Consider the following 229,585-nt stretch of genomic DNA (forward strand, 5'->3'; position numbering starts at 1 on the left):
TTGGGCGCGGGCGCGACGCCGGTGACGCCGGGCAGCCGTTCGAGCACGGCGCGCGCCGTGGCGGCGTCCGGCTCGGCGACCGTGACGCGCACGTGGCGCACCGCGTTCTCGCGCAGGGCCGCGACGGTCGAGCGCTCGACGATGCGGCCCTCCTTGAGGATCGCGATGTCGTGCGCCGTCTGCTGCACCTCGCTCAGGACGTGCGAGCTCAGGAACACGGTCTGCCCGTTGGCGCGCGCCTCGTGCAGCATCGCGTGGAACTCCTGCTGCACGAGCGGGTCGAGGCCGCTCGTCGGCTCGTCGAGCACGAGCAGCTCGGGCTCGTGCATGAAGGCCTGGATCAGCCCGATCTTCTGCTTGTTGCCCTTGGACAGGCTGCGCACCGGGCGACCGAGGTCGACCCCGAGCCGGTCGGCGAGCGCCTCGATCGCGCCGGGCCGTACGGGGCCCGAGATCTCGGCGTAGTGCGCGAGCAGCTCGCGCCCGCGCACGCGGGTGGCGAGGTGCAGCTCGCCCGGCAGGTAGCCGATGCGGCGCCGGAGCGCGGCGCCGCCCGCGCGCGGCGACTCGCCCAGTACGCGGAGCTCCCCGCCCGAGGGCCGGATGATGTCGAGCAGCAGGCGCATCGTGGTGGTCTTGCCGGCGCCGTTCGGCCCGATCATGCCGAAGACGCTTCCCCGGGCGATGTCGAGGTCGATGCCGTGCAGCGCGGGGTTCGCGCTGTAGTGCTTTGCGAGGCCGCGCGCCGAGACGGCGGGCTCGCCGGTGAGAGTGGTGGTCATGGGTCCTCCCCGTTCTGGATGACGAACAGCGGATGTCGCGCGCGTCAGTCGCGCGCGGCATCGCCGATCGGCGGGTCGGGGTCCTGGTTGGGGTTGCCGGGCCCCTTGTCGGAGCGCACGCGGGCGCCGGTGCGCGCCGCCCGGCTCGGCGTCGCGGCATGAGCGGCCGGTTCCGTGTCGGCGAGCGCGGCGCGCGCCGCGTCGAGCATGCGCGAGTCGGTGTAGAGCCCGTGCGTGTGCAGCTCGATCGCGGGCATCGTCATGCGCCGCAGCGCCGCAGCCGAATCGAGCGGTGCGCCGAGCGCGCGCGCGACGTGGTCGCGGAGGATGAGGGGCGCGATGCCGTAGACGGTGATGAGGAGCGCGCGCGTGTCGGGGTCGCCCGATGGGTGCATGCTGCCGTCGGCGACGCCAGCCTCGAGCATCTCGCGGGTCTGGCCGAGGAGCACGTCGAACAGGCGGGCGCCGCCGGGGGTGCCGTCGGCCAGCATCATGGCGACGTAGTCGAGGTAGTCGCGGAACCGGCTCGGGTCGTCGAGCCACTCGCGGATCGTCGCTGAGACGGCGGGGCCGTCGAGACGTCGCTTCTCGCCGATCATCCGATCGACCAGCCAGTCGTCGCACGCTCGGCGCAGGCCGTCCTTCGAGCCGAAGTGGTGGATGACCAGCCCCGCGCTCACGCCGGCGTCGGCCGCGATCTGCCGGATGCTCGTGCGATCGAATCCCTGCGCGCCGAACCGCGCCACGGCGGCGTCCCGGATCCGGGCCCGGGTCGTGGCATCCTCCTGCGCGACTGAACGCATGTTCAACATGCTAAACGCGCGTTCAAGCGTCACGCAAGGACCTTCGGCACCTGCGGCAGCGAGGATTGTTCACCAACGATTGGGTAACGCTTCACCTGATCGGTCGGGAGCGGGGTCCCGGGGCCGCTTACGCTCGATGGCAATCCTGGGGAGGAGGACCGCGTGGCACGGAAGCACGCACAGTACGGGCCGAGGCGCGCGGAGGGCGAGCCGACGGCCTCGGGGCGCGCCGCGACGAGCGAGATCGAGCTGCCCGAGCCCGTCACCCCCTCGGGCGCCGGGGGGCCGGCCGACGCGGCCGCGCGCGAGCGCACGCCCACGACGCAGGAGATCGAGACGAACGCGTTCTCCGGGCCGATCACCGTGCCGCGCCGCGAGCCGCTCGGCGAGGCGGGCTTCGACGTGCACCCCCTCGCGCTTGGCGCGAGCACCTTCGGCTGGACCCTCGGCGCCGACGCCGCGGCCGAGATCCTCGACCGGTTCGCCGGCGTGGGCGGCAACCTCGTCGACACCGCCGACAGCTACGCGGCCGGACGCAGCGAGACGATCGTCGGCCAGTGGATGGCCTCGCGCGGGTCGCGCGACCGCGTGCGGATCATCACGAAGATCGGCCGCCACCCCGACCGGCGCGGCCTCGCGCCGAAGACCATCGCCGCCGCCGTCGACGAGTCGCTCACGCGCCTCGGCACCGACCGGATCGACCTGCTCTGCTTCCACGGCGACGACCCCGAGGTGCCGCTCGAGGAGAGCCTCGGCGCGGTCGATGCGCTCGTCGCCGCCGGCAAGGTGCTCGCCATCGGCGCCTCCGACTTCACCCCCGAACGGCTCATCGAGGCCCGCGTGCTCGGGGCCAACGGCCTGCCGCGCTTCCAGGCGCTCACCATGCGGTACAACCTCATGGAGCGGCGCGGCTTCGAGGGCGCCCCTGAGCTCGTCGCGCACGCCCAGGGCCTCGCGGTGCTGCCCTACTTCGCCCTCGCGAACGGCTTCCTCGGCGGCGCCGTGCGCCGTCGCGCCGACCTCCGCCGCGACGCGCGCGGCGAACGGCAGGCCCGCCACCTCGGCCGGCGCGGGCTGCGCGTGCTGCGCGCGCTCGACGAGGTGGCCGCCGCGCACGACACCGTGCCCGCCGCGGTCGCGATCGCCTGGCTGCTCGCCAAGCCCACGGTGACCGCACCGGTCGCGAGCGTCAGCCGGCCCGACCAGGTCGACCCCCTCGTCACGGCCGCCAACCTCGTGCTGCACCGCTCCGAGATCATCGAGCTCGACCGCGCATCGGCCTGAGCGCGCGGCTCGAGGCTCCCGTCCAGCGGTCCACGACGCACGTCGGCGTCCCCCGGTCGGGTGGCATAGGCTGGGACCCGTGAACGGCGCCGTCGAACTGCCCTTGGGCGAACCCGAACTCGAGTTCCAGGCCGCCGGCGACACCCTCGTCCGCCGCTCGGTGCTGCCCTCGGGCATCCGGGTGCTCACCGAGCGCGTCCCCGGCAGCCGCAGCGCGACGATCGGGTTCTGGGTCGCCGTCGGCTCCCGCGACGAGCACGCCGCCGACACCGGCCACCCCGCCACGCACGGCTCGACGCACTTCCTCGAGCACCTGCTGTTCAAGGGCACCGAGACGCGCAGTGCGCTCGACATCGCGGTCTCCTTCGACGCGGTCGGCGGCGAGCACAACGCCGTCACGGCCAAGGAGTACACCTGCTACTACGCCAAGGTGCAGGATCGCGACGTCGCCATGGCCGTCGACGTGCTCGCCGACATGTTCACGTCCTCCGTGCTCGACCCCGACGAGTTCGAGAGCGAGCGACGCGTCATCCTCGAGGAGCTGGCGATGGCGGGCGACGACCCGGCCGACGTCGCCAACGAGCGGTTCTTCGAGGCCGTGCTCGGGCGCCATCCGCTCGCCCGGCCCATCGGCGGCGACCCGGCCGCGATCGACGCGGCCTCGCGCGACGCCGTCTGGGAGCACTACCGGGCGAACTACCGGCCCAACGACCTCGTCGTCACGGCGGCCGGCGCGGTCGACCACGACCTGCTCGTCGCGGGGCTCGGCGCCGCGCTCGAGGCCGCCGGATGGCGGCTCGACGAGGCCGCCGCGCCGGCCGCCCGCCGATCCACCGAGGTCGCGCTGCTCGACGGGGGCGTGCCGCTGAAGGTCGTCGAGCGCCCCGGCGAGCAGGTGAACCTCGTGCTCGGCGTGCCCGGGCTCGTCGCCACCGACCAGCGCCGCGCCGTGCTCAGCGTGCTCAACACGGTGTTCGGCGCCGGCATGTCGTCGCGGCTGTTCCAGCAGATCCGGGAGCGCCGCGGCCTCGCGTACTCCGTGTACTCGTTCGCCCCCGGCTACTCCGACGCGGGCGTGTTCGGCATGTACGCCGGCTGCGCGCCCAAGAACGCGGCGACCGTCGCGGCGCTCATGCGCACCGAGCTCGAACGGCTCGCCCACCACGGGGTCACCGCCGACGAGCTCGCGCGCGCGACCGGGTACCTGGGCGGCGCCTCGGCGCTCGCCCTCGAGGACTCCGACACGCGGATGTCGCGGCTCGGCCGCGCCGAGCTCTCCCTCGGGGAGTTCGCCGACCTCGACGAGGCCCTGCGACGCGTCGGTCGCGTCACGGCCGACGACGTCCAGGCGCTCGCCGCCGACCTCGCCGACCGCCCGTTCTCCCTGGTCGCGGTCGGACCGGTGGAGGAGCGCGCCTTCCGATCCGTCGTCGACCAGCCCGAACCCCGAACCGACGTCGCCTGAGCGACGCCCGACCCCCCAGGACACGACGTGCCCCATCACCTCTACCTCGTCCGGCATGGCGAGCAGCTCGACGCCGAGCACGGCCTGCCCGACGGCACCCTCTCACCGCGCGGCCGGCGTCAGGCCGAGCTGCTCGCCGAACGCCTCGGCGGCATCCCGTTCGACGCGGCCTATCACTCGCCGCTCGAGCGCGCCGCCGAGACCGCCGAGATCATCGCGACGAAGATGCCCGCGCTCACGCCCGAGCCGTCGCCGCTGCTGTTCGACTGCGTGCCCTCGGGTCCCACCCCCGAGACGCCGTCGGCCTACGCCCCGTTCTTCGGATCGTTCACCGAGCTCGAGTTCGAGGCCGGTCGCGCGCAGATGGCCGACGCGAACGCCGAGTTCCTGCGCTCGCATCGCGAGGACCGGCACGACCTGCTCATCACGCACAACTTCGTGATCGCGTGGTTCGTGCGCGAGGCGCTCGGCGCCCCCGAATGGCGCTGGGTGACGATCAACCAGGCGAACTGCGGGCTCACTGTGCTCTCGCAGCGGGCCCCGAACCGGCCCTGGAGCCTCGTCGTGCACAACGACCTCGCACACCTGCCGCCCGAGCTGCGCACCGGGCTGCCCGAGCCCTACCTGATCTGAGCCCGCGGGCCATCGCCGGCGGGCCATCGCCGGCGGGCGGCCGCCGACGGGCGGCCGGTCAGAGCCGCTTGCCGTACCAGTTCGTGGCGTTCGGGTTCGCGTTGTACGCCTCGATGTCGACGTAGCCGCTGCTCCGGTACAGGCCGCCCGCGGCCTCGAGGCTCGCATTCGTGTCGAGCACGACCTCCTCGGCGCCGAGCTCCGCCGCGCGCCGCTCGAGCTCCTCCAGCAGGCGCCGTCCCTCGCCGCGCCCGCGACCCGCGGGCGCGAGCCACAGGTGCTTGACCTCGAAGCGCACGAGGTGGTCGGCGGAGCGCTGGATCCGGCGCACGCCGCCGCAGCCGACCGCGCGCCCCTCGTCGTCCTCCACGACGAGGAACACTCCGACGGGCGGCGCGAACTGCGCCGCGTCGGGCCAGGTCGGGCGGTACTCGCCCTGCTCGGCCGGGAAGCCGGCCGCGCGCTCGGCGAAGTAGTCGCCGAGCAGGCGGTGCGCGTCGGGGTCGGTCACGGCGGCGTCGCGGAAGCGCAGCATGCGTGCAAGCCTACGACCGCGCGGGCCGCGGCATCCGCGACCGGAGCCGCCGTGCCGCGCTCGGATAGGGTGATCGGGTGACGATCAGGGTCGCGGTGGCCGGGGCCACCGGCAAGATGGGGCGCCTCGCCGCGCGGTTGATCGACGAGGCCGACGACCTCGAGCTGCACGCGGGGCTCGACTCGCGCTCGAGCCTCGACGAGCTCGAGGGCGCCGACGTGGTGCTCGACGTCACGCATCCCGCCGCGAGCCCGGCGATCGTCGAAGCCGCGATCGAGGCGGGAGTCGCGGTGGTCGTCGGCACCTCGGGGTGGTCGCGCGAGCGCATCGCCGAGGTCGAGCGGCGCCTGCGCGACCTCGAGGGCGCGCCGGGCGTGATCTTCGTGCCGAACTTCTCGGTCGGCAGCGTGCTCGGCTCCGCGTTCGCGGCGTTCGCGGCGCGCCACTTCGACTCGATCGAGATCGTCGAGGCGCACCACGCGGGCAAGGTCGACTCGCCGTCGGGCACCGCGGTGCGCACGGCCGAGCTCGTGGCCGCCGCCCGCGGCGACGAGGGACCCGTGTCGGCGCCGCACGCCGACCAGCGCGCGCGCGGCCAGCTCGTCTCGGGCGTGCCCGTGCACAGCATGCGGATGGCGGGCCTGCTCGCCGACCAGCGCGTGGTCCTCGGCGGCGACGGCGAGACCCTCTCGATCGTGCACACGACGATCGCCCCCTCGGCCTACGAGAAGGGCATCCTCCTCGCGCTGCGGCGCGCGGCGACCGCCGAGGGCGTGACCGTGGGCCTCGACGCGCTCCTGGGTCTCGAGCTCCCCGGCTCACGATGAGCGGCGCCAAGGTCGGCGCCGTCGTCATGGCGGTGCTGCTCGGCCTCTATGTCGTGCTCGTCGGATGGCGCGCCGTGCAGTTCGTCGCGACCGGCGAGCCCGTCGCCGTCGCGATGGGCGTCGCGCTCATCGTCCTCCCGCTCCTCGCGGCGTGGGCGATCTGGCGCGAGTTCCAGTTCGGCGTGCGCTCGCAGCGTCTCGTCCAGCGTCTCGAGTCCGAGGGAACGCTCGACCTCGGCCTTCCGGTCCGGCCGAGCGGACGGCCCGAGCGAGCGGCGGCGGATGCGGCGTTCCCCGCGTTCCGCGAGGCCGTCGAGGCCGAGCCCGAATCCTGGCGTGCGTGGCTGCGACTCGGGCTCGCCTACGATGCCGCGGGCGACCGGCGCCGCGCGCGGCGCGCGGTGCGGACGGCTATCGAACTGGAGCGGGCTCGCGGCTGAGCATCGCGTCGAGCGCCGACTCGACGGTCGGGTGGCGGAACCGGTAGCCGTCGTCGATGAGCCGCTGGGGCCGCACCTTCTGGCTCGAGAGCAGCAGGTCCTCGGCGGCCGCGCCGAGGCCCAGCTTGAGCACGGCCTCGGGCACCTGGATCGCGTAGGGGCGGTGCAGCCGCTCGGCGACCGCGCCCATGATCCGGTCGGCCGTCGCCGGCGTCGGGCCGACGAGGTTCACCGGCCCCGAGATCGACGAGTGGAGGAGGTGCACGATCGCGCCGACCTCGTCGTCGAGGGCGATCCACGGCCAGTGCTGCCCGCCCGTGCCGAGCCGCCCCGAGACGCCGGTGCGCGTCAGCCGCATGATCGGCTTGAATGCTCCGCCGCGGCCCACGATGATGCCGGTGCGCAGCAGCACCGTGCGCGTCTCATGCGGCGCGAGCTGCGCCGCCGCCTCCCATCGGCCGACCACGTCGGCGAGGAAGCCCGAACCGGGGGCGGAGTGCTCGGTGAGCAGCTCGCCGGGCCGGTCGCCGTAGATGCCCACCGCGGACCCGCTGAGGAACACGGCCGGCGGCGACGACGCCTTGCGCATCGCGTCGGCGAGCGTGCGCGTCGCGGTCACGCGCGACTCGAGGATCTCATCGCGGTAGCGACGCGTCCAGGGCAGGCGCGTCATCGATGCGCCGGAGAGGTTCAGCACCGCGTCGACGCGGTCCATCACCGTGAAGTCGATGATCCCGGAGGCCGGCGACCAGCTGACCTCGTCGGGGGCGTGCGCGCGTCGGCGCACCAGTCGGAGCACCTCGTGCCCCTCCTCGGTGAGGCGCGCGGCGACCGCAGTGCCGATGAAGCCGGATGCGCCGGCGACGAGGACCCGCACCGCTACGCGAGCTCGGCTTCGATCGTGATCGGCGTGCCGCCGAGCGCCTTCGAGATCGGGCAGTTCGCCTTCGCCTCGCCGGCGATGCGCTCGAACTCGGCCTCGGTGATCCCCGGCACGCGCGCGCTCACGAGGAGGTGGCTGCCCGTGACGCCCTCGCCGGGCTGGAACGTGACGGCCGCCGTGGTCTGGATGCTCTCGGGGGTGTGACCGGCCTGGACGAGTGCGAGCGAGAACGCCATCGAGAAGCACGCGGAGTGCGCCGCGGCCAGGAGCTCCTCCGGGTTGGTGACCCCGGCCTCGCCCTCGGACCGGGCCTTCCAGTTCACGTCGAACTCGGCGACCTTCGACGAGTCCAGCCGCGTGCGGCCCGACCCCTCGAAGAGCGTGCCGTTCCAGACCGTGGTGGATTCGCTCGTCAGTGCCATTCGGGTCCTCCTCCTCGAGACGGGGGCTCCAGCCTACCGAGCGGATGCCGCCCGCGGCAGTCGCGGCACGGCGCGCGTCGCACGCGCCCGGCCCGACCCGGACTCGACGGCCGGGGTTCAGGCGGGGCGGATGACCCGGGCGCGGACGAGCAGCAGGTAGACCTGGCAGCCGAGGCAGAACGCGAACGCCGCATTCAGGAACGCGGCGACGAACGCGATCGACGCGGCGATCGGCACGGCGGCCTCGACGCCGAACAGGCCGAGCGCGACCCCCGTGCCCGTCACGAGGAAGCCCACGAACTGGGCGAACGTCGGCGGACGCGGGTCCTCGAGCTCCGACGGCGGCGCGAGCCGGGGGCGCACGAACGCGCGGAACACGAGCCCGAACGGGTTGCGCGTCACGCCGGCCGCCGCGCTCCACGCGAAGACGGCCGCGATCGCGGCCAGGAGGAGCAGCGCCGCGAGGTCGAGGCCGCCGAATCCGAGCACGGCGGTCACCAGGAGCAGCGTGGCCGTGACCGCCGCGGTGAACCGGGGACCGCGCGGGTCGATGCCCGAGCGGGCGGTCTCGCCTCTGGATCCGGTGGGCTCAGGCGTGGTGCGGGACACGGTTCCTCCGGGTCAGGTCGTCGATGAGGGTGCGCAGGTCGCCGGTCCGCGGCACGCCCGCGATGCGCCCGGCGGTCGATCCGTCCGCGTCGAGCACGAGCACGGTCGGCGTCTGCGTGACGCGGAACCGGTCGGCCAGCGCCGGGTCGCGAGTGAGGTCGATCTCGACGTGCCGTACACCGTCGTACTCGTCCGCGAGCGCGCCGAGCGCCCGCGCGGTCGCGGGGCAGCGGCTGCAGTACTCCGTCGAGAACTGCACGAGCGTCGCGTCGGCGCCGAGGCGGTCGGCGGCCAGCCCGAGGTCGTCGGCGGTGCGGCGCGCCTCGCTCGCCGCGCGGCCGGACACGTCGGCCTCGACCGTGCGGACGCGTCCGTCGCGCGCCTTCCACGCCAGGCCGGCCACGAGCGTCACGAGCGGCAGCCCGAGTCCGGCGACGAGCGCGGGCACGAGATCCATGTCCCGGATGCTACGCGCGCGCCGGCGGCGGCGACCCCGTTGTGACGCCCGGTGACGAGCGTGCGCGGCGCCGTGCCATCCGCTCGTCGACCCTCGACGCGCCTGCCGGCGACCCGGCCGTCGCGGCGTAGCCTTGACCCCGTGGCCAGCGCGATCCCGACCCCGTACGAAGACCTGCTCCGCGACGTGCTCGAGCACGGCACGCCCAAGTCCGACCGCACCGGCACCGGCACGCGCAGCGTGTTCGGCCGGCAGATCCGGTTCGACCTCTCGCAGGGGTTCCCCCTCATCACGACCAAGCGCGTGCACTTCAAGTCGATCGCGTACGAACTGCTGTGGTTCCTGCGCGGCGAGTCGAATGTGCGCTGGCTGCAGGAGCACGGCGTCACCATCTGGGACGAGTGGGCGGATGCCGCGGGCGAGCTCGGTCCCGTCTACGGCGTGCAGTGGCGATCGTGGCCGACACCGTCGGGCGAGCAGGTCGACCAGATCGCGCAGGTGATCGAGCAGATCCGTACCAACCCCGACTCGCGCCGCCTCATCGTCTCGGCCTGGAACCCCGCCGACATCCCGCGGATGGCGCTCGCGCCCTGCCACGCGCTGTTCCAGTTCCACGTCGCCGACGGGCGCCTGTCGTGCCAGCTCTACCAGCGCAGCGCCGACCTGTTTCTCGGCGTGCCCTTCAACATCGCCTCGTACGCGCTGCTCACCCACATGATCGCCCAGCAGACCGGGCTCGAGGTCGGCGACTTCGTGTGGACCGGTGGCGACTGCCACATCTACGACAACCACGTCGAGCAGGTGCGCGAACAGCTCTCGCGCGACCCCTACCCGTACCCGACCCTGCGCCTCGCGCGCCGGCCCGACTCGATCGACGACTACCGGTTCGAGGACTTCGAGGTGGTCGGCTACGAGCACCACCCCGCGATCCGCGCGGCCGTGGCCGTATGAGCGGCGGCGGGGCGGATGGCGCGGCGCCCGGCATCGGCCTGATCTGGGCCGAGGCGCACGGGGGAGTGATCGGCGCCGCCGGCGGCATGCCGTGGCACGTGCCGGAGGACCTCGCGCACTTCAAGCGCACGACCGACGGCGAGCCCGTCGTCATGGGCCGCCGCACCTGGGACTCGCTGCCGCCGCGGTTCCGTCCACTGCCCGGTCGCGCGAACATCGTCGTGACGCGGCAGGCGGACTGGGCGGCGGAGGGCGCGGTGCGCGCCGCCTCGGCCGATGAGGCGCTCGCGCTCGCGGCATCCGACGCCGACGAGCGGGTCTGGGTCATCGGCGGGGCCGAGCTGTTCGCGCGCACGATCGACTCCGCCGACCGCCTCGTGGTGACCGAGCTCGACCTCGACGTCGACGGCGACACCTTCGCGCCGGCGCGCACGCCCGACTGGCGCGTCGTGGTCGTCGACCCGCCCACCGGATGGCACGCCTCGCGCACCGGCATCCGCTACCGCTTCCTCACCCTCGCCCGCTGACCCCGCTCCTCCGCCGCGCGCCTGCCCGCCCGTCCTGGGCTTCCCGCCGACCGCCGGACCCGGTCCGGTCCAGTTCTGCGGATATACGATCCGCCACCCCGCTGGATTCGACGACCGTCCGGCGTGGCGGATCGTATATCCGCAGATTTGAGGCACGTCACTCGTCCTCCACAGCCGGGTGCGCCGGGCTGCCGCCCCGAGATCGCCGCTGCCCGGATGGGATGGCGGCACGGCGCGTGACCATGGCCGCGTGTGGCATCCGATGCAGGTGGCGGCGATCTGCGAGACGTTGGGCGCCGTCGCGCGTCGGCGCGAGCTCGCGCAGCACGGCGTCGACGGACGCGCGGTACGCCGAGCGGTGGCATCCGGTGCGATCGTCCGGATCCGGTCGGGCGTGTACGCGCTCCCGGGACTGCCGGCCCCGACGAGGACCGCGCTGCGACACGGAGGGGTGCTCGCCTGCGTCTCCGTCGCGCGCCAGCGGGGCCTCTGGGTGCTTCCGATCGACGGCCTCGTGCACGTCGCGCTCGCGCCGCACGGTCACGCCCACCCGCATGCAGACTGTACGTGCGTCCAGCACTGGAACGAGCTCGGACCATCGCGAACCGAGGTCACGCTGGTCGACGCCCTGCTGCAGATGCGAGGATGCGTCGGAGAGGACGCATTCTTCGCCGCGCTCGAGTCGGCGCTGCACCAGCGCATCCTGACGCCCCTCGGCCGAGCCGAACTGCGCGACCGCATCACGGAGTCGGCGCGTTGGCTCGTCGAGCTCGCGCGCAGCGACGCCGAAAGCGGGCTCGAATCCCTGCTGCGCCTCAGGCTCCATCGCCTGGGACTCGAGCTGCACGCCCAGGTCCAGGTGCCGGGCGTCGGGCGCGTCGACTTCGTCATCGGCGACCGCCTGATCCTCGAGGTCGACGGTCGCGACGGACATGACGACGAGCCGAGCCGGCACAAGGACCGCGTGCGCGACGCCGTCGCCGCGGCGCACGGGTTCGATACCATCCGGTTCGACTACGACCTCGTCGTGCACGAATGGCACCTAGTCGAGCAGGCGATCCTGGCCAAGGTCGCGCGTGACCTGCACCTGGAGCCGTGGTCGGAGCGCCTGCGCTCCGCCTGATCGATCTCGGCCGTGCCCCAGCCGGAAGTCGATCGGTGCGTTGCACCGCAGTACAGAACTGCGGATATACGATCCGCCACGCCGATCCGTCGAGGAATCGGACGGCGTGGCGGATCGTATCTCCGCGGAAGCGGACCATCGCCGGGACCACCGGAGCACGTGCGCCGGCGCCGCGGGCGGGCGACATCCGAATCGGCCCGTCGCGGCCGGAGCCGATAGCCTGTAGGGCGTGAGTGCAGAGAACCCCTTCGGACAGGTGCTGGTCGCGCTCGTCACGCCCATGACGGCGGACGGCGAGGTCGATTGGCCCGGGGTCGAGAAGCACATCGACGACGTCATCGACGCGGGTGCCGACGGGATCGTGGTCACGGGCACCACGGGCGAGACGAGCACGCTCACCGACCCCGAGAAGATCAGGCTCGTCGAGGTCGGCAAGGATGTCGCGGCCGGCCGCGCGAAGATCATCACGGGCGGCGGCTCCAACGAGACCGCGCACGCCATCGAGCTCTACAAGCACAGCGAGCAGGTCGGCGCCGACGGCATCATGATCGTCACGCCGTACTACAACAAGCCCACGCAGGCGGGCATCCTCACGCACTTCCGGCTGGTGGCGGATGCCACGGACCTCCCCGTGATCCTCTACGACATCCCCGGTCGCACGGGCGTGCCCATCAAGTACGAGACCATCCTGCGCCTCGCCAAGCACCCCAACATCCTCGCCATCAAGGACGCCAAGGGCGACTTCAGCGAGGTCAGCCGGGTGCTCAACCAGACCGACCTCATGTACTTCTCGGGCGACGACGCGAACGTGCTGCCGCACCTCTCGATCGGCGCGACCGGCCTGATCGGCGTCACGGCGAACATCGCGCCGGCGCCCTACCGCACGATGGTCGACGCCGTGAACCGCGGCGACCTGGCGGCGGCGACGGCCGAGCACCGGCGGCTCGAGCCGCTCGTGCGCGCGGTCATGACGCACGTGCCGGGCACGGTCGCGGCGAAGTACATCCTGCACGGCCTCGGCCGCATCGGCAGCCCGCGCGTGCGCCTGCCGCTCGTCGGTCCCGAGGAGTGGGAGGCCGCGCTCATCGAGGACGAGATCGACCTCGTGCAGGGCGTCCCCGGCGTGGACTTCCACAACTTCCGTCCCGACCGCAACGCGGCCGCGGGCGGCGCGCTGCCGAAGGTGGCCGGCACCACCCGCTGAGCGGATGGCGCGTCGCGCCTCCGCGCGCCGGCGTCCGCCCCACAGACAACCGCGGCCCCGAGGGTCGCACCGAACTGAACACCGAACGTGAGGAGGGCGCATGCCCGACGAAGTCATCGACCCCGCGCCGCTGGAAGCCGGCACGCTCCGGGTCATCCCCATCGGCGGCCTCGGCGAGGTCGGCCGCAACATGACGAGCTTCGAGATCGACGGCAAGCTGCTGATCGTCGACTGCGGCGTGCTGTTCCCCGAGGAGCACCAGCCCGGCGTCGACCTGATCCTGCCCGACTTCGGCTTCCTGCGGGACCGGCTCGACGACATCGTCGCGGTCGTGCTCACGCACGGCCACGAGGACCACATCGGCGCCGTGCCGTATCTCCTGAAGCTCCGCGCCGACATCCCGCTGGTCGGCTCGCAGCTCACGCTCGCGCTGGTCGAGGCGAAGCTCAAGGAGCACCGCATCCAGCCGTACAGCCTCACCGTGAAGGAGGGGCAGACCGAGCGGCTCGGGCCGTTCGACCTCGAGTTCGTGGCCGTGAACCACTCGATCCCCGATGCGCTCGCGGTCGCGATCCGCACGAGCGCGGGCACGGTGCTGGCCACGGGCGACTTCAAGATGGACCAGCTCCCGCTCGACGGGCGCCTCACGGACCTCCGCGAGTTCGCGCGGCTCGGCCGGGAGGGCGTCGACCTGTTCCTCGTCGACTCCACCAACGCGGATGTCCCGGGGTTCACGCCGCTCGAGCGTTCGATCGGGCCCGTGCTCGACGAGGTCATCGCGCGCTCGCCGCGGCGCGTGATCGTCGCGAGCTTCTCGAGCCATGTGCACCGCGTGCAGCAGGTGCTGCACGCCGCGCACGCCAACGGGCGCCGCGTCGCACTGCTCGGGCGCTCGATGGTGCGCAACATGACCATCGCCGCGGACCTCGGCTACCTCGACGTGCCGCCGGGCGTGCTGGTCGACTTCAAGAAGGCCGGCGACATCCCCGACGATCGCATCGTCTACATGTCGACGGGCTCGCAGGGCGAGCCGATGGCGGTGCTCAGTCGCATGGCCAACCGCGACCACCAGATCGAGATCGGCGAGGGCGACACCGTCATCCTGGCGTCGAGCCTGATCCCGGGCAACGAGAACGCGGTGTACCGGGTCATCGACGGGCTGACGAAGCTCGGCGCGAACGTGGTGCACAAGGGCAACGCGAAGGTGCACGTCTCGGGCCACGCGGCTGCGGGCGAGCTGCTCTACTGCTACAACATCCTGCAGCCGAGGAACGTGCTGCCGGTGCACGGCGAGTACCGCCACCTGGTGGCGAACGCGCGCCTCGCACAGGACACGGGCATCCCCGCCGAGCGCACGTTCCTCGCCGAGAACGGCACCGTGCTCGACCTGAAGGACGGCCGCGCCGACATCGTCGGCCAGCTCGACCTGGGCTTCGTGTACGTCGACGGCTCGACCGTGGGCGAGATCACGGACGCCGACCTGAAGGACCGCCGCATCCTCGGCGAGGAGGGCTTCATCTCGGTCATCGTGGTCGTCGACGCGTCGACCGGGCGCGTGATCGTCGGACCGGAGATCCACGCGCGCGGTTTCGCGGAGGACGACGCGGTGTTCGAGGACGTGAAGCCCAAGATCATCGCGGCGCTGGCCGATGCCGCGCATCACGGCGTGCGCGACCCGCACGCGCTCTCGCAGACCGTGCGCCGCACGCTCGGCAGCTGGGTGAACCGGCGGCTGCGCCGGCGGCCGATGCTGGTGCCGCTGGTCATCGAGGCGTAGCGGCGCGCGGCCGCCGCCGCCCGGCCGCCGCCGCCCGGCCGCGCGGCCGCTCGGGTGCGAGCGGATGCCGCGCCATCCGCCCGTCCGTAACACCGCCGTAACAGGCGGTGCGTAACCTCCGCGCATGGCGGACTTCACCATCCGACCCGCGGGACCGGCCGACGGCGCGTTCCTCGCCGACATGGTCGTCGAGGCCGCGAACTGGCGGGTCGGCGCGACGCGTCCGCGCCCGTCGGTGCTCGCCGATGCGCGGCACGGCGCGTACGTCGCCGGATGGCAGCGCCCCGCCGACCGCGGCGTGGTCGCGCTCGACGGCGACGCCCGGCCGGTCGGCGCCGCGTGGTACCGCCTGTTCGGTGCGGACCGGCCGTCGCTGGGATTCGTGGCCGCGGGCGTGCCCGAGCTCATCATCGGCGTGCGCCCCCTGTGGCGGGCGCAGGGCGTGGGCCGTGCGCTGCTGCGCGCGCTCGCCGACCGCGCTCGCGTCGAGGGGTTCGCACGGCTCGCACTGTCGGTCGAGCACGGCAACTTCGCGCACGAGCTGTACCGCTCCGAGGGGTTCTCCGTGGTCGCGTCGACCGCCGACCGCGACACCATGGTGCGCGTGCTGCGCTGAGCGCCCGTCCCGCCGACACTCGCGGGACTTCCCGGCCGCGGTCGGCGGCGGGCCGTAACGTTGACCTCATGGCTACGAGCACCAGGTCGAACGGTCGTGCCTCGGGCGCGTCCGGGCGCGGCTCGTCGACGCGCACCGCGCCCACCAAGAAGCTGCCGGCGCAGCGCGCGAGCACGCGCACGCCGAAGGCCGCTGCCGCCGCGAAGGACGGGCCCGGCCTCCTCGTGCGGGCCTGGATGGGCCTCGCGCACCTGACCGGCGGCGCCGCGCGCGCCCTCGGCCCCGAGACGCTCGCGAAGGAGGAGCGTCGTGACGGGCTGCCGTTCTTCCTCGTGCTGCTCGCGGTCGCGGGCGCCGTGGTCGAGTGGTTCCTCATCAACGACCCGGTCGCGCAGATGCTCGACGCCTACACGTTCGGCGGCCTCTTCGGGCGCGTCGCGTTCGCGCTGCCCGTGGTGATGCTCATGTTCGCCGTCTGGCTGTTCCGGCATCCGAGCTCGGTGCACGACAACACGCGAATCGGCATCGGGCTCGGGATGCTGCTGATCACCGTCTCGGCGCTGTGCCACCTGTTCGGCGGGCAGCCGAGCCCGAGCGAGGGGATGGCGGTGCTCGCGCGCGCGGGCGGCATCCTCGGCTGGATGCTCGCGCAGCCCCTGATCCTGCTGCTCACCGACGTCGGCGCGGCCGTCGTGCTCGTGCTGCTCGCCCTGCTCTCGCTGCTCATCCTCACCAAGACCCCGCCCAACCGGATCCCGCAGCGCTTCCGCGACCTCTACGCGTGGCTGTTCGGCGCGCCCGACTCGGCCGACGACACGGCCGCCGCCCCCGAGGAGAAGCCCAAGCGCCGCTCGCGTCGCGAGCGCGCCGAGCAGGTCGAGCTCGACGGGATCGACGGCGACGACGAGACGCCGGGCGGGCTGCTGCCCTGGTGGCGGCGCAACGCGTCGAACCGCGAGGAGGACCCGGAGTTCGCCGCGGCCGGCGCCGAGGGCCTGACCGAGGTGTTCGGCCCGGGCTCGGCTGCGGGCAGCTTCGAGACGCCGCTCGAGGGCGTCCGACCCGCCGACGCGTACGGGGCCGGCGTGATCGACGAGCTCGAGCGGGCCGAGTCGGCGCTGCAGCGGTTCACGGGCGAGGTCCCGCACGGCGGGACCGGGCTCCAGGGCGACGACCCCGGCGCGACGTCCGTGCTCGGCGTCGGCGGTGCGCCCGCCGGCGCCAGCGACGCGGGAGCCGGCGCCCCCGTGGCCTCCGCCGACGAGGCCGCCGCCCCCGAACCCGACCGTCCGTACCACCTGCCCGCATCGTCGACCCTCGCCGCCGGGGCACCGGGCAAGACCCGTTCGGCGGTCAACGACGAGGTCGTGCGGCAGATCACGGGCGTGCTCGAGCAGTTCGGCGTCGACGCGAAGGTCACGGGCTTCTCGCGCGGGCCGACGGTCACGCAGTACGAGATCGAGCTCGGCCCCGGCGTGAAGGTCGAGCGGGTGACCGCGCTGTCCAAGAACCTCGCCTACGCCGTCGCGTCGAACGAGGTGCGCATTCTCTCGCCGATCCCGGGCAAGAGCGCGATCGGCGTGGAGATCCCGAACGCCGACCGCGAGACGGTGACGCTCGGCGACGTGCTGCGCTCGGGCGCCGCGGTGAACGCCAAGCACCCCATGACGATCGGCGTCGGCAAGGACGTCGGCGGCGGGTACGTCGTCGCGAACCTCGCGAAGATGCCGCACCTGCTCGTCGCTGGATCGACCGGTTCGGGCAAGTCGAGCTTCGTCAACTCGATGATCACGAGCCTGCTCATGCGCGCGAAGCCGAGCGAGGTGCGGATGGTGCTGGTCGACCCGAAGCGCGTCGAGCTCGCGCCGTACGCCGGTGTTCCGCACCTCATCACGCCCATCATCACGAACCCCAAGAAGGCCGCCGAGGCGCTGCAGTGGGTCGTGAAGGAGATGGACATGCGCTACGACGACCTCGCGTCGTTCGGCTTCCGTCACATCGACGACTTCAACAAGGCCGTCGTGAACAACGAGATCATCCTGCCGGCCGGCTCGGAGCGCAAGCTCAAGCCGTACCCGTACCTGCTGGTCGTGGTCGACGAGCTCGCCGACCTCATGATGGTCGCCCCGCGCGACGTCGAGGACTCGATCGTGCGCATCACGCAGCTTGCGCGCGCGTCGGGCATCCACCTGGTCCTCGCGACGCAGCGCCCCTCGGTCGACGTCGTCACGGGCCTCATCAAGGCGAACGTGCCGAGCCGGCTCGCGTTCGCGGTGACGAGCGTGACCGACTCGCGCGTCATCCTCGACCAGCCCGGAGCCGACAAGCTGATCGGCCAGGGCGACGCGCTGTTCCTGCCGATGGGCGCCTCGAAGCCCATCCGGGTGCAGGGCGCGTGGGTGACCGAGGCCGAGATCGAGCGGGTCGTCACGCACGTGACGCGCCAGGCGCGGCCCGAGTACCGCAACGACGTCGCGGCCGCGGTCGAGAAGAAGGAGATCGACTCCGACATCGGCGACGACCTCGAGTTGCTGCTCGCGGCGGCCGAGCTCGTGGTCTCGACGCAGTTCGGCTCGACCTCGATGCTGCAGCGGAAGCTCCGCGTGGGCTTCGCGAAGGCCGGCCGGCTCATGGACCTGCTCGAGTCCCGCGAGATCGTGGGCCCGTCCGAGGGCTCGAAGGCGCGCGACGTGCTCGTCACGCCCGAACAGCTGCCGGGCGTGCTCGCGAAGCTCCGCGGCGAGGAGCCGGCGGCCCCGGCCGCGCCCGCGGCATCCGCACCGCCGGCTCAGCCCGCCCCCGCCGCGGCGCCCGCCCCGGCACCGGCGCCCGCCGCACCCGCCGCACCCGCCGCACCCGCCGACGTCGACGACCGCTACGACGACCCGGTCGGGCGGATCCCCGAGGGCCTCGAGGAGGTCGACGCCGACTCCGACGAGGACGCCTGGGGCCTGACGGGTCGCGACTGAGCCCGGTCGACCACGGGACCATGGGCCGTGGTCGCGAGGTGCCCGCGGCTAGGCTGAGCGCATGACCTCTCCCGCGGGCCGGACCCGCTCGGCGAACAACTGGAACCTGCCGAACGCGATCACGGTCGTGCGGATCGTGATGGCTCCGGTGTTCTTCTGGCTCCTGCTCGCCGATGCGGGCCAGGACGGGCCGATGCGCTGGTGGGCGGCGGTGATCTTCATCGTCGCGATCTCGACCGACTGGGTCGACGGATGGCTCGCACGCTCGCGCGGCCTCGTGACCGACCTCGGCAAGATCCTCGACCCGATCGCCGACAAGCTGCTGACGAGCGGCGCGCTCGTGTGCCTGTCGATCCTCGGCGAGCTGCCGTGGTGGATCACGATCGTCATCGTGGTGCGCGAGGTCGGCATCACCGTGTGGCGCTTCGTCGAGCTCGGCCGGGGCACGGTCGTTCCGGCGTCCTCCGGCGGCAAGCTCAAGACGCTCACGCAGGCGATCGCGATCTCGCTGTTCCTCGCACCGCTCTGGACCCTCGTCGGCGACTGGATCATCTGGGTGAACTGGGCCTTCATGATCGCCGCCCTCGTGCTCACGGTCTGGTCGGGGCTGCTGTATGTGCGCGACGCGTTCCGCCTCGCCCGCGAGCACCGCGGCGAGGCCGCGTGAGCGACGAGCGGATGGCGCGGGGCGACGCCCCGGCCGAATCCGCCCCGGCCGCTCCGGGCGCACCGAGCGCCGACGCGACCGCCGAACTCATCGCCGAACTGACCCGTCGCGGGATGCGGATCGCGGTCGCCGAGTCGCTCACCGGTGGCCTCGTCGCGGCCGAGCTGACGCGCATCCCCGGGGCCTCGCTCGCCGTGAGCGGCGGCATCGTCGCCTACGACACGCGCGTCAAGCAGGCGATGCTCGGCGTGCCCGGCGACCTGCTCGCCGCCGAGGGGGCGGTGCACCCCGAGGTCGCCCGCCGCATGGCCGACGGTGCGCGGCGCGCGCTCGCGGTCGGCGGCCGCCCGGCCGACCTGGGCGTGGCGACGACGGGCGTCGCCGGTCCCGATCCGCAGGACGGCCGACCGGTCGGCACCGTCTACGTCGGGGTCGCCGACGCGGCCGGCTCCGAGGCGATCGAGCTGCGGCTCGGCGGCGACCGCGACGAGATCCGCCGCGCGACCGTGCGCGCGGCCGTCGACGCGGCGCTCGAGCGGCTGCGCGAGGGCGCGGGCGCGGGCGAGCGCGGCTAGGCCCGTCCGCCCCGCGGCATCCGGTACCGGTGCTCCGGACGGCCGGCGCTGCCGTAGCGCGGCGCGACCTCGGCCGCGCCGCTGGCCACGAGGTGCTCGAGGTAGCGCCGGGCGCTGACGCGCGACATCCCGAGGGCCTCGGCGATCTCGGTGGCCGAGGCATCCGCAGGGCACGCCGCGAGCCCCGCCGCGACGCGCTCGAGGCTCGCGGGGGAGAGGCCCTTGGGCAGCGCCACGCGGCGCGCCGTCGCCGTGGCCGTGCCGAGCACCCGGTCGATGCCGTGCTGGTCGAGCGCCGCCGACGGCGCCGAGCGGTCCGCGACGATCCCGCGGCGCACCTCGTCGAGCCGTTCGACGAGGCTCGTGCCCGAGAACGGCTTGACGAGGTAGTGCCGGACCCCCAGCAGGCGGGCCCGGCGCACCGTCTCGAGGTCGCGCGCCGCGGTGACCGCGATCACCTCGACGTCGTCGCCGGCCGCGCGGAGCCGGCGGAGCACGTCGAGTCCGCCGAGATCGGGCAGGTAGACGTCGAGCAGCACGAGGTGCGGCCGATGCCGGCCGACGGCGGCGAGCGCGGCCTCGCCCGTGTGCGCCTCGGCGACGACGGTGAAGCCGGGTTGCGCGTCGACGAAGGCGCGGTTCACCTGGGCCACCGCGAAGTCGTCGTCGACGATGACGACGCGGATGTCGTTCATCGGCGCGCTCCGCCGACGGCGGACTCGGGGCGCGACCGGGAATCAGCGAGCGGCGCTGCGGCGCCGCGCCAGGGCAGGCGGGCCACGAACCGGGCGCCGCCGGCGGGCGACTCCTCGACGCGCACCTCGCCCCCGAGCCGGGCCGCGACCCGGTGCACGAGGGTCAGGCCGATGCCGCGGCGGGCCTTGCCCGGAGCCGGCGACTTGCCGCTGACGTCGGGCTCGAAGATCGCCGCACGGCGATCGGGCGGGACGCCCGGCCCGTCGTCGTCGACGCGCACGACCACCGAGCCTGGCCGGAGGTCATCGCGCACCGACAGCGTGACGTGCCCGCCGAGCACGCACGCCTCGATCGCGTTGTCGAGCAGGTTGCCGATGACGGTCACGAGGTCGGTGCGCTCGCGCACGTCGGCCGCGGTCTCGAGGTGCGAGTCGGCGTCGAGCTCGAACGTCACCCCGAGTTCCTGGGCGCGCGAGCGCTTGGCGAGGACGAGCGCCGCCGTCTCGACGTCGGCGATGCCGTCGTGCTCCTCGAGCGCCGAGAGGGCGCCGCCGCTGCCGACGCGCTGGATGAACGCGATGGCCGCGTCGACGTGGCCGAGTTCGAGCAGGCCGCTGACGACGTGGAGCTTGTTGGAGAACTCGTGCGACTGCGCTCGGAGCCCCTCGGCGAGGCTCTGGGCGCCCTCGAGCTCGCGCAGGGTCGTCTCGAGCTCGGTGCGGTCGCGGAGGATCGCGATGGAGCCGATCTCGCGGCCCTCGACGCGCACGCGGTCGCCGTGCACGAGCAGCACGCGCTCGCCCGAGAGCACCGAGGTCTCGCGATCCTCGCCCGAGGCGATGAACCGGGCGAGCTCGGGGTCGAGCACGTCCTCGACGGCGCGGCCGATCGCGGCGTCGGGGTCCTCGACCTCCAGCAGCCGGGCGGCGGCGTCGTTCATGAGCACGAGGCGGCCGCGCTCGTCGACCGCGACGATGCCCTCGCGGATGCCGTGCAGCATCGCCTCGCGGGTCTCGAGCATCGCGCGGATCTCGTCGGGCTCGAGGCCGTAGATGCGACGTCGGATGACGCGTCCGATCCACGCGGAGCCCACGACGCCCACGAGCGCCGCGACCGCGAGCGCGGCGAGCAGGCCGCCGAGCCCGCCGAGGAAGTCGGCGCGCAACTGGGACTCGAGGATGCCCACCGAGACCTGTCCCATCACGTCGCCGGCGGCGTCGAAGATCGGCACCTTGACCCGCCACGACTCGCCGAGCGTGCCGGTCTGCGTGCCGACGTAGATCTCGCCCGAGAGCGGGATGGCGGGGTCGGTCGAGACCCGCTCGCCGATGCGGTCGGGATTGGGGTGCGAGTAGCGGATGCCCTCGTCGTTCGCGACCACGACGTACGTGACGTCGGACGCGTGCCTGATCACCTCGGCGACGGGCTGGATGGTCTCGGCGGGATCCGGGTCGTCGAACGCGTCGAGGATGACCGGCAGGCCGGCGACCGACTGCGCGACCGCGATCATGCGGTCCTGGTAGCCCTCGCGCAGCTGGCGCTCCTGGATCAGCATCGCGGTCACCCCCGTGCCCACGACGGTCGTGAGCACGATCGCGACCTGCAGCAGCAGCAACTGCATGCCCAGCGTCATCCTCGACCGGCTCACCCGACCAGTGTGCCGCACGCACGGCGGCGCGATCGCCCGACCGCCGTGACCATTACGACCGAATCGACCGATACGACCAGTACGACCCTTGCGACCGCAACGTTCCGACGCCGTGCGAGGGCGACCTAGCGTCATCGGCACCGACGATCGTCGGCCCGGCGAGGATGCCGGGCACTCAAGGAGGAGCATTGCGATCACACAGCCGGCCGACCCCCTCGGCCACCCCTCGACCGTTTCGCCGGGCCGTCGTGCGCGCCGCATTCGCGGGCCTCGGCGTCACGGCCCTCGTCGGGCTCGCCGGATGCAGCGCACCCGCCGGTGCGAGCGGCGATGACGAGGCCGATGCCGCGGCATCCCTCGACGCCGTCAGCCTCATCGCGCCAGCCGACCCGGGCGGCGGCTGGGACCAGACCGCTCGCGCGATCTCGCAGGTGCTGACCGACGAGGAGCTCGTGGGCTCCGCGCCGGTCGAGAACATCGGCGGCGCGGGCGGCACGGTGGGCCTGGCCGCACTCGCGAACGAGAAGGATCCGGCGACCCTCATGGTCACGGGCCTGGTCATGGTGGGCGCCGTCGAGACCAACGCCTCGCCCGTCCGCATCGAGGACATGACCCCGATCGCCAAGCTCACCGAGGAGGCGCTCGTGCTGGTGGTGCCGGCCTCGTCGCCGTACGAGACCACCGAGGACCTCGTGGACGCCATCGTGGAGGACGGCGCGGCGATCTCGGTGACGGGCGGCTCGGCGGGCGGCGCCGACCACATCCTCGCGGGCATGCTGCTCACCGAGGCGGGCGTCGATCCGGCCGACATCCCATCGACTCTCAACTACATCCCCAACTCGGGCGGCGGCGAGGCCGTGACCATGCTGCTCGGCAACACCGTGCAGGCCGGTATCTCGGGCGTCGGCGAGTTCGCCGAGCAGATCGCGGCGGGCGAGCTGCGCGCACTCGCCGTCTCGTCGCCCGAGCCCGTCGAGCTGCTGCCCGACACGCCCACGCTGGTCGAGGAGGGGTACGACGTCACCCTCACGAACTGGCGCGGGCTGCTCGCGCCGGGCGACCTCGACGAGGCCGACGCGCAGGCGCTCACCGCGCTCGTGACCGACCTGCACGATTCCGACGCGTGGGCCGCGACCCTCGAGGAGAAGGGCTGGGCCGACGCGTTCGTCACGGGCGAGGAGTTCTCCGGCTTCCTCGACGCGAACATCGCCGAGGTGACGCAGACCCTGCAGTCGATCGGCCTGGTCGCGCCGTGACCGAGTCGACCCCGGTTCCCCTCGACGCTGCGGCGTCGGGGGGAACCCCCGCCTCGGGCCGGGGCCGCGCCGCCGGCCGCGCCCCGGTCGGCGAGTTCGCGTTCGCGGCCGTGTGCGCAGCGCTCGGCGTGTACGCCATCGTGGGCGCCGGCTTCATCCGAGTGCCGCCCGGTTCGGCGAGCGTGCTCGGGCCCCGAGTGTTCCCGTACGCGGTGGGCGTGCTGCTCGTCGCGGCCTCCGTCGCCGTCATCGTCCAGATCGCACGCGGCCGACGCGGCGTGCCCGACGACGGGGAGGACGTCGACCCCGACGCGCCGACCGACTGGCTCACCGTCGGCAAGCTCGTCGCGATCTTCCTGTCGCAGCTCGTGCTCATCGAGTGGGCCGGATGGCCGGTCGCGGTCGCGGTGCTCTTCGGCGGTGCCGCGGTCGCGCTCGGCGCCCGGCGCTGGTGGGCCGCGATCGCCATCGGGCTCGCCCTCGGGCTCGTCACCCAACTCGTCTTCGGCTCCTGGCTGGGGCTCTCGCTCCCGGCCGGACCGCTCCTGGACTGGATCCCGATCTTCCATGGATAGCCTCACCGCCCTGCTCGACGGCTTCGCGACCGCGCTGCAGCCCCAGTACCTGCTCTACGCCCTCTTCGGCGTCTTCATCGGCACCGCCGTCGGCGTGCTGCCGGGCATCGGGCCCGCGATGACCGTGGCCCTGCTGCTGCCCCTGACGTACACGCTCGACCCGACCGGCGCGCTCATCCTCTTCGCCGGCATCTACTACGGCGGCATGTACGGCGGGTCGACGACCTCGATCCTGCTCAACACGCCCGGAGAGTCCTCCTCGATCGTCACCGCGCTCGAGGGCAACCGGATGGCGAAGGCCGGACGCGGCGCCGCGGCGCTCGCGACCGCGGCCATCGGGTCCTTCGTCGCCGGCACGGTCGCGACGGTGCTGCTCACCTTCCTCGCGCCCGGCATCGCGAAGCTCGCGGTGCAGCTCGGACCCGCCGACTACTTCGCGCTCATCGTGGTGGCGTTCCTCACGGTCGGCGCGCTGCTCGGGTCGAGCGTGCCGCGCGGCCTCGTCTCGCTCGGCCTCGGCCTCCTGCTCGGCCTCGTCGGCACGGAGGTGCTCTCGGGCCAGCAGCGGTACACGTTCGGCGTGCCGAGCCTCGCCGACGGCATCGACGTCGTGCTCATCGCGGTCGGCCTCTTCGCGCTCGGCGAGACGCTGTACGTCGCTTCGCGGCTCAGGCATGGCCCGGTGCGCGTCATCCCCGTCGCCCGCGGCTGGCGCGGCTGGTTCACGCGCGACGACCTGCGGCGCTCGTGGAAGCCGTGGCTGCGCGGCACGGCGATCGGCTTCCCGATCGGCACCATCCCGGCGGGCGGTGCGGATGTCGCGACGTTCCTCTCGTACGCGACCGAGCGTCGCCTGGCCAGGGGTGCGGCGCGCGCGCAGTTCGGCCGCGGCGCGATCGAGGGCGTCGCGGGGCCGGAGGCGGCCAACAACGCCGCCGCGGCGGGCGTGCTCGTGCCACTCCTCACGCTCGGACTGCCGACCACGGCGACCGCGGCGATCATCATCTCCGCGTTCCAGTCCTACGGCATCCGGCCCGGCCCGCTGCTGTTCGAGACCCAGTCGGGGCTCGTGTGGGCGCTCATCGCGAGCCTCTACATCGGCAACGTGCTGCTGCTCGTGCTGAACCTGCCGCTCGTGGGCATGTGGGTGAAGGTGCTGCGGATCCCGCGGCCGTACCTCTACGCGGGCATCCTCGCGTTCGCGGGCCTCGGGGCCTACGCCCTGCACTTCAACGTGTTCGACACGCTGACGCTGCTGGTGGTCGGCATCACGGGCTTCCTGATGCGGCGGTACGGGTATCCGGTCGCCCCCATGGTGGTCGGCGGCATCCTCGGGCCCATGGCCGAGGAGCAGTTGCGCAAGTCGATGGCGATCAGCCAGGGCGACCCGGCCTACCTCGTGCACAGCCCGTTCGCGATCGCCGCGTACGTCACGCTCGCGGTCATCGTGCTGACGGGCGTGTGGCTCAAGCGCCGGAAGGCCCGGCTCGAGGCCTCGCCGACGCTGGTCCCGACCGGTGCGATCGCCGCGCTCGACGCCGACGAACAGGCCGCTGCCGAGCCCGCCGGAACGCCGCCGCGACGCCGGGAATAGTGCACGTGAACACCCTGTTACAGGTGTCGGGTTCACAAGAAAACTCCAGTGACCACGGCTAGGCTCGGGGTACGGGACGAGGCGCTAGACTGACCTCCCCGCACCGGCCCCCCGGTGGGTGGGTCGCCGGCAGAGAGAGGGAGGTTCCGATGGTTCTGGTTCGACAGGAGATCGGCGACGTGCTGAGGGACTTCCGCCTGCAGAAGGGCCGGACCCTCCGCCAGGTCGCGAGCAAGGCCAGCGTCGCGCTGGGCTACCTCAGCGAGGTGGAGCGCGGTCAGAAGGAGGCCTCGAGCGAGATCCTCGCCTCGGTGGCCGAAGCCCTCGACACGCCCATCTCGGTGATCATGCACGAGGTCGGCGACCGCATCGCGGTCCTCGAGGGGCTCTCCGCGCCGTCGGTGCCCGACAGCCTGCCCGACGACCTCGTCGCGGAGTTCGACGCGGACATCATGGTCCGCTGACCCACACGTCGCAGCGTCCGGCCGGTCCTCGGACCGGCCGTTCGCATGTCCGGAGGTGCACGTGAAGCGCAGCGAGTTCGAACTGGCGGTCGAGGAGGAGTTCGGCCCGGGGTACGCGAGCATCGTCGTCGACGATCTCGTGCTCGGCGCGCTCGAGGGGCGCACCGCGCGCCAGGCGCTCGCCGCAGGGGTGCCGCCGCGATCGGTCTGGCTGGCGCTGTGCGAGGCGACCGACGTGCCGGAGTCGCGCCGGCACGGGGCCGGGCTGCGCGAGCCGCGCGGCGACCGCTGACCCCGGTCGGGGGTCCGAAGACGCGTTCGACACGCCGCGGCGCGTGTCGAACATCCGTTCGGTTCGCGGAGTAGGCTCCTCGACAACGGGAGGGATGTCGCATCCATCCACATTCGTCGGCTCACACGCCGCGGATGTCGGTGGCCGCCCATACGGTCGGAGCGTCGGAACACACCGCAACCGCCTTGTCGCGAGACGTGCCGGGTCATGGCCGGGTACGCGGAACGACAGCCGAGAGGCAGCCGAACCCCACCACGAAGGAGCACCGATGCCATCACCCGCAGACCGCGAGAAGGCCCTCGAGACCGCACTCGCCCAGATCGACCGCCAGTTCGGCAAGGGCTCGGTGATGCGCCTCGGCAGCGAGGAGCGCGCGCCGGTCGAGATCATCCCCACCGGCTCCATCGCGCTCGACGTGGCGCTCGGCGTCGGCGGCCTGCCCCGCGGCCGGATCGTCGAGATCTACGGCCCCGAGTCCTCGGGCAAGACCACGCTGACCCTCCACGCGATCGCCAACGTGCAGCGCGCGGGCGGCATCGCGGCGTTCATCGACGCCGAGCACGCGCTCGACCCCGACTACGCCAAGAAGCTCGGCGTCGACATCGACGCGCTGCTCGTCTCCCAGCCCGACACCGGTGAGCAGGCACTCGAGATCGCCGACATGCTCGTGCGCTCGGGCTCGATCGACCTGGTCGTCATCGACTCGGTCGCGGCGCTCGTGCCCCGCGCCGAGATCGAGGGCGAGATGGGCGACTCGCACGTCGGCCTCCAGGCGCGCCTCATGTCGCAGGCGCTCCGCAAGCTCACGGGTGGCCTGAACCAGACCAAGACCACCGCGATCTTCATCAACCAGCTCCGCGAGAAGATCGGCGTGTTCTTCGGCAGCCCCGAGACCACCGCGGGTGGCAAGGCACTGAAGTTCTACGCCTCGGTCCGCCTCGACATCCGTCGCATCGAGACCCTGAAGGACGGCACCGAGGCGGTCGGCAACCGCACGCGCGTCAAGGTCGTCAAGAACAAGATGGCGCCGCCGTTCAAGCAGGCCGAGTTCGACATCCTGTTCGGCGTCGGCATCTCGCGCGAGGGCAGCCTCATCGACTACGGCGTCGACCAGGGCATCGTGAAGAAATCGGGCGCCTGGTACACCTACGACGGCGACCAGCTCGGCCAGGGCAAGGAGAACGCGCGCAACTTCCTACTCCAGAACCCCGACATCGCGGCCGACATCGAGAAGAAGATCCTCGCCAAGCTCGGCATCGGGCAGCCGACGGGCGCGGCCGCGCAGGCGGGTGCACCCGGCGTGGCGCCGGTCGAGTCGCTCGCCGCGAAGCGCAAGGGCGCCTGAGCCGGGCGGGGGCACGATGAGCGAACAGTCGGATGAGCGCATCGCGCCCGTCGCCTACCTGCCGTGGGTGGTGCCGTCGTCGGAGGAATCCGAGCGCGGCGGCACCGCTCCCGCGCGCCGTGCGAGCCGGCACCCGGCCGGTCGTGGGCTCGGCGGACCGCCCCCCACTCGGCTCGCCGTGGTCGGCGAGTCCGACGCGGAGGGCGAGGCCCAGCCCGGCGGCCTCGCGTCGGCCGAGCCGGTCGAGACGGGCGTCGAGCGCGATGCGCGCATCGACCGGCTGATCGTCTCGCGGCTCCGGCGCTCCTCGCTCTCGATCGCCGAGGTGCGCGCGGCGCTCGTCGAGCACGGCCTCGACGATCACGAGGTCGAGGAATGGATCGAGCGGTACGAGCGGCTCGGCTACCTCGACGACCGGCGGCTCGCCGAACAGCTCGTGCACAGTCACGGCGTGCGGCGGGGTCGTGGCAGCGGCGCACTGCTGAGCGAACTCGGTCGCCGCGGCGTCGACACCGAGCTGGCGCGCGAGGCGCTCGACGCGCTCGACCCCGAGGTCGAACTCGAGCACGCCACCCAGGTGGCGGTCCGGCGCGCCCGGCAGCTCGCCGGACTCGACCGCATGACGGCCGAGCGGCGCCTCAGCGCGTTCCTGCTGCGTCGCGGGTACGGCAGCGACCTGGTGCGCCGCGCGGTCGCGGCCGCGCTCGAGGGCGAGCCCACGGGCTGACGAGGCCGAGCCTCGGCTCGCGGATCGTAGACTGGTCCGATCATGACCATCATCCACGAGGCGTCGTCCGTGCCCGGCGCCGCCGCCGAGCCGGCCGCGCCGAGGACCTACGAGGTCCGCACCTTCGGCTGCCAGATGAACGTGCACGACTCCGAGCGCCTGAGCGGCTCGCTCGAGGCCGCCGGGTACGTCCCCGCGAACGGCGGTGAGCCCGACGTCGTCGTGATCAACACGTGCGCGGTGCGCGAGAACGCCGACAACAAGCTCTACGGCAACCTCGGCCACCTCGCCGGCGTCAAGCGCCGGCACGCGGGCATGCAGATCGCCGTCGGCGGCTGCCTCGCCCAGAAGGACAAGAACGTCATCCTCGAGAAGGCGCCCTGGGTCGACGTCGTCTTCGGCACGCACAACATGGGATCGCTGCCGAGCCTGCTCGAGCGCGCGCGCCACAACGACGAGGCGCAGCTCGAGATCCTCGACGCGCTCGAGGTGTTCCCCTCGACGCTGCCCACCAAGCGCGACTCGACCTACTCCGGGTGGGTGTCGATCTCGGTCGGCTGCAACAACACGTGCACGTTCTGCATCGTGCCCGCGCTGCGCGGGAAGGAGAAGGACCGCCGGCCGGGCGAGATCCTCGCCGAGATCCAGGCGCTCGTCGACGACGGCGCGGTCGAGGTCACGCTCCTCGGCCAGAACGTCAACTCCTACGGCGTCGAGTTCGGCGACCGGCAGGCGTTCGGCAAGCTCCTGCGCGCCGCCGGGCGGATCGAGGGCCTCGAGCGCATCCGCTTCACGAGCCCGCACCCCGCGGCCTTCACCGACGACGTCATCGACGCCATGGCCGAGACGCCGAACGTCATGCCGCAGCTGCACATGCCGCTCCAGTCCGGCTCCGACCGCATCCTGAAGGCGATGCGCCGCTCGTATCGCTCCGAGAAGTTCCTCGGCATCCTCGACCGGGTGCGTGCACGCATCCCGCACGCGGCGATCTCGACCGACATCATCGTCGGCTTCCCCGGCGAGACCGAGGAGGACTTCCAGGCGACCCTGCGCGTCGTGGAGGCCGCGCGCTTCGCCTCCGCGTTCACGTTCCAGTACTCCATCCGCCCCGGCACCCCCGCCGCGACGATGGAGGAGCAGGTGCCGAAGGAGGTCGTGCAGGACCGCTACGACCGTCTCATCGCCCTGCAGGAGCGCATCTCGTGGGAGGAGAACCAGGCGCTCGTCGGCCGTCCGGTCGAGGTGCTGGTCTCCACGGGGGAGGGCAAGAAGGACGCCGAGACGCACCGGCTGAGCGGTCGCGCCGAGGACAGCCGCCTCGTGCACTTCGAGGTGCCCGAGGGTTCGGAGCTGCCCCGGCCCGGCGACGTGGTGTCGGTCACGATCACGCAGGCGGCCCCGTTCCACCTGCTCGCCGACTCCCTCGACGGCACGCCACTGCGCATCCGTCGCACGCGCGCGGGCGACGCGTGGGACCGCGCGCAGGCCGAGAGCTGCGGCGTGCCCGCATCGCCCGGCGCCGCGGCATCCGCGCCGGGTCGCGTGTCGCTCGGGCTGCCGACGCTCCGAGTCGGCCCCGAGCCCCTCACCGCGCCGGGCGTCGGCACCATGCCGATCTACGACCCGAGCGACGGCCAGCGCTGACGTGACGCTCATCGCGATCGTCGGTGCGACCGGCACGGGCAAGTCGCGCTTCGCGCTCGACCTCGCGCACGCGATCGCCGAGGCCGGGCGACCCGCCGAGGTGGTCAACGCCGACGCCATGCAGCTCTACCGCGGCATGGACATCGGCACGGCCAAGCTCGCACCCGCGGAGCGCGAGGGCGTGCCGCACCGGCTGCTCGACGTGCTCGACGTCACCGACGAGGCGTCCGTCGCGGCGTACCAGTCCGAGGCGCGGAGGGCCGTGGACGAGATCCTCGCGCAGGGTGGCGTCGCGCTGCTCACCGGCGGCTCGGGGCTCTACGTCTCGAGCGTCATCCACGACCTGCGCTTCCCGGGCACCGACGCCGCCGTCCGCGCGCGACTGGAGGCCGAGCTCGACGAGGTCGGGCCGGGCCTGCTGCATCGCCGCCTGCGGGAGCTCGACGCCGAGACGGCCGCGAGCGTCGACCCGCAGAACGGCCGTCGCATCGTGCGCGCGCTCGAGGTCATCGAGCTCACGGGGGAGCCCAAGGCCGCGCGCCTGCCCGACGTGCCCGTGCCGTGGCGCCCGCACCGCATCGTGCACCTGCGCTCCGAGCGGGCGACGCTCGTCGACCGGCTCGACGCGCGCGCCGCGGCGATGTGGCGCGACGGCCTCGTCGAGGAGGTGCGCGAGCTGATCCCCGCCGGGCTCGAACGCGGCGTCACCGCGCGCAAGGCGATCGGCTACGCGCAGGCACTCGCGCAGGTCCACGGCCGCATGACCGAGGCCGACGCGATCGCCGAGACGCAGGCGCTCACGCGGACGTATGCGCGGCGCCAGGTGGGCTGGTTCAAGCGGTACGCCGACGCCGCGATCGTCGACGCCGATGATCGCGCGGCGGTCGAGGCCGAGGTCGCGCGCCAGGCCGCGCTGGGCTGACCCCGTCGCGCGTCGGGGAGGGCCCCCGGCGATCCCTAGACTGAGGGGATGGCGTTCGATCTGCGCTTCACCAAGGGCCACGGCACGGGCAACGACTTCGTGCTCTTCAGCGACCCCGAGGGAGACGTGCAGCTGACGCCCACGCAGATCGCCGCGGTGTGCGACCGGCACTTCGGCGTCGGCGGCGACGGCCTCATCCGCGCCGTGCGCTCCGATCGGCTCGTCGACGGGGCCGCCGCGATCGCGGAGGATCCGGATGCCACGTGGTTCATGGACTACTGGAACGCCGACGGCAGCCCGTCGGAGATGTGCGGCAACGGCATCCGCGTGTTCACGCGCTACCTCGTCGACCAGGGCCTCGTCGACCTCGCCGACGGCGACTGGGTCGCGATCGGCACTCGTGCGGGTGTGCGCCGCGTGCGCGCGCTCGGCAGCGGCGGCTTCGAGGCCGACCTCGGCGTCTGGCGCCTCGATGGCGGCGAGCCCCTCGTGCGTGCCAAGAACCTGCCTGTGGCCCGTCCCGGGCTCGGCATCGACGTCGGCAACCCGCACGTGGTCGTCGCCCTCGCCGACGACGACGAGCTCGAGAGCCTCGACCTGGCGTACGTGCCCATCCTCGACCCGGAGCCCCAGGCCGGTGCGAACGTCGAGTTCGTCGTGCCGGCCGAACCGCTCGTCGAGGCCGGGCGGGGCCGGATCCGGATGCGCGTGCACGAGCGCGGCTCGGGCGAGACCCTCTCGTGCGGCACGGGCGCGGTGGCGTCGGCTCTCGCGGTGCGCTACTGGGCGGGCGAGGGCGCGCCCGACGAGTGGGTCGTCAACGTACCGGGCGGCATCGTGGGGGTGCGCATGGTCGCGGAAGGCGACGGCGAGCACGTGCTGCTCTCCGGCCCGGCCGAGCTCGTGTTCGACGGGGTGCTGAGCCTCGCCTGAGCGAGCGGATGCCGCGGCGCGGCCGACCGCGCGCCGTCAGCGCTCGCGCGTGACCGCGAGGACGCGGAACCCCTTCGAGGTCGCGGCGCGCTCGACGTGCCATCCCTCGCCGAGGTCGTCGGCGAGCCAGCGCTGCAGCGAGTCGGCGCCGAGGTTCTTCTGCACCACGAGCCACGCGGTCGCGCCGGCCTCGAGCCGCGGCAGCCAGCGGCGCAGCAGCTCGTGCAGCTCGGCCTTGCCGATGCGGATCGGCGGGTTCGACCAGATCGCGGCGAAGCGCACGTCGTCGGGAACATCATCGGGGCGAGCCGGGTTGACATTGGTGAGGCCCAGGCGCGCGGCGTTGCGGCCGACGAGGTCGAGCGCCCGCTCGTTGACGTCGACCGCCCACACCGTGGCATCCGGCGCCTCGAGGCCCAGGGTGAGCGCGACGGGGCCCCACCCGGCGCCCAGGTCGAGCAGATGACCGCCGGCCGGGGGCTCGGGCACCTCGTCGAGGAGCACGCGCGTGCCGAGGTCGACGTGGCCGGGGCTGAACACGCCGCCCGCGGTGAGCACGTCGAACTCGCGACCTGCGAGGCGCACGGTGACGGTGCGGAGCGCGCGGTCGTCGGCGGGCTTCGACGAGAAGTAGTGCTCCTGCGGCATACAGGGGAACCTATCGCACGAACGGAAGTAGGCTGGACGGGATGAACGACGCGGAACACGAGACCCACGACGACGCGGTTGCTCGCGTGCTCCGGAGCGCGGACGTGCGCGCGGGCGTCGCCCGATTCGGGGCCTCCGAGGCCGCGTCGATCCAGCGCGAGGGGCTCGCGGTCGATGCCGACGGCGGCTTCGACGGCGAGCAGTACGACCGCGAGGCGCGCGCGGCGCTCCGACGCGTCGGCGGGCTGTCGACCGAGCTCGAGGATGTCACGGAGGTCGAGTACCGGCAGCTGCGACTCGAGAACGTCGTGCTCATCGGCGTGTACCCGCAGGGCTCGCTCGAGGATGCCGAGAACTCGATGCGCGAGCTCGCGGCGCTCGCCGAGACGGCCGGTGCGCGCGTGCTCGACGGCGTGCTGCAGCGCCGTCCGCATCCCGACCCCTCGACCTACCTCGGCCGCGGCAAGACGGAAGAGCTGCGTCACATCGTCGCGGCGCTCGGGGCCGACACGGTCGTGGCCGACACCGAGCTCGCGCCGAGCCAGCGACGCGCCCTGGAGGACGCGGTGAAGGTCAAGGTCATCGACCGCACCGCCGTCATCCTCGACATCTTCAGCCAGCACGCCAAGAGCCGAGAGGGCAAGGCGCAGGTCGAGCTCGCGCAGCTCGAGTACCTCCTCCCTCGCCTGCGCGGCTGGGGCGAGTCGATGTCGCGCCAGGCCGGCGGCCAGGTCGGCGGCGCCGGCGCGGGCATGGGCTCCCGCGGTCCCGGTGAGACCAAGATCGAGCTCGACCGCCGGCGCATCCATTCGCGCATGGCCAAGCTCCGCAAGCAGATCGCGGGCATGAAGCCCGCGCGCGACGCCAAGCGCGCCAACCGCAAGCGCAATGCGGTGCCCTCGGTCGCGATCGCGGGCTACACCAACGCGGGCAAGTCGAGCCTGCTCAACCGCATCACCGGGGCGGGCGTGCTCGTCGAGAACGCGCTCTTCGCCACGCTCGACGCGACCGTGCGCCGCAACACCACGTCCGACGGTCGCGTGTACACGATCGCCGACACCGTCGGGTTCGTCCGGAACCTGCCGCACCAGCTCGTCGAGGCGTTCCGGTCGACGCTCGAGGAGGTGGGCGACGCCGACTTGATCGTGCACGTCGTCGACGGCGCGCACCCCGACCCGGCGGCGCAGATCGCGACCGTGCGCGACGTCATCGGCGAGGTCGGCGCGCGCGACGTGCCCGAACTCGTGGTCTTCAACAAGGCCGACCTCATCGGGCCCGAGGAGCGCCTCGTGCTCCAGGGGCTCGAGCCGAACGCCGTGTTCGCCTCGGCGCGTACCGGCGAGGGCGTGCCCGACGTGCTCGCCGCGATCTCGCGCATGCTGCCCGACCCGGCGATCGAGGTCGACCTCCTCGTGCCGTACGACCGCGGCGACGTCGTCTCGACGCTGCACGAGACCGGCCGCGTGCTCTCGACCGACTACGTCGAGGACGGCACGCGCATCCGCGCGCTGGCCTCGCCCGAGCAGGCGGCGCAGCTCGCCGAATTCCGCGCGACCGCGCTCGCCTGACCTCGGCCGCGTGACCTCCCGGAGTCACGGGTCGTAACAACGGGGACGATTCCGGGCGCCCCGGCGTATCGTCGCTCCTGATCGTGGCGAGCGGCCGGATGCCGCCCGCCTGGAGCGACCGCCGAGCCCGGCACCCGCCCGCGAGACCCGCCCGCCGTTCCGGCCGGCCGGGCGCGGAGTGCCGTGCCTGCCACCGTCCGTCGCGGCATCCGCACCAGGAGCACCATGACCGGACGCGAGCCAGCCGGCGACGGCGACGGCGCTCGGCCGAGGCCGCCGATCTCGTTCGAGCTGTTCCCGCCGCGCACCGACGCGGCGGCGATCGCGCTCGGGCGCACGATCGACCGGCTCGCGGAGGCCGACCCGGCCTTCATCTCGGTGACGTTCGGCGCGGGCGGATCCTCGCGCGACCGCTCGCTCACCGTGCTGCGGTACATGCTCGAGCACACGGATGTCGAGCCGATGGCGCACCTGACCTGCGTGGGCTCGAGCCACGCCGAGGCGAACCGGCTCGTCCGCGAGTTCCTCGACGCGGGCGTGACGAGCTTCCTGGCCCTGCGCGGCGACCCGCCGGTCGGCGCCGGCCCCGAGGCGGGCATCGGCGACCTCGAGAGCGCGGCCGAGCTCGTCCAGCTCATCCACCGCGTCCAGGAGGAGCGCGAGCCCTACGGACAGGTCGGCATCCCCGGCATCCCGGGCGCGACCCGCATCCTCGAGCGACCGCGTCCCGAGCGCGTCGCGGTCGCCGCGTTCCCGACCGGCCACCCGCGCTCGCGCGGCGCCGGCCAGGACGTCGACGTGCTGCTCGCCAAGGAGGTCGCGGGCGCGAACCTCGCCATCACGCAGCTGTTCTGGCACGCCGACGACTACCTCGGCTTCGTCGAGCGCGCCCGGGCCGGCGGCGTGACCATCCCGATCCTGCCGGGCATCATGCCGGTCACGACCCCCGCGCGGCTCGCACGCCTCGAGCAGCTCACCGGCGTGCCCGCGCCGAGCGAGCTCGCGATCGCGCTCGAGATCGAGCCCGACGCCGACGCGCAGTTCGACCTCGGCGTCGACTTCGCCGCCGACCTCGCCGGCGAGGTGCTCGCCGGCGGCGCCCCCGGACTCCACCTGTACACCTTCAACCGCCACGAGGCCGTGCTCGCCGTCCTGGACCTGCTCGGCCTGCGCACCATCCCCGCCCACGCGGGCACCGAGAGGAACACGAGAGAACGATGACCGCACCCGCCTTCCCCGCCGGAACCATCCTCGGCTACCCCCGCATCGGTCGCCGCCGCGAGCTCAAGCACGCCGTCGAGGCGTTCTGGGCCGGACGCATCGACGCCGACGAGCTCGAGCGCACGGCCGCGGACCTGCGTGCCGCGACGCGCGAACGCCTCGCCGCGCTCGGCCTCGGCCGCACCGACTCCGCGATCCCCGAGAGCTTCTCGTACTACGACCAGGTGCTCGACGCCGCCGTCGCGGTCGGCGCGATCCCGACGCGCTTCGAGCGACTCCTCGACGCCGACGGCCGGCTCGACCTCACGGGCTACTTCACGGTCGCGCGGGGCGAGGGCGCCGACGCGCCGCTCGAGATGACGAAGTGGTTCGACTCGAACTACCACTACCTGGTGCCCGAGATCGGGCCCGACACCGCCTTCGCCGCACACGCCGACGCGCTCGTCGCGCAGGTGCGCGAGGCCCGCGAGGCCGGGTTCGTCACGCGCCCCGTGCTCGTCGGGCCGGTCACCTTCCTGCTGCTGGCCAAGGCGGCGGATGACGCGCCCGAGGGCTTCCGCCCGATCGAGCGCCTCGCCGACCTGGTGACCGTGTACGCCGAGCTGCTCGCGGCACTCCGCGATGCCGGAGCCGAGTGGGTGCAGCTCGACGAGCCGGCGCTCGTCAGCGAGAGCATCGACGAGCCGCGCGAGCGCGTGCTCGACGCGGTCGGCGCGGCCTACGACGTGCTCGGCGCCGCCGAGGCGCGCCCGGCGATCTTCGTCGGCGCGCCGTACGGCTCGCTCGACGACGCGCTGCCCGCGCTCGCGGCGACGCCCGTCGAAGCGCTCGGGCTCGACCTCGTGCGCGGCACCGCGCCCGAGCGGCTCGACGGCGTGACCGAGGAGGCGCTCGCCGCGAAGACGCTCGTCGCGGGCGTGATCGACGGCCACAACATCTGGCGCGGCGATCTCGAGCGCGCGTTCGCGCACGCCGAGGCGCTCCGCTCGTTCTCGGGCGACGTCGCGGTGTCCACCTCGACCTCGCTGCTGCACGTGCCGCACGACGTCGAGGACGAGTCCGCGCTCGACGCCCGCCTCGTGGGCTGGCTTGCGTTCGCCGACCAGAAGGTCGCGCAGGTCGCGGTGCTGGCTCGCGGCCTCGCCGAGGGGCGCGAGGCGATCACGGCTGAGCTCGACGCGGCATCCGCCTCGCTCGCCGACCGCGCCGCCGCCCCCGGCGTGCGCGTGCCCGCCGTGCGCGACCGCCTCGCCGCGCTCGGCGCCGACGCCTTCGCGCGCGTCGACTACGACGCGCGCGTCGCCGCGCAGGAGGACCTCGCCCTGCCCGCGCTGCCGACCACGACGATCGGCTCGTTCCCACAGACCGCCGACATTCGCCGCGCCCGCGCCCGCCTCGTCAAGGGCGAGCTGACGGATGCCGCCTACCGCGAGCTCATGCGCGAGGAGATCGCCCGCGTCATCCGCCTGCAGGAGGAGCTCGGCCTCGACGTGCTCGTGCACGGCGAGCCGGAGCGCAACGACATGGTGCAGTACTTCGCCGAGCTGCTCGACGGCTTCGCCGTGACCCAGAACGGCTGGGTGCAGTCGTACGGATCGCGCTGCACGCGCCCGTCGATCCTGTGGGGCGACGTCTCGCGTCCGGCGCCGATGACGGTGGAGTGGTCGCAGTACGCGCAGTCGCTGTCGGAGAAGCCCGTCAAGGGCATGCTCACGGGCCCGGTGACGATCCTCGCGTGGTCGTTCGTCCGCGACGACCAGCCGCTCGGCGACACCGCACGCCAGGTCGCCCTGGCGCTGCGCGACGAGATCGGCGACCTCGAGCAGGCCGGCATCCGCGTCATCCAGGTCGACGAGCCGGCGCTGCGCGAGCTGCTGCCGCTCAAGCGCGCCGACCAGCCCGCCTACCTCGACTGGTCGGTCGGCTCGTTCCGGCTCGCGACCGGCGGCGCCGCGCCCGCGACGCAGGTGCACACGCACCTCTGCTACTCGGAGTTCGGCGTCGTCATCGACGCGATCCGCGAGCTCGACGCCGACGTCACCTCGATCGAGGCGGCCCGCAGCCGCATGGAGGTCGTCGACGACCTGTCGGCCAGCGGCTTCGACCACGGCGTGGGCCCGGGCGTGTACGACATCCACTCGCCGCGCGTGCCGAGCGTCGAGGAGGTGCAGTCGCTGCTCGAACGCGCCGTCGGCGCGATCCCGGCCGGACGGCTCTGGGTGAACCCCGACTGCGGCCTGAAGACGCGCGGCTACGACGAGACGGTCGCGTCGCTCGCGAACATCGTCGAGGCGACGCAGGCCGTCCGTGCCGGCGCGGCGGTGGTCGCCGCGGGCTGACCCACCGAACGCACGAGGGGCGGATGTCGCGGCGCGAGGCCGCGGCATCCGCCCCTCGTCGTGCCGGGCGGGCGTCGCCGACGCGTCAGACGGTGCGGAGCACCGCCACGACCTTGCCGAGCACCTCGGCCTGGTCACCGAGGATCGGCTCGAACGCCGTGTTCCGTGGGAGCAGCCACGTGTGGCCGTCGCGCTGGCGGAACACCTTGACGGTGGCCTCGCCGTCGAGCATCGCGGCGACGATCTCGCCGTTCTCGGCGGTGGGCTGGGAGCGCACGACGACCCAGTCGCCGTCGCAGATCGCCGCGTCGATCATCGAGTCGCCCACGACCTTGAGGATGAACAGCTCGCCCTTGCCCACGAGCTGGCGGGGGAGCGGGAACACCTCCTCGATCTGCTGCTCGGCCGTGATCGGCACGCCCGCGGCGATGCGGCCGACGAGCGGCACCATCGCGGCGTCGCCGACCGGGGCGGGCTCGGCGGCCGACTGACGCGGCTCGGTGCCGGGCACGTCGATGAGGACCTCGAGCGCACGCGGGCGGTTCGGGTCGCGGCGAAGGTACCCCGCGAGCTCGAGCTGGTTGAGCTGGTGGGTCACGCTCGAGAGGGAGGAGAGCCCGACCGCGTCGCCGATCTCTCGCATGCTCGGCGGATAGCCCCGCTCGGCGACCGACCGGCGGATGACCTCGAGGATCGCGAGCTGCTTGGCGCTCAGCGTCTTGCGCCGACGCGACCGGCCGCCCGTGCCGCGTGCCTGGTCGATGTCGATCGTCACGGTGTCGCCTCTCGTCGCGGCCCTCGTCGGCCTGATCGTGATGTCGGTGGTCGGTGTTCGACTGTCCTCGGACATTCGAAACTGTATCCGCCTCGCACACGCGCGACAAACATCCGTTCGAGTGTGTCGCGGAATCGGCACCGGAAATCCCACCATCCGGTTCCTTGCACCGTCGAATGTTCGAAGATATATTCGGAACACAGCTTCGCATCCGGCCCTCCCGGCCGAGCGGCCGGATGCGGAGCTACCCGGGAGGTGCGGAATGAGTGCAGTGGTGATGGCAGCGGGCGGTCGCACGCGGCTCCGGCTCACGCGCCGAGGTCGCGTCGTATTCACGACGCTGGCGGCGGCGCCCCTCGTCATCGGCGTGCTCGTCGGCTCGCTCGCCTCGGGCGGGGCGGTCGCCGGCATCGACGACGGCACGCCGCCCGCGGTCTTCGACACGATGGTGGTGGGGGCCGGCGACACGCTCTGGGGCATCGCCGAGTCGATCGCGCCCACAGCCGATCCGCGCGAGGTCATCCACGACATCATGCGGCTGAACGGCCTGCGCGACGCGGTCGTGCAGCCGGGTCAGCGGCTCGCGCTGCCCGTCGTCGAGTAGCGTCGTCCGGCGACGTCTCCGGCCGAAACGTCCGGCCCACCGCGGATAGCATTGATCGGTGACGAGTCTCGACGACCTTCCCATCCGCGACGACCTCCGCGGGAAGTCCCCGTACGGTGCGCCCCAGAAGACGGTGCCCGTCGCGCTCAACGTCAACGAGAACACGCATCCGATCCCCGAGGATGTCGCGCACGACATCGTCGCCCGCGTCGCGGCCGCGATCATCGGGCTGAACCGGTATCCCGACCGCGAGTTCACCGAGCTGCGCACCGCGCTCGCGCGCTACCTCGGCCACGGGCTCGTGCCCGAGCAGCTGTGGGCGGCGAACGGCTCGAACGAGGTGCTCCAGCACATCCTCCAGGCCTTCGGCGGACCGGGTCGCCGGGCCCTCGGATTCGCGCCGACCTACTCGATGTACGGACTGCTCGCCTCGGGCACCGGCACCGAGTGGGTGACCGCCGAGCGCGACGCCGACTTCGAGCTCTCGCCCGAGACGGCCGTCGCGGCGGTCCGCCGGCACGACCCCGACATCGTGCTGCTGTGCGCCCCGAACAACCCCACGGGCACGCCCCTGTCGCTCGACACGATCGCCGCGGTCGCCGACGCGGCCCGTGGCGTCGTCGTGGTCGACGAGGCGTACTTCGAGTTCGCCGACCCCGGCACGCCGAGCGCGCTGACGCTGCTCGAGGGGCGGCCCCGCCTGCTCGTGTCGCGCACCATGAGCAAGGCCTTCGCCTTCGCGGGCGCGCGGGTGGGCTACCTCGCCGCCGACCCGGCCGTGATCGACGCGCTGCGCCTCGTGCGGCTGCCGTACCACCTCTCGGCGCTCACCCAGGCCGCCGCACTGGGCGCGCTCGCGCACTCGGGCGAGATGCTCTCGATGGTCGACGAGATCCGCGGCCAGCGCGACCGCATCGTCCGCGAGCTCGCCGCGCTCGGCTACCGCCCGTACCGGAGCGGCGCGAACTTCGTGCTGTTCGGCGACGTGGCCGATCCGCACGCGGTGTTCGAGGCGCTGCTCGACCGCGGCATCCTCATCCGCGAGATCGGCCTGCCGGGCTGCCTGCGCGTGACCGCGGGCACCGAGGCCGAGACCACCGCGTTCCTCGAGGCGATGGCCGCGTTCACGCCGGCCGCATCCGCCGCCCAGTGACCCCACGACCTGCCTGAATAGGATGACCGCATGACCACGGACCGCCCCGCGCGCACCGCGCGCGTGCAGCGCGAGACCAGCGAGTCGAGCATCGACCTCTCGATCGACCTCGACGGCACCGGCACGAGCGACATCGAGACGAGCGTGCCCTTCTACGACCACCTGCTCACGGCGTTCGCGAAGCACTCGCTGACCGACCTCACCGTGCGGGCACGGGGTGACATCGAGATCGACGTGCACCACACCGTCGAGGATGTGGGCATCGTCCTCGGCACCGCCATCCGCCAGGCCCTCGGCGACAAGCGCGGCATCTCGCGGTACGGCGACGCGCTCGTGCCGCTCGACGAGGCGCTCGCGCAGGCCGTGGTCGACATCTCGGGCCGCCCCTACCTGGTGCACACGGGCGAGCCCGCGGGCTTCGAGTTCCACCTCATCGGCGGGCACTTCACGGGCTCGATGGTGCGACACGTGTTCGAGGCGATCACGTCCAACGCCGGCCTGACCGTGCACGTGAACGTCCTCGGCGGCCGCGACCCGCACCACATCGCCGAGGCCGAGTTCAAGGCGTTCGCGCGCGCGTTCCGGCAGGCGAAGGCCTGGGACCCGCTCGTGACCGGCATCCCCTCGACCAAGGGCGCCCTGTGAGCGCCGTGCGCCGCGTGGCCGTGCTCGACTACGGGTCGGGGAACGTGCACTCTGCCGCGAAGGCGCTCGAGCGTGCGGGCGCCGAGATCGAGCTCACCTCCGACCGCCGCGTCGCGATGGAGGCCGACGGGCTCGTCGTGCCCGGCGTCGGCGCGTTCAAGGCCGTGATGGACCAGCTGCGCGCCGTCCGCGGCGACGAGGTGATCGACCGGCGACTCGCGGGCGGCCGCCCCGTGCTCGGCATCTGCGTGGGCATGCAGGTGCTCTTCGAGCGCGGGGTCGAGCGCGGCGTCGACACCGAGGGCCTCGGCGAGTGGCCGGGCACCGTGACCGAGCTGCCGAGCCCCGTGCTGCCGCACATGGGCTGGAACACGGTCGAGCCCGACCCGCATTCGGTGCTCTTCGAGGGCGTCGAGGACGAGCGGTTCTACTTCGTGCACTCGTACGCGGCGCAGGAGTGGCACCTCGACGTCATCCCGCCCTTCCTGAAGCCCGCGCTCACGTGGGCCGAGCACGGCGGCCGCTTCCTCGCCGCCGTCGAGAACGGGCCGCTGTCGGCGACCCAGTTCCACCCCGAGAAGTCCGCCGACGCCGGCATCCGGCTGCTGTCGAACTGGATCCGCTCGCTGGCGTGACGCCGCGGGACCTCAGGTTCGTCACGACCGGCACCGTGCGGACTAGGATGCTGTGACTGTGCCGAAGCCGCCGGATTTCGCGGCATCCGATTCGAGGACAGTGATGAGTGAGTTCAGCAAGACCCCCCGCCTGGTGCTGCTTCCGGCGGTGGACGTGGCCGGCGGCAAGGCCGTCCGCCTGACGCAGGGCGAGGCGGGCACCGAGACCAGCTACGGCGACCCCGTCGACGCCGCGAGCGACTGGGCCGACCAGGGCGCCGAGTGGATCCACCTCGTCGACCTCGACGCGGCGTTCGGCCGCGGCTCCAACGCGGGCGTGCTGAAGAAGGTCATCCGCCAGGTCCGCGGCGTGAACGTCGAGCTCTCGGGCGGCATCCGCGACGACGCCTCGCTCGAGCACGCGCTCGAGATCGGCGCCAAGCGCATCAACCTCGGCACCGCGGCCCTGGAGAATCCCGAGTGGGCGGCCTCCGTCATCGCGCAGTACGGCGAGGCCATCGCCATCGGCCTCGACGTGCGCGGACACACGCTCGCCGCGCGCGGCTGGACCAAGGACGGCGGGGACCTCTGGCAGGTCATGGACCGGCTCGAGGAGGCGGGCGCGGCGCGCTACGTCGTCACCGACGTCACGAAGGACGGCACCCTGCAGGGCCCGAACCTCGAGCTGCTCCGCCAGATCATGGACCGCACGCACCGGCCCGTCATCGCGTCGGGCGGTGTCTCGAGCCTCGACGACATCGCCGCGCTGCGCGAGCTCGTGCCGCAGGGCCTCGAGGGCGCCATCATCGGCAAGGCCCTCTACGCGGGCGCGTTCACGCTGCCCGAGGCCCTGGATGTCGCATCCCACTGACCCCACGGCCGATTCGGCCGGTCGCCCGTGGGCGGGCCGGTCGTTCCAGGCGAACCCGCACGCGGCCGACGACGGGCGGATGCCCGCCGAACTCGGCGCCGCGCTGGCCCGCTTCCGCTCGGGTGACGGCGGGCAGGCCGACGTGGTCGCCGCCTTCGGTCGCTCGCGCCTGCTGATCCCGCTGCTCGCCGAGCTCGGCGACGGGGGCTCCGAGATCGGCGCGCACGGATACGCCGTCGACAAGAGCCAGGAACTCTCGATCGTGACGGTCGAGGGGCCCGACGGGCGGCGCGTGCTCCCGGTGTTCGGCTCCGTCGAGGCGATGGCGCGGTGGAATCCGGCCGCGCGACCGGTGCCGGCCGACGGCGTGCCGGTCGCGCTCGCCGCGGCCGACGACGGCACCGAGCTCGTCGTGCTCGACCCGGCGTCCGAGACGGAGTTCGTGCTGCGGCGCCCGGCGGTGTGGTCGGTGGCCCAGCAGGCGCCCTGGCGCCCGCCGTTCGAGTCCGACGACGTGCGTGCCGCGTTCGAGCGTTCGATCGCCGGCGAGCTGGCGGTGCTCGGCGTCGAGCTCGAGCCCGGCGATCCCGATGCGCGTCTCGCCGGCCCCGAACTCGTCGTCCGGCTCCGGCTGGTCGCGGGGCTCACGCGGGCCGAGCTCGACGCGACGACGACCCGGCTCGCCCGGAGGTGGTCGGAGGAGGACGCGATCGCGACCGGCGTCGACTCGCTCGCGGTGCGCCTGGTCGGCGGCGGTGCCGCCGGACGAGCCGGCTGATCCGGCGTCGACGACGGTCGCCGGTGGTCCGGGACGTCCCTGATTGACGACCCGTGGGTGCCGGAGCATGATCGGGATGCGCGATGCCGCGCGGAATCAGGTGGATCATGCCAGACCTCTCGCCCGCCGGAGCCGTCCCCGCTCCGCCCGCCCTCCAGCCCCCCGACGAGGCCCTCCTCGACCTCGCGCATCGCCGTGCCGCCGAGTGGCTCGACGCGCTGCCCGAACGTCCGATCCCGCCGCGCGCGACCGTCGACCGGATGCTCGACGAGCTCGGCCGCGACCTGCCCGAGCACGGCGAGCCGGCCGACGAGGTCATCGCGCGACTCGCCGACCGCATCGAGCCCGGCCTCATGGCCATGGGCTCGCCGCGCTTCTACGGCTGGGTGATCGGCGGCACGCAGCCCGTCGCGCTCGCCGCCGACTGGCTGGTCTCGGCGTGGGACCAGAACACCGGCCTGCGCAACGTGACGCCCGGGACCGTCGCGGTCGAGGAGATCGCCGCGGCGTGGGTCCTCGAGCTCCTCGGCCTGCCGGCCGAGAGCGAGGTCGGCTTCGCCACGGGCGCCACGACCGCGCAGTTCGCGTGCCTCGCAGCGGCGCGCGACGACGTCCTGCGCCGGGCCGGGTGGGATGTCGCGACCGACGGCCTCGCGGGCGGCCCGCGCGTGCGCTTCGTGGTCGGCGCCGAGCGGCACGGCACGATCGACCTCGCCGGGCGCTACCTCGGGCTGGGCGCGCCGATCGAGGTGGCCTGCGACGACCAGGGCCGCATCCGGCCCGACGCGCTGCGCGAGGTGCTCGCGTCGGGCGCCGGGCCCGCCGTCGTGTGCCTGCAGGCGGGCAACATCCACTCGGGCGCCTTCGACCCGTTCGTCGAGGCCTGCCGTGTCGCGCACGAGGCGGGCGCGTGGGTGCACGTCGACGGCGCGTTCGGCCTGTGGGCGGCGGCATCCCCGCGCCTGCGTCGCCTCACCGAGGGGCTCGCCGACGCCGACTCGTGGTCGACCGACGCGCACAAGACCCTGAACGTGCCGTACGACTGCGGCATCGCGATGGTGCGAGACGGCGCGGCCCTGCGCCATGCCCTGAGCATGCACGCGAGCTACCTGCAGGCCACCGAGGTCGGCGCCGATCCGCACGAGAAGGTCGCCGAGCTGTCGCGTCGCGCGCGCGGCGTGCCGACGTGGGCGGTGCTGCGCCACCTCGGCCGTGACGGCGTCGCCGACCTGATCGACCGGCTCGCGGGCTCGGCGCGGATCATCGCGGAGGGCGTCGGCGGGCTGCCCGGCGTCGAGGTCCTGAACGACGTGGTGTTCACGCAGGTCTGCATCGCGCTCGAGGACGACGCCGCGACCGAGGCCCTCAGCGCGAGGCTGTGGGCCGACGGCGAGGTGCTCGCGATGACCTCGCGCTGGCACGACCGCGCGGTCGTGCGCTTCTCGGTCAGCAACTGGGGCACGGATGCCGCGCAGGCGCGCCGCACGGTCGCGGCGGTCGAGCGCGCGCTCGTCGCGGTGCGCGCCGGAACCTGAGCGCGACCCGGCGACGGTGTCGGTGGCATCCGCTTGAATGGTGGGATGACCGGGGCGCTCGATTCGTTCGCGCCCGCGACGCGGGCGTGGTTCACCGAGTCGTTCCGCGAGCCCACCCCCGTGCAGGATGCCGCCTGGCGCGCGATCTCGCGCGGCGAGCACGCGCTCGTGGTCGCCCCGACCGGCTCGGGCAAGACGCTCGCGGCGTTCCTCTCGGCGATCGACCGGCTGCACCACGCGCCGGCGCCGGCACCGGTGGTCGACGAGGTGACGGGCGAGGTGCTCGAGGCCGTGCCGCGTGCGACGCGCGTGGTGTACCTCTCGCCGCTCAAGGCCCTCGGCGTCGACGTCGAGCGCAACCTCCGGGCGCCGCTCGTCGGCATCGGCCGGACGGCCGCGGCGATGGGCGTCGAGGTGCCCGAGGTCACGGTCGGCGTGCGATCGGGCGACACGTCGCCGACCGACCGGCGCGCGCTCGTGAAGCGCCCGCCCGACATCCTCATCACGACGCCCGAGTCGCTCTTCCTCATGCTCACGTCGCAGGCACGCGAGACGCTCGCGGGGGTCGAGACCGTGATCGTCGACGAGATCCACGCGCTGGCGGGCACCAAGCGCGGCGCGCACCTCGCGCTCTCGCTCGAACGCCTCGACGAGCTGATCGGCACGCCCGTGCAGCGCATCGGCCTGTCGGCGACCGTGCGGCCGCATGAGGAGGTCGCGCGGTTCCTCAGCGGCACCCGGCCGGTGACGATCGTCGCGCCGCCGTCGGGGAAGCGGTTCGACCTGAAGGTCACGGTGCCCGTCGACGACCTCGCCGACCTGTCGGGCGAGGCGGGCGGGTCGGTGTGGCCGCACGTCGAGGAGGCCATCCTCGACGAAGTGCTTGCGCACCGGTCGACGATCGTCTTCGCCAACTCCCGGCGGCTCGCCGAGCGCCTCACGGCCCGGCTCAACGAGCTCTGGGCCGAGCGCACGGCCGAGCCCGAGCCCGAGTCGATCCTCGAGCCCGCGCCGGTGCTCGGGCCCGCGCTCGAGGCGGCGCTCGACGTTGCGCCCGTCCGCGAGCCCGTGCTCGAGGCGATCGGCGCCCGCCGGTCGCCGGCCGCGCTGCCGGGCGCGTCGGGCATCACCGCGGGCGCCGAACCCGTGATCGCCCGTTCGCACCACGGCTCGGTCAGCAAGGAGGAGCGGGCGCTCGTCGAGGCCGACCTCAAGGCCGGCCGGCTGAAGTGCGTCGTCGCGACCTCGAGCCTCGAGCTCGGCATCGACATGGGCGCGGTCGACCTCGTGATGCAGGTCGAGTCGCCGCCGTCGGTCGCGAGCGGGCTGCAGCGGATCGGCCGCGCGGGTCACCAGGTCGGCGAGGTCTCGAAGGGGCTGCTCTTCCCCAAGCACCGGGCCGACCTATTGCACTCCGCGGTCGTCGCCGAGCGGATGGTGGCGGGCTCGATCGAGCCGCTCCGCATCCCGGCGAACCCCCTCGACGTGCTCGCGCAGCAGACCGTGGCCGCCGCGGCGGTCGACGAGTGGGACGTCGAGCACTGGTTCGACGTCGCCCGCCGCGCCGCGCCGTTCCACACCCTGCCGCGCTCGGCGTTCGACGCGACGCTCGACCTCCTCGCGGGCCGCTACCCCTCCGATCGCTTCGGCGAGCTGCGGCCGCGGCTCATCTGGGATCGCGATGCCGGCACGATCACCGGGCGGCGTGGCGCGCAGCGGCTCGCGGTCACGAGCGGCGGGACCATCCCCGACCGCGGCCTGTTCGGCGTCTTCATGATCGGCGACGCCGGGCCGGGCCGGCGCGTCGGCGAGCTCGACGAGGAGATGGTCTACGAGTCGCGCGTCGGCGACGTGTTCGCGCTCGGCGCGACGAGCTGGCGCATCCAGGAGATCACGCACGACCGCGTCCTCGTCTCCCCGGCATTCGGCGAGCCCGGTCGCCTGCCCTTCTGGAAGGGCGACGGCATCGGGCGGCCGGCCGAGCTCGGCGAGGCGATCGGCGGCTTCATCGGCGAACTCGCGGGATCCGAGCCGTCCGTCGCCCTCGCACGCTGCGAGGCCGCCGGGCTCGACGCGCGCGCGAGCGCGAACCTCGTGCGCTTCATCGCCGACCAGCGCGACGCGACCCGCGTCGTGCCCGATGCCGTGAACCTCGTGGTCGAGCGGTTCCGCGACGAGCTCGGCGACTGGCGCATCGTGCTGCACTCGCCGTACGGCATGCGCGTGCACGCGCCCTGGGCGCTCGCGGTCGACGCGCGCGTGCAGGAGCGGTTCGGCATCGAGTCGCACGCCGTCGCGAGCGATGACGGCATCGTGCTGCGCCTGCCCGACACCGCCGACGAGCCGCCCGGCAGCGAGCTCTTCGAGTTCGACCCGGCCGAGCTGGCCCAGCTCGCAACCGAGCGCGTGGGCGACTCGGCCCTGTTCGCGTCGCGCTTCCGCGAGTGCGCCGCGCGGGCGCTGCTGCTGCCGAGGCAGAACCCCGGCCGGCGGTCGCCGCTCTGGCAGCAGCGGCAGAAGGCCTCGCAGCTGCTCGAGGTGGCGCGCGACTTCCCCGACTTCCCGATCGTGCTCGAGGCCGTGCGCGAATGCCTCCAGGACGTCTACGACCTCCCGGCGCTCACCGCCCTCGCCGAGCGCATCCGCTCGCGGCGCGTGCGATTCCTCGACGTCGCGACCGACACCGCGAGCCCGTTCGCGGCGAGCCTGCTGTTCGGGTACGTCGGCGCGTTCATGTACGAGGGCGACGCCCCGCTCGCCGAGCGTCGCGCGGCCGCGCTCTCGCTCGACCCGGGCCTGCTCGCCGAGCTGCTCGGCACCGTCGAGCTGCGCGAGCTGCTCGATCCCGCCGTGGTCGAGGAGATCGAGCAGATGCTGCAGCGCCGCCATCCCGACCGGCTCGCCACGGGCGAGGAGGGCGTCGCCGACCTGCTGCGCGAACTCGGCCCGCTCACGGCGGCGGAGATCGCCGAACGGGTCGACGAGGCGACGGATGCCACGGCCGGCGTCGCCGCGCTCGTGGCTGCCAGGCGCGCGGCGAGGGTGCGGTTCGCGGGCGAGGAGTGGGTCGTCCCCGTCGAGGATCTCAGCCGGCTGCGCGACGCGCTCGGCGTACCCATCCCGCCCGGGCTGCCCGAGGCGTTCGGCGAGGCCGTCCGCGACCCGCTCGGCGACCTCGTGAGCCGGTACGCGCGCACGCACGGGCCGTTCACGACGCACGCGGTGGCCGAGCGGTTCGGCATCGGCATCGCGGTCGCGCAGTCCGCGCTCGCGCGGCTCGCGGGCGATCGGCGGCTCGTGGAGGGCGCGTTCCTCCCGCACGGCTCCGGCTCCGAGTGGTGCGATCCCGAGGTGCTGCGGCGGCTGCGCCGGCGCTCGCTCGCGGCGCTCCGCGAGGAGGTCGAGCCGGTTCCGCCGCGCGAGTTCGCGCGGTTCCTGCCCGACTGGCAGCACGTGGGCGGCCGGCTGCGCGGGGTCGACGGCGTCGCCGCGGTCGTCGAGCAGCTCGAGGGCGTCCGCATCCCCGCATCGGCGTGGGAGTCGTTCGTGCTGCCCGCTCGCGTCGGGGACTACCGGCCCGAGATGCTCGACGAGCTGACCGCGAGCGGCGAGGTGCTCTGGGTGGGGCAGGCCTCGCTCGCGGGCGACGACGGCTGGCTGAGCCTGCACTTGGCCGACACCGCGAAGCTGACGATGCCCGCCCCGGTCGACCAGCCGCTCGACGCGCTCGAGACCGAGCTCCTCGCAACGCTCGGCGGCGGAGGCGCGTACTTCTTCCGCCAGCTCGTCGACGCGGTCGGTGCGAGTGACGAGGGCGCCGTGCTCGACGCGCTGTGGCGGCTCGCGTGGTCGGGGCTCGTCACGAACGACACGTTCGCGCCCGTCCGCGGGCTGCTGCTCGGCGGCGGTGCGCACAAGACGAAGGCGCCCGCGCCGCGCGCACGGGTGCGTGGCCGGTCCCTCTCGCGTCGGGCCCTCGCGACCGCCGCGGCCGCCGCCGAGGGGGCGCGCAGCCCTCGGTCGGTGCCGCCCCGCGCCGCCGGCCGCTGGTCGATCCTGCCCGTGCCGAGCGACGCGGCCACGCCGCGCGCGCACGCGCTCGGCGAGACGCTGCTCGAGCGCTACGGCGTCGTGACCCGCGGATCCGTCGTCGCCGAGGACATCCTCGGCGGGTTCGCGCTCGCGTACCGCACGCTCGCGGGCTTCGAGGAGACCGGGCGCGTGCGCCGGGGCTACTTCATCGACGGCCAGGGCGGCGCGCAGTTCGCCACGAGCTTCGCGGTCGACCGGCTCCGCCAGGCGCCGGCCGGCGGGGCGGCCGTGCTCGCCGCGACCGACCCCGCCAACCCCTTCGGGGGCGCGCTCGACTGGCCCGAGCCCCTCGCCGAGCTCGGGCACCGACCGGCGCGCAAGTCCGGGGCGCTCGTCGCGATCGTCGACGGCGAGGCGGTGTTCTACCTCGAGCGAGGCGGCCGCACGGCGCTCGTCTTCAGCGACGACGAGGAGGCGCTTTCGGCCGGCGCGACCGCGCTGGCCGAGGCGGTCGCGCGGGCGCGCGGCGCGCGGTTCCGGGTGGAGTCGGTCAACGGGCAGGCGGTGTACGGCTCGGTGCTCGAGCTGCCGCTGCGTGCCGCCGGATTCCGCGAGACGCCGCAGGGCCTCCGCTTCGACGCGAGGAGCTGACCGGATGCCCGAGGGCGACACCGTCTTCCGTGCCGCGCACCGGCTCGACGCCGCACTGGCCGGCCGGTTGGTCACGCGCAGCGACCTCCGCGTGCCCGAGTACGCGACGGTCGACTTGCACGGCCTTCCCATCCACTCCGTCGGCAGCCGTGGCAAGCACCTGCTCATGCGCATCGGCGACGTGGTGCTGCACTCGCACCTGAAGATGGAGGGGGAGTGGCGCGTGCTCCGCCCGGGCCAGAAGTGGCCCAAGCCCGCGTTCCGGGCACGCGCCGTCATCGAGACGCCCGACGCCACGGCGATCGGCTTCGACCTCGGGCTGGTGGAGGTGTTCGCTGCGTCCGAGGAGGCCGACCGGCTGGGGTACCTCGGCCCCGACCTCCTCGGCCCCGACTGGGACGCGGCCGAAGCGGTACGGCGGCTCGCGGCCACGCCCGAGGTGCCGGCCGCGGTCGCGCTGGGCGACCAGCGCAACCTCGCAGGGCTCGGCAACGTGCTCGTCAACGAGGTGTGCTTCCTGCGCGGCATCCGGCCCGACCGGCCGATCGGCGAGGTCGACCTGCCCGCGACGGTCGACCTCGCGCGCCGCGTCATCCACGCCAACCGCGACCGGCTCGAGCGCACGACGACCGGCGACACCCGCCCCGGGCGCCGCCTGTGGGTCTACGGCCGCGCGGGCGAGCCCTGCCGGCGCTGCGGAACGCGGATCCGGCACACGAGGCTGGGCCGCAACGACGTCGAACTGCGCGACACCTACTGGTGCCCGAGCTGCCAGCCCTGAGCGGCCGTCAAGAGACCGGGCCGGTCCACTTCTCGCCCGGACCCTGGCCGATCGGGTCGGGGATCGTCGAGGCCTCGCGGAACGCCAGCTGCAGCGAACGCAGTCCGTCGCGCAGCGAGCGCGCGTGCATGTCGCTGATCTCGGGCGCACCCGCCGTGATCAGCCCGGCGAGCGCGTTGATGAGCTTGCGCGCCTCGTCGAGGTCGGTCTGCGCGGCGGGGTCGTCGGCCAGCCCGACCTTGACGGCGGCCGCGCTCATGAGGTGCACGGCCGCGGTCGTGATGACCTCGACCGCGGGCACCTCGGCGATGTCGCGTGTGGCGTCGGCGACGGCCTGCCCGGAGTCGGCGGCCTCGGAGTGGTCGGCGTGGTCGGCGTGGTCGGGCGCACGCGTGGGCTCGGGCGAAGTGTCGCTCACCGGGGGATTCCTCTGCTAGACTACTGCGGGCTCCGGGGCCAGTCCCCGGTACGAAAGTGGAGAGACTCCCACCCGCGCATACCGCTTCATCAAGGTTACCGGGTCGTTCGCACTCCCCTTCCCCGCTCGCGCGGGGGAGGAGCAAGGGTGCCGCATGAGCCCGCGATGAGAATCGCGGGGCGTCATCGCGTGGATTTCCGCTCTCGTCATCGGGCGGCATCCGTCTCCCGATGAGCTGGAAACCAGTTCGAGTAGAGGAGACACGCATCAGCGATCCGCGTACCAATGACCGTATCCGCGTCCCCGAGGTCCGCCTCGTGGGGCCTGGCGGAGAGCAGGTCGGCGTCGTGAAGATCGAGGTGGCACTGCGGCTCGCGCAGGAGGCCGACCTCGATCTCGTCGAAGTCGCGCCGAACTCCCGTCCGCCGGTCGTCAAGATCATGGACTACGGCAAGTACAAGTACGAGGCTGCGCAGAAGGCGAAGGAAGCCCGGCGCAACCAGGCGAACACGATCCTCAAGGAGGTTCGGTTCCGCCTCAAGATCGACAAGCACGACTACGAGACCAAGATGAAGCGCGCCGTCGGCTTCCTGAAGTCCGGCGACAAGGTCAAGGCCATGATCCTGTTCCGGGGTCGCGAGCAGTCGCGTCCCGAGATGGGCGTGCGCCTGCTGCAGCGCTTCGCGGAGGATGTCGCCGAGTTCGGCACCGTCGAGCACAATCCCACCATCGACGGCCGCAACATGGTCATGGTCATCGCTCCTCTGAAGAACAAGTCCGAGGCGAAGGCCGAGGCGAATGCACAGCGTGCTGCGGCGAAGCAGCGTCCGGCGGCCGAGGCCGCCGACGAGGCCCCGCAGTCGGCCGAGGCCACCGAGGCCTAGGCCAGCACCACGTCCGCCATCCCGCGGTGGCGGCAGAACCAAGGAGAGACACGAGAGATGCCGAAGCAGAAGACCCACTCCGGGTCCAAGAAGCGCTTCAAGGTCACCGGCAGCGGCAAGATCAAGAAGCAGCAGGCCGGTATGCGCCACAACCTCGAGGGCAAGTCCTCGGTGCGCACCCGCCGCCTGAACCAGGACAAGGTCGCCTCGGCGCCCGACACCAAGGTCATCAAGAAGCTGCTCGGTCGCTGAGCGACGAGACCCGTTAGGAAGTAAGAGCAATGGCAAGAGTCAAGCGCGCCGTCAATGCGCACAAGAAGCGTCGGGTCATCCTCGAGCGTGCCGAGGGCTACCGCGGTCAGCGGTCGCGCCTCTACCGCAAGGCGAAGGAGCAGGTCACCCACTCCCTCGTCTACTCGTACAACGACCGCCGCAAGAAGAAGGGCGACTTCCGTCGCCTGTGGATCCAGCGGATCAACGCTGCGGCCCGCCAGAACGGCATCACGTACAACCGCCTCATCCAGGGCCTCGGCCTCGCCGGCATCGAGGTCGACCGTCGCATCCTCGCCGAGCTCGCGGTCAACGAGCCCGGCACCTTCGCGGGCCTCGTCGAGGCGGCCAAGCAGGCGCTCCCGAGCGACGTGAACGCCCCGAAGAACGCGGCCTAGTCCGTCTCCTCCGGTACGTCAACGGCCCGGCATCCCGAGTGGGATGCCGGGCCGTTCGCCGTCTCCGCCATACACTGGCCACATGCTCGAGAACCCGAGATCGCCGCGCGTGCGGGCCGTCGCGAAGCTCGCGAAGAAACCGGCGCGCGTCGAGACGGGCATGTTCCTGCTCGAGGGGCCGCAGGCGGTGGCCGAGGCGCTGACCTACCGGCCGCAGCTCGTCGTCGAGCTCTACGCCACCCCGACCGCGCTCGAGCGCTACGCCGACATCGGCGACACGGCGATCGATGCGGGCGTCGACGTCGAGTTCGTCTCCGAGGAGGTCCTGAACGCGATGGCCGACACGGTCACGCCCCAGGGCTTCGTCGCGGTCTGCCACCAGTTCCCGACCGCCGTGAAGGACGTCTTCGCGGCAGAGCCGAAGCTCGTCGCGATCCTCGAAGAGGTCCGCGACCCGGGCAACGCGGGCACGATCGTCCGCGCCGCCGATGCCGCCGGTGCCGACGCGGTCGTGTTCACCGGCCGCGCGGTCGACCTCTACAACCCGAAGGTCGTGCGATCGTCGACCGGCTCGATCTTCCACCTGCCCGTCGCGGTCGGCGCCGAGCTCGAGGACGTCCTGGCCCGGGCCCGGGAGGCGGGGCTGACCATCCTCGCCGCCGACATCAAGGGCGACGACCTGCTCGAGGCGCGGCGCGAGGGCCTGCTCGCGCGCCCGACCGCGTGGCTGTTCGGCAACGAGGCGCGCGGTCTTCCCGAGGACCGGCTCGCGCTGGCCGATCGCGTGGTGACGGTGCCGATCTACGGGCACGCCGAGTCGATGAACCTCGCGACCGCGGCATCCGTCTGCCTCTACGAGAGCGCCTTCGCGCAGCGCAGCTGACGTCACGAAACGGTAACCCCCCGGTTTGGGCGGTGGCCGAGGAGCCCCGCCTCGCCCTAGTTTGGGGGGTATGCCTCCGGCCGACATCGCACCTGCAACGTCGAACATCTCGGTCCGTCGCGGCGAACCGCTCGTCGTCATCGACCACGTCGACAAGCACTACGGCGAACTCCACGTCCTGAACGACATCACCACGGTCGTCAACCGTGGCGAGGTCGTCGTCGTCATCGGCCCGTCGGGCTCCGGCAAGTCCACGCTGTGCCGCGCCATCAACCGGCTCGAGACCATCGACTCGGGCACGATCACGATCGACGGCGAGGTGCTGCCCGACGAGGGCGCGGGGCTCGCGAAGCTGCGCGCCGACGTCGGCATGGTCTTCCAGTCGTTCAACCTGTTCGCGCACAAGACCGTGCTCGAGAACGTGACGCTCGCGCCCATCAAGGTCAAGCGGATGTCGCGCAAGGACGCCGAGGCGAAGGCGATGGAGCTGCTCGAGCGCGTGGGCGTGGCCAACCAGGCCAAGAAGATGCCCGCGCAGCTCTCGGGCGGCCAGCAGCAGCGCGTCGCGATCGCGAGGTCGCTCGCGATGAACCCCAAGGTCATCCTGATGGACGAGCCGACCAGCGCGCTCGACCCCGAGATGATCAACGAGGTCCTCGACGTCATGGTCGGGCTGGCCGAGCAGGGCATGACGATGATCGTCGTGACCCACGAGATGGGGTTCGCCCGGCGCGCGGCCGACCGCGTGCTGTTCATGGCCGACGGGCGCATCGTCGAGGAGGCGGCGCCGGCCCAGTTCTTCGACCACCCGCAGTCCGACCGCGCGAAGGACTTCCTGTCTAAGATCCTCGAGCACTAGAGACCTCCGCGGCCACGAGCGGCGGAGCACACCCGAACGATTCACGAGAGATGAGGCACGAGAGATGAGACGCAGCAGAATCGCACTGGTGGCCGCGGCCGCGGCGACGGCCCTCCTGTTCAGCGGCTGCGCCGGCGACGCCGGTGCGCCCGGCGAGAGCGACGGAGCCGAGCCGAGCGTCGCCGAGACGCCCGAGTTCGACGAGGGCACGACCATGGCCAAGCTCGCCGACGCGGGCGAGGTCACCGTCGGCACGAAGTTCGACCAGCCGCTGTTCGGCCTCGTGGGCCCCGACGGCGTCCCCGTCGGCTTCGACGTCGAGATCGCGAAGATCATCGCCGGCAAGCTCGGCATCTCGCCCGACAAGATCAACTGGGTCGAGACCGTGTCGGCCAACCGCGAGCCGTTCATCGAGAACGGCCAGGTCGACTTCGTCGTCGCGACCTACACGATCAACGACAAGCGCAAGGAGGTCGTCGACTTCGCCGGGCCGTACTTCATCGCGGGCCAGTCGATCCTCGTGCTCGAGGGCAACGACACGATCAAGAGCGAGGACGACCTCGTCGGCCAGCCGGTGTGCTCGGTGACGGGCTCGACGCCGGCGGCCAACCTCAAGGAGCTCGGTGCCGAGGTCATCGAGACCGACACCTACAGCAACTGCCTCGAGCCGCTGCGCAGCGGCCAGGCCGTCGCCGTGTCGACCGACAACGTGATCCTCGCCGGGCTCATCGACCAGAACCCCGGCGAGTTCAAGCTCGTCGGCGAGCCGTTCACCGAGGAGCCGTACGGCATCGGCCTGAAGAAGGGCGATGACGACTTCCGGAACTTCATCAACGACGTGCTCGAGGCGTCGTACGACGACGGCTCCTACGAGGCCGCGTGGGATGCCACGGCCGGCAAGGTGCTCGAGTTCCGCGAGCCGCCGGCGGTCGACCGCTACTGATCGCCGCGGGGGTCCGGGCGTCGTCACGACGCCCGGACCTCCCGGGTCGGCGACGACCCGTCTGAACAGGAGGGACCGAGGTGGACGCGGTCATCGAGAACCTGCCCCTGTACCTGCAGGGGTTCGGCATGACGCTGCTGCTGCTCGTCGTGTCCGGCATCGCCGCGCTGGTGATCGGCACGCTGATCGCGGCCATGCGGATCTCGCCGGTCGCGTCGCTGCGCGGCTTCGCGACGGTGTACACCGAGCTCGTCCGCAACACGCCGCTCACGCTCGTGCTGTTCTTCTGCGCCTTCGTGCTGCCGCAGCTCGGCTCCCGGCTCGATTACGCGACGGCCGCGATCATCGGCCTGTCGGTCTACACCTCGCCGTTCGTCGCCGAGGCCCTGCGCTCGGGCGTCAACGGCGTGCCCGTCGGCCAGGCCGAGGCCGCGCGAAGCGTCGGCTTCGGGTTCTCGCAGACGGTGTCGCTCATCGTTCTGCCCCAGGCGTTCCGCATGACCATCCCGCCGCTGATCAACGTGTTCATCGCGTTGACGAAGAACACCTCGGTCGCGGGCGGCTTCTTCGTGGTCGAGCTGTTCGCCGTCGGCCGCACGCTCGCGAACGCGAACGGCGACGCGGTCATCGCGATCCTGCTCGGCGTCGCGACCTTCTACCTGCTCATCACCGTGCCGCTCGGCCTGCTCGCGGCACGCCTGGAACGACGTTGGGTGGTGCAGCGATGACCGGATCGAGCGTCCTGTTCGACGCGCCCGGGCCGAAGGCCCGCCGCAACTCGCTGATCGCCTCCGTGGTCGGCGGGCTCGCCATCGCGGGCGGCCTGCTCTGGGTGGCCCTCACGCTGGCGGCGCCCCGCGGCGACCTCCCCGGCTACTTCGACCCGTCGCGGTGGGACATCTTCGCCGACCCGACCGTGTGGCGGTACATCTTCGTCGCGGGCGTGTGGGGCACGCTCCGGGCCGCGCTGACGGCGGCCGTGCTCGCGCTCATCCTCGGCGTCGTGTTCTCGCTGCTGCGCAGCGCGCAGCGCGCGTGGATCCGCATCCCGACGGCCGTGGTCCTCGAGTTCATCCGCGGCATGCCGGTGCTGCTGATGATGCTGTTCATCCTGCTCGTGCTGAGCACGGGCTCGTTCTGGGCGGTCGTGGCCGCGCTCGCGCTGTACAACGGCGTGCTCATCGGCGAGGCGCTGCGAGCGGGGCTCGCGGCACTGCCGCGCGGCCAGCGCGAGGCCGGGCTGAGCCTCGGCATGCGATCCATGCAGTCGAAGATGCTGATCGAGTTCCCGCAGGCGTTCCGCCAGATGCTGCCGATCATCATCGCGCAGCTCGTCGTGCTGCTGAAGGACACCTCGCTCGGCTACATCGTCGGCTACGTCGAGCTGCTGCGCGTCAACATGAACCAGCTCGCGAGCTTCTACGGCAACTACTACCTGTTCTCGTTCTTCGTCGTGACGCTCGTGCTGTACCTGGCGATGAACCTGTCGCTGTCGTGGTTCGCACGCTGGGTGGCGCGGCGCACCGAGCGTCGCACCGGCATGAAGCCGCCGAGTCCGGAAGACGAGGACCAGGCGATGCTGCGCGCGAAGGCGATCGCCGAGTCGCAGCAGACTCCGCAGGGCGGCGCGCTCTAGGCGTCGGGATGGCGCGGCCCGCCCACTAGACTCGTTCTTCGTGTCCGAGCCCCTCCAGATCACCGAACCGGCCGTCGAGGCCGCCGTCGAGGCGGCGCTCGCGGCGATCGCCGCGGCCGGCGACTCCGCCGCGCTGAAGGCCGTGCGCGCCGAGCACACGGGCGAGAAGTCCGAGCTCGCGCGCCTGAACGCCTCGCTGCGCACCGTGCCGAACGACCAGAAGGCCGCCCTCGGCAAGCTCGTGGGCTCCGCCCGCGGGCGCGTGAACCAGGCGTTCGCCGCGCGCGAGGCCGAGATCGTCGCCGCCGAGGCCGAGGCGCAGCTCGCGGCGGAGGCGGTGGACGTCACGGCGCTGCCGTCGCGGTTCACGCCGGGCGCGCGCCATCCGCTCACCCTGCTGCAGGACCGCGTGTGCGACGTCTTCACCGGGATGGGCTGGGAGATCGCGGAGGGCCCCGAGGTCGAGAGCGAGTGGTTCAACTTCGACGCCCTCAACTTCGACGCCGACCACCCGGCGCGCGCGATGCAGGACACCTTCTTCGTCGACCCGCCCGAGTCGCACCTCGTGCTGCGCACGCACACGAGCCCCGTGCAGGTGCGGTCGATGCTCGACCGCGAGGTGCCGATCTACGTGCTCGCCCCGGGCCGCGTGTACCGCACCGACGAGTTCGATGCGACCCACCTGCCGGTCTTCATGCAGTTCGAGGGCCTCGCGGTCGACCAGGGCCTCACCATGGCCCACCTCAAGGGCACGCTCGACCACTTCGTGAAGTCGATCTTCGGCGAGGACGCGAAGGTGCGCCTGCGACCCAGCTTCTTCCCCTTCACCGAACCGTCGGCCGAGCTCGACTTCTGGCACCCGACCTTCAAGGGCGGCGCGCGCTGGATCGAGTGGGGCGGCTGCGGCATGGTGCACCCCAACGTGCTCCGCGCCGCGGGGATCGACCCCGACGTCTACACGGGTTTCGCGTTCGGCATGGGCATCGAGCGCGGGCTCATGCTCCGCAACGACGTCTCGGACATGCGCGACATGGCCGAAGGCGACATCCGCTTCTCGCAGCAGTTCGGAATGGTGGTCTAGAGATATGCCCGAAGGCACGGCCCGCTCGGGCATCCGCTTCTCGCAGCAGTTCGGAATGGTGGTCTAGAGATATGCGAGTGCCGCTCAGCTGGCTCGCCGAGTACGTCGACCTGCCCCCGGGCACGTCCCTGGAGGACGTGCACGCCGCGCTCGTGCGCGTCGGACTCGAGGAGGAGGACGTCCACACGTTCGACCTCGAGGGCCCGATCGTCGTGGGCGAGGTGCTCGAGTTCGTCGAGGAGCCGCAGTCCAACGGCAAGACCATCCGCTGGTGCCAGGTGCGCGTCGCGCCCGACGGCGAGCGGGCGGCCGACGGCGGGGAGCCCGTGCACGGGATCGTGTGCGGCGCCCGCAACTTCTTCGTCGGCGACAAGGTCGTGGTGACGCTGCCCGGCGCCGTGCTGCCCGGGCCGTTCCCGATCGCCGCGCGGAAGACCTACGGACACGTCTCAGACGGCATGATCGCCTCGGCGCGCGAGCTCGGCCTCGGCGAGGACCACGACGGCATCCTGCGCCTGTCGACGCTCGGCATCGACGCGCCCGTCGGCACCGACGCGATCCACCTGCTGGGCCTCGACGACGCCGCGGTCGAGATCAACGTCACGCCCGACCGAGGCTACGCCTTCTCGATCCGCGGCGTGGCCCGCGAGTACGCTCACGCGACCGGGGCGGTCTACCGCGACCCGGCCGGGCAGGTCGAGGCCACCGAGGTCGCGACCGACGCGTTCCCCGTCGAGGTCCGCGACGAGGCGCCGATCCGCGGCCGCGTCGGCGCGAGCGTGTTCGCGACCCGCATCGTGCGCGGCATCGACCCGGCCCGCCCCACGCCGGCGTGGATGGTCGCGCGGCTCAAGCTGGCCGGCATCCGCTCGCTGTCCCTGCCCGTCGACATCACCAACTACGTGATGCTCGAGCTCGGCCAGCCGATCCACGGCTACGACCTCGACGCGCTGCAGGGTGGCATCGTGGTGCGCCGCGCGCAGCCGGGGGAGACGCTCGAGACGCTCGACGGCAAGGTGCGCACGCTCGACCCCGAGGACCTGCTGATCACCGACGACCGCGGCGCGATCGGCCTCGCGGGCGTCATGGGCGGCGCCTCGACCGAGATCGGCGAGACGACCCGCAACGTGCTGATCGAGGCGGCGAACTTCGACCCCGTGTCGATCGCGCGCACGGCCCGCCGGCACAAGCTGCCCAGCGAGGCGTCCAAGCGCTTCGAGCGCGGTGTCGATCCCGCGATCGCCGCGGCGGCGGCCGCGCGCGTCGCGCAGCTGCTCGTCGACCTCGCCGGAGGCACGGCCGACGCCGGCGGCTCGCTCCTGCACGCCGCGCCCGAGCGCGAGGCCATCCTGCTGTCCGACGGCTACATCACCGAGCTCATCGGCGTCGAGTACACGTCCGACGAGGTGCGCGACGCGCTCGCCGAGGTCGGCGGTCGGGTCACGGCCGTCGATGGCGGGCTCGAGGTCGTCCCGCCGACGTGGCGCCCCGACCTGACCGGCCGGGCCGAGCTGGCCGAGGAGGTCGCGCGCCTGCTCGGGTACGACCGGATCCCGTCGGTGCTCCCGGTCGCTCCGCCCGGTCGCGGGCTCACCCGCTCGCAGCGCGTGCGGCGCAGCGTCGCCGACGCGCTCGCGGCCGCCGGCGCGACCGAGGTGCTCGCGTTCCCGTTCGTGACCGAGGCCGACAACGCCCAGTTCGGTTCGACCGACGGGTCGCCCGTCGCGAGCGTGAAGCTCGCGAACGCCCTCGACGCCTCGGCGCCGTACCTGCGCCGCTCGCTGCTGCCCGGTCTCATCGGCGTCGCCCGGCGCAACCTCTCACGCGGCCTCACCGACCTCGATGTGTTCGAGCTCGGGCTGGTGTTCCTGCCCGAGACGGGGCGCGCCTACGGCTCCGCCGAGCTCCCGATCGGGTGGGAACGTCCTTCCGACGCGGTGCTCGAGGAGCTCGACGCGGGCATCCCGGCCCAGCCGCGGCACGTCGGCGTGCTGATGACCGGCGACCTCCGGCCGAAGCAGCCGGGCCGCGCCGCCGAGCCCGCCGGCATCGCCGACGCGCTCGACGCCGTCCGCCGCATCGCGCACGCCGCCGGCGCGGAGGTCGAGTTCGCGCAGGGTTCGCACCACGCGCTGCACCCGGGCCGTACGGCCGAGGTGCGCGTCGCGGACCGGCTCGTCGGCTACGCGGGCGAACTGCATCCCGAACTGGCCGCGGCCGCCGACCTGCCGCGCGTCGTCGCGGTGGCCGAGGTCGACCTCGACGCGATCCTCGAGCTCGCCGACCCGTCGGTCGAGGCGCGCCCGATCGGCACGCTGCCGGCCGCCACGCAGGACCTCTCGCTCGTCGTCGCCGCCGAGGTGCCCGCCGCGCGCGTGGCCGAGGCGGTGCGCGAGGGCGCGGGCGAGCTGCTCGAGGAGCTGCACCTCGTCGACGACTACCGCGGCCAGGGCGTGCCCGAGGGCGCCAAGAGCCTGACGTTCGCGCTGCGGTTCCGCGCCGCCGACCGCACGCTCACCGCGGCCGAGGCGAGCGAGGCCAAGCTCGCGGGAGCGGCGCTGGCCGCGGAGCGAACCGGGGCGGCGATCCGCGAGTAGCGGCATCCGGCACCAAGGGTGCCGCCGCGGGCGTCGCGGCGGTACCGTGGAGCATGGCCGAGCAGAAGACGCTGCCGACCGGCGCCTCGGTGTCGGAGTTCCTCGAGTCCGTCGAGCCCGCCGGCCGTCGCGCCGACGGGCTCGAGCTGCGCGAGCTGTTCGACCGGGTCACCGACACCGACGCGGTCATGTGGGGCCCCTCCATCGTGGGCTACGGACTGCACCACTACCGGTACGCGAGCGGTCGCGAAGGCGACTCGATGGTCGTCGGGTTCTCGCCGCGGAAGGCGTCGATCTCGCTGTACGGCCTGCAGAACCCGGGCGCCGAGCAGCTCATCGACCGTCTCGGCCGGGTCAAGGTCGGGGCCGGATGCCTCTGGATCGGCCGGCTCGACACGGTCGACCGGCACGTGCTCGAGGCGCTCGTCGACCGTGCGTGGGTGCGCGTGCGCGGCGACGACGTCGGATGACGCGCTCGCGCGCCCTCGGTTTGCGAACGCGAACGGCGGCTCGGTAGGGTCGCTGCATGTCCACCGTCCGGCAGGCCCTCCGTGCACGCGTCTCGCGTGCCGTCGTGGTGCGCGGCCGACGTCGTGGCGAGCGCCGAATCCAGGCGACTCCCGCGGCGGCCTGAGCCTGCCGTCCGGGCGTCGCCGGAGCCGACTCACTCGACCGACCAGCCCATAAGGTGGAATCCATGACGTTCACCGTCGCCGTGTCCGGCGCGTCCGGCTATGCCGGTGGCGAGCTGCTGCGCCTGCTCGCCGACCATCCCGAGTTCGAGGTGCGGACCGTGACCGCGCACTCGAACGCGGGCCAGCCCCTCACCGCGGTGCAGCCGCACCTGCGCAGCTACACGCACCTCACCCTGAAGGAGACCTCGGCCGAGACGCTGGCCGGCCACGACGTCGTCTTCCTCGCGCTGCCGCACGGCGCGTCGGGCGCGATCGCGGCCGAGCTCGCCGACGACACGCTGGTCGTCGACTGCGGCGCCGACCACCGGCTCGAGTCCGAGCAGGACTGGGCGACCTTCTACGGCGGCGAGTTCCACGGCGCGTGGGAGTACGGCGTGCCCGAGCTGCCGCGCCTGTCGGGCACGCAGCGCACCCGGCTGGCGTCGACCCGCCGGATCGCCGCCCCGGGATGCAACGCCTCGACCGTCGCCCTCTCGCTCGCCCCGGGCATCCGCGCGGGCGTCATCGAGGACCGCGACATCGTCTCGGTGCTCGCGGTCGGTCCCTCCGGGGCGGGCCGCGCACTGAAGGCGCACCTGCTCGGCTCCGAGATCCTGGGTTCGGCGAACCCGTACGCGGTGGGCGGCACGCACCGCCACATCCCCGAGATCCAGCAGGCGCTGCGGTGGGCCGGCGCGGCCGCGCCGACGATCTCGTTCACGCCGACGATCGTGCCGATGTCGCGCGGGATCCTCGCGACCTCCACGGCGCGCATCGCGCCGGGTGCCGACGCCGCCGCGGTCCGCGCCGCCTGGGAGGATGCGTACGCGGGCGAGGGCTTCGTGCAGCTGCTGCCCGACGGCCAGTTCCCGCGCACGGCCGACGTGCTCGGTGCGAACACGGCCCTGATCGGGCTCGCGGTCGACGAGGCCGCGGGCCGCGTCGTGGTCGTCGCCGCGGTCGACAACCTTGTGAAGGGCACCGCGGGCGCCGCCATCCAGTCGGCGAACATCGCGCTCGGGCTCGCCGAGGCGACCGGCCTCCCCGTGAACGGGGTGGCACCGTGAGCGTCACGTCGGCTGCCGGCTTCGAGGCCGCGGGCATCGCGGCGGGCATCAAGCGCACGGGTGCGCTCGACCTCGCGCTCGTGGTCAATCGCGGGCCCAGGCAGCACGCCGCGGCCGTGTTCACGTCGAACCGTGCCAAGGCCAACCCGATCCTGTGGTCGCAGCAGGTGATCCAGGACGGCGTGGTCTCGGCGATCGTGCTGAACTCCGGCGGCGCGAACTGCTTCACCGGGGCGGAGGGCTTCCAGGTCACGCACCGCACCGCGGAGGCCGCGGCATCCGCCCTGCAGGTCTCGGCAGGTGACGTGCTCGTGTGCTCGACCGGCCTCATCGGCGACCAGCTCGACGGCGAGGTGCTCGAGGAGGGCGTGCTCTCGGCCGCGAACCGCCTCGCGGGCGATGAGGCCGCCGGCGCCGATGCCGCCCGCGCGATCATGACGACCGACTCGAAGCCGAAGACGGTCGAGGTCGTGGTCGACGGATGGCGCATCGGCGGCATGGCGAAGGGCGCGGGCATGCTCGCGCCGGGCCTCGCGACCATGCTCGTCGTGCTCACGACCGACGCCGACCTGCCGCCGGCCGAGCTCGACGCGGCGCTGCGCCGCGCGACGCGCGTGACGTTCGATCGTCTCGATTCCGACGGATGCATGTCGACGAACGACCAGGTGACGCTCATGGCCTCGGGCGCCTCGGGCGTGGTGCCGGATGCCGCGACCTTCACCGAGGCGCTCACGACCGCGTGCCGCGACCTCGCGCTCCAGCTGCAGGGCGACGCCGAGGGCGCGAGCCACGACATCGCGATCGAGGTGCGCGGCGCGGTGACCGAGGAGGACGCGGTCGAGGTCGGTCGCGCGGTCGCGCGCAACAACCTCTTCAAGGCCGCGATCTTCGGCAACGACCCCAACTGGGGCCGCGTGCTCGCGGCGATCGGCACGACGAGCGCGCCGTTCGACCCGTACCTCGTCGACGTGACGATGAACGGCGTCAGGATGTGCCACGCGGGCCGGCCCGATCGGCCGCGCGACGAGGTGGACCTCACGCCGCGCGCGACGCACGTGCTCATCGAACTGCACGCCGGCGAGGCATCCGCGACGATCTGGACGAACGACCTCACGCACGACTACGTGCACGAGAACAGCGCGTACTCGAGCTGAGGATGAGCGAGGAGCAGATGACGCACGACGTCGACGACGCCCGAACGGATGCCGCTGCCGCCGCCCGCAAGGCGGAGACCCTGATCGAGTCGCTGCCGTGGCTGAAGCGCTTCCACGGCGAGATCATCGTCGTGAAGTTCGGCGGCAACGCGATGGTGAGCCCCGAGCTGCAACGCGCGTTCGCCGAGGACATGGTCTACCTGCGCTACGCGGGCATCCGCCCGGTCGTCGTGCACGGCGGCGGCCCGCAGATCTCGTCGATGCTCGAACGGCTCGGGATCCCGAGCGAGTTCCGAGGCGGCTACCGCGTGACGACGCCCGAGACCATGGACGTCGTGCGGATGGTGCTGTCGGGGCAGGTGAACCGCGAGCTCGTGAGCCTGATCAACGAGCACGGGCCGCTCGCGGCGGGGCTCTCCGGGGAGGACGCGGGCCTGTTCCGCGGACGTCGCCGCGGCGCGGTCGTCGACGGCGAGGAGATCGACCTCGGCCTCGTCGGCGACGTCGTCGAGGTCGACCCCGAGGCGGTGCTCGCGCAGCTCGAGGCCCGCCGCATCCCGGTGGTCTCCTCCATCGCGCCCGACCTCGACCAGCCCGGCCAGTCGCTGAACGTCAACGCCGACTCGGCCGCCGCGTCGCTCGCGGTCGCACTCGGCGCGGCGAAGCTCGTGATCCTCACCGATGTCGCCGGGCTCTACCGCGACTGGCCGAACCGCGACTCGCTCGTCTTCGAGATCGACGGGCCCGAGCTCGAGGCCCTGCTGCCCTCGCTCGAGTCGGGCATGATCCCGAAGATGACCGCGTGCCTCGAGGCCGTCGAGGGTGGGGTGCCGAAGGCCGCGATCATCGACGGCCGCGTGCCGCATTCGATCCTGCTCGAGATCTTCACGAAGCAGGGCATCGGCACCGAGGTCGTGGCGGCCGCCGCGGCCGGCGCGGAGGTGACGGCATGAGTGGATGGCGCGACCGGTTCGAGCACCGCATGATGCGAACCCTCGGGATGCCGCTGCGCAAGCTCGTGCGCGGCGAGGGCGCCTGGGTCGAGGACGACGAGGGCACCCGCTACCTCGACTTCCTCGCGGGCATCGCCGTGAACTCGCTCGGCCACGCGCATCCGGTGTTCGTCGAGGCGGTGTCGCGGCAGGCCGCGACGCTCGCGCACGTGTCGAACTACTTCGCGACCGAGCCCGCGCTCGAGCTCGCCGATCGCCTCGTGCGCCTCACCGGCGCGGGCGACGAGGGCCGCGTCTGGTTCGGCAACTCGGGCGCCGAGGCCAACGAGGCCGCGTTCAAGCTCTCGCGGCTGAACAACTCGGGCGGCGCCCGCACCCGGGTCCTCGCGCTCGTCGACGCATTCCACGGCCGCACGATGGGCTCGCTCGCGCTGACCGGCAAGCCGGCCATGCGCGACGCCTTCGAACCGCTGCCCGGCGGCGTGCACCACATCCCCTCGACGATCGAGGCGCTCGAGGCCGAGCTCGACGACGGCGTCGCCGCGCTCATCGTCGAGCCGATCAAGGGCGAGGCCGGCGTGCTCGAGCTGCCCGACGGCTACCTCGAGGCGGCCCGCGAGCTGACGCGGCGCCACGGCGCGCTGCTCGTCATCGACGAGGTGCAGACCGGCGCGGGACGCACCGGCGAATGGTTCGCGTACCAGCACGCCGGCATCCTGCCCGACGCGATCACGGTCGCCAAGGGCATCGGCGGCGGATTCCCGATCGGGGCGCTCGTGACCTTCGGCCACGCCTCCGAGCTGTTCTCGAAGGGCCAGCACGGCTCGACGTTCGGCGGCAACCCGCTGGCGACGACCGTGTCGAACGCGGTGCTCGCCGAGATCGAGCGCGCCGGGCTCGTCGAGAACGCCGCGCGTCGCGGCGCCGAGCTGCGCGAGCGCGTGCTCGGCCTCGGTTCGCCGCTCGTGGCGGGCGTGCGCGGCAGGGGGCTGCTCATGGGCATCGCCCTGGCAGAGCCCGCCGCCGCGGCCGTCTCGGCCGCCGCGCTCGACGCGGGCCTCATCGTCAACGCCGCCAACGACGCCACCATCCGGATCGCACCGCCCCTCACCATCGGCGACGCCGAACTCGACGAGTTCGAGGCGCGCTTCGCCCGCGCGCTCGCGGCCGTCGCCGCGTCGCCCGCCCACTGACCTCCCCGACCCGCCGCCCCGCGCGCAGAACGGAAACCCGCATGACCCGCCACTTCCTCCGCGACGACGACATCACGCCCGCCGAGCAGGCCGAGATCCTCGACCTCGCCGAGCGGCTGAAGGCCGATCGATGGTCGGAGACGCCGCTCGCCGGACCGCAGACCGTCGCCGTCATCTTCGACAAGTCCTCCACGCGCACGCGCGTCTCGTTCGCCGTCGGCATCGCCGACCTCGGCGGCTCGCCGCTGATCATCTCGACCGCGTCGAGCCAGCTCGGCGGCAAGGAGACGCCCTCCGACACCGCGCGGGTGCTCGAGCGGATGGTGTCGGCCATCGTGTGGCGCACGTACGCGCAGTCGGGGCTCGACGAGATGGCCGCGGGCACCACGGTCCCCGTGATCAACGCGCTCTCCGACGACTTCCACCCGTGCCAGCTGCTCGCCGACCTGCTCACGATCCGCGAGCACAAGGGCGAGCTCGCCGGCCTCACGGTCGCGTTCCTCGGCGACGGCGCGTCGAACATGGCGCAGTCGTACGTACTCGCCGGCGCGACGGCCGGCATGCACGTGCGCGTCGCCTCGCCCGAGGAGTTCTCGCCCGCGGCATCCGTCGTCGCCGACGCCGACCGCATCGCCGCCGGCACCGGCGGATCGGTCACGCTCTTCACCGACCCGGCCGAGGCGGCCGCGGGCGCCGACGTGATCGTCACCGACACGTGGGTGTCGATGGGCAAGGAGGACGAGAAGGCCCACCGCGTCGCGACCTTCGGCGCCTACAAGGTCGACGCCGAGCTCATGTCGCTCGCGAAGCCCGACGCGGTCTTCCTGCACTGCCTGCCCGCCGACCGCGGGTACGAGGTCGCGGCCGACGTCATCGACGGCCCGCAGTCGATCATCTGGGACGAGGCGGAGAACCGGCTGCACGCGCAGAAGGCGCTGCTCGTGTGGCTGCTCGCCAGGAAGGACGCGTGAGCATGGCCGACCAGCAGGGTGCGCACGGCACCAACGAGGGCTCGCTCTGGGGTGCCCGGTTCGCCGGCGGCCCGTCGCCCGAGTTGCAGCGCCTCTCGAAGTCGACCCACTTCGACTGGCAGCTCGCGCCGTACGACCTCGCGGGCTCGCGCGCGCACGCCCGCGCGCTCGCCGCGGCGGGCTACCTGGAGCGCGACGAGCTCGACCGCATGCTCACGGGGCTGGACTCCCTCGAGGCGCGCGTGCTCTCGGGCGAGCTCGTCGCGGCCGACACCGACGAGGACGTGCACGGCGCGCTCGAGGCCGCGCTCATCGCCGAGGTCGGGCCCGAGCTCGGCGGCAAGCTCCGCGCCGGCCGGAGCCGCAACGACCAGATCGCCACGCTCGTGCGCCTCTACCTGAAGGACCACGCGGCGACCATCGGCCGGCAGCTCGTGCACCTGATCGACGCGCTGGCCGCGCAGGCCGACCAGCACCGCGCCGCGATCATGCCCGGCCGCACCCACCTGCAGCACGCCCAGCCCGTGCTGCTCGCGCACCACCTGCTCGCGCACGGCTGGGCGCTCTCGCGCGACCTCGAGCGGCTCGTCGACTGGCTGAAGCGCGCCGACGTCTCGCCGTACGGCGGCGGGGCGCTCGCGGGGTCGACGCTCGGCCTCGACGCGGCATCCGTCGCCCGCGACCTCGGCCTCGCGCACCCGGCGGAGAACTCGATCGACGGCACCGCGAGCCGCGACGTCGTCGCCGAATTCGCGTTCGTCGCCGCGATGATCGGCATCGACCTCTCGCGCATCGCCGAAGAGGTGATCCTCTGGAACACGCGCGAGTTCGGGTTCGTCACGCTCGACGACGCGTACTCCACGGGGTCGTCGATCATGCCGCAGAAGAAGAACCCCGACATCGCCGAGCTCGCGCGCGGCAAGTCGGGCCGGCTCATCGGCAACCTCACGGGCCTGCTCGCGACGCTCAAGGCGCTGCCGCTCGCGTACAACCGCGACCTCCAGGAGGACAAGGAGCCCGTCTTCGACTCGGTCGAGACGCTCGAGGTTCTGCTTCCCGCCTTCACCGGGATGATCGAGACGCTCACGTTCCACACCGAGCGCATGGCCGCGCTGGCGCCGGCCGGCTTCTCGCTGGCGACGGATGTCGCGGAGTGGCTCGTCAAGCGCCGCGTCCCGTTCCGCGACGCGCACGAGATCACGGGCGCGCTGGTCCGCTACGCCGAGGAGCACGCGCTCGAGCTGCACGAGGTCGACGACGCCGCGCTCGCCGCCGTGTCGCCGCACCTCACGCCCGGGGTGCGCGAGGTGCTCACGATCGAGGGCTCGGTCGCGAGCCGCGACGGCATCGGCGGCACCGCGCCCGCGCGGGTCGAGACGCAGTTCGCGGCGCTCGCGGAACGCGTGCGGCACCTGCTGCAGGCGCTGCCCGGAGGCGACGACTGAGGCACGCGCGATGACGGCGGGCGAGCGCATGCCGCGCGGCGGCGGTCCCGTGGGCGGGACGTCGGGTGGCCCGATGCTCGCGCGCCCCGAGCGGGCCTGGTTCCTGCGCGACGCCGTCGAGCTCGCGCCGCTGCTGCTCGGCGCCGTGCTCGCGTACGACTCCGACGACGGCCGCGTCGCCGTCCGGCTCTCGGAGGTCGAGGCGTACCGCGGCGTCGGGGTCGACCCCGGCTCGCACGCCTTCCGGGGCCGGACCCCGCGCAACGCGGTCATGTTCGGCGAGGGCGGTCATCTCTACGCGTACTTCACGTACGGCATGCACACGTGCCTGAACATCGTGGCCGATCGTCCGGGAACGTCGGGCGGCGTACTGCTGCGTGGCGGCACCGTCGTCGAGGGGCTCGCGCTCGCGCGCACCCGCCGGCCCCGGTCGTCGGAGCGGGACCTCGCCCGCGGGCCGGCGCGGCTCGCACAGGCGCTGGGCGTGCCGCTCGCGCGCAATGGCAGTGACCTGCTCGCCTCGCCGTTCGAGCTCGCGGTGCCGGTCGAGCCGCTGCCGCACCTGACCGGGCCGCGGACGGGCATCTCCGGCGCCGGGGGAGCGGTCGCCTATCCGTGGCGGTTCTGGCTGCCCGGTGACCCTGGCGTGTCGGCGTACCGTCGCCACCCCAAATCGCACTGACGCGGTGCGCCACTGAGGCGTCGGCCGCGGCGCGTGGCACGCCGCGCGTCCGGTGCCCGGCTCAGCGGAGCGCGAGGTGCACGACGAGGGCGGCCGAGCACGCCCAGATGAGGCTCGCGAAGGTGCCGATGATGAACCGCTCGCGCGCCTCGGGCGCCTCCAGCTCCGTGAACCGGCCGACGCCCTTGACCGCGACCACGATGGCCAGGCCCTCGGGGAAGCCCGCGATGATCGAGCCCGCGGCGCCGATTCGCTCGAGCACGCCGATCGTGAGACCGCCCCGGAGCACCTCGCGTCGCGGCGGGAGCATGCCGGGCTCGCTCGGCTCGTCGGAGCGCACGGCGACGAGGATGCCGCCGTGGGCGCCGGGCGGGGCGCTCGCGCCCATGGCGAGCTGGAGCGCGGTCGCGGCCGCCGGGCTGCCGCCGAAGATCGCGACGGTCAGTCCCAGCAACGCGATGAGCGGCGCCGCCACGGGCGGGACGTCGGCGTGCGCGGTCGACGCCGCGACGAGCGCCACGATGACGCCGCCGCCGGCCACGTAGAGGTAGGGCGGTCGAGGGTGGTGGTAGGCGAGCACCGAGAACACCGCGGCGATCGCGAGCGATCCCACGATCACCGCCCAGCCGATCGCCGTCATCGCCTCGTCCAGGTTCACGTGGGCCTCCGCTCGTCCGGGTGGGTGCACGCTCGCCGGGGCAGGTCCGGCGTCGTCGATCGAGCCTAGCGATCGGGTGCGGGATCCGTCGGCCCCGCGCCATCCGTCGCCCGATCCAGTTCGGCGAGGAGCCGCACGAGCGCCGGGCGCGCCTCGTCGTCGACGGACCACGCCGCGGCCTTCAGGCGCTGGCTGACCGCCGCATCGGAGATGCCCAGGACCGCGGCCGCGTCCTTCTGGGCGCGGCCCTCGCGCACGAGGTCGATCGCCTCCCACCCGTGCGGTGTGCGGCGCTCGCGCACGAGCAGGAGCAGGCGGACGAGCGGCTCGATCTCCGCGGCGCCGAGCACCGCGGCGGGCTCGGTCGTGGAGGGCGCGGTGCGCAGCGCGAACCGCCCCTCGGCGCGCTTGGCGGCGCCGACCGCCTCGCGCGCCGCGATGAACGCGCCGCCGGCCGCCTTGCGCACGGCATCGGGCAGCGGCCCGCGCACGTCGCCGACGCCGAGGCCGATGCTCCAGTGGCCGTCGCGCGCGAGGTCGAGCACCAGGTCGAGCGCCGTGCCCGCATCGTCGGTGAGCGCCTGGACCTCGTCACCCGCGGTCTGGTCCACGGGCAGGTGCAGCCGGTCGCCGAATCGCTCCTGCAGCTGCTGCTGCATCGTGGCCGACCGGTCGATGTCGGTGCGACTGCCGACCTGGTCGGCGGTGATGACGAACATGACGCCTCCTCGCCACATGAAGGTACCATCCTTCGGATGTCACGATCAAGTATAGAAGCTTCAATCAATGCACTCAAGTGCCTGGGCTTCAGACTTGGTCGGGCGGCCCGCTGCTACCCTTGCAGTCGTGTCCGACCCCGCGATCCTCGCCGAACAGCAGAACGACCCCACGTTCGACGACGTCTGGGAGGAGCTCCGCTGGCGCGAGCTCGTCCACGTCTCGACCGACGAGGCCGCGCTCAAGCGCCTGCTCGCAGGGGAGCCGATCACGTACTACTGCGGGTTCGACCCGACTGCGCCCAGCCTGCATCTCGGCAACCTCGTGCAGATCCTCACGCTGCGCCGCCTCCAGCTCGCCGGGCACAAGCCCCTCGGGCTGGTCGGCGGCTCGACCGGGCTCATCGGCGATCCCCGCCCCACGGCCGAGCGCACGCTGAACACCAAGGAGACCGTCGCCGACTGGGTCGGCCGCCTGCGCGCGCAGGTGAGCCGCTTCCTCTCGAGCGAGGGCGAGAACGCGGTCCGCATGGTCAACAACCTCGACTGGACCGAGGGTCTCTCGGCGATCGACTTCCTCCGCGACATCGGCAAGCACTACCGCGTCGGCACGATGCTGAAGAAGGATGCGGTCGCCTCCCGGCTGAACTCCGACGCCGGCATCAGCTACACCGAGTTCAGCTACCAGATCCTGCAGGGCTACGACTTCCTCGAGCTCTACCGCCAGTACGGCTGCGTGCTGCAGACCGGCGGCAGCGACCAGTGGGGCAACCTCACGAGCGGCACCGACCTCATCCACCGCGTCGAGGGCGCGCACGCGCACGCGATCGGCACGCCGCTCATCACGAACTCCGACGGCACCAAGTTCGGCAAGAGCGAGGGCAACGCGATCTGGCTCGACGCCGAGATGTGCAGCCCGTACCGCTTCTACCAGTTCTGGCTGAACACCGACGATGCCGACGTGATCGGCCGGCTCAAGGTGTTCACCTTCCTCTCGCGCGAGCGGATCGAGGAACTCGCCGCCAAGGTCGAGAGCGAGCCGTTCCGTCGCGAGGCGCAGAGGGTGCTCGCGCACGAGGTGACGACGCTGGTGCACGGCGCGGAGGCCACGGCCGCGGTCGTGGCCGCGTCGCAGGCGCTCTTCGGCCAGGGCGACCTGGCCGGCCTCGACCCGGCCACGCTCGAGGCCGCGCTCCGCGAGCTGCCCAACACCGAGGCCGAGCCCGGTGCGCCGATCGTGCAGCTGCTCGTCGACACCGGGCTCGTGTCGAGCCTCAGCGAGGGCCGCCGCGCGATCGCCCAGGGCGGCGTGTCGCTCGACAACGTGCGCGTCGACGACGAGACGGCGACGATCTCCGACCGCGTCCCCTCGGGGGGCATGGCGGTCCTCCGCCGCGGCAAGAAGACGCTCGCGGGCGTGTTCGTCCGGTAGCCGACGATGACGGGCGGGGGAGCGGGCGAGCGCCTCCTCGCGCGCGTCTGGCGCGAACTCGAGCGCGACCCCGCCGAACTCGCACGAGTCGCCCCGCTGCCCGACGTCCCCCTGCCGGCGCGCCTCGACGTGCCGGCGCTCGCCGTGGCATCCGTCGCCGCCGCCTCGCTTGCGGCCTGGGCGCCGCAGGCATCGGCCGGATCGATCCGCCTCGACGGCGACCGCATCGCCGCGGCGTTCCAGAGCGAGCGCGTCATGCGCTTCGACGGCGTCGCGCCCGACGTGTGGGCGCCGCTGTCCGGGTTCCGTCGTGCGCGCGACGGGTGGGTCCGCACGCACGGCAACTACCCGCACCATGCGGCGGCGCTCCGACGCGTGCTCGGGCTGTCTGCGACGGAGGTCGCGGACCCGGCGTTCGTCGACGCGGCCGTGGCGCAGTGGAGCGCGGATGAGCTCGCGCACGAGGTCACCGCCGCGGGCGGCATGTGTATCGCGGTCGCACCGGAGGACCCCGAAGCGGACCGACGTCTCGCGGACGGGCCGCTCGTCGAGGTGAGCCGGCTCGGGGATGGCGCGGGTCGCCGTCGCACGCGCGCATCGCGTCCCGTCTCGGCGCTCCCGCTCGCCGGCGTCAGGGTGCTCGACCTCACCCGAGTGATCGCCGGTCCGGTGGCGACGCGGAGCCTCGCGCTCCTCGGCGCCGACGTGCTCCGCGTCGATCCGCCGTCCCCTCCCGAGATCGCCTGGCAGCATCTCGACACGGGCCCGGGCAAGCGCTCCGCGCTCCTCGACCTGCGGGCCGCCGACGACGCGGCTCGCTTCAACGCCCTCCTCGGCTCGGCCGACGTGGTCGTGCTCGGGTACCGGCCGGGCGCGCTCGCACGCCTCGGCCTCGACCCGCGCGAGCTCGCGGCGCAGCATCCCGGCCTGGTCGTCGCGCAGCTCTCGGCGTGGGGCTTCGGGCCCGAGGTCGCCGATGGCGGCGGGTTCGACAGCCTCGTGCAGGCCGCGAGCGGGATCGCGATGGTCGAGGGCGGCCCGGACGCGCCGGGCGCCTTGCCCGCCCAGGCACTCGACCACGCGACCGGGTACCTGCTCACGGCCGCGGTCGCGGCGCTCCTCGCACGTCGCGAGGTCGAGGGCGGCAGCTGGCTGGCCCGGATGTCGCTGCGCCGGACCGCCGCGGAACTGCTCACCATGCCGCGGCACGTGGAGACGACGCCGGCCGGCGGTCTGGACGACGACGCCCGGAACGCGTGCTCGACCGACCTTGCCGGCCCTGCCGGCGTCCAGCGGATCCCGATGCCCGCGATCGCCTCGCCGGAGGGCCCGATGGGCTGGAGCGCGGCGCCGCATGCGTGGGGGTCCGATGCCCCGAGTTGGGCGGAATGACGGGCGACACGCCCGGGATGCAGGGACGAGTTGCGGGAGGTCCTCGATCTCCGTAAAGTATTCATTCGTTGCCCCACAGGAGCGAGAGAAGCGAAAGAGCTTCTCCTCCTCAAGCGGTACACGATCCCGAACCTCACGATCTCGATCGTCCTGGTTCGAAGCGTCCGGTCACGGTCCCTCGAGGATCCCCGGATGGAACACAACGAAACAGCCTCGGCTGATCGGTCCGCGTCGAGCGGTCGTGACCCGGGTGCGTCCGTTTCTTGAGAACTCAACAGCGTGCACTATGTTCAATGCCAATTTTTTGAACCCCGTGTTTCCTGCCTTTTGGGGTGGGGGATGGGTTTCCTTTGATTGATGGACAATTTGATTTTCGAGTCAGTTGTTTCTCTGTCAGAGATCATCTCTTGACTGGCCTCTTCGGGGGTTGGTTGAACAAGTTTTTTTGGAGAGTTTGATCCTGGCTCAGGACGAACGCTGGCGGCGTGCTTAACACATGCAAGTCGAACGATGAAGCCCAGCTTGCTGGGTGGATTAGTGGCGAACGGGTGAGTAACACGTGAGTAACCTGCCCTGGACTCTGGGATAACCCCGAGAAATCGGAGCTAATACCGGATAGGACCTTCTCCCGCATGGGGGTTGGTGGAAAGTTTTTCGGTTTGGGATGGACTCGCGGCCTATCAGCTTGTTGGTGAGGTAACGGCTCACCAAGGCGTCGACGGGTAGCCGGCCTGAGAGGGTGACCGGCCACACTGGGACTGAGACACGGCCCAGACTCCTACGGGAGGCAGCAGTGGGGAATATTGCACAATGGGCGCAAGCCTGATGCAGCAACGCCGCGTGCGGGATGACGGCCTTCGGGTTGTAAACCGCTTTTAGTAGGGAAGAAGGGCTTCGGCTTGACGGTACCTGCAGAAAAAGGACCGGCTAACTACGTGCCAGCAGCCGCGGTAATACGTAGGGTCCGAGCGTTGTCCGGAATTATTGGGCGTAAAGAGCTCGTAGGCGGTTTGTCGCGTCTGCCGTGAAATCCTCAGGCTCAACCTGAGGTCTGCGGTGGGTACGGGCAGACTTGAGTGGTGTAGGGGAGACTGGAATTCCTGGTGTAGCGGTGGAATGCGCAGATATCAGGAGGAACACCGATGGCGAAGGCAGGTCTCTGGGCACTTACTGACGCTGAGGAGCGAAAGCGTGGGGAGCGAACAGGATTAGATACCCTGGTAGTCCACGCCGTAAACGTTGGGCGCTAGATGTGGGGACCTTTCCACGGTTTCCGTGTCGTAGCTAACGCATTAAGCGCCCCGCCTGGGGAGTACGGCCGCAAGGCTAAAACTCAAAGGAATTGACGGGGGCCCGCACAAGCGGCGGAGCATGCGGATTAATTCGATGCAACGCGAAGAACCTTACCAAGGCTTGACATATACGAGAACGGGCCAGAAATGGTCAACTCTTTGGACACTCGTATACAGGTGGTGCATGGTTGTCGTCAGCTCGTGTCGTGAGATGTTGGGTTAAGTCCCGCAACGAGCGCAACCCTCGTCGCATGTTGCCAGCACGTTATGGTGGGGACTCATGTGAGACTGCCGGGGTCAACTCGGAGGAAGGTGGGGATGACGTCAAATCATCATGCCCCTTATGTCTTGGGCTTCACGCATGCTACAATGGCCGGTACAAAGGGCTGCGATGTCGTAAGGCGGAGCGAATCCCAAAAAGCCGGTCTCAGTTCGGATTGAGGTCTGCAACTCGACCTCATGAAGTCGGAGTCGCTAGTAATCGCAGATCAGCAACGCTGCGGTGAATACGTTCCCGGGCCTTGTACACACCGCCCGTCAAGTCATGAAAGTCGGTAACACCCGAAGCCGGTGGCCTAACCCTTGTGGAGGGAGCCGTCGAAGGTGGGATCGGTGATTAGGACTAAGTCGTAACAAGGTAGCCGTACCGGAAGGTGCGGCTGGATCACCTCCTTTCTAAGGAGCATCTGGAGGTCTTCGGATCTTCCAGGCATGCCGGCATCAAGGCGAATGTCCTTGGTCGGCTGCTCATGGGTGGAACATTGACATAGGCATCGGTCGCAAGAGCTTCGATCTAGTACGCCCGCCTCGGTGGGTTGGAACGGTGGGGGTTGGCGGGGCTGGTGCGTGCACGCTGTTGGGTCCTGAGGGACCGGGCGCAGTCTTCCTGCGGTTCGCACTTGGTGTGCGGGGCGTTGGGGGGCGGTTTGGACTCTTCAGGCCTTCATGAAGCCGAGCGGTTGCTTGGTGGGGTGGGGGTTCTGGCCGTCTGTTGAGAACTACATAGTGGACGCGAGCATCTTAGATTGATGCCCTGGTGTTCTTCGGAGCGTTGGGGTGTCGATCACGAGATCATGCACGATGCGGTCCTTCGGGGTCGTGTCGGACTGATCATTGGTCAATCTCGCACTTTCGGGTGCGCGATCGATTCAACTCATGTGATTTCAAGTTTCTAAGAGCAAACGGTGGATGCCTTGGCATCTGGAGCCGAAGAAGGACGTCGTAATCTGCGATAAGCCTCGGGGAGCTGATAAACGAGCTGTGATCCGAGGATTTCCGAATGGGGAAACCCCGCCAGGCCCCTTGTGGTGACCTGGTGACTCCCGCCTGAATATATAGGGCGGGTAGAGGGAACGTGGGGAAGTGAAACATCTCAGTACCCACAGGAAGAGAAAACAACCGTGATTCCGTGAGTAGTGGCGAGCGAAAGCGGAAGAGGCTAAACCGGTCATGTGTGATACCCGGCAGGGGTTGCATGGTCGGGGTTGTGGGACCTTTCGTGCTGTTCTGCCGGACAGCGACGGTGACGCGTCGGGTATAGACGAACCGGATTGAAAGCCGGACCAGAGTGGGTGTGAGTCCCGTAGTCGAAATGCCCGGCCGGCCGGAAGGGGATCCCAAGTAGCACGGGGCCCGAGAAATCCCGTGTGAATCTGTCAGGACCACCTGATAAGCCTAAATACTCCCAGATGACCGATAGCGGACAAGTACCGTGAGGGAAAGGTGAAAAGTACCCCGGGAGGGGAGTGAAATAGTACCTGAAACCGTTTGCTTACAAACCGTCGGAGCCAGCTTGTTCTGGTGACGGCGTGCCTTTTGAAGAATGAGCCTGCGAGTTAGTGATCTGTGGCGAGGTTAACCCGTGTGGGGCAGCCGTAGCGAAAGCGAGTCTGAATAGGGCGATTCAGTCGCAGGTCCTAGACCCGAAGCGAAGTGATCTATCCATGGCCAGGTTGAAGCGACGGTAAGACGTCGTGGAGGACCGAACCCACTTAGGTTGAAAACTGAGGGGATGAGCTGTGGATAGGGGTGAAAGGCCAATCAAACTTCGTGATAGCTGGTTCTCTCCGAAATGCATTTAGGTGCAGCGTTGCGTGTTTCTTGCCGGAGGTAGAGCTACTGGATGGCCGATGGGCCCCAACAGGTTACTGACGTCAGCCAAACTCCGAATGCCGGTAAGTGAGAGCGCAGCAGTGAGACGGTGGGGGATAAGCTTCATCGTCGAGAGGGAAACAACCCAGACCACCGACTAAGGTCCCTAAGCGCGTGCTAAGTGGGAAAGGATGTGGAGTTGCACAGACAACCAGGAGGTTGGCTTAGAAGCAGCCACCCTTGAAAGAGTGCGTAATAGCTCACTGGTCAAGTGATTCCGCGCCGACAATGTAACGGGGCTCAAGCACGCCACCGAAGTCGTGGCATTACCGCATATCGATAGGCCTTCGTGGTCCAGTCGTGGTGATGGGTAGGAGAGCGTCGTGTGCCGGGTGAAGCGGCGGTGGAAACCAGCCGTGGACGGCACACGAGTGAGAATGCAGGCATGAGTAGCGAAAGACGGGTGAGAAACCCGTCCTCCGGAAGACCAAGGGTTCCAGGGTCAAGCTAATCTGCCCTGGGTAAGTCGGGACCTAAGGCGAGGCCGACAGGCGTAGTCGATGGACAACGGGTTGATATTCCCGTACCGGCGAAGAACCGCCCACACGAGACCAGGAGTGCTAAGCATCCCAAGCCGTGCCGATCCCTTCGGGGTGACGTGCGGGGCGGCATGCGACCCCGTCTGGTGGAGTGAGCGTATTAACAGGTGTGACGCAGGAAGGTAGCCCAGCCCGGGCGATGGTTGTCCCGGGGCAAGCGTGTAGGCCGAGCGATAGGCAAATCCGTCGCTCATCCAGGCTGAGACGTGACGCGGATGAAAAGTGGGTGATCCTATGCTGCCGAGAAAAGCATCGACGCGAGGTTCCAGCCGCCCGTACCCCAAACCGACTCAGGTGGTCAGGTAGAGAATACCGAGGAGATCGAGAGAATCGTGGTTAAGGAACTCGGCAAAATGCCCCCGTAACTTCGGGAGAAGGGGGGCCGGATTCGTGAAGGGACTTGCTCCCGGAGCGTTGAAGGCCGCAGAGACCAGTGGGAAGCGACTGTTTACTAAAAACACAGGTCCGTGCCAAGTCGCAAGACGATGTATACGGACTGACGCCTGCCCGGTGCTGGAAGGTTAAGAGGACCGGTTAGCCTCACGGCGAAGCTGAGAATTTAAGCCCCAGTAAACGGCGGTGGTAACTATAACCATCCTAAGGTAGCGAAATTCCTTGTCGGGTAAGTTCCGACCTGCACGAATGGCGTAACGACTTCCCAGCTGTCTCAACCGCGAACTCGGCGAAATTGCATTACGAGTAAAGATGCTCGTTACGCGCAGAAGGACGGAAAGACCCCGTGACCTTTACTACAGCTTGGTATTGGTGTTCGGTGTGGCTTGTGTAGGATAGGTGGGAGACTGTGAAGCGGGCACGCCAGTGTTCGTGGAGTCATTGTTGAAATACCACTCTGGTCACTCTGGATATCTAACTTCGAACCGTGATCCGGTTCAGGGACAGTGCCTGGTGGGTAGTTTAACTGGGGCGGTTGCCTCCCAAAGAGTAACGGAGGCGCCCAAAGGTTCCCTCAACCTGGTTGGCAATCAGGTGGCGAGTGTAAGTGCACAAGGGAGCTTGACTGTGAGACTGACAGGTCGAGCAGGGACGAAAGTCGGGACTAGTGATCCGGCAGTGGCTTGTGGAAGCGCTGTCGCTCAACGGATAAAAGGTACCTCGGGGATAACAGGCTGATCTTGCCCAAGAGTCCATATCGACGGCATGGTTTGGCACCTCGATGTCGGCTCGTCGCATCCTGGGGCTGGAGTAGGTCCCAAGGGTTGGGCTGTTCGCCCATTAAAGCGGTACGCGAGCTGGGTTTAGAACGTCGTGAGACAGTTCGGTCCCTATCCTCTGCGCGCGCAGGAAATTTGAGAGGATCTGACCCTAGTACGAGAGGACCGGGTTGGACGAACCTCTGGTGTGCCAGTTGTTCCGCCAGGAGCACCGCTGGTTAGCTACGTTCGGGATGGATAACCGCTGAAAGCATCTAAGCGGGAAGCCGGCCTCAAGATGAGATTTCCATCCCTTCGGGGGAGAGGCTCCCAGCCAGACGACTGGGTTGATAGGCCAGATGTGGAAGCACCGCAAGGTGTGCAGCTGACTGGTACTAATACGCCGACAACTTGACAATCACCACACACATCATGTTTGCAAAAGGCGAGATGTGTGGCCTGATGTACTCGCGTCCACTCTGTGGTTCCCTTCAGACGGAAACCCAACACAATCACACAGTGATACCCGCACCCCACCCCCCACACGGAGGACCAGGGGTGCCCCGAAACCACCAACCCCCCACACGGGAACCAAGGTTGGTCCTAGAGTTTCGGCGGCCATAGCGCGAGGGAAACGCCCGGACACATTCCGAACCCGGAAGCTAAGACTCGCAGCGCCGATGGTACTGCAGGGGCGACCCTGTGGGAGAGTAGGACACCGCCGGACATTCATTGAGAAGTGGCCACCCACTGCGTTCAATTGCGAACGCCGGCGGGTGGCCATTTTTCGTTCACGGGCCCGTTCGGCCCGGCGGTACGGTTGAGTCCACGAGGACTCCCACGACGACACGACAGGAACACCGTGAGCGATTCGACGCAGGAGCCGGCGGGCGAGGACCGCCCCAAGCGCAGCCAGGGCCGGCAGGGCCGCGATGGCGCGCGGGGAGGTGCGCCCGAACGGGGCGGAGCACCTCGCTCGGGCGGAGACCGCAGGCCCTCGGGCAGCGGGTCGCGTGACGGGGAGCGTCGCCAGTACGGCGAGCGGAAGCCCTACGGCGAGCGCAAGCCCGGCGGCGGAGGGTCGCGTGACGGTGAGCGACGCCAGTACGGCGAGCGGAAGCCGTACGGCGACCGCAAGCCCGCCGGTGGCGGGTCGCGTGACGGCGACCGCCGCGAGTACGGCGAGCGGAAGCCATACGGCGAGCGGAAGCCCTACAGCGGCGGGTCGCGTGACGGTGAGCGTCGCCAGTACGGCGAGCGGAAGCCGTATGCGGGCGGTTCGCGCGACGGCGAGCGGAGACCGTACGCCGGTGGTTCGCGTGACGGTGAGCGTCGCGAGTACGGCGAGCGGAAGCCCTACGCCGGTGGTTCGCGCGACGGCGAGCGTCGCCAGCACGGCGACCGTGCTCCCTCCAGCGGCCGCGGCGACCGGAAGCCGTACGCACGGAGCGACCGCGAGGGCACCGGGCGCCCGCACGGCGACCGGGCCCGCGGCGGGGAGCGGCCGGGGCACGGCCGACCCGTTCGCGACGGCGACCGCCGCGGACGCGACACCGACCGGAGGACCGAGCGAGCTCCTCGCATCGCCGGCCACGGCGCCGCCGACCTCAGTGTCCGACCTCGTCACGACGACCCCGAGATCCCCGAGCGGATCACGGCGCGCGACCTCGACGGCGCCGCACGCGCCGAACTGAAGACGCTCTCCAAGGAGAACGCGGACTGGGTGGCGCGGCACCTGGTCGCGGCGGCCGAGGCGCTCGAGCACGACCCGCAGCTCGCGCATCGCCACGCGCTCTCGGCCGCACGACGGGCCGGGCGCGTCGGGGTGGTTCGCGAGACGCTCGCGATCACGGCGTACGCGACCGGTGACTTCGCGCTCGCGCTGCGCGAACTGCGCACGTTCCGCCGGCTGACCGGGCGGGACGACCAGCTCCCGCTCATGGTCGACAGCGAGCGCGGCGTCGGCAGGCCCGATCGCGCGCTCGAGCTCGGCCGCTCCGTCGACCGTTCGACGCTGCCGGCGTCGGTCCAGGCCGCCCTCGCGATCGCGATGTCCGGGGCGCGCCTCGATCTCGGTCAGCCCGACCTCGCGCTCGCGGAGCTCGAGGTGCCCCAGCTCGACCCCGATCGCGCCTTCTCCTACAGCCCCGCCCTGTTCTCGGCCTACGCCGAGGTGCTCGAGGAGCTCGGCCGCACGACCGACGCCGCGCGCTGGCGCGGCCTCGCCGAGCGCGCCGAAGCGGCACTGGAGGGCACGCTGCCCGACGTCGTCGAGGTCTTCGAACTCGAGGACGACGCCGACACGTCGGCACCCGAGCAGTCCGCAACTGCGCCATCCGAGATCGAGCCGGACGTCGCGGGGCACCACGCCGACGACGAGGAGTCCGGGGCGGACCTCGTCGACGGCGACCCGGGCGAGGCCATCGAGCCAGAGGTCGCCGCGATCCTCGCGGAGACCGCCGACCTCGACGACGACGCGCCCGGGGCATGACGCCCCTGTTCGGCTCGCGCCCGCGCGCGACCACGCCGCTCGACGGCGTCGACGCGGTCTTCGCCGACCTCGACGGGGTCGTCTACGCGGGCCCGCACGCCATCCCGCACGCGGTCGAGAGCCTGAACCGCGTCGCCGAGGCGCTCCCGGTGGGGTACATCACCAACAACGCGTCGCGGAGCGACGAACAGGTCGCCGCCCACCTGTCCTCGCTCGGGCTGCGCGCGACCGCGCGCGACGTCGTGACCTCGCCCCAGGCCGCGATGCGGCTGCTCGCGGCATCCGTCGCGCCCGGCGCGCTCGTCCTGGTCGTCGGGGGAGAGGGGATCGTGACCGAGCTCGAGCGCGGCGGCTACCGCGTGACGCGCTCGGCCGACGATGCACCCGACGCGGTCATGCAGGGCTTCCACCCCGACGTCGGATGGCGGCAGCTCGCCGAGGCGGCGTTCGCCCTCAACGCGCACGGCGGTCCGGGAGAGCCGGGCGGCATCCCGTGGATCGCGACGAACATGGACTGGACGATCCCCGTCGAGCGCGGCATCGCCCCCGGCAACGGCACGCTGGTCTCCGCGGTGCACACGGCGGCGGGTCAGTTCCCGGAGGTCGCGGGCAAGCCCGAGACGCCGATCTTCGACGAGGCGCGCGAGCGGTTCGGCGCGCAGCATCCGCTCATGGTCGGCGATCGACTGGACACCGACATCCGCGGTGCGAACCGTGCGGGCATCGCGTCGGCGGTCGTGCTCACTGGAATCGACCGCGCGAAGCAGGTGCTGGCCGCGGATGCCGCGAGCCGGCCGGACTTCATCCTCGCCGACCTGCGCCAGCTCCACGAGCCGTACCCGGTGGCCGAGCGCACGCGCGGTGCCGTGCGGGTCGGCCGCGCGCTGGTGCGCGTCGACGGACGCTCGGTGGTGATCGAGCGCGACGGCGACGAGCCGCTCGACCTGCTCCGCGCCGCGTGCCTCGTGATCTGGGAGTGCGGCACCGCGATCCACGCACTCGACGTGCCGGAGCGGCTGTACCGCTGAGCGGGCGCGTTCCGCTCGCGGTGTCGGCGGCACCCGGTAGCGTGGAGGGGTGAGCACAGGAGATCTCGACGTCGACGACCCGATCGAGGCCGCGAACGACCTCGCGGCCGCGGCGGCCGACGGGCTCGCCGTGATCGAGGCCGCGCCGCTCGAGGAGCGGGCCGCCGGCTACGACGCGCTCGTCGAGCAGCTCCGTCGCGAACTCGAGCGGTCCGATCCCGCTCGCGCATCGGGCTGACCGTGCCCGACCAGCGACTCGACGCCGCCCTCGCGGCTCGCGGGCTCGCGCGGTCGCGCACGCACGCGGCCGCGCTCATCGCCGATGGACTCGTCACGGTCGACGGCCGGCCGGTCGTCAAGCCGTCCCATCGCGTCGCCGACGACGCGGTCCTCGAGGTCGCCGGGGCCGACCACTACGTCAGCCGCGCCGCGCACAAGCTCATCGCCGCACTCGACGCGTTCGGCGTCGACCCCGCCGGGCGGGTCGTGCTCGACGCGGGCGCGTCCACGGGCGGCTTCAGTCAGGTCCTGCTCGAGCGCGGAGCGCGCACGGTGCTCGCCGTCGACGTCGGCCACGGCCAGCTCGCGCCCCGGCTCGCGTCGGCGCCGGGCCTCGTGCTCGTCGAGGGGTGCAACGTGCGTCACCTCGACGCCGCGTCGCTCGCGCGCCTCACCGGGGTCGACGAGCGTCCGAGCCTCGTGACGGCCGACCTGTCCTTCATCTCGCTGACCACCGTGCTTCCGGCGCTGCGTTCCTCCGCGGCGCCCGACGCCGAGTTCGTGCTGCTCGTGAAACCCCAGTTCGAGGTGGGCCGCAGCGGCACGCGCGAAGGCGTCGTGCGCGATGCCGATGCCCGCGCCGACGCGGTCATGAACGTGCTCTGGGCGGGCCACGACCTCGGCTTGCGGGTCGCCGGCGTCCTGTCCTCCCCAATCGCGGGCACGCACGGCAATCGCGAGGCATTGGTGCTGCTGAGCGCGACCCGCGGCACCGATCCGTCAGAATGGTCGGGTCGGGTCCGAGAAGCGACGGGAGGCGTCACGGCGTGAGCGATGCACGGCATTTCCTCGTGGTCTCCCACACCGGCCGGGCCGCCGCCCTCGAGGCGACGGCCGACGTGTGCGGGCAGCTCGCGGCCGCGGGCGCCGTGCCGGTCGTCGCGCACGAGCAGTGGCACGACGTGCTCACCGCGCTGCCCGAGCTCGAGGGCGTCGTCAAGCGCTTCGAGGAGGTCTCGCCGAAGCACCTCGAGCTGGCGATCGTCCTCGGCGGCGACGGCACCATCCTCCGCGCCGCCGAGCTCACGCGCGAGCACTCGGTGCCGCTGCTCGGGGTGAACCTCGGCCACGTCGGGTTCCTCGCCGAGAGCGAGCGCGACGACCTCGGCTACACCGTGGGCCGTGCGCTCTCCCGCGACTACACCGTCGAGGAGCGCATGACGCTCTCGGTGCGGGCCAAGGTCGGCGATCAGGTGGTGTACGAGAGCTGGGCGCTGAACGAGGCCACCGTCGAGAAGGCCGAGCGCGAACGGATGCTCGAGGTCGTCATCGAGGTCGACCGCCGCCCGCTCTCCTCGTTCGGCTGCGACGGCGTGGTGATGTCGACGCCGACGGGTTCGACCGCCTACTCGTTCTCCGCCGGCGGGCCCGTCGTGTGGCCCGCGGTCGAGGCCCTCCTGCTCGTGCCGCTGTCGGCGCACGCGTTGTTCGCGAGGCCGCTGGTCGTCGGCCCCGACTCCTCGCTCGCCATCGAGGTGCTGCAACGCACCGAGGCGTCTGCCGTCATCTGGTGCGACGGCCGTCGCATGTTCGAACTGCCGCCCGGCGCACGCGTCATCGTGCGGCGGTCGTCGATCCCGGTGCGGCTGGCCCGTCTGCACCAGGCGCCGTTCACCGATCGGCTCGTCAACAAGTTCCAGCTTCCCGTGACGGGATGGAGGGGGCCGGTCGCCGGTGATTGAGGAGCTCGGAATCCGGGATCTCGGCGTCATCGCCGAGGCGACGCTGCCGCTCGGCCGGGGGTTCACCGCCGTGACGGGCGAGACGGGCGCGGGCAAGACCATGGTCGTCACCGCGCTCGGCCTGCTGCTCGGCGCCCGTGCCGATGCCGGCACCGTGCGGGCCGGCGCCAAGCAGGCGTGGGTCGAGGGGCGTTGGCTGCTCGACGACGTCGCTCCCGTCGCCGAGCGCGTCGCCGACGCGGGCGGCGAGATCGACGGCGGCGAGCTGCTGCTCGGCCGTTCGGTCTCGGCCGAGGGGCGCAGCCGTGCGATCGTCGGGGGGCGCAGCGCGCCGGTCGGCGTGCTCGCCGAGCTCGCCGACCACCTCGTCGTCGTGCACGGGCAGGCCGACCAGCAACGGCTCCGTTCCACGAGCGCGCAGCGCGACGCACTCGACCGATTCGCCGGCTCCGAACTGGCGGCCGCGCTCCAGGCGTACCGCGACGCCTACCAGGGCTGGCGCGGCGACGCCGACGAACTGCGCCGCCTGCAGGAGCACCACGACGAACGCGCCCGCGAGGCCGAGGAGCTGCGCCTCGCGCTCGACGAGATCGAGGCGGCCGACCCGCAGCCCGGCGAGGATGCGGCGCTCCAGGAGCGTGCCGAGCGGCTGACGAACCTGGAGGACCTCCGCCTCGCTGCGGCGCAGGCTCGCGAGCTCATCTCGGCCGAAGCGGCCGCCGACGACGCGCCCGATGCGATCACGCTCGTCGAGGCCGCACGCCGCCATGTCGACCGCGTCGTCGCGCACGACCCGGCGCTCGCGCCGATCGCCGAGTCGGTCGCCACCGCCGGGTTCGCGCTCGCCGACGCGGCCGCCGAACTCTCCGGCTACCTCGCGGGCCTCGATGCCGACGGCGCGGCCGAGCTCGAGGGCGTGCAGGAGCGCCGTGCGGTGCTCCAGGGCCTCATCCGACGGCACGGCGGCATCGAGGAGGTGCTCGCGTTCCGCCACGACGGCGGGCTCCGGCTCGTCGAGCTCGACGGCGACGACGACCGCATCACCGAGCTCGAGGCGACCGTCGAGCGCCGTGCGGCCGAGGTGGCCGAGCTCGCCGAGCGCGTGAGCGCCCTGCGCGCGGCCGCCGCGGAGCGCCTCGCACGCGAGGTGACCGCCGAACTGGCGGCGCTGGCCATGCCCGACGCCGAGCTCACGGTGCTCGTCGAGCGCGCCGCCGAGCCGGGACCGCACGGCCAGGACCAGGTGTCGATCCTGCTCCGACCGCACCCCGGCGCCGAGCCGCGCCCCGTGTCCAAGGGGGCCTCCGGCGGCGAGCTCTCGCGGGTCATGCTCGCGATCGAGGTCGTGATCGCCGGCGCCGACCCGGTGCCGACGTTCGTGTTCGACGAGGTCGACGCCGGCGTGGGCGGTGCCGCCGCGATCGAGATCGGCCGACGGCTCGCGCGGCTCGCCGAGCGGTCGCAGGTCATCGTGGTCACGCACCTCGCGCAGGTCGCGGCCTTCGCCTCGAATCACCTGAGCATCGTCAAGGGCACCGACGGCCGCGTCACCGCCTCGAGCGTGCGCCAGCTCGCCGGCGCCGACCGCGAGGCCGAGATGGCGCGGCTGCTGTCCGGGCTCGCGGATTCCGAGAGCGGGCTCGCACACGCACGCGAGCTGCTCGAGATCGCCGACACCGCCGCCTGAGCGCGCCGCGACCTCCGCCCGGCGCGGGCATCCCGCCGGCCGCGCGACGCCGCCTCCGCGCGCTCGCCCGACACGCGTTCCGCATGTCGGGGTGTTCCCAGCCGAGAGTCGGATAGACTACAAGCCCGTGGTGGATGATCGCGGCGCAGACAATTCGAACACTGACCTCACCAACGGCGTGACCAAGCACATCTTCGTGACTGGTGGCGTCGTTTCCTCGTTGGGCAAGGGACTCACGGCGGCCAGCCTGGGCAACCTCCTCACGGCCCGGGGCCTGCGGGTGGTGATGCAGAAGCTCGACCCCTACCTCAACGTCGACCCGGGCACGATGAACCCGTTCCAGCACGGCGAGGTCTTCGTGACCGACGACGGAGCCGAGACCGACCTCGACATCGGGCACTACGAGCGGTTCCTCGACATCAACCTCTCGCAGGCGGCCAACGTCACGACCGGGCAGATCTACTCGACCGTCATCGCCAAGGAGCGCCGCGGCGAGTACCTCGGCGACACGGTGCAGGTCATCCCGCACATCACCGACGAGATCAAGCGACGGATGCGCCTGCAGGCCTCCGAGTCGCCCAAGCCCGACGTGATCATCACCGAGATCGGCGGCACGGTCGGCGACATCGAGTCGCAGCCGTTCATCGAGTCGGCCCGCCAGGTGCGCCACGAGCTCGGACGGAAGAACGTGTTCTTCGTGCACGTCTCGCTCGTGCCCTTCATGGGTGCGTCGGGCGAGCAGAAGACCAAGCCCACCCAGCACTCCGTCGCCGCACTGCGATCGATCGGCATCCAGCCCGACGCGCTCGTGCTCCGCAGCGACCGCCCGGTCACCGAGGCGAACAAGCGCAAGATCGCGCTCATGTGCGACGTCGACGAGGCCGCGGTCGTGAACGCCGTCGACGTGCCCTCGATCTACGACATCCCGACGATGCTGCACGAGCAGGGCCTCGACGCCTACCTCATCGACGCCCTCGGGCTCGGCGAGAAGGCCGGCGATGTCGACTGGTCCGGATGGTCCGACCTGCTGCGCGTCGTGCACGACCCGAAGCACGAGGTGACGATCGGGCTCGTCGGCAAGTACATCGACCTGCCCGACGCGTACCTGTCGGTCACCGAGGCGCTGCGCGCCGGCGGCTTCGCGAACGACACCAAGGTGAAGATCGAGTGGATCCCGTCCGACGAGTGCCGCACGCCCGAGGGTGCGAAGGAGCGGCTCGCGCACCTCGACGGCATCCTCGTGCCGGGTGGCTTCGGCGTGCGCGGCATCGAGGGCAAGCTCGGCGCGCTGCACTTCGCGCGCGAGAACGGCATCCCGACGCTCGGCCTGTGCCTCGGGCTCCAGTGCATGGTCATCGAGTACTCGCGCAACGTCGCCGGCCTCCCGGGCGCATCCTCGAGCGAGTTCGACCCCGACACCGAGTTCCCGGTCATCGCGACCATGGAGGAGCAGGTCGAGATCATCGCGGGCGGCGACCTGGGCGGGACCATGCGCCTGGGCCTCTACCCGGCGAAGCTCGACGAGGGCTCGATCGTCGCCGAGCTGTACGGCTCGACCGAGGTCTCCGAGCGGCACCGCCACCGGTACGAGGTCAACAACGCCTACCGCGACCGCATCGCCGAGGCGGGCCTGGTCTTCTCGGGCATGTCGCCGAGCCGGCACCTCGTCGAGTTCGTCGAGCTGCCGCGCGAGGTGCACCCGTTCTACGTCGCCACGCAGGCCCATCCCGAGCTGCGCAGCCGCCCCAACGATGCGCACCCGCTCTTCCGCGGGCTCATCGCCGCAGCGCTCGAGCGCCAGCAGGCCAGCCTGCTGTTCGACGTGAGCAATGCCTGACGTTCCCAAGCCCGCCGACGAGTACGTCGACCTGCCCGTCGCCGAGCGCGAGACGGTCTTCGAGGGCCGCATCTGGGACGTCCGGCGCGACACGCTCGGGTACGGCGAGCGGGGCGACCGCATCGTGCGCGACTACGTCGTGCACCCCGGTGCGGTCGCGATCCTCGCGCTCGACGACGACGAGCGGGTGCTGCTGATCAAGCAGTACCGGCACCCGGTGCGGGCCCGCGACTGGGAGATCCCGGCCGGCTTGCTCGACATCGCGCACGAATCGCCCCTCGAGGCCGCGAAGCGCGAGCTCGCCGAGGAGGTCGACCTCGTCGCATCCGACTGGGCCGTGCTCGCCGACTACTTCACGACGCCCGGCGGCAGCGACGAGGCGCTGCGGATCTACCTCGCGCGCGGACTCGCGGACGCACCCGAGGTGCACGCGCGGGTCGACGAGGAGGCCGACATGGAGGCGCGCTGGGTGCCGCTCGACGAGTGCGTCGACGCGGTGCTCGCGCGCCGCGTCGGCAACCCGTCGCTCACGGTCGGCGTGCTCGCCGCGCACGCGTCACGGTCGCGCGGGTGGTCGACGCTCGCGCCGGCGGACGCGGCGTGGCCGGCGCACCCCTCGCAGAGGCCCGGCGCGGCGTGACCTCGCGCGCGGTCGACGACTACCTGCGGCACCTCACCGTGGAACGCGGCCTCGCGCGCAACAGCATCGCGTCGTACCGTCGCGACCTCGGGCTCTACGAGTGCTGGCTGGACGAACGCGGCATCGACGGGCCCGAGCGGGTGACCGAGGCCGACCTGCCCGGGTTCGTGCGCTTCCTCGGCGCCGAGCGCGAGCCGCGGCTCGCGGTCTCCTCGATCGCGCGCGTGCTCTCCGCGGTGCGCGGGCTGCACCGCTTCCTCGCCGAGGAGGGGCGCACGCCGACCGACCCGGCGAAGGGCCTGCGCCCGCCCAAGCTGCCGATGCGGCTGCCGAAGGCGATCCCGGTCGAGCAGGTGACGGCGATCCTCGAGGCCGCGAGGACCGGCGACGAGGCGACCGCGCTGCGCGACGTCGCGCTGCTCGAACTGCTCTACGCGACGGGTGCGCGCGTATCCGAGGTGACGGCGCTGAACGTCGACGACCTCGTCGACGACGAGGTCGTGCGCCTCTTCGGCAAGGGCGGCAAGCAGCGCATCGTGCCCGTCGGCAGCTACGCGCGGCGTGCGATCGACGCGTACCTCGTGCGGTCGCGTCCCATGCTCTCGGCGCGGGGGAGCGCGACGCCCGCGCTCTTCCTCGGCGTGCGCGGGCGGCGGATGTCGCGCCAGGCCGTGTGGCAGGTGCTGCAGGATGCGGCGGAGCGGGCCGGCGTCGCGGCATCCGTCTCACCGCACACCCTGCGGCACTCGTTCGCGACGCACCTGCTCGCCGGAGGAGCGGACGTGCGCGTCGTGCAGGAGCTCCTCGGGCACTCCTCGGTCGCCACGACCCAGATCTATACGCTGGTCACAGCCGACACACTCCGGGAGATGTACACGGCTGCCCACCCCCGCGCTCGTTAGAATCGACCAAGCCATCGCAGCCGACGACCGGAGAGAGACCGCACCGTGACCCACGAGATGTACGACCCGGCGGACGGCACCGCCACGCTGGAGTCGGATCTCGGTCCCACCGGTCGTCCCGCACGCGACTTCCCCGAACCGGCCGAGCTCCGCTCCCACGGCCCCGCGCGCATCATCGCCCTGTGCAACCAGAAGGGCGGCGTCGGCAAGACGACCACGACCATCAACCTCGGCGCGGCGCTGGCCGACTACGGCCGCCGGGTGCTCGCCGTCGACTTCGACCCCCAGGGGGCGCTCTCGGCGGGGCTCGGCGTGCAGACGCACGACGCGCCCACCATCTACGACCTGCTGCTCGCGCGCAACGTCGAGCCGAAGGATGCCATCCAGCAGACCGGCGTCGCCAACCTCGACGTGATCCCCGCCAACATCGACCTGTCGGCCGCCGAGGTGCACCTGGTCACCGAGGTCGCGCGCGAGCAGATCCTCGCGAGTGTGCTGCGCAAGGTCTCGGGCGACTACGACGTCGTGCTCATCGACTGCCAGCCCTCGCTCGGCCTGCTGACCGTGAACGCGCTCACCGCCAGTCACGGCGTCATCATCCCGCTCGAGTGCGAGTACTTCGCGCTGCGCGGCGTGGCGCTGCTCATCGAGACCATCGACAAGGTGCGCGACCGGCTGAACCCGGCGATCGAGCTCGACGGGATCCTCGCGACCATGTACGACGCGCGCACCCTGCACTCGCGCGAGGTCCTCGAGCGCGTGGTGGAGGCGTTCGGCGACCAGGTGCTCGAGACGGTCATCACCCGCACGGTGAAGTTCCCCGACGCGACGGTGGCGGCCACCCCGATCACGGAGTTCGCGCCGGAGCACTCGGCGTCGAAGGCGTATCGTCAGCTCGCCAGGGAGCTGGTCGACCGTGGCGCGGTCGCCTGAGCCGAGGGCGGCGGCAGCGGCCCCTTCCGAGGGCGACGAGCGCGACCAGGCGCCGGCGGCCGAGTCCGGTGCCGAGTTCCGCGTCGCCCTCTCCAACTTCGAGGGTCCGTTCGACCTGCTGCTCTCGCTCATCGCCAAGCACGAGCTCGACATCACCGAGGTGTCGCTCTCGGCCGTGACCGACGAGTTCATCGCGTACCTGCGCGGCATCGAGACGAACGAGGACCTCGACCGCGCGAGCGAGTTCCTGGTCGTCGCCGCCACGCTGCTCGACCTCAAGGTCGCGGGGCTGCTGCCGCAGGGCGAGCTCGTCGACGCCGAGGACGTGGCGCTGCTCGAGGCGCGCGATCTCCTCTTCGCCCGGCTGCTGCAGTACCGAGCGTTCAAGGAGGCCGCGCGCTGGTTCGGCGGGCGGTTCGAGGACGAGTCCGGGCGGCACGCCCGCACCGTGCGGCTCGAGGAGCGCTTCCGCCAGCGCGTGCCCGAGCTGCGCTGGACGCTCGGCCCCGAGGACTTCGCGGCGCTCGCGATGCTCGCGCTCACGCCGCGCGAGGTCCCCGTGGTGGGCCTGGACCACTTGCACGCGCCGCTCGTGTCGATCCGCGAGCAGGCGGCGCGCGTCGTCGCGGTGCTGCGGCGCGGCGAGCCGGTCACCTTCCGGCAGCTCATCGCCGGCGTCGACCGCACGGGTGTCGTGGTGGCACGGTTCCTCGCGGTGCTCGAGCTGTACCGGCACGCGGCGATCGGGTTCGAGCAGCTCGAGCCGCTGGGAGAGCTCACGCTGCGCTGGGCGGCGAGCGAGCACTGGTCCGACGACAACCTCGAGAGCCTGGGGGCCGACTATGACGAGTGAGACGGATGCCGCGGTGGAGCCGGGCTCCGACCGGGCGACCCCCGCGGGCCCGGAGGTATCGGTGGCGACGCCGCTCGACGTGCCGGGACAACCGCACCTCGACCTCGACCGCGCCCTCGAGGCGCTGCTGTTCATCGCCGACGAGCCGCAGAGCCTCGTGCACCTCGCGGCCGCGGTCGCGCGCCCGATCGCCGAGGTCCGCGCGGCGATCGCACGCCTGCGGGCGGACTACGACGGCGGCGCGCCCTCCGGCGAGCCGCGCACCGACGCCGTCGAGCAGGCTCCGGCCGGCGGCATCCGGCGTGCGTTCGAACTGCGCGAGGTCGGCGGAGGGTGGCGCTTCTACGCCAGGCAGGAGTATGACGCGCTCATCACGAGCGCGGTGCTCGCGCAGACCTCGACCCGGCTCTCGCAGGCCGCGCTCGAGACGCTCGCCGTGATCGCGTACAAGCAGCCGATCTCGCGCTCCTCGATCGCGTCGATCCGCGCGGTCAACGTCGACTCGGTCGTGCGCACGCTGCTCGGCCGTGGGCTCGTCACCGAGGTCGACACCGATGAGGAGACCGGTGCCATCCTGTACGGCACGACCGACGTGCTGCTGACGAACCTCGGCATCGCGTCGCTCGACGACCTGCCGCCGATCTCGCCGCTGCTCGACGGCGGCCAGGAGGGATTCGAACGTGACCACGTCTGAGCATGCCGGCGACGCCGGCGACCTGCCCGGGGGCGTCCGGCTCCAGAAGGCGCTCGCCGCGGCGGGCGTCGCGAGCCGCCGCGTCGCCGAGAACCTCATCGTCGAGGGCCGGGTCGAGGTGAACGGCCGCGTCGTGACCGAGCTCGGCACGCGCATCGACCCCGTCGCCGACCAGGTCGCCGTCGACGGCACGGCCGTGCAGCTCGACCAGGACAAGCGCTACTTCATGCTGAACAAGCCGCGCGGCGTCGTCTCGTCGATGCGCGACGAGCAGGGCCGGCCCGACCTGCGCCGCTTCACCGACCCGCTCGAGGTGCGCGTGTTCAACGTCGGCCGGCTCGACGGCGACACGAGCGGCCTGCTGCTGCTCACGAACGACGGCGAGCTCGCGCACGTGCTCGCGCACCCGTCGTTCGGCGTCGAGAAGACCTACATCGCCAAGGTGCGGGGGCGGATGACGCCGCAGACGCTGCAGCAGCTCAAGCGCGGCGTCGAGCTCGAGGACGGCCCGATCCGCGCCGACCGCGCGAAGATCCTGCAGCCGCAGCCCGACTCGGGCCACACCATGGTCGAGATCACGCTGCACTCGGGGCGCAACCGCATCGTGCGGCGCATGCTCGACGCGGTCGGCCATCCGGTGGTCGAGCTCGTGCGGCGCCAGTTCGGGCCGCTGCACCTCGGCACGCTCAAGTCGGGCGCCGTGCGCGAGTTGTCTAAGATCGAACTCGGCCAGCTCCTGACCATCGCGCGGGCGGCGGATGCCGGCCGGAAGGGGAAGCGCTGACGTGGTCGAGTCACGGCTCATCGGTCCCGTGCGCGTCGTCGGCGCCGGCCTGCTCGGCACGAGCGTCGCGCTCGGGCTGCGCGCACGCGGCATCGACGTGATCCTCGCCGACGCGTCGCCCACGCACGTCGCCATCGCGGTCGACCTCGGCGCGGGGCGCCCCGCGCGAGCCGACGACGCCCCGCAGCTCATCGTCGTGGCGGTACCGCCGGATGTCACGGCGCGCGTCGTCGGCGAGGAGCTCGCCGCGTTCCCCGACGCGATCGTCACCGATGTCGCGAGCGTCAAGGCGGGCATCCTCTCCGAGCTCGTCGCGGCCGGCGCGGACGTCTCGCGCTACATCGGCTCGCACCCGCTCGCCGGGCGCGAGCGCGGCGGCCCGCTCGCGGCGCGCGCCGACCTGTTCGCGGGTCGCCCTTGGGTGGTCGCCGCGCACGACGAGATCAGCTACCGGCGCGCGAGCGCGATCGACGACCTCATCCTCGACCTCGGCGCGACGCTCGTCGAGATGACCCCGGAGGAGCACGACCGCGGCGTCGCGCTCATCTCGCACGTGCCGCAGGTGGTCTCGAGCATCATGGCGCGCCGGTTCATCGACGCGCCGAACGCCGCGCTCGGCCTCGCCGGGCAGGGCGTGCGCGATGTCACGCGCATCGCCGCGAGCGACCCCGACCTGTGGGTCCAGATCCTCGGCGCCAACGCGGCATCCGTCCGCGAGATCCTGCTGGCCTACCGCGACGACCTCGACCGGTTCATCGACGCGCTCGCCGACCCCACCGCTCCCGGCGCCCGTCGTCGCGTGGCCGAGGAGCTGACCGGCGGCAACACGGGCGTCGAGCGATTGCCCGGCAAGCACGGCACCGACAAGCGCTTCACGACCGTCGTCGTCATGGTCGACGACCGACCGGGCCAGCTCGCGCGCCTGCTCGCCGAGGTCGGCGAGATCGGCGTCAACCTCGAAGACCTCCGCCTCGAGCACTCGCCCGGCCGCCAGGTCGGCCTCGCCGAGATCGCCGTGCTCCCCGAGGCGGCGGACCGACTCACCACCGAGCTGGCCGAACGCGGCTGGCGGATCGCAGGATAGAACGTGCAGCACGAGACCCACCCCCTCGAGTACCCCTTCGTCGTGGCCGTCGACGGCCCGGCCGGCAGCGGCAAGTCGAGCGTGTCGAAGGAGGTGGCCCGCCGACTCGGCTGGGCCTTCCTCGACACGGGCGCCGCCTACCGGGCGCTCGCCTGGCACGCCACGGCGTCGCACGTCGACACCGACGATGCGGCCTCCGTCGCCGCCGCACTCGACTCGTTCGCCTACCGCATCGACACCGACCCGTACGGGTACCGCGTGCACGTCGGCGACGTCGACGTGACCGAGGCCATCCGCGAGCCGGGCATCTCGGCGGTCGTCAGCGCCGTGGCGCGCGTGCCCGAGGTGCGCACCCACCTCATCGAGGTGTTCCGCGCGATCATCGCGGCCGAGGGCCGCGAGGGCATCGTCGTCGAGGGTCGCGACATCACGACGGTGGTCGCGCCCGATGCGCCCGTTCGCATCCTGCTGACGGCGGCCGAGGAGGTCCGGATGGCGCGCCGCGCGAAGGAGCTCGAGGGCCACTCCGCCGAGGCGACGGGCGCCCAGCTGCGGGCTCGCGATCGCGCCGACGCGAAGGTCGTCGACTTCATGAACGCCGCCGAGGGCGTCACGACCGTGGACTCGACCGACCTCGACTTCGACGCCACCGTCGAGGCGGTGATCGCCGTGATCCGCGACGCTCAGGTTCGAACTGGTTGAATAGAGAGGTTGTGCGCTCGCGCGCGACCCCGAGACCTTCCAGGAGTTGCCATGACCGACCGCGACGACGAGTTCGACGCCACCGACGACGACCTCGCCGAGCGCCTCGCCGGCGTCGACGAGGACCTCGCCGAGCAGCGGGCGGCGGCGCTGCGCTCGGGCCTCGAGGACTACGACCTCGATGAGGACGACCTCGGCCTGCTCGAGCTCTCCGAGGAGGGCGAGGAGGGCATCCGCTACCTGCCCGCGCTGCCGGTCATCGCGATCGTGGGGCGGCCGAACGTCGGCAAGTCGGCGCTCGTGAACCGCATCCTCGGCCGCCGTGAGGCCGTCGTCGAAGACACGCCCGGCGTCACGCGCGACCGCGTCTCGTACAAGGGGGAGTGGCTCGACCGCCGGTTCACGCTCGTCGACACCGGCGGGTGGGAGCCCGACGCGAAGGGCATCGACGCGTCGGTGGCCGCGCAGGCCGAGGTCGCGATCGACCTCTCCGATGTCGTGCTGTTCGTCGTCGACGCCACGGTCGGCGCGACCGCGACCGACGAGCACGTCGTGCGGCTGCTGCGCAAGACGAAGAAGCCCGTGTTCCTCGTCGCCAACAAGGTCGACGACGCGCGCCAGGAGCCCGAGGCGGCGGCGCTCTGGAACCTCGGCCTGGGCGAGCCGTACCCCGTGTCGGCGCTGCACGGCCGCGGCGTCGCCGACCTGCTCGACGAAGTGTTCAAGGTCCTCCCGCAGGTCTCGGCGGTGGCGAAGGAGGAGTTCGGCGGCCCCCGCCGGGTCGCCATCCTCGGCCGGCCGAACGTCGGCAAGTCGAGCCTGCTCAACAAGGCCGCGCGTGAGGAGCGGGTGGTCGTCAACGAGCTCGCCGGCACAACGCGCGACCCCGTCGACGAGCAGATCGAGCTGGGCGGCAAGATCTGGCGCTTCGTCGACACCGCCGGCATCCGCCGTCGCGTGCACCTGCAGCAGGGCGCCGACTTCTACGCGTCGCTGCGCACGCAGGCGGCCCTCGAGAAGGCCGAGGTCGCGGTCGTGCTGCTCGATGTCTCGCAGCCGATCTCCGAGCAGGACGTGCGCATCATCGACCTCGTGCTCGAGTCGGGCCGCGCGCTGGTGCTCGCGTACAACAAGTGGGACCTCCTCGACGACGACCGCCGCCGCTACCTCGAGCGCGAGATCGAGCAGGACCTCCACCACGTCCAGTGGGCGCCGCGCGTGAACATCTCCGCGAAGACGGGCCGTCACCTCGAGAAGCTCGTGCCCGCCCTCGAGACCGCGCTCGAGTCGTGGGACACCCGCATCCCGACCGGCAAGTTCAACGCGTTCCTCACCGAGCTCGTGCAGGCGCACCCGCACCCGCTGCGCGGCGGGAAGCAGCCCCGCATCCTGTTCGGCACGCAGGCCTCGACGCGGCCCCCGACGTTCGTGCTGTTCACGACCGGGTTCCTCGACCCCGGCTACCGCCGATTCATCCAGCGCCGACTGCGTGAGATCTACGGCTTCCAGGGCACGCCGATCGTGCTCAACATGCGCGTCCGCGAGCGGCGGCAGCGGTAGCGGATGTTGCGGACCGGCGGCGCTCGATGGAGCTGACCGTCCGGGTCAAGCCCGGCAGCCGGCGCGGCCCGCTGGTCGAGCCGACGCCCGGCGACCCGGCGGCCTCGCTCACGGTGCACGTGCGGGAGCGGGCCGTCGACGGCGCCGCCAACGCGGGCGTGGTCGCGGCGCTCGCCGCGCATTTCGGGGTGCCGCGCCGCGATGTCGAGATCGTGCGCGGGCACACTGCGCGTATCAAGCGCGTACGGGTGGGCGGAGCCTGATCGGCTGGAACGACCAGCCGCGCGCCTCGATGGGGCGCGGGCGGCTGAACGCCGTGCGCACGCCCGACGAGGCCAGCACGGAGTCGGGTGGTCGGCTCGCGAGCTCGGGGAACCCGGATGCGGCGAGAAGCTGATCCTCGAGCAGCAGCAGCTCGGCGCGCACGAGCGGCCACTGGGCGTGCGTGTTGCGCGCCCACATCGTTCGGCCCAGGTGCCGCTCGTGGTAGCCCCAGCGGGCGGTGAGGAACGCCGCGAGCTCCGCGTCGGGCGCGCTCGCATCCAGCGGCGCGCCGAGCCGCGCACGGACATGGGTCGACGGACCGCGGACGCCGTGTCGTCGGCTCCGGAAGTCGAGTTCGAGGCCCGCGGCGCCAACGCGCCGGGCCACGCGTGCGCGCGCCCAGTGGTACGGGAGGCCGAATCCGACGCGCGCCGCGACCACCGGCAGCAGTCGACCGGCCTCGAGGGTGCGGAAGACGACGCCTCGCCGACCGAGCTCGTCGCGCGCATAGAGGCGCACGTTCACCTCGACGAACGTGCCGAGCCGGTGCAGCGCGGGCAACGGCGGGAAGCGCGTGTCGGCGAGCACGAACGGGATGAGCCCGACCCACGTGGCGCCGTCGATCACGTCGGGGCGCGTGCCCGGCGGCAGGTACGGCGCGACGCGTTCGGGCTCCACGCGCCAGTGCAGGAACACGAGGTCGCGCCAGTGCTGCTCGAGCAGGACCCGCCCGGGGAGCGGCGGCGGGCTCGTCGGAGGTGCGTCCACGGCCCCATCCTGCACCGCCACGGCGCGGGAGCGCGAGGACCTTGCGCAGCTCGCCCGAGCGCGCCGGGGCATAGGCTCGGCGCATGACCTCCGGCGGTGGGATCCTCGGCGACGGCGTCATCGCGTGGCTCTCGCACCTGCACGGGTGGGTGATCCGCGTGACGGGCGGTCGGTTCGGCTGGCGTCTCGGCGGCATGCCGACGGTCGAACTGCACACGGTCGGCCGGCGCACCGGACTGCCTCGTGCCACGATCCTGTCCGCCCCGGTCCTCGAGCGCGGGCGCGTCGTGCTCGTGGCGTCGATGGGCGGATCCGACCGCCATCCGGCGTGGTACCTGAACCTCGTGGCGCATCCCGACGCCGTGCTCGTGCTGCGGCGCGAGACGCGCGTGGTCCGCGCTCGCACGGCGACCGCGGAGGAGAAGGCCGAGCTGTGGCCGCGCATCACGGCCGCGTACCCGGGCTACGCCCGCTACCAGCGGCGGACGCGCCGCGACATCCCCGTCGTGGTCTGCGAGTCCCGCCCGGACGGTGCGCCCTAGCATGGGCCCATGACCGACCGCGAGGTTGCCCGGCTCCCGTCCGACGCGGACGCGGGCACGGCCGCGCTCGCGGCGCTCCGCGCGATCGCCCAGCGGATGTCGGAACTCGAGCCGGCGGCCCTCGCCGACGAGCCCGACGCGGTGCACCAGCTGCGCACGCAGGTGCGCCGCCTGCGGAGCCTGCTCGGCGCATTCGGGCCCGTGTTCGATCCGTCGGCGACCACGGCGCTCCGTCGACGATACGGCGAGTTCGGTCGCGAACTCGGCACGGTGCGCGACATCGAGGTGCGCATCCAGGTCGCCGAGCGCTCGCTGGAGGACGCCTCCGAGCACGATCCGCATCGCGACGTGGTCGCCGACCCCGACCAGGCGGCCGCCGTCCGCGAACGCCTCGTCGATGACGAGGTCGAGGCCCATCGGCTCGCGCACGCGAGGTTCGTCGAACGGCAGGCGATGCCTCGCGCGGAGGCTCGGCGTGACGCGCTCGCGGCCTTCCTCGCGGCGCCGACCGTGACGCCGCTCGCCGCGGGAGCGGCGAGGGAGGTGCTGGGCGAGCTCATCGAGGGCGAGGCGCGCCGCGCGCTCAGGCGGGTGCGGCGATTGGGCCGGCATCCCGAACCCGAGGCGCTCCACGACGTCCGCAAGGCCGGTCGGCGGCTGCGATACGCCGCGGAATCCGTCGTCGACGAGCCGCTCGCGCTGTTCGGTGATCGGGCGACGAAGCTCGCGCAGGCCGGCGAGGCGTTGCACGACGTGCTCGGCGACCACCGTGACGAGGTGCTGTTCGCCGAGCACGTGCGCCGGGCCGGCGCGCACGCGTCGCATGCGGGGGAGCCGTCCGCCGCGTTCGAGGCGCTCGCCGCGGCCGCCGACGAGCGGGCACGTGAGCGGCTGGAGCAGCTCGACGACGCCATCGACGACCTCCGCTCGGCCGCGGTCGCGTGGGCGCAGCGCTGACGCTCAGTCGTCGAGCCGGCGCTGCATGACGACGCGGTGGGGCGTGGGCCGAGCCACCTCGGTGAAACCGGCCGACCGGTACATCGAGACCGTGCCGGGGAAGAGATCGGCGGCGGGGACCTTCTCCCGCGCGGTCGGATCGACCGCGTACGCCTCGAGCACATGCGCGCCGTGTCGCCGCGCGTGTTCGACCGCCGCCTCGGCGAGCGAGGCGGCGACGCCGCGCCGACGGAACTCGCGCGGGATCACGAAGCACGACACGGCCCACACGCCGCCGTCGGCGAAGTCGTCGTCGGGCGAGGCAGCCCCGATCCGGCTCCGCGGCAGTCGTGCGAGCGCCGGGCGGGGCTCGATCGCGCACCAGCCGACGGGCGTCTCGCCCTCGTAGGCGAGCAGGCCCGGGCCGGGGCCCGGCGCATCGAGCTGCCCCGCGAGCCGGTCGCGGAGCTCGTCGCGGGTCGCCTTCTCGAAGTCGGCACGGGGCAGCTTGTACCACTGGCACCAGCACCCGGCCGGGTCGCCGCGCGTGCCGAACACCGACGCCACGTCGGCGAAGGGCGCCTCGCGCGCCGGGACGATGCGCAGGGTGGACGTGTTCGTCGTCGGGTCGCTCACCATGCGCCGACGCTACCGCTCGGGTGCGACATCCGCGGCTGCCGCCGAGGCGACCGGTTCCAGCCGGAGCGCGCGCACCTGCCCGGCGAGCCGACGCAGCTGCGCCGGATCGCCCGTGAACGCCTCGTCGAGCACGCCGTGCGTGAGCAGGGCCGCGGCCTTCGGCCGCCGGAGTGCGTAGTCCGTGAGGAGCGCGGCACGCTCATCGACGTCGAGGCGGTGCACGTCGGCCCGGCCCCTGCGCGACATCCAGTCCACGCGCACGCGCCCGCCCGCCGTGGCGTTCGCGTACCAGTCGCTGCGGCGGCCGCGGCTCGCGACCACGTGCAGGACCGGGAGGGCGTCGTCGTCGGGCACGGCGCCGACGGCGAACGCCTCGACGACCGTGCGCCGCAGTGCGCCCGTGCTGCGGCCCAGCGCGGTGATCATCACGAACCGCGGTCCCATGATGCGCCCGAGGTGCGCCCGATAGGCGTACACCGGCATGCGATTGAACCAGGCGACCGCCGGGCCGGGCTTGCGGAGGACCATGCCTCGCACGGTACCGGGGCGCGGTCGGGCCCACTCGGGACCACCGACCCGTGGGCCGCAGGCGAGGTCGTGAAGTAAGGTAACGATGAAGGAGGATCACCACATGGCGCCCGAACCGACCGTCCTCGACCGACTCCTCGAGATCAGCGAGCTCTTCCAGCGCGATCTCGCTCGCGAGTTCGACGGCACGTCCCTCACCACCGCTCGGACCCGCGTGCTCTGGGAACTCGCGCACTCCGGGCCCTCGACCCAGCAGGCGCTGGCCGGGCGGCTCGACGTGAGCCCGCGCAACATCACCGGACTCGTCGACGCCCTCGAGGAGACCGGCTACGTCGAACGCGCTCCCCACCCCGCGGATCGGCGGGCGGTGCTCGTCACGCTCACGCCGTCGGCGGCCGAGCTCATGCGCGAGATGCAGCGCGACCACGAGGAGCTCGGCGCCACGCTGCTCGCGGCGGTGGCACCGGACGACCGTGACGCGCTCGTCCGCGGGATCGAGGCGATCACGGCTCGCCTGCGCGACCTCGTCGCCGCCGCCGAGGCCGGGCGCGCGACCGGCGGGACGGGGGGTCCGCGGTGAGCGCCGACGTGCGGGAGCGGCCCGGGCCATCCGTCGCCCGGCGACTGGGGCGGTTCGCCGTCCGGGCGCTCGAGGCCGAGCTTCGCATCTACGCGAACATCGGGCGATTCCTCGCCCGGCGTCCCGCGATCGCGCCGGGCGCCGCGGGCTTCGGCTACCACCGCCCCGTCCTCACGGTGCTGGTCGTCTTCATCGTGCTCTCCGCGGTCGAGATCCCGGTGCTCGATCTCATCGTGCACCGGTGGCCGGCCGTGCGGATCCCGGTGCTGGTGCTCGGCATCTGGGGCCTCACCTGGATGTTCGGGCTGCTCTGCGGCTTCCTGATGAGGCCGCACACCGTCGGGCCCGACGGCATCCGAGTGCGGGAGGGGCTCGAGACCGACATCCCGCTCAGCTGGCACGACGTCGCGTCGGTGGCGCGCGAGCGACGCGTCGACGAACCGAAGACGCCCCGAATCACCGGTTCGGATGGCGCGCGCACGCTCTCGCTCCGGATGCAGGACGAGACCGTCATCGTGATCGAACTCGAGCGACCCACGGCGGTGCGGCTGCCCGGGTCGCCGCCGAAGGGCGGCGAGCAGGTGGTCGACGAGGTGCGGATCTGGGTGGACGACCCGATCGCGTTCATGGCCGCGGTGCGCCGATTCATCTGAGCGCTCGCCGACCTGCGGCTGTTCCCGCGTGTCACGAGCACCCCCTCGGATGCCGCTATGATGGTCGAGTTGCCTTCCGCGGGAACGCAGAGGGCATCGGGCTGTGGCGCAGCTTGGTAGCGCACTTGACTGGGGGTCAAGGGGTCGCAGGTTCAAATCCTGTCAGCCCGACCGACGAGCCCCGGATCTCATCCGAGATCCGGGGCTCTCGCCGTCTCTCGCGCTCTCGGCGGCGGTCGCGCCTTGTGGAGAGCCGCGGCGCGGCGGTCGCGGGAACCCCTAGTCTGGCGCCGGGCGCCGTCGCCGTCGCGGGCCCGGAGGGAGCCGCGGTGCCCGGACTGGCCGGCGTGATCTGGATCGTCGTCGTGATCGGGGCCGCCGTGCTCGTGCACCGATACGTCGTGTTCCCGACCGTGGTGCGCTCGGAGTCGATGCGACCGTCGCTCGAGCCCGGTGACGTGCTGCTCGCCGGGCGGGTGCGGTCGCGCACGCGGCTGCGCCGCGGCGAGATCCTGGTCTACCGCGATGCCCAGACGTCCGAGCGACGCATCCGCCGGATGATCGGCCTGCCGGGCGACCGGGTGCAGATCGCCGACGACGGGGTGGTGAGCGTCAACGGCGACGCCGTGTTCGAGCCGTACGCGCGACGGTCGGGCGGTTTCCGCGGCTCGTTCCGTGTTCCGGCCGACCGGTTCTTCGTGCTCAGCGACCAGCGCGGCGGCCCGCACGACACGCGCACCTGGCGCGAGTCGTTCGTGCCCGTCGGCGAGGTCGTCGGGGTGGCCCGGGTGCGGCTGCTCCCGTGGCCCATCGTCGCGACGGGCGTGCTCGCCCGATGACGCACCCGCCCATCGACGGCCGGCCGTGGGCCGCGGGGAGAAGGTCCCGGTGCACGGCGCGCACCGCCTCGTAGCCTGATCGTGAAGGGCGCGGCGCCGACCCGCGCCCGGAGGGGTGATTCACCATGGGCCTGTTGTTCCGGCTTGCTGCGGCCGCCGCGGCATCCGTCGCCCTCGCCCTGGCCGTGCCTCGCGAGGTCCGTGCGCACTGCGACACCATGGACGGCCCGACCGTCGCCGACGGTCGACGCGCCCTCGACACCGGCGACGTCAACCACGCGCTGAAGTGGGTCGACGAGCATCACGAGGCGGAGCTCGCGGGCGCGTTCGACCTCGCGCGGCGCGTACGCGGGCTCGGCGAGGACGCGCGCGAGCTCGCCGACCGATTCTTCCTCGAGACGCTCGTGCGGTTGCACCGCGCCGGCGAGGGCGAGCCGTACACGGGCGTCAAGCCGTCCGGGTTCCCGATCGACGAGCGGGCCGCCGCTGCGGACCGCTGCATCGCCGCCGGCACGCTCGACCAGCTCGAGCCGCTCGTACCGGACGAGCGGCTGCCCGAGCTCCGGGAGCGGTTCTCCCGCGTGCTCGCCACCAGGGACTTCGACGTCGCCGACCTCGCCGCCGCGCGGGCCCACATCGCCGCGTACGTCGGCTTCGTCCACCTCGCGGAGGGCGAGGAGCGCGGCCACGGCGCACCGCTCGCCGGACCGGGCCATCCGCATGGCGCACTTCACGGGCACGAGTGATCCGCGGGGTGCGCGTCGCGGCGTGGCGGTGGGCGATGCTCGCGGCCGTCGTCGCCGCCGGGGCGCTGCTCGTGCACCGGTTCGGGCTGTTCACGGCGGTCGTGCGGTCGGGTTCGATGCGTCCCACGCTCGAGCCGGGCGACCTGCTGGTCGCGACGCGGATCCATGGGCGCAGTTCCGTCCGGCGGGGTGATCTCGTCGTGTTCGCGTCCCGCGCGGGCGGGGGGCTCCTCGTCAAGCGCGTCGTCGGGCTGCCGGGCGAGCGCATCGAGTTGGCCGGGCGGGCGGTGCGAGTGGATGGCGCGCCGCTCGCCGAGCCCTCCGCGCGCCGGGGCGGCGCCGACCGCGGCAGCTTCGAGGTGCCGCCCGACGGCTGGCTCGTGCTCGGCGACGAGCGCGAGGCATCCGTCGACTCCCGATCGTGGGACGACCCGTACGTGCGTCGCCGCGAGCTCCGCGGCCTCGTGCGCGCGCGACTGGCCGCACCCGCGGTCGTTGACGGCGCCGGGCAATACGGTGGTCGCATGCAGGTCGTGCTCGCAGGCGGTGCCGTCGTCACCGACGACGACGGGCGGCTGCTCCTCGTCAAGCGCGGCCGTGCACCGCAGCGCGGGCGCTGGTCGGTGCCCGGCGGCCGGGTCGAGCCGGGGGAGACGCTCGAGGCGGCGGTCGCGCGCGAGGTGCTCGAGGAGACCGGCCTGCACGTCGAGGTCGGCCGCGAGCTCTGGATGCTGCACCTGCCCACCGGTGACGGGCGCGAGTTCGAGATCCACGACTTCCACGCGACACCCGTCGGCGGCACACTGCGGGCCGGCGACGATGCGGATGCCGCGGCCTGGGTGGCGCCGCAGGACCTGCATCGCGTGCGGCTGACCACCCATCTGGTCGCCCACCTGCGCCGCGCGGGCGTCCTCGCCCCGCTCCCGCACGTCGACGAGCACGCCATCGAGATCGCCGCCGACCGCGAGGCGGTGTGGGTCGCGCTCGAGCACGTCGTGGAGACGGCCGCACCCTCGCGGTTCGCGCGGCTGCTCGGCTGCGAGGACGCCGCCGCCGCGGGGCCGCGTCCGCTCGCGCCGTGGTCCGCCGTCCCCGGGTTCCACGTCGCCGCCGTCGAGCGCCCGTCGCGGCTTGCGCTCGCCGGGCGGCACCGCTTCTCCGACTACGAGCTGGTCTTCCGGCTCGACGAGCTCGGCGCGCGCGGCACCCGGCTGCACGCCGAGACGCGCGCGGCATTCCCCGGGGCGTCCGGCGCGATCTACGGCGCGCTGCTGATGCGCACGCCGATGCACGCGCTCGCGACGCGACGGATGCTGCGGGCCGTCGCCCGCGGGGTCCCGGTGCCCAGCCCGACCGGGCGAGGATCGTGACATGGGGTTCACGCGCGCCCAGCTGGAGTCCTACCGGGGCATGAGCGTCGACGACCTCATGCCCGAGCATCCGAAGCTCGTGTTCGTCGGCATCAACCCCGGGCTCTGGACCGCCGCGACCAACACGCACTTCGCCCACCCCGGCAACCGGTTCTATCCGGCGCTCGCCGCGGCCGGAGTGATCCCGCGAGTCCCCGACTTCGCCGCGGGGCTGAGCGACGCCGACCGGCGCATCTTCCTCGACACCGGCATCGGCATCTCCAACCTCGTGCACCGCGCCACGGCGCGTGCCGACGAGCTGGACCGGCAGGAACTCCGCGACGGGGCGGCACGCCTGGCCGACGATGTCGCCAGGTGGCATCCGCGGGTCGTCGCCGTCGTCGGGCTCACGGCCTACCGGCAGGGCTTCGACCGGCCGAAGGCGCGCGCCGGCCGACAGGACGAGGCGCTCGCCGGCGCCGAGCTGTGGGTCGTGCCCAATCCGAGCGGGCTCAACGCGCACTCGACGGTCGCCGATCTCGCGCGCGCGTATGCCGAGCCCGCGCTCGCCGCGGGCATCCCGCTCGCCCGCCGCGACTCGGAATAGGAGCGAACCGAATTCCGGGAAATGCACATAAGTCGGAATAACGGTAGGATCATTCCGACTTGGGAGGTGGCGTATGGCACCGAGCACGCCATCGGGTGCTGCATGGCCGCCGCATGCGGCGCGCACCGTCGCCTGGCGGCAGTCCGGCCGCCACGGCACGCGGGCCGACCGGATGCTGCGGGAGGTCACCGTCTCGATCCCGCCGATGATCGCGGAACTCGATTACACGCCGCCGATCGGGCTCGCCCCGGCGCTCGCCGAGGCCGCCCGCGAGGTCATCGCGGTCGACGCCGATCCGCGCGGGCAGATCGGTGCGCTCGGCGGGCTGCTGCTGCGCACCGAGTCCGTGTCGTCCTCGAAGATCGAGCGCATCGACGCGAGCCTCGAGGACTACGCCCGCGCGGTCGCAGGCATCCGCTCGAACGAGTCCGCCTCGTCGATGGTCGCCGCGACGCGCGCGCTCGCGCAGATGATCGACCGGGCGGGGCAGGCCGGGCGGGTGCACCTCGACGACATCCTCACGGCGCACCGCACGCTCATGGCCGACGACCGCATGGACGGCCACTACGCGGGACGGCTCCGCGACGTGCAGAACTGGATCGGCGGTTCCGACCACTCGCCGATCGGCGCCGTCCACATCCCGCCGCCGCCCGAGACGGTCCCGGCCTACCTCGACGACCTCGTGGCGTTCGCGAACCGCGACGACCTCGACCCCGTCGCCCAGGCGGCCATCGCGCACGCGCAGTTCGAGTCGATCCATCCGTTCACCGACGGCAACGGGCGCATCGGCCGCGCGCTCATCAACGCGATCCTCCGACGTCGCGGACTCACCCGCCGGACGGTCGTCCCGGTCGCCTCCGCGATGCTGGCCGAGCGCGACCGCTACTTCGCGCTCGTCAACGGCTACCGGGAGGGCCGGGTCGACGCGTTCGTGGCCGACCTCGCGCGCGGCACCCGGATCGCGGCGATGGAGGCGCGCCGGTCCGCGGACCGCCTGGCCGAGCTGCCGGCGCAGTGGCGCGAGCTCAGCCGACCGCGCGCCGGCAGCGCCGCGGCGGCCCTCCTCGGCAGGCTCGCCGAGCACCCCATCGTGACCGCCGAGGAGGCACAGGAGCTCACGGGCGCCCCGCTCTCGAGCGTGTACACCGCGCTCGACCGGCTCGAGGCCGACGGCATCATCCACCAGGTGACCGCGCGGCAGCGCAACCGGGTCTGGGGCGTCGACGACATCCTCGCCGAGCTCGACGAGCTGGCGGCTCGCATCGGCGCAGCGGTGCGCGCGACCGACCGCTGACCGGGACACGCCCCGCGGTCTGGGCGGGGGCGAACGTCGCGCATAATGGATTGATGGATTCATCAATCCATTGAGGAGTCGCCGTGTTCACCGATGCCAGCCGCCCGCTCTACGAGGTCAAGGCCAACCTGTTCAAGGGCCTCGCGCATCCGTTGCGGGTGCGCGTGCTCGAGGTGCTCGCCGCCGAACCCGACGACGAGACCCCGGTCGCCGCGCTGCTGCAGGCGACCGGCCTCGAGGCCTCCCACCTCTCCCAGCACCTCGCGGTGCTGCGCAACTACGGCCTCGTCACGGCCGAGCGCCGCGGCAACCAGGTGGGCTATCGACTCGCCTACCCGCAGGTCGCCGACCTCCTGCGCGTCGCGCGGAGCCTCCTCGGCGAGATCCTCCAGACCACCGAGCGACAGCTCGTCGCGCAGGCGGCACTGCCCGAGCTGCCTCCGCCCCCCGACGTGGACGCCGCAGCCGCCGCGCCCGCCCCGACCCGGACGGCGGCACGCGCATGAGCGGCATGGCCGTGCGGCGCGCCGCACGCGGCATCCGCTCGCTGCTGCCCGCCTCGGCCGACTACCGCGGCCTGCGCCGGAGCTGGAAGGGCGACCTCGTCGCCGGCATCACGGTCGGGATCGTCGCGCTGCCGCTCGCGCTCGCATTCGGCGTGAGTTCCGGGGCGGGCGCCGCGAGCGGCCTGGTCACCGCGATCGTCGCCGGTCTCGTCGCGGCGGTGTTCGGCGGCTCCAACGTGCAGGTCTCGGGACCGACGGGCGCGATGGTCGTCGTGCTCGCGCCCATCATCGCCACGCACGGCGCGGGGGCGCTCGCGGCGGTCGGCCTGCTCGCGGGCGTCATGGTGCTCGCCGCCGGCGCCCTGCGGCTCGGGCGCGCGGTCGCGTTCATCCCGTGGCCCGTCATCGAGGGCTTCACGCTCGGCATCGCCGTCATCATCTTCTTGCAGCAGGTGCCGTCGGCGGTCGGCGTGCCGGCGACCGCGGGCGAGAACGCCGTCGTCGGCGCGGTCGACGCGGTGCTTCGCGCATCGTGGCCCGAGGCCGCCGCCTCGCTCGTGGTCGTCGCCGCGGTCGCCGCGATCATGCTCGTCGCCCCCCGGATCCACCGCCTCGTCCCCGGCTCGATCGTCGCGATCGTGGTCGTGACCGCGATCACTTCGCTCGCCGCGCTTCCGGTCGCGACGATCGGCGAGCTGCCGAGCGGGCTGCCCGCGCCCGTGCTGCCCGCCGTCGACCCCGCGGCGCTCGTCTCGCTGCTCCTGCCCGCCGCGACCGTCGCGGCGCTCGCGGCGATCGAGTCGCTGCTGTCGGCGCGCGTGGCGGCGACCATGGCCGACACGGGGCCCTACGACGCCGACCGCGAGCTCGTCGGCCAGGGCCTCGCCTCGATCGCATCGGCGCTGTTCGGCGGCATGCCCGCGACCGGCGCGATCGCGCGCACGGCGGTGAACGTCCGCACGGGCGGTCGCACGCGACTCGCGGCGATCCTGCACGCGGTCCTGCTGGCTGGGATCGTGCTCGCGGGCGCGAGCGTCGTCGCGCACATCCCGCTCGCCGCGCTCGCGGGCGTGCTCATGGTGACCGCGACGCGCATGATCTCGCCGGCCACCATGCGCTCGGTGCTCGGGTCGACGCGCGCCGACGCCGCGGTGTTCGTTGCGACGGCGATCATCACCGTGAGCGTGGACCTCATCACGGCCGTGCTCGTCGGCATCGCGGTCGCCGCCTTCCTCGCCCTGCGGGCGGTCGCGCGTTCGAGCGGCGTGCACCGCGAGGAGCTGCCCGGCGCGGCCGAGGCCGGCGACGACCGCATCGCGCTGTTCCGCCTCGAGGGCGCGCTCTTCTTCGGCGCGGCCGAGCGCATGCTCGAGCGCGTCGCGGCGCTGCGCGACGTCGACGTCGTGATCATCCGGATGTCGCAGCTGCAGCTGCTCGATGCGACCGGCGCCCAGGTGGTCACCGAACTGATCCACGCGCTCGAGCGGCGGGGCGTCACGGTGCTCGTCAAGGGCATCCAGGGGCGGCATCTCGAGCTGGCCCGCCGCGTCGGCGTGATCGACTCGCTCCGGCACCGCAACCACCTGTTCGACGAACTCCCCGCGGCGGTCGAGCACGCCCGCAGCCATGTCCGACGGGCGGCCGCGGCACTGTGACGGTGCGGCGGCACGTCGTCCGTGCCGACGCAAGCCCTCCCGGCCGCGACGGACGTCGGGCACGATGAGTCCATGCACACGGCGCCCACGGTCTCGGTCGTCATCCCGGTGAGGGACGACGAGGAGCTGCTCCGCCGATGCCTCACGGCGCTCGCGGCGCAGCGCCGGGCACCCGATGAGATCGTGGTCGTCGACAACGGCTCGACCGACGGCTCGGCCGACGTCGCGAGTGCGGCCGGGGCTCGCGTGGTGGCCGAGCCCGAACCGGGCATCCCCGCGGCGTCGGCCCGCGGGTTCGACGAGGCACGAGGCGAGGTGATCGCCCGGCTGGACGCCGACTGCGTGCCGCCCGCCGACTGGATCGAGCGGATCCGGGACGCGTTCGCCGACGATCCGGCGCTGGACGCGCTGACCGGGCCGGCGCGCTTCATCGACGGGCCGCGCGCGCTGCGGCCGCTCCTGTCGACGCTCTACGTCGGCAGCTACGTCGTGGCCGTGGCGCCCGCGCTCGGACACGTGCCGCTGTTCGGCTCGAACCTCGCCGTCCGGCGCGAGGCGTGGGCGGAGGTGCGCGAGCGGGTCCATCGTCGCGATGCGCTCATGCACGACGACATGGATCTCTCGATGCACCTGGGGCCGTGTCGCCGCTTCCGCTACGACCTGCGCCTCGGCATGGGCATCTCGATGCGCGCGCTCCGGGGCGGCGGGCGACTGCGCCTGCGCCGCGGGGTGCACTCCATCGTGTCGCACTGGCCGGATCAGTTCCCCGTGCGGCGCTGGGGACGACGCGCCGCGTGGCTCGCGAGCGGCGCGGTCGCGGTGCGCAGCGTCGACGACCCGGGGATCGAGCGGCGGAGCCGGCCGACGTAGCATGGAGGCACGCCGGCCGGGGCGCTCTGGAGGGAGCAGCACTGGCCACGTGGCATCCGATCCTCGCCGCCGACGAGCCCGAGCCCGGCCGGTGGCGACTGGTCGACTCGATGGGACGGGAGTACGGCCGCGTCAGCATCGTGCGCCTCGGCGGGGACATCCGCTATCGGGCCGAGTTCGAGGGGCGGCTGCTCGGCTGGGGGTCGTCGCTTCGAGGTGCCTGCGAGCGCGTCCATCAGGCGTTCGTGCGGTCGCACGGGCCGGGGGACTGGCAGGGATATCCGGACTTCTCGCACGCCCGGAACTGAGCGTGCCTCAGTCGCGTCGCCGCACTGTTGCGCATCTCACGGAGCTGAGGAAACGTCGTCACCTTTGACGACTTTCACAGGAAACGAGCACGACTCGTGGAGGAATCGTGTGCAGACTGGCCACTTCGCCGCGGCGACCCCCCTTTTGCACCGAGACGAGAGCAGAGCCGGCCTGCCTGGAGCAGCACCCCGCAGGCCGGACATGAGATCTATGCGCAACCTGAAAAGTTCCCCCAGTACCACCGAAACCCTCGAACCCAGGCCCCTGGACGCCAAGCGCGTCGAGGTGCGGCGTGCCCGCCGCAACCGCCGGACCCTCATCGCGTCCGGCGCCGTGGTCGCGGTCGGCGCCCTCGTCGGCTCCGGCTTCGCCGTCCAGTCGGCCGTCGCCGACCAGCACCTCCGCGTGGCGCAGACGGCGGCCCTGACGGAGGGAACCGACCGTGGCATCGACCAGCTCGACGCGCACGGCGGCATCCTCGAGGCCAAGGCCGTCAAGCAGGCCGAGGACACGATCGCGGTCGCGAGCGACACCATCGCCGCCGCGAAGGGCAAGGCCGACGCCGGCGAGCTCGCCTCGACCGTCGCGAGCCTCGAGGACTACACCTACCTCGCGCCCGAGCGCGTCTTCGCACTCGTCGATGCGGCCACCGAGCACGCCGACGAGGTGAAGGCCGAGATCAAGGAGTTCGACCGGAAGGCCGCCGAGAAGGCCGCTGCCGAGAAGGCCGCCGCCGAGAAGGCCGCCGCCGAGAAGGCTGCCGCCGAGGCCGCTGCCGCGGCGGAGCAGGCCCCGGCCTCGCCGTCGTACCCGACCGGCCCCGCGAACCCGAGCGGCGCCCAGGCGATCGCGCGCGACCTCATGGCCTCGCTCTACGGCTGGGGCGACGACCAGTTCGGCTGCCTCGTCGACCTCTGGAACAAGGAGTCGGGCTGGAACGTCTACGCCCAGAACCCCTCGAGCGGCGCGTACGGCATCCCGCAGGCGCTGCCCGGCGACAAGATGGCGACCGCCGGCGCCGACTGGGCGTCCAACCCGGCCACGCAGATCACGTGGGGCCTCGGCTACATCGCCGGCCGCTACGGCACCCCGTGCGGCGCCTGGTCGCACTCGGCCTCGGTCGGCTGGTACTGATCCCGCCGCACCACCCCCTCGATACCGCGATCACCCGGTGGACGTCGGCGTCTCGAACGCCGCGAGCCACCGGGTGATCGCGCGTTCCAGCGCGATCCGGTCGGCCTGGTCGACGGCCTCGAGCAGGCGATGCTCGTTGGCCATGTGCGCGGTCATGACCTCGTCGATGAGCTCGCGTCCGGCGGAGGTGAGCGCGATGACGCGACCGCGGCCGTCGGTGTCGCTCACGCGTCGCGTGACGAGCCCGCGCTGCTCGAGCCGGTCGATCCGCTTGGTCATGGCCCCGCTGGTCACCATCGTCGACGCCGCGAGGTCGCCCGGCGTCCGTTCGTAGGGCGCGCCCGCGCGCCGGAGCGTGGCCAGCACGTCGAACTCGCCCTCGGACAGTCCGAACCGGCCGTACACCGCGACGAGCTCCTCGGTCAGCGCGTTCGCGAGGCGGTGCAGGCGGCCGATCACGCCCTGCGGCGACACATCCAGGTCGGGCCGTTCGCGCCGCCATTCGGCCATGATGCGGGCGACGTGATCCTGGGCGGCATCCGGGCTCGGTGTCATGGGCTGGATTCTATCTTCCAAGGAAGCTATAGTGTCTTCCATGGAAACTAATTGGCGGTGGGTGCTCGTCACGGCGATCGCGCCGATCGCCTGGGGGAGCACCTACTACGTGACCCGCGAGTTCCTGCCCGCGGACGCCCCGCTGTGGGGCGCCGTGCTGCGCGCGCTGCCCGCGGGCCTGCTGCTGTTCGCCGTGCGGCCCCGCCGTCCCCGCGGTGCGTGGTGGTGGCGCGCACCCATCCTCGGGGCGCTCACCGTCGGCGTCTTCTTCGCCCTCGTCTACGTGGTGGCGCAGCTGCTGCCGACGAGCATCGCCTCGACCGTCATGGCCACCTCGCCGGTCGCGATGATGCTGCTGGCCCGGCTGCTCGCCGGTGAACGGCTGCGGGCCGTGCCCCTCGTCGGCGCCGCGGTCGGCCTCGTCGGCGTGGTGCTGCTCCTCGCCACCGACGCGGGCGCCGTCGACCCGCTCGGGATCGTGGCCTCCGTCGCCGCGATGCTGCTCTCGTCCCTCGGCTACGTGCTCGCCAAGCGCTGGAAGGACGACACCGAGGTGCTCGCCGTCACCTCCTGGCAGCTGATCGCCGGCGGCCTCATGCTCGTCCCCGCCGCCCTGCTCGTCGAGGGGGCACCGCCGGAGCTGGGCACGACCGAGCTGGCCGCGTTCGCCTACGTCGGCGTCGTGGCGACCGCCGTCGCGTTCGTCGCCTGGTTCGCCGGCCTCGCCCACCTGCCCGCCGGCACGGTCGGCCTCGTCGGGCTGCTCAACCCGGTCGCGGGCGTGCTGCTCGGCACGCTGCTCGCGGGCGAGGTGCTCGGCGCGTGGCAGATGGGCGGCCTCGTCCTCGTCTTCGGCGGGATCCTGCTCGGCCAGCCCGTCGTGGATCGCGCGATCGCACGCGTCCGCGCGACGGCCGCCCTGCCCCGCGGCGCGCGTGCGCCGGGGACCGAAGTCCCGACGCGAGCGTCCTCGGGGCTGCTAGCGTCCGCGACAGGAGCCGCCGTCGCTGCTCCACGGTCCGACGATCGGGGGACGCATGGCACGACACTGGTGGCACCGAGGGAAGTCCGCGCCTGAGGCGCGCCGCGGCGAGTCGGCCGCTCCGTCGGCGGCGATCGCGACGCCGCACGAATGGGCGCTGCCGCGTGCGACCGTCGTGCTGCTCGGGATCGCCGCCGCGGTCGTCGTGACCTTCGGCCTGTGGGCGGCGCGCGGCGTGGTCGCTCCCGTCTTCTTCGCGGTCGTCCTCACGATCTGCGTGCATCCGGCCCGGCGCTGGCTCGAGGGTCGCGGCGTGCCACGCGGCCTCGCCACGGCGAGCGCCATCCTCGCAGTGTTCGCGCTGCTGGCGGGGTTCTTCGCGATCCTGCTGATCGGCCTCGCCCAGTTCACGTCCCTGTTGCCGCAGTACGCGCCCCAGATCCAGACCGCCGCGCAGAACCTCGCGAACGCGCTCGCCTCGATCGGATTCGGCCAGGAGCAGGTCGACACCATCCTCAGCGGACTCGAGCCGTCACGAGCCGTGGACGTCGTCACGGCCATCCTCGGCGGCATCTCAGGGATCGTGTTCGGCCTCGTCGTGGTCATCACCCTCGTCATCCTCATGGCGATGGATGCCACGTACGTGCCCGCCATCCTCCGCGGGATGCAGCCGCGGCGACCGGCGCTCGTCGTCGCCCTCGCCGCATACGGCAGGAACGTGCGACGCTACATGGTCGTGACGACCGCGCTCGGACTCGCGCAGGGCGTCCTCAACTGGCTGGCGCTGCTGATCCTCCAGGTGCCCGGAGCGATGCTCTGGGGCCTGCTCTCCTTCATCTGCAGCTTCATCCCGAACATCGGCTACTTCATCGCGATCATCCCGCCCCTCGTGTTCGGCTTCCTGTCGGGCGGCTGGCCGACCGTGATCGGCGTCATCGTCGTGTACGGCATCGTCAACGCGGTCGTGCAGTCGATCATCCAGCCGAAGGTGGTCGGCAAGGCCGTGCAGCTGAGCGAGAGCATCACGTTCGCGTCGGTGCTGTTCTGGGCCCTCGTGATCGGCCCGATCGGCGCGATCCTGGCCGTGCCGCTCACGCTGCTCGGGCGCACGATCCTCATCGACGCCGATCCGTCGATCCACTGGTGGCGCCCCGCGACGGGAGACGTCGCCGAGGCGAAGCTGGTGGCCGCCGAGCTCGTCGCCGAGAATCGGGCGCAATCCAAGGCGCAGCGCGCGGAGAAGGGCGAGCGACGCCGCGGGCGCTGAGGCGGCATGTCAAGGCGCTGCTCGGTGCCGCGCCCGTCGGTAGCCTGACGGCATGAGCGAGCACACCGAGGGCGCCGCGCCCGCACCGGGCGGTCTGCGGGCACGCGTGAAGCGCCTGACCGAATGGGCCCTCAGCACGAAGCCGGTGCGGGCCTTCCTGCTCTACCAGGAGCAGCACGGCGCGATGCTCGCCGACAGCGTCACCTACCGGACGCTGTTCTCGGTCTTCGCGGGCACGTTCCTGGGGTTCGCCATCGCGGGGATCTGGCTCGCGGGCAACCCGGAGGCGATCGACGCGATCGTCGCGACCGTGAGCGCCGTCATCCCGGGCCTGGTCGGCGATGGCGCAGTGATCGATCCCGCCGACCTGGTGCAGCCGATCACGCTGAGCATCGCCGGCGCGATCGCCCTCGTCGGCACCGTGGGCGCCGCGATCGGCGCGATCGGATCGCTGCGCACCGCCCTCCGGAGCCTCGCCGGCGTGCCCGACGACACCACGTTCTTCATCTGGCAGCTGCTGCGCGATCTCGCGATCGCGATCGCGTTCGGCGTGCTGCTCGTCGCCGGCGCGGCCATCACGGTGATCGGCACCGGAGCGCTCGGGATCGCGCTCGGCTGGATCGGCCTGTCGTCGGCGGGCGCGTTCGTCGAGGGCGGCTCCGAGACGCTGTCGATCGTCGTCGCCTTCGTGATCGACACGGTCGTGATCGCGGGGCTCTTCCGCTTGCTGTCCGGGCTGCGGCCCAGTGCGCGTGCGTTGTGGTCGGGCGCGGTGCTCGGCGGCCTCGGGCTGACCGTGCTGCAGGTGCTGTCCGGCCTGTTCGTCGGCGGCGCGACGAGCAATCCGCTGCTCGCCTCGTTCGGGTCGCTCGTGGCGCTGCTCATCTGGCTCAACCTCTCGAGCCAGGTCGTGCTCATCGCGAGCGCGTACGTCATCACGGGCGTCGAGGAGGAGCGCGACCGGGTCGCCGCGCGCTACGGCGCGACCTCGATGGCGGCGCGTCGGCTCAAGCGCGCCGAGCGGCGGGCTGCGGATGCCGCGGCCGAGGTGGCCGCGGCCCGCGACGCGCTGCCCGGGGCGGGCGATCCGGCGGCCCGCCGGCGCGACGCGTCCTGAACGCGCCGCGCCGGCCGGCGCGCGTCAGCGCAGGGGCCGGTCGTCGCCGGAGTCCGCGTCGGTGAACTCGATCACCTCGACTTCCTCCACGACGACCTCGTCGTCGCCCCAGTCGCCGTCGTCGACCTCGTCGGCTCGCGCGTCCTTGGGCACCTCGGCGTCGACCGGGAGTTCGGAATCGGTGTACTCGCCCTCGATCGGGTCGTGCGGCTGCATCATGCTCACTCTCCGTCCGTCGGACCGTCATCCGCGCGGTGCGGCGGCCGATGCCCACGGTAGGTGCGGCGGAGAGGGGGCGTCAGGGGATTGACGGTCGCGCGCCCCGCGGGTAGGCACCCGATGCCCCGTTCCGCGAGCAGGCCGCCCGTGGCGCCCCGCCGACGGTGCGCTCGTGCTCGGCAGCCCTCGACGTGGCCGGAGCGCGGGGTTAGGCTCCCCGCATGTGCCGGAACATCCACCAGCTCCACAACTTCGAACCCGCCGCCACGAGCGACGAGGTGCGCGCGGCCGCGGTGCAGTACGTGCGCAAGGTGAGCGGATCGACGCACCCGTCGAAGGCCAACCAGCCCGCCTTCGACGAGGCGGTCGAGGCGATCGCGCACGCCACGCAGCACCTGCTCGACCACCTCGTGACCTCCGCGCCGCCCAAGGACCGCGAGGTCGAGGCCGCCAAGGCGCGTGCACGGGCGGCGAAGCGCTACGCCACGGCCGGCGCCTGACGGCCGGCGTCGGCGGCCGGGGGTAGCGTCGAGCCATGGCGCGTGACGCGGTGACCCTGCAGGTTCCCTGGTCCGGCGGCGAGCGCGCCGTCCGGATCTCCAGCCCGACCCGGGTGATCTGGCCCGAGGCCGGCATCACCAAGCTCGAGCTCGCGGAGTACCTCGTCGCGGTCGGGCCGGCCTTCGTCGAGGCCAACGGCGGTCGTCCCGTCTCGCTCGAGCGCTTCCCCGAGGGCGTCGACGGCGAGCGGTTCTTCTCGAAGAACCCGCCGCGGGGCGCGCCCGAATGGATGCGCGACGTCACGGTCGCCTACCCGAGCGGCCGGCGGCATCCGCAACTGGTCATCGACGAGCCTGCCGGCGCCGTCTGGGCCGCCCAGATGAACACCGTCGTGTTCCACCCGTGGGCCTCGCGCGCCGACGCCACCGACCTGCCCGACCAGCTGCGCATCGACCTCGACCCGCAGCCCGGCACCGGATTCGCCGAGGCCGTGCCCGCCGCGCTCGCGCTGCGAGAGCTGCTCGCCGAGGTCGGCCTCACGGGCTACGTGAAGACCTCGGGCAGCCGCGGCATCCACGTGTTCGCGCCCATCCGTCCCGAGCACGAGTTCCTCGACGTGCGGCACGCGGTGATCGCGCTGGCACGCGAGCTCGAGCGGCGCATGCCCGACCGGGTCACGACCGCCTGGTGGAAGGAGGAGCGCGGCGAGCGCATCTTCCTCGACTTCAACCAGGCCAACCGCGACCGCACCATGGCCGGTGCCTACAGCCCGCGCGCACTGCCGAACGCCGCGGTGTCGTGCCCGCTCGAATGGGATGAGCTCGAGCAGGCCGACCCGGCCGCGCACACCGTGCGCACGGTGCCGGCACGGCTCGCCGAGCTCGGCGACCCGTGGGCGGGCATGCACGACGCACCGGGCCGCATCGACGTGCTGCTCGAGTGGTGGCAGCGCGACCTCGACGACGGACTCACCGAGCTGCCGTTCCCGCCCGATTTCCCGAAGATGCCGGGCGAGCCCACGCGCGTGCAGCCCAGCCGTGCGAAGAAGCCCGAGGCCGACTGAGGGCGGCGCGTCGCAGTGCCGCCACCCGGCGCCTCGGCGCTCAGACCGGGTTCGGCGCGCTGCGCGCGTGGGGCGTGCCGTGGACCGTCCGGTGCAGGCCTTCCATGCGCGCGTCGAGCTCCGACGCGGTGCGCGCCGCGTCGGTGAGCTGCGCGAGCAGCTCGCCGGGCACCTGGCGGTCGTACTTGTAGTAGATCTTGTGCTCCAGGCTCGCCCAGAAGTCCATCGCGATCGTGCGGATCTGCACCTCGACGCACACGGGGTGGGCGCCCGTCGAGAGGAACACGGGGACCTCGACGATCAGGTGCAGGCTCTGGTAGCCGTTGGCCTTCGGCTCGGCGATGTAGTCCTTGACCCGGATGACGCGGACGTCCTCCTGCGCGGTGAGGAGCTCGGCGATCCGGTACGCGTCGGAGACGAAGCTGCAGGTGACCCGCACCCCCGCGATGTCGGTGATGGTCTCGCGGATCGCGTCGAACGTCGGTTCGACGCCCTTGCGGCGCATCTTGTCGACCACGCTGTCCAGGCTCTTCACGCGGCTGGAGATGTGCTCGATCGGGTTGTAGGAGTGCGCCTGGCTGAACTCGTCGCGGAGGATGGAGAGCTTCGTGATCACCTCGTCCATGCCGAACCGGTAGCGCTGCAGGAAGCGCTCGGTCTCGTCGCGGAGCGCGCGCATCTCCTCGAGGGTGCGTCCGTCGATGGTGTCGAGTGTCCGCTGCGCCCGGTCGGTGAGCATCGAGGGGGAGCGGTGGAAGGCGGGCGGGGTTCCGTCGAGCGGCGTCACGTGGGCGACGCTATACGATCGACCTCTGGGTCGCCTCTGCGTCCGCGATGCGCTCGCTGTGAGCGTCGGTCCAGGCCTCGCCCGTCGGGCCGGGTGCCTCAGCCGATCGCGTCGACGTACCGCCACCGGTCCTCGCGCACGAACCGGCTCGTCTCGTGAAGCACGCCGCGATCGTCGCCGTCGACGTAGCGTGCGGCGAACTCGACGACGCCCTCGCGGTCGAGCGGTCCGCCGCGCTCGGTGCGGACGATCTGGAGCGAGCGCCACACGAGGCGGGGGTCGAGATCGAGCGCGGTCGGCCGGGTCGACGGATGCCACGTGGCGAGCAGGTACGCCGCGTCGCCGACGACGAACGCCGTGTAGCGCGAGCGCATGAGCTGCACCGCGGTGGGAGCCGCGGTCGTGCCAGCCAGGAACGGCCCGCAGCACTCCGCGAACGGGGAGCCCGAACGGCATGGGCAGCGATCGTCGGCGGCGAGGATCGGGAACCCGGCGGAGTGGGGGAGCACCATCGTCCCATCCTCGCGCACGGCGTCCGGCCGGGCCGCCCATCACCGTCTGCCCAGCAGAAGTCGAGGTTCCTTCCAGAATCGGGAGGCAGAGTAGGGGGCTTGTGCGCCCGGACGCCCCCGCGTCCGGGCCGAGTCACGCCCCAGCTCGGAGGGCGCCCCCGACCGTTCCGAGTCCCTCACGCATGCAGATCAGCCCTGACGCTCCCCAGACCACCCCTGCCCGCTCGACCGGCTCCGTGCCGTTCCAGACCCCCGCTGCGACCCGCCGTGCGATGCGCCGGCGGCGGCTCGGGCGTCGGCGCCTCGTGCTCGGCGCCGTGCTCGCGACCGGCCTCGTGGCCGGCACGGGCCTGACCGTGCAGTCGGCGATCGCCGCGCAGCAGCGCGTCGCCGAGACCGCCGCCCTCGGGCAGTCCACCGGCCTCTCCGCCGACCAGCTCGGCGCGTACGCCGGCATCGCGGCGGCGAAGACCCACGCCGAGGCCGAGGACACCCTCACGACCGCGCAGGACACGCTCGCCGCGGCCGACGGCAAGGTCGACGCCGGCGACCTCGCCTCCTCCGTCGCCTCGCTCGGTGAGTACGAGGCGCTGCCGCTCGACGAGGTCCGGACGCTCACGGCCGAGACCCGGGCGGCCATCCGCGAGGCCGAGGCGGCGGTCGCCGCGCACGACAAGGCGGTCGCCGAGCGCGCTGCCGCCGATGCGCTGGCCCGCGCCAACACCCCCGAGGGTGCGAAGCAGACGGCCCGGGAGATGGCCACCTCGAAGTACGGCTGGGGCGAGGACCAGTTCCAGTGCCTCGTGCAGCTGTGGACGAAGGAATCCGGCTGGAACTACCAGGCCGTCAACGCCTCGAGCGGCGCGTTCGGGATCGTCCAGGCGCTCCCGGCCGAGAAGCTCGCGACCGCGGGCGCCGACTGGCGTACGAACGCCGCGACCCAGATCTCGTGGGGTCTCGACTACATCGCGCGCGGGTACGGCACTCCGTGCGGCGCGTGGGGCCACTCGCAGGCCGTCAACTGGTACTGACGCACCGGTCGGCGGGCGTCAGGCCGTGCGCGCGTCGAGCAGGTGGCGTCGATCGGGATGCCGGTCGAACCACTGCTCGACGTACCAGCAGCTCGGCACGATCCGCTGCTGCGTGCGCGCCTCGACGTCGTCGACCGCGAAGCGGACGAGCTCGGACGCCAGCCCGGCTCCGCGATAGGGCGGATTGGTGAACGTGCGCACGAATGCGACGGTGTCGCCGAGCTCGCGGTAGTCGAGCACGCACGCGACGCGTCCGTCGAGGCGCAGCACGTATCGTCGCTGGTCGGGTTCGTGCTCGAGTCGCTTCGTCACGCCTTCAGGCTACGCCCGACGATCTCATCGGCCGCGCAGGCGATCCAGGTCGCGCCGCTCGCGCTTCGTCGGGCGTCCGGCGCCGCGATCGCGCACCGCGACGACCGCCACGGCCTCGCGAGGCGGCGGAGGCGGCGTCCGGTCCTCGGCGGCGGCCGCGGCGAGCTCGGCGGACACCCGCTTGACGATCGGGCGTCGCACGATCAGGATCCGGTCGAACCCGTGCAGCCGGACGCGCACCTCGTCGCCGAGTCGTACGGGCTGGGCGGCCTTGGCGCGCTCGCCGTTCACCCGCACGTGACCCGCCCGGCACGCGGCGGTCGCCGCCGAGCGCGTCTTGCACACGCGCACGGCCCACAGCCACGCATCCACGCGCGCCGACTCGAGCTCCGCCATGGTCCCAGCCTAGGCCGACCGACCGCCGCGGCTCAGCGGATCAGCGCCCACCAGATCATCAGCATGGTCACCGCGAACCCGACCACGTAGTTGATGAGGATGAAGTGCCGCCAGCCGCGGTTCGACTCGCCCGACGCGGCATCCGTCACCGAGCGGTACGGCCACGCCGCCCACAGGTACGGCAGCACGAGCAGCGCCGCGAGCGGTCCGGGCCACTCCGTCGCGAGCATGAGCAGCCCGGCCGCCGCCCAGAGCCCGAGCGCGAGCCGCACCGTCGCCGCGGCACCGAACGCCGTGGCCACCGACGCGATCCCGGCCTCGCGGTCGGGCACGACATCCTGCACCGCCCCGAACGCATGGCTGGCCATGCCCCAGCAGAAGAACGCCGCGACGAGCGCGACGAGCGGCCAGGTCCAGTCGGCCCCGGCCACCGCCAGGCCGTACAAGGCCGGACTCACGAAGTGCGTGCTCGAGGTGATCGAGTCCAGGAGCGGCCGCTCCTTGAAGCGCAGGCCCGGCACCGAGTACGCGACCACCGCGAACAGGCTCACCGCGAGGACCGCCCACGACCAGGGCTCGCCCGTGCCGCCGAGCCAGAGCATCGCCACGAGCAGCGGCGTCGCCGTCGCCACGCCGGCCCAGACGACCGCGCGGTGCAGGCTCGGGTCGAGCAGGGCGCCCTCCGCGCCGCCCTTGCGCGGGTTGCGCAGGTCGGACTCGTAGTCGAACACGTCGTTGATGCCGTACATGAGCAGGTTGTACGGGATGAGGAAGAACAGCGTGCCCACGACGAGCAGGGCGTCGACGCGCCCGGTGGTCAGCACGTAGGCGGCCGCGAAGGGGAACGCCGTGTTGATCCAGCTGATCGGACGCGAGGAGAGCAGCACCTGCCCGGCCAGGTGGCCGAGCCCGCGCGCCGGGGTCGGGGCGGCGCTCATCGGGCGGCCTCCGTTCCGGCTCCGGCCGCGTGTCGCGGTGGCCAGCGCCGCGCGGCGATGCTCCACACCGCGGGCAGCAGCAGCACGCCCGCGAGCGGGTAGAGGAAGTCCTCCACCGGCGCGAGCCCGATCGTCCAGCCGAGCCGATGCGCGTCGTCGTACGCCACGATGCCCGTGCCGATGATCACCGAGTCGAACACCGCGGTGAGCAGCACGAGCACCCCGGCGGCGACCGCGACCGCGACCCACCGTCGCCGGGCGGCCGCCCGCTCGCGGGGCCGCGTCAGCCAGGCCGCCACGACCGCCGCCGTGAGGAAGGGCAGGCTCATGAGCAGGTAGGTCACGCGCGCTCCTCGCGGTCGGGGTGCGGTCGGGCGGTCGAACCGGGCACGAGTTCGGCACGACGCGCCTCGCGCGCACGCAGCATCCGCTCGACCCCGAGGACCAGCACGAGCGTCAGGTAGCAGAGGAACAGCAGGAACACGGGCTCCTCGAGCGGCAGCTCGGGCGCGAGCTCGATGCCCGTCACGATGCTCGAGTCGCCGCGGAAGAACACGCCCAGCAGGATGCCCGCGGCATCCCACAGCAGGAAGAACGCCACGCCGACGGCGACCGTCACCGCCGCCGCCACGGGCGCCCGCCAGAACACCAGTCGCCACCGCGCGTCGATGAGCGCCATGCACCCGATCACGACGAGGAGCCCGGCCAGGTACGCGAACGCCGTCATGCGTGCGCCGCGTCGGCCACCGCGCCGGATCCGGCCGCACCGACGGCGTCGGATGCCTCCGGCTCGGCGATCGGCCCCGCCGACCGGTCGCCGCGCACGCGCTTGAGCACGTTCTCGGCGCTGATCAGGCACATGGGCAGGCCGATGCCCGGAACGGACGAGCCGCCGGCGTAGTAGAGCCCCTCGATCTTCCGCGAGCGGTTGGTGCCGCGCAGGAACGCGCTCTGGCGAAGCGTGTGCGCGGGGCCGAGGGCGCCGCCCTGCCACGAGTTGAGGTCCTCCGCGAAGTCGGCCGGCCCGACCGTGCGGCGCACGACGATGCGCGCGGCCAGGTCGTCGACCCCGGTCGCCTCGGCGATGCGCGCGATCGCGCGATCGGCGGTCTCCTCGACGAGGCGGTCGCCCGCGCCGTCGAGCCCGCCGCGGCCGATCGCCGGGTCGGCGGGCACCGGCACCAGGATGAACAGGTTCGTGTCGCCGGCCGGCGCGACCGTCGGATCGGTCGCGCTCGGCATGCAGACGTAGAACGACGCGGGGTCGGGCACGTGCGGATCCGAGCCGAAGATCGCGCCGAAGTTGCGGCCCCAGTCCTCGGTGAAGAACAGCGTGTGGTGCTCGAGGCCGGGCACCTCACCGCGGACGCCCAGCATCGCGAGCACCGCTCCGGGGCCCGACGTGCGCCGGCGCCACCACTCCTCGGGGTACGTCTGCACCGCGCGCGGCAGCAGCTGCGTCTCGGTGTGGTGCAGGTCGGCCGCCGACACCACGCGATGCGCGGGCGCCACCACGCTGCGCCCGGTCGCATCGAGGAAACGCGCCCCCGCGACCGCCGGGCGGGCGTCGCCCGACAGCTCGATCGCCTCGACGCGCGCGCCGGTGACGATGTCGACCCCGGCGCCCTCCGCGATCGCCGTGATGCGGTCGATGAGGGCCGAGAAGCCGCCCTGCGGGTAGAACACCCCCTGCTCGAGGTCCATGTGGCTCATCAGGTGGTACATCGCAGGCGTCGCGTCGGGCGAGGAGCCGAGGAACACCGCCGGGTACCCGAGCACCTGGCGGAGGCGGCGGTCCCGCACGGCGTGCGCCGCGAAGCGGTCGAGCGGCGTGGCCAGCAGCTTCGCCAGGCGCCCGGCCTGCCGCAGCACCTCGCCGGCCAGCAGGTTCCGCGGGTCGTCGAAGTTCGTGTAGAGGAACCGGCGCCGGGCGATGTCGTAGGCCGATTCCGCGGAATCGAGGTAGCGCTCGAGCGCGGCGCCGGCGCCCGGCTCGATCGACTCGAACAGCGCCACGTTCTCGGCCCGGGTCGGGCGGAGGTCGACCGGGTCGGCGTAGCCGTCGGCGTAGACCCGGTAGCCCGGGTCGAGGCGCACGAGGTCGAGCTGCTCGGCCGCGCTCGTGCCGAACAGCCGGAAGAAATGATCGAACACCTCGGGCATGAGGTACCAGGACGGCCCGGTGTCGAACCGGAACCCGTGCCGCTCCCAGCGGCCCGCGCGGCCGCCGAGCTCGTCGCGCGCCTCGAGCAGCGTCACCCGGTGTCCGTCGCGTGCGAGCAGCGCCGAGGTCGCGAGCCCCGCGATGCCCCCGCCGATCACCACGATCCGCTCGGATTCGCCGATCATCGCCTGTTCCCTCCAGTGCCGAGTGCGGAGCGCACCGCGATGGCGAGCTTCTCGCCGTCGGGCACGCGGATGCGGGTCGCGATGATCTCCGAGGCCGGCGTGCTGCGGCACCGCGCGGTCAGGCTCGCGAACAGCCCGTGCGCGGCCGAGACCGCCGCGCGCGCCCGCCGCGGCAGCTCGGGGAGCGTCCGGCGGGCGATCTCGAGATCGCGGTCGATGTCGTCGAGGATCGCGGTCTTGTCGGCCTCGGTGAAGGCGTCGGGATCGACCCCGGGGAAGTAGTTGCGGCCCAGCGTGCGCCAGTCCTCCGCGAGGTCGCGGAGGAAGTTGATCTTCTGGAACGCCGCGCCGAGGTGGATGGCGCCGCGCTCGAGACGCGCGCGGCGCGCATCGTCGGCCGGCTCCGCCTCGCCCGCGAGGAACACGGCGAGGCACATCAGCCCCACGACCTCGGCCGACCCATGGATGTACGGGCCGATCTCCTCGGGCGCGAACGGCGCCGCATCGAGGTCGCGGCGCATCGACGCGAAGAAGGGGCGCGTGAGCTCCGTGCCGAAGCGCGCCTCGCGCGCCACCCGCGCGAACGCGTGCACCACGAGGTTCGCCGAGTAGCCCGACGCCATCGCGCGCTCGGTGTCGGCCTCGAGGCCGTCGAGCACCTCGTGCAGCTGCGCCGGTGAGAGCCCGGCCTCCGCGGCGGCGCCGTCGACGATCTCGTCGGCGACCCGTACGAGCGCGTAGATCGAGCGGATGCGGCGGCGGGCCTCGGCGTCGAGCAGCTTCGCTGCGGCGCCGAAGGAGGTCGAGTAGTGCGCGATCACCGTCGCCGAGCTCGCCTCCGCGGCATCCGAGTACCGGGAGAGCAGCGTCTCCGAGCGACGGCGGCTCATCGCACGCGCTCCGTCGCGCGCTGCGCGAACTCGCCGAGCTCGGCGCGCAGGGGCGCGGGCAGGTCGGCCGCGTCGAGTTCGTAGCGGGCGAGCGTCACGTGCTCGCTCGCGAGCGCCAGCGCCGCGTCGAGCGCGCCGCAGCGGCGCAGCTCCTCGCGCAGCCGGTCGGCCTCGTCCTCGTCGAGGGAGGGATCGCCGAGGCGCGCCGCGATCGCGGGCCACGACGGCGTGGTGGCCGCGTGCGCGATCAGCGCGGTCCGCTTGCCCTCGCGCAGGTCGGCGCTCGCGGACTTGCCCGTCACGGCGGGATCGCCGAACACGCCCAGCACGTCGTCGGTGATCTGGAAGGCCACCCCGACCAGTCGCCCGAACCGGCACAGCGCCGCGACCGCCTCGTCGCCGGCGCCCGCGAGCACCGCTCCGGCGGCCAGGGGGGCCTCGAAGGAGTACACGGCGGTCTTCTGCTCGAGGGTCGCCAGGACCGACTCGAGCGCCGGCGTCGTGCCGCGCAGCGACGAGACCACGTCGGAGAGCTCACCCGCCGCCGAGATGAACACCGCGCGGTCGAGGATGTCGAGCAACGACTCGCGGCATTCGCGTGCGACGGGCAGCATCGCGAGCTCGCGATGCGCCCGGCTCAACGCGAGGTCGCCCGCGAGCACCGCGGCCGTCTCGCCCCAGACGGTGCTGGCGCGCTCGTCGGCGCCGTGCGCGATGGCGCGCGCGGCGAAGCGGCCCGCCACGTTGGGTTCGCCCCGACGCACGAGGTCGCGGTCGATCAGGTCGTCGTGGATCAGGAACGCCGTGTGCAGCAGCTCGAACGCGAGCGCCACGCGTGTGGCCATCGCCCGATCGGCGCCGCCGAACCCGCGGTACGCGGACCAGACCAGGCGCGGACGCACCCGCTTGCCGCCGGTGCTCTGCTGCTCGATCGACTCCCACAGAGCCGCGTAGTGCGCGCCGTACGCGCCCGCGCGCACCCTCGCCTCGGCGAAGAAGGCCCTCAGTTCGTCGTCGATCGCCGCATCGAGCAGCTCAGGCACGGAACAGCTCCAGTTCCCGCGCCTGCAGGACCAGCCACGGACTGAACGCCCACGGCGCCGCGTCGACGGCCGTCGCGAGCGCCTTCGGCTCGACCCAGCGGTACTCGGCCACTTCGCGCGGGTTCGGGTCGGGCTCGCCCGACGCGACCGCGAGGTAGACCGGGCAGACCTCGTTCTCGACGATGCCGTTGGCGTCGGTCGCGCGGTAGCGGAACAGCGGCAGGGCGAGCTCGACCGAGTCGAGGTCGAGCCCGAGCTCGAAGTCGGCGCGCCGGCGCACGGCGTGCAGCAGGGGCTCGGCCGGCTTGGGGTGCCCGCAGAACGAGTTCGTCCAGACGCCGGGCCAGGTCTGCTTGGTGACGGCGCGGCGGGTGACGAGCACCTCGCCGATGGGGTTCACGACGTGGCACGAGAACGCGAGGTGGAGCGCGGTGTCGGGTCCGTGCGCGGCGCTCTTCGGCGCGCGGCCGATGGGCGTGCCCGACTCGTCGAGCAGCACCACCTCGTCCTCGAGGGTCTCGGTCGTCTGCGGCATGGTGCCTCCTGATTGCGGCGATGGTGCCGGACCCGCGGTCCGTAGTCCGAAGCTAGCAGCGGGGTCGTCGGCCGGGAACAACCGAAAGTTGGACCGGGTTCCGCCGCGTCCGAGTCGGTCGCACGGGCCCGGGAACGGGTCGCGTGCGGCATGCTGGAGGGATGACGGGCGAGAGCGGCGACGGCTGGGTGAACGGGCCTGACGGCGCGCGCTACTGGGGCCGGTACGGCGCCGCCGGCCTGCTCGTGGTCGACCCGCTCGGGGCGATCCTGCTGCAGCACCGCGCCGCCTGGAGCCACTTCGGCGGCACCTGGGGCATCCCGGGCGGTGCGCGGCACCGCGGCGAGTCGGCCCTCGAGGCCGCCCTGCGCGAGGCCACGGAGGAGGCGGGCCTGCCGGCCGGGCTCGTCGTGGCGCGCTTCGAGAGCATCCTCGACCTCGGCTACTGGTCGTACACCACGGTGGTGGCGGATGTCGCGGAGCGCTTCGAGCCGAGGATGGCCGACCCGGAGAGCATCGCGCTGCGGTGGACGCCCGCCGACGCGGTCGAGGAGCTGCCGCTGCATCCGCGATTCGCCGAGGCATGGCCGGCGTTGCGCGCCCGGCTGCAGGAGCCGCTCGGTCGATAGGATCGAGCCGTGGCTGGGGAGAACACGGGGGTGTCGACACGGATCTGGACCGTGCCGAACGTGCTCAGCATGCTGCGCCTGCTGCTCGTCCCCGTCTTCCTGATCCTCGTCATCGCCGGCGCCTACGTGCCCGCGCTCATCGTGCTCGTCACGGCGAGCCTGACCGACCTGCTCGACGGCTACCTCGCGCGGCGCTTCGACCAGGTCACCCGACTCGGCCAGCTGCTCGATCCGGCCGCCGACCGCCTCTACATCTTCGCCGCCCTCATCGGGCTCGCGGCCAACCAGCTCGTGCCGTGGTGGATCGTCATCGTCATCGTCGCGCGCGACGCGCTGATCGTCGTCCTCGGGGTCGTGCTCGCCAACCACGGCTACGGCCCGCTGCCCGTGCACCACCTCGGCAAGGCGGCGACCTTCGCGCTGTTCACCGGCCTGCCCGTGATCATGCTCGGTCTCGCGTTCCCCGTGATGCAGCCCTTCAGCGAGCCCTTCGGCTGGGCGGTCACCCTGTGGGGCGCATTCCTCTACTGGTGGGCCGGCATCATCTACGCGATCGAGACGGCGCGCGTGGTGCGTGTCTCGCGGGTATCGCCCCCACCCGCATCGGATACGCTGGAGCAAGGAGGTTAGCGGTGGCGGATTCCGACATGAACCAGGCCGGTGCGAACGACGGGGCGCGTGATCCTTCGACGCAGACCTCCGCGCATGTGGTGAACCACGCGAACGACACCACGATGGGCTTCAGCCGCGAGGCGGCGGCCCAGTTGAGCGCGCTCGACTCCGACATCAGCGCCGCCGAGCAGGAGGCCATCGCCGCCCTTCCGTCCGGCTCGGCGCTGCTGATCGTGCGGCGCGGACCCAACGCCGGCGCGCGGTTCCTCCTCGACACCGACGTGACGACGGTCGGGCGCCATCCCGACGCCGACATCTTCCTCGACGACGTCACCGTGTCGCGCAAGCACGCCGAGTTCGTGCGGCACCGCACCGCGTTCGAGGTGCGCGACCTGAACTCGCTGAACGGCACCTACTTCGACGGCGTGCGCATCGACACCGCACTGCTGAGCGACGGCGCCGAGGTCCAGATCGGCAAGTACCGCCTCACCTTCTACGCCTCACGGCGCGACCTCTCGCCGGCGGGCGCCGGGTGACCGAGGGCGCCGCGAGGCGGCGTCCGGCACCCGCCCCGCCGCTGCTCGGCATCGGCCAGGTCCTGGCGAAGCTCCAACCGGAGTTCCCGGAACTGACCCCGTCGAAGCTGCGGTTCCTCGAGGAGCAGGGGCTCGTCACCCCGTCGCGCACCGCGGCGGGCTACCGCAAGTTCTCACCGGCCGACGTGGAGCGGCTGCAGGTCATCCTCGCCATGCAGCGCGATCACTACCTGCCGCTCAAGGTCATCCGGGCGCACCTGGAGGCGGTCGACGCCGGCGACGCGCCGGCACTGCCCGGCGCCGTCAGCGCGGCGACCGTCCGCGCGACGGCCCATCGCTTCTCCCGGGAGGAGCTCCTCCGCGAAGCGGGGGCCGGCGCCGGGCTGCTCGACGAGGCGATCGCGGCGTCCGTGATCCGGCCGGCCGAGGTCTACGGCACCGACGCGCTCGAGGCGCTGCGCGCCCTCGCCGCGCTCGGTGCGGTCGGCATCGAGCCGAGGCACCTGCGAGGGCTGCGGGCGGCCGCCGAGCGCGAAGCGGCCCTCATCGACCAGGCGATCGCCCCCGAGCGACGTTCCGACCCGGCAGGGCGGGCGCGCAGCGCCGAACGCGCGCGCGAGCTCGCCGAGCACCTCGCGGTCGTGCACGCGAGCGTCCTGCGGCGCGCGCTCGAGGGCGGTTCCCGCTGACCCGGTCGCCGGGCGCGCGACACGCCGTGACGTTCGGCGCGATGTCCTCGACTCGCGTGCCGACCGTGGGTAGCGTGGGACCCGCGCCGCGAGGCGCCGACGAGAGGTGAGGGGCGATCGGATGAGCGAGCTCGATCGGAGCGAACGCACGCGCTACGACCTCGGACTGCTCTTCACGGACGGGCTTCCGGAGCACGACGACGGCACGGGCTACCGCGGCGCCGTGGCGGCCCGCGCGGCCGGCATCAGCTACCGCCAGCTCGACTACTGGGCTCGCACCCAGCTGGTCGAACCCACCGTGCGCGGCGCTGCCGGGTCGGGATCGCAGAGACTGTACGGGTTCCGCGACATCCTCGTGCTGAAGCTCGTCAAGCGCCTCCTCGACACGGGCATCTCGCTGCAGCAGATCCGCGTCGCGGTCACGCAGCTCCGCGAGTCCGGCATCGAGGACCTCGCCCAGACGACGCTCATGAGCGACGGCGCGAGCGTCTACCTCTGCACCTCCGACGATGAGGTGATCGACCTCGTGAACCGCGGGCAGGGCGTGTTCGGCATCGCCGTCGGCAAGGTCCTCCGCGAGGTGGAGTCGACGCTCGTCGAGCTCGACACGCAGCCGGCCGAGCAGGTCGACGAGCTCGCCGCGCGACGTGCACGATCGACCCGCAAGATCTCCTGAGCCCGCGGGCGGGTCGCCGACCTGACGTCGTGTGACGCCGGATGACGCGTGCTCGAGCGCGCGTCAGCGGCTCGGGGCGTCGATCTCCAGCCGGCCGTTCGGGGCCTGGGCGAACTCGCCGATCCGGGCCGTGCGCAGCACCCGCTCGAGGAGCTGGTCGAAGTGCGCCGACATCTCCTCGGCGCTCTCGCCGGGCCACATGTGCAGCGGCTTCGCGGCGCCCTGCGCCTGCTGGAGCGACGTGCGCTCGGGCAGCTGCGGGCTGAGCACGAGCGGGCCGAACATGTCTCGCAGCTCCTTGATGCGGAACTGGTGCTCGAGCGACTGCACGCGCGCACGGTTCACGATGATGCCGAGCGGCTGCAGGCGGGGGGAGAGGCCGCGACGGATCTCCTCGATCGCGCGCAGCGCGCGGTCGGCGGCGGCCACCGAGAACAGGCCGGGCTCGGTCACCACGGCGACGCGGTCGCTCGCGGCCCATGCCGTGCGCGTGAGCGCGTTGAGCGACGGCGCGCAGTCGATGAGCACGAGCTCGTAGTCGGCCTCGACGTTGGCGAGCGCCTCCTCGAGCTTCCAGATGTCCCGGATGGACGGGTGCGGGCCGTCGTAGTTGATGGCCGACGGGCTGCCGATCATGACGTCGATGGTCGACTGCGGGTTCGAACGCGCCCAACCGGAGGGGGCGATCGCCGAGCGGACGATCCTCTCCTTCGGCGAGGCGAGGACGTCGGCGACGTTGAGGTGACCGCCGACCTGGATGTCCATCCCGGTCGACACGTCGGACTGCGGATCCAGGTCGACCACGAGCGTGCGCACGCCGCGCGCGAACGCGGCCGACGCCAGTCCGAGGGTGACGGTCGTCTTTCCGACGCCGCCCTTCAGGGAACTGACCGAGAGAACGTGCACGAGCGAATACGTTACCGTTACTCGCAACGCGATACCTAAATGTTCGCTGTGCGGAAGACCCCCATCCGAAAGGCCTGCATGTTCTCGAAGATCCTGGTCGCCAATCGCGGTGAGATCGCCATCCGTGCGTTCCGCGCCGCCGTCGAGCTCGGTGCGAAGACCGTCGCCGTCTTCCCGTACGAGGACCGCAACTCGCTGCACCGGCTGAAGGCCGACGAGGCGTACCAGATCGGCGAGCCCGGTCACCCCGTGCGCGCCTACCTCGACGTGTCTGAGATCATCCGGGTCGCCAAGGAGTCGGGCGCCGATGCGATCTACCCGGGCTACGGCTTCCTGTCGGAGAATCCCGAGCTCGCGCAGGCCGCGGCCGACGCGGGCATCACCTTCATCGGCCCGCCCACGCGCGTGCTGGAGATGGCCGGCAACAAGGTGACCGCCAAGCAGCAGGCGATCGCGGCGGGCGTTCCCGTGCTCAAGTCGACCGAGCCCTCGCGCGACGTCGAGGCGCTGCTCGCGCAGGCCGACGAGATCGGCTTCCCCATCTTCGCCAAGGCCGTCGCGGGCGGCGGCGGTCGCGGCATGCGCCGTGTCGACAAGCGGGACGACCTGCGCCGTGCGCTCGAGGAGGCCATGCGCGAGGCCGACAGCGCCTTCGGCGACCCGACGATGTTCCTCGAGCAGGCTGTGCTCCGCCCGCGCCACATCGAGGTCCAGGTGCTCGCCGACGGCACGGGCGAGACCGTGCACCTCTTCGAGCGCGACTGCTCGGTGCAGCGCCGCCACCAGAAGGTCGTCGAGATCGCGCCGGCGCCGAACCTCTCCGACGAGATCCGCCAGTCCCTCTACCGCGACGCCGTGGCGTTCGCGAAGTCGATCGGCTACGTCAACGCGGGGACGGTCGAGTTCCTGCTCGACACGGCGGGCGAGCGCGCCGGCCAGCACGTGTTCATCGAGATGAACCCGCGCATCCAGGTCGAGCACACGGTCACCGAGGAGGTCACCGACGTCGACCTCGTCGTCGCCCAGATGCGGATCGCGGCGGGGGAGACCCTCGCCGACCTCGGCCTGACCCAGGACCGGATCCAGCTCCGCGGTGCCGCGCTCCAGTGCCGCATCACGACCGAGGACCCCACGGCGAACTTCCGCCCCGACACGGGCAAGATCACGACGTACCGCTCGCCGGGCGGCGCGGGCATCCGTCTCGACGGCGGCACGGTCAACCCCGGCGCGCAGATCAGCCCGCACTTCGACTCGATGCTCGCGAAGCTCATCTGCCGGGGTCGCGACTACTCGCAGGCGGTCACGCGCGCCAAGCGCGCCCTTGCGGAGTTCCGCATCCGCGGCGTGTCCACGAACATCCCGTTCCTCCAGGCGGTCCTCGAGGACCCGGCGTTCATCGCGGGCGACCTCAGCACGTCGTTCATCGACGAGCGGCCGCAGCTCATGCGCGGGCGCGTGTCGAAGGACCGCGGCACCAAGATCCTGAACTGGCTCGCGGATGTCACGGTGAACCAGCCGAACGGACCCGCGCCCACCACGGTCGCGCCGGTCGAGAAGCTCCCCGAGGTCGACCTGTCGCAGCCCGCGCCCGACGGGTCGCGCCAGCGACTGCTCGAGCTCGGCCCGGAGCGGTTCGCCGCGGCGCTGCGCGCGCAGACGCCGCTCGCGGTCACCGAGACCACGTTCCGTGACGCGCACCAGTCGCTGCTCGCGACCCGCGTGCGCACGCGCGACCTCGTCGCCGTCGCGCCGTACGTCGCGCGCATGACGCCCGGGCTGCTCTCCGTCGAGGCCTGGGGCGGGGCGACCTACGACGTCGCGCTGCGCTTCCTCGGCGAGGACCCGTGGGAGCGGCTCGCGGCGCTGCGCACCGCGCTGCCGAACATCAACATCCAGATGCTGCTGCGCGGTCGCAACACGGTCGGCTACACGCCGTACCCGACCGAGGTGACCGACGCGTTCGTGCAGGAGGCCGCCGCGACCGGCGTCGACATCTTCCGCATCTTCGACGCGCTCAACGACGTCTCGCAGATGCGTCCGGCGATCGACGCGGTGCTCGCCACCGGGTCCTCGATCGCCGAGGTCGCGGTCTGCTACACCGGCGACCTGCTCGACCCCGCCGAGGACCTCTACACCCTCGACTACTACCTGCGACTCGCCGACCAGATCGTCGAGGCCGGTGCGCACATACTCGCCATCAAGGACATGGCCGGCCTGCTGCGCCCGGCCGCGGCCGAGAAGCTCGTCGGCGCGCTCCGCGAGCGGTTCGACCTCCCCGTGCACCTGCACACCCACGACACCGCTGGCGGCCAGCTCGCGACGCTGCTCGCCGCGAGCCGCGCGGGCGTCGACGCGGTCGACGTCGCGAGCGCGCCCATGGCGGGCACGACCAGCCAGCCCTCGGCGTCCTCCCTCGTCGCCGCGCTCGCGCACACCGAGCGCGACACCGGCATCTCGCTCGACGCGGTCTCCGACCTCGAACCGTACTGGGAGGCGGTCCGGCGCCTCTACCGTCCGTTCGAGTCGGGGCTGCCCGGGCCCACGGGGCGCGTGTATCACCACGAGATCCCCGGCGGGCAGCTCTCGAACCTGCGCCAGCAGGCGATCGCGCTCGGCCTGGCCGACGACTTCGAGCTCATCGAGGACATGTACGCGGCGGCGAACGAGATCCTCGGGCGGGTTCCCAAGGTCACGCCGTCGTCGAAGGTCGTCGGTGACCTCGCGCTGCACCTCGCCGCGGTGAAGGCCGACCCCGCCGACTTCGAGGCGAACCCCGAGAAGTACGACGTGCCCGACTCGGTCATCGGCTTCATGGCCGGCGAGCTCGGCGACCTGCCCGGCGGATGGCCCGAGCCCTTCCGCTCGAAGGTGCTCGCGGGCCGCGACGTGCGCGTCGGCGTCACCGAGCTCACCGACGAGCAGCGCCGCGGGCTCGACACGCCCGGGACCGAGCGGCAGGCGCTGCTGAACGCGCTGCTGTTCCCGGCCCCGACGCGCCAGTTCGAGCAGATCCGCGAGCTGTTCGGCGACCTGTCGGTCGTCGACACCGCCGACTACCTCTACGGCCTCCGACCCGGCGCCGAGCACGTGGTCGAGATCGCCAAGGGCGTGCGCCTCTACGCCGGGCTCGAGGCCATCGGCGAGGCCGACGACAAGGGCATGCGGACCGTCATGACCATCCTGAACGGCCAGCTCCGGCCCGTGTTCGTGCGCGACCGGAGCATCACGGTCGAGACCCGCGCGGCCGAGAAGGCCGACGCGTCGCAGCCCGGCCAGATCGCCGCGCCGTTCTCCGGAGTGGTGACGCTCCAGGTGGAGACGGGTGCCGAGGTCGCGCCCGGCCAGGCCGTCGCGTCGATCGAGGCCATGAAGATGGAGGCGGCGATCACCTCGCCCATCGCGGGCGTCGTCGAGCGCGTCGCCATCCCGAAGACGCAGCAGGTGGAGGCGGGTGATCTGCTCGTCGTCGTGCGCCCGCGATAGACTCGGGACTGTTCCGCACTGATGAGGAGGGGAGTCGGTGGCAGAACACGATGATCAGACGGGCTCGACCCGTCGCCCGCGTTCCCGCACCACCGAGCGTTCCGACGACCGTCGGGCGCCTGCCGGGCCGGCCGAGCCGGGCCAGCCCGACGAGTCGATCGACGTGCGCGTCGACCTGCCGCCCGCGCCGCCGCCGAACATGCCCGACGACGAGGTGGCGGTCGCCATCGACGACGTCGCGGTCGACCCGGGCGGTCTCGGCGCGGTGAGCACGGGCACCACGTCGGTCGAGGTGCTCACGCCGGCGTTGTCGCGCGGGGGCTACCGGCACGCGGCCGGGCGCGATGCATCCCCGTACGGCGCGCTGCTCGCCGCCGACGCGTCGCGCACGCGACGCGAGCGCCTCACCACCGACACGGGTGCGCACGTCGCGATCGTCGAGGAGGCCGACGGCGAGCTCGTCGCGGCCGAGGTCCCCGAGACGCCGGAGTCGCTCACGGCCGACCGGCTCATCGACCTCAATCGCACCACGCGACCCGCGCCGCAGGGCGGATTCAACCGGTTCCTCTACGAGGCGACCCTGCACCTGGTCAACCTCGGCGACTCGGCGAAGGTCCGGGCCCATCGGGCGATGAACGAGCGGATCGGACGGCGCTTCGAGGGCGGGGCGCGGTTCGTGCCCGTGCTGACCCGGAAGGGCGGCGTCGGCAAGACGACCATCACGACGCTGCTCGGCATGGCCCTCGCCGACGCGCGCGACGACCGCGTGATCGCGATCGACGCCAATCCCGATCGCGGCACGCTCGCCGAGCGGGTCGACCGGCAGACGCGCGAGACCGTGCGCGACGTCGTCTCGCGAGCCTCCTCGATCGGCGGGTTCACCGACTTCTCGAAGTTCGTCTCGCGTGACGAGACGCGCCTCGACATCCTCGCGTCCGACACCGACCCCACGCTGTCCGAGGCGTTCGACGCCGATGACTACAACGTGGTCGCCGGCCTCGCCGCGCGGTACTACTCGCTCGTGCTCACCGACTGCGGCACCGGCATCGTGCACTCGGTCATGCGGGCGACGCTGCAGCGGGCCGACTCGATCGTCGTCGTCTCGGGCGGCAGCGTCGACGAGGCGCGCCTGGCCTCGGAGACCCTCACCTGGCTCGAGGCGAACGGGTACGGCGAGCTCGTGCGCAACGCCGTCGTCGCGATCAACCTCGCCACGCAGGGCACGCACCTGGTCAAGGTCGACGAGATCGAGGCGCACTTCCAGTCCCGCGTGCGCGAGATCGTGCGCATCCCGTACGACCCCCAGCTCGCGGCCGGCTCGGTCGTGCACTGGGCCGACCTGCGCCCGGTGACGCAGCACGCCGCCCGCGAGCTCGCCGCGCTCGTGGTGGAGGGCCTGCCCGTCGAACGCGGCCACTGACCCCCTCGCCCGTCGCCGCGACGGGCCCGACCCTGCCCGCGTGCGCGGGCCCGATCACGGAGCACCATTGCCGGAACGTCCCATTCGCCTGTTCGGCGACCCCGTCCTGAAGACCGTCTCCACCCCCGTCGAGGCGGTCGACGACCGCGTCCGCGGGCTCGTCGCCGACCTCGTCGACAGCGTGCGGCTCCCCGGCCGCGCCGGCGTGGCCGCGCCGCAGATCGGCGTGAACCTGCGCGTGTTCAGCTACAACATCGACGGCGAGGTCGGCTACGTCATCAATCCCGAGCTCGTCGAGGTATCGGGGGAGCGCGAACTCGTCGACGAGGGCTGCCTCTCGGTGCCGGGCCTCTGGCACAAGACGCCGCGCCATCCGTTCGCTCGCGTCCGCGGCGTGGACCTCGACGGCAACGTCGTCGAACTCGCCGGCGAAGGCCTCCTGGCCCAGGCGCTGCAGCATGAGGTGGATCACCTCGACGGCATCGTCTACCTCGACCGGCTCGAGAAGGACGAGCGCAGGGCCGCCATGCGGTCGGTGCGCGAATCCGACTGGTTCTGACCGCCGACACCGGGCTCGTCCGCGAGGCACGGAACCGGCACACGGAGAAGGGCTCCGCGCGGATGCGCGGAGCCCTTCCCTGCGGCGGCGGGGTCAGCTGACGATCGAGTGGCCCTCGGTCGCGGGGGCGCCCGAGTACATGCCCTCGATGTCGGCGGCGAAGTCCTCGAGGATCACGTTGCGCTTGATGCTCATCTTCGGCGTGAGGTGACCGCTCGCCTCGGTGAACTCGGTCGGCAGGATCGTGAACTTGCGGATCGACTCGGCCCGCGAGACGTGCTCGTTCGCCGCGTCGATCGCGCGCTGCACCTCGGCGAGCACCGCCGGGTTGGTCGCGGCCTCGTCGACGCTCATGCCCGCATCCTCGCCGTGGTTGTTCAGCCAGACCGGCAGCATCTCGGGGTCGAGCGTGACGAGGGCGGAGATGAAGGGCTTCTGGTCGCCGACGACGACCACCTGGCCCACGAGCGGGTTCGCGCGGATCGGGTCCTCGAGCGCCGCGGGGGCGACGTTCTTGCCGCCCGCCGTCACGATGATCTCCTTCTTGCGGCCCGTGATCGTGAGGAACCCGTCGGCGTCGAACGAGCCGATGTCGCCGGTCTTGAACCATCCGTCGTCGAAGACCGCGGCCGTGGCCTCGGGGTTCTTCCAGTACTCCTTGAAGACGTTGACGCCCTTGACCTCGATCTCGCCGTCGTCGGCGAGTCGCACCGACACGCCGGGCAGCGCGGGCCCGACGGTGCCGATCTTCGACCTCGTGGCGAGGTTCACCGTCGCGGGGGCCGTGGTCTCGGTGAGGCCGTAGCCCTCGAGGATCGTGATGCCCAGCGCGTGGTAGAAGTGGCCGAGGCGAGGCCCGAGCGGAGCCGAGCCGGACACCGCGTACTTGACGTTCCCGCCCATCGCGGCACGCAGCTTCGAGAAGACCAGGCGGTCGAAGAGCGCGAACTTCAGCTTCAGGCCGAGCGGGATGCCCGCACCCGCCTCCTTCGCCGTGGAGTACGCGACCGCGGTCTCGGCCGCCGCGTGGAAGATCTTGCCCTTGCCGCCGGCCTCGGCCTTCTGCTCGGAGACGTTGTAGACCTTCTCGAACACGCGGGGGACCGCGAGCAGGAACGTGGGCTTGAAGCTGCCGAGCGAGGGCAGCAGCTGCTTCGTGTCGGGCTGGTGGCCCACGCGAACGCCGGCGTGCACGCACAGCACCGAGATGAACCGGGCGAACACGTGCGCGGTGGTGATGAACAACAGCGTCGACGCGCCGTTCGGGTCGAGCACGACCTCCTCGAGCGCGACCGCGGCGTTGCGGGAGAGCTCGACGAAGTTCGAGTGGGTCAGGACGCAGCCCTTGGGCTTGCCGGTCGAGCCGGACGTGTAGATGAGCGTCGCGATGTCGGAGCCGACCGCGAGGTTGCGGCGGCGCTCGATCTCCTCGTCGGGCACGTCGGCGCCGGCGGCGGCGAGCTTGTCGAGGTCGCCGAGGTCGATCTGCCACACGTTGCGGATCGCGGGGAGGTCGGGATGCACCTCGTCGAACCGCGCGAAGTGGTCGGCGGTCTCGAGGATGACGGCGACCGATCCGGAGTCGCCGAGGTTCCAGCGCACCTGCGCCGGCGAGCTCGTCTCGTAGATCGGGACGAGGACGGCGCCCGCGAACCAGGTCGCGAAGTCGATGAGGGTCCACTCGTACCGGGTCTTGCACATCAGGCCGACCTTGTCGCCCGGCTGGATGCCGGCGGCGACGAGGCCCTTGGCGAGCCGGACGACCTGCTCGTGGAATTCCCGCGTCGTGACCGGGCTCCACCCGCCGTCGGCGGTCGGCAGCGAGAAGAGCACCGAGTCGGGGGTCGCCGAGACGCGCTCCATGAGGAGGTCGGTGGTGTTCGCGTCGGGGTCGGCGGGGACCAAGGGTGCAGTGGCGAATTCGGTCACGGTAGCTCCTTCGGCACCGGGAGGGTCGCAGGCGCTACGGGGCCGCACGAACCTCGGCATTGGGGTTGACTACACTCTAACCGGTGCGCCCCCGGCAGCCGCTGGGCGCTTGTGCACACACTCCAAAGCACCCCACCCGGAAAGGCGATCCCATTGGCGCTTGCGATCGGCATCGACATCGGCGGCACCAAGATCGCGGGGGCCGTCGTCGACGAGCTGGGCTCGATCGTGCGCTCGCAGCGGGTCGCGACGCCCGCGGGTGACACCGTCGCGCTCGAGGACGCGGTCGTCGAGATGATCCGCGCCCTGTCCGAGGGCGAGCAGATCGCGGCGGTCGGCGTCGCGGCCGCCGGTTTCATCGACGCGGCCCAGTCGATGGTCTACTACGCACCGAACATCGACTGGCGCAACGAGCCCTTCCGCGAGAAGCTCGAGGCCCGCGTCGGCGGCACCGTGGTCGTCGAGAACGATGCCAACGCCGCGGGCTGGGCCGAGTTCCGCTTCGGCGCCGGACGCATGGTCAGCGACATGGCGATGCTGACGATCGGCACGGGCGTCGGCGGCGCGATCGTGTCCGGCGACCGGCTGTTCCGGGGCGGGTTCGGCGCGGGGGCCGAGCTCGGGCACCTCCGGGTGGTGCCGAACGGCATCGCGTGCGGGTGCGGACAGCACGGATGCCTCGAGCAGTACGGCTCGGGCCGCGCCCTGCTGCGCATGGCGAACGAGATCGCGGATGCCGGCGGCATCGGGCAGGCGCTCGCGCGAGCGCGTGCGGAGCACGGCGGGCTCGACGGCACGATCGTCGGCGGCCTCATCGCCGAAGAGGATCCCGGCGCGCTCGCGGCGCTGCGCCAGCTCGGCCACTGGCTCGGCCAGGCCTCCGCGAGCCTCGCCGCGGTGCTGGATCCGCAGCGATTCGTGTTCGGCGGCGGCGTCGCCGTGGCGGGCGAGCTGCTCCTCGCACCCATCCGCGAGGCGTTCCTCGACCACCTGCCGGCTCGCGGCTACCACCCCGAACCCGACTTCGTGATCGCCGAGCTCGTCAACGACGCCGGCGTCGTCGGCGCGGCCGACCTGGCCCGCCTGTGGGTCGAGGAACACGCCTGAACGACGAGGCGGCGGCCGCAGTAGGCTGGCCGGCAGGCTCTGGAGGAGACGGAGGACCCGGGTGTTCTACTGGATCATGAAGCACATCGTGGTCGGGCCGATCCTCCTCTCGATCTTCCGGCCATGGGTCGTCGGGCTCGAGAACGTGCCCGAGGAGGGGCCGGTCATCCTCGCCTCGAACCACCTGTCGTTCATCGACTCGATCTTCCTGCCGCTCGTCGTCGACCGTCCGGTCGTCTTCCTCGCCAAGAGCGAGTACTTCACGGGCAAGGGCCTCAAGGGCTGGGCCACGCGCATGTTCTTCCAGGCCGCGGGCCAGCTGCCGATCGACCGATCGGGCGGCAAGGCGTCGGAGGCCTCGCTGAACACGGGCCTCCGGGTCCTCGGCGAGGGGCGCATCCTCGGCATCTACCCCGAAGGCACGCGCAGCCCCGACGCGAGGCTCTACCGGGGCCGCACCGGCGTCGCGCGCATGGTGCTCGAGGCCGGCGTTCCCGTGGTCCCGGTCGCGATGATCGGCACCGCCGAGGTCATGCCGATCGGCACGCGGCTGCCGAAGGTGCGGCGCGTGGGCATCGTGTTCGGGGAGGCGCTCGACTTCAGCCGCTTCCACGGCATGGAGGGCGACCGCTTCGTGCTGCGATCGGTCACCGACGAGCTCGTCTACGACCTCCGGGCGCTCAGCGGACAGCAGTACGTCGACGTCTACGCGAGCACCGTGCGGGAGCAACGCGCTCCGCAGTCGCGGTAGGCTGGCCGGGACGGCGTCGCGACGTGCGACGCCTGTTCCCTTCCTCCGCGCACTCCGCGCCCGAACCTCCAGGACACCAAGTGGTACAGCTCGTCGAGCCCATCGTGAACGCAGATCCCTCCGTGATCGCGGGCCTCGACTATTGGCGCACGCTGCCGATCAAGCAGCAGCCCAGCTGGCCCGATCCCGAGGCGGCGCACGCGGCGTCGGCCGAGCTCGCGACGCTGCCGCCGCTCGTGTTCGCGGGCGAGGTCGACATGCTCCGCGACCGGCTCGCGGCCGCATCGCGCGGCGAGGCGTTCCTGCTCCAGGGCGGCGACTGCGCCGAGACCTTCGCGGGCGCGACCGCCGACCAGATCCGCAACCGCGTCAAGACCGTGCTGCAGATGGCCGTCGTGCTCACGTACGGCGCGTCGATGCCCGTGGTGAAGATGGGGCGCATGGCGGGCCAGTTCGCCAAGCCCCGATCGAGCGACACCGAGACCCGCGGCGACGTGACGCTGCCCGCGTACCGTGGCGACATCGTCAACGGCTACGACTTCACGCCCGAGTCGCGTGCGGCCGACCCGTCGCGCCTCCTGCAGGGCTACCACATGGCCGCGTCGACGCTGAACCTCATCCGCGCGTTCACGCAGGGCGGCTTCGCCGACCTGCGCCAGGTGCACGCGTGGAACCAGGGGTTCGCGGCGAACCCCGCGAACGTCCGCTACGAGAAGCTCGCCCGCGAGATCGACCGTGCGGTGAAGTTCATGGACGCCTGCGGCGCCGATTTCGACGAGCTCAAGCGCACCGAGTTCTACACCGGCCACGAGGGCCTGCTCATGGACTACGAGCGCCCGATGACCCGGATCGACTCGCGCACCGGCACGCCCTACAACACCTCCGCGCACTTCATCTGGATCGGCGAGCGCACCCGCGAGCTCGACGGCGCGCATGTCGACTTCCTCTCGCGCGTGCGCAATCCGATCGGCGTGAAGCTCGGGCCGACCACGAGCCCCGAGGTCATGATGGAGCTCGTCGAGAAGCTCGACCCGAACCGCGAGCCGGGGCGCCTGACCTTCATCACGCGCATGGGCGCCGGGAGGATCCGCGACGCGCTGCCCCCGCTGCTCGAGGCGATCAAGCGCAGCGACGCGAACCCGCTGTGGGTGACCGACCCGATGCACGGCAACGGCATCACGACGCCCACGGGCTACAAGACCCGTCGCTTCGACGACGTGGTCGACGAGGTCAAGGGCTTCTTCGAGGCGCACCGCGCCGCGGGCACGCACCCGGGCGGCATCCACGTCGAGCTCACGGGCGACGACGTCACCGAGTGCCTCGGCGGTTCCGAGCACATCGACGAGGACACCCTGGCCACGCGCTACGAGTCGCTGTGCGACCCCCGCCTGAACCACATGCAGTCGCTCGAGCTCGCGTTCCTGGTGGCCGAGGAGCTCGCCGCGCGCTGATCGCGCGCCGCCACGCCGACGGGCGGGCGCGTCATCCGATCGGATGGCGCGCCCGCCCGTTCGTCGTTCCGCCCCGGGCGTTCGTCCGGGCCGGGTCTCAGAGCGTGATGGATCCGACGATGCGCACGCTGCTCCCGGGCGCCGCGAGTTCGTCGGCGGCGGGAGTCTGCTCCTGCACGGTCGCGATCGGCCAGAAGATCTCGGGCAGTTCCTTCTCGACCGTGAAGCCCGCGGCCTCGAGGATCTGGATCGCCTCGGACATGGTCTTGCCGACCACGTTCGGCACCGCGATCGGTTCCGGGCCCTTGGAGACCGTCAGCCGCACCGTGTCGCCGGGGTTCATCGGATCGTCGAGCCAATCGGCCGTGATGACGACGTCGACGGGCACGTCGGGGCTGTACTGCGCGTCGGTGAACTCGACCTTCAGGCCCGCGTCCTCGAGGAGGGTCTGCGCCTCGGCGACCGCGCGTCCCTCGACGGGCGGCACGGGGCCGACCGAGACGACGAGCGTCATCGCGCCCCGCTCGGGATACTGCGCCGCCACGGCGGCGCCGTCGGCGCCCACCACCGCGATGACGCGGCCGGCCTCGACGTCGGCGGAGAACTGCTCCGCGCTGTCGTCGGCCACGGTGAAGGCGTCGAGGGCCGCGCGGGCCTCGTCCTCGGTCATGCCGGCGACGTTCGGCACGTCGAGCATCTGCGGACCGAGCGAGACGAACATGCGCACGACGGAGCCGCGCCGCGCGAGCGCGCCCTCGTCGGGGTCGGTGCCCGACACCTGGCCCTTCGGGATCTCGGGGTCGGTGCGTTCGGCCGGCTCCACCTGGAATCCGGCCTCCTCGAGCGCCTGCGCGGCGTTGTCGGGCAGCATGCCGGCCGTCTGGGGCACGGGGGCGAGCGAGCCCGGCCCGGCGCCGAAGTACCAGCCGGTCCCGGCCGCAAGCCCGGTGAGCAGCAGGACGAGGGCGAGCAGCCAGTATCCGCGTCGGCGCCGGCGGCTCGCCGCGTTGGCGAGGGCGACCGCGTCGCCTTCGACCTCCTCGTCGGCGACGGCGACGGCGCCCGTGGCGGAGCGGCCGGCGGGCGCGATCACGCGGGTCTCGGCGGTCGGGGCGAGGTCGCGGGTGCCGAGCACCATCGTGTCGCCGGACGCGCCGCGCAGGGCCGTGGACCGCAGCGCGGGTTCGAGCTCGCGGAGCCGATCGAGCATGATGCGCGCGTCGGCGGGTCGCTCGTCGGGGTCGCGCGAGGTCGCCCAGAGCACGAGCTCGTCGAGCTCGGGCGGCACGGACGGGTTGCGCGTGCTCGGCGCGGGCACGGACTCGTTCGCGTGCTGGTACGCGATCTGCATGGGCGCCTCGCCGACGTACGGCTGCTCGCCCGTGAGCATCTCGTAGGTCATGATGCCGAGCGCGTAGATGTCGCTGCGCGCGTCGGCGATGCCGCGCGTGACGAGCTCGGGGGAGAGGTAGGCGATCGTGCCGAGCAGCGCCTGGCCGGTCGCCGTGTTGGCGCTCGCGGCGCGCGCGAGCCCGAAGTCGCCGAGCTTGATACGGCCGTCGTCGGCGAGCAGCACGTTCTCGGGCTTGAGGTCGCGGTGCACGATGCCGGCCTTGTGCGCCGCCGCGAGCCCGGAGAGCACGGCGTCGAGGATGTCGATCGTCTGCTCGGGCGTCAGCCGCTTGTAGTCCTTGAGCAGGTCGCGCAACGTGATGCCGGGCAGGTACTCCATGACGAGGTACGCCATGTCGGCGTCCTGGCCCTGGTCGAAGACGTTGACCACGTTCGGATGGGCGAGGCGCGCGGCCGAGCGGGCCTCCTGCACGAAGCGCGTCTTGAAGGTGTTGTCGTCGGCGAGGTGCCCGTGCATGATCTTGATCGCCACGCGGCGCTCGAGTCGCAGGTCGGTGGCGAGGTAGACCGTGGCCATGCCGCCGCGGGCGATCCGCGAGCGCACCTGATAGCGGCCGTCGACGAGACGGCCGATCATCGGGTCGGCGGGCGCGGTGGTCACCGTACGAGTCTACGAAGGCTCGTATGCCCCCGGAGGGACACACGCCCGGCGGTTCAGGATCGCAACGGCATCGTGACGAACGGATGGCGCGTGCGCGTCAGCCGAGCTCAGTGAGCCAGCGCTCGGCCGAGGCCTCCCACTTGGCGAAGTGCCCGGGGTGGGCGCTGCGCTGCACGGCCTGCGCGGCATCCGCGAGCGACATCGACTCCCAGCCGTCGACGTCGAGCAGCCCGGGAGCGGTGCCCACGGTGGGGGAGTCGGGGCCACCGTAGAACGCCGCGGCGGCGCGTTCCGGGTCGCGCACCTCGTCGGCCGTGCCCCAGCCCTGGCTCGGTCGCTGCTGGAACAGTCCCAGGGAGTCCCGGTCGCCGTGGTCGAGGTTGCGCAGGCCGGATTCCTGGGCCGCGGCCGCGAGGGCGATGACGATGCCGCGGTCGGGGATGCCGCGGGCCCGTCCGACCGCGACGATGACGGCCGCGTTGGCGCGCATCTCGTCGTCGAGCGGCACGTCGAGCATGGCGACGGCGGTCGCCTCGACGGGAGCGGGCACCCGGAGCACGATCTCCTGCCCGGGAACGATGAACCCGTCGGCGGCGTCGGGGTTCAGCTCGACCAGCCGTTCGAGCGCGACGCCGTGGCGTTCGCCGATGCCGATCAGCGTGTCGCCCTCGACGACGACGTGCACGTCGTCCGCCGTCGCGGGAGCCGGCGCGGTCGGCCGGGACGCGTCGGCGGAGCCTTCGGGGACCGGATCCCCGTCTCGGGCGGGCAGGACGACGGTCTGGCCCGGGAAGATCAGGCTCGTCGGGCCGAGGCCGTTGGCGCTCAGCACGACGTCGGTGTCGAGGCCGTACGCCGCGGCGATCCCGCTGACGGTCTCGCCCGACCGCACGACGTGCCGGGCGATGTCGGGCCGGGGCACGGACGGCGTCGTGGAGGTCGCCGCGGCGCCGCCGGGCAGCGCGAGCCGCTGCCCGGGGAAGATCAGGCTCGACCAGCTCAATCCGTTCTCCGCCAGCACCTCGGCGGTCGAGAGTCCGTACCGGGCGGCGATCGCGCTCACGGTGTCGCCGTCGCGCACGGTCACCTCGGCGGGCAGCTCCGTTCCGGCTGCAGCCGCCGTCGCCGAGGCGCGCGCCGCAGGCGCCCCCGTGACCGCCTTGGGCTTCGGCTGGCGCTTGATGGTCTGCGGCGCGGCAGCCGCCGGCTGGACGAATCCGAGCGTCACGGCGATGGTGCTCGCGGCCGCGACGGGGAGAGTCAGGAGGCGACGGACCGTGCGGCCCCGGCGGTTCCGACCGGCGCCGGTGCCGCCGTCGGCCCCGTGGTCGGCGGGCGTCGCGCCCGAGTACTGCTCCATGGTCCCCCTCCGCACTGAGCGGATGCGGTCACCGTCTCACGCGGTCGGGTCCGAGTCAAACTCATCCGCGCGCGTCGCCGCGCCTCGCCGTGAAGGCGGTTCCGCGGTCCGTCCGGTCCGTGGCAGTCTGTACGCGTGACCGATGCCGAGCAGACCGAGTGGCTGACCGTTCCCGACCTGGTCGAGCGGCTGGGGCAGACCCCGAGCCGCATCCGTCGCCTGATCGACGAGCGGTACCTCCTGGCCAAGCGCGTCGACGGGGTGCTGAGGGTGCCCGCGGCGTTCCTCCGCGACGATGCGCCGCTGCCCGAGCTGCACGGCACGGTGATCGTGCTGGCCGACGCGGGCTTCAGCGACGAGGAGGCCCTGGAGTGGCTGCTCGGCGAGGAGGACAGCCTCGGGACCACTCCGATCGCGGCGCTCCGCGCGGGTCGCAAGTCCGAGGTGCGCCGGGTGGCGCAGGCGCTGGCGTAGCGGGCGTCAGCTGGCTCGGCGCGTCACGGCGCGGGCGAGGTCGGCGAGCGCGCCCGCGGCGTCGCGGTCGATCGGGGCCGACGACAGCGCGGCCATCGCGCGATCGGTCTGCTCGTCGATGACGCGCTCGAGCTCGTCGACGGCTCCGCACTCGCGGATCGTCCGCTGGAGCATCCGCACCTGCTCGGCGTCGAGCGCGGGATCGCCGAGGAGCTCGTCGAGCAGGCGGCGCTGACCCGAGGCGAGCCGTTCGCGGGCGATCGCGATGAGGACCGTGCGCTTGCCTTCCCGGAGGTCGTCGCCGGCGGGCTTGCCCGTCACGTCGGGGTCGCCGTAGACGCCCAGCAGGTCGTCGCGCAGCTGGAACGCGATGCCGAGGGGGAGGCCGAACGCCTGGAGCGCCTGGAGCTGGGCCGGCCCGCCGCCCGCGATGGCGCCTCCGATCACGAGCGGCGCCTCGATGCTGTACTTGGCCGACTTGTACACGACCACGCGCTCGGCGCGCGCGCGCTGCTCGTCGTCGGGCATGGCGAGCCATGCGCGCTCCTCGAGGATGTCGAGGTACTGGCCGACCGTGACCTCGGTGCGCATGCGGTTGAACTCCGTGCGCGCGGTGCGCGCCGCGGCGGGATCGGGCAGGACGGCGAGCCCCTCGTCGAGCAGCTCGTCGCTCCAGCCGAGCAGGAGGTCGCCGAGCAGGATCGCGGTCGCGCGACCGTAGTCCCCGGCGTCGCCCGCCCAGCCGGCCGTGCGGTGCTGCGCCTCGAACACACGATGGGCGGACGGCGCGCCGCGACGCGTGTCGGAGTGGTCGATGAGGTCGTCGTGCACGAGCGCCGCCGCGTGGAACACCTCGAGCGCCGCGGACGCGGACACGACGGCGTGGCGTTCGGCGAGCGTCGCGGCATCCGACCGGTCGCCGGCGGGACCGCGGACCGCCTGCCAGCCCCGATGGCAGAACTGCGCCCGGAAGCGCTTGCCACCGCTGAGAAAGCGCTTGGAGAATTCGGACATCGGGTCGAGGTCGGGCGCGATCGAGCGGAGAATGGAAGCACGGTCGTCAAGGAATTCCTCGAGGCGTTCGTTCACCAGATCGACGAGTCGGGGAGCCGGGACCATCGTCCTAGCCTAGCGACGACGCGCAGGCCTAGAATGGCGTCACGAAGCGTCGGTCCCGAGAAGGAGGGAATGAGATGCCGCTTTCAGAGCAGGAGCAGCGCCTTCTCGAGGAGATGGAGCGGAACCTCTACAAGAACGACGCCGATTTCGTGGCGACGGTCGGAGGTGCCGGCCGGGGTCGGCCCAACTACCGCGCGATCGTCCTCGGGGTCCTGCTCGCCGTCGCCGGCGCGGGCGCCCTCATCGGGGGCGTGGCCTCGCACCTGCTCATCGTCGGAGTGCTCGGGTTCGCCCTGATGTTCATCGGGGTGCTCGTGGCGCTCACGCCGTCCAAGCGCGCCGGCGCCGCACCGGTCTCCGGTCTCGGTGCGTCGACCTCCACCGCCGCCCCCCGCCAGGCGAAGCCGCGCGCCGGATTCATGGACCGCCTCAACGAGCGCTGGGACCGTCGCCAGGACGGGCACGACTGACACCTCCACGCTGAACACCGACTGACGGGCCGATCGGGGATCGGCCCGTTTCTCGTGTGCGCGGGCGTGCCTGCGGTGCCCTCCACCGTGCGGGACCTCCGCCCTCCACTTCGCACCACCGGGGCCCGGACGTGCACGGATCCGCGTCGCGGGGCGCCGTCGAGACGGGTCGTCCGCGGCGTCGGCGGTGCCGGATCGGGCCCATCGCGGTGCTGACCGGGCCCGGGCCATCCACTTCCCTCCACCTGCGAGATGCCTGAGAATACGGGCCTGCACTGAGGTGGAATCGCCGGAAACGAGCCAATGTCGTTGTCTGGTGGAGGGCAGTGGAGTAAAGTGGAGCCAGCACCTGGTTCCTGGCCGGAGGATGGGGGTGACGCGATGTTCCTCGGAAGCTACGAACCGAAGCTCGATGAGAAAGGCCGCGTCATTCTTCCGGCGAAGTTCCGGGATGAGCTGTCGAACGGCCTCGTGCTCACGCGAGGTCAGGAGCGCTGCATCTACGTGTTCAGCGCGCGGGAGTTCGAGAGCATGAGCGAGAAGATCCGCCAAGCCCCCGTCACGAGCAAGCAGGCGCGCGACTACATGCGCGTCTTCCTCTCAGGGGCCTCTGCGGAGACCCCCGACAAGCAGAATCGGGTCACCATCCCCGCGAACCTCCGCACGTATGCGGGGCTCGACCGCGACCTCACGGTCATCGGCGCGGGAACGCGGGTGGAGATCTGGGATGCGGCGGCGTGGCAGAGCTACCTCGCCGAGCAGGAGGCGGCCTTCGCAGAGACGGCGGAGGAGGTGATCCCCGGACTCTTCTAGGTCCCCGGGCTCCGACTCCCAGCCGTGCGAGCCTGCTGCACTTCCCCGCAGCAGGACGAACGGATGGGGATCGGGACCCGCGGGTCGCGGAGGGATGGGAGACAGCATGGACATCGAACGGATCCACACGCCGGTCATGCTCGAGCGCACGCTCGAACTGCTCGCTCCGGCGCTCGACCGCGACGGGGCCGTGTTCGTGGATGCCACGCTGGGCATGGGCGGGCACACCGCCGCGGTACTCGAGCGGTTCCCGGGCGCCACCGCGATCGGGCTCGACCGCGACACCGACGCGCTCGCGATCGCACGCGAGCGCCTGGCGCCGTTCGGCGACCGGGCGCGATTCGTGCACACCGTCTACGACGGCATCGCCGACGCCGTCCACCGCGAGGGCTTCGACGAGGTGGACGGGATCCTCTTCGACCTGGGGGTCTCGTCGCTCCAGCTCGACCGGGCCGAGCGCGGGTTCGCCTATGCGAAGGACGCGCCGCTCGACATGCGCATGGACTCGACGCGCGGCCGCACGGCGGCCGACGTGATCGCCGAGTACTCCGAGGAGGACCTGCGCCGCATCTTCCGCGACTACGGCGAGGAGAAGCTCGCCGCGCGATACGCACGGGCGATCGTGCGAGCGCGCGAGGTCGCACCGATCACGCGATCCGGGCGGCTCGTCGAGGTGCTGCACGAGGCCACCCCGGTCGCCGTGCAACGCGCGGGCCACCCCGCCAAGCGCGTGTTCCAGGCGCTGCGCATCGAGGTGAACGAGGAGCTCGCGGTGCTCGAGCGGGCGCTGCCCGCCGCGCTCGACCTCATCGCCGTCAGCGGTCGCATCGTCGTCCTCGCCTACCAGTCGCTCGAGGACCGCCTCGTCAAGCGCGTGCTCGCCGCGGCCTCCAGTTCCACCGCGCCCCCCGGGCTGCCGATGGAGCTGCCGGAGCACCGCCCGCAGTTCCGGCTCCTCGTGAGGGGCGCCGAGCTCGCGAGCGAGTCCGAGCAGGCGGAGAACCCGCGTGCCAAGCCGGTGCGACTGCGCGCCGCAGAACGAGTGAGGAGGCCGTCGTGAGCGCACTGCCGGCCCAGACCCGACCCGCACGGCGACTCGCGCCCGGGGCGGCGCCCGAGCGTTCGAGGCGGCTCCGCCCGGCGCCCGAGGCGGTCCGTCGAGCGCGCCCGAAGCTCGCGTACGCGGTGGTGTCGCTCGTCTCGATCGGGGCGATCGCGATGGTCCAGCTCCTGCTCTCCATCGCGATGACGCAGGGCGCCTACGAGCTCGACGCGCAGGTGCTGCGCCAGGCCGAGCTGCAGCGCGAGCAGCAGAAGCTCTCCGACGACCTCGACCGGCTCGAATCCCCGCAGTACCTGGCCATGAACGCCGAGGCGCTCGGGATGGTGCCGAACTCCGACCCGGTGTACCTGCGCCTGTCCGACGGCGCCGTGCTCGGGCAGCCGACCGCGGCCCAGGGCAGCTCCGGCTCGTCGGCCGCCCTCGTGCCGAACGCGTTGATCGACGGCGTGCCGCCCGTCACAGCGCAGGGCGCGGAGCAGACTGCGAAGGGCGGGGATGCGGCGAACGCGGCCGCCGGCGGCGGGAACGCCGCGCCGCCGGTTCCCGACGGGCTGCCGACGCCCGCCACCCACTGAGCGCATGACGGAACCGAGGCACGACGAGAAGGGAGCCGCCCCGAGATGAACCGAGTGAGTCGGCGGCCGATGCGTCGCATCGTCGCAGCGGGACTCGCGCTCGTGCTCATGGTGGGCTGGTTCGTCGTCCGGCTCGTCGACATCCAGGTCGTCCGGGCCGCCGAGCTCAACGCCGCCTCGGAGGACGTGCGGTCGCGCTCGGCGACGATCTACGGGGTGCGCGGCCAGATCCTCGATGCGAACGGGATGGTGCTCGCCGACAGCGTCATGCGGTACGACATCGCGCTCTCGCCGAAGCAGGCGATGCTCGGTCCGGTCGTCCGCGAGGAGCCCGATCCTGCCGACCCGTCCAAGCGCGTCGAGGTCGAGGTCCCGCTCGACCAGGTGCTCGACGAGCTCGGCGAGGTCATCGGGCGGCCCGCCGCCGAGCTGCGCGCGCTCATCGAGTCATCCCTCGAGGAGGACCCGGGCTCCGACTTCGCGTACGTCGCGAAGCTCGTCGACACGGAGACGTACGAGGAGGTGAAGGCCCTCGACATCCCCTGGGTCGTGCCCTACGAGCACCCGAGCCGGAGGTACCCGAACGGGGCCGTGGCCGGCAACCTCCTCGGGTTCGTCGGCGACGACGGGGATCCGCTCGCCGGGCTCGAGTACTCGGAGAACCGGTGCCTCGCGGGCGCGAACGGCGAGCGCACGTGGTTGCACAGCCTGAAGGACTGGGTCGAGATCCCGGGATCCGAGCGCGTCATCTCGGAGGCGAGGCAGGGCGGCGACCTCCAGCTGACCATCGACGCCGACCTCCAGTACTTCGTGCAGCGCGTGGCGGCCGCGCAGGTGCAGGCCACCGGAGCGCAGTGGGGGACCGTCACCGTGATGGAGGCGAAGACCGGTCGCCTGCTCGCGGTGGCCGACGTGCCGACGGTCGATCCGAACGCGCCCTCCGCGACCGACTCCGACGACCGCGGCTCGCGTGCGTTCACGGCGCCGTTCGAGCCCGGCTCGACCTTCAAGGCGCTCACGTCGGCGACGGTGATCGACGCCGGCGAGGGCGACCCGAACAGCGGCGTGACCGCCGACTACCAGTACCTCCCCCCGAACGGCGCCGACATCACCGACAGCCACGGCCACGGTCCGACGAACTACACCATGACGGGCATGCTCATCGACTCCTCGAACACCGCGATGTCGATGTTCGGCGAGCGCGTGAGCGACGAACGGCGCTACCAGGACATGCTCGACTTCGGGCTCGGCTCGCCGAGCGAGGTCGGCTTCGCGGGCGAGGCGTCCGGCGACCTGCACGGCGGGCCCGACGAATGGGACCCGCAGACGAAGTACGCCACGATGTTCGGCCAGGGCCTCACCACGAGCGCGATCCAGATCGCGAGCGTCTACCAGACGCTCGCGAACGGCGGCGTGCGGATGCCGGTCACCCTGGTCGAGGGCTGCCGGCAGTCGGATGGCACGCTCACCGAGGTCCCGTCGACCGAGGGTCGGCGCGTGGTGTCCGAGAAGGCGGCCGACGAGACCGCGGCCATGCTCGAGCAGGTGTACCTGCACGGATGGCTCGCCGACGACTGGAACATCCCGGGCTACCGCGTGGCGGCGAAGACGGGGACCGCGCAGGTGCCCGACGGCAACGGCGGGTACCAGTCGGGCTATCTCGTCTCCGTGTCGGGATTCGCCCCCGCCGACGACCCCGAGTTCGTCGTTTCGGTCAGCATCATGGACCCCGTTAAGATGAATTCGTCCGCCGCATCCGCTCCCGTCTTCCAACAGGTGATGAGCCAGGTGCTGAAGAAGTATCGGACGGTTCCATCCGGCGCCCCGGCGCCCGAGTTGCCAGCCACCTGGTAGAAAGTTGGGTTCGTGACCGGATCGCCTCCCTCGGCACTCCGGCCGCAGCACCCCGGCGCTCGCTCGCTCCGCAGCCTTGCGGAGGCGTTCGGGTTCGAGGTGCGCGGCGGGATCGACGAGATCGACGTGACGGGCGTCGCCATCGCCTCGGGCGCGGTCCACGGCGGCGACCTGTACGTCGCCGTGCCCGGTCGCCACGCGCACGGCGCCGACTACGCGGCCCAGGCGGCGGCGAACGGCGCGGTGGCCGTGCTGACGGATGCCGCGGGCGCCGAGCGCGCGGCCGCCTCCGGCCTGCCGGTGCTCGTGACCGCCGACGCGCGCGCGGCGCTCGGCGAGGTCGCCGCGTGGATCCATCGCACCGCGGAGAATCCGGCCACGCTGTTCGGGGTCACCGGGACCAACGGCAAGACGAGCGTCGTCTACCTGCTCTACGGCATCCTCCGGCAGCTCGGCCTGACGGCGGGCCTGACCTCGACGGCCGAGCGCCGGATCGGCGACGAGGCGGTGACGAGCTCGCTGACCACGCCCGAGGCGAGCGAGCTGCACGCGATGCTCGCGCGCATGCGCGAGGTCGACGTGCGCGCGGTCGGCATCGAGGTCTCGGCGCAGGCGCTCAGCCGGCACCGCGTCGACGGAGTCGTGTTCGACGTGGTCGGCTTCACGAACCTCTCGCACGACCACCTCGACGACTACGGGTCGATGGGGGAGTACTTCGAGGCCAAGCGCGAGCTGTTCACGCCCGAGCGCGCCCGTCGCGGCGTGGTGACGGTCGACTCGGATTGGGGCCGGCGCCTGGTCGCCGAGTCGCGGATCCCCGTGACGACGCTCGCGACCGAGCCCGGCCTCGATGCCGACTGGACCATGGCGGTGCTCGAGGAGACCCCCGCGCACACCGCCTTCCGGCTGACCGCGCCCGACGGCCGGGCGATCGAGACGCGCGTGCCGCTCATCGGCCGGTTCATGGCCGCGAACGCCGCGCTCGCGATCGTCATGCTCGTCGAGGCCGGGCACGACCTCGAGCTCATCGCGCACGCCGTCGCCGATCACGGCATCGACGCCTACATCCCCGGCCGCGCGGAGCGGGTCTCGGGCGAGCGCGGCCCGGTCGTGTACATCGACTACGGGCACACGCCCGATGCGTTCCGCCAGACGCTCGACGCGATCCGCCGCACGACCGCGGGCCGGATCGTCATGGTCTTCGGCGCCGACGGCGATCGCGACACGACCAAGCGCGCCGACATGGGCGCGATCGCCGCGCGCGGCGCCGACGCGCTCGTGATCACCGACTTCCACCCGCGGTGGGAGGATCCGGCCGCGATCCGCGCCGCGCTCATCGCCGGCGCGCGCGCCGCGGTACCCGACCGCGAGATCCACGAGATCGCCGACCCGCGGGCCGCGTTCCGTGCGGCACTCGCGCTCGCGGGGCCGGGCGACGCGGTGCTCTACGCGGGCCCAGGACACGAGGACTACCAGGAGGTCGCGGGCGTGAAGCATCCGTACTCGGCAAGGGACGACGCCAGGCTGGCACTGCGGGAAGCGGGGTGGCTCGAGTGATCGCGCTGACGCTCGACGAGATCGCGGCGGCGACCGGGGGTCGCCTCGAAGCGAGCGGCACGGAGGCGACGGGCGCAACCGTCGTCGACGGCGCCGTCACGACCGACTCGCGGGAGATCGAGCCCGGCGGCGTGTTCGTGGCCAAGCGCGGCGAGTTCGACGACGGGCACCGCTTCGCGCCCGGCGCCGTCGAGCGCGGGGCCGCGCTGCTCATCGTCGAGCGCCCGCTCGAGCTCGCCGTGCCCCAGGTCGTGGTGGACGACTCGGTCGAGGCGCTCGGTGCCCTCGCGAGCGAGGTCGTCCGCCGAGTGCGCGCGCTCGGTCGCCTCAGGATCGTCGGGGTGACCGGATCCAACGGCAAGACGACGACGAAGAACCTGCTCCGCACGGTCCTCGAGGAGGTCGGCCCCACGGTCGCCGCGCGCAAGAGCTACAACAACGAGGTCGGCGCGCCCACGACCATGCTCGAGCTCACCGAGGAGACCGAGTTCCTCGTCGCCGAGATGGGCGCCTCGGGCATCGGGCACATCGCCCACCTCGTCCGCATGGCCCGGCCCGACATCGGCATCGTCCTCAAGGTCGGCCTCGCGCACGCCGGCGAGTTCGGCGGCATCGAGAAGACGGTGCAGGCCAAGTCCGAGATGGTCACCGACCTGCTCCCGACGGATGTCGCGCTGCTGAACGTCGACGACCCCCGCGTGGCGGGCATGGCCGACCTCACGGCCGCGCGCGTCGTCTGGTTCGGGCTCGGCGAACGCGCCGACGTGCGTGCGACCGACGTGGTCGTGCACGCGCGCGGCACCGACTTCACCGTGACCGTTCCGGGCGGCGAGTCGGCGCGCGTGTCCTTCTCGGTGCTCGGGGAGCACCACGTCATGAACGCGCTCGCGGCGATCGCCGCCGCGCGCGAACTCGGGGTGCCGCTCGCGAGGATCGTCGCCGGGCTCGAACGGGTGACGCTCGCCGAGCAGTGGCGCATGCAGGTCATGGGCGGTCGGCACGACATCACCGTCATCAACGACGCGTACAACGCGAGCCCCGACTCGGTCGCGGCCGCGCTCAAGACGCTCGCGCAGGTCAAGCGGCCCGGCGCGCGCACCATCGCGGTGCTCGGCGAGATGAGCGAGCTCGGCGAGTTCTCGGGGGAGGAGCACGACCGGATCGGCCTGCTCGCGGTCCGGCTGGGGGTCTCCCAGCTGGTCGTCGTGGGCGAGGGCGCGCGGCGCATGCACATCTCCGCGATCAACGAGGGCTCGTGGGACGGCGAGTCCGCCTACGTCGACACGGCCGACGAGGCGTTCGAGCTCGTCACGTCGATGGTGCACCCCGGAGACACCGTGCTGGTGAAATCGTCGAACTCGGCGGGGCTCCGCCACCTCGGCGATCGACTGGGAGAATGGTTCGCGTGAGAGCACTGCTGACCGCCGGAGCGTTGTCGCTCTCCTTCACCCTCTTCCTGACGCCGCTGTTCATCCGGTTGTTCACGAGGCTCGGCTGGGGTCAGTTCATCCGCGACGACGGCCCGAAGACGCATCACGTCAAGCGCGGCACGCCCACCATGGGCGGCATCATCTTCATCCTGGGGACCCTGTTCGGGTACTTCTCGGCGACGGTGCTGATCGGCGACGGCCCGACCGCCTCCGGCCTCCTGGTCCTGTTCATGATGGTGGGCCTCGGCCTGGTCGGGTTCGTCGACGACTTCCTGAAGACCCGGAAGAAGCAGAGCCTCGGGCTCGGCGGCTGGGCGAAGATCGCGGGCCAGACCATCGTCGCCGCGGCCTTCGCCCTGCTGGCGCTGCAGTTCCCGAACGAGGAGGGGGTGACCCCGGCCACCACCAAGATCTCCTTCATCCGCGACCTGCCGCTCGACTTCATGGTGCTCGGCACGATCGTCGGCACCATCGCCTACGTCGTGTGGATCGTGCTCATCACGGCCGCCGCGTCGAACGGCGTCAACGTCACCGACGGCCTCGACGGCCTCGCCTCGGGTGCGTCGATCCTCGCGATCGGGTCGTTCATCATCATCGGCTTCTGGCAGTTCAACCAGTCGCGCTTCAGCGAGAACCTCAACCCCGACGACCTCTACCGAAGCTACGACGTGCGAGATCCGCTCGACCTCGCGATCGTGGCGACCGCGATCGTCGGCGCGGTCGTCGGCTTCCTGTGGTGGAACACCAACCCGGCGCACATCTACATGGGCGACACCGGTTCGCTCGCCCTGGGCGGCGCCCTCGCGGCGCTCGCCGTCGCGAGCCAGACCGAGCTGCTCCTGCTGCTGCTGGGCGGGCTGTTCGTGATCGAGGCGGGATCGGTGATCGTGCAGCGCGCCTACTTCAAGGTCAGCGGCGGCAAGCGCGTGTTCCTGATGAGCCCGATCCACCATCACTTCGAGCTGAAGGGCTGGGCCGAGGTCACCATCGTCGTCCGGTTCTGGATCATCGCGGGCCTGTTCGTCGCGGCCGGGGTCGGCGCGTTCTACTTCGAATGGCTCCAGAGTTGAACGAGCGCGCCGAGCGCGCCGCGCGACTCGATGGACTGACCAGCTGGCACGCCGACGGATGGCGCGACCTGCGCGTCGCGGTGCTCGGGCTGGGCGTCACGGGCTTCGCCGTGGCCGACACGCTCGCCGAGCTGGGCTCGGCCGTGACGGTGTACGCGCGCGATCGCGACGAGGACCGCGAGCGGATCCTCGGGGTGATCGGCGTGGGCTTCGTCCGGCACGCACTGGATGCCGTGCCCGACGAGCTCGCGGCATCCGACCCCGACCTCGTCGTGGTCTCGCCGGGGTTCCGTCCCGACCACCCGGTGCTGGCCTGGGCCGCCGAGCGCGGCGTCGCCGTGTGGGGCGACATCGAGCTGGCGTGGCGCGTTCGCGACAAGGTGAAGGCCGCCGAGTGGATGCTCGTGACCGGCACCAACGGCAAGACGACCACGGTCCAGCTCGCGGCCACGCTCATCGCCGCGGGCGGCGTGCGGGTGGCGCCGTGCGGCAACATCGGCGTGCCCGTGCTCGACGCGGTGCGCGACCCGGTCGGATACGACGTGCTCGTCGTCGAGCTGTCCAGCTTCCAGCTGCACCACCTGCCGACCGAGGGTCCCGGCGCGATCCACCCGCACGCGAGCGTGTGCCTGAACCTCGCCGACGACCACCTCGACTGGCACGGCTCGGCCCGGGCGTATCGCGACGCGAAGGCGAAGGTGTACATGAACACCAGGGTCGCGTGCGTGTACAACCGCGCCGACGAGGCGACCCGCGCGATGGTCGAGGACGCCGAGGTCGAGGAGGGCGCCCGTGCCATCGGCTTCGGGCTCGACACGCCCGGCCCGAGCGACTTCGGCGTGGTCGACGGCATCCTCTGCGACCGCGCGTTCCTCGAGGAGCGCCGCACCGCCGCGCTCGAGATCACGACACTCGACGAGCTCGAGCCGCGCGGACTCGCCGTGCCGCACATCGTCGCCAACATCCTGGCGGCCTCCGCGCTCGCGCGCTCGTACGACGTCCCGGTCGGCGCCATCCACGACGCCCTCGCGACGTTCCGGCTCGACGCGCACCGGATCGAGACCGTCGCCGTCTCCGGCGGCATCCGCTGGATCGACGACTCCAAGGCGACCAACCCGCACGCCGCCGAGGCGTCGCTGCGCGCCTTCGGCCGGGTGGTCTGGATCGTGGGCGGGCTGCTGAAGGGCGTCGACGCCGACGCGCTCGTCGCACGCCACGTGCCGCGCCTGCGCGCGGCGGTCGTGATCGGACGCGACCGCACGGCGCTGGTCGAGGCGTTCCGCCGACACGCGCCCGGACTGCCCCTCTTCGAGGTCGTCACGGATGACACTGAGAGCGTGATGCCCGACGCGGTCGCCCTGGCGGCCTCGGTCGCGGAGGACGGCGACACCGTGCTCCTCGCTCCCGCCGCGGCGTCGATGGACCAGTTCGCGGACTACGCCGACCGCGGGCGGCGCTTCCACGAGGCCGTCCGCGAGCGGCTCGGAGGTGAGGCGCATGACGAGCCCCGCTCGGACGAGCCGCCCGCCGAAGCGCCCTGAGTCCTCGGGCCTGGCCGCCCGCATCCGGCTCGGCGCGTTCCGCCCGGAGTCGACCGACTACTTCCTGCTGCTCGGCACGACGCTCTTCCTGGTGCTGCTCGGGCTGGTCATGGTGCTCTCGTCCTCGCTCGTCGAGTCCGGCCTCGAGAACGACGGCGACTTCACGTCGCGCGCGGTGCAGCAGGCGACCTACGCGCTCGTCGGCGTGCCCGTGATGCTCCTCGCCGGGCGCATCCCCGAGGGGTTCTGGATGCGCATCGCCTGGCTCGCGCTCGGCATCGCGTGCGCGCTGCAGCTGCTGGTCGTGGCCACGCCGCTCGGCGTCACGGTCGGTGGCAACACCAACTGGCTCCGGCTCGGTCCGGTGCAGTTCCAGCCCTCCGAGCTCATCAAGGTGGCGCTCGTGCTGTGGCTCGGGCTCATCGTCACGAAGAAGCAGGACCACCTGCACTCGTTCTCCCAGGGCATCATGCCGATCCTGCTCGTCGGCGGGGGAGCGATCGGCCTGGTGCTCCTCGGCGGTGACCTCGGCACGGTCATGGTGATGGCGGGGATGCTGCTCGGCACGCTGTTCCTGATCGGCGTGCGGCTGCGGCTGCTCGCCGTGCCGCTCGTGGCCGGCGCGATCGCGTTCTGGCTCGTGGCGATCTCGAGCGAGAACCGGATGCGCCGCATCACCGCGTTCGTGCAGGAGCACTGCACGCGCTACGACACCGCCGACTGCTGGCAGATCCAGCACGGCACCTTCGCGCTCGCCAACGGCGGCGTGTTCGGCGTCGGGCTCGGCAACTCGGCGGCGAAGTGGTCGTGGCTGCCCGCGGCCGACAACGACTTCATCTTCGCGATCATCGGCGAGGAGCTGGGCCTGATCGGCGCGGTCGTGGTCATCGGGCTGTTCGTCGTGCTCGCGATCGCGCTCGCGCGGATCGTGCGCAATGCGCCCACGCCGTTCGGCAAGACCGTCTCGGCGGCGGTGCTCGTGTGGGTCGTCGGACAGGCATGTGTCAATATCGGTGTCGTGCTCGGCGTCTTCCCCGTCCTCGGCGTTCCCCTCCCGCTCGTCTCCGCAGGCGGCACGGCGCTGCTGACGACCCTGTTCGCGATCGGCGTCGTGCTCTCCGTCGCGCGCGACCCCGGCGCGCCCGCCCGCGCCGCGGCGCGGGCGGAGCAGCGCCGCGCGGCCCGCGCGACCCGGACGGCGCGCGCCCGATGACCACCTACCTCCTCGCCGGCGGAGGCACCGCCGGCCACGTGAATCCCCTGCTCGCGGTCGCGGACCGCCTGCGCGAGCGGGATCCCGAGGCGCGCGTGCTCGTGCTCGGCACGGCCGTGGGCCTGGAGTCGCGGCTCGTGCCCGCCCGCGGCTACGACCTGCTCACGATCGAGAAGGTGCCCTTCCCGCGCCGCCCGAACGGCGCCGCCGTGCGATTCCCCGCGCGGTTCCGCCGTTCGATCGCCGACGTCGCCGCGATCATCGCCGAACGCCGCGTCGAGGTCGTGGTGGGCTTCGGGGGCTACGTCGCGACGCCCGCGTACCTCGCGGCTCGCCGTGCGGGCATCCCGGTGGTCGTCCACGAGGCGAACGCGCGGCCGGGGCTCGCGAACCGCCTGGGCGCGCGCTTCGCCGCGCGCGTCGGCGTCGCGTTCCGGGGCACTCCGCTGCCTCGGGCCGAGTTCGTGGGCATGCCGCTGCGGCGCGAGATCGAGACGCTCGACCGGCCGGCGCGCCGCGCCGAGGCGGCCGCGCTCTTCGGACTCGATCCCGCGCGCCCGGTGCTGCTCGCCACGGGTGGCTCCCTCGGCGCGCGCCGCATCAACCGCACGATGGTCGCGAGCGCCGCCGGGCTCGTCGCGACCGGATGGCAGGTGCTCCACGTCACCGGCGCCGACGCCGACGTGACCGACCCCGACCTGCCCGGCTATCGCATGATCGAGTACGCCGACCGGATGGACCTCGCCCTCGCGATCGCCGACGCCGCGGTCTCGCGCGCCGGCGCCGCGACCGTGAGCGAGCTCTCGGCCCTCGGGATCCCGGCCGTCTACGTGCCGTATCCGGTCGGCAACGGCGAGCAGCGCTTCAACGCGGCCGACGTGGTGCAGGCGGGGGGCGGCGTCCTCGTCGACGACGCGGACTTCGTGCCCGAGTGGGTCGAGGCCGAGCTCCAGCCCCTGCTCGGCGATCGCGAGCGGCTCGCGGCGATGGCCCGTGCCGCAGCCTCCGTCGGCGCCCTCGACGGGACCGACCGCATGGTCGCCCTGATCGGCGGCGCGCTGCGCCCGACGGGTGGCGACCCCTCCGCGGGCGCGTAACGTTGAACCGACCGAGATCCCGACCAGGAAGCCCCACGACACCGTGACGATCAAGCCCGACCTCTCCGCCCCGATCCCCGCCGACCTCGGCGCCGTGCACTTCGTCGGCATCGGCGGTTCGGGCATGAGCGGTATCGCGCGGCTCGTGCTGGGCGCCGGTCACCGGGTGACGGGGTCGGATTCACGCGACTCCGCCAACATCGCCGCGCTGCGCGATCTCGGCGCCGAGGTCGCGATCGGCCACGCGGCCGAGAACCTGCCCGACGACGTCGACACGGTCGTGGTCACGGGCGCGCTCTGGCAGGACAACCCGGAGTACCGGCTGGCCCTCGAGCGCGGCATCCCGGTGCTGCACCGCTCGCAGGCGCTCGCCGCGCTCATCGCCGGCCGTCGGCTCGTCTCGGTCGCGGGCGCGCACGGCAAGACGACGTCGACGGGCATGGTCATCACCGGGCTGCTCGCGCTGGGCGAGGATCCGAGCTTCGTCAACGGCGGCGTGATCGAGGAGCTCGGCGTGAGTTCCGCCGCCGGTTCCGGGGAGCTGTTCGTGGTCGAGGCCGACGAGTCCGACGGCTCGTTCCTGCTCTACGACACCTCCGTCGCGCTCATCACCAACGTCGACCCCGACCACCTCGACCACTACGGCTCGTTCGAGGCGTTCGAGCAGGCGTTCGTCGACTTCGCCGACCGCGCGCGCGAGTTCGTCGTGATCTCGTCCGACGACGCCGGCGCGACGCGCGTCCGCGAGCGGCTCTCGCACCCGCGCGTGCTGACCTTCGGCGAGGCGGCCGATGCGGCGGTGCGCGTGCACGACATCGTCACCGACGGTCCGGTGGCGTTCGCGCTGACCTACGAGGGGCGCGAGTACCGCGCGCAGCTCCGGATCCCCGGTCGCCACAACGCGATCAACGCCGCGGGCGCGTTCGCCGTCCTCGTCGGACTCGGATTCGACCCGCAGCGCTCGCTCGACGGCATCGCGCGCTTCGCCGGAACGGGCCGCCGCTTCGAGCTGCACGGCACGGTCGACGGCGTGAGCGTGTACGACGACTACGCGCACCACCCGACCGAGGTGGCTGCGGCGCTCTCGGCGGCGCGCACCGTCGTCGGCGACGGACGCATCATCGCGGTGCACCAGCCCCACCTGTACAGCCGCACCCGGCTGTTCGCGAAGGAGTTCGCCGAGGTGCTCGAGCGGTACGCCGACGAGACGGTCGTGCTCGACGTGTACGGGGCGCGCGAGGATCCGGAGCCCGGCGTGACCGGCGCGCTCGTGAGCGAGCGCTTCGCGGACCCCGAGCGCGTGGCCTTCATCGCGGACTGGCAGGAGGCGGCCGACCACACGGCGCGCATCGCCCGGCCGGGCGACTTCGTGATCACGCTCGGCTGCGGCGACGTGTACCGCATCGTGCCCCAGATCCTCGGATCGCTCGAGCACGAGCGGCGCGACTGAGCGGCACGACGTGAAGCGGCCGCAGGGATTCGATCGGGCGCGGCCCGCGCGGAGCGCCGCGCAGGTGCCCGCGCAGGCTCCGCCCGCGTCGCGCCCGGGCTCCGCCGCGGGCGAGGCGCGCGCCGGCTCGGCGAAGCGCGGCGCCGCCCGCGCGGACGCACCGCGATCCGGGCGGGGCGAGGCGACGGCGCCGACCGAGCCAATCCGGCTGCCGGTCGAGGAGCCCGCGGCATCGGCGACCGCCGCGGCGACCTCGGCCGCGGCGCCGCCCGGTCCGGCGGCCGCCGGCGGTGCGCGCGAGACGCCCGGTGACGAGCGCGCCGCGCGGCGGTCGCTCGCGGCGGCCGAGCGCGAACGCCGCCGCTACGAGCGCCAGGAGGTCCGGCGCTTCACGCGCCGGAGCCGGATGCGGCGCATCGCCTGGCTCACGGGGATCGGCTCGGTCGTGGGGCTCGCGGTACTTGCCGTCGTCGTCGCGTACTCGCCGCTGATGGCGCTGCGCGAGGTGCGCGTCGAGGGGGCCTCGCGGATCCCGGCCGCGGACATCCAAGCCGCGTTCGACGACCGGATCGGCACCCCGCTGCCGCTCGTGTCGACCGACGAGGTGCGCGAGACGCTGTCGGGGTTCGCGCTCATCGAGACCTACTCGACCGAGACGGTGCCGCCCGGCACGCTCGTGATCCGGATCGTCGAGCGCACGCCCGTCGGCGTGGTCGAGGGCTCGTCGGGCTTCACGTCCGTCGACGCGGCGGGCGTCGTGATCGACCGCACCGACGAGCGGCCGGAGGGCCTGCCGCTCATCACGGTCGACGGCGGTCTCGGCGGCGACGCGTTCCGATCGGTCGGCGCGGTGCTCCGCAGCCTGCCGGCCGACCTGCTCGCGCGCGTGACGGACGTGACGGCCGAGACGCCCGACGACGTCCGGCTCGACCTCGTCGAGGGTGCGACCGTGCTGTGGGGGAGCGACGAGGACTCGGCGCTCAAGTCGACCGTGCTCGTGCGCCTGATGGCGGCGGCGCCGCCCGACTCGGTCGGCCGCTACGACGTGTCGGCGCCGCTCAGCCCCGTCACGCAGTGACCGCGCGGGAGGCCGCGGCCGGGACATCCGCTCGCCGGATCGCGACACGCGGGGGCGCCTTGCCCGGCGCCCCGGCCATGGCACCTACCTTCGATTCAGGAATTGCATACTCGGCAAAACTTTAACCTTCGAGTAGAGGTTCAGGGTTCAGAGTTCGCAGAGAGGGCCGGACATGTCGACAAACCAGAACTACCTCGCCGTCATCAAGGTGGTCGGTATCGGCGGTGGCGGCGTCAACGCCGTCAACCGGATGATCGAACTCGGCCTGCGCGGCGTGGAGTTCATCGCGATCAACACCGACGCCCAGGCGCTGCTGATGTCCGACGCCGACGTCAAGCTCGACGTCGGTCGCGACCTCACCCGAGGGCTGGGCGCGGGCGCCGACCCGGAGGTCGGGCGCCGCGCCGCGGAGGACCACGCTGAGGAGATCGAGGAGGCGCTCGCGGGCGCCGACATGGTCTTCGTCACCGCCGGCGAGGGCGGCGGCACCGGCACCGGCGGCGCGCCCGTGGTCGCCCGCATCGCCAAGTCGATCGGCGCGCTCACGATCGGCGTCGTCACGAAGCCGTTCAGCTTCGAGGGCAAGCGTCGCCAGACCCAGGCGGAGCAGGGCGTCGCACGCCTGAAGGAGGAGGTCGACACCCTCATCGTGGTGCCCAACGACCGCCTCCTCGAGATCAGCGACCGCGGCATCTCGATGCTCGAGGCCTTCGCCACGGCCGACCAGGTGCTCCTCGCGGGTGTGCAGGGCATCACCGACCTGATCACGACGCCGGGCCTGATCAACCTCGACTTCGCCGACGTGAAGTCGGTGATGCAGGGGGCCGGCTCGGCGCTCATGGGCATCGGCTCGTCGCGCGGCGCGGACCGCGCGATCAAGGCGGCCGAGCTCGCGGTCGCGAGCCCGCTGCTCGAGGCGTCGATCGACGGCGCCCACGGCGTCCTGCTCTCGATCCAGGGCGGGTCGAACCTCGGCATCTTCGAGATCAACGACGCCGCGCGCCTCGTGCAGGAGGCCGTGCACCCCGAGGCCAACATCATCTTCGGTGCCGTCATCGACGACACGCTCGGCGACGAGGTCCGCGTCACGGTCATCGCCGCCGGGTTCGACGGCGGTGACCCGATGCCCAAGCCGGTCGAGGTCAAGAAGCCCTCGGTCGTGCCCGCCGCGGTGGGCGCGTCGGCCGTCGGCGGCCTGGTCGGAGCCCTCGGGAGCTCCGACGCGGGCGAGGTCCTCGCCGAGATCGACATCGAGGAGCTCGTCGAGACCGCGAACTGGGGCGAGGCCACGAGCAGCACGGCCGACCAGATCGTCTCCGACCCCGCGTTCGGCGACGACTCGGACGACCTCGACATCCCCGACTTCCTCAAGTGAGGCCAGGGCGGGACCACCGGGGGCGGGCCGCATGAGCGAGCTCGCCACCCGGCTGTCGGCCGTGCGCGAGGGCATCGCGGACGCCGCGACCGCAGCCGGGCGCGACGTCGCCGGGATCACGACGGTCGTCGTCACCAAGTTCCAGCCCGTCTCGCTCATCAGGGAGCTCGCCTCGCTCGGCGTCCGGGACGTGGGGGAGAACCGCCACCAGGAGGCGCAGGCCAAGGCCCGCGAGCTCGCCGACCTCGGGCTGACCTGGCACTTCGTCGGCCAGCTCCAGAGCAAGAAGGCCCGCCAGGTGCGCGAGTACGCGTCGGTGATCCACTCGGTCGACCGCACCTCGCTCGTCGACGCGCTGCGCTCGGAGGAGTCGACGGTCGACTGCTTCGTCCAGGTGAACCTCACCGACGACCCCGGACGCGGCGGGGTGGCCGAGGAGGCGCTCGAGCCGCTCGTGCAGCACGTGCTCGACACGCCCGGGCTGCGACTGCTCGGGCTCATGGCCGTCGCGCCGCTCGACGAGCCGGCGCGCCCCGCGTTCGCGCGCGTGCGCGCGATGTCCGAGCGCGTCCGCCGCCTCGCACCCGGCGCGAGCGCGCTGTCCATGGGCATGTCGCACGACTATCGCGACGCGATCTTGGAGGGTGCGACACACCTTCGCATCGGGACCGCAATCACGGGGAATCGGCCGACCCCGGGCTAGCCTCGAAGGCACGGAACCACTGACGGAGGCAGCGATGTCGAACCCGCTCAAGAAGACCATGGTCTACCTCGGACTCGCCGACGAGGAGCTCGAGCCCGAGACGGCGCCGACGGCGGCTGCGCCGGCACCCATCGTGCACGCCGCACCCGCGCCGGTCGCGAAGAGCGGTGCGGCAGTGACCCCCCTCCGGAAGCACCACGTGCAACCGACGACACCCCCGCAGGCGGAGATGAACGAGATCCTCACGGTGCACCCGCGCCAGTACCGAGACGCCCAGGTGATCGCCGAGTCGTTCCGCGACGGCGTGCCGGTCATCATCAACCTGTCCCAGATGTCCGACGCCGAGGCCCGCCGTCTCATCGACTTCGCCAGCGGCCTCTCGCAGGGCCTGTACGGCAAGATCGAGCGCGTCACGAGCAAGGTGTTCCTGCTCTCGCCGGCCCACGTGGTGGTCTCCGGTGAGGCCGGCGAGGCCGACGGCGACGTCGACGCGTCGTTCTTCACGCACGCGTAGACTCCCCACGTGAGCGCCCTCGTCGTCGTCTGGAACCTCCTCTACACCCTCCTCCTCATCTACTTCTTCGTGATGTGGGCGAGGTTCGTGCTCGACCTCGTGCGCACCTTCAATCGGTCCTGGCGGCCCCGCGGGTTCGTGCTCGTGCTCGTCGAGGGCGTGTACACGGTGACCGACCCGTTGGTGAAGTTCTTCCGGCGGCTCGTGCCGCCGATCCGCCTCGGGCAGGTCGCGCTCGACCTCGGCTGGAGCATCGCGATGCTCGTCGTGATCATCGCGATGACCGTCGTGTCCTGGCTCGCCGCGGCCTCGGCGGCGACGGCCTGAGCGGATGCCTCGGGGTGGCGCGCCGCGCACGGGCGCTCTGCATCCTCGAGGTTCTCTTTGCTACCGTTAGCAGAACGTGATCGAACCGTTCGACAGATTCGAGGGATGGGAAGCCATGGCGCTAACTCCGGAAGATGTGGTCAACAAGCGCTTCCAGGCGACGAAGTTCCGGGAGGGCTACGACCAGGATGAGGTCGATGACTTCCTCGACGAGGTCGTCGTCGAGCTTCGCCGTCTCAACCAGGAGAACGAGGAGCTGCGCCAGCGCCTCGCCGCCGCCGAGGCCCGTGCGGGCGAGGGCGGCGCCGCTGCGGCACCCGCCCCTGCACCCGTCTACGCCGAGCCGGCGGCTGCGCCGCCCACCGTCGCGGTGCCCACGCCCACGGCCGCTCCGCAGTCCGAGATCGACGAGCAGACCAGCACCACGAACCTGCTGCAGCTCGCCCGCCGCCTGCACGAGGAGCACGTGCGCGAGGGCGTCGAGAAGCGCGATGCGCTGATCGCCGAGGGCCACGCCACGGCCGCGCGCATCGTCGCGGAAGCCGAGGCCAAGCAGCGCGCGCAGATGGGCATCCTCGACCAGGAGCGCGTGGCGCTGGAGAAGCGGGTCGACGAGCTCCGCGTGTTCGAGCGCGAGTACCGCCAGAAGCTCAAGAGCTACATCGAGGGCCAGCTCCGCGAGCTCGACACCGCGCAGCCGGTGCAGGTCTCGGGTGCGGCCGGGTTCTCGGCTCCGGTCGGTGCGCAGGGCGTGACGAGCGACCAGCCCGCCCCGACCTTCCAGGGCTTTGGCGGCTGAGCGCGCGGCGAGGGTCGGCAGCACCGCGCTGCTCATCCTGGTCGGCGTCGCGATCACGGTCTACGGCCTCGACCAGCTGAGCAAGTACTTCGTCGTGACCACGCTCGCCGAGGGCGAGGTCGTCCCCGTCCTCGGCACCGTGCTGCAGTGGCAGTTCGTGCGCAACCCCGGCGCCGCCTTCTCGATCGCGAGCGGCATGACCTGGGTGTTCACGATCCTGGCCGCCGGGGTGATCACGTTCATCGTCTGGTTCGCGCGTCGCATCCGCTCGGTCGCGTGGGCGCTCGTCTTCGGGCTGCTCCTCGGCGGCGTGCTCGGCAACCTCACCGATCGGCTGTTCCGCGAGCCGGGCTTCGGCATCGGCCACGTCATCGACTTCATCTCGACCCCGTGGATGCTCCCGGCGATCTACAACGTCGCCGACATCTCGATCGTGTCGAGCATGGTGCTCTTCATGATCCTCACGATCCGCGGCGTCGGGCTCGACGGCTCGCGGCCCTCGCGCGACGGCGACGGCGGAGTTGCCGATGAGGCCGCCCCCGAGGGCGAGCCGGGCCGCGAGGCACGAGGCGGCGCACCGGCCGAGCTCGCACGCGAGTCCTGACGTGGAGCATCGAGCCCTGCCCGTCCCCGACGGGCTCGACGGGTCGCGCGTCGACGCCGGCCTGGCCAAGCTCCTCGGCTTCTCGCGCACCCACGCGGCCGAGGTCGCATCGGCGGGCGGCGTGCTGCTCGATGGCGCGGTCGTCGACAAGTCCGACCGGCTCCGGGCCGGCGCGTGGCTCGAGGTGAGCTGGTCGCCGCCGCGCACGCTCGAGGTCGAGGCGATCCCGGTACCCGACCTCGGCATCGTGCACGACGACGACGAGATCGTCGTGGTCGACAAGCCCGCGGGCGTCGCCGCGCACCCGTCGCTCGGATGGGACGGCCCGACGGTCGTGGGCGCGCTGGCCGCGGCGGGGTACCGCATCTCGACGTCCGGTGCCCCCGAGCGCCAGGGCGTCGTGCACCGCCTCGACCAGGGCACGAGCGGCCTGATGGTCGTCGCGAAGTCGGAGCGCGCGTACACCGATCTCAAGCGCAAGTTCCACGACCGCGAGGTCGAGAAGATCTACCACACCGTCGTGCAGGGCCATCCCGACCCGCTCGCCGGCACGATCGACGCGCCCGTGGGCCGTCATCCGCGCTCCGAGTGGAAGTTCGCGGTGACCTCCGACGGCAAGCACGCCGTGACCCACTACGAGACGATCGAGGCGTTCCCGTACGCGTCGCTGCTCGAGGTGCACCTCGAGACGGGCCGCACGCACCAGATCCGCGTGCACATGGCCGCCCAGCGTCATCCGTGCGCCGGCGACGCCATGTACGGTGCCGACCCCACGCTGAGCGCGCGGCTGGGGCTCGAGCGGCAGTGGTTGCACGCCAAGGAGCTGTCGTTCGTGCACCCGGGCACGGGGGAGTGGACGACCTACGAGTCGGACTACCCGGCCGACCTGCAGCACGCGCTCGACGTCCTGCGCGGCGACTAGGTCGCCCGGGTTGTGGCAGCGGATGATTCGCTTCGCGCCGCAGTCCCGAGGCCGCCTCCGGCGGCCTCCCGCCAGGCCCGATGCCTGCGCCGTGAAGCGAATCATCCGCTGCCCCTGATCGTGCACCGCGAGTCACGATCGAGCGTGGGCGGGGGGACCTACACTGTGAACACCCCCGAAGCACCATCCGATGAGGAGTTCCGTGGCCGCCGATTCCTTCGTCCACCTGCACGTGCATTCGGAGTACTCGATGCTCGACGGGGCGGCTCGGGTCGGCGAGCTGATGAAGGCCGCGGCGGCCGAGGGCATGCCTGCCGTCGCGATGACCGACCACGGCAACGTGTTCGGCGCGTACGACTTCTGGAAGCAGGCGACCGACGCCGGGGTCAAGCCCATCATCGGCACCGAGGCGTACCTCACGCCCGGCACGCACCGCAGCGACAAGACGCGGGTGCGCTGGGGCAACGGCGGCGGCGACGATGTGTCCGGCTCGGGCGCGTACACGCACATGACGCTGCTCTCCGAGACGACCGAGGGCATGCACAACCTCTTCCGGCTCTCCAGCCGCGCGTCGATCGAGGGCTACTACTTCAAGCCGCGCATGGACCGCGAGCTGCTGCAGACGTACTCGACGGGCCTCATCGCCACGACCGGCTGCCCGTCGGGCGAGGTGCAGACTCGCCTGCGACTCGGCCAGTACGACGAGGCGGTGCAGGCCGCCGCCGAGTTCCGCGACATCTTCGGCAAGGAGAACTTCTTCGCCGAGATCATGGACCACGGCCTCGGCATCGAGAAGCGCATCATGGACGACCTGCTGCGGCTCGCGAAGCAGCTCGACCTACCGCTCGTCGCGACGAACGACCTGCACTACACGCATGCCCACGACGCCAAGAGCCACGCGGCGCTGCTGTGCGTGCAGTCGGGTTCGACGCTCGACGACCCGAACCGCTTCAAGTTCGACGCCGACGAGTTCTACCTGAAGTCCGCCGCCGAGATGCGGCACCTCTTCCGCGACCATCCCGAGGCGTGCGACAACACCCTGCTCATCGCCGAGCGCTGCGACGTGCAGTTCAACACGAGCGCGAACTACATGCCGCGCTACCCCGTGCCCGAGGGCGAGAGCGAGCAGAGCTGGTTCGTGAAGGAGGTCGAGAAGGGCCTCCACGAGCGCTACCCGGCCGGGATCCCCGACGACGTGCGCAAGCAGGCCGACTACGAGGTCGAGGTCATCAGCCAGATGGGCTTCCCCGGCTACTTCCTCGTCGTCGCCGACTTCATCAACTGGTCCAAGCGCAACGGGATCCGCGTGGGTCCGGGCCGTGGTTCGGGCGCGGGCTCGATGGCGGCCTACGCGATGCGCATCACCGACCTCGACCCGCTGCAGCACGGGCTCATCTTCGAGCGGTTCCTGAACCCCGACCGCGTCTCGATGCCCGACTTCGACGTCGACTTCGACGAGCGTCGTCGCGGCGAGGTCATCAAGTACGTGACCGAGAAGTACGGCGACGAGCGCGTCGCGCAGATCGTCACCTACGGCACGATCAAGGCCAAGCAGGCGCTGAAGGACTCGAGCCGCGTGCTCGGCTTCCCGTTCGGCATGGGCGAGAAGCTCACCAAGGCGATGCCGCCGGCCGTCATGGGAAAGGACATCCCGCTCTCGGGCATCCTCGACAAGGATCACCCGCGCTACAAGGAGGCGGGCGACATCCGCGCCCTCATCGAGACCGACGCCGAGGCGAAGACGGTCTTCGACACGGCGCTCGGGCTCGAGAACCTCAAGCGCCAGTGGGGCGTGCACGCCGCCGGCGTCATCATGTCGAGCGAGCCGCTCATCGACATCATCCCGATCATGAAGCGGGAGCAGGACGGCCAGATCGTCACGCAGTTCGACTACCCCGCGTGCGAGTCGCTCGGCCTGATCAAGATGGACTTCCTGGGCCTGCGGAACCTGACGATCATCGACGACGCGCTCGACAACATCGAGGCGAACCGCGGCTTCCGTCCGGTCCTCGAAGACCTGGCGCTCGACGACGTCGAGGCGTACCAGCTGCTCTCGCGCGGCGACACGCTGGGCGTGTTCCAACTCGACGGCGGGCCGATGCGGTCGCTGCTCCGGCAGATGAAGCCCGACAACTTCGAGGACATCTCGGCCGTCATCGCGCTCTACCGCCCGGGCCCCATGGGGGCGAACTCCCACATCAACTACGCGCTGCGCAAGAACGGCCTGCAGCCCATCACGCCGATCCATCCCGAGCTCGAGGAGCCGCTGAAGGACATCCTCGACACGAGCTACGGCCTGATCATCTACCAGGAGCAGGTCATGGCGATCGCGCAGCGCGTCGCCGGGTTCAGCCTCGGCCAGGCCGACATCCTGCGCCGCGCGATGGGCAAGAAGAAGAAGTCCGAGCTCGACAAGCAGTACGAGGGCTTCTCGGGCGGCATGAAGGCCAACGGCTTCTCGGATGCCGCGATCAAGACCCTCTGGGACATCCTGCTGCCCTTCTCCGACTACGCGTTCAACAAAGCGCACTCGGCCGCGTACGGCGTGCTCAGCTACTGGACCGCGTACCTCAAGGCGCACTACCCGGCCGAGTACATGGCGGCGCTGCTCACGAGCGTCGGCGACGCGCGCGACAAGCTCGCGCTCTACCTCAACGAGTGCCGGCGCATGGGCATCAAGGTGCTCCCGCCCGACGTGAACGAGTCGATCGGCTTCTTCGCGGCCGTCGGCGACGACATCCGGTTCGGACTCGGCGCGGTGCGCAACGTGGGCTTCAACGTGGTCGACGCGATCCGCGCCGCCCGCGACGCGAAGGGACGCTTCGAGTCGTTCCACGACTTCCTGAAGAAGGTGCCCACGCAGGTCGCGAACAAGCGCACCGTCGAGTCGCTCGTGAAGGCGGGTGCCTTCGACTCGCTCGGCCACACGCGCCGCGCGCTCGTCGAAATCCACGAGGGCGCGGTGGAAGCCGCGGTCAAGGAGAAGCGCGCCGAGGAGAACGGCGACATCGGCTTCGACTTCGACAGCCTCTTCGAGGACCACGAGAAGGAGTCGGCGCCCTCGCCCGTGCCCGATCGGCCCGAGTGGGCCAAGCGCGACAAGCTCGCGTTCGAGCGCGAGATGCTCGGCCTGTACGTCTCCGACCACCCGCTCGCGGGGCTCGAGGCGACGCTCGCGAAGCACGCCTCGACGACGATCACCGACCTGATGTCGTCGGATGCCACCCAGGACGGCGACGTCGCCACGATCGCCGGCCTGGTCACGAGCGTGCAGCATCGCGTCGCGCGCCAGAGCGGCAACCAGTACGGCATGATCCAGGTCGAGGACTTCTCGGGCGAGATCACCGTGATGTTCATGGGCAAGGCGTACCAGGAGTTCGCGCCGGCGCTGAAGAGCGACTCGATCGTGGTCGTTCGTGGCCGTGTCAGCATGCGCGACGACGGCATGAACCTGCACGCCTACAGCGTGTTCGAACCCGAGGTCGGCCAGGGCGACGAGAACGGCCCCGTGGTCATCTCGCTGCCCGACGTGCGTGCGACGACCGACACGATCACCGCGCTCGGCGATGTGCTGATCCGCCACCGCGGCGACACCGAGGTGCGCCTGAAGCTCACCAAGGGCCGTACCGCGCGCGTGTTCGAGCTGCCGTACCCCGTCGCGGTCACCGCCGACTTCTACGGCGAGCTCAAGAGCCTGCTGGGCCCGAATTGCCTGACGTGACGCGCACGCAGGGCGCACTCGGCTCGGCTCGCTAGGCTGGGCGGGCCATGCTTCGCACGATCGATCTCCGCGGTACCCGTCCGACCCCGAGCGAGCTGCTCGCGCTCGTCCCACGTGCGGCGACCGATGTCGCGGCCGCCCTCGAACCGGCGCGCGCCCTCATCGACGACGTGCGCAGCCGGGGCGAGGCGGCGCTGCTCGACCAGGCCGAGCGTTTCGACCGTGTGCGCCCCGCCGCGATCCGCGTCGGCGCCGACGAGCTCGCCGCGGCGCGCGACGAGCTCCGGCCCGACGTGCGACGCGCGATCGAGTCGACGATCGAGCGCGTCCGCGCCGCGAGCGCCGCGCAGGTGCCGGCGCCCGAGCGCACCGTGCTCGCCACGGGCGCGGTCGTCGAGCAGCGCTGGCAGCCGGTCGAACGCGTCGGGCTGTACGTGCCCGGCGGCAAGGCCGTGTACCCGTCGAGCGTCGTGATGAACGTCGTGCCGGCGCAGGTCGCCGGCGTGCGCTCGATCGCGCTCGCCTCGCCCGCGCAGGCGGCGTTCGGCGGCCGCATCCACCCGACGATCGCGGGGATCGCGGCGCTCCTCGGCATCGACGAGGTGTACGCCATGGGCGGCGCCGGCGCGATCGGCGCGTTCGCCTACGGCGTCCCCGACCTCGGACTGGAGCCCGTGCAGCGCGTGACGGGGCCGGGCAACGTGTTCGTCGCGGCGGCCAAGCGGCTCGTGCAGGGGGTCACCGGCATCGACGCCGAGGCGGGCCCGACCGACATCCTCGTGATCGCCGACGATGCGGCCGACGCCGACTTCGTGGCATCCGACCTCGTGAGCCAGGCCGAGCACGACGAGCTCGCCGCCGCCGTGCTCGTCACCGACTCGGCCGACTTCGCCGAGCGCGTGCTCGAGCGGGTCGCGGTCCGCGCGAGCGAGACACGGCACGGCGCCCGGGTGCGGACCGCGCTCGAGGGGCGGCAGTCGGCCGTCGTGCTCGTCGACGACCTCGGGCAGGCGGCCGAGTTCGCCGACGCGTTCGGCGCCGAGCACCTCGAGATCCAGGTGCGCGATCCCGACGCCACGCTCGCGCGCATCCGCAACGCGGGTGCGATCTTCATCGGCCCCTACTCGCCCGTGAGCCTCGGCGATTACGCGGCGGGCTCGAACCACGTGCTGCCCACCGGCGGCCAGGCGCGCCACGCGGCCGGCCTCTCGGCGGCGACGTTCCTGCGCCCCCAGCAGGTCGTGCGCTACGACGACGCCGCACTGCGCGAGGTCGCGCATGTGATCGCGACGCTCTCCGCCGAGGAGGACCTGCCCGCCCACGGCGAGGCGGTCGTCGCGCGCTTCGGCGAGTGAGCCCCACCGCGCCGCTACGCTGAGAGCACCATGTACTGCCCCTTCTGCCGACACCCCGACTCGCGCGTCATCGACTCCCGCACGAGCGACGACGGACTCTCCATCCGCCGCCGCCGGCAGTGCCCCGAGTGCGGTCGGCGGTTCTCGACGACCGAGACCGCGAGCCTCGCGGTGATCAAGCGGTCGGGGGTCATCGAGCCGTTCAGTCGCGAGAAGGTCGTGCTCGGCGTCAAGAAGGCCTGCCAGGGCCGCCCGGTCACCGACTCCGACCTCGCGGTCCTCGCGCAGAAGGTCGAGGAGACGATCCGCTCGACCGGCGCGTCGCAGATCGAGGCGAACGACATCGGCCTGGCGATCCTGCCGCCGCTGCGCGAGCTCGACGAGGTCGCCTACCTGCGGTTCGCGAGCGTCTACCAGGCGTTCGAGTCGCTCGACGACTTCGAGGCCGCGATCGAGGCGCTCCGCGAGGAGCACGGGCGACTTCCGGCGCGACCGGTCGAGTAGCCTGATCGACGGCATGTATCGACTCCTCTTCTCCCTGTTCTTCGCCCGCATGGACCCGGAGCAGGCCCACCAACTCGCCTTCCGCGTGATTCGGGGCCTGCCCGTGCTGGGCTTCGGCCGGCTCGTCGAGCGATGGACGGGGCCCTCGCCCGACCTCGCGGTCGAGGCGCTCGGCCTGCGGTTCCCGTCGCCGTTCGGCGTCGCCGCCGGCTTCGACAAGGACGCCCTCGCCGTCCGCGGCCTCGGCAACCTGGGCTTCGGCCACGTCGAGGTCGGCACGATCACGGCGCTGCCGCAGCCGGGCAACGACCGGCCGCGCCTGTTCCGCCTCGTCGCGGACCGCGCCCTCATCAACCGCATGGGCTTCAACAACGGCGGGGCGGATGCCGCGGCCGGCCGCCTGTCGCGCCTGGCGCGCCGCAGGCATCGTCCGGTCCTCGGCGTGAACATCGGCAAGAGCCGCGTGACGCCGGTCGAGCAGGCCGTCGACGACTACGTGCGCAGCGCGAAGGTGCTCGCGCCCTACGCCGACTACCTCGTCGTCAACGTCAGCTCGCCGAACACGCCCGGCCTGCGGGGACTGCAGGAGCTCGACGCGCTCGCGCCGCTGCTCGAGGCCGTCCGGGCCGCGGCGGGCCGTACGCCGCTGCTGGTGAAGATCGCGCCCGACCTCGACGACGCCGAGGTCGTGCGCATCTGCGAGCTCGTCGGGCGGCTCGGGCTCGACGGGATCATCGCGACGAACACGACGATCTCCCGCGAGGGCCTCGTGACGCCCGCCGCCGAGGTCGAGGCGATCGGCGCCGGCGGCCTCTCGGGCGCCCCGCTGGCGGCCCGATCGCTCGCGGTGCTCCGGATCATCCGCGAGCACGTCCCGGCCTCGCTGTGCGTGATCTCGGTCGGCGGCGTCGAGACCGCGGACGACGTGCGGGAGCGGCTCGACGCGGGCGCCACGCTCGTGCAGGGCTACACGGCGTTCATCTACCGCGGTCCGCTGTGGGCGCGGCAGGTCAATCGCGGGCTCGAGCGGCTGCGGCGCGAGCGCGCGGTCGGGGCGTCCGCAGCCTGACCCGGTGCGCCGGCCGCGGCCGGGCCCGATCCGGGCGCAGGGTCAGAGCATCCCGATGTCGGTGAGCCGGTCGGCCAAGGTCGCGCCGTCGCTCGCCGACACCCACGGCACGTCGCGGGCGTGCTCCTCGGTCTTGGCGCGGCCGCCCGCGAGGACCGCCTCGCCGACCGAGAGCTCGCGGATCGCGACCGCCGCGACCTGACCGGGGTGCGCCTCGGCGAACTGGGCGTACAGCTCCTCGTCATGCTGGCCGTCGTCGCCGATGAGCAGCCACCGCATGTGCGGGAACTCCTCGGCGAGGCGGTTCAGGTTCTCGGTCTTGTGGGCGCGGCCGCTGCGGAACCAGCGGTCGTGCGTCGGACCCCAGTCGGTGAGCAGGATCGGGCCGACGGGGTAGAGGTTGCGCGAGAGGAAGCGCGTGAGCGTGGGGGCGACGTTCCAGGCGCCGGTCGAGAGGTAGATCACGGGCGAGCCCGGGTGGGCCCGAACGAGGCGCTCGTACAGCACGGCCATGCCCGGCGTGGGGCTGCGCGCGTGCTCGTCGAGCACGAACGTGTTCCAGAAGGCGACGAACGGGCGGGGGAGCGCCGTGACCATCACCGTGTCGTCGATGTCGGAGACGATGCCGAAGTCGACGTCGGGGCCGACGACCCAGATGGGGGCCTCGACCTCGTCGGAGCCCTGCGCGCGCAGCACGGCGCGGTTCCATCCGGGCTGCAGGCGCACCGGCACCTTGGTGTCGACCACGCCGCCGCGGTCGGCGCGCACCTCGATCCGCTGGCCGCCGACCTCGATGACCACGGGAACGTCACCGACCGGCACGCTCGTGAAGCTTCGCCATCCGCGGATGCCCTGCTCGCGGCGGCGCCGACGTCGCTTCGACGTCTCGTCGACCCGCACGGGCTTCGAGAGCAGCACGCGGCAGAACACGCGCACCCATTCCGTGGAGCCGTAGCCCGTGTACGGCACCACCGTGGGCACGTGCCCGCGCCGGCGCGCCCAGCGCTCGCGCACGTCGTGGATCCAGTCCTCGACGCGCGCGGCACCGTGCCGGACCGGGCGTTGCCGGGCACCGGCCGGGACGGGGGATCTCACCGGCATCCCCTCAGTCTGTCATGGGCCCCCGGGGCGGGCGAAACCCCGTCGACGTGGTCGGACGGCCGCGCGAGCACCGATAGAGTGGTCCGGCAAGTGAGGAGGTCTCGTGCCCAACATCGACCTGATCCTCGGGGCCGATCACGGACGGAGGCGCTCGGTCCGCACCGAGCCGACGCAGCGACGCAGCACCCAGCGGCTCGACGCGCTGCTCGACGCCGCCGCCGAGATCGTCGACGAACTCGGCTTCGAGCGACTGACGACGCAGATGGTCGCCGAGCGCGCCGGGGCGTCGATCGGCACGGTCTACCGCTACTTCCCCGACCGCGTGGCCGTGCTGCACGCGCTCCGCGAGCGGAGCGTGCGCCGCTACCGCGAGCGCCTCGCCGAGGCGATGGAAGCCGCCGAGCTGGCCGAGTGGTGGGATGTCGTCGCGCTCGCGCTCGACGTGTGCGCCGCCCTCTACCGCGACGAGCCCGGTTTCAGCGTGATCCACGCCGCACCTCGCGAGGCGTCGGAGCACGACGGCGAGCCCGAGCTCGCGCACCGCGTCGCGCGCCTCATCGAGGACGAGTTCGGCATCGCCGACAAGCAGGAGGTCCGCTTCCGGCTCGGGGTGTCGCTCGAGCTCGGCGGGGCGCTCATCCACCGCGCGTTCGAGCGCGACGCCGAGGGCGACCCGCGCTACCTCGAGGAGGCGGGCCGGGTCGTGCGCGCGTACCTCGACGAGCACCTCGCCGACGCGGTCTCGGAGTCGTCCGCCGCCTGAGCGCGGGTTTCGCGCGCGGCGAACCGCCGCGCCATCCGTTGCCTGCGGTGCCCGTCAGGTGTTTGGCTTGACCCGGCGTCGAACGGCGCCCGCACCGGGAAGAGGCAGCATGATCGAGTTCCGCGGCGTCACCAAGCAGTTCCCCGACGGCACGGTCGCCGTGCACGACGTCGACATCGTCATCCCGCCGCACAAGACCACGGTGCTCGTCGGCTCGTCGGGCTCCGGCAAGACCACGCTGCTGCGCATGATCAACCGGATGGTCGACCCGACCGGCGGCCAGGTGCTCATCGACGGGACCGACGTCGCGACCGTCGACCCCGTGAAGCTGCGCCGCGGCATCGGCTACGTCATGCAGAACTCGGGGCTCCTGCCGCACCGCAAGGTCATCGACAACGTCGCGACGGTGCCGCTGCTGCGCGGCACGAGCCGGCGCGAGGCGCACGCGCGGGCGCTCGAGCTGCTCGACACCGTGGGGCTCGACCGGTCGCTCGCCGACAAGTACCCGAGCCAGCTCTCGGGCGGGCAGCAGCAGCGCGTGGGCGTCGCTCGCGGCCTCGCGGTCGACCCGAACATCCTGCTCATGGACGAGCCGTTCGGCGCGGTCGACCCGATCGTGCGCGCCGAGCTCCAGCAGGAGCTGCTCCGGCTGCAGGGCGAGCTCGGCAAGACCGTCGTCTTCGTCACGCACGACATCGACGAGGCGTTCCTGCTCGGCGACCAGGTCGTGATCATGCAGCAGGGCGGCCGGATCTCGCAGGCCGCGTCGCCCGCCGAGATCCTCGCGCATCCGGCCGACGCGTTCGTCGCCGACTTCGTCGGAGCCGATCGCGGCAAGCGCGCGCTGCACCTCACCGAGGTCGACGGCCGGAGCATCGTGGTCGACGCCGACGGCCGGCCCGCCGGGGTGCTCGCCTCGTGAACTGGCTCTGGTCGAACCTCGACCGGGTCGGCGAGCTCGTGCTCGTGCACCTGGCATTGTCGGTGCCCGCGATCATACTGAGCTTCGTGGTGTCGGTCCCGATCGGATGGCTCGCCCACCGGTACCGGTGGTCGCGCGGCGTGCTGCTCTCGCTGTGCGCGCTGCTCTACGCCATCCCGTCGCTCGCGCTGTTCATCGCGCTGCCCGCCATCACCGGGCTCGGCCTGCGGTCGCCCCTGAACCTCGTGATCGCGCTCACCCTGTACGGCGTCGCGGTGATCGTGCGCACGGCCGCCGACGCGTTCGACGCGGTCGAGCGCGACGTGCTCCAGTCGGCCACCGCGGTCGGCTACTCCGCTGCCGGTCGCTTCTGGGGCGTCCAGCTCCCGTTGGCGGGCCCGGTGCTGCTGTCGGGGCTCCGCGTGGTCATCGTGAGCACCGTGAGCCTGGCGACCGTCGGCGCCGTGATCGGCGTGCAGAGCCTCGGCAGCCTGTTCACCGACGGATTCCAGCGCGGCATCCAGGTCGAGATCGCCACGGGCATCGTCCTCACCATCGCGCTCGCGCTCCTGCTCGACTGGCTGGCCGTGCTCGGCGGCCGCCTGCTGATGCCGTGGACGCGGGCCGGTGCCGCCCGGGCGGGGTCGGTCCGGCCGGTCGCAGCGGCGGTGGAGGCATCGTGAACCTGTTCGCCGACGCGATCGCCTGGCTCGTCGATCCCGCCAACTGGACCGGCGCCGGCAGCATCCCGCAGCGCACGTTCGAGCACCTGTGGATCTCGGCGCTCGTCCTCGTCATCGCGGCCGTGATCGCGCTTCCGCTCGGCGGTCTCGTGGGTCACACCGGTCGCGGCCGCGAACCCGCGGTGATGGTCTCCGGCGGACTGCGCGCCCTTCCCACGCTCGGCGTGCTCACGCTGTTCGCGCTCTGGCTCGGCATCGGACTGCAGGCGCCCGTGATCGCGCTCGTCATCCTCGCGATCCCGCCGCTGCTCGCGGGCGCGTACGCGGGCTTCGAATCCGTCGACCGCCGCACCATCGACGCGGCCCGCGCGATGGGCATGCGCGAGGGGCAGATCGTCGGCAAGGTCGAGCTGCCGCTCAGCATGCCGATCGTCGTCGGCGGCATCCGCTCGGCGACGCTGCAGATCATCGCCACCGCGACGCTCGCCGCCTACGTCTCGAACTTCGGCCTCGGCCGCTTCATCTTCGAGGGCCTCAAGACCCGCGACTACGGCCAGATGCTGGGCGGTTCCATCCTGGTCATCGTGCTCGCCCTCGTCGTCGACGGCGCCTTCGCCATCACCCAGCGCCTGGTCGTGCCCGCCGGGGTGCGGGCCGTGCGCACCGCAGAGCCTCGCTCGGAGCCGACCCGGCCCCGGGCGATCGTGGGGCAACCCATCACCGAAGGGAATCAGGAATGACCACAGCAGGAAAAGGCCGGCTCGTTGCCCTGGCAGCGGTCGCGGTCGGGGCGACAGTGGCCCTGGCAGGGTGTGCGTCGGGCGATCCGCTCGACAGCGGATCGGACGGCGGCGACGGCTCCTCGGAGACCATCGTCATCGGTTCGCAGGACTACTACTCGAACGAGATCATCGCCGAGCTCTACGCCCAGGCGCTCGAGGAGAACGGCTTCACGGTCGACCGGCAGTTCCGGATCGGCCAGCGCGAGGTCTACATCCCCGAGATCGAGAGCGGCGCGATCGACGTGTTCCCCGAGTACACGGGCAACCTGCTCCAGTACTACGTGCCCGACACCGAGGCCAAGACGAGCGACGACGTGTACGCCGAGCTCGAGGGCGCGCTGCCCGACGGGCTGCGCGTCCTCGACCAGTCGCCCGCGACCGACCAGGACTCGTACAACGTGACGCGGACCTTCTCCGAGGAGAACGACGTCACGAGCCTCGCCGACCTCAAGAACGTGACGACGCCGATCACCCTCGGCGGCAACTCCGAGCTCGCGACGCGGCCGTACGGCCCCGAGGGCCTGAAGTCGGTCTACGGCGTCGAGGTGGGCTTCACGCCCATCGAGGACAGCGGCGGCCCGCTGACGCTGAAGGCGCTCGTCGACGATCAGGTGCAGATGGTGAACATCTACAGCGCCGACCCCAACATCAAGGCCAACGACCTCGTCACGCTCGAGGACCCCGAGGGGCTCTTCCTCGCGTCGAACGTCGTGCCCGTGGTGAGCGAGAAGGTCACCGACGAGATGGCCGACGTGATCAACACCGTGAGCGCCGCGCTCACCCCCGAGGACCTGGTGGCGCTCAACTCGCTGAGCGTCAACGACCAGGAGTCGGCCGACCAGATCGCGAAGGACTGGCTCGCCGAGAAGAACCTCTTCTAGCGGGAGTCGCCCTCGGAGGGGTCGGTCGCCTCGGCGGCCGGCCCCTCGTGCATGGGAGGAAGCCCACCGGGCGGCGTCGTCACGTCATCGGCCATGTGCCGGCGTTCGATGCGCAACAGCACCTTCTTGCCGATCCACGCGATCACGAGGAACAGGACGATGACGCCGACGAAGAGGTACCCGGCTCCGTGCAGGTCCTCGCTGAGCTTGCGGTATCCGCCCGCGGCCGCCGATCCCACGCTCACGTACGCGAACGACCAGATCACGCACGCGGGCACGGTCCACGCGAGGAATCGCCGGTAGGTCATGTCGCTCATGCCCACGGTCAGCGGCACGAGCGAGTGCAGCACGGGCAGGAAGCGCGAGATGAACACCGCGGGACCGCCGCGCCGCGCCAGGTAGCGCTGGGCCCGGTGCCAGTTGTGCTCGCCGATCCGGCGCCCGAGCCGCGAGTGCTGGATGCGAGGGCCGAACCAGCGCCCGAGCGCGAACCCGATGCTCTCGCCGATGAGCGCACCCGCGATGACGGCGAACGCGAGGCCGAAGTACTCGGCGGTGCCCTCGACCGCGGTCGCCGCGACGATCACGATGGTGTCGCCGGGAACGACGAGTCCGACCAGCACCGAGGTCTCGAGCATGATCCCGAGCCCGGCGAGCAGCGTGCGCAGCACCGGGTCGACACTCTCCACGGTGCCGAGGATGCCGTCGAGCAGCTCGTTCACCCTTCCGAGCCTATGCGGTGCGCGCGGACCTCGGGCATGGGGCCACCGGCCCGCTCGCCGTCGTCAGAACGCGATCCCGGCGAGCACGCCGACGGGGACCGCGACGATCCCGGCGGTCGCGGCCCAGCACGCCGCGCGGGCGCGAGGGTCGAGCGGATGCCGCGACGGCCCGAGTCGCTCGAGCCGCTGCTCCAGCATGCCGGCGTCGGGGTTCACGCCGCCCGTGTCGGCGTACGGCCCGGGTTCGCCCGCCGCGCCCACGCGCACGAGCGCCGCGCGCAGCGGCTCCGCTCCGACCTCGCGCCGGGCGCGATCGTCGGCGAGCATCTCGGTCAGCAGCACGACCGCCCGCTCGGCCCGGTTGGCGATCGGGAACCACGGCAGGGCCTGATGCCAGGCCCGGAAGGCGAGCAGCACGAGGTGGTGGAACTGGTCGAGGTGCGCGCGTTCGTGCGCGATGACCGCCCGAAGCTCGTCGGCGTCGAGCAGGTCGACGAGCCCTTCGGTGATGACCGTGGCGGTGCGCAGTCCCGGCACGCAGTACGCGAGCGGGATCGGGTGGGCCAGCACGCGGGCGCCGGAGTCGTCGTCGGTCGGGTCGGCGAGCAGGTCCACCATCCGGTGCAGGCGCCGCCGGGAGCGTTCGGCTCGCACCGCGGTCGTGCCGACGTTGAGCGCGAGGTGCACGGTGAGGCCGACGGCGAGCGTGAGCGCCGCGAGGTGCACCACGCCGAACGACTCGGGGATGGGACCCGCCGCGAACGCCGGGAGCAGGGCCCGCACGGCGCCGGCGAGCGACCCGGCGGGGCTCGCGCCGAACGCGAGGAGCGCGCCGATCATGGCGAGCGCGCCGCCGAGTGCGATGCCCTGCCAGAGCGCGAGCGCGGTCGCGGGGGAGCGGCTGGGCCATCCGGCCGTCGAGAGCGCGACCGGCACCGGCCACGCGAGCGCGGCGGCGAGCGCGCCGAGCGCCACGGCGGCGGCGATCACGTCAGTGTCGCACGAGCTCGTCGAGCAGGCGTCGCAGGGTGTTCGCCTCGCCGGCGCTGACCGTGCCGACGAAGCGGGCGAGCGCGGCGTCGCGGTCGGACGACGACGAGAGCACCTCGTGCATGAGTTCGGCGGTGTGCTCGGCGCGCGTGAGCAGGGCGTGGTAACGGTGCGGCCTCGTCTCGCGGGCGCGCGCGACGAACCCCTTGCGCTCGAGCCGCGAGAGCACGGTGAGCACCGTGGTGGTCGCCGGTGCGCGCGAGGGGGCGCCGGGGTCGGCCAGGCGGTCGCGCACCTCGTTCGCGGTGAGCGGGGTGTCGCTCCTCCAGAGCTGCTCCATGACGGAGCGCTCGAGCTCGCCGAGTCCTGCCATATCTCGAGGATACCGCGCAAGGGTCCTTCGGTTCTACATCGCGTAGAAATTGTGCTCTACGCTGTGTAGAAGTATCGCCGCTCCTCACTCCCACGAAAGGGGCCCCGCCGGTGAACGACCTCCTCGATCCGCTGCTGCTCGCGCGGTGGCAGTTCGGCCTGACCACGGTCTACCACTTCCTGTTCGTCCCGATCACGATCGGCCTGGCCACCACCACCGCGATCTTCCAGACCGCGTGGGTGCGCACCGGCAAGGTCGAATACCTGCGGATCACGCGGTTCTTCGGCACGATCTTCCTCATCAACTTCGCGATGGGCGTCGTGACCGGCATCGTGCAGGAGTTCCAGTTCGGCATGAACTGGTCGGAGTACTCGCGCTTCGTCGGCGACGTGTTCGGCGCCCCGCTCGCGCTCGAGGGCCTGCTCGCGTTCTTCCTCGAGGCGACGTTCATCGGGCTCTGGATCTTCGGCTGGAACCGGCTGCCGCAGAAGCTGCACCTCGCCACGATCTGGGCGACGGCGATCGGCACCATCCTCTCGGCCTACTTCATCATCGCGGCCAACGCCTTCATGCAGAACCCGGTCGGCTACGAGATGAACGCCGAGCGCGGTCGCGCCGAACTCGTCGACATCTGGGCCCTGCTCACCAACCCGGTCGCGCTCGCGGCGTTCCCGCACACCATCGCCGCGTCGTTCATGGTGAGCTCGGGCCTGATCATCAGCGCCGCCGCGTGGCACCTGGCCCGCAACCAGCACTTCGACACGATGCGGCCCGCGCTGAAATTCGGTCTCTGGGGCATGGTCGTCTCGGGCGCGCTCACGACCTTCTTCGGCGACCAGCTGAGCCTCGCGATGGTCGCGACGCAGCCCATGAAGATGGCCGCCGCCGAGGCGACCTACGACACGGTCTGCGGCGCGGACGCGTCGTTCTCGCTGTTCACCCTGGGCACGCCCGACGGAACGAGCGAGCTCTTCTCCATCCGCGTGCCCTACCTGCTCTCGCTGCTGTCGACGCATTCGCTCGACGGCTGCGTCGAGGGCATCAACGACCTGCAGGCGCTCTACACCGACCTCTACGGCCCGGGCGACTACGCCCCGATCATCTGGGTCACCTACTGGGCGTTCCGCTGGATGATCGGCCTCGGCCTGCTCCACGTGCTCATCGCCGTGGTCGGCCTCTGGGTCACGCGGAAGGGCCGCATGCCCAAGCAGGCCTGGGTCTGGAAGGTCGCGATCTGGAGCTTCCCGCTCTCGCTCGGCGCCATGATCGTCGGCTGGATCTTCACCGAGATGGGACGCCAGCCCTGGATCGTGTTCAGCCTGCTGCCCACCGAGTCGGCCGTCTCGCCGAACGTGACCGGGCTCGAGGTGCTCATCTCGCTCGTCGTGTTCACGCTCGTCTACGGCGCGCTCGCGGTCGTCGAGGTCAAGCTCATCCTCCGCGCCATCCGGAAGGGGCCGCCCGAGATCGCCCCGCCCGACCCGGAGACGGGCAAGGTCGAACACACGGCAACGGTCTACTAGGAGGACAACGACATGGATCTCGCAGTGCTCTGGTTCTGGATCGTCGCCTTCCTCTTCGTCGGCTACTTCGTGCTCGACGGCTTCGACTTCGGCGTCGGGATGTCGCTGCCCTTCCTCGCGAAGGACGACACCGACCGCCGCGTGCTCATCAACACCATCGGCCCGGTGTGGGACCTCAACGAGACCTGGGTCATCGTGGCCGGCGCCTCGCTGTTCGCCGCATTCCCGGAGTGGTACGCCACGCTCTTCTCGGGGTTCTACCTGGCCCTGCTGCTCATCCTCGTGGCGCTCATCGCGCGCGGCGTCTCGTTCGAATACCGCCACCAACGGTCCGAGGCCGAGTGGAAGCGTCGCTTCGACTGGATGATCATCGGCGGCTCGGCGGTGCCCGCGCTGCTCTGGGGCGTCGCGTTCGCCAACATCGTGCAGGGCGTGCCCCTCGACGCCGACCACAACTACATCGGCACGCTGTTCGACCTGCTGAATCCCTACGCGCTGCTCGGGGGCCTCACGACCCTGATGCTGTTCTTCACGCACGGCGTGGTGTTCGCGGCGCTCAAGACCGACGGCGAGATCCGCGAGCGTGCGCGGCGCCTCGCCGGCCGTGCGGGCGCGATCACCATCGTGGTGGCCGCCGCGTTCCTCGTGTGGACGGGGTTCGCGCACGGCACGGCGTGGTTCTGGGGGCTCGCGGCGGTCGCCGCCTTCGCCCTGATCGGCGGATGGCTCGCCAACGGCCGCGGCGCCGAGCGCACCGCGTTCACGCTCATGGCCGTGACCATCGCGGCGGCCGTGTTCGCGCTGTTCGCGGCGCTGTTCCCCGACGTCATGCCCGCCTCGAACGATCCGGCCAACAGCCTGACGATCGCCAACGCCTCGAGCACCCCGTACACCCTGACGGTCATGAGCTGGACGGCGCTCATCTTCCTGCCGCTGATCCTGGCCTACCAGGGCTGGACCTACTGGGTGTTCCGCAAGCGCGTGACGAGGCAGGCGATCGACGCCGGCGACACCGCCGCCGTGCACTGACGTGCGGCCCCTCGATCCGAGGCTGCTCCGCCGGTCGCGTGCCGCGCGGGGTTTCCTCGCGGCCGGGGGAGCGCTCGCGCTCCTCCAGGCCTCGGCGACGGTCGCGTTCGCGTGGGCCCTCTCGACCCTCGTGGTCGGGCTGATCGAGAGCGGCGGTCCGGATGTCGCGGGCGGCGCGGCGACGGTCGTCGGAGTACTCCTCGTCGGGGCATCCGTCCGGGCCCTCGCGGGGTGGGCGTGGGAGGCGCTCGGCTCGGCGGGAGCGATGCGCGTGAAGTCGGAGCTGCGGGACGACCTGCTGCGGACGCTCGAGGAGCGCGCGGGCGGCCCGGAGGTGACGACGGCGCGAGCGGCGACCCTGCTCGGACCGGGACTCGACGCGCTCGACGAGTACTTCGGGCGCTACCTTCCGCAGCTCGTGCTCACGGCGGTCGCCACGCCCGTGCTCGTCGCCTCGGCGTGGGCCGCCGACTGGGTGTCCGGGCTCATCCTCGTGATCGTGCTCCCGCTCATCCCGGTGTTCATGGCGCTCATCGGCATGGCCACGGAGGTCGTCCAGCGCCGCCAGTGGCAGCGACTCCAGTCGCTCTCGCGCGGGTTCCTCGAGGTCGTCGGCGGGCTCTCGACGCTCATGGTCTTCGGGCGTGCCGAGCGCCAGGTCGGCCGGATCCGCTCGGTCACCGACGAGTACCGCTCGAGCACCATGAAGGTGCTGCGGGTGACCTTCCTCTCCGGCTTCACGCTCGAGCTCGCGGCCAGCCTGTCGGTCGCGCTCGTCGCCGTGTCGATCGGCCTGCGGCTCGTGGCGGGCGACATGTCCTTCGCCCCTGGCCTGTTCGTGCTGATCCTCGCTCCCGAGGTGTTCCTGCCGATCCGCAACGTGGGGGCGGCGTTCCACGCGTCGACGGCGGGGCTCGAGGCATCGCGCGACGCACTCGACCTGCTCGACGACGCCCCCGCGCCGGCCGCCGGCGTCGCGGGGATCGCGCCGACGGGCGAGGCCGCTCCCGCTCGGCCGGCACCGGATGCCGCGGGGCTGCACGCTCGCGACCTCGCCGTCACCCGATCCGGCCGCACGGTCGTCGACGGCCTCGACCTCGACGTCGCCCCGGGCGAGCTCGTGGCCCTCACGGGCGCGAGCGGCTCGGGGAAGTCGTCCGTGCTCGCCGCCGTGCTCGGCTTCGCCGACGCGGCGGGGGAGCTGCGGATCGACGGCACTCCCGCCGGGGCGGCGACGCGCGCGGCCGTCGCGTGGGCCGGCCAGGCGCCGCATCTGCTCGAGGGGACCGTCGCCGAGAACGTCCGGCTCGGATGCCCGGATGCCGCGCCCGAGCTCGTGGACCGCGCGCTCGCGATCGCCGGGGTCGACGTGCCCGCCGCCCTCCGGCTCGGACCGGCCGGATCGGGTCTCTCCGGCGGGCAGGCGCAACGCGTCGCGGTGGCCCGCGCCATCCATCGGGCCCTCGCGACCGGCACCCGCGTCGTGCTGCTCGACGAGCCCAGCTCGGCGCTCGACCCGGATCGCGAGGACGCGCTCGGCAGCGCCCTGCGGGACTTCGCCCGTGAGGGGCGCGCGGTGCTGGTCACGACCCACCGCGAGGGGCTCGCGGCCATGGCCGACCGGGTCGTGCGACTCCGGGAGGCCGCTCGTGTCTGACCGCTCGCGTTCCGTGCTGCGCGCCGCGATCCCGCCCGCGCGCTCGCTCGTGCCCTCCGTCCTGCTCGGCGTGGCCGCCGGACTCTCGACGGTCGCCCTGCTCGCCTCGAGCGCGTGGCTCATCGCCCGCGCCGCCGAGCAGCCGCCGGTGCTCTACCTGCAGGTCGCGGTCGTCGGCGTCCGCGCGTTCGCGCTCGGGCGCGCGGTCTTCCGCTACCTCGAACGACTCGCCGGCCACGACGCGGCGTTCCGCCAGCTCGCGGAGATCCGCGCCGGGGTCTTCGAGCGGATGCTGCCGCTCGCGCCCGACGGGCTCGCCGCCTCGCGCCGCGGCGACCTGCTCGCGCGCTTCGTCGGCGATGTCGACGACCTCCAGAACGTGTCGCTGCGCATCGTGCAGCCCGTCGCGAGCGCGGTCGTGGTGCTCGTCGCGGCGCTCGCGGGGCTCGCCTGGCTGGCACCCGCCTCTGCGCTGGCGGTGGGCCTGTGCCTGGTCGCCGGCACGGCGATCGCCGCGCTCGCGCAGGTCGTGCTCGCGGCCCGGGCCGACGCGCGTCTCGCGCCGCTGCGCGGCGAGCTGCAGGGCGCCATCGTCGAGCACGTGCAGGCGCTCGACGTGCTCGTGGCCTTCGATGCCGCGGCCGCGGGTCGCGAGCGCATCCGGCGGCTCGGCGCACGCCTCGAGCGCGCCACGCGCACCCGGGCGTCCGCCGTCGGCCTCGCCGCCGCCGCCATGAGCGCGGTGGGCGGATTCGCGGCCGCCGCGAGCCTCGCCGCCGCGCAGCCGCTGCTCGCCGACGGACGCGTCGACGGCCCGACCTTCGCGCTGCTGTGCCTGGTTCCCCTCGCGATCGCCGAGGTCGCCACCGCGATCCCCGTGGCGATCGGCTCGCTCCGGGTCGTCCGGGCGAGCGCGCGACGGGTCGCCGACGCGGTGCCCGAGGACCCGCCGGCGGAGCTGCCCGCGCCGCCCGCCGACGACCGGGTCGCGGCTCCCGCGCCGGTCGGCACGCCCGCGATCCGGTTGCGCGGCGTGCGCGCGCACTGGCCGCGCCCGACCCACCACGACCAGGCCGGCGACGTCGTGCACGGCGACGCCGCCGCGGCATCCGGCCCCACCGCCCCTGCCGCCCTCGACGCGCTCGACCTCGATCTGGGGCCGGGCGAGCGGCTCCTGGTGGAGGGTCCGTCGGGCGCCGGCAAGACGACGCTCGCGCACGTGCTCGTGCGGTTCCTCGAGTACGAGGGGTCGTACCGGATCGGCGGCATCGAGGCGCGCGACCTCGACCCTGGCGCGGTGCGCCGGCTCGTCGGGCTCGTCGAGCAGCGGCCGTGGCTGTTCGAGGAGGACGTGCGGCAGAACCTCCTCTTCGCACGCGACACGGCGACGGACGACGAGCTGCTCGACGTGCTCGACCGGGTCGGCCTCCGGGACTGGGTCGAGCAGCGTGGCGGCCTGGACGCCCCCGTCGGCGAGCGCGGGACCCTCGTGTCGGGCGGGCAGGCCCAGCGGCTCGCGCTCGCGAGGGCGATGCTCGCGGACTTCCCCGTGCTCGTGCTCGACGAGCCGACGGCGAGCGTGGATCCGCAGCGCGCCGAGACGCTGCTGCGCGACCTGCTCGACGCTGCCGGACGGGACCGGTCGGTCGTGCTGATCTCGCACACGGGTGCGCCGGCCGGGCTGGTCGACCGGCGCGTTCGGCTCGCCCGCGCGAACCAGCCGGCGGCCTGAGCGGGGAAGACCAGCGTGCGGATCGGAGCGATCGCGGCGACCGCCGCGGTCAGTGGATCTCTCATCATCGCCGGCACCGCCCAGGCCGCGACGGTCACCGACACCTCCGCGTTGCGCGACGCCGTCACCGTCGACGGCGTGATGGACCACCTGGAGGCCTTCCAGGCGATCGCCGACGCCAACGGCGGGAATCGGGCTGCGGGAACCCCCGGGCATGTCGCCTCGGTCGACTACATCCAGGCCCTGCTCGACGAGGCGGGCTACACGACCTGGCGCCAGCCCTTCACCTACGAGCGCACCGACTTCACGGGCACCTCGATGTCGCAGACGGCGCCGACGCCGACGCCGTACGGCCTCGGGGTCGACTACTACCCGATGGACTACTCGGGCGGGGGCGACGTCACCGCGACGGTGACGGCGGTCGACCTGAACCTCTCGGGCGACCGGGCTTCGACGAGCGGGTGCGAGGCGGCGGACTTCGCCGGCTTCCCCGCCGGTGACATCGCCCTCATCCAGCGCGGCTCGTGCTCGTTCGCGCAGAAGGCCGACAACGCGGCTGCGGCCGGTGCGGCCGCGGTCATCGTGTTCAACCAGGGCAACGACGTGCCGGGCGACGACCGGTTCGGGCTGTTCGGCGGCACGCTCGACGCGCCGGTCCGCAGCATCCCGGTCGTGAGCGCGCCCTTCGAGCGCGGAGTCGAGTGGGCGAACACGCCCGGGCTCGTGATCCGCCTCGCCCTGCAGATCAACATCACCGAGGTCTCGACCGAGAACCTGCTCGCCGACACGCCGAGCGGGCGCACCGACCGCACCGTGGTGGTCGGCGGCCACCTCGACTCCGTCTCCGAGGGCCCCGGCATCAACGACAACGGCTCGGGCACGGCCACCATCCTCGAGACCGCGCTGCAGATGGCGGAGCTCGGGATCGAACCGGAGAATCGCGTGCGGTTCGCCTTCTGGAGCGGCGAGGAGGACGGCCTGATCGGCTCGGACTACTACGTCTCGCAGCTGTCGAAGTCCGAGATCAAGGGCACGGCCCTGAACCTCAACTTCGACATGGTCGGGTCGCCCAACGCGGTCAACTTCGTCTATGACGGCGACGGCGACGCGCTCGGAACCTCCGGCCCGAACGGGTCGGGCGTGATCGAGGACGTCTTCGCCGACTTCTTCGCCTCGCAGGGCGAGCCCTCCGAGCCGACCGACTTCGACGGCCGCAGCGACTACTACGGGTTCATCAACGCGGGCATCCCCGCGGGCGGCCTCTTCACGGGCGCCGAGGGCATCAAGTCGGCCGAGCAGGCGGCCCTCTTCGGCGGCACGGCCGGCGTGGCGTACGACCCGTGCTACCACGCGGCGTGCGACACGATCGCCAACCTCGACGCCGACACCCTCGACATCATGTCGGATGCGATCGCGCACGCGACGCTGACGTTCGCCGAGACGACCTCGGCCGTCAACGGCACCGCCAAGGGCAAGGCCGTGGGCAAGATCGACTGGGAGTACCAGGGCAACCGGGCGCTCCGCTGAGCGATCCGGTCCACCGACGGGCGGGCGGGTGCCTCGGGCACCCGCCCGCTCGCGTCGGCGACGCCCGTATCCTGAGGGGATGCCGCGACGCATCCGGAGCCGAACGCTGCCCGAGTGGCGTGACCCCGAGCTCGTGTTCCTCGCCGTGGCGGCCGACGCCGCACGCGTCGCATGGCTCGACGGCGGCCGCGACGCGCGCGACGGCCGCAGCGTCATCGCCGTCGCCGCGCCCACGGCGCCCGCGGTCGTCTCTGACGACGGATCCGAGCCGGATGCGGTCTACGCCGCGCTGGCCGACGGCATGGGCGAGGTCGCCCTCGGGGAGCTCGATGCAATGGGCCGTGCCGCCGTCGGATGGCACGGGTGGTTCGGATACGAGTTCGGCGCGCGCACGCTCGGCGTTCCGGCGGCATCGGCCGACACGCCAGCCGTGGCGTTCTTCCTCGCCGATCGCGTGATCGTGTTCGAGCACGGACCGCGAGTCGTGCGGCTGGAGTGGCTCGAAGACGATGACGACGCGGCACCCGTCCGCGCCTGGGCCGACGCGATGGCGGCCGAGGTCGCCCGGGTGTCAGTCGGGAGCGGTGACGATCGGACTCCCGTGAGCGGACGCCGTGGTCCGGCCCCCACGCGCTGGCGGCACGACGCCGACACCTACCGCCGGATGATCGCCGCGTGCCAGGCGGCCATCGTCCGCGGCGACGCCTACCAGCTCTGCCTGACCAACCGCGTCGATGTCGACGTGCGCCCCGACCCGATCGACGCCTACCTGCGCCTGCGCCGGTCGAGCCCCAGCCACCACGGCGGCCTCGTGCGCATCGACGACGTCGCGCTGCTCAGCGCCTCGCCCGAGCAGTTCCTCCTCGTCGAACGCGACGGCACTGTCGCGACCAAGCCCATGAAGGGCACACGTCCGCGGTCGGCCGATCCGTCCACCGATCTCGCGCTCCGCGCCGAGCTCAGCGCGAGCGAGAAGGAGCGCGCCGAGAACCTCATGATCGTCGACCTCATGCGAAACGACCTCGGCCGCATCGCCGAGCTCGGCAGCGTGCAGGTGCCGAGCCTGCTCGAGGTGGAGGAGTACCCGCACGTGCACCAGCTCGTCTCGACGGTCACGGCGCGGCTGCGCCATCCGCTCACCGCGCTGGACGCCGTGCGCTCGGCGTTCCCCGCCGGCTCCATGACCGGTGCGCCCAAGCTGTCGGCCATGACGATCCTGCACGGCCTCGAGCAGGGTCCGCGGGGCGTCTACTCCGGGGCGTTCGGATGCCTCGGCGCCGACGGCACCGCGGACCTCGCCATGGTCATCCGCTCGATCGTGCTGACCCCGGCGGGCGCGTCGATCGGCACCGGCGGCGGGATCACTGCCCTCTCCGACCCCGACGAGGAGGTCGAGGAGACCCGCGTGAAGGCGCGGGCGCTCATCGAGGTGCTTGGCGGCGAGGTGCCCGAGTCCGCAGGCCGCCGGCGCCCCCGGGCGATCGAATAGGCTTGACCCCCGGGCGTCGTTTCCGCGCGCCCGCTTCCGGGCACGCCCCCAGCCCCTCCCGCGCTTCACGATTGAGAGTCACGTGGCACACGAGCAGGACACCCCGCAGGTCGCCGACACCGGCACGTACGACTTCGCCGCGATCCAGGCGAAGTGGCTTCCGGTGTGGGAGGAGCTCGAGCCGTTCCGCGCTGCGAAGCCGGGCGACACCCGCCCCCGCAAGTACATCCTCGACATGTTCCCGTACCCCTCGGGCGACCTTCACATGGGCCACGCCGAGGCGTTCGGGTTCGGCGACGCCGCCGCGCGCTACTGGCGCCACCAGGGCTTCGACGTGCTGCACCCGATCGGGTGGGACTCGTTCGGCCTGCCCGCCGAGAACGCCGCGATCAAGCGGGGCGCCGACCCGAAGGCCTGGACCTACGCCAACATCGAGCAGCAGAAGCGCTCGTTCAAGCAGTACGCGCCGTCGTTCGACTGGTCGCGCGAACTCCACACGAGCGACCCCGAGTACTACAAGTGGAACCAGTGGCTGTTCCTGAAGCTCTACGAGAAGGGCATCGCGTACCGCAAGGCCGGCCTGGTCAACTGGTGCCCGAACGACCAGACCGTGCTCGCGAACGAGCAGGTCGTCGACGGCCACTGCGAGCGCTGCGGGTTCGTCGTGACCAAGAAGGCGCTGACCCAGTGGTACTTCCGGGTCACCGACTACGCCGACCGCCTGCTCGACGACCTCAACCAGCTCGAAGGCAAGTGGCCCTCGAAGGTGCTGACGATGCAGCGCAACTGGATCGGCCGTTCCTCGGGCGCCGACGTCGACTTCCACGTCGAGGGCCGCGATGAGCCGGTCACGGTGTTCACGACGCGCCCCGACACGCTCTACGGCGCGACGTTCATGGTCGTCGCGCCCGACTCCGAACTGGCCGCCGAGCTCGCCGCCGGGGCCTCGGAGGACGTGCGCGCGCGGTTCGAGCAGTACCTCGAGTCGGTCCGAGCCGAGAGCGACATCGACCGGCTCGCGACCGACCGCCCCAAGACGGGCGTGTTCCTCGAGCGGTACGCCACCAACCCCCTGAACGGCGAGCGGCTGCCGATCTGGGCGGCCGACTACGTGCTGGCCGACTACGGCCACGGCGCGATCATGGCCGTGCCCGCGCACGACCAGCGCGACCTCGACTTCGCGCGCGCGTTCGAGCTGCCCGTGCGCGTGGTCGTCGACACCAACGCGCCCGTGACGGGCGTCATCCCCGTGATCCCGGTCGACGAGCACGGCGTGCCGCTGCCCCTCGACGAGCTGCCCGAGCTCGATCCCGCCGGCACCGGCGTGGCCCTCGCCGGCGACGGCCGCCTGATGAATTCCGGGCCGCTCAACGGGCTCAGCAAGTCCAATGCGATCCGTCGCGCCGTCGAACTGCTCGAGGAGCGCGGCGTGGGCCGCGCCGCCAAGAACTACCGCCTGCGCGACTGGCTCATCTCGCGCCAGCGCTACTGGGGCACGCCGATCCCGATCATCCACTGCGCCGAGTGCGGCGAGGTGCCCGTGCCCGAGGCCGACCTGCCGGTGCGGCTGCCGGATGCCGCGGGGCTGGACCTCAGCCCGAAGGGCACGAGCCCGCTCGGCGCGGCCGACGAGTGGGCGCGCGTCGCGTGCCCGAACTGCGGCGGCGAGGCGCGACGAGACTCCGACACGATGGACACGTTCGTCGACAGCTCGTGGTACTTCCTGCGCTACCTCGACCCGACCGACGACACGCGCGCGTTCGACCCGGCCGAGGCCGAGAAGTGGCTGCCGGTCGACCAGTACGTCGGCGGCGTCGAGCACGCGATCCTGCACTTGCTGTACGCCCGGTTCTTCACCAAGGTGCTCTTCGACCTCGGCTACCTCGGGTTCACCGAGCCGTTCACGTCGCTGCTCAACCAGGGCATGGTGATCATGGACGGCACGAAGATGTCGAAGTCCAAGGGCAACCTCGTCGAGTTCGCATCCGAGCTCTCGGCGCACGGCGCCGACGCATTGCGCGTCACGATGGCGTTCGCCGGCCCGCCCGAGGACGACATCGACTGGGCCGACGTGTCGCCGGTGGGCGCGGCGAAGTTCCTCGGGCGCGCGTGGCGCATCTCGGGCGAGGTCTCCTCGAGCCCCGAGGTCGAGTGGAAGTCGGGCGACCCGGCGCTGCGCCGCATCACGCACCGCCTGCTCGCCGACGCGCCGGGCCTCGCGGAGTCGTTCAAGTTCAACGTGATCGTGGCGCGCCTCATGGAACTCGTGAACGCGACCCGCAAGGCGATCGACTCGGGCCCCGGTGCGGGCGATGCGGCGGTCCGCGAGGCGGCCGAGGTCACCGCGATGATCCTCGACCTGTTCGCGCCGTTCACCGCGGAGGACATGTGGCAGCGGCTCGGCTACGAGCCGACCGTCGCGAACGTCGTGTGGCGCAAGGCCGACCCGGCGCTCCTCGTCGAGGAGTCGGTGACCGCGATCGTGCAGGTCGACGGCAAGGTGCGCGACCGTCTCGAGGTGTCGCCGAAGATCGGTGCCGACGAGCTCGAGGCGCTCGCGCGCGCCTCGGCCGCGGTCGCCCGCTCGGTCGGCGAGCGCGAGATCGTGAACGTGATCGTGCGCGCGCCGAGGCTCGTGAACATCGCGACGCGGGGCTGACGACCGCTCCTCCACAGGTCGCTGCCTCCGGAGGCTTCGCAGCGGAACGGCGTGAGTCGGTTCGGACGCGCGGCGCGACCGTAGCGTTCGGGCATGCCCGACTCCGTCCCCGACCCGATCGCGGCCCTCGAGCACGTCGGTGCGCACCCACGCGCCCGTGTCGCGGTGGGCGCGGCCGTCGTGCTGTTCGTCGTCGCGGTGGCCGTCTCGGCGGTCGTGTCGTTCGCCTCAGGCGGCGGCGGGACGCAGGTCGAGCTCGACGCGACCGGGGCACCGCCCGCCTCGGTCGACGGCGCCGGCGCGGCTGGGCAGCCCGCCTCCGGCGCGGCGAGCGGCACCTCGCTCCTGGTGCACGTGCTCGGCGCGGTCGCCGAGCCCGGGATCGTCGAGCTCGCACCGGGTGCGCGCGTCGTCGACGCGGTGGCGGCGGCCGGCGGGCTGGCGCCCGATGCCGACGCGGGCGGGGTGAACCTCGCGCGCGCCCTGGTCGACGGCGAGCAACTCGTCGTGCCGAAGGTCGGCGAGGCACTCGCTCCGACGGGTACGGCAGCCGGGTCGGGCGCCGCTGGAGCGTCCGGTGGGGGAGGCGGGCGCGTGAGCCTGAACGGAGCGGACGTCGCCGAGCTCGACACGCTCCCGCGCATCGGGCCGGCCCTCGCGCAGCGCATCGTCGACTGGCGCGAGGCCAACGGGCCGTTCACCGACGTGTCGCAGCTGCTCGACGTCGCCGGCATCGGCGACGCGGTCTACTCCGGCCTCGTCGACCTCGTGACGCTCTGACGTGCGCCGCCACGACCTGCGGCTGCTCGGTCCGGCCGCAGCGACCTGGGCGGCCGCGTGGCTCGCCACGGGGGCGACGGATGCCGCGGTCGCGCCCTGGCTCGTCGCGGCCGTGTGCTGGGGCGCCGCCGCGCTGGGCCTCGGCCTGACGGCCTCGCGCGCACGCCTGCGCGTGCCCCGGTCCGGCCCGTCTCCGGGGCCCGTCTCGACGTCGGGTGGGGCCGGCATCCGGTCGGTCGTCGGCGCGATGGGCCCGCCGCTGGCCGTCGCGGCGGCGTGCGCCGCCCTTGCCTCGACCCTCGCGTGCACGGGCCTGCTCGCGCGGGAGGACAGCCCCCTGGCGACGCCGGCAGAGACGCGCGAGACGGTCGAGCTCACCGCGCGGCTCGACTCGTCGCTGCGCCCCGGCACGCAGGCGCCGTGGGGCGGCACCCCATCCGAACGCGCCCGGGCGACCGTCCTCTCCGTCGACGGGCGGACGACGGCGCCGGTGCGGATCGACCTGGTGCTTCCGTCGACCGACGGAGCCGACCGTCCTGCGGGGTTCGGCGACGAGGTCACGGTCCGCGCCCGCGTGACCGCGCTGCCCGGAATCTCGCGCGCCGCCTTCCGCGTGCAGGCGTCCGAGGTGATCACCGCAGGCGCAGCGCCCGAATGGATCGCATGGACGCATCCGCTCCGCGCCGGGCTGGCCGAGCAGGCGCGTCGGCTGGGCGGCGACGGCGGCGCGCTCGTGCCGGGACTCGCGATCGGCGACACCGCCCGCCTCCCTGCCGACCTCGCCGACGCGATGTCGGCCGCCTCGCTCACGCACCTCACGGCCGTGTCGGGTGCGAACTGCGCGCTCGTGACGGCGATCGCCTTCTGGGCGGCGGGTCTGCTCCGCGCGCCTCGGGGCGTGCGCGTCGCTGCGGCGCTGGCGGCGCTGACGGGCTTCGTCGTGCTCGTGACGCCGGAGTCGAGCGTCGTGCGGGCCGCCGCGATGGCGCTCGTCGTCCTCGTCGCCGTCGCGACCGGGCGAGCGGGCGGCGGAGCGCCGGCGCTGGGCGTCGCGGTCGTCGTGCTCCTGGCCGCCGATCCGTGGTACTCGCGCGATGCCGGGTTCGCGCTCTCGGTGTGCGCGACGGCGGGCCTCGTGCTCGGCGCCCGGCCGCTCGCCTCGGCCCTGGCCGCGCGGATGCCGCGTCCGCTCGCCGCGGCGCTGGCCGTCCCGCTCGCGGCCCAGCTCGCGTGCCAGCCGGTGCTGGTGCTGCTCGACCCGGTGCTTCCCGTCTACGGGGTGCCCGCGAACCTCCTCGCCGCGCCCGCCGCGCCGATCGCGACGATGGCCGGCCTGGTGGGCTGCCTCCTGCTGCCCGTGCTGCCGTCGGTCGGCTTCGCCGCCCTCCAGGTCGCCTGGCTGCCCGCCTCGTGGATCGCCCTGCTCGCCCGCGGCGTGAGCGGGATGCCGAACACCGCGGTGCCCTGGCTGCCCGATGCGCCCGGCGCGGCGCTCTGCGCCGTGGCCGTCGCCGCCGCGGCGGTGCTCCTCGGCGCGCGACGGCGACCCGTGGACGGGGCCCGTCGGCGTCCCGTCCTGCGCCCCGTGGCCGTCGGGGTGCTCTGTCTCGCCGTTGCGGTGCCGATCGGTGTGACGGCGGGCCGTCCGGCGCTCACCACCGCACTGCTGCCGGCCGACTGGGACGTGCTGCAGTGCGACATCGGCCAGGGCGACGCCGTCCTCGTGCGCGATCACGGCGCCACGCTGCTCATCGACACCGGGCCCGACCCCGAGCGCCTCACCGCGTGCCTCGCGCTCGCGGGCGTGCGCCGTGTCGATCTCGCGGTCATCACGCACTGGGATGCCGACCACGCCGGCGGTGCTGCGGCGATCGCGGGTCGCGTCGGGCTCGTGCTGCACGGCCCGCTCGACGGTGCCCGCTCCGACCGGGTCCTGGGCCCGCTCGCCCGCGGCGGAGCCGAGCTCGTGCAGGTCGGCGCGGGCGCGAGCGGCCGGCTCGGCGCGGCCGACTGGCGCGTGCTCTGGCCGCCGGCGCGAGCCGAACCCGGCAACGACGCGAGCGTCGTGCTCGACCTCCGTGCCGAGCAGTACCGGGCCGTGTTCCTCGGCGACCTCGGCGCCGAGGCGCAGGCCGCGCTGCTGCGCGAGGCAGATCCGGGCCGGGCCGACCTCGTGAAGGTCGCCCACCACGGCAGCGCCGACCAGGATCCGGCCCTCTACCGCGAGCTCGCGCCGGCCGTCGGCCTGATCGGCGTCGGCGCCGACAACGGCTACGGACATCCCACCGCGAGCCTGCTCGACCTGCTCGACGCGCAGGGCGTCGCGGTCGTGCGCAGCGACTCGTACGGCGCGGCCGCGCTCACCGTCGACGGCGACCGCGTGCGCGTCTGGTCGGAGCGGGCGCCGCCGGGTGCCGGCGGTGTCGTCCCCGCTCCGTAGACTGGTGCGGCACCTCGGAGGGAGACACGTGGCGGCACGAGCAGGCACGGCGAAGTCGAAGGCGGCGATCCCGCAGCTCGCGTGGAGCGCAGTGCGCCCGGCGCCCGTCGTCCTCGTCTCCGGGGGAGAGGATGTGCTCGCCGAACGGGCCATGACCATGCTCCGCGAGGCGCTCCGGGCCGAGGACCCGGCCCTCGAGGTCAGCGACCTCGAGGCCGATGCCTACGCGCGCGGTACGCTGCTGACGCTGGCGAGTCCCTCGCTCTTCGGCGAGCCCCGCCTCATCCGGGTGAGCGGGGTCGAGAAGGCGAGCGACGAGTTCCTCGCCGACGCGCTCGATTACCTTTCCGCGCCCGCCGAGGGCACCACCGTCGTCCTCCGTCATCGGGCGGGCATGCGCGGCAAGAAGCTGCTCGATGCGATCCGAGCCGGCGAGGGTGCCGGGGTCGAGGTCGTGTGCGCCGAGCTGCGCAAGGACGCCGAGAAGCAGGACTTCGCGGCCGCCGAGTTCCGGCTGGCCGGCCGCCGGATCGCGCCCGCGGCCCTGCGCGCGCTCGTCGCGGCGTTCAGCGACGACCTCGGCGAGCTCGCGGCTGCCTGTCGCCAGCTCATCGCCGACGCGCCCGGCGACATCGACGAGGCGACGGTCGCGAAGTACTACGGCGGCCGGGTGGAGACCACGGCGTTCGAGGTCGCCGACGCCGCGATCGCCGGGCGCCACGGCGAGGCGCTCATCGCGCTGCGGCACGCGCTCGACTCGGGTGCCGACCCCGTGCCGATGGTCGCCGCCTTCGCGATGAAGGTCCGGACCATGGCCAAGGTCGCCGGGGCCCGAGGGGCCTCGGCAGGATCGCTGGGCCTCGCACCCTGGCAGGTCGACCGGGCTCGTCGCGACCTCATGGGCTGGACCGACGAGGGGCTCGGCGTCGCCATCCAGGCACTGGCCTCGGCCGACGCCGCGGTCAAGGGCGCCGAACGCGACCCCGTGTTCGCGCTCGAGCGGCTCGTCGGCGTGATCGCCGCGCGCGGCGTCATCCAGCCCTGAGGCGGGGCGGGCTCGTCGGCTCGGCCGACCCGGCGCGCCGACGCGCTCGTGGAACGACGAGGGCCCCGCACCATCCGGTGCGGGGCCCTCGGAACGAAGCGCCTGCGATCAGAGCGCGGCGACCTGCTTCGCGATGGCCGACTTGCGGTTCGCGGCCTGGTTCTTGTGGATGACGCCCTTGCTCACGGCCTTGTCGAGCTTGCGGTTCGCGACGCGGAGGGCGGCGGTCGCCTTCTCCTTGTCGCCGGCGGCGATGGCCTCGCGCGTCGCGCGGACGACGGTCTTCAGCTCGCTCTTGACGGCCTTGTTGCGCTCCTCGGCCTTGCGGTTGGTGCGGATGCGCTTGATCTGCGACTTGATGTTTGCCACGTGGTTCGTCTTTCGTGTGTTCTGCGGGTACCGGAGTTGCCGCAATCGGTAGAGGGGCCGTCGCGGCGCATCGTGCGGGGGTGGGACCCACACGCAAGCCAACAGGCAACGATACCAGCAACGGCCGAACCGTACCAATGCGCGGAGGCGCGTCGCGAACGTCGGGATCAGCGCGCGGGAACCGAGCGCCGTCGGCGTTCCGCGCGCACCTCGAGCTCGGCGACCGCTCCGAGCACCGCCGCCGTGAAGTCGTCGGGCCGCACAAGGCTCACGAGGTGCGTCGCGCGGTCGATGATCACGAGCCGGCCGTCGCGCGCGGCGCGCACCATCCGCCGCTCCTCGAGGCGGAAGTGGTCGTAGCGGCCGTTGACGAACCAGATCGGCACCTCCACCGCCGCGATCGAGCGCTCGACGTCGAGGCCGGCTACCGCCGTCAGGGCCGGGCGCATCACGTCGAGCGCCACACCGCCGGCCAGCACGTCGTCGACGGCCGTACGCGACAGGAACAGCCGCGCGGTGGCGTCGTTGAGCGCGCGGCCGCGGTCGGGCAGTCGATTGATCGCCGCCGCGAGTGCGAGGTAGCCGCGGAGCGCCGGACCGCGCGGCCGGGTTCCGCACGAGGCCGCGACGAGCCCGTCGAGGCGGTCGGGATGCCGCGCCGCGTACTCGATGGCGAGGTACCCGCCGAGGCTCAGCCCGACGAGCAGCCTGGGCACGCCGTCGTCGTCGGCGCCCGTCGTGGCGAGCGCCTCGTCGATCGCGCCGACCGCGCCGTCGACGGTGAACGGCTCGTCGATCCGGCGGCCGTGCCCGGGCAGGTCGACCGGGATCGCCTCGACGTCGTGGCGCTCGAGGCGCGCGACCTGCCCGCGCCACATCGTCGCCGAGGTGCGGATGCCGTGGACGAGGACGACGTGGGCCCGCGGCATCCGTCAGCCCGCCCGGATGGCGCCGAGCTCGCGGGCCTTGGCGACGGCGGCGGTCCGCGACCCGACGCCGAGCTTGGTGAAGATGTGCACGAGGTGCGACTTGACCGTCGCCTCGCTGAGGAAGAGTGCTTGGCCGATCTCGCGGTTGGTGCTGCCCGAGGCCACGAGCTGGAGCACCTCGGCCTCGCGCACGGTGAGCCGCTGGTCGGCGCTGCGCTGCGACGCGTCGAGTCGCGACGCGACCGTCGGCGCGAGCGCCGACTCGCCTGCCGCGGCCGCGCGGATCGCCGCGACGAGCTCGCCGGGCGGGGCGTCCTTCAGCAGGTACCCGCTCGCGCCGGCCTCGATCGCACCGAGGATGTCGGCGTCGGTGTCGTAGTTGGTGAGCACGAGCACGCGCGGCGCGGACGGTGACGACCGGATGCGGCGCGTCGCGTCGACGCCCTGGAGCGCGCCGGGGAACTGCAGGTCCATGAGCACGAGGTCGACGCCGGGCGCGCCCGCGAGACGCACGGCCTCCTCGGCCGACGCCGCCTCGCCGACGACCTCGAGATCGGGCTCGGCCTCGAGCAGGGCGCGCATGCCGGCGCGCACGACGGGGTGGTCGTCGCTGAGCAGGAGCCGGATCACGCGGCGACCGCCGGGATCCGCACCGAGAGGGCGGTGCCGCCGCCAGGCCGGGACTCGACGTCGGCCGTGCCGCCCAGGCTCTCGGCGCGCTGGCGGATGGCGCGCAGGCCGAACGAGGCCTCGCCGGCGCGCTCGCCCGCGAGCGAGGTGGGGTCGAAGCCGACGCCGTCATCGACCACGTCGAGCGCGACCTCGTCGCCGAGGTAGCTCAGCGTGACCTCGGCGCGCGACGCGTCGGAGTGCTTGACGACGTTCGAGAGCGAGCCCTGCGCGATGCGCAGGAGGGTCGCCTCGATCGACATGGGCAGCGCGACGGGCTCGCCGCTCATCGAGAACGAGATGCGCGTGCGCGCTCCCGACTGCGCGGACTGCTCGTTCGTCGCCTCGGCGAGCCGGCGGAGCGCGGCCGGCAGCGTCCGTTCGTCGAGGGCCGGGGGAGTGAGCTCGCGGATGAAGCGGCGCGTCTCCTGGAGGTTGTCGGCCGCGGTCTCGCGGGCCAGGCGCAGCTTGTCGCGCGTGGCCTCGTCGGCGATGTCGCGCTCGGCGGCGTGCAGCAGCATCTGGATGCTCGAGAGCCCCTGCGCGACGGTGTCGTGGATCTCGCGCGCGATGCGCTCGCGCTCGGCGAGTGTGCCGGCCTCGCGGCTCGCGGCCGCGAGCTCCTCGCGCGTCGCGAGGAGGTCGAGGATGAGCGACTGCCGCTCCCTCGATTCGACGGCCATCGCGCGGTACCCGAGGCCGATGATGACGGCGACCCCGGCGGAGATGAGCGGGCCGAGCACGCTGCCGACCTCGAACCCGAGGTGCGACGTCGTGCCCCACACGCTGACCAGGAACGTGACCGCCACGAGCGGCACGCCCCAGCGCGCCGGCAGCACGTGCAGCTCGAGGAAGAAGAGCGGGAATGCGAGGAACGCGGCATCCGGGGTCAGCGCGCTCAGGCCGAGCCAGAGCCCGAGCAGCATGATCAGCCAGCCCGCGCGCATCCACGGCGTGATCACCTGGTGGGCGGTCACGACGCCCACCGCGTAGGTGCCGAGGAACGCGATCGAGAGGATGGCGATGGCCACGAGGTCGGGGCTGCCGGAGACGATCGCGCGGGCGAGCACGAACACCGTGAGCCCGACGACCAGCACGTGGAGTCCGACGCGCAGCGACCTGAAGACGGGCCGCAGCGCCGATGGCTGCACCCGTCCGACGAGGGGGGCATCGAGCACGGTCATGATGCGATTCAGCCTAGTGACCGGCCCCTTCCGGGGCATCCGTCGAAAGTGGGATCGGGCGCATGGGAGAATCGTCGGGATGTCTCCGAGAGCCGCCACCCCGCCGGTGCCCGCCGCCACCGACCCCGCGCTGATCCGCAACTTCTGCATCATCGCGCACATCGACCACGGCAAGTCGACCCTCGCCGACCGCATGCTGCAGATCACGGGCGTGGTCGCCGATCGCGACATGCGCGCGCAGTACCTCGACCGCATGGACATCGAGCGCGAGCGCGGCATCACCATCAAGAGCCAGGCCGTGCGCATGCCGTGGGAGGTCGGCGGCACGGGCTACGCGCTCAACATGATCGACACTCCCGGGCACGTCGACTTCAGCTACGAGGTGTCGCGCTCGCTCGCCGCGTGCGAGGGCGCCATCCTGCTGGTCGATGCCGCGCAGGGCATCGAGGCGCAGACGCTCGCGAACCTCTACCTCGCGCTCGAGAACGACCTCGAGATCATCCCCGTGCTGAACAAGATCGACCTGCCGGCGGCCGAGCCCGAGAAGTACGCGCGCGAGCTGGCCGACCTGATCGGCGGCTCGCCCGACGACGTGCTGCGCGTGTCGGGCAAGACCGGCATGGGCGTGGAGGACCTGCTCGACCGGGTCGTCGAGCGCATCCCCGCGCCGACGGGCGACGCCGACGCGCCGGCGCGCGCCATGATCTTCGACTCGGTGTACGACAGCTACCGCGGCGTCGTCACGTACGTCCGGATGGTCGACGGACGACTGAACCCGCGCGAGCGGATCCAGATGATGTCGACGAAGGCGACGCACGAGATCCTCGAGATCGGCGTGAGCGCGCCCGAGCCGACGCCCACGAAGGGCCTCAGCGTCGGCGAGGTGGGCTACCTCATCACCGGGGTGAAGGACGTGCGCCAGTCGAAGGTCGGCGACACGGTCACCTCGGCGGCCAAGCCGGCCGCCGATGCGCTGGCGGGCTACACCGAGCCGCTGCCCATGGTGTTCTCGGGCCTCTACCCGATCGACGGCAGCGACTACCCCGAGCTGCGTGAGGCCCTCGACAAGCTCAAGCTGTCGGATGCGGCGCTCGTCTACGAGCCCGAGACCTCGGTCGCGCTCGGGTTCGGGTTCCGTGCCGGCTTCCTGGGCCTGCTGCACATGGAGATCGTGACCGAGCGGCTCCGCCGCGAGTTCGGGCTCGACATCATCAACACGGCGCCGTCGGTGGTCTACGAGGTCACCACGGAAGACAAGAAGACCGTCACGGTGACCAACCCGAGCGAGTTCCCGACCGGCGGCAAGATCGCCGAGGTGCGCGAGCCCGTCGTGCGCGCGGCGATCCTCGCACCGAAGGACTACGTCGGCACGATCATGGAGCTCTGCCAGTCGCGCCGCGGCACGCTGCTCGGCATGGAGTACCTCGGCGAGGACCGGGTCGAGATCCGCTACAACATGCCGCTCGGCGAGATCGTCTTCGACTTCTTCGACAACCTGAAGTCGAAGACGGCCGGCTACGCCTCGCTCGACTACGAGCCGGCCGGCGACCAGGCCGCCGACCTCGTCAAGGTCGACATCCTCCTCCAGGGCGAGCAGGTCGACGCGTTCAGCGCGATCGTGCACCGCGACAAGGCGTACGCGTACGGCGTGCTGATGACCGGCCGCCTGCGCGAGCTCATCCCGCGGCAGCAGTTCGAGGTGCCGATCCAGGCCGCGATCGGCGCCCGGATCATCGCGCGCGAGTCGATCCGCGCGATGCGCAAGGACGTGCTCGCCAAGTGCTACGGCGGCGACATCACGCGCAAGCGCAAGCTCCTCGAGAAGCAGAAGGAGGGCAAGAAGCGCATGAAGATGGTCGGCCGCGTCGAGGTGCCCCAGGAGGCGTTCATCGCCGCGCTCTCGGGCGAGACCGAGAAGAAGGACGCCAAGAAGTAGCCGCTCCGCGTCGCGGGACTTCGGTCACGCAGGCCCGCCCCGCTCCGCCGCGAGAATCGTCGCATCACCGCGCGGCTGCGACCGCGCCGCCGGTGCGAGTCGAGGAGGACGCGATGGGCGGATGGCGGGCCGGCGTGGCCGGGTGGATCGCTCGCGTGCTGGGGATCCTGTACGTGGCGCTGCTCTGGTGGGCGTGGTGGCAGGAGTCGCAGGCGCGACGCGAGCCCAGGATGGGCGAGGACACGGCCGCGGGCTCGTGGTTCGAGCAGTGGGCCGTGCTCACGCACCTGCTGCCCGCGATCGTGCTGCTCGTGGTGCTCGTGCTCGCGTGGCGGTGGCCGGTCGTCGGGGCGATCGGGTTCCTCGCCTACGCGGTGATCACGGTCGTCAGCTGGTTCCCCGAGTGGGTCTACGCGGGCCTGGTCACCGGCCCGCCGCTCGTGATCGGCATCCTGTTCCTCGTCGAGGCGCTGGTCCAGCGTCGTCGCACAGGCACGGTCCAGCACGCCGCGTCGTAGAATCGGGGGATGCCCGGGACCGGGCTCGGGTGCCGCGTGTTCGCGCGGCATCCGTCATGACTGCCGCCGACCCCGGGAGGACGCACGATGAACCGTCGCAGCACCTTCACCGACCAGTCGGTCACGTACGGCGCGATCGGCGCCACGCTCGACCCCGACCTGCTGCGCTACCCGCCTGCCGGGTTCCGCCCCGCCGAGGATGCGGTCAAGCTCGGCTCGGGTCGCGAGCGCTTCGACCGCGCGGCCGAGGAGCTCATGACCTGGGGCATCCAGAAGGGCGCCGGGTTCGAGGTGATCGACGTCTCGCCGGGCACCGGCGCACAGTACACGGGCATCGCCTACGGCCCGGATGGCGCGCCCCTCGCCGACCAGCCCACGCCGCGCGTCGAGCAGCGGTTCGGCCCCGACGGCACGCCGTACGTCAGCGCCGGCATGACGGCGACGCTCAAGCCGCGCGGGCGCCGGGGGTCGCGCGGGCGGATTTCCGTGCTCGTCGTCTACGTCGTCGACGATCCGGGCCGGGTCGGCTTCGCGTACGGCACGACCGGCGACGGACCTGAGAGCGGCGAAGAGTCGTTCATCCTCGAGCACCGCGACGACGACAGCGTCTGGCTCACCATCCGCTCGGCGTTCGAGCCGCGCGGCGGCATCCGCCGACTGTTCGCGGGCTCGGTGCGCCGTCGCCGACGCGAGCTCACCAAGCGCGAGCTGCGCGCGCTCCACCCCGCGTACGTCTGAGCATGGCCGGGCCGCTTCCCCTCGCCGACCCGGCGCCCGCCGACGGGCTGCTGCCGCGCGGCGCCCTCGACCAGGCGGGCCAACGCGCACTCGGCGTGTACGTGCACGTGCCGTTCTGCCGGGTCCGCTGCGGGTACTGCGACTTCAACACGTACACCGCGAGCGAGCTCCGCGGCGCCTCGCAGTCGGGCTACGCCGCCCAGGCGATCGGCGAGATCCGGTTCGCGCGCGGCGTGCTCGCGGCATCCGGAGCGCCCGACCGCCCCGCGCAGACGGTCTTCTTCGGCGGCGGGACCCCGACGCTGCTTCCCGCCGACGATCTCGTGCGCATGCTCGGCTCGATCCGCGAGGAGTTCGGGCTGGCGCCCGGGGCCGAGGTGACCACCGAGGCCAATCCCGACTCGGTCGACGCCGACGACCTGCGCCGCCTGTCGGACGGCGGGTTCACGCGCGTGTCGTTCGGCATGCAGTCGGCCGTGCCGCACGTGCTGGCCGCGCTCGACCGCACCCACGACCCCGCGCGGGTGCCGCTCGTCGTGCGGTGGGCGCGCGAGGCGGGGCTCGACGTCAGCCTCGACCTCATCTACGGCACGCCGGGGGAGTCGCTCGCCGACTGGCGCACGAGCCTCGAGGCCGTGATCGCCGAGGAGCCCGATCACGTCAGCGCCTACGCGCTCATCGTCGAGGACGGCACGAAGCTGGCCCGTCAGATCCGCCGCGGCGAGCTCGCGACGCCCGACGACGACCTCTCGGCCGACATGTACGAGCTCGCGGACGACCTGCTCGGCGCCGCGGGCTACGAGTGGTACGAGGTCTCGAACTGGGCGAGGGGCGACGCGCAGCGCTCGCGCCACAACCTCGGCTACTGGCGCGGCGACGACTGGTGGGGCGTCGGCCCGGGCGCGCACAGCCACGTCGGCGGGGTGCGCTGGTGGAACGCGAAGCACCCCGCGGCGTACGCCGATCGGATCGGCGCCGGCGTCTCCCCGGCGGTCGGCCGTGAGACGCTCGACGCGGCGACCCGCGAGACCGAGCGGGTGCTGCTGTCGACGCGCATCCGCGAGGGCATCGAGGTGTCCTCGCTGCACGCCGGTGGCCGCCGTGCCGTGGCCGGCCTCGTCGCCGACGGGCTCGTGGAAGCGCGAACCGCCCTCGCCGGTCGGCTGACGCTGACGCGACGAGGGCGGTTGCTGGCCGACGCCGTGGTGCGGCGCCTGCTCGAGGACTGATCCCTAGCTGACGAACTTGATCGCCACGGGGTACACGTAGTACTCGCCGTTGTTGGCCTTGATCGCGGCGATGATGCCGAACACGATCGCGGCGATCCATGCGGCGATGAGGATGAAGATGCCGACGATCACGAAGGTCAGGATCGTGCCGACCACGTACGCGATCAGCAGCGTGATCTGGAAGTTCAGCGCGGTCGCGGTGTGCGCCCGGATGAACGGCCCCTTGTCCTTCAGGATCAGGTAGCCGATCAGGGCCGGCAGGAAGCCGAAGAGGATGCCGCCGATGTGGATCAGCGTCGCCCAGAGCTTCTCGTCGGCGGGGCTGAGCGGCTGGCTCTGCTGGTACGCGCCGCCGCCGGGGGGCGGCGGGGGCGTGGGGCCGCCGGGAGGGGGCGGAGGCGGCGTGCTGCCGCCGGGCGGCGTGGGGGGCGTGGGAGGTGGTGCGTCGGACATGATGCTGGCTCCTTGGAAGGTCGCGCCCGGATCGCGGGTCGGTCCGACCATGCTGGCACAGCGCGACGCGCCGGTCGAGGGATCCCGGACCGGCGCGTCGCGACTCGCGGTGCGGACCTACTTGATGAGGCGGATGGCGAAGGGGTAGCGGTAGTGGCGTCCCTCCTTGGCCTGCATGAAGCCGAGGACGGAGAACACGATGACGGCGATCCACAGCGCGGTCGGCAGCAGCCAGCCGATGTAGCCCCAGATGCCGAGCGTCACGACCGTGAGGATCGCGTTCACGATGAAGATCGCGATATAGGCGAACACGGCGGTGATCTGGAAGTTCAGCGCCTCCTTGGCCTCGGTGTTCGTGAAGGCGCCGCGGTCCTTGAAGACGAGCCAGATGATCAGCGAGGGCAGGAATCCCAGGATGCCGCCGAGGTGCGCGAACGAGCCCCACTGGACGTCCTGCTCGTGCGAGAGCGGAGCGGCGGGAGCGGTCGCGGGCTGGGGCGCCGCGTTCGGATCGTGCGGGGGGACGTTGGGGTCGGTCATGTCAGCCTTTCGGGTTGGGGTTTCGCGCGTCGAGCGCACGGCGGAGGCGGGATCGGCGCGCGGGACGATGCACACGCTACTGCCGCGCCGATCCGGGCGGCAACGGTGCCATCCCTGAATCTCGCGATATGATTAGCAGTCACGTGAACCGAGTGCTAAACCTCGGTGCGCCGCCGTCACGCCGGTCGAGGGAAGCGAGGGCCATGGTCTCCGAACGCAGTCTCGCCGTGCTTCGCGCCATCGTGCAGGACTACGTCGCGTCGCGCGAGCCGGTCGGCTCCAAGACGATCGTCGAGCGCCACCACTTCGGCGTGTCCGCGGCGACCATCCGCAACGACATGGCGCTGCTCGAGGAGGAGGAGCTGATCGCGGCCCCCCACACCTCGTCGGGCCGCATCCCGACCGACAAGGGGTATCGCGTCTTCGTCGACCAGCTCGCCGACGTGCGGCCGCTCACCTCCGCGCAGCGGCACGCGATCGAGACCTTCCTCGGCGAGTCGAACGACCTCGACGAGCTGCTCGCGCGCACCGTGCGGCTCGTGTCGCAGCTCACGCGCCAGCTCGCGGTCGTGCAGTACCCCAGCTTCCAGCGGGCGCGCGTCCGGCACGTCGAGCTCGTCGCGCTCGCGCCCACGCGAGTGCTGTGCATCCTCATCTCCGACTCCGGCCAGGTCGAGCAGCGCCTGGCCGAGCTCGACCAGTCCGTCGACGAGGAGACGCTGCACCGGCTGCGGAACCGACTCAATGACGTCGCGGCCGGCCGCACCATGTCGGAGGCCGCGGCGGCGCTCTCCGCCGAGACGGCCAACGCCGACCGCGCGCACGCCGAGGTCCTCCACACGCTCGCGGCCACGCTCGCCGACCAGGCCAAGTTCACGCGCGGCGACCGGCTGGTCGTCGCGGGCGCCGCCAACCTGGTCCGCACCGAGCAGGACTTCGCGGGCAACATCCTCGGGGTCATCGAGGCCATCGAGGAGCAGGTCGTGATCCTCAAGCTGTTCGGCGAGATGGCCTCCGACGACGGCATCGCGGTCCGCATCGGCCGCGAGAACGCGGCCTACGGACTCGGCGAGACCTCGGTGGTGTCGAGCTCGTTCGAGATCCCCGGCCGCGACGTCTCCCGGCTCGGGATCGTCGGGCCCACCCGCATGGACTACTCGCAGAGCATGGCGGCCGTCCGCGCCGTCGCTCGCTACCTCTCCCGCACGCTCGGCGAGAGCTGAACCGCGACGGGGCCGCCCCGCGGCATCCGTCACCGGCAATCGAAAGGAACCCGCCTGCAGTGGCCGACCACTACGAGGTCCTCGGCGTCTCCCGCGACGCCACCCCCGACGAGATCAAGAAGGCCTACCGCCGTCTCGCGCGCGAACTGCACCCCGACGTCAACCCGGGCGCCGAGGCATCCGAGCGCTTCAAGCAGGTCACGCACGCCTACGACGTGCTCTCCGACCCCAAGCAGCGCCAGCAGTACGACCTCGGCGGCGGCCAGGGCGGCTTCAACGGCGCCGGCTTCGGCGGCTTCGGCGACATCTTCGAGACCTTCTTCGGCGCCGCGCAGACCAGTCGCGGGCCGAGGTCGCGTCGCGAGCGCGGCCAGGACGCGCTCATCCGGCTCGAGGTGACGCTCGACGAGGTCGTCTTCGGCACCCACCGCGAACTCGAGGTCGACACGGCCGTCACGTGCGAGACCTGCCACGGCTCGTGCTGCCGGCCGGGCACGTCGCCCGTGACGTGCGACATCTGCGGCGGCACCGGGCACATCCAGCGCGCGGTGCGCTCGCTGCTCGGCAACGTCATGACCTCGAGCCCGTGCGGCTCGTGCCGCGGCTACGGCACCATCATCGCGACGCCGTGCGTGACCTGCCAGGGCCAGGGCCGCGTGCGCGCGCGGCGCACCGTGCCCGTCGACGTGCCGGCCGGCGTCGACACCGGAGTGCGCCTGCAGATGCCGGGGTCGGGCGAGGCCGGCCCCGCCGGTGGCCCGAACGGCGATCTCTACCTCGAGGTCAAGGTCAAGAACCACGAGGTCTTCAGCCGCGACGGCGACGACCTGCTCTGCACGCTCGAGGTGCAGATGACCGACGCCGTGCTCGGGACCAACGCGACCGTCGCGGCGCTCGACGGCGACGTCGACCTCGAGCTGAAGCCCGGCGTGCAGAGCGGCGAGGTGCTCACCGTGCGCGATCGCGGCATCACGCACCTGCGCGGCGGCGGGCGCGGCGACCTGAAGGTCGCCGTGCACGTGATCACCCCGACCAAGCTCAGCCACAAGGAGCGCGAGCTCGTCCAGCAGCTTGCGAAGGCGCGCAAGGCGCAGCCGCCGCAGCTCGGCCACTTCCAGCAGGGCCTCTTCGCGCGGCTGCGCGACCGGTTCCTCGGGTGAGCCGCGGGCGGATGTCGCGATGAGCAGCCTCTACCTCGACGAGACGCTCGACCTCGCCTCGGTCGCCGCCGGCGACACGGTCGCGGTCACGGGCGACGAGGCGCGCCATGCCGTCACCGTCGCGCGGGTGCGGGTCGGCGAGCGCGTGTCGGTCGGCGACGGGCGCGGCCGGATCGTGTCGGGCGCCGTGACGTCCGTCGAGGGCCGGCGCCTCGAGCTCGAGGTCGACGGCGTGCACGACGACCCGGTGCCCGCGCCCCGGCTCACGCTCGTGCAGGCGCTCGCGAAGGGCGACCGCGACGAGCTCGCGGTGCAGGCGGCGACCGAGCTCGGCGTGGACCGCATCGTGCCCTGGGCGGCCGGTCGATCCGTGTCGCGCTGGGAGGGACCGAAGGCCGAGAAGGGCCGTGCGCGCTGGGCGAGCATCGTCCGCGAGGCCGTCAAGCAGTCCATCCGGTCCCGGATTCCCGACGTCGAGGCGGTCGCCTCCACGAGGGAGCTGCCCGAGCGGCTCCGCGGCGAACGCGTGCTGCTGCTCGTCCCCGGCGCGGAGACGCCGCTGTCGGCCGTCCGACCCGACGGCCGCGACCTCGCGCTCGTCGTCGGGCCCGAGGGGGGCATGGATCCGACGGAGATCGAGCGGCTCCGGGAGGCCGGCGGCGAGCCCGTCCGGCTGGGCGACGGCGTGCTGCGCACCTCGACGGCGGGCCCCGCGGCGATCGCCGTGCTGTCGGTCGCGCTCGGGCGGTGGTGAGCCATCCGTGGCTACGATGGAGTGATGAGCGGAACGGCGGAACCCACGGTCTTCGAGCGCATCGCCGCGGGTGAGATCCCCGCGCGGATGGTCCTCGAGACCGAGCGGATCATCGCCTTCCACGACATCGCGCCGCAGGCGCCCGTGCACGTCATCGTGACGCCCCGCGACGGCCGCCACCGCGACGTGGTCGAGCTCGCCGCGGCCGATCCCGAACTGCTCGCCGAGCTGGTCGGCGCCGCCAAGCGCATCGCCGACGAGCTGACCGACGGCGAGTTCCGGCTCATCTTCAACACCGGTCCCGCCGCGGGCCAGACCGTGTTCCACGTGCACGCCCACCTCCTCGGCGGTGGCCTGAGGGAGGGATCGCTTGCCGGCTGACGACCCGGGCGAGACGCCGCCGCCCGCATCCGAGCTCCGCACCGACGAGGAGCGGCTGCGGATCGACGGCATCGCCATGGTGCGGCTCCTCGGCCCGCAGGACCGCCTGCTCACGAGCATCGAGCGCGAGTACCCAGGCGTCGACGTGCACGTGCGCGGCAACGAGATCGCCATCCGCGGGGAGGCCGGCGAGCGCGCGCGCGTGCGCCGGCTCATCGAGGAACTCCTCGAGCTCGTCCGCGGCGGCGAGGACCCGACCCCGATCGAAGTGAGGAGCTCCGCCCGAATGCTCGACGCCGACCCGGCCTCCCGCCCGTCCGACACGCTGGGGCAGGTCATCGTCTCCAGCCGCGGCAAGTCGATCCGTCCGAAGACCGAGGGACAGCGCTCGTACGTCGATGCGATCGACGAGCACACGATCGTGTTCGGCATCGGCCCGGCGGGCACCGGCAAGACCTACCTCGCGATGGCGAAGGCCGTGCAGGCGCTGCAGCGCAAGGAGGTCAACCGCATCATCCTCACACGCCCGGCAGTCGAGGCGGGGGAGCGGCTCGGGTTCCTGCCCGGCACGCTCACGGAGAAGATCGACCCGTACCTGCGCCCGCTCTACGACGCGCTCAACGAGATGATGGACCCCGAGCTCGTGCCGAAGCTGCTCGCCTCCGGCACCGTCGAGGTCGCCCCCCTCGCGTACATGCGCGGCCGCACGCTCAACGACTCGTTCGTCGTGCTCGACGAGGCGCAGAACACCACGCCCGAGCAGATGAAGATGTTCCTCACGCGCCTCGGCTTCGGCTCGAAGATGGTCGTCACGGGCGACATCACGCAGGTCGACCTGCCGGGCGGCTCCTCGGGGCTTCGCATCGTCACGCGCATCCTCGACGGCGTCGACGACATCCACTTCGCCCGGCTCACGAGCGACGACGTGGTGCGCCACACGCTCGTCGGCCGCATCATCGACGCGTACACCGAGTTCGACCAGCGCCAGCAGGCGGCGCGCTACGAGCGCGACCAGGCGCGGGAGTTCGCCAACCGCGCCGAGCGCCGCGGCGGCGACCGCCGCACGCCGCCGCCGCCCGGCCCGCGCGATCACCTGCCCAGGAGAAGGAACCCGTGAGCATCGAGATCAACAACGAGTCGTCGATCGAGGTCGACGAGGCGGCGCTGCAGCGGCTCGCCGTGTACGCCCTCGACATGATGCACGTGCATCCCGACGCCGAGCTCGCGATCGTGCTCGTCGACGAGGGCGCGATGGAGCAGCTGCACGTTCAGTGGATGGACGAGCCCGGGCCGACCGACGTGCTGAGCTTCCCGATGGACGAGCTGCGCCCCGGCACCGAGGACCAGCCGGCCCCGCCGGGACTGCTCGGCGACGTCGTGCTCTGCCCGCAGGTCGCCGAGTCGCAGGCGAAGTCGGCCGGGCACAGCCTGCTCGACGAGCTGCTCCTGCTCACGACCCACGGCATCCTGCACCTGCTCGGCTTCGACCACGCCGAGCCCGACGAGGAGAAGGAGATGTTCGGCGTGCAGCGCGACATCCTCGTGGGCTTCTCCATGCAGGAGCGCCGCCGCTGACCATGCTGCCCTGGCTCTTCCTCGCGGCCGCGCTCGTGCTGGTGGCGTTCGGCGGCCTCATGGCCGCGATCGACTCGGCGATCGGCGTGACGTCGCGCGCCGACCTCGTCGACCTGTCGATCGGTGCGCGCGCCGGACGTTCGTTGCGTGCGATCGCCGACGACACCGGCGCGCACGTGAACGCCGTGAACTTCATGCGCATCCTCGCGGAGACGACCGCGGCCGTGCTCGTGACGCTCGCGTTCACATTCTTCCTCGACGACGTCTGGCTCGTGCTGCTCGTCTCCGCCGCGGTCATGACGGCGGTGTCGTTCGTGCTCGTCGGCGCGAGTCCCCGCAGCGTGGGTCGCGCGCATCCCGACCTCGTGCTGCGGCTGTCGGCCCCGATCGTGCGGTTCACGCGGGTGCTCCTCGGCCCGCTCGCGAATGCGCTCGTCTCGCTCGGCAACCGGGTGACGCCGGGGCGGATCCGCTTCGCGGGGGTGTCGAGCGAGGAGCAGCTGCTCAGCATGGTCGATGAGGCCACCGAGCTCGAGGTGCTCGAGCAGGGCGACCGCGAGCTCATCCACTCGATCTTCGAGTTCAGCGACACGCTCGTGCGCGAGGTCATGGTGCCGCGCACCGACATGGTCACCATCGAGACGACCGCGCACCTGCCCCAGGCCATGGCGCTCTTCCTCAAGGAGGGCTACTCGCGCATCCCCGTGGTCGACCGCGAGGCCGACGACGTCGTCGGCATCCTGTACCTGCGCGATCTCGCGCGCCTCGGGTTCGAGCGCCCGCTCGACGCCGAGACGCTCACCGTGGCCGACCTCGCGCGGCCGGCTGCCTTCGTGCCCGAGTCGATGCGCGCCGACGCGCTCCTGCGCCAGATGCAGCTCGAGTCGAACCACCTCGCGATGGTCGTCGACGAGTACGGCGGCATCGCCGGGCTCGTGACGCTCGAAGACCTCATCGAGGAGCTCGTCGGCGACATCTCCGACGAGTACGACCGCGAGGCCGCGCAGGTGGAAGTCCTCGGCGACGGCCGCTACCGCGTGAACGCGCGGCTGCCGGTCGACGAGCTCGGCGAGCTGTTCGGGCTCGACCTCGACGACGAGGACGTCGACTCGGCCGGCGGCCTGCTGGCCAAGGAGCTCGGGCACCTGCCGCAGCGCGGCGACCGCGCCTCGGTGAGCGGGCTCCTCCTCGAGGCCGAGCGCACCGAGGGTCGCCGCAAGCGCATCGCCACGATCCTCGTCGAGGCCGACCAGGCGCTCATCGACGTGCGCGCCGCATTCGCGGCCGACGAGGCCACCGCAGAGCAGGGAGAACGCGCATGACCGACTACCGGGCCGGATTCGTCTCGTTCGTGGGGCGCCCGAACGTCGGCAAGTCGACGCTCACCAACGCGCTCGTCGGCGAGAAGGTCGCGATCACGAGCTCCAAGCCGCAGACGACGCGCCGCGCCATCCGGGGCATCGTGCACCGCTCGTACGGCCAGCTCATCGTCGTGGACACGCCCGGCCTGCACCGCCCCCGCACGCTCCTCGGCGAGCGCCTGAACTCGCTCGTGCAGACCACGCTCGGCGACGTCGATGTCATCGGCTTCTGCGTGCCCGCGAACGAGACGATCGGCCCCGGCGATCGGTTCATCAACGAGCAGCTCGACCAGTACCCGCGCGCGAAGAAGGTCGCGATCGTGACCAAGACGGATGCGACGGGCAAGGCGAAGGTCGCCGAGCAGCTCCTCGCGGTGTCGCAGCTGCGCGAGTGGGACGCGATCATCCCCGTGTCGGCGCCGAAGGGCGAGCAGCTCGACGTGCTCGTCGACGAACTGCTGCAGCTGATGCCCGAGTCGGAGCATCCGCTCTACCCCGCGGAGACCACGACCGACGAGGAGGTCGCCGAGCGGATCGCCGAGTACGTGCGCGAGGCCGCGCTGGAGGGCGTCTCCGACGAGCTGCCGCACTCCATCGCGGTGACGGTCGACGACATGGTCGAGCGCGAGGACAAGGACCTCGTCGAGGTCTACGCGAACCTGTACGTCGAGCGCGATAGCCAGAAGGGCATCATCATCGGCAAGGGCGGTGCGCGCCTGCGCGAGGTGGGCGAGCGCGCCCGCGCGCAGATCGAGGGGCTGCTCGGCCGCAAGGTCTACCTCGCGCTGCACGTGAAGGTCGCGAAGGACTGGCAGCGCGACCCGAAGCAGCTCGGGCGGCTGGGGTTCTGAGCCTCCCGCGGCATCCGACTCGAGGATGATTCCGACGGCACGTCGCCCGCGACGCGCGGGCACGTCGTAGCGTGGATCGGTGAGTTCTCCTTCCCAGCGCACGATGCTCGTCGTCGACGGGGTCCTCGCGGCGCTGTTCCTCGCGGTGTGCGCGCTGTACGCGCTCGTCGGCGGTCCGCCCGACCTCGTCGTGGTCGTGCTGTTCTCCGCGGCGCTCGTGCTGCGGCGGGTCGCGCCCGGTGCGGCACTCGTCGTGGCGTGGGTGGCCGCGTGCGCGCAGATGCTCATGCTGCGCGACCTGCAGCCGGCGGATGCCGCGGTGTTCGTGGTCGTGTACTCGACCTCGGCGTACGGCTCGCGTGCCGTGCGGTGGTGGGGGCTCGGCTCGGCGGGTGCGGGCGCGCTCCTCGCGACGGCCTACCTCGGCGTGGTCGTGCCGCTCGCCGAGGGGACGGGCCTCGCGCCATCCGTCGACCTGCCCGGGCGCCTCATGTGGGGCGCGATCCTCTTCAGCGCGGCGCTGGCCGGCCTGGTGCTCGCGTGGACGGCGGGGCTGCTCGCGAAGACGGTCCGCGACGCCCGCGAGCAACGCCGCCGGGCCGAGTTCGACCGGCGCGAGCGCGAGCACGCCGAGTACCGCTACGTCGTCGAGCAGGAGCGCAGCCGGATCGCGCGCGACATGCACGACGTCGTGGCGCACTCGCTCGCGGTCGTGATCGCGCAGGCCGACGGCGCGCGGTTCGCCGCGCGGACGAGGCCCGAGGCCGCCGTCGAGGCGCTCGGCACGATCTCGGGCGTCGCGCGCGGTGCGCTCGGCGACGTCCGGCTGCTCCTCGGCGAGCTCCGGCACCGCGAGGGCGCGACGCCGCAGCCCGAGCTCGACGACCTCGACGACCTCGTCGCGCAGCTGCGCGGCGCAGGGCTCGACGTGCGCCGAACCGACACGGGCGAGCGCGTGCCGCTCGGCGCGGGACACCAGATCGCGGTGTACCGGATCGTGCAGGAGGGGCTGACAAATGCCCTGCGGCACGGCGACACGTCGCGGCCGGTCGACCTCGAGCTGGGCTGGGATCCGCACGGCGTGACGGTCCGCGTCGAGAACGCGCTGCCGGCGCCGGGCGCGTCGGATGACGCAGCCGCCGAGCCCGCGACGGGCCCGCGGCACGGCATCCCCGGCATGCGCGAGCGCGCGGAGCTCGCGGGCGGCACCTTCACCGCCGAGGCCGACCCCGAGGGCCGGTTCCGCGTCACGGCGCGCATCCCCGCGCGGGCGGCCTCGTGAGCGGCATCCGCGTCGCCCTCGTCGACGACCAGGCGCTCTTCCGCGCGGGGATCCGCATGCTCGTCGAGTCGCAGCCCGATCTCGTGTTCGCGGGCGACGCGGCCGACGGCCGAGCCGCGATCGCCCTCGCGGAACGCAGCCGGCCCGACGTCATGCTCATGGACGTGCGGATGCCGCAGCTCGACGGCATCGCCGCGACCGAACGGATCCTCGCCGACGCCGAGCGCGACGGCCGCGAGCCGCCGCGCGTGCTCGTGCTCACGACGTTCGACCTCGACGAGAGCGCCGCTCGCGCCATCCGGGCCGGGGCGAGCGGGTTCGTGCTGAAGGACGCCGACCCCGAGTTCCTGCTCGCGGCGATCCGGACGGTGCACCGAGGCAATGCGGTGATCGCTGCGAACGCGACGCTCGACCTGATCGCGTCGTCGTCGCGGGGGAGCGGGCGACGACCGCTTCCGCCGGCCTGGGGCGACCTGACGGCGCGCGAGCGCGACATCTTCGCCCTCGCCGCCAGGGGACTCTCGAACGCCGAGATCGCGGCATCCGAGTTCCTCGGCGAGGCCACCGTGAAGACGCACCTGAGCCGCGTACTCGCGAAGCTCGGGCTGCGCGACCGCGTGCAGCTCGTCGTCTTCGCGTACGAGCACGACCTGACCGGCGGCTGACGCCGGCCCCGCAGGTTCATCCGATCGGATGACGCGGGGGCGACATCGGGCGGACGCGCCCGCCGGGCCGCCGTCCCTAGCGTCGAGGGCATGCAGATCCAACCTTCTGACCTCGGACTGGTCGCCCGCGTCGCCGGGCTCGGCAAGCACTACGGCGCGGGCGCGGGCGCGGTCGCCGCGCTCCAGGACGTCTCGCTCGGCCTGCGCCGCGGCGAGTTCACGGCGATCATGGGCCCCTCGGGCTCGGGCAAATCCACGCTCATGCACATCATGGCCGGCCTCGACACGCCCACCTCGGGCCGCGTGTGGCTCGGCGACACCGACATCACCGAACTGCCGGATGCCGCGCTCACGGTGCTGCGCCGCCGGCGGGTGGGGTTCGTGTTCCAGTCGTTCAACCTCGTGCCGACGCTCGACGTCGAGGGCAACGTGCTGCTGCCGTTCGAGCTCGACGGGCGCCGACCCGCACGCGAGGAGCGTGCGCTCATCGATGCGCTCATCGAGCGGCTCGGCCTCGGGCCGCGGCTGCGCCACCGCCCGCACGAGCTCTCGGGCGGGCAGCAGCAGCGCGTGGCGATCGCGCGGGCGCTCGCGACGCGTCCCGACCTCGTCTTCGCCGATGAGCCCACCGGCAACCTCGACTCGCGCACCGGGCGCGAGGTGCTCGCGATCCTCGCCGACGCGAGTCGCGAGTCGGGCCAGTCGATCGCGATGGTCACGCACGACCCGATCGCCGCGAGCCACGCCGACCGCATCCTCTTCCTCGCCGATGGGCGGATCGTGCGCGACGCGACCCGCTCCACGGCCGAGGAGATCTCCACCTACATGCTCGCCATGGAGCGTGCCGCGTGATCCGCCGGCTCCTCGCCGAGCACGGGCCGACGGTGCTCGTGGCGACGCTCGCGTCGGCGTTCGGCGTGGCCCTCCTGCAGGTGACCGGGTACCTCGGCTCGGCGATCCGCGCCGACGACGTCACCGGCGAGAGCGGCACGGCCGCGATCATGCTGCAGATCGCGGCGTGGGTGTTCATCGTCATCGCGATCTACGTGAGCGCCGTCGTCACGTCGAACACGGTCGCGACGGTCGTGGCCGGGCGCACGCGCCTCATCGCGCTGCTGCGGCTCATCGGCTCGAGCGCCCGTGCGCAGCGCGCCGCGATCGCCCGTGAGGGGCTCGTGGTCGGGGCCATCGGCGCCGTCGCGGGAGTGCTCGTGGGAACCGGCGCCGCCATCGCGCTCTCCGAACTCGCGATCGCGACCGACGTGCTGCCCCGCGTCGAGCACCAGTGGGCGGATGCCGCGGTGCTGCCGCCCGCGATCGTCGCAGCCCTCACGACCTGGCTGGCCGCCTGGGTGGGATCGCGCCGCGTGCTCGCGGTCCGCCCGGCACAGGCGCTCGGCAACGCGACGGAATCCTCGCGCGACGAGCTCGCCGCACGCCACGGCCGCACGGTCGCCGCGGGAGTGCTCGCCGGCGTCGGCGTCCTCCTGCTGCTCGGCGGGGTCGCGCTCGGACTGGTCACGCCGCTCGGCGTGCTCGTCGGACTCCTCGGCGGGGTGCTCTCGTTCACGGGCGTCGTGCTCGGCGCCCACGTGGTCATGCCGCCCGTGCTGCGCCTCGTCGGGCGAGCGCTCGGCTCGTCGGCACCCGCGCGCCTCGCCGCGGAGAACGCCGTGCGCCATCCCGAGCGCAGCTCGCGCATGACCATCGGCCTCGTGATCGGCGTGACGCTCGTGACCATGTTCGCCGTCGCGATGGAGTCGTACCGCACGCTGCTGCTCGCGGCGACCGAGGACCGCCCGGAGATGCGCGAGGGGATCGACGAGATCATCGCGGGAACGGTGAGCGTGTTCAGCATCCTCGTCGGCTTCAGCGCGCTCATCGCGGCGATCGGCCTCGTGAACACGCTCTCGCTGAGCGTGCTGCAGCGCACGCGCGAGCTCGGGCTGCTGCGAGCGCTGGGCTTCGAACGCCGCCAGCTGCGCGCGATGGTGATCGCCGAGGCGGCCGCGCTGACCGCCGCCGCGACCGTCACGGGACTCGTGCTCGGCGTGTTCTACGGCTGGGCGGGCGCTCAGTCGATGCTCGGGAGCGTGCAGGGGGAGCCGCTCGTGATCCTGCCGTCGATCCCGTGGGGTGTCGTCGCGGCGCTCGTGGGCGCGGCGGCCGTGCTCACGGTGGTCGCCTCGCTCGCGCCGGCCCGCCGGGCGACGCGCGTCTCGCCGGTCACGGCGCTCGCGGTCGAGTGAGCGTGCCGGCGCGGGCGAGCGGATGACGCGTGACGGGTGCCGGTCACTGGGGGGCGGCACCCGCCACGGGTCCGCCCTGCGCGGTCGGTCGGCATCCGTCGACGTCATGGTTGCGCTCGTTCGCGTGCACGGTGTTACCCTGAATCCGTGCTTCACGGCCTGCTTCTCCTTAGCTGCCGCAGCGAGTCCTAGTTCACAGGCCTCCCTCGCTGCGGAGTTCGTCGTCGGCTGAAACCCCCGAAAAGCGAGAAGAGCATCCCATGCAGAACCACCAGAAGCCGTCGCCGATGCCCGTGCATCGGTATCGTCCGTTCCACGAGCAGATCCAGGTCGACCTGCCGGATCGCACGTGGCCGTCCAAGCACATCGAGAAGGCGCCGCGCTGGTGCGCGGTCGACCTGCGCGACGGCAACCAGGCGCTCATCGACCCGATGAGTCCCGAGCGCAAGCGCATCATGTTCGACCTGCTCGTCAAGATGGGCTACAAGGAGATCGAGGTCGGCTTCCCCTCGGCGAGCCAGACCGACTTCGACTTCGTGCGCAGCCTCATCGAGGAGGGCGCGATCCCCGACGACGTCACCATCCAGGTGCTCACGCAGGCGCGCGACCACCTGATCGAGCGCACGTACGAGTCGATCCGCGGCGCGAAGCAGGCGATCGTGCACCTGTACAACTCGACGAGCGTGCTCCAGCGCGAGGTCGTGTTCCGCACCGACAAGCAGGGCATCATCGACATCGCCCTGCACGGCGCGCGCAAGTGCCGCGAGATGGAGGCGACCGTGCCCGGCACGACCGTCTTCTACGAGTACTCGCCCGAGAGCTACACGGGCACCGAGCTCGAGTACGCGGTCGACGTCTGCAACCAGGTGATCGAGGTCTTCGAGCCGACGCCCGAGCGCAAGGTGATCATCAACCTGCCCGCGACGGTCGAGATGGCGACGCCCAACGTGTACGCCGACTCGATCGAGTGGATGTCGCGGCACCTCGCGCACCGCGAGAACATCATCCTGTCGCTGCATCCCCACAACGACCGCGGCACCGCCGTGGCGGCCGCCGAGCTCGGCTACATGGCCGGGGCCGACCGCATCGAGGGATGCCTGTTCGGCAACGGCGAGCGCACGGGCAACGTCGACCTCGTCGCGCTCGGCATCAACCTGTTCACGCAGGGCATCGACCCGCAGATCGACTTCTCGAACCTCGACGAGGTCAAGCGCACGGCCGAGTACTGCAACCAGCTGCCCGTGCACGAGCGCAGCCCGTGGGCCGGCGACCTCGTCTACACGGCCTTCTCGGGGTCGCACCAGGATGCGATCAAAAAGGGCTTCGAGGCCATGGAGGCCCGTGCCGACGAGCGGGGCGTCTCGGTCGACGACCTGCCGTGGGCCGTGCCGTACCTGCCGGTCGACCCGAAGGACCTCGGTCGCAGCTACGAGGCCGTCATCCGCGTCAACTCGCAGTCGGGCAAGGGCGGCGTCGCCTACCTGCTGAAGACCGACCACGCACTCGACCTGCCGCGCCGCCTGCAGATCGAGTTCTCGAGTGTCGTGCAGGCCAAGACCGACGCCGAGGGCGGCGAAGTCACGAGCGAGGAGATCTGGTCGATCTTCAACGACGAGTACCTGCCCGCGCCGCAGGACCGCCCCGACGAGAAGTGGGGCCGGTTCGAGCTGCTGTCGCTGCGCACCGAGAGCGACCTCACGGGCGATGTCCGCGTGCGCGTCGGCCTCCGCGACGGCGACGAGCGCGTCGACGCCGACGGGTCGGGCAACGGCCCGGTCGCGGCGTTCCTGTCGGTCCTCGCCTCCGAGGGCGTCGACGTGCGCGTGCTCGACTACAGCGAGCACGCGCTCTCGGCCGGCGGCGACGCCCTGGCGGCCGCGTACGTCGAGTGCCAGGTCGAGGGCCGCACCCTGTGGGGCGTGGGCATCGACGCCGACATCTCCACGGCATCGCTCAAGGCCGTCGTCTCGGCCGTGAACCGCGCGCTGCGCGGAGTCCGCGTGCGCGAGGAGGCCCAGGCGCCGGCCCTCGCCTGATCTCGATCGTCGAACGGGCGGGTGCGGCTTCCGTCGCCCCGCCCGTCGGCGTCTACGCCCGCCGCCAGACCCGCCAGCTCGCGATCGCACGCTGCTCGGGCAGGCTCCAGCCGAACCGCACCGAGCCGAGGCGGATGAGCGTCGTGACGATGACGCACGTCGTCGCGGCGACGGTGATGTTCGCGCCGAGCGCCACGAGCACGACGATCAGGACGGTGCCCGCGGCCGCCGCGATCGCGTAGAGCGATCCGACGTGCATGAGCGCGATGGGCAGGTTCAGCGACACGTCGCGCAGGATGGACCCGCCGACCGCGGACACGACGCCCACGAACACCGCGGGAACCTCGGGCACGCCGTACGCGAGCGCCTTGGTCGTGCCGATCGCGGCGAACAGGCCGATGGTGACGGCGTCGAGCGCGATGATCAGCGGGTTCAGGCGCGTGAAGAGTCGCAGCAGCAGCATCCCGAGCAGCGCCGCGAGCGTCGCGACGAGCAGGTACCAGTTGCTCTTCATCGCCGCGGGCAGCTGGTTCAGCAGGATGTCGCGCAGCAGGCCGCCCCCGAGCCCGACCAGGATGCCGATGAGCGCGACGCCGAGGAGGTCGAGCCGGCGCTCCTTCAGGCGTCCCGCGAACATGGCCCCCTGCAGGGCGCCGATCGCCACCGCCGCGAGGTCGGCCCAGAGCGGGATCTCGAACGGCGCGAGCGTCATGCCTCGGTTGTACCACGCGATCCGCGCGCGGCGGCGTCGGCGTGCGCGGCGAGGAACTGCTCGAACGTGATGCGGCCGTACGGCTCGCCCGGCACGAGGTTCGCGCCCGACGCGAACGCCGAGAATCGCGTGCCGGGCAGCCGGAACGGCAGCGTCGGGCGGCGCGAGCCGCGCGCGGCGAGGTAGGCGCGCGCGAGGTCCCTCGCGGTGCGCGTCTGGGGGCCGCCGATGTCGGGCGCCATGCCCGCGGCATCCGAGTCGAGCAGTTCGACGAGCCGTTGCGCGACCTCCTCGACCGCGATCGGCTGGAACGAGAACGCCGGCGCGAACACGATGGGGGAGAGGCGTTGCACGCCGAAGAGGGTCTCGATGAAGTCGTGGAACTGGGTCGTGCGCAGCACGGTCCAGCGCAGGCGCGACTCGGCGATGATCCGCTCGGATGCGCGCTTGCCCGCGTAGTACGCCAGAGGGATGCGATCGATTCCGACGATCGACGAGTAGAGCACGCGTGGCCGACCCGAGCGGTCGGCCGCGCGCACGAGGGTCTGCGTGATGCCGGTGTCGTCGCGCAGCGTGGTGGCAAGGTGGAGCACGGCGCGCACGCCGTCGAGTGCGGCCTCCACGCCCTCGCCGGTCTCCAGGTCGCCCCGGACCGTGCCGGGCGCGCCGCTGCGGCTCAGCACGCGCACGTCATCGCCGCGCGCGGCGAGCAGGCGGACGACCGCCCGGCCGAGCGTGCCAGTGCCTCCCGTCACGAGGACGGGTGCGGACGACGAGGTCACCCGACCATTCTGCCGTTCCGGACGGGGTGCCGGTGCGCGCCCTCGGCCGGGGGGCCGGTGGTCGGTGGGAGAATCGAGACGTGCCCGTGTACCGAGATGACGCCGTCGTGCTGCGCACGCACAAGCTCGGCGAGGCCGACCGCATCGTCACGCTCCTCACGCGCCGGCACGGCAAGATCCGCGCGGTCGCGCGCGGGGTGCGGCGTACCGCGTCGAAGTTCGGGTCGCGGCTCGAGCCCTTCATGGTCGCCGACCTGCAGCTCTACGAGGGCCGCACGCTCGACGTGATCACGCAGGCCGAGACGATCGGCGCGTACGGCGCCGAGATCAGCCAGGACTACGCCGCCTACACGGCCGCGAACGCGATGGTCGAGGCCGCCGACCGGCTCACCGAGGCCGAGGGCTCGCTCCAGCAGTACCTGCTGCTCGTCGGCGCGCTGCGGTCGCTCTCCCGCCGCGAGCACGGGCCGGCGCTCACGCTCGACTCCTACCTGCTGCGCGCGCTCGCGATCGCGGGCTGGGCGCCGACGTTCGCCGACTGCGCCCGCTGCGGGCGCGAGGGTCCGCACACCGCCGTGGTCGTGCAGCTCGGCGGCGTCGTCTGCAACGACTGCGCACCGCCGGGCACGCCGCGCATCGCGCCGTCCACGGTCGACCTGCTCGGCGCGTTGCTCGCCGGTGAGTGGGATGTCGCGGAAGCGGCCCCCGAACGCGACCGGGCGCAGGCGAGCGGTATCGTCGCGGCGTACGCGCAGTGGCATCTCGAGCGCGGCCTCCGCTCGCTCTCCCACGTCTCCCGAGAAACGGCTCCCCAGTGACTCCCAAGCCCTACACCCACAAGGATGCGGTGCCCTACCGCCCGCTCGACTGGACCGGGGTGTACCCGCCGGCAATGCCGAAGGGTGCGGTGCCCGACCATGTCGCGATCGTCATGGACGGCAACGGCCGGTGGGCCAACCGCCGGGGCCTCACGCGCATCGAAGGCCACAAGGCGGGCGAGGCGGCGCTGCTCGACGTGGTCGCCGGCGCCGTGCAGATCGGCGTGAAGCACCTCTCGGTGTACGCGTTCTCGACCGAGAACTGGAAGCGCTCGCCCGACGAGGTGCGATTCCTCATGGGCTACAACCGCGACGTGCTGCACCGCCGGCGCGACCAGCTCAACGAGTGGGGCGTGCGCATCCGATGGGCCGGCCGGAAGCCCCGGCTGTGGCGCTCGGTGATCGACGAACTCCAGTTCGCCGAGCGGCTGACCGCGGGCAACGACACGCTCACGCTGACGATGTGCGTCAACTACGGCGGGCGCAACGAGATCGTCGACGCCGTCCGCTCGATCGCCGACGACGTGGCATCCGGCCGCCTGCGCCCGTCGGCCGTGAGCGAGAAGCTCATCCAGAAGCGCCTCTACGTGCCCGACCTGCCCGACGTCGACCTGTTCGTGCGCAGCTCGGGCGAGCAGCGCACCTCGAACTTCCTGCTCTGGCAGTCGGCGTACGCCGAGATGGTGTTCCTCGACACCCTCTGGCCCGACTTCAGCCGCACCGACCTGTGGCAGGCGATCGAGCTGTACGCGTCGCGCAACCGCCGCTTCGGCGGCGCGATCGACGCTCCCGCGGCGGAGTCCGCGAGCGGGGCGTAGCCGAGCGGATGTCGCGTGGCGCGCTGGGGGCGGCGGGCGCCGTGCGCGTTCCGCGTCAGCCGCGCACGGCTGCCGCGAGCGGTCCGCTCGTCCATCGCTCGACGGCGGCGGCCGACCGCAGCCGGACGATCGGCAGTTCCGGACGCGTCGCGGCCAGCTCCGCGATGCGCATCGCGGTGAGGCCATGCGTGCGCCACGCCCAGCGCACGATGTGATCGCGATCGGTCAGCACCGTGCGCAGCGCCGCCTCGTGGTTGCCGTTCCACAGCTCCTCGTTGCGCACGCGACGGCGGATCGTGCGACCGACGACGCGCCGCATCACCACGCGCCGGGGGAGGTCGAGCCACACCATGAGGTCCGCCCGTGCCGCCAGCACCGGTCGGGCGGTGCCGTACTGCCACTCCGTCGCCCAGCGGTCGGCGGAGGCGAGCGCGGCGACCTCGGCGTCGAACTCCGGCCGCGGAGACCACCCCGGACCGTGGAAGAGCGAGTCGAGCTCGACGTAGGGCAGGCCCGCCGCGTCGGCGATGTGCGCCGCCAGGGTCGACTTGCCGCTCCCGCTGGTCCCGGCGACCAGTACGCGTTGCGGTGGGGCGGGCAGCGGGTCGCGCTCTAAGAGCATGCCGCGATGGTAGCCGGAGGCCGCGTCGCTCGTGTACCGCGACGGGAATACGCGGAGCCTTTCATCCGTTCGCGTACATCGTGACGTCCCCCATCAAGATCGACATCTGGTCCGACATCGCGTGCCCATGGTGCTACATCGGCAAGCGCCACCTCGAGGGCGGCCTCGCCGCGCTCGGCGACGACGCGCCCGAGGTCGAGATCGAGTACCACTCGTTCGAGCTCGCGCCCGACACCCCCGTCGACTTCGAGGGCAGCGAGGTGGACTTCCTCGCCGGGCACAAGGGCCTGCCCGTCGCGCAGGTCGAGCAGATGCTCCAGCGCGTCTCCGGCATCGCGGCCGCGGCCGGCCTGGACTACGACTTCGACGCGCTCCAGCACACCAAGACGCTGAAGGCGCACGAGCTGCTGCACTTCGCGAAGGAGCAGGGCCGCCAGCTCGAGCTGTCCGAGCGGCTCTTCCGCGCGTACTTCACCGAGGGCCGGCATGTGGGTCGCGTCGACGAGCTCGTCGAGCTGGCCGCCGAGGTCGGCCTCGATGCCCACGCCGCGCGCGAGGCGCTCGAGTCGGGCCGCTACGGTGCGGCGGTGCAGGCCGACATCGTGCAGGCCGGGGCCTACGGCATCCAGGGCGTGCCGTTCTTCGTGTTCGAGGGCAAGTACGGCGTCTCGGGGGCGCAGCCGGCCGAGGTGTTCGCGCAGGTGCTCACCCAGGTGGCCGGCGAGCGCGACGGGGCCGCCGCGTGAGCAACCAGACGACGGATGCCGCGCCCGCGCCGTTCACGATGATCGGCGACCCCTCGGCCGCGGTGTGCGAGGGCGACGCGTGCCTGCTCCCGGTCGAGCCCGAGTCGACCCCTGTGAAGTGACGCGAATCGTTCGATCGTTCTGCGTGGAGATCGATTCGCGTCATCTCGCGACGCGGCGGACGGTGAGGCGGGCCGCGACGGCGGGTGGGTGACTACTCGGGGTCGGTGATGTCGGCGACGGTCGCGTCGAACGCGCGCACGAGCGCGTCGGCGTCGACGAAGAGGCTGCGGCCGTGCTCGCCCGCGCCCATCGAGACGCGGCGCCCCGGGATCGTCGCGTCGACGACCACGGGCCACGCGTGCGTCGAGCCGAGCGGGGTGATGGTGCCGCGCTCGTAGCCGGTCGCGGCGAGCGCGAGCGAGGCATCCGGCAGCTGCAGCTTGTTCACCGAGAGCAGCGCGCGCAGCTTGGGCCAGCTGATCTTGCGCCCGCCCGGGACCAGCGCGAAGACGTAGGTGTCGTCGCTCTTCTTCACGACGAGCGACTTCACGATGTCGGCCGGCGTGATGCCGAGCAGCTGCGCGGCCTCCTCGAGACTGCGCGCCGGCGGGCGCATGATCACCTCGATGTCGAGTCCGCGCGCCGCGGCATCCGCCTTCACGCGTTCGACGCCGACGAGTCCCTCGGGCGCGGTCATGCCGTCCTCCACAGCGCAGCCATGACCGCATCCTAGGCCGAGCGCGGCGGTGCCGGGCCGGATGGCCCGGTCGTCTGGGAGAATCGAAAGCGATGCCAACGACCACGACCCCCGCCCGCGCGCTCACGATCGGCGGCCTCGACCTCGAGGTGCCGGTCGTGCTCGCGCCCATGGCGGGCATCACCAACACCGCGTTCCGCCGGCTCTGCCGCGAGTTCGGCGCCGGCCTGTACGTCAGCGAGATGATCACGAGCCGCGCGCTCGTCGAGCGCACGCCCGAATCGATGCGGCTCATCACGCACCACGAGTCCGAGACGCCGCGGTCGATCCAGCTCTACGGCGTCGACCCCAAGACGGTCTCCGAGGCCGTGACCATGCTCGTCGCCGAGGACCGCGCCGACCACATCGACCTCAACTTCGGCTGCCCCGTGCCCAAGGTCACGCGCAAGGGCGGGGGCGCCGCGCTGCCCTGGAAGAGCGGGCTGTTCCGCGACATCGTCGAGGGCGCCGTGAAGGCCGCCGGCGAGATCCCGCTCACGATCAAGATGCGCAAGGGCATCGACGCCGATCACCTCACCTACCTCGAGGCCGGCCGCATCGCCGAGGGCGCGGGCGTCGCCTCGATCGCGCTGCACGCGCGCACGGCCGCCGAGTTCTACTCGGGCCACGCCGACTGGCCGGCGATCGCGAAGCTGAAGGAGGCCGTGACGAGCGTGCCGGTGCTCGGCAACGGCGACATCTGGTCGGCCGACGACGCGCTGCGCATGGTCGAGGAGACCGGATGCGACGGGGTCGTGGTCGGCCGCGGCTGCCTCGGTCGCCCGTGGCTGTTCGGCGACCTGGCCGCCGCCTTCCGCGGCGTGGAGGAGAAGGCCGAGCCCTCGCTCGGCGACGTCGCGCGCACCTTCCGCCGGCACGCCGAGCTGCTGACCGAGTTCTTCGACAGCGAGGAACGCGGGTGCCGCGACATCCGCAAGCACGTCGCCTGGTACTTCAAGGGGTACCCGGTGGGCGGCGAGCTGCGGGCGAAGCTCGCGACCGTCGAGTCGCTCGCCCAGCTCGACGACCTCCTCGGCACGCTCGACTGGTCGATGCCGTACCCGGGCGAGGGCGCCGAGGGGCCGCGCGGCCGAGCCGGCACGCCCAAGAACCCGTCGCTGCCCGACGGCTGGCTCGACTCGCAGGAACTCGCCGGGCACGATCGCACCACCCTCGTCGACGCCGAGCTCGACACGAGCGGCGGCTGATCGCGTGCGCGACCGACTCTTCGGCGGCTACGACGAGGCCGACGTCGAGCGATTCCTGCCCGAGCAGCACGAGAACCGCCGGCGCAGCGACTTCGCGCGCGACCGCGCCCGCCTGCTGCACTCGAGCGCGCTGCGGCGCCTCGCGGCGAAGACGCAGGTGCTGAGCCCCACCTCCGGGCTCGACTTCGCGCGCAACCGCCTCACGCACTCGCTCGAGGTCGCCCAGGTCGGTCGCGAGCTCGCGTCGAGCATCGGCCTCGACCCCGACGTCGTCGACACCGCGTGCCTCGCGCACGACCTCGGGCACCCGCCCTTCGGGCACAACGGCGAGAAGGCGCTGAACGCGTGGGCGGCCGACATCGGCGGGTTCGAGGGCAACGCGCAGACCCTGCGGATCCTCACGCGACTCGAGCCCAAGGTGTTCTCGCCCGCGGGGCGCTCGCTCGGGCTCAACCTCACGCGCGCGAGCCTCGACGCGAGCTGCAAGTACCCCTGGCCCGAGGCCGCCGGCGTCGGCGACCCGAGCGGGCGCAACAAGTTCGGCTTCTACGCCGACGACATCGACGTGTTCGAGTGGATGCGCCGTGGCGCCCCAGAGCGACGGCTCTGCATCGAGGCGCAGGTCATGGACCTCTCCGACGACATCGCCTACTCGGTGCACGACTTCGAGGATGCGATCGTCGGCGGCTACATCGACGTCGCCGCGCTCGGCCGCCGTGTCGACCACGATGAGCTCGTCTCGTCGATGTACGAGTGGATCGGCGGGGCCATCGGCCACGACGAGCTCATCGCCGCGTTCGACCGGCTCGACTCGCTCGACGTGTGGATCTCGTCGTGGCAGGGCAGCCGTCGCGACCAGGCCGCGCTCAAGAACCTCACGAGCCAGCTCATCGGGCGGTTCGCGCACGCCGCGACCGAGGCGACCCGGGCGCACCACCCGGTCGCGAGCCTCATCCGGTTCGACGCCGACGTGGTGGTGCCCCGGCACGTGCAGGCCGAGATCGCCGTGCTCAAGGGCATCGTCGCGGCATTCGTGATGTCGCGGAACACCCGTCAGCCGATCTACAGCCAGCAGCGGCAGGTGCTCACCTCGCTCGCCGATGCGCTCTGGCGATCCGGCGAGGCGAACCTCGACGCGGGCTTCGCCGAGGACTGGCGCGCAGCGACGGATGACGCGGCGCGCAAGCGCGTCGTCGTCGACCAAGTCGCGAGCCTGACCGACCAGTCCGCGCTCGCCTGGTACGAACGGCTGGTGCAGCGGTGACGCGCGTGACGGGCCGCCGCGCCCCATCCGCGGAATAGGATTGAGCCATGGCGGGCCGGATTCGACAGAGCGACGTCGAAGAGGTGAAGGCCCGCACGAACATCGCCGACATCATCGGCGAGCACGTCTCGTTGAAGTCGGCCGGCGTCGGATCGATGAAGGGCCTCTGCCCCTTCCATGACGAGCGCAGCCCGAGCTTCCACGTGACGCCGCAGCGCGGCTTCTACCACTGCTTCGGATGCGGCGAATCCGGCGATGTCTACACATTCCTGCAGCGCATGGACCACGTCTCCTTCACCGAGGCGGTCGAGCGCCTCGCCGGGCGGATCGGCTTCGAGCTGCACTACGAGGATGGCGGCCCGGCCGCCGACCACGGCAACCGCGCGCGCCTGCTCGCGGCCAACCAGGCCGCAGCCGAGTTCTTCGTCGAGCGGCTGACCTCGCCCGAGGCCGAGGTCGGGCGGCGGTTCCTCGGCGAGCGCGGCTTCGACGCGGCCGCCGCGGCCCACTTCGGCGTGGGCTTCGCTCCCAAGAGCTGGGATGCGCTCACCGACCACCTGAAGGCCAAGGGGTTCACGACCGAGGAACTCAGCGCCGCGGGCCTCGTCTCGCAGGGCGACCGGGGCGTCTACGACCGGTTCCGCGGCCGGCTGATCTGGCCCATCCGCGACGTCACGGGGCAGACGGTCGGGTTCGGCGCGCGCAAGCTGCTCGAGGACGACCCCGGGCCCAAGTACCTGAACACCCCCGAGACCGCGATCTACCACAAGGCGCAGGTGCTCTACGGGCTCGATATCGCCAAGCGCGACATCGCGAAGACGCACCGCGTGGTGGTCGTCGAGGGCTACACCGACGTCATGGCCTGCCACCTCGCGGGGGTCACGACGGCGATCGCGACCTGCGGCACCTCGTTCGGCGTCGACCACATCAAGGTGCTCCGGCGCGTGCTCGGCGACGACTCCGGCGTCGGCGAAGTGGTGTTCACGTTCGACGGCGACGCAGCGGGCCAGAAGGCCGCGATGCGCGCGTTCGCCGAGGAGAAGCGGTTCGCGGCGCAGACCTTCGTGGCTGTGGCACCCGACGGGCTCGACCCGTGCGACCTGCGCCTCGCGCGCGGCGACGGCGCCGTGCGCACGCTCATCGAGACGAAGACGCCCATGTTCGAGTTCGTGATCCGGCACACGTTGTCGAGGTTCGACCTCGAGACGGTCGAGGGCCGCGTGGCGGCGCTCCGCGCGGCGGCGCCGATCGTCGCCGACCTGCGCGACCCGGCCCTCCGACCGGGATACACGCGCGAGCTCGCGCGCATGCTCGGCATGGAGCTCGGCGAGGTCGCGCGTGCCGTGCGCTCCGCGGAGGGGCGCGAGCGCGCTCCGAGCGACCGAGTCGAGGGCGCTCGGGCGTCGCGGCCCGACCGCGACGGCGCCGCGCGCCGTGACGACGGGGGAGGCCCCGACCGGCCGGGCGGTTCGCGCGGCCCCGGCGCCGCGCCATCCGAGCGGCCGTTCTCGATCGTGCAGCTGCCGAACGACCCGGCGACCCGGCTCGAACGCGACGCGCTGCAGGCCATGCTGCAGTACCCCGAGGCGGTCGGCGACGACCTGCTCCGGCAGGGCGTGGACTGCCGGTTCGGCAACCCGACGCTCGCGGTCGTGCGCGACGGCATCGCATCGGCGATGACGGCGGGCGGCGGCGCCGGCGGATCGGGCACGGCGACGGCGACCCTCACGGTCGACCGCGTGGTCGCCGAGGTGCCCGCGCCGTTCGCGTCGATCGTGCAGCAGCTCGCGGTGCTGCCCGTGCCGCAGCGCGACGACACCGAGCTGACCGCGTACGTCCGGGGCGTCGTGTCGGGACTCGTCGACCGCGAGCTGCTGCGGCAGAAGCAGGAGCTGCTGGGTCGGCTGCAGCGCACCGACCCCGGCGACCGCACCACGTTCGCGGCCATCCAGCGCGCGCTCGTCGATCTCGAACGGGAACGGCGCGCGCTCCGCGGCGACTGAGCCGTCGGCGGCCTCCGGCGGCGGCGTCGCATCCGGAATCGAGGACTGCTCACGCGCGAGCCTGCTCGGATGAGCGCAAGGTTGCAGATCGGTCACATTCCCGGCCGTGCGACCACCCCCCGAGAGCCGGGCGTCGGCCCGTGTGCTAGGTCTGGAAGATACGAGATCGCGACGCGGCGACCCCGCGCGCGATCACCTGACAGGAAGAGGTAGACGGATATGGCATCCGCATCCACGCTCCGCAGGCGGGGCCTCGTGCTCGCTGCGGGCTTCTCCGCCGCCGCACTCGCCCTCGCCGGCTGCTCCGCCGGCGGTGGCGACGAGGGTTCCTCCGGCGGCGGAACGCTCACCATCGGCACCACCGACAAGGTCACCACGCTCGACCCGGCCGGGTCGTACGACAACGGGTCCTTCGCGGTGATGAACCAGGTGTTCCCGTTCCTCATGAACACGCCGTACGGTTCCTCCGACGTCGAGCCCGACATCGCCGAGTCGGCCGAGTTCACCTCGCCGACCGAGTACACGGTGAAGCTCAAGGACGGCCTGAAGTTCACCAACGGCAACGACCTCACGGCCTCCGACGTCAAGTTCACGTTCGACCGCCAGCTCGCGATCGCCGACGACAACGGCCCCTCGTCGCTGCTCTACAACCTCGACTCGGTCGAGGCCGTCGACGACACGACGGTCGTGTTCAAGCTCAAGAGCGAGAACGACCAGATCTTCCCCCAGATCCTCTCGAGCCCGGCCGGCCCGATCGTCGACGAGGAGGTCTTCTCGCCCGACTCGCTGACCTCCGACGACGACATCGTCGCGGGCAACGCGTTCGCGGGCCAGTACGCCATCACGAGCTACGACTTCAACAACCTCGTGGCGTACAAGGCGAACCCCGACTACCAGGGCATCCTCGGTGCGCCGAAGACCGACACGGTCAACGTCAAGTACTACGCCGACGCGTCGAACATGAAGCTCGACGTCCAGGAGGGCAACATCGACGTCGCGTTCCGGAGCCTCTCCGCGACCGACATCGACGACCTCCGCGGCAACGACAAGGTCAAGGTCGTCGAGGGCCCCGGCGGTGAGATCCGCTACATCGTGTTCAACTTCAACACGCAGCCGTACGGCGCCTCCACGCCCGAGGCCGACCCGGCCAAGGCCCTCGCGGTGCGCCAGGCGGTCGCCGACCTGATCGACCGCGAGGAGATCGCGTCGCAGGTCTACAAGGACACCTACACCCCGCTGTACTCGTTCGTGCCCGACGGCCTGACCGGCGCCATCCAGCCCCTCAAGGAGCTGTACGGCGACGGCAACGGCGGCCCCGACGCCGACAAGGCCGCCAAGGCGCTCGAGGATGCCGGCGTGCAGACGCCGGTCGAGCTGAACCTGCAGTACTCGAACGACCACTACGGTCCGTCCTCGGGCGACGAGTACGCGCTGATCAAGGACCAGCTCGAGGCCTCGGGCCTGTTCACGGTGAACCTGCAGACCACCGAGTGGGTGCAGTACTCGAAGGACCGCACCGCCGACGTCTACCCCGCGTACCAGCTCGGCTGGTTCCCGGACTACTCGGACGCCGACAACTACCTGACGCCGTTCTTCCTCACCGAGAACTTCCTCGGCAACCACTACGAGAACCAGGAGGTCAACGACCTCATCCTCGAGCAGTCGGTCACCGCCGACGCGGACGCCCGCACGGCGCTCATCGAGGAGATCCAGCAGAAGGTCGCCGCCGACCTGTCGACGGTGCCCTACCTGCAGGGTGCCCAGGTCGCGGTCGTCGGATCGGACGTCTCGGGGACCGAGGACACGCTCGACGCGTCGTTCAAGTTCCGCTACGGAGCGCTCTCGAAGGGCTGAGCGCGACTAGAGTCGTTGAAGCTCTACGACGGGGGCGATCTGCAACCGCGGGTCGCCCCCGTTCCCCTGCACCCCTGAGGAACCCATGAGCACTGTTGACACCACGGCCCTCGCGGAGGGCGCCCCGCAGCCAGGACGGCCCAAACCCAAGGCCCAAGGCGGAGGACTCGGTCGGTACCTGCTGATCCGCTTCCTGCTGATCTTCCCGACCGTCTTCATCCTCGTGACCGTGGTGTTCATCGCGGTCCGCGCGACCGGCGACCCGATCACCGCCGCGCTCGGCGACCGGCTCACCGCCGAGCAGCTCGCCGAACGCATCTCGGCAGCCGGGTACGACCGCCCGATCATCGTCCAGTACCTCGAGTACCTCGGACAGATCTTCACCGGCGACTTCGGCACGACCATCAGCGACAACCGACCCGTGATCGAGGTGCTGCTGACCTACGGCGGCGCGACGCTCGAGCTCGCGTCCTACTCGCTGCTCGTCGCCTTCGTCGTCGGCATCCCGCTCGGCCTCGCCGCCGCGTATTTCCGCGACCGCGGACAGGACGCCGTGCTGCGCGTCTTCGCGATCCTCTGCTACGCCACGCCGGTGTTCTTCGCGGGCATGCTGCTGAAGCTCGTCTTCTCGGTGTGGCTCGGCTGGCTGCCGGTCGCGGGTCGTGCCTCCACCGGCGCGGAGCTGCAGATGCAGACGCTGCCCAACCCGACCGGGCTCTACACGGTCGATGCCATCCGGACCGGCGACCCCGCCGTGCTCGGCGACGTGCTCGCGCACGCCGTGCTGCCCTCGATCGCGCTCGGCCTGCTCACGGCGGGCGTGTTCCTCCGGCTCGTGCGCACGAACGTGATCGGCACGCTCGCCACCGACTACGTCGACGCGGCACGCTCGCGCGGCGTGAGCGAGTACCGGCTGCTCCGTCGTCACGCGTACCGTCCCGCGCTCATCCCGATCATCACGGTCATCGGCCTGCAGATCGCGCTGCTGCTCGCGGGTGCGGTGCTCACCGAGACCACGTTCGAATGGAAGGGACTCGGCTTCCAGCTCGCCGAGTACCTCCAGGCCCGCGACTTCGTCGCCGTGCAGGGCATCGTGGCCCTCCTCGCGGTGATCGTCGCGCTGACCAACTTCGTCGTCGACGTGCTCGCGGCGCTCATCGACCCGAGGGTGAGGTACTGACATGACCGCGGCATCCACCGCCGTCGTCCCCAAGCGGCGACTGCGCGACCGGCTCCCCGTCGTCCACCAGCTCCGGCAGAGCGTCGGGCTCCAGCGCGGCATGCTGGTGACGGGTCTGGTCATCACCGGCGTGTTCATCCTCACGGCGATCTTCGCGCCGGTGCTGGCGCCCTACCGGTACAACCAGCTGCGCTCCGCCGAGGGCCCGTTCGGCGCTCAGCAGCCGCCGTCGCCCGAGCACCTGCTCGGCACGACCGTCGGCGGCTACGACGTGCTCTCGCGCGTCATCTGGGGGGCGCAGACCGCGCTGCTCGTGATCATCGTGGCCGTCGTGCTCTCGCTGTTCCTCGGCGTGTTCCTCGGCCTCGTCTCCGGGTACATCGGCGGATGGCTCGACCGCGTGCTCGTCGTCATCAGCGATGCGATCTACGCCTTCCCGTCCCTGCTCCTGGCGATCCTCGTCGCGATCGTGATCTCGGGCGGGCAGTCGAGCATGTGGGGCGGCATCTTCGCCGCCGCGATCTCGATCACGGTCGTGTTCATCCCGCAGTACCTGCGGGTGATCCGTGCCGAGACCGTGCGCATCAAGGCCGAGGCGTACGTGGAGTCGGCCAAGGTGCTCGGCGCGTCGAACTCGCGCATCATCTTCCGGCACGTCCTGCGCAACGCCACCCGCACGCTGCCGCTGATCTTCACACTGAACTCCTCCGAGGCGATCCTCACGCTCGCGGGCCTCGGCTTCCTGGGCTTCGGCATCGAGCCGACCTCGGCTGCCGAGTGGGGCTACGACCTCAACAAGGCGCTCTCCGACGTCACGAGCGGCATCTGGTGGACGGCGATGTTCCCGGGCCTCGCGATCGTGTTCACGGTGCTCGGCATCACGCTGGTCGGCGAGAGCCTGAACGACCTCGCCGACCCGCGCCTGCGGGGGCGGCGCCGGGTCGCCCAGGCCGCGGGCGAGGTCGCCGAGACCTCGGTCGTGCCGGGCGGCACCCTGGTCGCCGGTCCGGGAGGCCTCAGCGGCCTCGAGGACGGCGAGACGTTCGACGAGCACGGGATCGAGGTCAAGCGATGAGCACGGTGGTGGACATCGACCGGCTCGGCGTGTCGTTCGCGACGGACGCCGGGGCCGTGAAGGCCGTCGAGGACGTGAGCCTGACGGTGGAGCGCGGCGAGGTCGTCGCGATCGTCGGCGAGTCCGGCAGCGGCAAGACCGTGACGGCGAAGACCATCCTGGGCCTGCTGCCCGAGACCGCGACGACCAGCGGCGCCGTGGTCCTCACGAACCGGGCGGGCACCGCCGACCAGGACGTGGTGTCGCTCTCGCGCGACAAGCTGCGCTCGATCCGCGGCCGCGACGTCGCGATGGTGTTCCAGGAGCCCTCGACCGCCCTCAACCCGGTCTTCACCGTCGGGTGGCAGATCATGGAGGGCCTGCTCGCGCACGGGAAGCTGTCGAAGAAGCAGGCGCGCGCGAAGGCGATCGAGATCCTCGGCAAGGTCGGCATCCCCGACCCCGAGCACCGCGTCGACTACTACCCGCACCAGTTCTCGGGCGGCCAGAAGCAGCGCATCGTCATCGCCATGGCCCTCGTGCTCGAGCCCGGCCTCATCGTGGCCGACGAGCCGACGACCGCGCTCGACGTGAC

Annotated in this window: 220 protein-coding genes, 1 tRNA gene and 3 rRNA genes (2 of these 224 cut by a window edge); 175 read left to right on the forward strand and 49 right to left on the reverse strand. The window is 72.2% G+C overall.

What is annotated here, in order from left to right; translation table 11 throughout:
• Both JOD46_RS09585 and JOD46_RS09590 read right to left on the reverse strand, forming a co-directional pair.
• Positions 1–782, reverse strand: the 5' portion of a protein-coding gene (locus JOD46_RS09585) for an ABC transporter ATP-binding protein (protein ID WP_204393720.1). Its footprint begins 199 nt before the window's first position; the window shows 782 of its 981 coding nt (coding positions 1–782); its start codon is at positions 780–782; its stop codon lies off the left edge, out of view.
• A gap of 44 nt (positions 783–826) precedes the next feature.
• On the reverse strand, positions 827–1,585 hold the full coding sequence (locus JOD46_RS09590; RefSeq protein WP_204393722.1) for a TetR/AcrR family transcriptional regulator: 759 nt from the start codon (positions 1,583–1,585) through the stop codon (positions 827–829).
• A gap of 162 nt (positions 1,586–1,747) precedes the next feature.
• On the opposite strand from JOD46_RS09590, the gene JOD46_RS09595 reads away from it, so the two are divergent.
• From JOD46_RS09595 to JOD46_RS09605, 3 genes are all read left to right on the forward strand, one after another.
• Positions 1,748–2,869: an aldo/keto reductase gene (locus JOD46_RS09595; RefSeq protein ID WP_307834984.1), complete on the forward strand. Its 1,122-nt coding sequence runs from the start codon at positions 1,748–1,750 to the stop codon at positions 2,867–2,869.
• Positions 2,870–2,948: 79 nt separating this feature from the next.
• Positions 2,949–4,334 (forward strand): M16 family metallopeptidase, encoded by a 1,386-nt coding sequence (locus JOD46_RS09600; RefSeq protein ID WP_204393724.1) that lies wholly within the window; start codon positions 2,949–2,951, stop codon positions 4,332–4,334.
• Between the two features lie 27 nt (positions 4,335–4,361).
• Positions 4,362–4,967: a histidine phosphatase family protein gene (locus JOD46_RS09605; protein WP_204393726.1), complete on the forward strand. Its 606-nt coding sequence runs from the start codon at positions 4,362–4,364 to the stop codon at positions 4,965–4,967.
• 58 nt (positions 4,968–5,025) lie between these two features.
• Here JOD46_RS09605 and JOD46_RS09610 read toward each other — a convergent pair whose 3' ends face one another.
• Entirely contained in the window at positions 5,026–5,502 is a 477-nt protein-coding gene (locus tag JOD46_RS09610) for a GNAT family N-acetyltransferase (RefSeq protein WP_204393729.1), read from the reverse strand.
• Between the two features lie 77 nt (positions 5,503–5,579).
• Between JOD46_RS09610 and dapB the strand changes: the two genes are divergently transcribed.
• On the forward strand, positions 5,580–6,329 hold the full coding sequence (dapB, locus tag JOD46_RS09615) for a 4-hydroxy-tetrahydrodipicolinate reductase (RefSeq protein ID WP_204393732.1): 750 nt from the start codon (positions 5,580–5,582) through the stop codon (positions 6,327–6,329).
• Positions 6,326–6,769: a hypothetical protein gene (locus JOD46_RS09620; protein WP_204393735.1), complete on the forward strand. Its 444-nt coding sequence runs from the start codon at positions 6,326–6,328 to the stop codon at positions 6,767–6,769. The genes dapB and JOD46_RS09620 overlap by 4 nt, the downstream gene beginning before the upstream one ends.
• Here JOD46_RS09620 and JOD46_RS09625 read toward each other — a convergent pair.
• The 4 genes from JOD46_RS09625 to JOD46_RS09640 all read right to left on the reverse strand — a co-directional run bounded on the left by JOD46_RS09625 (position 6,741) and on the right by JOD46_RS09640 (position 9,140).
• Positions 6,741–7,646, reverse strand: coding sequence for a TIGR01777 family oxidoreductase (locus JOD46_RS09625; protein ID WP_204393737.1), 906 nt, complete (start codon positions 7,644–7,646; stop codon positions 6,741–6,743). The genes JOD46_RS09620 and JOD46_RS09625 overlap by 29 nt on opposite strands.
• A 2-nt stretch (positions 7,647–7,648) precedes the next feature.
• Complete coding sequence (locus JOD46_RS09630) at positions 7,649–8,074, reverse strand: OsmC family peroxiredoxin (protein WP_204393739.1); 426 nt, start codon at positions 8,072–8,074, stop codon at positions 7,649–7,651.
• A gap of 117 nt (positions 8,075–8,191) precedes the next feature.
• On the reverse strand, positions 8,192–8,683 hold the full coding sequence (locus JOD46_RS09635; RefSeq protein ID WP_204393741.1) for a DUF4395 domain-containing protein: 492 nt from the start codon (positions 8,681–8,683) through the stop codon (positions 8,192–8,194).
• Entirely contained in the window at positions 8,664–9,140 is a 477-nt protein-coding gene (locus tag JOD46_RS09640; RefSeq protein ID WP_204393743.1) for a thioredoxin family protein, read from the reverse strand. The genes JOD46_RS09635 and JOD46_RS09640 overlap by 20 nt, the downstream gene beginning before the upstream one ends.
• 141 nt (positions 9,141–9,281) lie before the next feature.
• Here JOD46_RS09640 and JOD46_RS09645 point away from each other — a divergent pair, with 141 nt between their 5' ends.
• The 9 genes from JOD46_RS09645 (at position 9,282) to JOD46_RS09685 (ending at position 19,549) form a co-directional block, all read left to right on the forward strand.
• Positions 9,282–10,091: a thymidylate synthase gene (locus JOD46_RS09645; protein ID WP_204393745.1), complete on the forward strand. Its 810-nt coding sequence runs from the start codon at positions 9,282–9,284 to the stop codon at positions 10,089–10,091.
• The gene (locus tag JOD46_RS09650; protein WP_204393747.1) at positions 10,088–10,618 is read left to right on the forward strand and encodes a dihydrofolate reductase; all 531 of its coding nucleotides are present in this window, start codon (positions 10,088–10,090) and stop codon (positions 10,616–10,618) included. Before JOD46_RS09645 ends, JOD46_RS09650 begins: the two co-directional genes overlap by 4 nt.
• 250 nt (positions 10,619–10,868) lie before the next feature.
• Positions 10,869–11,741 carry a type IV toxin-antitoxin system AbiEi family antitoxin domain-containing protein gene (locus JOD46_RS09655; RefSeq protein WP_204393750.1) on the forward strand — a complete coding sequence of 291 codons (873 nt, stop codon included), beginning with the start codon at positions 10,869–10,871 and terminating at the stop codon, positions 11,739–11,741.
• 229 nt (positions 11,742–11,970) lie between these two features.
• Complete coding sequence (gene dapA, locus JOD46_RS09660) at positions 11,971–12,945, forward strand: 4-hydroxy-tetrahydrodipicolinate synthase (RefSeq protein ID WP_204393753.1); 975 nt, start codon at positions 11,971–11,973, stop codon at positions 12,943–12,945.
• Between the two features lie 100 nt (positions 12,946–13,045).
• A complete protein-coding gene (locus tag JOD46_RS09665) occupies positions 13,046–14,722 on the forward strand; it encodes a ribonuclease J (RefSeq protein ID WP_204393755.1) in 1,677 nt (558 codons plus the stop codon).
• A gap of 124 nt (positions 14,723–14,846) precedes the next feature.
• Positions 14,847–15,338, forward strand: coding sequence for a GNAT family N-acetyltransferase (locus tag JOD46_RS09670; RefSeq protein ID WP_204393757.1), 492 nt, complete (start codon positions 14,847–14,849; stop codon positions 15,336–15,338).
• Positions 15,339–15,406: 68 nt separating this feature from the next.
• Positions 15,407–18,307, forward strand: coding sequence for an FtsK/SpoIIIE family DNA translocase (locus JOD46_RS09675; protein ID WP_204393759.1), 2,901 nt, complete (start codon positions 15,407–15,409; stop codon positions 18,305–18,307).
• Positions 18,308–18,368: 61 nt separating this feature from the next.
• Positions 18,369–18,974: a CDP-diacylglycerol--glycerol-3-phosphate 3-phosphatidyltransferase gene (gene pgsA / locus JOD46_RS09680; RefSeq protein WP_204393761.1), complete on the forward strand. Its 606-nt coding sequence runs from the start codon at positions 18,369–18,371 to the stop codon at positions 18,972–18,974.
• 11 nt (positions 18,975–18,985) lie between these two features.
• Positions 18,986–19,549 (forward strand): CinA family protein, encoded by a 564-nt coding sequence (locus tag JOD46_RS09685; protein WP_204396483.1) that lies wholly within the window; start codon positions 18,986–18,988, stop codon positions 19,547–19,549.
• Here the strand turns inward: JOD46_RS09685 and JOD46_RS09690 are convergent.
• Together JOD46_RS09690 and JOD46_RS09695 are read right to left on the reverse strand one after the other, a co-directional pair.
• Complete coding sequence (locus tag JOD46_RS09690; protein ID WP_204393763.1) at positions 19,546–20,244, reverse strand: response regulator; 699 nt, start codon at positions 20,242–20,244, stop codon at positions 19,546–19,548. The genes JOD46_RS09685 and JOD46_RS09690 overlap by 4 nt on opposite strands.
• The gene (locus JOD46_RS09695; protein ID WP_307834986.1) at positions 20,241–21,893 is read right to left on the reverse strand and encodes an ATP-binding protein; all 1,653 of its coding nucleotides are present in this window, start codon (positions 21,891–21,893) and stop codon (positions 20,241–20,243) included. The genes JOD46_RS09690 and JOD46_RS09695 overlap by 4 nt, the downstream gene beginning before the upstream one ends.
• Positions 21,894–22,141: 248 nt before the next feature.
• On the opposite strand from JOD46_RS09695, the gene JOD46_RS09700 reads away from it, so the two are divergent.
• The 10 genes from JOD46_RS09700 (at position 22,142) to dapF (ending at position 31,645) form a co-directional block, all read left to right on the forward strand.
• Positions 22,142–23,149 (forward strand): Bug family tripartite tricarboxylate transporter substrate binding protein, encoded by a 1,008-nt coding sequence (locus JOD46_RS09700; protein WP_307834987.1) that lies wholly within the window; start codon positions 22,142–22,144, stop codon positions 23,147–23,149.
• Positions 23,146–23,724, forward strand: coding sequence for a tripartite tricarboxylate transporter TctB family protein (locus JOD46_RS09705; RefSeq protein ID WP_204393766.1), 579 nt, complete (start codon positions 23,146–23,148; stop codon positions 23,722–23,724). Before JOD46_RS09700 ends, JOD46_RS09705 begins: the two co-directional genes overlap by 4 nt.
• Positions 23,717–25,318 carry a tripartite tricarboxylate transporter permease gene (locus JOD46_RS09710; protein ID WP_204393768.1) on the forward strand — a complete coding sequence of 534 codons (1,602 nt, stop codon included), beginning with the start codon at positions 23,717–23,719 and terminating at the stop codon, positions 25,316–25,318. Before JOD46_RS09705 ends, JOD46_RS09710 begins: the two co-directional genes overlap by 8 nt.
• 149 nt (positions 25,319–25,467) lie before the next feature.
• Positions 25,468–25,782: a helix-turn-helix domain-containing protein gene (locus JOD46_RS09715; RefSeq protein ID WP_204393770.1), complete on the forward strand. Its 315-nt coding sequence runs from the start codon at positions 25,468–25,470 to the stop codon at positions 25,780–25,782.
• Between the two features lie 61 nt (positions 25,783–25,843).
• The gene (locus JOD46_RS09720; protein WP_204393772.1) at positions 25,844–26,074 is read left to right on the forward strand and encodes a DUF3046 domain-containing protein; all 231 of its coding nucleotides are present in this window, start codon (positions 25,844–25,846) and stop codon (positions 26,072–26,074) included.
• 268 nt (positions 26,075–26,342) lie between these two features.
• On the forward strand, positions 26,343–27,419 hold the full coding sequence (gene recA, locus JOD46_RS09725) for a recombinase RecA (RefSeq protein ID WP_204393774.1): 1,077 nt from the start codon (positions 26,343–26,345) through the stop codon (positions 27,417–27,419).
• A 16-nt stretch (positions 27,420–27,435) separates the two neighbouring features.
• The gene (locus JOD46_RS09730) at positions 27,436–28,146 is read left to right on the forward strand and encodes a regulatory protein RecX (RefSeq protein ID WP_204393776.1); all 711 of its coding nucleotides are present in this window, start codon (positions 27,436–27,438) and stop codon (positions 28,144–28,146) included.
• Positions 28,147–28,188: 42 nt separating this feature from the next.
• Positions 28,189–29,790 carry a tRNA (N6-isopentenyl adenosine(37)-C2)-methylthiotransferase MiaB gene (miaB, locus tag JOD46_RS09735; protein ID WP_204393778.1) on the forward strand — a complete coding sequence of 534 codons (1,602 nt, stop codon included), beginning with the start codon at positions 28,189–28,191 and terminating at the stop codon, positions 29,788–29,790.
• Between the two features lies 1 nt (position 29,791).
• Positions 29,792–30,712 (forward strand): tRNA (adenosine(37)-N6)-dimethylallyltransferase MiaA, encoded by a 921-nt coding sequence (miaA, locus tag JOD46_RS09740; protein WP_204393780.1) that lies wholly within the window; start codon positions 29,792–29,794, stop codon positions 30,710–30,712.
• Between the two features lie 48 nt (positions 30,713–30,760).
• Positions 30,761–31,645 carry a diaminopimelate epimerase gene (gene dapF / locus JOD46_RS09745; protein ID WP_204393782.1) on the forward strand — a complete coding sequence of 295 codons (885 nt, stop codon included), beginning with the start codon at positions 30,761–30,763 and terminating at the stop codon, positions 31,643–31,645.
• A gap of 36 nt (positions 31,646–31,681) precedes the next feature.
• Here dapF and JOD46_RS09750 read toward each other — a convergent pair whose 3' ends face one another.
• Complete coding sequence (locus JOD46_RS09750) at positions 31,682–32,293, reverse strand: class I SAM-dependent methyltransferase (RefSeq protein WP_204393784.1); 612 nt, start codon at positions 32,291–32,293, stop codon at positions 31,682–31,684.
• A 41-nt stretch (positions 32,294–32,334) separates the two neighbouring features.
• Here JOD46_RS09750 and hflX point away from each other — a divergent pair, with 41 nt between their 5' ends.
• From hflX to metE, 3 genes are all read left to right on the forward strand, one after another.
• The gene (hflX, locus tag JOD46_RS09755) at positions 32,335–33,861 is read left to right on the forward strand and encodes a GTPase HflX (RefSeq protein ID WP_204393786.1); all 1,527 of its coding nucleotides are present in this window, start codon (positions 32,335–32,337) and stop codon (positions 33,859–33,861) included.
• A 225-nt stretch (positions 33,862–34,086) separates the two neighbouring features.
• A complete protein-coding gene (locus JOD46_RS09760; RefSeq protein ID WP_204393788.1) occupies positions 34,087–35,082 on the forward strand; it encodes a methylenetetrahydrofolate reductase in 996 nt (331 codons plus the stop codon).
• Entirely contained in the window at positions 35,079–37,421 is a 2,343-nt protein-coding gene (gene metE, locus JOD46_RS09765) for a 5-methyltetrahydropteroyltriglutamate--homocysteine S-methyltransferase (RefSeq protein WP_204393790.1), read from the forward strand. Before JOD46_RS09760 ends, metE begins: the two co-directional genes overlap by 4 nt.
• 85 nt (positions 37,422–37,506) lie before the next feature.
• On the opposite strand, the gene lexA is transcribed toward metE, so the two are convergent.
• On the reverse strand, positions 37,507–38,184 hold the full coding sequence (gene lexA, locus JOD46_RS09770; protein ID WP_307835105.1) for a transcriptional repressor LexA: 678 nt from the start codon (positions 38,182–38,184) through the stop codon (positions 37,507–37,509).
• Positions 38,185–38,458: 274 nt separating this feature from the next.
• Here lexA and JOD46_RS09775 point away from each other — a divergent pair, with 274 nt between their 5' ends.
• The 9 genes from JOD46_RS09775 (at position 38,459) to JOD46_RS09815 (ending at position 49,860) form a co-directional block, all read left to right on the forward strand.
• The gene (locus tag JOD46_RS09775) at positions 38,459–38,800 is read left to right on the forward strand and encodes a LysM peptidoglycan-binding domain-containing protein (RefSeq protein WP_204393795.1); all 342 of its coding nucleotides are present in this window, start codon (positions 38,459–38,461) and stop codon (positions 38,798–38,800) included.
• A 58-nt stretch (positions 38,801–38,858) separates the two neighbouring features.
• On the forward strand, positions 38,859–39,953 hold the full coding sequence (locus JOD46_RS09780; protein ID WP_204393797.1) for a histidinol-phosphate transaminase: 1,095 nt from the start codon (positions 38,859–38,861) through the stop codon (positions 39,951–39,953).
• 30 nt (positions 39,954–39,983) lie between these two features.
• Positions 39,984–40,598, forward strand: coding sequence for an imidazoleglycerol-phosphate dehydratase HisB (gene hisB, locus JOD46_RS09785; protein ID WP_204393799.1), 615 nt, complete (start codon positions 39,984–39,986; stop codon positions 40,596–40,598).
• The gene (gene hisH / locus JOD46_RS09790; RefSeq protein WP_204393800.1) at positions 40,595–41,233 is read left to right on the forward strand and encodes an imidazole glycerol phosphate synthase subunit HisH; all 639 of its coding nucleotides are present in this window, start codon (positions 40,595–40,597) and stop codon (positions 41,231–41,233) included. The genes hisB and hisH overlap by 4 nt, the downstream gene beginning before the upstream one ends.
• Before the next feature lie 103 nt (positions 41,234–41,336).
• Positions 41,337–42,083: a bifunctional 1-(5-phosphoribosyl)-5-((5-phosphoribosylamino)methylideneamino)imidazole-4-carboxamide isomerase/phosphoribosylanthranilate isomerase PriA gene (gene priA, locus JOD46_RS09795; RefSeq protein WP_204393802.1), complete on the forward strand. Its 747-nt coding sequence runs from the start codon at positions 41,337–41,339 to the stop codon at positions 42,081–42,083.
• Positions 42,067–42,861 (forward strand): SseB family protein, encoded by a 795-nt coding sequence (locus JOD46_RS09800; protein ID WP_204393804.1) that lies wholly within the window; start codon positions 42,067–42,069, stop codon positions 42,859–42,861. Before priA ends, JOD46_RS09800 begins: the two co-directional genes overlap by 17 nt.
• Before the next feature lie 107 nt (positions 42,862–42,968).
• The gene (locus JOD46_RS09805; RefSeq protein ID WP_204393806.1) at positions 42,969–44,396 is read left to right on the forward strand and encodes a pyridoxal phosphate-dependent decarboxylase family protein; all 1,428 of its coding nucleotides are present in this window, start codon (positions 42,969–42,971) and stop codon (positions 44,394–44,396) included.
• Positions 44,397–44,441: 45 nt separating this feature from the next.
• Positions 44,442–49,079, forward strand: coding sequence for an ATP-dependent helicase (locus JOD46_RS09810; protein ID WP_204393808.1), 4,638 nt, complete (start codon positions 44,442–44,444; stop codon positions 49,077–49,079).
• A gap of 4 nt (positions 49,080–49,083) precedes the next feature.
• Positions 49,084–49,860: a DNA-formamidopyrimidine glycosylase family protein gene (locus JOD46_RS09815; protein WP_204393810.1), complete on the forward strand. Its 777-nt coding sequence runs from the start codon at positions 49,084–49,086 to the stop codon at positions 49,858–49,860.
• 7 nt (positions 49,861–49,867) lie between these two features.
• Here the strand turns inward: JOD46_RS09815 and JOD46_RS09820 are convergent, their stop codons facing one another.
• Positions 49,868–50,278 carry a DUF1844 domain-containing protein gene (locus tag JOD46_RS09820; protein ID WP_204393813.1) on the reverse strand — a complete coding sequence of 137 codons (411 nt, stop codon included), beginning with the start codon at positions 50,276–50,278 and terminating at the stop codon, positions 49,868–49,870.
• A 230-nt stretch (positions 50,279–50,508) separates the two neighbouring features.
• Between JOD46_RS09820 and infC the strand changes: the two genes are divergently transcribed.
• The 18 genes from infC (at position 50,509) to JOD46_RS09910 (ending at position 67,968) form a co-directional block, all read left to right on the forward strand.
• Positions 50,509–51,162 (forward strand): translation initiation factor IF-3, encoded by a 654-nt coding sequence (infC, locus tag JOD46_RS09825; protein ID WP_204393815.1) that lies wholly within the window; start codon positions 50,509–50,511, stop codon positions 51,160–51,162.
• 57 nt (positions 51,163–51,219) lie between these two features.
• Positions 51,220–51,414: a 50S ribosomal protein L35 gene (rpmI, locus tag JOD46_RS09830; RefSeq protein ID WP_067949205.1), complete on the forward strand. Its 195-nt coding sequence runs from the start codon at positions 51,220–51,222 to the stop codon at positions 51,412–51,414.
• Between the two features lie 29 nt (positions 51,415–51,443).
• Positions 51,444–51,830: a 50S ribosomal protein L20 gene (rplT, locus tag JOD46_RS09835; RefSeq protein ID WP_204393817.1), complete on the forward strand. Its 387-nt coding sequence runs from the start codon at positions 51,444–51,446 to the stop codon at positions 51,828–51,830.
• Between the two features lie 82 nt (positions 51,831–51,912).
• Positions 51,913–52,713 carry a TrmH family RNA methyltransferase gene (locus JOD46_RS09840; protein WP_204393819.1) on the forward strand — a complete coding sequence of 267 codons (801 nt, stop codon included), beginning with the start codon at positions 51,913–51,915 and terminating at the stop codon, positions 52,711–52,713.
• Between the two features lie 70 nt (positions 52,714–52,783).
• The gene (locus JOD46_RS09845; protein ID WP_204393821.1) at positions 52,784–53,572 is read left to right on the forward strand and encodes an amino acid ABC transporter ATP-binding protein; all 789 of its coding nucleotides are present in this window, start codon (positions 52,784–52,786) and stop codon (positions 53,570–53,572) included.
• Between the two features lie 64 nt (positions 53,573–53,636).
• Positions 53,637–54,515 carry a glutamate ABC transporter substrate-binding protein gene (locus tag JOD46_RS09850; RefSeq protein ID WP_204393823.1) on the forward strand — a complete coding sequence of 293 codons (879 nt, stop codon included), beginning with the start codon at positions 53,637–53,639 and terminating at the stop codon, positions 54,513–54,515.
• 80 nt (positions 54,516–54,595) lie between these two features.
• The gene (locus JOD46_RS09855) at positions 54,596–55,243 is read left to right on the forward strand and encodes an amino acid ABC transporter permease (RefSeq protein WP_204393825.1); all 648 of its coding nucleotides are present in this window, start codon (positions 54,596–54,598) and stop codon (positions 55,241–55,243) included.
• Positions 55,240–56,151 (forward strand): amino acid ABC transporter permease, encoded by a 912-nt coding sequence (locus JOD46_RS09860; protein ID WP_204393827.1) that lies wholly within the window; start codon positions 55,240–55,242, stop codon positions 56,149–56,151. The genes JOD46_RS09855 and JOD46_RS09860 overlap by 4 nt, the downstream gene beginning before the upstream one ends.
• Positions 56,152–56,191: 40 nt before the next feature.
• Entirely contained in the window at positions 56,192–57,232 is a 1,041-nt protein-coding gene (gene pheS, locus JOD46_RS09865) for a phenylalanine--tRNA ligase subunit alpha (RefSeq protein WP_204393829.1), read from the forward strand.
• 71 nt (positions 57,233–57,303) lie between these two features.
• Positions 57,304–59,829, forward strand: a complete 2,526-nt coding sequence (gene pheT, locus JOD46_RS09870) for a phenylalanine--tRNA ligase subunit beta (RefSeq protein ID WP_204393832.1) — start codon at positions 57,304–57,306, stop codon at positions 59,827–59,829.
• 53 nt (positions 59,830–59,882) lie between these two features.
• Positions 59,883–60,299, forward strand: coding sequence for a DUF1801 domain-containing protein (locus JOD46_RS09875; protein WP_204393834.1), 417 nt, complete (start codon positions 59,883–59,885; stop codon positions 60,297–60,299).
• 227 nt (positions 60,300–60,526) lie between these two features.
• Positions 60,527–61,570 carry an N-acetyl-gamma-glutamyl-phosphate reductase gene (argC, locus tag JOD46_RS09880; RefSeq protein WP_204393836.1) on the forward strand — a complete coding sequence of 348 codons (1,044 nt, stop codon included), beginning with the start codon at positions 60,527–60,529 and terminating at the stop codon, positions 61,568–61,570.
• Positions 61,567–62,724, forward strand: a complete 1,158-nt coding sequence (gene argJ / locus JOD46_RS09885) for a bifunctional glutamate N-acetyltransferase/amino-acid acetyltransferase ArgJ (RefSeq protein WP_204393837.1) — start codon at positions 61,567–61,569, stop codon at positions 62,722–62,724. Before argC ends, argJ begins: the two co-directional genes overlap by 4 nt.
• Before the next feature lie 17 nt (positions 62,725–62,741).
• Positions 62,742–63,677: an acetylglutamate kinase gene (argB, locus tag JOD46_RS09890; protein ID WP_204396485.1), complete on the forward strand. Its 936-nt coding sequence runs from the start codon at positions 62,742–62,744 to the stop codon at positions 63,675–63,677.
• Positions 63,674–64,870: an acetylornithine transaminase gene (locus JOD46_RS09895; RefSeq protein ID WP_204393839.1), complete on the forward strand. Its 1,197-nt coding sequence runs from the start codon at positions 63,674–63,676 to the stop codon at positions 64,868–64,870. Before argB ends, JOD46_RS09895 begins: the two co-directional genes overlap by 4 nt.
• 41 nt (positions 64,871–64,911) lie before the next feature.
• Positions 64,912–65,841 carry an ornithine carbamoyltransferase gene (gene argF / locus JOD46_RS09900; protein WP_204393841.1) on the forward strand — a complete coding sequence of 310 codons (930 nt, stop codon included), beginning with the start codon at positions 64,912–64,914 and terminating at the stop codon, positions 65,839–65,841.
• Between the two features lie 2 nt (positions 65,842–65,843).
• Positions 65,844–67,286, forward strand: a complete 1,443-nt coding sequence (gene argH, locus JOD46_RS09905) for an argininosuccinate lyase (protein ID WP_204393843.1) — start codon at positions 65,844–65,846, stop codon at positions 67,284–67,286.
• A 73-nt stretch (positions 67,287–67,359) separates the two neighbouring features.
• On the forward strand, positions 67,360–67,968 hold the full coding sequence (locus tag JOD46_RS09910) for a DNA-3-methyladenine glycosylase (protein ID WP_204396486.1): 609 nt from the start codon (positions 67,360–67,362) through the stop codon (positions 67,966–67,968).
• Between the two features lie 61 nt (positions 67,969–68,029).
• Here JOD46_RS09910 and JOD46_RS09915 read toward each other — a convergent pair whose 3' ends face one another.
• The gene (locus JOD46_RS09915; protein WP_307834988.1) at positions 68,030–68,626 is read right to left on the reverse strand and encodes a hypothetical protein; all 597 of its coding nucleotides are present in this window, start codon (positions 68,624–68,626) and stop codon (positions 68,030–68,032) included.
• Positions 68,627–68,691: 65 nt separating this feature from the next.
• Complete coding sequence (locus JOD46_RS09920) at positions 68,692–69,345, reverse strand: DNA-binding protein (RefSeq protein WP_204393845.1); 654 nt, start codon at positions 69,343–69,345, stop codon at positions 68,692–68,694.
• A 127-nt stretch (positions 69,346–69,472) separates the two neighbouring features.
• Here JOD46_RS09920 and tyrS point away from each other — a divergent pair, with 127 nt between their 5' ends.
• The 22 genes from tyrS to JOD46_RS10030 all read left to right on the forward strand — a co-directional run bounded on the left by tyrS (position 69,473) and on the right by JOD46_RS10030 (position 94,718).
• Complete coding sequence (gene tyrS / locus JOD46_RS09925; RefSeq protein ID WP_307834989.1) at positions 69,473–70,774, forward strand: tyrosine--tRNA ligase; 1,302 nt, start codon at positions 69,473–69,475, stop codon at positions 70,772–70,774.
• 6 nt (positions 70,775–70,780) lie between these two features.
• Complete coding sequence (locus JOD46_RS09930) at positions 70,781–72,166, forward strand: CoA transferase (RefSeq protein WP_239562680.1); 1,386 nt, start codon at positions 70,781–70,783, stop codon at positions 72,164–72,166.
• A gap of 442 nt (positions 72,167–72,608) precedes the next feature.
• Positions 72,609–74,133: ribosomal RNA gene (locus tag JOD46_RS09935) — 16S ribosomal RNA — on the forward strand.
• 486 nt (positions 74,134–74,619) lie between these two features.
• Positions 74,620–77,718 (forward strand): 23S ribosomal RNA (locus tag JOD46_RS09940).
• A 191-nt stretch (positions 77,719–77,909) separates the two neighbouring features.
• Positions 77,910–78,026 (forward strand): 5S ribosomal RNA (gene rrf / locus JOD46_RS09945).
• The 16S, 23S and 5S rRNA genes sit together here, the layout of an rRNA operon.
• 135 nt (positions 78,027–78,161) lie before the next feature.
• Positions 78,162–79,790, forward strand: a complete 1,629-nt coding sequence (locus JOD46_RS18580; protein ID WP_239562682.1) for a primosomal protein — start codon at positions 78,162–78,164, stop codon at positions 79,788–79,790.
• Positions 79,787–80,818: an HAD-IIA family hydrolase gene (locus JOD46_RS09955; RefSeq protein WP_204393850.1), complete on the forward strand. Its 1,032-nt coding sequence runs from the start codon at positions 79,787–79,789 to the stop codon at positions 80,816–80,818. The genes JOD46_RS18580 and JOD46_RS09955 overlap by 4 nt, the downstream gene beginning before the upstream one ends.
• A 49-nt stretch (positions 80,819–80,867) precedes the next feature.
• Complete coding sequence (locus tag JOD46_RS09960; RefSeq protein ID WP_204393852.1) at positions 80,868–81,056, forward strand: hypothetical protein; 189 nt, start codon at positions 80,868–80,870, stop codon at positions 81,054–81,056.
• Positions 81,053–81,868 carry a TlyA family RNA methyltransferase gene (locus tag JOD46_RS09965; RefSeq protein ID WP_204396489.1) on the forward strand — a complete coding sequence of 272 codons (816 nt, stop codon included), beginning with the start codon at positions 81,053–81,055 and terminating at the stop codon, positions 81,866–81,868. The genes JOD46_RS09960 and JOD46_RS09965 overlap by 4 nt, the downstream gene beginning before the upstream one ends.
• Positions 81,823–82,779, forward strand: coding sequence for an NAD kinase (locus JOD46_RS09970; RefSeq protein ID WP_204393854.1), 957 nt, complete (start codon positions 81,823–81,825; stop codon positions 82,777–82,779). The genes JOD46_RS09965 and JOD46_RS09970 overlap by 46 nt, the downstream gene beginning before the upstream one ends.
• Positions 82,772–84,466, forward strand: coding sequence for a DNA repair protein RecN (gene recN / locus JOD46_RS09975; RefSeq protein ID WP_204393856.1), 1,695 nt, complete (start codon positions 82,772–82,774; stop codon positions 84,464–84,466). Before JOD46_RS09970 ends, recN begins: the two co-directional genes overlap by 8 nt.
• A gap of 127 nt (positions 84,467–84,593) precedes the next feature.
• Entirely contained in the window at positions 84,594–86,303 is a 1,710-nt protein-coding gene (gene pyrG, locus JOD46_RS09980) for a CTP synthase (protein WP_307834991.1), read from the forward strand.
• Positions 86,296–86,943, forward strand: coding sequence for an NUDIX domain-containing protein (locus JOD46_RS09985; RefSeq protein ID WP_204393858.1), 648 nt, complete (start codon positions 86,296–86,298; stop codon positions 86,941–86,943). The genes pyrG and JOD46_RS09985 overlap by 8 nt, the downstream gene beginning before the upstream one ends.
• Entirely contained in the window at positions 86,904–87,845 is a 942-nt protein-coding gene (gene xerD, locus JOD46_RS09990) for a site-specific tyrosine recombinase XerD (protein ID WP_307834992.1), read from the forward strand. The genes JOD46_RS09985 and xerD overlap by 40 nt, the downstream gene beginning before the upstream one ends.
• A 57-nt stretch (positions 87,846–87,902) precedes the next feature.
• Positions 87,903–88,778 (forward strand): ParA family protein, encoded by an 876-nt coding sequence (locus JOD46_RS09995; RefSeq protein WP_204396492.1) that lies wholly within the window; start codon positions 87,903–87,905, stop codon positions 88,776–88,778.
• Positions 88,762–89,631 carry a segregation and condensation protein A gene (locus JOD46_RS10000; RefSeq protein WP_204393860.1) on the forward strand — a complete coding sequence of 290 codons (870 nt, stop codon included), beginning with the start codon at positions 88,762–88,764 and terminating at the stop codon, positions 89,629–89,631. The genes JOD46_RS09995 and JOD46_RS10000 overlap by 17 nt, the downstream gene beginning before the upstream one ends.
• Positions 89,621–90,325: an SMC-Scp complex subunit ScpB gene (scpB, locus tag JOD46_RS10005; protein ID WP_204393862.1), complete on the forward strand. Its 705-nt coding sequence runs from the start codon at positions 89,621–89,623 to the stop codon at positions 90,323–90,325. Before JOD46_RS10000 ends, scpB begins: the two co-directional genes overlap by 11 nt.
• Positions 90,312–91,109, forward strand: coding sequence for a pseudouridine synthase (locus JOD46_RS10010; RefSeq protein WP_307834993.1), 798 nt, complete (start codon positions 90,312–90,314; stop codon positions 91,107–91,109). Before scpB ends, JOD46_RS10010 begins: the two co-directional genes overlap by 14 nt.
• Positions 91,084–92,193, forward strand: a complete 1,110-nt coding sequence (locus tag JOD46_RS10015; protein ID WP_204393863.1) for a prephenate dehydrogenase — start codon at positions 91,084–91,086, stop codon at positions 92,191–92,193. Before JOD46_RS10010 ends, JOD46_RS10015 begins: the two co-directional genes overlap by 26 nt.
• A gap of 3 nt (positions 92,194–92,196) precedes the next feature.
• A complete protein-coding gene (cmk, locus tag JOD46_RS10020; RefSeq protein WP_204393865.1) occupies positions 92,197–92,895 on the forward strand; it encodes a (d)CMP kinase in 699 nt (232 codons plus the stop codon).
• Between the two features lie 51 nt (positions 92,896–92,946).
• Positions 92,947–94,455, forward strand: a complete 1,509-nt coding sequence (der, locus tag JOD46_RS10025; protein ID WP_204393867.1) for a ribosome biogenesis GTPase Der — start codon at positions 92,947–92,949, stop codon at positions 94,453–94,455.
• A gap of 26 nt (positions 94,456–94,481) precedes the next feature.
• Complete coding sequence (locus tag JOD46_RS10030) at positions 94,482–94,718, forward strand: DUF167 domain-containing protein (protein ID WP_204393869.1); 237 nt, start codon at positions 94,482–94,484, stop codon at positions 94,716–94,718.
• Here JOD46_RS10030 and JOD46_RS10035 read toward each other — a convergent pair.
• Positions 94,690–95,487: a YqjF family protein gene (locus tag JOD46_RS10035; protein WP_307834994.1), complete on the reverse strand. Its 798-nt coding sequence runs from the start codon at positions 95,485–95,487 to the stop codon at positions 94,690–94,692. The genes JOD46_RS10030 and JOD46_RS10035 overlap by 29 nt on opposite strands.
• Before the next feature lie 83 nt (positions 95,488–95,570).
• Here JOD46_RS10035 and JOD46_RS10040 point away from each other — a divergent pair, with 83 nt between their 5' ends.
• Both JOD46_RS10040 and JOD46_RS10045 read left to right on the forward strand, forming a co-directional pair.
• Positions 95,571–96,029: a nitroreductase/quinone reductase family protein gene (locus JOD46_RS10040; RefSeq protein ID WP_204393873.1), complete on the forward strand. Its 459-nt coding sequence runs from the start codon at positions 95,571–95,573 to the stop codon at positions 96,027–96,029.
• A 9-nt stretch (positions 96,030–96,038) separates the two neighbouring features.
• Positions 96,039–96,986 (forward strand): CHAD domain-containing protein, encoded by a 948-nt coding sequence (locus JOD46_RS10045; protein ID WP_204393875.1) that lies wholly within the window; start codon positions 96,039–96,041, stop codon positions 96,984–96,986.
• Between the two features lie 3 nt (positions 96,987–96,989).
• Here the strand turns inward: JOD46_RS10045 and JOD46_RS10050 are convergent, their stop codons facing one another.
• The gene (locus JOD46_RS10050) at positions 96,990–97,604 is read right to left on the reverse strand and encodes a GNAT family N-acetyltransferase (protein WP_204393877.1); all 615 of its coding nucleotides are present in this window, start codon (positions 97,602–97,604) and stop codon (positions 96,990–96,992) included.
• A 9-nt stretch (positions 97,605–97,613) separates the two neighbouring features.
• Complete coding sequence (locus JOD46_RS10055; protein ID WP_204393879.1) at positions 97,614–98,132, reverse strand: nitroreductase family deazaflavin-dependent oxidoreductase; 519 nt, start codon at positions 98,130–98,132, stop codon at positions 97,614–97,616.
• 103 nt (positions 98,133–98,235) lie between these two features.
• Between JOD46_RS10055 and JOD46_RS10060 the strand changes: the two genes are divergently transcribed.
• From JOD46_RS10060 to JOD46_RS10115, 12 genes are all read left to right on the forward strand, one after another.
• Positions 98,236–98,712, forward strand: a complete 477-nt coding sequence (locus JOD46_RS10060; protein WP_204393881.1) for a MarR family winged helix-turn-helix transcriptional regulator — start codon at positions 98,236–98,238, stop codon at positions 98,710–98,712.
• Positions 98,709–99,365 (forward strand): hypothetical protein, encoded by a 657-nt coding sequence (locus tag JOD46_RS10065; RefSeq protein WP_307834995.1) that lies wholly within the window; start codon positions 98,709–98,711, stop codon positions 99,363–99,365. The genes JOD46_RS10060 and JOD46_RS10065 overlap by 4 nt, the downstream gene beginning before the upstream one ends.
• Before the next feature lie 97 nt (positions 99,366–99,462).
• Positions 99,463–99,536 (forward strand) — tRNA-Pro (locus JOD46_RS10070).
• A 158-nt stretch (positions 99,537–99,694) separates the two neighbouring features.
• Positions 99,695–100,204 (forward strand): signal peptidase I, encoded by a 510-nt coding sequence (gene lepB, locus JOD46_RS10075; protein ID WP_204393883.1) that lies wholly within the window; start codon positions 99,695–99,697, stop codon positions 100,202–100,204.
• Between the two features lie 125 nt (positions 100,205–100,329).
• Complete coding sequence (locus tag JOD46_RS10080; protein ID WP_204393885.1) at positions 100,330–100,950, forward strand: DUF6448 family protein; 621 nt, start codon at positions 100,330–100,332, stop codon at positions 100,948–100,950.
• Positions 100,947–102,320 carry a signal peptidase I gene (gene lepB / locus JOD46_RS10085; RefSeq protein ID WP_204393887.1) on the forward strand — a complete coding sequence of 458 codons (1,374 nt, stop codon included), beginning with the start codon at positions 100,947–100,949 and terminating at the stop codon, positions 102,318–102,320. Before JOD46_RS10080 ends, lepB (JOD46_RS10085) begins: the two co-directional genes overlap by 4 nt.
• A 1-nt stretch (position 102,321) precedes the next feature.
• The gene (locus JOD46_RS10090; RefSeq protein ID WP_204393889.1) at positions 102,322–102,906 is read left to right on the forward strand and encodes a mismatch-specific DNA-glycosylase; all 585 of its coding nucleotides are present in this window, start codon (positions 102,322–102,324) and stop codon (positions 102,904–102,906) included.
• Between the two features lie 73 nt (positions 102,907–102,979).
• Complete coding sequence (locus JOD46_RS18805; RefSeq protein WP_204393891.1) at positions 102,980–104,200, forward strand: Fic family protein; 1,221 nt, start codon at positions 102,980–102,982, stop codon at positions 104,198–104,200.
• A gap of 83 nt (positions 104,201–104,283) precedes the next feature.
• Entirely contained in the window at positions 104,284–104,706 is a 423-nt protein-coding gene (locus JOD46_RS10100; RefSeq protein WP_204393893.1) for an ArsR/SmtB family transcription factor, read from the forward strand.
• Positions 104,703–106,361 (forward strand): SulP family inorganic anion transporter, encoded by a 1,659-nt coding sequence (locus JOD46_RS10105; protein ID WP_372432403.1) that lies wholly within the window; start codon positions 104,703–104,705, stop codon positions 106,359–106,361. The genes JOD46_RS10100 and JOD46_RS10105 overlap by 4 nt, the downstream gene beginning before the upstream one ends.
• A gap of 72 nt (positions 106,362–106,433) precedes the next feature.
• Complete coding sequence (locus tag JOD46_RS10110) at positions 106,434–107,231, forward strand: glycosyltransferase family 2 protein (RefSeq protein WP_204393895.1); 798 nt, start codon at positions 106,434–106,436, stop codon at positions 107,229–107,231.
• Positions 107,232–107,750: 519 nt separating this feature from the next.
• The gene (locus tag JOD46_RS10115; protein ID WP_204393897.1) at positions 107,751–108,674 is read left to right on the forward strand and encodes an aggregation-promoting factor C-terminal-like domain-containing protein; all 924 of its coding nucleotides are present in this window, start codon (positions 107,751–107,753) and stop codon (positions 108,672–108,674) included.
• Between the two features lie 30 nt (positions 108,675–108,704).
• Here JOD46_RS10115 and JOD46_RS10120 read toward each other — a convergent pair whose 3' ends face one another.
• Entirely contained in the window at positions 108,705–109,229 is a 525-nt protein-coding gene (locus tag JOD46_RS10120) for a MarR family winged helix-turn-helix transcriptional regulator (protein ID WP_204393899.1), read from the reverse strand.
• A 40-nt stretch (positions 109,230–109,269) separates the two neighbouring features.
• On the opposite strand from JOD46_RS10120, the gene JOD46_RS10125 reads away from it, so the two are divergent.
• From JOD46_RS10125 to JOD46_RS10135, 3 genes are read left to right on the forward strand one after another with little or no spacing between them, the layout of a single operon-like run.
• A complete protein-coding gene (locus tag JOD46_RS10125; RefSeq protein WP_204393901.1) occupies positions 109,270–110,307 on the forward strand; it encodes a DMT family transporter in 1,038 nt (345 codons plus the stop codon).
• On the forward strand, positions 110,267–111,478 hold the full coding sequence (locus JOD46_RS10130; RefSeq protein ID WP_204393903.1) for an AI-2E family transporter: 1,212 nt from the start codon (positions 110,267–110,269) through the stop codon (positions 111,476–111,478). The genes JOD46_RS10125 and JOD46_RS10130 overlap by 41 nt, the downstream gene beginning before the upstream one ends.
• A gap of 52 nt (positions 111,479–111,530) precedes the next feature.
• Positions 111,531–112,595 carry a YihY/virulence factor BrkB family protein gene (locus tag JOD46_RS10135; protein WP_204393905.1) on the forward strand — a complete coding sequence of 355 codons (1,065 nt, stop codon included), beginning with the start codon at positions 111,531–111,533 and terminating at the stop codon, positions 112,593–112,595.
• A 24-nt stretch (positions 112,596–112,619) separates the two neighbouring features.
• Here JOD46_RS10135 and JOD46_RS10140 read toward each other — a convergent pair whose 3' ends face one another.
• Complete coding sequence (locus tag JOD46_RS10140) at positions 112,620–112,814, reverse strand: hypothetical protein (RefSeq protein WP_204393907.1); 195 nt, start codon at positions 112,812–112,814, stop codon at positions 112,620–112,622.
• A 221-nt stretch (positions 112,815–113,035) separates the two neighbouring features.
• Between JOD46_RS10140 and JOD46_RS10145 the strand changes: the two genes are divergently transcribed.
• Positions 113,036–113,314, forward strand: coding sequence for a DUF2277 domain-containing protein (locus JOD46_RS10145; RefSeq protein WP_204393909.1), 279 nt, complete (start codon positions 113,036–113,038; stop codon positions 113,312–113,314).
• A 35-nt stretch (positions 113,315–113,349) separates the two neighbouring features.
• Positions 113,350–114,378 carry a non-homologous end-joining DNA ligase gene (gene ligD, locus JOD46_RS10150; RefSeq protein ID WP_204393911.1) on the forward strand — a complete coding sequence of 343 codons (1,029 nt, stop codon included), beginning with the start codon at positions 113,350–113,352 and terminating at the stop codon, positions 114,376–114,378.
• A gap of 40 nt (positions 114,379–114,418) precedes the next feature.
• On the opposite strand, the gene JOD46_RS10155 is transcribed toward ligD, so the two are convergent.
• Together JOD46_RS10155 and JOD46_RS10160 are read right to left on the reverse strand one after the other, a co-directional pair.
• Positions 114,419–115,117, reverse strand: coding sequence for a GTP pyrophosphokinase (locus JOD46_RS10155; RefSeq protein ID WP_204396499.1), 699 nt, complete (start codon positions 115,115–115,117; stop codon positions 114,419–114,421).
• A gap of 146 nt (positions 115,118–115,263) precedes the next feature.
• Positions 115,264–115,677, reverse strand: coding sequence for a YchJ family protein (locus JOD46_RS10160; protein ID WP_204393913.1), 414 nt, complete (start codon positions 115,675–115,677; stop codon positions 115,264–115,266).
• A 182-nt stretch (positions 115,678–115,859) separates the two neighbouring features.
• Between JOD46_RS10160 and JOD46_RS10165 the strand changes: the two genes are divergently transcribed.
• A complete protein-coding gene (locus tag JOD46_RS10165; RefSeq protein WP_239562684.1) occupies positions 115,860–116,708 on the forward strand; it encodes an aggregation-promoting factor C-terminal-like domain-containing protein in 849 nt (282 codons plus the stop codon).
• An 18-nt stretch (positions 116,709–116,726) separates the two neighbouring features.
• On the opposite strand, the gene JOD46_RS10170 is transcribed toward JOD46_RS10165, so the two are convergent.
• Genes JOD46_RS10170 through idi form a run of 9 tightly spaced genes read right to left on the reverse strand, consistent with a single transcriptional unit; the run spans position 116,727 to position 123,171 of the window.
• Complete coding sequence (locus JOD46_RS10170; RefSeq protein WP_204393915.1) at positions 116,727–117,020, reverse strand: GNAT family N-acetyltransferase; 294 nt, start codon at positions 117,018–117,020, stop codon at positions 116,727–116,729.
• Between the two features lie 24 nt (positions 117,021–117,044).
• Entirely contained in the window at positions 117,045–117,416 is a 372-nt protein-coding gene (locus JOD46_RS10175) for an RNA-binding S4 domain-containing protein (RefSeq protein ID WP_204393917.1), read from the reverse strand.
• 32 nt (positions 117,417–117,448) lie between these two features.
• Entirely contained in the window at positions 117,449–118,354 is a 906-nt protein-coding gene (locus JOD46_RS10180; RefSeq protein ID WP_204393919.1) for a prenyltransferase, read from the reverse strand.
• A complete protein-coding gene (locus JOD46_RS10185) occupies positions 118,351–118,698 on the reverse strand; it encodes a lycopene cyclase domain-containing protein (protein WP_204393921.1) in 348 nt (115 codons plus the stop codon). The genes JOD46_RS10180 and JOD46_RS10185 overlap by 4 nt, the downstream gene beginning before the upstream one ends.
• The gene (locus tag JOD46_RS10190; RefSeq protein ID WP_204393923.1) at positions 118,695–119,081 is read right to left on the reverse strand and encodes a lycopene cyclase domain-containing protein; all 387 of its coding nucleotides are present in this window, start codon (positions 119,079–119,081) and stop codon (positions 118,695–118,697) included. Before JOD46_RS10190 ends, JOD46_RS10185 begins: the two co-directional genes overlap by 4 nt.
• Positions 119,078–120,703 carry a phytoene desaturase family protein gene (gene crtI, locus JOD46_RS10195; protein WP_204393925.1) on the reverse strand — a complete coding sequence of 542 codons (1,626 nt, stop codon included), beginning with the start codon at positions 120,701–120,703 and terminating at the stop codon, positions 119,078–119,080. Before crtI ends, JOD46_RS10190 begins: the two co-directional genes overlap by 4 nt.
• Positions 120,700–121,593, reverse strand: a complete 894-nt coding sequence (locus JOD46_RS10200; protein ID WP_204393927.1) for a phytoene/squalene synthase family protein — start codon at positions 121,591–121,593, stop codon at positions 120,700–120,702. Before JOD46_RS10200 ends, crtI begins: the two co-directional genes overlap by 4 nt.
• The gene (locus JOD46_RS10205) at positions 121,590–122,636 is read right to left on the reverse strand and encodes a polyprenyl synthetase family protein (RefSeq protein WP_204393929.1); all 1,047 of its coding nucleotides are present in this window, start codon (positions 122,634–122,636) and stop codon (positions 121,590–121,592) included. Before JOD46_RS10205 ends, JOD46_RS10200 begins: the two co-directional genes overlap by 4 nt.
• The gene (gene idi, locus JOD46_RS10210) at positions 122,629–123,171 is read right to left on the reverse strand and encodes an isopentenyl-diphosphate Delta-isomerase (protein WP_204393931.1); all 543 of its coding nucleotides are present in this window, start codon (positions 123,169–123,171) and stop codon (positions 122,629–122,631) included. The genes JOD46_RS10205 and idi overlap by 8 nt, the downstream gene beginning before the upstream one ends.
• Before the next feature lie 161 nt (positions 123,172–123,332).
• Between idi and JOD46_RS10215 the strand changes: the two genes are divergently transcribed.
• From JOD46_RS10215 to JOD46_RS10235, 5 genes are all read left to right on the forward strand, one after another.
• A complete protein-coding gene (locus tag JOD46_RS10215; protein ID WP_204393933.1) occupies positions 123,333–123,800 on the forward strand; it encodes an NUDIX hydrolase in 468 nt (155 codons plus the stop codon).
• Positions 123,801–123,809: 9 nt separating this feature from the next.
• Positions 123,810–124,430 (forward strand): CDP-alcohol phosphatidyltransferase family protein, encoded by a 621-nt coding sequence (locus JOD46_RS10220; protein WP_204393934.1) that lies wholly within the window; start codon positions 123,810–123,812, stop codon positions 124,428–124,430.
• A gap of 2 nt (positions 124,431–124,432) precedes the next feature.
• A complete protein-coding gene (locus JOD46_RS10225) occupies positions 124,433–124,948 on the forward strand; it encodes an FHA domain-containing protein (RefSeq protein WP_372432413.1) in 516 nt (171 codons plus the stop codon).
• Positions 124,945–125,637 carry a transcriptional regulator FtsR gene (ftsR, locus tag JOD46_RS10230; RefSeq protein WP_204393937.1) on the forward strand — a complete coding sequence of 231 codons (693 nt, stop codon included), beginning with the start codon at positions 124,945–124,947 and terminating at the stop codon, positions 125,635–125,637. The genes JOD46_RS10225 and ftsR overlap by 4 nt, the downstream gene beginning before the upstream one ends.
• A gap of 121 nt (positions 125,638–125,758) precedes the next feature.
• Positions 125,759–126,313, forward strand: coding sequence for a MerR family transcriptional regulator (locus JOD46_RS10235; RefSeq protein WP_204393938.1), 555 nt, complete (start codon positions 125,759–125,761; stop codon positions 126,311–126,313).
• Between the two features lie 63 nt (positions 126,314–126,376).
• Here the strand turns inward: JOD46_RS10235 and JOD46_RS10240 are convergent, their stop codons facing one another.
• Entirely contained in the window at positions 126,377–127,219 is an 843-nt protein-coding gene (locus JOD46_RS10240; protein WP_204393940.1) for a ParA family protein, read from the reverse strand.
• 78 nt (positions 127,220–127,297) lie between these two features.
• Between JOD46_RS10240 and JOD46_RS10245 the strand changes: the two genes are divergently transcribed.
• From JOD46_RS10245 to def, 3 genes are all read left to right on the forward strand, one after another.
• Positions 127,298–130,702 carry a pyruvate carboxylase gene (locus tag JOD46_RS10245; RefSeq protein WP_204393942.1) on the forward strand — a complete coding sequence of 1,135 codons (3,405 nt, stop codon included), beginning with the start codon at positions 127,298–127,300 and terminating at the stop codon, positions 130,700–130,702.
• Between the two features lie 37 nt (positions 130,703–130,739).
• Positions 130,740–132,122 (forward strand): MinD/ParA family ATP-binding protein, encoded by a 1,383-nt coding sequence (locus tag JOD46_RS10250; RefSeq protein WP_307834996.1) that lies wholly within the window; start codon positions 130,740–130,742, stop codon positions 132,120–132,122.
• A 67-nt stretch (positions 132,123–132,189) separates the two neighbouring features.
• Positions 132,190–132,681 (forward strand): peptide deformylase, encoded by a 492-nt coding sequence (gene def / locus JOD46_RS10255; RefSeq protein WP_204393945.1) that lies wholly within the window; start codon positions 132,190–132,192, stop codon positions 132,679–132,681.
• A gap of 93 nt (positions 132,682–132,774) precedes the next feature.
• Here the strand turns inward: def and JOD46_RS10260 are convergent, their stop codons facing one another.
• Positions 132,775–134,670, reverse strand: a complete 1,896-nt coding sequence (locus JOD46_RS10260) for an AMP-dependent synthetase/ligase (protein ID WP_204393947.1) — start codon at positions 134,668–134,670, stop codon at positions 132,775–132,777.
• Between the two features lie 93 nt (positions 134,671–134,763).
• On the opposite strand from JOD46_RS10260, the gene JOD46_RS10265 reads away from it, so the two are divergent.
• The 3 genes from JOD46_RS10265 to JOD46_RS10275 all read left to right on the forward strand — a co-directional run bounded on the left by JOD46_RS10265 (position 134,764) and on the right by JOD46_RS10275 (position 137,919).
• Positions 134,764–135,717, forward strand: coding sequence for an ROK family glucokinase (locus JOD46_RS10265; RefSeq protein WP_204393949.1), 954 nt, complete (start codon positions 134,764–134,766; stop codon positions 135,715–135,717).
• Positions 135,718–135,778: 61 nt separating this feature from the next.
• On the forward strand, positions 135,779–136,468 hold the full coding sequence (locus tag JOD46_RS10270; protein WP_204393951.1) for a lysophospholipid acyltransferase family protein: 690 nt from the start codon (positions 135,779–135,781) through the stop codon (positions 136,466–136,468).
• Between the two features lie 122 nt (positions 136,469–136,590).
• Positions 136,591–137,919, forward strand: coding sequence for a class II 3-deoxy-7-phosphoheptulonate synthase (locus tag JOD46_RS10275; protein ID WP_204396506.1), 1,329 nt, complete (start codon positions 136,591–136,593; stop codon positions 137,917–137,919).
• 97 nt (positions 137,920–138,016) lie between these two features.
• Here JOD46_RS10275 and pknB read toward each other — a convergent pair whose 3' ends face one another.
• Complete coding sequence (gene pknB / locus JOD46_RS10280) at positions 138,017–139,909, reverse strand: Stk1 family PASTA domain-containing Ser/Thr kinase (protein ID WP_239563653.1); 1,893 nt, start codon at positions 139,907–139,909, stop codon at positions 138,017–138,019.
• Between the two features lie 121 nt (positions 139,910–140,030).
• Positions 140,031–141,293, reverse strand: coding sequence for a muramidase family protein (locus JOD46_RS10285; protein ID WP_204393955.1), 1,263 nt, complete (start codon positions 141,291–141,293; stop codon positions 140,031–140,033).
• 135 nt (positions 141,294–141,428) lie between these two features.
• On the opposite strand from JOD46_RS10285, the gene JOD46_RS10290 reads away from it, so the two are divergent.
• Positions 141,429–141,767 (forward strand): Rv2175c family DNA-binding protein, encoded by a 339-nt coding sequence (locus JOD46_RS10290; RefSeq protein WP_204393957.1) that lies wholly within the window; start codon positions 141,429–141,431, stop codon positions 141,765–141,767.
• Between the two features lie 6 nt (positions 141,768–141,773).
• On the opposite strand, the gene JOD46_RS10295 is transcribed toward JOD46_RS10290, so the two are convergent.
• Positions 141,774–142,886, reverse strand: a complete 1,113-nt coding sequence (locus JOD46_RS10295) for a polyprenyl synthetase family protein (protein WP_204393959.1) — start codon at positions 142,884–142,886, stop codon at positions 141,774–141,776.
• A gap of 74 nt (positions 142,887–142,960) precedes the next feature.
• Here JOD46_RS10295 and JOD46_RS10300 point away from each other — a divergent pair, with 74 nt between their 5' ends.
• The 24 genes from JOD46_RS10300 (at position 142,961) to JOD46_RS10415 (ending at position 169,990) form a co-directional block, all read left to right on the forward strand.
• Positions 142,961–143,356, forward strand: coding sequence for an SCO2097 family morphological protein (locus JOD46_RS10300; protein WP_204393961.1), 396 nt, complete (start codon positions 142,961–142,963; stop codon positions 143,354–143,356).
• A 381-nt stretch (positions 143,357–143,737) separates the two neighbouring features.
• Positions 143,738–144,169, forward strand: coding sequence for a division/cell wall cluster transcriptional repressor MraZ (gene mraZ, locus JOD46_RS10305; protein ID WP_204393963.1), 432 nt, complete (start codon positions 143,738–143,740; stop codon positions 144,167–144,169).
• A gap of 106 nt (positions 144,170–144,275) precedes the next feature.
• Complete coding sequence (gene rsmH, locus JOD46_RS10310) at positions 144,276–145,229, forward strand: 16S rRNA (cytosine(1402)-N(4))-methyltransferase RsmH (protein ID WP_239562688.1); 954 nt, start codon at positions 144,276–144,278, stop codon at positions 145,227–145,229.
• On the forward strand, positions 145,226–145,807 hold the full coding sequence (gene ftsL, locus JOD46_RS10315) for a cell division protein FtsL (protein ID WP_204393967.1): 582 nt from the start codon (positions 145,226–145,228) through the stop codon (positions 145,805–145,807). Before rsmH ends, ftsL begins: the two co-directional genes overlap by 4 nt.
• A gap of 69 nt (positions 145,808–145,876) precedes the next feature.
• On the forward strand, positions 145,877–147,661 hold the full coding sequence (locus JOD46_RS10320; RefSeq protein WP_204393969.1) for a peptidoglycan D,D-transpeptidase FtsI family protein: 1,785 nt from the start codon (positions 145,877–145,879) through the stop codon (positions 147,659–147,661).
• A 12-nt stretch (positions 147,662–147,673) separates the two neighbouring features.
• On the forward strand, positions 147,674–149,218 hold the full coding sequence (locus JOD46_RS10325) for a Mur ligase family protein (protein ID WP_204393971.1): 1,545 nt from the start codon (positions 147,674–147,676) through the stop codon (positions 149,216–149,218).
• Positions 149,215–150,627, forward strand: coding sequence for a UDP-N-acetylmuramoyl-tripeptide--D-alanyl-D-alanine ligase (locus tag JOD46_RS10330; RefSeq protein ID WP_204396514.1), 1,413 nt, complete (start codon positions 149,215–149,217; stop codon positions 150,625–150,627). Before JOD46_RS10325 ends, JOD46_RS10330 begins: the two co-directional genes overlap by 4 nt.
• Positions 150,624–151,718 (forward strand): phospho-N-acetylmuramoyl-pentapeptide-transferase, encoded by a 1,095-nt coding sequence (gene mraY, locus JOD46_RS10335; protein WP_204393973.1) that lies wholly within the window; start codon positions 150,624–150,626, stop codon positions 151,716–151,718. Before JOD46_RS10330 ends, mraY begins: the two co-directional genes overlap by 4 nt.
• Entirely contained in the window at positions 151,715–153,259 is a 1,545-nt protein-coding gene (murD, locus tag JOD46_RS10340) for a UDP-N-acetylmuramoyl-L-alanine--D-glutamate ligase (RefSeq protein ID WP_239562692.1), read from the forward strand. The genes mraY and murD overlap by 4 nt, the downstream gene beginning before the upstream one ends.
• Entirely contained in the window at positions 153,216–154,472 is a 1,257-nt protein-coding gene (gene ftsW, locus JOD46_RS10345) for a putative lipid II flippase FtsW (protein WP_204393977.1), read from the forward strand. Before murD ends, ftsW begins: the two co-directional genes overlap by 44 nt.
• Positions 154,469–155,569 carry an undecaprenyldiphospho-muramoylpentapeptide beta-N-acetylglucosaminyltransferase gene (murG, locus tag JOD46_RS10350; protein WP_204393979.1) on the forward strand — a complete coding sequence of 367 codons (1,101 nt, stop codon included), beginning with the start codon at positions 154,469–154,471 and terminating at the stop codon, positions 155,567–155,569. Before ftsW ends, murG begins: the two co-directional genes overlap by 4 nt.
• Before the next feature lie 43 nt (positions 155,570–155,612).
• On the forward strand, positions 155,613–157,019 hold the full coding sequence (murC, locus tag JOD46_RS10355; RefSeq protein ID WP_204393981.1) for a UDP-N-acetylmuramate--L-alanine ligase: 1,407 nt from the start codon (positions 155,613–155,615) through the stop codon (positions 157,017–157,019).
• 10 nt (positions 157,020–157,029) lie between these two features.
• Entirely contained in the window at positions 157,030–158,097 is a 1,068-nt protein-coding gene (locus JOD46_RS18940; protein WP_204393983.1) for a cell division protein FtsQ/DivIB, read from the forward strand.
• A gap of 172 nt (positions 158,098–158,269) precedes the next feature.
• Positions 158,270–159,472: a cell division protein FtsZ gene (gene ftsZ / locus JOD46_RS10365; protein ID WP_204393985.1), complete on the forward strand. Its 1,203-nt coding sequence runs from the start codon at positions 158,270–158,272 to the stop codon at positions 159,470–159,472.
• A 31-nt stretch (positions 159,473–159,503) separates the two neighbouring features.
• Entirely contained in the window at positions 159,504–160,175 is a 672-nt protein-coding gene (locus tag JOD46_RS10370) for a YggS family pyridoxal phosphate-dependent enzyme (protein ID WP_204393987.1), read from the forward strand.
• A 34-nt stretch (positions 160,176–160,209) separates the two neighbouring features.
• Positions 160,210–160,689, forward strand: a complete 480-nt coding sequence (locus tag JOD46_RS10375; RefSeq protein ID WP_204393989.1) for a cell division protein SepF — start codon at positions 160,210–160,212, stop codon at positions 160,687–160,689.
• A 9-nt stretch (positions 160,690–160,698) separates the two neighbouring features.
• Complete coding sequence (locus tag JOD46_RS10380) at positions 160,699–161,016, forward strand: YggT family protein (RefSeq protein ID WP_204393991.1); 318 nt, start codon at positions 160,699–160,701, stop codon at positions 161,014–161,016.
• A gap of 115 nt (positions 161,017–161,131) precedes the next feature.
• The gene (locus tag JOD46_RS10385; protein ID WP_204393993.1) at positions 161,132–161,815 is read left to right on the forward strand and encodes a DivIVA domain-containing protein; all 684 of its coding nucleotides are present in this window, start codon (positions 161,132–161,134) and stop codon (positions 161,813–161,815) included.
• Entirely contained in the window at positions 161,805–162,419 is a 615-nt protein-coding gene (gene lspA, locus JOD46_RS10390) for a signal peptidase II (protein ID WP_239562694.1), read from the forward strand. Before JOD46_RS10385 ends, lspA begins: the two co-directional genes overlap by 11 nt.
• A gap of 1 nt (position 162,420) precedes the next feature.
• Complete coding sequence (locus tag JOD46_RS10395; protein WP_204393995.1) at positions 162,421–163,341, forward strand: RluA family pseudouridine synthase; 921 nt, start codon at positions 162,421–162,423, stop codon at positions 163,339–163,341.
• Between the two features lie 190 nt (positions 163,342–163,531).
• Complete coding sequence (dnaE, locus tag JOD46_RS10400) at positions 163,532–167,062, forward strand: DNA polymerase III subunit alpha (protein ID WP_204393997.1); 3,531 nt, start codon at positions 163,532–163,534, stop codon at positions 167,060–167,062.
• A gap of 47 nt (positions 167,063–167,109) precedes the next feature.
• On the forward strand, positions 167,110–168,417 hold the full coding sequence (hisD, locus tag JOD46_RS10405; protein WP_204393999.1) for a histidinol dehydrogenase: 1,308 nt from the start codon (positions 167,110–167,112) through the stop codon (positions 168,415–168,417).
• Positions 168,418–168,447: 30 nt separating this feature from the next.
• A complete protein-coding gene (nrdR, locus tag JOD46_RS10410) occupies positions 168,448–168,921 on the forward strand; it encodes a transcriptional regulator NrdR (protein ID WP_204394001.1) in 474 nt (157 codons plus the stop codon).
• A gap of 13 nt (positions 168,922–168,934) precedes the next feature.
• Complete coding sequence (locus JOD46_RS10415) at positions 168,935–169,990, forward strand: quinone-dependent dihydroorotate dehydrogenase (protein ID WP_204394003.1); 1,056 nt, start codon at positions 168,935–168,937, stop codon at positions 169,988–169,990.
• A gap of 42 nt (positions 169,991–170,032) precedes the next feature.
• Here the strand turns inward: JOD46_RS10415 and JOD46_RS10420 are convergent, their stop codons facing one another.
• Entirely contained in the window at positions 170,033–171,091 is a 1,059-nt protein-coding gene (locus JOD46_RS10420; protein WP_204394005.1) for an App1 family protein phosphatidate phosphatase, read from the reverse strand.
• Positions 171,092–171,194: 103 nt separating this feature from the next.
• On the opposite strand from JOD46_RS10420, the gene JOD46_RS10425 reads away from it, so the two are divergent.
• The 5 genes from JOD46_RS10425 (at position 171,195) to JOD46_RS10445 (ending at position 175,122) form a co-directional block, all read left to right on the forward strand.
• Positions 171,195–171,854: a TetR/AcrR family transcriptional regulator gene (locus JOD46_RS10425; RefSeq protein WP_204394007.1), complete on the forward strand. Its 660-nt coding sequence runs from the start codon at positions 171,195–171,197 to the stop codon at positions 171,852–171,854.
• 109 nt (positions 171,855–171,963) lie between these two features.
• Positions 171,964–172,776: an ABC transporter ATP-binding protein gene (locus JOD46_RS10430; RefSeq protein WP_204394009.1), complete on the forward strand. Its 813-nt coding sequence runs from the start codon at positions 171,964–171,966 to the stop codon at positions 172,774–172,776.
• Positions 172,773–173,459, forward strand: a complete 687-nt coding sequence (locus tag JOD46_RS10435; RefSeq protein WP_204394011.1) for an ABC transporter permease — start codon at positions 172,773–172,775, stop codon at positions 173,457–173,459. Before JOD46_RS10430 ends, JOD46_RS10435 begins: the two co-directional genes overlap by 4 nt.
• Positions 173,456–174,199, forward strand: a complete 744-nt coding sequence (locus tag JOD46_RS10440; RefSeq protein WP_204394013.1) for an ABC transporter permease — start codon at positions 173,456–173,458, stop codon at positions 174,197–174,199. Before JOD46_RS10435 ends, JOD46_RS10440 begins: the two co-directional genes overlap by 4 nt.
• The gene (locus JOD46_RS10445; protein ID WP_204394016.1) at positions 174,196–175,122 is read left to right on the forward strand and encodes an ABC transporter substrate-binding protein; all 927 of its coding nucleotides are present in this window, start codon (positions 174,196–174,198) and stop codon (positions 175,120–175,122) included. The genes JOD46_RS10440 and JOD46_RS10445 overlap by 4 nt, the downstream gene beginning before the upstream one ends.
• On the opposite strand, the gene JOD46_RS10450 is transcribed toward JOD46_RS10445, so the two are convergent.
• From JOD46_RS10450 to JOD46_RS10460, 3 genes are all read right to left on the reverse strand, one after another.
• Positions 175,119–175,844 (reverse strand): DedA family protein, encoded by a 726-nt coding sequence (locus tag JOD46_RS10450; protein WP_204394018.1) that lies wholly within the window; start codon positions 175,842–175,844, stop codon positions 175,119–175,121. The two genes, JOD46_RS10445 and JOD46_RS10450, sit on opposite strands and share 4 nt — an antisense overlap.
• A 63-nt stretch (positions 175,845–175,907) precedes the next feature.
• Entirely contained in the window at positions 175,908–176,834 is a 927-nt protein-coding gene (locus tag JOD46_RS18595) for a M56 family metallopeptidase (protein ID WP_204394020.1), read from the reverse strand.
• A gap of 1 nt (position 176,835) precedes the next feature.
• Complete coding sequence (locus JOD46_RS10460; RefSeq protein WP_204394022.1) at positions 176,836–177,207, reverse strand: BlaI/MecI/CopY family transcriptional regulator; 372 nt, start codon at positions 177,205–177,207, stop codon at positions 176,836–176,838.
• A 110-nt stretch (positions 177,208–177,317) separates the two neighbouring features.
• Here JOD46_RS10460 and JOD46_RS10465 point away from each other — a divergent pair, with 110 nt between their 5' ends.
• From JOD46_RS10465 to holA, 10 genes are all read left to right on the forward strand, one after another.
• Positions 177,318–178,730 carry a cytochrome ubiquinol oxidase subunit I gene (locus JOD46_RS10465; RefSeq protein ID WP_204394024.1) on the forward strand — a complete coding sequence of 471 codons (1,413 nt, stop codon included), beginning with the start codon at positions 177,318–177,320 and terminating at the stop codon, positions 178,728–178,730.
• A 12-nt stretch (positions 178,731–178,742) separates the two neighbouring features.
• Positions 178,743–179,759, forward strand: a complete 1,017-nt coding sequence (gene cydB, locus JOD46_RS10470) for a cytochrome d ubiquinol oxidase subunit II (protein ID WP_204394026.1) — start codon at positions 178,743–178,745, stop codon at positions 179,757–179,759.
• A gap of 1 nt (position 179,760) precedes the next feature.
• Positions 179,761–181,416 (forward strand): thiol reductant ABC exporter subunit CydD, encoded by a 1,656-nt coding sequence (gene cydD, locus JOD46_RS10475; protein ID WP_204394028.1) that lies wholly within the window; start codon positions 179,761–179,763, stop codon positions 181,414–181,416.
• Positions 181,409–183,148: an amino acid ABC transporter ATP-binding/permease protein gene (locus tag JOD46_RS10480; protein WP_204394030.1), complete on the forward strand. Its 1,740-nt coding sequence runs from the start codon at positions 181,409–181,411 to the stop codon at positions 183,146–183,148. The genes cydD and JOD46_RS10480 overlap by 8 nt, the downstream gene beginning before the upstream one ends.
• 15 nt (positions 183,149–183,163) lie before the next feature.
• Positions 183,164–184,675 (forward strand): M28 family metallopeptidase, encoded by a 1,512-nt coding sequence (locus JOD46_RS10485; protein ID WP_204394032.1) that lies wholly within the window; start codon positions 183,164–183,166, stop codon positions 184,673–184,675.
• Between the two features lie 79 nt (positions 184,676–184,754).
• Positions 184,755–186,164: an aminodeoxychorismate synthase component I gene (gene pabB, locus JOD46_RS10490; protein WP_204394034.1), complete on the forward strand. Its 1,410-nt coding sequence runs from the start codon at positions 184,755–184,757 to the stop codon at positions 186,162–186,164.
• A gap of 82 nt (positions 186,165–186,246) precedes the next feature.
• Complete coding sequence (gene leuS / locus JOD46_RS10495; RefSeq protein WP_204394036.1) at positions 186,247–188,823, forward strand: leucine--tRNA ligase; 2,577 nt, start codon at positions 186,247–186,249, stop codon at positions 188,821–188,823.
• A 93-nt stretch (positions 188,824–188,916) separates the two neighbouring features.
• Positions 188,917–189,603 carry a ComEA family DNA-binding protein gene (locus JOD46_RS10500; protein ID WP_204394038.1) on the forward strand — a complete coding sequence of 229 codons (687 nt, stop codon included), beginning with the start codon at positions 188,917–188,919 and terminating at the stop codon, positions 189,601–189,603.
• Position 189,604: 1 nt separating this feature from the next.
• Positions 189,605–192,043: a ComEC/Rec2 family competence protein gene (locus tag JOD46_RS10505; protein WP_204394040.1), complete on the forward strand. Its 2,439-nt coding sequence runs from the start codon at positions 189,605–189,607 to the stop codon at positions 192,041–192,043.
• Positions 192,044–192,071: 28 nt separating this feature from the next.
• Positions 192,072–193,088, forward strand: coding sequence for a DNA polymerase III subunit delta (holA, locus tag JOD46_RS10510; protein ID WP_204394042.1), 1,017 nt, complete (start codon positions 192,072–192,074; stop codon positions 193,086–193,088).
• A gap of 108 nt (positions 193,089–193,196) precedes the next feature.
• Here the strand turns inward: holA and rpsT are convergent, their stop codons facing one another.
• The 4 genes from rpsT to JOD46_RS10530 form a co-directional block, all read right to left on the reverse strand.
• Positions 193,197–193,457: a 30S ribosomal protein S20 gene (gene rpsT, locus JOD46_RS10515; protein ID WP_204394044.1), complete on the reverse strand. Its 261-nt coding sequence runs from the start codon at positions 193,455–193,457 to the stop codon at positions 193,197–193,199.
• 167 nt (positions 193,458–193,624) lie between these two features.
• Positions 193,625–194,386 carry an alpha/beta fold hydrolase gene (locus tag JOD46_RS10520; RefSeq protein ID WP_204394046.1) on the reverse strand — a complete coding sequence of 254 codons (762 nt, stop codon included), beginning with the start codon at positions 194,384–194,386 and terminating at the stop codon, positions 193,625–193,627.
• Positions 194,387–194,389: 3 nt separating this feature from the next.
• On the reverse strand, positions 194,390–195,016 hold the full coding sequence (locus JOD46_RS10525) for a response regulator (protein WP_204394048.1): 627 nt from the start codon (positions 195,014–195,016) through the stop codon (positions 194,390–194,392).
• Positions 195,013–196,239: a sensor histidine kinase gene (locus tag JOD46_RS10530; protein ID WP_239562696.1), complete on the reverse strand. Its 1,227-nt coding sequence runs from the start codon at positions 196,237–196,239 to the stop codon at positions 195,013–195,015. Before JOD46_RS10530 ends, JOD46_RS10525 begins: the two co-directional genes overlap by 4 nt.
• A gap of 79 nt (positions 196,240–196,318) precedes the next feature.
• Here JOD46_RS10530 and lepA point away from each other — a divergent pair, with 79 nt between their 5' ends.
• From lepA to hemW, 4 genes are all read left to right on the forward strand, one after another.
• A complete protein-coding gene (gene lepA / locus JOD46_RS10535) occupies positions 196,319–198,175 on the forward strand; it encodes a translation elongation factor 4 (RefSeq protein WP_204394050.1) in 1,857 nt (618 codons plus the stop codon).
• Positions 198,176–198,288: 113 nt separating this feature from the next.
• Positions 198,289–198,693 (forward strand): DUF7670 domain-containing protein, encoded by a 405-nt coding sequence (locus JOD46_RS10540; RefSeq protein ID WP_204394052.1) that lies wholly within the window; start codon positions 198,289–198,291, stop codon positions 198,691–198,693.
• A gap of 87 nt (positions 198,694–198,780) precedes the next feature.
• Positions 198,781–199,431: a DUF1990 domain-containing protein gene (locus JOD46_RS10545; protein ID WP_204394054.1), complete on the forward strand. Its 651-nt coding sequence runs from the start codon at positions 198,781–198,783 to the stop codon at positions 199,429–199,431.
• A 2-nt stretch (positions 199,432–199,433) separates the two neighbouring features.
• On the forward strand, positions 199,434–200,660 hold the full coding sequence (hemW, locus tag JOD46_RS10550; RefSeq protein ID WP_204394056.1) for a radical SAM family heme chaperone HemW: 1,227 nt from the start codon (positions 199,434–199,436) through the stop codon (positions 200,658–200,660).
• A 3-nt stretch (positions 200,661–200,663) separates the two neighbouring features.
• On the opposite strand, the gene JOD46_RS10555 is transcribed toward hemW, so the two are convergent.
• Positions 200,664–201,113, reverse strand: coding sequence for a DUF4870 domain-containing protein (locus JOD46_RS10555; RefSeq protein WP_204394058.1), 450 nt, complete (start codon positions 201,111–201,113; stop codon positions 200,664–200,666).
• 117 nt (positions 201,114–201,230) lie between these two features.
• Positions 201,231–201,653 (reverse strand): DUF4870 domain-containing protein, encoded by a 423-nt coding sequence (locus JOD46_RS10560; protein WP_204394060.1) that lies wholly within the window; start codon positions 201,651–201,653, stop codon positions 201,231–201,233.
• A 203-nt stretch (positions 201,654–201,856) separates the two neighbouring features.
• Between JOD46_RS10560 and hrcA the strand changes: the two genes are divergently transcribed.
• From hrcA to leuA, 13 genes are all read left to right on the forward strand, one after another.
• On the forward strand, positions 201,857–202,876 hold the full coding sequence (hrcA, locus tag JOD46_RS10565) for a heat-inducible transcriptional repressor HrcA (RefSeq protein WP_204394062.1): 1,020 nt from the start codon (positions 201,857–201,859) through the stop codon (positions 202,874–202,876).
• 59 nt (positions 202,877–202,935) lie between these two features.
• Positions 202,936–204,036 carry a molecular chaperone DnaJ gene (gene dnaJ, locus JOD46_RS10570; protein ID WP_204394064.1) on the forward strand — a complete coding sequence of 367 codons (1,101 nt, stop codon included), beginning with the start codon at positions 202,936–202,938 and terminating at the stop codon, positions 204,034–204,036.
• Between the two features lie 19 nt (positions 204,037–204,055).
• Complete coding sequence (locus tag JOD46_RS10575) at positions 204,056–204,790, forward strand: 16S rRNA (uracil(1498)-N(3))-methyltransferase (RefSeq protein WP_204394066.1); 735 nt, start codon at positions 204,056–204,058, stop codon at positions 204,788–204,790.
• Between the two features lie 24 nt (positions 204,791–204,814).
• The gene (locus JOD46_RS10580) at positions 204,815–205,171 is read left to right on the forward strand and encodes an HIT domain-containing protein (protein WP_204394068.1); all 357 of its coding nucleotides are present in this window, start codon (positions 204,815–204,817) and stop codon (positions 205,169–205,171) included.
• A 76-nt stretch (positions 205,172–205,247) separates the two neighbouring features.
• Positions 205,248–206,288: a PhoH family protein gene (locus JOD46_RS10585; RefSeq protein ID WP_204396526.1), complete on the forward strand. Its 1,041-nt coding sequence runs from the start codon at positions 205,248–205,250 to the stop codon at positions 206,286–206,288.
• Positions 206,285–206,746, forward strand: a complete 462-nt coding sequence (gene ybeY, locus JOD46_RS10590) for an rRNA maturation RNase YbeY (RefSeq protein ID WP_204394070.1) — start codon at positions 206,285–206,287, stop codon at positions 206,744–206,746. Before JOD46_RS10585 ends, ybeY begins: the two co-directional genes overlap by 4 nt.
• Before the next feature lie 2 nt (positions 206,747–206,748).
• A complete protein-coding gene (locus tag JOD46_RS10595) occupies positions 206,749–208,068 on the forward strand; it encodes a hemolysin family protein (protein WP_204394072.1) in 1,320 nt (439 codons plus the stop codon).
• Positions 208,065–208,958, forward strand: a complete 894-nt coding sequence (era, locus tag JOD46_RS10600; protein ID WP_204394074.1) for a GTPase Era — start codon at positions 208,065–208,067, stop codon at positions 208,956–208,958. The genes JOD46_RS10595 and era overlap by 4 nt, the downstream gene beginning before the upstream one ends.
• Positions 208,959–209,037: 79 nt before the next feature.
• Complete coding sequence (locus JOD46_RS18600) at positions 209,038–210,240, forward strand: sensor histidine kinase (RefSeq protein WP_204394076.1); 1,203 nt, start codon at positions 209,038–209,040, stop codon at positions 210,238–210,240.
• On the forward strand, positions 210,237–210,905 hold the full coding sequence (locus JOD46_RS10610; protein ID WP_204394078.1) for a response regulator: 669 nt from the start codon (positions 210,237–210,239) through the stop codon (positions 210,903–210,905). Before JOD46_RS18600 ends, JOD46_RS10610 begins: the two co-directional genes overlap by 4 nt.
• Positions 210,906–210,995: 90 nt before the next feature.
• On the forward strand, positions 210,996–211,757 hold the full coding sequence (locus JOD46_RS10615; RefSeq protein ID WP_204394079.1) for an ABC transporter ATP-binding protein: 762 nt from the start codon (positions 210,996–210,998) through the stop codon (positions 211,755–211,757).
• On the forward strand, positions 211,754–213,154 hold the full coding sequence (locus tag JOD46_RS10620) for an ABC transporter permease (RefSeq protein ID WP_307834999.1): 1,401 nt from the start codon (positions 211,754–211,756) through the stop codon (positions 213,152–213,154). The genes JOD46_RS10615 and JOD46_RS10620 overlap by 4 nt, the downstream gene beginning before the upstream one ends.
• Before the next feature lie 260 nt (positions 213,155–213,414).
• Positions 213,415–215,190, forward strand: coding sequence for a 2-isopropylmalate synthase (gene leuA / locus JOD46_RS10625; protein WP_204394081.1), 1,776 nt, complete (start codon positions 213,415–213,417; stop codon positions 215,188–215,190).
• Positions 215,191–215,242: 52 nt separating this feature from the next.
• On the opposite strand, the gene JOD46_RS10630 is transcribed toward leuA, so the two are convergent.
• A complete protein-coding gene (locus JOD46_RS10630) occupies positions 215,243–215,902 on the reverse strand; it encodes a trimeric intracellular cation channel family protein (protein ID WP_204394083.1) in 660 nt (219 codons plus the stop codon).
• Positions 215,899–216,684 carry an SDR family oxidoreductase gene (locus tag JOD46_RS10635; RefSeq protein ID WP_204394085.1) on the reverse strand — a complete coding sequence of 262 codons (786 nt, stop codon included), beginning with the start codon at positions 216,682–216,684 and terminating at the stop codon, positions 215,899–215,901. Before JOD46_RS10635 ends, JOD46_RS10630 begins: the two co-directional genes overlap by 4 nt.
• A gap of 80 nt (positions 216,685–216,764) precedes the next feature.
• On the opposite strand from JOD46_RS10635, the gene recO reads away from it, so the two are divergent.
• Together recO and JOD46_RS10645 are read left to right on the forward strand one after the other, a co-directional pair.
• The gene (gene recO, locus JOD46_RS10640; RefSeq protein WP_204394087.1) at positions 216,765–217,502 is read left to right on the forward strand and encodes a DNA repair protein RecO; all 738 of its coding nucleotides are present in this window, start codon (positions 216,765–216,767) and stop codon (positions 217,500–217,502) included.
• Positions 217,499–218,320 carry an isoprenyl transferase gene (locus tag JOD46_RS10645; RefSeq protein ID WP_204394089.1) on the forward strand — a complete coding sequence of 274 codons (822 nt, stop codon included), beginning with the start codon at positions 217,499–217,501 and terminating at the stop codon, positions 218,318–218,320. The genes recO and JOD46_RS10645 overlap by 4 nt, the downstream gene beginning before the upstream one ends.
• 55 nt (positions 218,321–218,375) lie before the next feature.
• On the opposite strand, the gene JOD46_RS10650 is transcribed toward JOD46_RS10645, so the two are convergent.
• Entirely contained in the window at positions 218,376–218,942 is a 567-nt protein-coding gene (locus JOD46_RS10650) for a P-loop NTPase family protein (protein ID WP_204394091.1), read from the reverse strand.
• A gap of 80 nt (positions 218,943–219,022) precedes the next feature.
• Between JOD46_RS10650 and JOD46_RS10655 the strand changes: the two genes are divergently transcribed.
• Together JOD46_RS10655 and JOD46_RS18810 are read left to right on the forward strand one after the other, a co-directional pair.
• Positions 219,023–219,688, forward strand: a complete 666-nt coding sequence (locus tag JOD46_RS10655; protein ID WP_204394093.1) for a DsbA family oxidoreductase — start codon at positions 219,023–219,025, stop codon at positions 219,686–219,688.
• Positions 219,685–219,810, forward strand: coding sequence for a hypothetical protein (locus tag JOD46_RS18810; protein WP_275588149.1), 126 nt, complete (start codon positions 219,685–219,687; stop codon positions 219,808–219,810). The genes JOD46_RS10655 and JOD46_RS18810 overlap by 4 nt, the downstream gene beginning before the upstream one ends.
• 92 nt (positions 219,811–219,902) lie before the next feature.
• Here JOD46_RS18810 and JOD46_RS10660 read toward each other — a convergent pair whose 3' ends face one another.
• On the reverse strand, positions 219,903–220,388 hold the full coding sequence (locus JOD46_RS10660; RefSeq protein ID WP_204394095.1) for an aminoacyl-tRNA deacylase: 486 nt from the start codon (positions 220,386–220,388) through the stop codon (positions 219,903–219,905).
• Positions 220,389–220,480: 92 nt separating this feature from the next.
• On the opposite strand from JOD46_RS10660, the gene dusB reads away from it, so the two are divergent.
• From dusB to JOD46_RS10695, 7 genes are all read left to right on the forward strand, one after another.
• The gene (gene dusB / locus JOD46_RS10665; protein WP_204394097.1) at positions 220,481–221,635 is read left to right on the forward strand and encodes a tRNA dihydrouridine synthase DusB; all 1,155 of its coding nucleotides are present in this window, start codon (positions 220,481–220,483) and stop codon (positions 221,633–221,635) included.
• 4 nt (positions 221,636–221,639) lie between these two features.
• Entirely contained in the window at positions 221,640–222,899 is a 1,260-nt protein-coding gene (locus JOD46_RS10670; RefSeq protein WP_204394099.1) for a deoxyguanosinetriphosphate triphosphohydrolase, read from the forward strand.
• A gap of 47 nt (positions 222,900–222,946) precedes the next feature.
• Positions 222,947–224,902: a DNA primase gene (dnaG, locus tag JOD46_RS10675; RefSeq protein ID WP_204394101.1), complete on the forward strand. Its 1,956-nt coding sequence runs from the start codon at positions 222,947–222,949 to the stop codon at positions 224,900–224,902.
• Positions 224,903–225,121: 219 nt separating this feature from the next.
• Positions 225,122–226,756, forward strand: a complete 1,635-nt coding sequence (locus tag JOD46_RS10680) for an ABC transporter substrate-binding protein (RefSeq protein ID WP_204394103.1) — start codon at positions 225,122–225,124, stop codon at positions 226,754–226,756.
• Positions 226,757–226,841: 85 nt separating this feature from the next.
• Positions 226,842–227,936: an ABC transporter permease gene (locus tag JOD46_RS10685; protein WP_204394105.1), complete on the forward strand. Its 1,095-nt coding sequence runs from the start codon at positions 226,842–226,844 to the stop codon at positions 227,934–227,936.
• A 1-nt stretch (position 227,937) separates the two neighbouring features.
• Positions 227,938–229,011 (forward strand): ABC transporter permease, encoded by a 1,074-nt coding sequence (locus tag JOD46_RS10690; RefSeq protein ID WP_204394107.1) that lies wholly within the window; start codon positions 227,938–227,940, stop codon positions 229,009–229,011.
• On the forward strand, positions 229,008–229,585 hold the beginning of the coding sequence (locus JOD46_RS10695) for an ABC transporter ATP-binding protein (protein WP_204394108.1). The gene runs 1,114 nt beyond the window's last position; only the first 578 of its 1,692 coding nucleotides appear in the window; it begins with the start codon at positions 229,008–229,010; its stop codon lies off the right edge, out of view. Before JOD46_RS10690 ends, JOD46_RS10695 begins: the two co-directional genes overlap by 4 nt.

The sequence above is a fragment of the Agromyces aurantiacus genome (assembly GCF_016907355.1).
GTDB lineage: Bacteria > Actinomycetota > Actinomycetes > Actinomycetales > Microbacteriaceae > Agromyces > Agromyces aurantiacus.

Bases quoted from the DNA above. Each gene is read 5' to 3' on its own strand.
- JOD46_RS09590 (WP_204393722.1), bottom strand. From the start codon at position 1,585: ATGCGTTCAGTCGCGCAGGAGGATGCCACGACCCGGGCCCGGATCCGG.
- JOD46_RS09610 (WP_204393729.1), bottom strand. From the start codon at position 5,502: ATGCTGCGCTTCCGCGACGCCGCCGTGACCGACCCCGACGCGCACCGC.
- JOD46_RS09620 (WP_204393735.1), top strand. From the start codon at position 6,326: ATGAGCGGCGCCAAGGTCGGCGCCGTCGTCATGGCGGTGCTGCTCGGC.
- JOD46_RS09630 (WP_204393739.1), bottom strand. From the start codon at position 8,074: ATGGCACTGACGAGCGAATCCACCACGGTCTGGAACGGCACGCTCTTC.
- JOD46_RS09640 (WP_204393743.1), bottom strand. From the start codon at position 9,140: ATGGATCTCGTGCCCGCGCTCGTCGCCGGACTCGGGCTGCCGCTCGTG.
- JOD46_RS09650 (WP_204393747.1), top strand. From the start codon at position 10,088: ATGAGCGGCGGCGGGGCGGATGGCGCGGCGCCCGGCATCGGCCTGATC.
- JOD46_RS09665 (WP_204393755.1), top strand. From the start codon at position 13,046: ATGCCCGACGAAGTCATCGACCCCGCGCCGCTGGAAGCCGGCACGCTC.
- JOD46_RS09670 (WP_204393757.1), top strand. From the start codon at position 14,847: ATGGCGGACTTCACCATCCGACCCGCGGGACCGGCCGACGGCGCGTTC.
- JOD46_RS09675 (WP_204393759.1), top strand. From the start codon at position 15,407: ATGGCTACGAGCACCAGGTCGAACGGTCGTGCCTCGGGCGCGTCCGGG.
- pgsA (WP_204393761.1), top strand. From the start codon at position 18,369: ATGACCTCTCCCGCGGGCCGGACCCGCTCGGCGAACAACTGGAACCTG.
- JOD46_RS09685 (WP_204396483.1), top strand. From the start codon at position 18,986: ATGGCGCGGGGCGACGCCCCGGCCGAATCCGCCCCGGCCGCTCCGGGC.
- JOD46_RS09690 (WP_204393763.1), bottom strand. From the start codon at position 20,244: ATGAACGACATCCGCGTCGTCATCGTCGACGACGACTTCGCGGTGGCC.
- JOD46_RS09710 (WP_204393768.1), top strand. From the start codon at position 23,717: ATGGATAGCCTCACCGCCCTGCTCGACGGCTTCGCGACCGCGCTGCAG.
- JOD46_RS09715 (WP_204393770.1), top strand. From the start codon at position 25,468: ATGGTTCTGGTTCGACAGGAGATCGGCGACGTGCTGAGGGACTTCCGC.
- recA (WP_204393774.1), top strand. From the start codon at position 26,343: ATGCCATCACCCGCAGACCGCGAGAAGGCCCTCGAGACCGCACTCGCC.
- JOD46_RS09730 (WP_204393776.1), top strand. From the start codon at position 27,436: ATGAGCGAACAGTCGGATGAGCGCATCGCGCCCGTCGCCTACCTGCCG.
- miaB (WP_204393778.1), top strand. From the start codon at position 28,189: ATGACCATCATCCACGAGGCGTCGTCCGTGCCCGGCGCCGCCGCCGAG.
- dapF (WP_204393782.1), top strand. From the start codon at position 30,761: ATGGCGTTCGATCTGCGCTTCACCAAGGGCCACGGCACGGGCAACGAC.
- JOD46_RS09750 (WP_204393784.1), bottom strand. From the start codon at position 32,293: ATGCCGCAGGAGCACTACTTCTCGTCGAAGCCCGCCGACGACCGCGCG.
- hflX (WP_204393786.1), top strand. From the start codon at position 32,335: ATGAACGACGCGGAACACGAGACCCACGACGACGCGGTTGCTCGCGTG.
- JOD46_RS09760 (WP_204393788.1), top strand. From the start codon at position 34,087: ATGACCGGACGCGAGCCAGCCGGCGACGGCGACGGCGCTCGGCCGAGG.
- metE (WP_204393790.1), top strand. From the start codon at position 35,079: ATGACCGCACCCGCCTTCCCCGCCGGAACCATCCTCGGCTACCCCCGC.
- JOD46_RS09775 (WP_204393795.1), top strand. From the start codon at position 38,459: ATGAGTGCAGTGGTGATGGCAGCGGGCGGTCGCACGCGGCTCCGGCTC.
- hisB (WP_204393799.1), top strand. From the start codon at position 39,984: ATGACCACGGACCGCCCCGCGCGCACCGCGCGCGTGCAGCGCGAGACC.
- priA (WP_204393802.1), top strand. From the start codon at position 41,337: ATGAGTGAGTTCAGCAAGACCCCCCGCCTGGTGCTGCTTCCGGCGGTG.
- JOD46_RS09800 (WP_204393804.1), top strand. From the start codon at position 42,067: ATGTCGCATCCCACTGACCCCACGGCCGATTCGGCCGGTCGCCCGTGG.
- JOD46_RS09805 (WP_204393806.1), top strand. From the start codon at position 42,969: ATGCCAGACCTCTCGCCCGCCGGAGCCGTCCCCGCTCCGCCCGCCCTC.
- JOD46_RS09810 (WP_204393808.1), top strand. From the start codon at position 44,442: ATGACCGGGGCGCTCGATTCGTTCGCGCCCGCGACGCGGGCGTGGTTC.
- JOD46_RS09815 (WP_204393810.1), top strand. From the start codon at position 49,084: ATGCCCGAGGGCGACACCGTCTTCCGTGCCGCGCACCGGCTCGACGCC.
- infC (WP_204393815.1), top strand. From the start codon at position 50,509: ATGAGCTGGAAACCAGTTCGAGTAGAGGAGACACGCATCAGCGATCCG.
- rpmI (WP_067949205.1), top strand. From the start codon at position 51,220: ATGCCGAAGCAGAAGACCCACTCCGGGTCCAAGAAGCGCTTCAAGGTC.
- rplT (WP_204393817.1), top strand. From the start codon at position 51,444: ATGGCAAGAGTCAAGCGCGCCGTCAATGCGCACAAGAAGCGTCGGGTC.
- JOD46_RS09840 (WP_204393819.1), top strand. From the start codon at position 51,913: ATGCTCGAGAACCCGAGATCGCCGCGCGTGCGGGCCGTCGCGAAGCTC.
- JOD46_RS09845 (WP_204393821.1), top strand. From the start codon at position 52,784: ATGCCTCCGGCCGACATCGCACCTGCAACGTCGAACATCTCGGTCCGT.
- JOD46_RS09850 (WP_204393823.1), top strand. From the start codon at position 53,637: ATGAGACGCAGCAGAATCGCACTGGTGGCCGCGGCCGCGGCGACGGCC.
- JOD46_RS09860 (WP_204393827.1), top strand. From the start codon at position 55,240: ATGACCGGATCGAGCGTCCTGTTCGACGCGCCCGGGCCGAAGGCCCGC.
- pheT (WP_204393832.1), top strand. From the start codon at position 57,304: ATGCGAGTGCCGCTCAGCTGGCTCGCCGAGTACGTCGACCTGCCCCCG.
- JOD46_RS09875 (WP_204393834.1), top strand. From the start codon at position 59,883: ATGGCCGAGCAGAAGACGCTGCCGACCGGCGCCTCGGTGTCGGAGTTC.
- argC (WP_204393836.1), top strand. From the start codon at position 60,527: ATGACGTTCACCGTCGCCGTGTCCGGCGCGTCCGGCTATGCCGGTGGC.
- argB (WP_204396485.1), top strand. From the start codon at position 62,742: ATGACGCACGACGTCGACGACGCCCGAACGGATGCCGCTGCCGCCGCC.
- JOD46_RS09895 (WP_204393839.1), top strand. From the start codon at position 63,674: ATGAGTGGATGGCGCGACCGGTTCGAGCACCGCATGATGCGAACCCTC.
- argF (WP_204393841.1), top strand. From the start codon at position 64,912: ATGACCCGCCACTTCCTCCGCGACGACGACATCACGCCCGCCGAGCAG.
- argH (WP_204393843.1), top strand. From the start codon at position 65,844: ATGGCCGACCAGCAGGGTGCGCACGGCACCAACGAGGGCTCGCTCTGG.
- JOD46_RS09910 (WP_204396486.1), top strand. From the start codon at position 67,360: ATGCTCGCGCGCCCCGAGCGGGCCTGGTTCCTGCGCGACGCCGTCGAG.
- JOD46_RS09920 (WP_204393845.1), bottom strand. From the start codon at position 69,345: ATGTTCGTCATCACCGCCGACCAGGTCGGCAGTCGCACCGACATCGAC.
- JOD46_RS09930 (WP_239562680.1), top strand. From the start codon at position 70,781: ATGACGGGCGGGGGAGCGGGCGAGCGCCTCCTCGCGCGCGTCTGGCGC.
- JOD46_RS09955 (WP_204393850.1), top strand. From the start codon at position 79,787: ATGACGCCCCTGTTCGGCTCGCGCCCGCGCGCGACCACGCCGCTCGAC.
- JOD46_RS09970 (WP_204393854.1), top strand. From the start codon at position 81,823: ATGGTCGGGTCGGGTCCGAGAAGCGACGGGAGGCGTCACGGCGTGAGC.
- JOD46_RS09985 (WP_204393858.1), top strand. From the start codon at position 86,296: ATGCCTGACGTTCCCAAGCCCGCCGACGAGTACGTCGACCTGCCCGTC.
- JOD46_RS09995 (WP_204396492.1), top strand. From the start codon at position 87,903: ATGTACGACCCGGCGGACGGCACCGCCACGCTGGAGTCGGATCTCGGT.
- scpB (WP_204393862.1), top strand. From the start codon at position 89,621: ATGACGAGTGAGACGGATGCCGCGGTGGAGCCGGGCTCCGACCGGGCG.
- JOD46_RS10015 (WP_204393863.1), top strand. From the start codon at position 91,084: ATGCCGGCCGGAAGGGGAAGCGCTGACGTGGTCGAGTCACGGCTCATC.
- der (WP_204393867.1), top strand. From the start codon at position 92,947: ATGACCGACCGCGACGACGAGTTCGACGCCACCGACGACGACCTCGCC.
- JOD46_RS10030 (WP_204393869.1), top strand. From the start codon at position 94,482: ATGGAGCTGACCGTCCGGGTCAAGCCCGGCAGCCGGCGCGGCCCGCTG.
- JOD46_RS10040 (WP_204393873.1), top strand. From the start codon at position 95,571: ATGACCTCCGGCGGTGGGATCCTCGGCGACGGCGTCATCGCGTGGCTC.
- JOD46_RS10045 (WP_204393875.1), top strand. From the start codon at position 96,039: ATGACCGACCGCGAGGTTGCCCGGCTCCCGTCCGACGCGGACGCGGGC.
- JOD46_RS10050 (WP_204393877.1), bottom strand. From the start codon at position 97,604: ATGGTGAGCGACCCGACGACGAACACGTCCACCCTGCGCATCGTCCCG.
- JOD46_RS10055 (WP_204393879.1), bottom strand. From the start codon at position 98,132: ATGGTCCTCCGCAAGCCCGGCCCGGCGGTCGCCTGGTTCAATCGCATG.
- JOD46_RS10060 (WP_204393881.1), top strand. From the start codon at position 98,236: ATGGCGCCCGAACCGACCGTCCTCGACCGACTCCTCGAGATCAGCGAG.
- JOD46_RS10080 (WP_204393885.1), top strand. From the start codon at position 100,330: ATGGGCCTGTTGTTCCGGCTTGCTGCGGCCGCCGCGGCATCCGTCGCC.
- JOD46_RS10090 (WP_204393889.1), top strand. From the start codon at position 102,322: ATGGGGTTCACGCGCGCCCAGCTGGAGTCCTACCGGGGCATGAGCGTC.
- JOD46_RS18805 (WP_204393891.1), top strand. From the start codon at position 102,980: ATGGCACCGAGCACGCCATCGGGTGCTGCATGGCCGCCGCATGCGGCG.
- JOD46_RS10105 (WP_372432403.1), top strand. From the start codon at position 104,703: ATGAGCGGCATGGCCGTGCGGCGCGCCGCACGCGGCATCCGCTCGCTG.
- JOD46_RS10110 (WP_204393895.1), top strand. From the start codon at position 106,434: ATGCACACGGCGCCCACGGTCTCGGTCGTCATCCCGGTGAGGGACGAC.
- JOD46_RS10115 (WP_204393897.1), top strand. From the start codon at position 107,751: ATGCGCAACCTGAAAAGTTCCCCCAGTACCACCGAAACCCTCGAACCC.
- JOD46_RS10120 (WP_204393899.1), bottom strand. From the start codon at position 109,229: ATGACACCGAGCCCGGATGCCGCCCAGGATCACGTCGCCCGCATCATG.
- JOD46_RS10125 (WP_204393901.1), top strand. From the start codon at position 109,270: ATGGAAACTAATTGGCGGTGGGTGCTCGTCACGGCGATCGCGCCGATC.
- JOD46_RS10130 (WP_204393903.1), top strand. From the start codon at position 110,267: ATGGCACGACACTGGTGGCACCGAGGGAAGTCCGCGCCTGAGGCGCGC.
- JOD46_RS10135 (WP_204393905.1), top strand. From the start codon at position 111,531: ATGAGCGAGCACACCGAGGGCGCCGCGCCCGCACCGGGCGGTCTGCGG.
- JOD46_RS10140 (WP_204393907.1), bottom strand. From the start codon at position 112,814: ATGATGCAGCCGCACGACCCGATCGAGGGCGAGTACACCGATTCCGAA.
- JOD46_RS10145 (WP_204393909.1), top strand. From the start codon at position 113,036: ATGTGCCGGAACATCCACCAGCTCCACAACTTCGAACCCGCCGCCACG.
- ligD (WP_204393911.1), top strand. From the start codon at position 113,350: ATGGCGCGTGACGCGGTGACCCTGCAGGTTCCCTGGTCCGGCGGCGAG.
- JOD46_RS10155 (WP_204396499.1), bottom strand. From the start codon at position 115,117: ATGCTCACCGACCGGGCGCAGCGGACACTCGACACCATCGACGGACGC.
- JOD46_RS10160 (WP_204393913.1), bottom strand. From the start codon at position 115,677: ATGGTGCTCCCCCACTCCGCCGGGTTCCCGATCCTCGCCGCCGACGAT.
- JOD46_RS10165 (WP_239562684.1), top strand. From the start codon at position 115,860: ATGCAGATCAGCCCTGACGCTCCCCAGACCACCCCTGCCCGCTCGACC.
- JOD46_RS10175 (WP_204393917.1), bottom strand. From the start codon at position 117,416: ATGGCGGAGCTCGAGTCGGCGCGCGTGGATGCGTGGCTGTGGGCCGTG.
- JOD46_RS10180 (WP_204393919.1), bottom strand. From the start codon at position 118,354: ATGAGCGCCGCCCCGACCCCGGCGCGCGGGCTCGGCCACCTGGCCGGG.
- JOD46_RS10190 (WP_204393923.1), bottom strand. From the start codon at position 119,081: ATGACGGCGTTCGCGTACCTGGCCGGGCTCCTCGTCGTGATCGGGTGC.
- crtI (WP_204393925.1), bottom strand. From the start codon at position 120,703: ATGATCGGCGAATCCGAGCGGATCGTGGTGATCGGCGGGGGCATCGCG.
- JOD46_RS10200 (WP_204393927.1), bottom strand. From the start codon at position 121,593: ATGAGCCGCCGTCGCTCGGAGACGCTGCTCTCCCGGTACTCGGATGCC.
- idi (WP_204393931.1), bottom strand. From the start codon at position 123,171: ATGCCGCAGACGACCGAGACCCTCGAGGACGAGGTGGTGCTGCTCGAC.
- JOD46_RS10215 (WP_204393933.1), top strand. From the start codon at position 123,333: ATGACGGGCGAGAGCGGCGACGGCTGGGTGAACGGGCCTGACGGCGCG.
- JOD46_RS10235 (WP_204393938.1), top strand. From the start codon at position 125,759: ATGAGCGAGCTCGATCGGAGCGAACGCACGCGCTACGACCTCGGACTG.
- JOD46_RS10245 (WP_204393942.1), top strand. From the start codon at position 127,298: ATGTTCTCGAAGATCCTGGTCGCCAATCGCGGTGAGATCGCCATCCGT.
- JOD46_RS10260 (WP_204393947.1), bottom strand. From the start codon at position 134,670: ATGCCGAGGTTCGTGCGGCCCCGTAGCGCCTGCGACCCTCCCGGTGCC.
- pknB (WP_239563653.1), bottom strand. From the start codon at position 139,909: ATGATCGGCCGTCTCGTCGACGGCCGCTATCAGGTGCGCTCGCGGATC.
- JOD46_RS10285 (WP_204393955.1), bottom strand. From the start codon at position 141,293: ATGGAGCAGTACTCGGGCGCGACGCCCGCCGACCACGGGGCCGACGGC.
- JOD46_RS10295 (WP_204393959.1), bottom strand. From the start codon at position 142,886: ATGGTCCCGGCTCCCCGACTCGTCGATCTGGTGAACGAACGCCTCGAG.
- JOD46_RS10300 (WP_204393961.1), top strand. From the start codon at position 142,961: ATGCCGCTTTCAGAGCAGGAGCAGCGCCTTCTCGAGGAGATGGAGCGG.
- mraZ (WP_204393963.1), top strand. From the start codon at position 143,738: ATGTTCCTCGGAAGCTACGAACCGAAGCTCGATGAGAAAGGCCGCGTC.
- rsmH (WP_239562688.1), top strand. From the start codon at position 144,276: ATGGACATCGAACGGATCCACACGCCGGTCATGCTCGAGCGCACGCTC.
- JOD46_RS10320 (WP_204393969.1), top strand. From the start codon at position 145,877: ATGCGTCGCATCGTCGCAGCGGGACTCGCGCTCGTGCTCATGGTGGGC.
- ftsW (WP_204393977.1), top strand. From the start codon at position 153,216: ATGACGAGCCCCGCTCGGACGAGCCGCCCGCCGAAGCGCCCTGAGTCC.
- murG (WP_204393979.1), top strand. From the start codon at position 154,469: ATGACCACCTACCTCCTCGCCGGCGGAGGCACCGCCGGCCACGTGAAT.
- ftsZ (WP_204393985.1), top strand. From the start codon at position 158,270: ATGTCGACAAACCAGAACTACCTCGCCGTCATCAAGGTGGTCGGTATC.
- JOD46_RS10370 (WP_204393987.1), top strand. From the start codon at position 159,504: ATGAGCGAGCTCGCCACCCGGCTGTCGGCCGTGCGCGAGGGCATCGCG.
- JOD46_RS10375 (WP_204393989.1), top strand. From the start codon at position 160,210: ATGTCGAACCCGCTCAAGAAGACCATGGTCTACCTCGGACTCGCCGAC.
- JOD46_RS10385 (WP_204393993.1), top strand. From the start codon at position 161,132: ATGGCGCTAACTCCGGAAGATGTGGTCAACAAGCGCTTCCAGGCGACG.
- dnaE (WP_204393997.1), top strand. From the start codon at position 163,532: ATGAGGAGTTCCGTGGCCGCCGATTCCTTCGTCCACCTGCACGTGCAT.
- hisD (WP_204393999.1), top strand. From the start codon at position 167,110: ATGCTTCGCACGATCGATCTCCGCGGTACCCGTCCGACCCCGAGCGAG.
- nrdR (WP_204394001.1), top strand. From the start codon at position 168,448: ATGTACTGCCCCTTCTGCCGACACCCCGACTCGCGCGTCATCGACTCC.
- JOD46_RS10415 (WP_204394003.1), top strand. From the start codon at position 168,935: ATGTATCGACTCCTCTTCTCCCTGTTCTTCGCCCGCATGGACCCGGAG.
- JOD46_RS10420 (WP_204394005.1), bottom strand. From the start codon at position 171,091: ATGCCGGTGAGATCCCCCGTCCCGGCCGGTGCCCGGCAACGCCCGGTC.
- JOD46_RS10430 (WP_204394009.1), top strand. From the start codon at position 171,964: ATGATCGAGTTCCGCGGCGTCACCAAGCAGTTCCCCGACGGCACGGTC.
- JOD46_RS10445 (WP_204394016.1), top strand. From the start codon at position 174,196: ATGACCACAGCAGGAAAAGGCCGGCTCGTTGCCCTGGCAGCGGTCGCG.
- JOD46_RS10460 (WP_204394022.1), bottom strand. From the start codon at position 177,207: ATGGCAGGACTCGGCGAGCTCGAGCGCTCCGTCATGGAGCAGCTCTGG.
- cydB (WP_204394026.1), top strand. From the start codon at position 178,743: ATGGATCTCGCAGTGCTCTGGTTCTGGATCGTCGCCTTCCTCTTCGTC.
- pabB (WP_204394034.1), top strand. From the start codon at position 184,755: ATGCCGCGACGCATCCGGAGCCGAACGCTGCCCGAGTGGCGTGACCCC.
- JOD46_RS10500 (WP_204394038.1), top strand. From the start codon at position 188,917: ATGCCCGACTCCGTCCCCGACCCGATCGCGGCCCTCGAGCACGTCGGT.
- JOD46_RS10520 (WP_204394046.1), bottom strand. From the start codon at position 194,386: ATGCCGCGGGCCCACGTCGTCCTCGTCCACGGCATCCGCACCTCGGCG.
- JOD46_RS10530 (WP_239562696.1), bottom strand. From the start codon at position 196,239: ATGACCGTGCTCGATGCCCCCCTCGTCGGACGGGTGCAGCCATCGGCG.
- lepA (WP_204394050.1), top strand. From the start codon at position 196,319: ATGTCTCCGAGAGCCGCCACCCCGCCGGTGCCCGCCGCCACCGACCCC.
- JOD46_RS10540 (WP_204394052.1), top strand. From the start codon at position 198,289: ATGGGCGGATGGCGGGCCGGCGTGGCCGGGTGGATCGCTCGCGTGCTG.
- JOD46_RS10545 (WP_204394054.1), top strand. From the start codon at position 198,781: ATGAACCGTCGCAGCACCTTCACCGACCAGTCGGTCACGTACGGCGCG.
- hemW (WP_204394056.1), top strand. From the start codon at position 199,434: ATGGCCGGGCCGCTTCCCCTCGCCGACCCGGCGCCCGCCGACGGGCTG.
- JOD46_RS10555 (WP_204394058.1), bottom strand. From the start codon at position 201,113: ATGTCCGACGCACCACCTCCCACGCCCCCCACGCCGCCCGGCGGCAGC.
- JOD46_RS10560 (WP_204394060.1), bottom strand. From the start codon at position 201,653: ATGACCGACCCCAACGTCCCCCCGCACGATCCGAACGCGGCGCCCCAG.
- hrcA (WP_204394062.1), top strand. From the start codon at position 201,857: ATGGTCTCCGAACGCAGTCTCGCCGTGCTTCGCGCCATCGTGCAGGAC.
- JOD46_RS10575 (WP_204394066.1), top strand. From the start codon at position 204,056: ATGAGCAGCCTCTACCTCGACGAGACGCTCGACCTCGCCTCGGTCGCC.
- JOD46_RS10580 (WP_204394068.1), top strand. From the start codon at position 204,815: ATGAGCGGAACGGCGGAACCCACGGTCTTCGAGCGCATCGCCGCGGGT.
- JOD46_RS10585 (WP_204396526.1), top strand. From the start codon at position 205,248: ATGGTGCGGCTCCTCGGCCCGCAGGACCGCCTGCTCACGAGCATCGAG.
- JOD46_RS10595 (WP_204394072.1), top strand. From the start codon at position 206,749: ATGCTGCCCTGGCTCTTCCTCGCGGCCGCGCTCGTGCTGGTGGCGTTC.
- era (WP_204394074.1), top strand. From the start codon at position 208,065: ATGACCGACTACCGGGCCGGATTCGTCTCGTTCGTGGGGCGCCCGAAC.
- JOD46_RS10615 (WP_204394079.1), top strand. From the start codon at position 210,996: ATGCAGATCCAACCTTCTGACCTCGGACTGGTCGCCCGCGTCGCCGGG.
- leuA (WP_204394081.1), top strand. From the start codon at position 213,415: ATGCAGAACCACCAGAAGCCGTCGCCGATGCCCGTGCATCGGTATCGT.
- JOD46_RS10630 (WP_204394083.1), bottom strand. From the start codon at position 215,902: ATGACGCTCGCGCCGTTCGAGATCCCGCTCTGGGCCGACCTCGCGGCG.
- JOD46_RS10650 (WP_204394091.1), bottom strand. From the start codon at position 218,942: ATGCTCTTAGAGCGCGACCCGCTGCCCGCCCCACCGCAACGCGTACTG.
- JOD46_RS10660 (WP_204394095.1), bottom strand. From the start codon at position 220,388: ATGACCGCGCCCGAGGGACTCGTCGGCGTCGAACGCGTGAAGGCGGAT.
- dusB (WP_204394097.1), top strand. From the start codon at position 220,481: ATGCCAACGACCACGACCCCCGCCCGCGCGCTCACGATCGGCGGCCTC.
- dnaG (WP_204394101.1), top strand. From the start codon at position 222,947: ATGGCGGGCCGGATTCGACAGAGCGACGTCGAAGAGGTGAAGGCCCGC.
- JOD46_RS10680 (WP_204394103.1), top strand. From the start codon at position 225,122: ATGGCATCCGCATCCACGCTCCGCAGGCGGGGCCTCGTGCTCGCTGCG.
- JOD46_RS10685 (WP_204394105.1), top strand. From the start codon at position 226,842: ATGAGCACTGTTGACACCACGGCCCTCGCGGAGGGCGCCCCGCAGCCA.
- JOD46_RS10690 (WP_204394107.1), top strand. From the start codon at position 227,938: ATGACCGCGGCATCCACCGCCGTCGTCCCCAAGCGGCGACTGCGCGAC.